This window comes from Bradyrhizobium quebecense, assembly GCF_013373795.3.
Classification (GTDB): Bacteria; Pseudomonadota; Alphaproteobacteria; order Rhizobiales; family Xanthobacteraceae; genus Bradyrhizobium; species Bradyrhizobium quebecense.
The window spans coordinates 5885309-6109160 of the sequence record NZ_CP088022.1 but is presented as its reverse complement, the minus strand read 5'-3'; the positions used below and the strand labels follow the sequence as shown (position 1 = coordinate 6109160).

General features: G+C 65.0%; 216 protein-coding genes, 3 pseudogenes and 1 riboswitch (2 of these 220 cut by a window edge). Of the genes and pseudogenes, 124 read left to right on the top strand and 95 right to left on the bottom strand.

Annotated elements, in window-relative coordinates; all coding sequences use genetic code 11:
• Positions 1-3: the 5' portion of an EF-hand domain-containing protein gene (locus HU230_RS29485; RefSeq protein WP_176528801.1), read on the bottom strand. The gene continues 387 nt to the left of window position 1, outside the view; only the first 3 of its 390 coding nucleotides appear in the window; its start codon is at positions 1-3; its stop codon lies beyond the left edge, outside the window.
• Positions 4-650: 647 nt separating this feature from the next.
• On the opposite strand from HU230_RS29485, the gene HU230_RS29480 reads away from it, so the two are divergent.
• Complete coding sequence (locus HU230_RS29480) at positions 651-1160, top strand: hypothetical protein (RefSeq protein WP_224943697.1); 510 nt, start codon at positions 651-653, stop codon at positions 1158-1160.
• A gap of 50 nt (positions 1161-1210) precedes the next feature.
• On the opposite strand, the gene HU230_RS29475 is transcribed toward HU230_RS29480, so the two are convergent.
• On the bottom strand, positions 1211-2869 hold the full coding sequence (locus tag HU230_RS29475) for an FAD-binding dehydrogenase (RefSeq protein ID WP_176528802.1): 1659 nt from the start codon (positions 2867-2869) through the stop codon (positions 1211-1213).
• Between the two features lie 278 nt (positions 2870-3147).
• Here HU230_RS29475 and HU230_RS29470 point away from each other — a divergent pair, with 278 nt between their 5' ends.
• The 6 genes from HU230_RS29470 to HU230_RS29445 all read left to right on the top strand — a co-directional run bounded on the left by HU230_RS29470 (position 3148) and on the right by HU230_RS29445 (position 8497).
• Complete coding sequence (locus tag HU230_RS29470; RefSeq protein WP_176528803.1) at positions 3148-3624, top strand: hypothetical protein; 477 nt, start codon at positions 3148-3150, stop codon at positions 3622-3624.
• Between the two features lie 98 nt (positions 3625-3722).
• The gene (locus HU230_RS29465) at positions 3723-3959 is read left to right on the top strand and encodes a hypothetical protein (RefSeq protein ID WP_224943694.1); all 237 of its coding nucleotides are present in this window, start codon (positions 3723-3725) and stop codon (positions 3957-3959) included.
• Between the two features lie 18 nt (positions 3960-3977).
• Positions 3978-4568, top strand: coding sequence for an SCO family protein (locus tag HU230_RS29460; RefSeq protein ID WP_176528804.1), 591 nt, complete (start codon positions 3978-3980; stop codon positions 4566-4568).
• A 92-nt stretch (positions 4569-4660) separates the two neighbouring features.
• Positions 4661-5704: a transporter substrate-binding domain-containing protein gene (locus tag HU230_RS29455; RefSeq protein ID WP_176528805.1), complete on the top strand. Its 1044-nt coding sequence runs from the start codon at positions 4661-4663 to the stop codon at positions 5702-5704.
• A 120-nt stretch (positions 5705-5824) separates the two neighbouring features.
• Entirely contained in the window at positions 5825-7465 is a 1641-nt protein-coding gene (locus tag HU230_RS29450) for a lysine--tRNA ligase (RefSeq protein ID WP_176528806.1), read from the top strand.
• A gap of 246 nt (positions 7466-7711) precedes the next feature.
• Positions 7712-8497 (top strand): class II aldolase/adducin family protein, encoded by a 786-nt coding sequence (locus HU230_RS29445; RefSeq protein WP_224943691.1) that lies wholly within the window; start codon positions 7712-7714, stop codon positions 8495-8497.
• An 85-nt stretch (positions 8498-8582) separates the two neighbouring features.
• Here the strand turns inward: HU230_RS29445 and HU230_RS29440 are convergent, their stop codons facing one another.
• Positions 8583-9236, bottom strand: a complete 654-nt coding sequence (locus HU230_RS29440) for a S24 family peptidase (protein WP_176528808.1) — start codon at positions 9234-9236, stop codon at positions 8583-8585.
• A gap of 200 nt (positions 9237-9436) precedes the next feature.
• Between HU230_RS29440 and HU230_RS29435 the strand changes: the two genes are divergently transcribed.
• Both HU230_RS29435 and HU230_RS29430 read left to right on the top strand, forming a co-directional pair.
• Positions 9437-9781 (top strand): DUF952 domain-containing protein, encoded by a 345-nt coding sequence (locus HU230_RS29435; protein WP_168470963.1) that lies wholly within the window; start codon positions 9437-9439, stop codon positions 9779-9781.
• Positions 9778-10875, top strand: a complete 1098-nt coding sequence (locus HU230_RS29430; protein WP_173640396.1) for a quinone-dependent dihydroorotate dehydrogenase — start codon at positions 9778-9780, stop codon at positions 10873-10875. Before HU230_RS29435 ends, HU230_RS29430 begins: the two co-directional genes overlap by 4 nt.
• A 150-nt stretch (positions 10876-11025) precedes the next feature.
• Here HU230_RS29430 and HU230_RS29425 read toward each other — a convergent pair whose 3' ends face one another.
• The 5 genes from HU230_RS29425 to HU230_RS29405 form a co-directional block, all read right to left on the bottom strand.
• On the bottom strand, positions 11026-12351 hold the full coding sequence (locus HU230_RS29425) for an MATE family efflux transporter (protein ID WP_176528809.1): 1326 nt from the start codon (positions 12349-12351) through the stop codon (positions 11026-11028).
• 114 nt (positions 12352-12465) lie between these two features.
• The gene (locus HU230_RS29420; protein WP_176528810.1) at positions 12466-13200 is read right to left on the bottom strand and encodes an MBL fold metallo-hydrolase; all 735 of its coding nucleotides are present in this window, start codon (positions 13198-13200) and stop codon (positions 12466-12468) included.
• 23 nt (positions 13201-13223) lie between these two features.
• Positions 13224-13535 carry a DUF6460 domain-containing protein gene (locus HU230_RS29415; RefSeq protein ID WP_176528811.1) on the bottom strand — a complete coding sequence of 104 codons (312 nt, stop codon included), beginning with the start codon at positions 13533-13535 and terminating at the stop codon, positions 13224-13226.
• Between the two features lie 99 nt (positions 13536-13634).
• The gene (locus tag HU230_RS29410; protein WP_176528812.1) at positions 13635-15347 is read right to left on the bottom strand and encodes an ATP-dependent DNA ligase; all 1713 of its coding nucleotides are present in this window, start codon (positions 15345-15347) and stop codon (positions 13635-13637) included.
• Positions 15344-16420 (bottom strand): ligase-associated DNA damage response exonuclease, encoded by a 1077-nt coding sequence (locus HU230_RS29405; RefSeq protein WP_176534811.1) that lies wholly within the window; start codon positions 16418-16420, stop codon positions 15344-15346. Before HU230_RS29405 ends, HU230_RS29410 begins: the two co-directional genes overlap by 4 nt.
• Before the next feature lie 132 nt (positions 16421-16552).
• Here HU230_RS29405 and HU230_RS29400 point away from each other — a divergent pair, with 132 nt between their 5' ends.
• From HU230_RS29400 to pdeM, 4 genes are all read left to right on the top strand, one after another.
• Entirely contained in the window at positions 16553-17479 is a 927-nt protein-coding gene (locus HU230_RS29400) for a methyltransferase domain-containing protein (RefSeq protein WP_176528813.1), read from the top strand.
• A 325-nt stretch (positions 17480-17804) separates the two neighbouring features.
• Entirely contained in the window at positions 17805-19031 is a 1227-nt protein-coding gene (locus HU230_RS29395) for an ABC transporter substrate-binding protein (RefSeq protein WP_176528814.1), read from the top strand.
• Between the two features lie 248 nt (positions 19032-19279).
• Positions 19280-22039, top strand: a complete 2760-nt coding sequence (locus HU230_RS29390; protein WP_420840900.1) for a ligase-associated DNA damage response DEXH box helicase — start codon at positions 19280-19282, stop codon at positions 22037-22039.
• Between the two features lie 63 nt (positions 22040-22102).
• Positions 22103-22774, top strand: coding sequence for a ligase-associated DNA damage response endonuclease PdeM (gene pdeM / locus HU230_RS29385; protein ID WP_176528815.1), 672 nt, complete (start codon positions 22103-22105; stop codon positions 22772-22774).
• Positions 22775-22851: 77 nt separating this feature from the next.
• On the opposite strand, the gene HU230_RS29380 is transcribed toward pdeM, so the two are convergent.
• Positions 22852-23784, bottom strand: coding sequence for an IS110 family RNA-guided transposase (locus HU230_RS29380; protein WP_176534813.1), 933 nt, complete (start codon positions 23782-23784; stop codon positions 22852-22854).
• A gap of 209 nt (positions 23785-23993) precedes the next feature.
• Positions 23994-24857: a LysR substrate-binding domain-containing protein gene (locus HU230_RS29375; protein WP_176528816.1), complete on the bottom strand. Its 864-nt coding sequence runs from the start codon at positions 24855-24857 to the stop codon at positions 23994-23996.
• A 98-nt stretch (positions 24858-24955) separates the two neighbouring features.
• Between HU230_RS29375 and HU230_RS29370 the strand changes: the two genes are divergently transcribed.
• From HU230_RS29370 to HU230_RS29360, 3 genes are read left to right on the top strand one after another with little or no spacing between them, the layout of a single operon-like run.
• Entirely contained in the window at positions 24956-25897 is a 942-nt protein-coding gene (locus tag HU230_RS29370) for a DMT family transporter (RefSeq protein ID WP_176528817.1), read from the top strand.
• Positions 25898-25899: 2 nt separating this feature from the next.
• Complete coding sequence (locus HU230_RS29365) at positions 25900-26664, top strand: MBL fold metallo-hydrolase (RefSeq protein WP_176534814.1); 765 nt, start codon at positions 25900-25902, stop codon at positions 26662-26664.
• A gap of 58 nt (positions 26665-26722) precedes the next feature.
• On the top strand, positions 26723-28054 hold the full coding sequence (locus tag HU230_RS29360) for an NRAMP family divalent metal transporter (protein WP_176528818.1): 1332 nt from the start codon (positions 26723-26725) through the stop codon (positions 28052-28054).
• A gap of 9 nt (positions 28055-28063) precedes the next feature.
• Here the strand turns inward: HU230_RS29360 and HU230_RS29355 are convergent, their stop codons facing one another.
• The gene (locus tag HU230_RS29355) at positions 28064-28546 is read right to left on the bottom strand and encodes an Lrp/AsnC family transcriptional regulator (protein WP_176528819.1); all 483 of its coding nucleotides are present in this window, start codon (positions 28544-28546) and stop codon (positions 28064-28066) included.
• A 147-nt stretch (positions 28547-28693) separates the two neighbouring features.
• Here HU230_RS29355 and HU230_RS29350 point away from each other — a divergent pair, with 147 nt between their 5' ends.
• Complete coding sequence (locus HU230_RS29350; RefSeq protein WP_176528820.1) at positions 28694-30004, top strand: aspartate aminotransferase family protein; 1311 nt, start codon at positions 28694-28696, stop codon at positions 30002-30004.
• Between the two features lies 1 nt (position 30005).
• On the opposite strand, the gene HU230_RS29345 is transcribed toward HU230_RS29350, so the two are convergent.
• From HU230_RS29345 to HU230_RS29320, 6 genes are all read right to left on the bottom strand, one after another.
• Positions 30006-30788 carry a TIGR02186 family protein gene (locus HU230_RS29345; RefSeq protein WP_176528821.1) on the bottom strand — a complete coding sequence of 261 codons (783 nt, stop codon included), beginning with the start codon at positions 30786-30788 and terminating at the stop codon, positions 30006-30008.
• Entirely contained in the window at positions 30785-31714 is a 930-nt protein-coding gene (locus HU230_RS29340) for a sulfite exporter TauE/SafE family protein (RefSeq protein WP_176528822.1), read from the bottom strand. Before HU230_RS29340 ends, HU230_RS29345 begins: the two co-directional genes overlap by 4 nt.
• Before the next feature lie 48 nt (positions 31715-31762).
• Positions 31763-32032 (bottom strand): hypothetical protein, encoded by a 270-nt coding sequence (locus HU230_RS29335; RefSeq protein WP_176528823.1) that lies wholly within the window; start codon positions 32030-32032, stop codon positions 31763-31765.
• Positions 32033-32035: 3 nt separating this feature from the next.
• Positions 32036-32674 carry a COG3904 family protein gene (locus tag HU230_RS29330; protein ID WP_224943688.1) on the bottom strand — a complete coding sequence of 213 codons (639 nt, stop codon included), beginning with the start codon at positions 32672-32674 and terminating at the stop codon, positions 32036-32038.
• Between the two features lie 465 nt (positions 32675-33139).
• Positions 33140-36688 (bottom strand): tetratricopeptide repeat protein, encoded by a 3549-nt coding sequence (locus HU230_RS29325; RefSeq protein ID WP_176528825.1) that lies wholly within the window; start codon positions 36686-36688, stop codon positions 33140-33142.
• A gap of 278 nt (positions 36689-36966) precedes the next feature.
• The gene (locus HU230_RS29320; protein WP_176528826.1) at positions 36967-37554 is read right to left on the bottom strand and encodes a PadR family transcriptional regulator; all 588 of its coding nucleotides are present in this window, start codon (positions 37552-37554) and stop codon (positions 36967-36969) included.
• 164 nt (positions 37555-37718) lie between these two features.
• Between HU230_RS29320 and HU230_RS29315 the strand changes: the two genes are divergently transcribed.
• The 4 genes from HU230_RS29315 (at position 37719) to HU230_RS29300 (ending at position 43730) form a co-directional block, all read left to right on the top strand.
• On the top strand, positions 37719-38135 hold the full coding sequence (locus tag HU230_RS29315) for a nuclear transport factor 2 family protein (RefSeq protein WP_092119202.1): 417 nt from the start codon (positions 37719-37721) through the stop codon (positions 38133-38135).
• A gap of 108 nt (positions 38136-38243) precedes the next feature.
• Positions 38244-40031, top strand: coding sequence for an acyl-CoA dehydrogenase C-terminal domain-containing protein (locus HU230_RS29310; protein WP_176528827.1), 1788 nt, complete (start codon positions 38244-38246; stop codon positions 40029-40031).
• A gap of 137 nt (positions 40032-40168) precedes the next feature.
• The gene (locus tag HU230_RS29305; protein WP_176528828.1) at positions 40169-41377 is read left to right on the top strand and encodes an acetyl-CoA C-acetyltransferase; all 1209 of its coding nucleotides are present in this window, start codon (positions 40169-40171) and stop codon (positions 41375-41377) included.
• 139 nt (positions 41378-41516) lie between these two features.
• The gene (locus tag HU230_RS29300) at positions 41517-43730 is read left to right on the top strand and encodes a 3-hydroxyacyl-CoA dehydrogenase NAD-binding domain-containing protein (RefSeq protein WP_176528829.1); all 2214 of its coding nucleotides are present in this window, start codon (positions 41517-41519) and stop codon (positions 43728-43730) included.
• Positions 43731-44053: 323 nt separating this feature from the next.
• Here HU230_RS29300 and HU230_RS29295 read toward each other — a convergent pair whose 3' ends face one another.
• Positions 44054-44281, bottom strand: coding sequence for a hypothetical protein (locus HU230_RS29295; protein WP_176528830.1), 228 nt, complete (start codon positions 44279-44281; stop codon positions 44054-44056).
• 398 nt (positions 44282-44679) lie between these two features.
• Positions 44680-45297, bottom strand: a complete 618-nt coding sequence (gene gstA, locus HU230_RS29290) for a glutathione transferase GstA (RefSeq protein WP_176528831.1) — start codon at positions 45295-45297, stop codon at positions 44680-44682.
• A 130-nt stretch (positions 45298-45427) separates the two neighbouring features.
• Between gstA and HU230_RS29285 the strand changes: the two genes are divergently transcribed.
• From HU230_RS29285 to HU230_RS29275, 3 genes and pseudogenes are all read left to right on the top strand, one after another.
• Positions 45428-45952 carry a MarR family winged helix-turn-helix transcriptional regulator gene (locus tag HU230_RS29285; RefSeq protein ID WP_092119179.1) on the top strand — a complete coding sequence of 175 codons (525 nt, stop codon included), beginning with the start codon at positions 45428-45430 and terminating at the stop codon, positions 45950-45952.
• Between the two features lie 93 nt (positions 45953-46045).
• Positions 46046-47415 (top strand): annotated as a pseudogene (locus HU230_RS29280) (glutamate--cysteine ligase).
• A gap of 143 nt (positions 47416-47558) precedes the next feature.
• The gene (locus HU230_RS29275; protein ID WP_176528833.1) at positions 47559-48113 is read left to right on the top strand and encodes a PAN domain-containing protein; all 555 of its coding nucleotides are present in this window, start codon (positions 47559-47561) and stop codon (positions 48111-48113) included.
• Between the two features lie 219 nt (positions 48114-48332).
• On the opposite strand, the gene HU230_RS29270 is transcribed toward HU230_RS29275, so the two are convergent.
• From HU230_RS29270 to HU230_RS29250, 5 genes are all read right to left on the bottom strand, one after another.
• Complete coding sequence (locus HU230_RS29270; protein ID WP_176528834.1) at positions 48333-48899, bottom strand: nucleotidyltransferase family protein; 567 nt, start codon at positions 48897-48899, stop codon at positions 48333-48335.
• 102 nt (positions 48900-49001) lie between these two features.
• Positions 49002-49346, bottom strand: coding sequence for an MmcQ/YjbR family DNA-binding protein (locus HU230_RS29265; RefSeq protein ID WP_176528835.1), 345 nt, complete (start codon positions 49344-49346; stop codon positions 49002-49004).
• 10 nt (positions 49347-49356) lie between these two features.
• Positions 49357-50127 carry a signal peptidase I gene (lepB, locus tag HU230_RS29260; protein ID WP_166211180.1) on the bottom strand — a complete coding sequence of 257 codons (771 nt, stop codon included), beginning with the start codon at positions 50125-50127 and terminating at the stop codon, positions 49357-49359.
• Positions 50127-51551, bottom strand: a complete 1425-nt coding sequence (gene tldD, locus HU230_RS29255; RefSeq protein WP_176528836.1) for a metalloprotease TldD — start codon at positions 51549-51551, stop codon at positions 50127-50129. Before tldD ends, lepB begins: the two co-directional genes overlap by 1 nt.
• 272 nt (positions 51552-51823) lie before the next feature.
• Entirely contained in the window at positions 51824-52282 is a 459-nt protein-coding gene (locus tag HU230_RS29250) for a winged helix-turn-helix transcriptional regulator (protein WP_176528837.1), read from the bottom strand.
• A gap of 134 nt (positions 52283-52416) precedes the next feature.
• Between HU230_RS29250 and HU230_RS29245 the strand changes: the two genes are divergently transcribed.
• From HU230_RS29245 to HU230_RS29235, 3 genes are read left to right on the top strand one after another with little or no spacing between them, the layout of a single operon-like run.
• The gene (locus HU230_RS29245; RefSeq protein ID WP_176528838.1) at positions 52417-52809 is read left to right on the top strand and encodes a DoxX family protein; all 393 of its coding nucleotides are present in this window, start codon (positions 52417-52419) and stop codon (positions 52807-52809) included.
• Between the two features lie 10 nt (positions 52810-52819).
• Entirely contained in the window at positions 52820-53323 is a 504-nt protein-coding gene (locus HU230_RS29240; protein ID WP_176528839.1) for a DsrE family protein, read from the top strand.
• Positions 53324-53358: 35 nt separating this feature from the next.
• Positions 53359-53979, top strand: a complete 621-nt coding sequence (locus HU230_RS29235) for a TlpA family protein disulfide reductase (RefSeq protein WP_224943685.1) — start codon at positions 53359-53361, stop codon at positions 53977-53979.
• Here the strand turns inward: HU230_RS29235 and HU230_RS29230 are convergent.
• Positions 53976-54503: an invasion associated locus B family protein gene (locus HU230_RS29230; protein ID WP_176528840.1), complete on the bottom strand. Its 528-nt coding sequence runs from the start codon at positions 54501-54503 to the stop codon at positions 53976-53978. The two genes, HU230_RS29235 and HU230_RS29230, sit on opposite strands and share 4 nt — an antisense overlap.
• A gap of 487 nt (positions 54504-54990) precedes the next feature.
• Between HU230_RS29230 and coxB the strand changes: the two genes are divergently transcribed.
• The 8 genes from coxB (at position 54991) to HU230_RS29190 (ending at position 61625) form a co-directional block, all read left to right on the top strand.
• On the top strand, positions 54991-55830 hold the full coding sequence (coxB, locus tag HU230_RS29225) for a cytochrome c oxidase subunit II (protein ID WP_176528841.1): 840 nt from the start codon (positions 54991-54993) through the stop codon (positions 55828-55830).
• 111 nt (positions 55831-55941) lie between these two features.
• Positions 55942-57558, top strand: coding sequence for a cytochrome c oxidase subunit I (ctaD, locus tag HU230_RS29220; protein WP_176528842.1), 1617 nt, complete (start codon positions 55942-55944; stop codon positions 57556-57558).
• Positions 57559-57620: 62 nt separating this feature from the next.
• A complete protein-coding gene (locus HU230_RS29215) occupies positions 57621-58559 on the top strand; it encodes a heme o synthase (protein WP_176528843.1) in 939 nt (312 codons plus the stop codon).
• Positions 58560-58597: 38 nt separating this feature from the next.
• Positions 58598-58762, top strand: coding sequence for a CoxF protein (locus HU230_RS29210; RefSeq protein WP_176528844.1), 165 nt, complete (start codon positions 58598-58600; stop codon positions 58760-58762).
• Between the two features lie 5 nt (positions 58763-58767).
• Positions 58768-59406 carry a cytochrome c oxidase assembly protein gene (locus HU230_RS29205; RefSeq protein WP_176528845.1) on the top strand — a complete coding sequence of 213 codons (639 nt, stop codon included), beginning with the start codon at positions 58768-58770 and terminating at the stop codon, positions 59404-59406.
• A 54-nt stretch (positions 59407-59460) separates the two neighbouring features.
• Complete coding sequence (locus tag HU230_RS29200; RefSeq protein ID WP_092119134.1) at positions 59461-60357, top strand: cytochrome c oxidase subunit 3; 897 nt, start codon at positions 59461-59463, stop codon at positions 60355-60357.
• Positions 60358-60420: 63 nt separating this feature from the next.
• Positions 60421-60807, top strand: coding sequence for a DUF983 domain-containing protein (locus tag HU230_RS29195; RefSeq protein WP_092119130.1), 387 nt, complete (start codon positions 60421-60423; stop codon positions 60805-60807).
• Positions 60804-61625: an SURF1 family protein gene (locus HU230_RS29190; RefSeq protein ID WP_224943682.1), complete on the top strand. Its 822-nt coding sequence runs from the start codon at positions 60804-60806 to the stop codon at positions 61623-61625. The genes HU230_RS29195 and HU230_RS29190 overlap by 4 nt, the downstream gene beginning before the upstream one ends.
• 94 nt (positions 61626-61719) lie before the next feature.
• Here HU230_RS29190 and HU230_RS29185 read toward each other — a convergent pair whose 3' ends face one another.
• Genes HU230_RS29185 through HU230_RS29170 form a run of 4 tightly spaced genes read right to left on the bottom strand, consistent with a single transcriptional unit; the run spans position 61720 to position 67305 of the window.
• Positions 61720-62376 carry a hypothetical protein gene (locus tag HU230_RS29185; protein ID WP_176528846.1) on the bottom strand — a complete coding sequence of 219 codons (657 nt, stop codon included), beginning with the start codon at positions 62374-62376 and terminating at the stop codon, positions 61720-61722.
• A gap of 20 nt (positions 62377-62396) precedes the next feature.
• Complete coding sequence (locus HU230_RS29180; protein ID WP_176528847.1) at positions 62397-65516, bottom strand: efflux RND transporter permease subunit; 3120 nt, start codon at positions 65514-65516, stop codon at positions 62397-62399.
• Complete coding sequence (locus HU230_RS29175) at positions 65513-66712, bottom strand: efflux RND transporter periplasmic adaptor subunit (protein ID WP_176528848.1); 1200 nt, start codon at positions 66710-66712, stop codon at positions 65513-65515. The genes HU230_RS29180 and HU230_RS29175 overlap by 4 nt, the downstream gene beginning before the upstream one ends.
• Positions 66709-67305, bottom strand: coding sequence for a hypothetical protein (locus HU230_RS29170; protein ID WP_224943680.1), 597 nt, complete (start codon positions 67303-67305; stop codon positions 66709-66711). The genes HU230_RS29175 and HU230_RS29170 overlap by 4 nt, the downstream gene beginning before the upstream one ends.
• Positions 67306-67391: 86 nt before the next feature.
• Between HU230_RS29170 and HU230_RS29165 the strand changes: the two genes are divergently transcribed.
• On the top strand, positions 67392-68285 hold the full coding sequence (locus HU230_RS29165) for a LysR family transcriptional regulator (RefSeq protein ID WP_224943678.1): 894 nt from the start codon (positions 67392-67394) through the stop codon (positions 68283-68285).
• A gap of 79 nt (positions 68286-68364) precedes the next feature.
• Here HU230_RS29165 and HU230_RS29160 read toward each other — a convergent pair whose 3' ends face one another.
• Positions 68365-69969: a DHA2 family efflux MFS transporter permease subunit gene (locus HU230_RS29160; RefSeq protein WP_176528850.1), complete on the bottom strand. Its 1605-nt coding sequence runs from the start codon at positions 69967-69969 to the stop codon at positions 68365-68367.
• Complete coding sequence (locus tag HU230_RS29155; RefSeq protein ID WP_420840812.1) at positions 69969-71231, bottom strand: HlyD family secretion protein; 1263 nt, start codon at positions 71229-71231, stop codon at positions 69969-69971. The genes HU230_RS29160 and HU230_RS29155 overlap by 1 nt, the downstream gene beginning before the upstream one ends.
• A 204-nt stretch (positions 71232-71435) precedes the next feature.
• On the opposite strand from HU230_RS29155, the gene HU230_RS29150 reads away from it, so the two are divergent.
• Positions 71436-72164 carry a TetR/AcrR family transcriptional regulator gene (locus HU230_RS29150; RefSeq protein WP_176528851.1) on the top strand — a complete coding sequence of 243 codons (729 nt, stop codon included), beginning with the start codon at positions 71436-71438 and terminating at the stop codon, positions 72162-72164.
• 5 nt (positions 72165-72169) lie between these two features.
• Here the strand turns inward: HU230_RS29150 and HU230_RS29145 are convergent, their stop codons facing one another.
• From HU230_RS29145 to HU230_RS29115, 7 genes are all read right to left on the bottom strand, one after another.
• Entirely contained in the window at positions 72170-72886 is a 717-nt protein-coding gene (locus tag HU230_RS29145) for a dihydrofolate reductase family protein (RefSeq protein WP_176528852.1), read from the bottom strand.
• A gap of 158 nt (positions 72887-73044) precedes the next feature.
• Entirely contained in the window at positions 73045-73641 is a 597-nt protein-coding gene (locus tag HU230_RS29140; RefSeq protein ID WP_176534819.1) for a superoxide dismutase, read from the bottom strand.
• 181 nt (positions 73642-73822) lie between these two features.
• Positions 73823-74158, bottom strand: a complete 336-nt coding sequence (locus HU230_RS29135; RefSeq protein ID WP_176528853.1) for a hypothetical protein — start codon at positions 74156-74158, stop codon at positions 73823-73825.
• Positions 74159-74202: 44 nt separating this feature from the next.
• A complete protein-coding gene (locus HU230_RS29130; protein WP_176528854.1) occupies positions 74203-74436 on the bottom strand; it encodes a hypothetical protein in 234 nt (77 codons plus the stop codon).
• Between the two features lie 58 nt (positions 74437-74494).
• A complete protein-coding gene (gene chrA, locus HU230_RS29125; protein ID WP_176528855.1) occupies positions 74495-75886 on the bottom strand; it encodes a chromate efflux transporter in 1392 nt (463 codons plus the stop codon).
• Positions 75883-76701 carry a chromate resistance protein ChrB domain-containing protein gene (locus HU230_RS29120; protein ID WP_176528856.1) on the bottom strand — a complete coding sequence of 273 codons (819 nt, stop codon included), beginning with the start codon at positions 76699-76701 and terminating at the stop codon, positions 75883-75885. Before HU230_RS29120 ends, chrA begins: the two co-directional genes overlap by 4 nt.
• A 227-nt stretch (positions 76702-76928) precedes the next feature.
• Positions 76929-77285: a hypothetical protein gene (locus HU230_RS29115; RefSeq protein ID WP_176528857.1), complete on the bottom strand. Its 357-nt coding sequence runs from the start codon at positions 77283-77285 to the stop codon at positions 76929-76931.
• 181 nt (positions 77286-77466) lie between these two features.
• Between HU230_RS29115 and HU230_RS29110 the strand changes: the two genes are divergently transcribed.
• The 3 genes and pseudogenes from HU230_RS29110 to HU230_RS29100 all read left to right on the top strand — a co-directional run bounded on the left by HU230_RS29110 (position 77467) and on the right by HU230_RS29100 (position 80050).
• On the top strand, positions 77467-77745 hold the full coding sequence (locus HU230_RS29110; RefSeq protein WP_092126226.1) for a metal/formaldehyde-sensitive transcriptional repressor: 279 nt from the start codon (positions 77467-77469) through the stop codon (positions 77743-77745).
• 5 nt (positions 77746-77750) lie between these two features.
• Positions 77751-78836 (top strand): nickel/cobalt efflux transporter, encoded by a 1086-nt coding sequence (locus tag HU230_RS29105; protein WP_176528858.1) that lies wholly within the window; start codon positions 77751-77753, stop codon positions 78834-78836.
• Between the two features lie 122 nt (positions 78837-78958).
• Positions 78959-80050 (top strand): annotated as a pseudogene (locus tag HU230_RS29100) (Cj0069 family protein).
• A 373-nt stretch (positions 80051-80423) separates the two neighbouring features.
• Here the strand turns inward: HU230_RS29100 and maiA are convergent.
• From maiA to metF, 3 genes are all read right to left on the bottom strand, one after another.
• Positions 80424-81083: a maleylacetoacetate isomerase gene (maiA, locus tag HU230_RS29095; protein ID WP_176528859.1), complete on the bottom strand. Its 660-nt coding sequence runs from the start codon at positions 81081-81083 to the stop codon at positions 80424-80426.
• 226 nt (positions 81084-81309) lie between these two features.
• Positions 81310-85173 (bottom strand): methionine synthase, encoded by a 3864-nt coding sequence (gene metH / locus HU230_RS29090; RefSeq protein WP_176528860.1) that lies wholly within the window; start codon positions 85171-85173, stop codon positions 81310-81312.
• Positions 85174-85176: 3 nt separating this feature from the next.
• Positions 85177-86091: a methylenetetrahydrofolate reductase [NAD(P)H] gene (gene metF / locus HU230_RS29085; protein WP_092119088.1), complete on the bottom strand. Its 915-nt coding sequence runs from the start codon at positions 86089-86091 to the stop codon at positions 85177-85179.
• A 392-nt stretch (positions 86092-86483) separates the two neighbouring features.
• Between metF and HU230_RS29080 the strand changes: the two genes are divergently transcribed.
• Positions 86484-87500 (top strand): LLM class flavin-dependent oxidoreductase, encoded by a 1017-nt coding sequence (locus HU230_RS29080; RefSeq protein ID WP_176528861.1) that lies wholly within the window; start codon positions 86484-86486, stop codon positions 87498-87500.
• On the opposite strand, the gene HU230_RS29075 is transcribed toward HU230_RS29080, so the two are convergent.
• Both HU230_RS29075 and HU230_RS29070 read right to left on the bottom strand, forming a co-directional pair.
• A complete protein-coding gene (locus HU230_RS29075) occupies positions 87497-88357 on the bottom strand; it encodes a prephenate dehydratase (protein WP_176528862.1) in 861 nt (286 codons plus the stop codon). The two genes, HU230_RS29080 and HU230_RS29075, sit on opposite strands and share 4 nt — an antisense overlap.
• 21 nt (positions 88358-88378) lie before the next feature.
• A complete protein-coding gene (locus HU230_RS29070) occupies positions 88379-89119 on the bottom strand; it encodes a 3-deoxy-manno-octulosonate cytidylyltransferase (protein WP_176528863.1) in 741 nt (246 codons plus the stop codon).
• A 199-nt stretch (positions 89120-89318) separates the two neighbouring features.
• Here HU230_RS29070 and HU230_RS29065 point away from each other — a divergent pair, with 199 nt between their 5' ends.
• The 6 genes from HU230_RS29065 to HU230_RS29040 all read left to right on the top strand — a co-directional run bounded on the left by HU230_RS29065 (position 89319) and on the right by HU230_RS29040 (position 97801).
• The gene (locus tag HU230_RS29065) at positions 89319-89867 is read left to right on the top strand and encodes a c-type cytochrome (protein ID WP_176528864.1); all 549 of its coding nucleotides are present in this window, start codon (positions 89319-89321) and stop codon (positions 89865-89867) included.
• A 215-nt stretch (positions 89868-90082) separates the two neighbouring features.
• On the top strand, positions 90083-91987 hold the full coding sequence (locus HU230_RS29060) for an extracellular solute-binding protein (RefSeq protein ID WP_176528865.1): 1905 nt from the start codon (positions 90083-90085) through the stop codon (positions 91985-91987).
• A gap of 16 nt (positions 91988-92003) precedes the next feature.
• On the top strand, positions 92004-93875 hold the full coding sequence (locus tag HU230_RS29055; RefSeq protein WP_176528866.1) for an extracellular solute-binding protein: 1872 nt from the start codon (positions 92004-92006) through the stop codon (positions 93873-93875).
• 3 nt (positions 93876-93878) lie between these two features.
• Positions 93879-94988 (top strand): microcin C ABC transporter permease YejB, encoded by a 1110-nt coding sequence (locus tag HU230_RS29050; RefSeq protein WP_176528867.1) that lies wholly within the window; start codon positions 93879-93881, stop codon positions 94986-94988.
• Positions 94988-96172, top strand: coding sequence for an ABC transporter permease (locus tag HU230_RS29045; RefSeq protein ID WP_176528868.1), 1185 nt, complete (start codon positions 94988-94990; stop codon positions 96170-96172). Before HU230_RS29050 ends, HU230_RS29045 begins: the two co-directional genes overlap by 1 nt.
• 3 nt (positions 96173-96175) lie before the next feature.
• On the top strand, positions 96176-97801 hold the full coding sequence (locus HU230_RS29040) for an ABC transporter ATP-binding protein (RefSeq protein ID WP_176528869.1): 1626 nt from the start codon (positions 96176-96178) through the stop codon (positions 97799-97801).
• 53 nt (positions 97802-97854) lie between these two features.
• Here HU230_RS29040 and HU230_RS29035 read toward each other — a convergent pair whose 3' ends face one another.
• Positions 97855-98697 (bottom strand): C40 family peptidase, encoded by an 843-nt coding sequence (locus HU230_RS29035; protein ID WP_176528870.1) that lies wholly within the window; start codon positions 98695-98697, stop codon positions 97855-97857.
• Complete coding sequence (locus HU230_RS29030; protein ID WP_176528871.1) at positions 98690-100069, bottom strand: leucyl aminopeptidase family protein; 1380 nt, start codon at positions 100067-100069, stop codon at positions 98690-98692. Before HU230_RS29030 ends, HU230_RS29035 begins: the two co-directional genes overlap by 8 nt.
• A 203-nt stretch (positions 100070-100272) precedes the next feature.
• Here HU230_RS29030 and HU230_RS29025 point away from each other — a divergent pair, with 203 nt between their 5' ends.
• Complete coding sequence (locus HU230_RS29025; protein ID WP_176528872.1) at positions 100273-101070, top strand: tetratricopeptide repeat protein; 798 nt, start codon at positions 100273-100275, stop codon at positions 101068-101070.
• Between the two features lie 125 nt (positions 101071-101195).
• On the opposite strand, the gene HU230_RS29020 is transcribed toward HU230_RS29025, so the two are convergent.
• The 9 genes and pseudogenes from HU230_RS29020 to HU230_RS28980 form a co-directional block, all read right to left on the bottom strand.
• Positions 101196-102170: a type II secretion system F family protein gene (locus HU230_RS29020; protein WP_176528873.1), complete on the bottom strand. Its 975-nt coding sequence runs from the start codon at positions 102168-102170 to the stop codon at positions 101196-101198.
• A 9-nt stretch (positions 102171-102179) separates the two neighbouring features.
• A complete protein-coding gene (locus HU230_RS29015; protein ID WP_176528874.1) occupies positions 102180-103157 on the bottom strand; it encodes a type II secretion system F family protein in 978 nt (325 codons plus the stop codon).
• Between the two features lie 11 nt (positions 103158-103168).
• Positions 103169-104632 carry a TadA family conjugal transfer-associated ATPase gene (locus HU230_RS29010; RefSeq protein WP_176528875.1) on the bottom strand — a complete coding sequence of 488 codons (1464 nt, stop codon included), beginning with the start codon at positions 104630-104632 and terminating at the stop codon, positions 103169-103171.
• Between the two features lie 24 nt (positions 104633-104656).
• Positions 104657-105925, bottom strand: coding sequence for a CpaE/TadZ family protein (locus HU230_RS29005; protein ID WP_176528876.1), 1269 nt, complete (start codon positions 105923-105925; stop codon positions 104657-104659).
• Positions 105922-106674: a CpaD family pilus assembly protein gene (locus HU230_RS29000; protein ID WP_092119038.1), complete on the bottom strand. Its 753-nt coding sequence runs from the start codon at positions 106672-106674 to the stop codon at positions 105922-105924. Before HU230_RS29000 ends, HU230_RS29005 begins: the two co-directional genes overlap by 4 nt.
• A gap of 8 nt (positions 106675-106682) precedes the next feature.
• Positions 106683-108167 carry a type II and III secretion system protein family protein gene (locus tag HU230_RS28995; RefSeq protein ID WP_176528877.1) on the bottom strand — a complete coding sequence of 495 codons (1485 nt, stop codon included), beginning with the start codon at positions 108165-108167 and terminating at the stop codon, positions 106683-106685.
• Between the two features lie 2 nt (positions 108168-108169).
• The gene (gene cpaB / locus HU230_RS28990; protein WP_176528878.1) at positions 108170-108964 is read right to left on the bottom strand and encodes a Flp pilus assembly protein CpaB; all 795 of its coding nucleotides are present in this window, start codon (positions 108962-108964) and stop codon (positions 108170-108172) included.
• Positions 108965-109091: 127 nt separating this feature from the next.
• A pseudogene (locus HU230_RS28985) lies at positions 109092-109614 on the bottom strand (A24 family peptidase).
• A gap of 170 nt (positions 109615-109784) precedes the next feature.
• Entirely contained in the window at positions 109785-109949 is a 165-nt protein-coding gene (locus tag HU230_RS28980; RefSeq protein ID WP_173643703.1) for a Flp family type IVb pilin, read from the bottom strand.
• A 278-nt stretch (positions 109950-110227) separates the two neighbouring features.
• Between HU230_RS28980 and HU230_RS28975 the strand changes: the two genes are divergently transcribed.
• The 5 genes from HU230_RS28975 to HU230_RS28955 all read left to right on the top strand — a co-directional run bounded on the left by HU230_RS28975 (position 110228) and on the right by HU230_RS28955 (position 114667).
• Positions 110228-111058, top strand: coding sequence for a sterol desaturase family protein (locus HU230_RS28975; RefSeq protein WP_176528880.1), 831 nt, complete (start codon positions 110228-110230; stop codon positions 111056-111058).
• A gap of 24 nt (positions 111059-111082) precedes the next feature.
• The gene (locus tag HU230_RS28970; RefSeq protein WP_176528881.1) at positions 111083-112528 is read left to right on the top strand and encodes a hypothetical protein; all 1446 of its coding nucleotides are present in this window, start codon (positions 111083-111085) and stop codon (positions 112526-112528) included.
• A gap of 268 nt (positions 112529-112796) precedes the next feature.
• Complete coding sequence (locus tag HU230_RS28965; protein WP_176528882.1) at positions 112797-113303, top strand: pilus assembly protein N-terminal domain-containing protein; 507 nt, start codon at positions 112797-112799, stop codon at positions 113301-113303.
• A gap of 171 nt (positions 113304-113474) precedes the next feature.
• The gene (locus tag HU230_RS28960) at positions 113475-114029 is read left to right on the top strand and encodes a TadE/TadG family type IV pilus assembly protein (RefSeq protein WP_176528883.1); all 555 of its coding nucleotides are present in this window, start codon (positions 113475-113477) and stop codon (positions 114027-114029) included.
• Positions 114020-114667 (top strand): TadE/TadG family type IV pilus assembly protein, encoded by a 648-nt coding sequence (locus HU230_RS28955; RefSeq protein ID WP_176528884.1) that lies wholly within the window; start codon positions 114020-114022, stop codon positions 114665-114667. The genes HU230_RS28960 and HU230_RS28955 overlap by 10 nt, the downstream gene beginning before the upstream one ends.
• A 159-nt stretch (positions 114668-114826) precedes the next feature.
• Here HU230_RS28955 and HU230_RS28950 read toward each other — a convergent pair whose 3' ends face one another.
• From HU230_RS28950 to HU230_RS28940, 3 genes are all read right to left on the bottom strand, one after another.
• Positions 114827-115039 (bottom strand): cold-shock protein, encoded by a 213-nt coding sequence (locus HU230_RS28950; RefSeq protein ID WP_016842648.1) that lies wholly within the window; start codon positions 115037-115039, stop codon positions 114827-114829.
• A 268-nt stretch (positions 115040-115307) separates the two neighbouring features.
• Positions 115308-115601 carry a translation initiation factor IF-1 gene (gene infA, locus HU230_RS28945; RefSeq protein ID WP_016842649.1) on the bottom strand — a complete coding sequence of 98 codons (294 nt, stop codon included), beginning with the start codon at positions 115599-115601 and terminating at the stop codon, positions 115308-115310.
• A gap of 24 nt (positions 115602-115625) precedes the next feature.
• A complete protein-coding gene (locus HU230_RS28940) occupies positions 115626-117044 on the bottom strand; it encodes a DEAD/DEAH box helicase (RefSeq protein ID WP_176528885.1) in 1419 nt (472 codons plus the stop codon).
• A 534-nt stretch (positions 117045-117578) separates the two neighbouring features.
• Between HU230_RS28940 and urtA the strand changes: the two genes are divergently transcribed.
• From urtA to HU230_RS28850, 18 genes are all read left to right on the top strand, one after another.
• Complete coding sequence (gene urtA, locus HU230_RS28935; RefSeq protein WP_092119009.1) at positions 117579-118907, top strand: urea ABC transporter substrate-binding protein; 1329 nt, start codon at positions 117579-117581, stop codon at positions 118905-118907.
• Positions 118908-119105: 198 nt separating this feature from the next.
• Positions 119106-120701: an urea ABC transporter permease subunit UrtB gene (urtB, locus tag HU230_RS28930; protein ID WP_176534820.1), complete on the top strand. Its 1596-nt coding sequence runs from the start codon at positions 119106-119108 to the stop codon at positions 120699-120701.
• Positions 120698-121867, top strand: a complete 1170-nt coding sequence (gene urtC / locus HU230_RS28925) for an urea ABC transporter permease subunit UrtC (RefSeq protein ID WP_176528886.1) — start codon at positions 120698-120700, stop codon at positions 121865-121867. The genes urtB and urtC overlap by 4 nt, the downstream gene beginning before the upstream one ends.
• A gap of 4 nt (positions 121868-121871) precedes the next feature.
• Positions 121872-122633: an urea ABC transporter ATP-binding protein UrtD gene (urtD, locus tag HU230_RS28920; protein ID WP_050405363.1), complete on the top strand. Its 762-nt coding sequence runs from the start codon at positions 121872-121874 to the stop codon at positions 122631-122633.
• A 3-nt stretch (positions 122634-122636) separates the two neighbouring features.
• On the top strand, positions 122637-123332 hold the full coding sequence (gene urtE, locus HU230_RS28915; RefSeq protein WP_092119000.1) for an urea ABC transporter ATP-binding subunit UrtE: 696 nt from the start codon (positions 122637-122639) through the stop codon (positions 123330-123332).
• Between the two features lie 50 nt (positions 123333-123382).
• Positions 123383-124219 (top strand): urease accessory protein UreD, encoded by an 837-nt coding sequence (locus HU230_RS28910; protein ID WP_176528887.1) that lies wholly within the window; start codon positions 123383-123385, stop codon positions 124217-124219.
• Between the two features lie 28 nt (positions 124220-124247).
• On the top strand, positions 124248-124550 hold the full coding sequence (locus HU230_RS28905; protein ID WP_176528888.1) for an urease subunit gamma: 303 nt from the start codon (positions 124248-124250) through the stop codon (positions 124548-124550).
• 9 nt (positions 124551-124559) lie between these two features.
• Positions 124560-124865 (top strand): urease subunit beta, encoded by a 306-nt coding sequence (locus tag HU230_RS28900; protein WP_038387566.1) that lies wholly within the window; start codon positions 124560-124562, stop codon positions 124863-124865.
• 100 nt (positions 124866-124965) lie between these two features.
• On the top strand, positions 124966-125421 hold the full coding sequence (locus HU230_RS28895; protein ID WP_176528889.1) for an endonuclease domain-containing protein: 456 nt from the start codon (positions 124966-124968) through the stop codon (positions 125419-125421).
• A gap of 163 nt (positions 125422-125584) precedes the next feature.
• Entirely contained in the window at positions 125585-126139 is a 555-nt protein-coding gene (locus tag HU230_RS28890) for an HD domain-containing protein (RefSeq protein ID WP_176528890.1), read from the top strand.
• A gap of 1 nt (position 126140) precedes the next feature.
• Complete coding sequence (gene ureC, locus HU230_RS28885; protein WP_176528891.1) at positions 126141-127856, top strand: urease subunit alpha; 1716 nt, start codon at positions 126141-126143, stop codon at positions 127854-127856.
• A gap of 111 nt (positions 127857-127967) precedes the next feature.
• The gene (locus tag HU230_RS28880; RefSeq protein WP_024581875.1) at positions 127968-128267 is read left to right on the top strand and encodes a putative quinol monooxygenase; all 300 of its coding nucleotides are present in this window, start codon (positions 127968-127970) and stop codon (positions 128265-128267) included.
• 19 nt (positions 128268-128286) lie between these two features.
• Positions 128287-128586: a putative quinol monooxygenase gene (locus HU230_RS28875; protein ID WP_092118991.1), complete on the top strand. Its 300-nt coding sequence runs from the start codon at positions 128287-128289 to the stop codon at positions 128584-128586.
• An 8-nt stretch (positions 128587-128594) separates the two neighbouring features.
• Complete coding sequence (ureE, locus tag HU230_RS28870; protein WP_176528892.1) at positions 128595-129212, top strand: urease accessory protein UreE; 618 nt, start codon at positions 128595-128597, stop codon at positions 129210-129212.
• Positions 129193-129930, top strand: a complete 738-nt coding sequence (locus HU230_RS28865) for an urease accessory protein UreF (RefSeq protein WP_176534821.1) — start codon at positions 129193-129195, stop codon at positions 129928-129930. The genes ureE and HU230_RS28865 overlap by 20 nt, the downstream gene beginning before the upstream one ends.
• Positions 129931-130100: 170 nt before the next feature.
• Complete coding sequence (gene ureG / locus HU230_RS28860) at positions 130101-130745, top strand: urease accessory protein UreG (RefSeq protein ID WP_092118982.1); 645 nt, start codon at positions 130101-130103, stop codon at positions 130743-130745.
• 423 nt (positions 130746-131168) lie between these two features.
• Complete coding sequence (locus HU230_RS28855) at positions 131169-132824, top strand: CHASE domain-containing protein (protein WP_176528893.1); 1656 nt, start codon at positions 131169-131171, stop codon at positions 132822-132824.
• Between the two features lie 202 nt (positions 132825-133026).
• Entirely contained in the window at positions 133027-134055 is a 1029-nt protein-coding gene (locus HU230_RS28850) for a cytochrome-c peroxidase (RefSeq protein WP_176528894.1), read from the top strand.
• Positions 134056-134085: 30 nt separating this feature from the next.
• Here the strand turns inward: HU230_RS28850 and HU230_RS43710 are convergent, their stop codons facing one another.
• A complete protein-coding gene (locus HU230_RS43710) occupies positions 134086-134214 on the bottom strand; it encodes a hypothetical protein (protein WP_275949075.1) in 129 nt (42 codons plus the stop codon).
• Positions 134215-134563: 349 nt separating this feature from the next.
• On the opposite strand from HU230_RS43710, the gene HU230_RS28845 reads away from it, so the two are divergent.
• Positions 134564-135547 carry a hypothetical protein gene (locus HU230_RS28845; protein ID WP_176534822.1) on the top strand — a complete coding sequence of 328 codons (984 nt, stop codon included), beginning with the start codon at positions 134564-134566 and terminating at the stop codon, positions 135545-135547.
• A 20-nt stretch (positions 135548-135567) separates the two neighbouring features.
• Here HU230_RS28845 and HU230_RS28840 read toward each other — a convergent pair whose 3' ends face one another.
• Positions 135568-135933 carry a methylamine utilization protein gene (locus HU230_RS28840; protein WP_176528895.1) on the bottom strand — a complete coding sequence of 122 codons (366 nt, stop codon included), beginning with the start codon at positions 135931-135933 and terminating at the stop codon, positions 135568-135570.
• Positions 135934-136154: 221 nt separating this feature from the next.
• On the opposite strand from HU230_RS28840, the gene HU230_RS28835 reads away from it, so the two are divergent.
• Positions 136155-139064 (top strand): EAL domain-containing protein, encoded by a 2910-nt coding sequence (locus tag HU230_RS28835; RefSeq protein WP_176528896.1) that lies wholly within the window; start codon positions 136155-136157, stop codon positions 139062-139064.
• Positions 139065-139319: 255 nt separating this feature from the next.
• Here HU230_RS28835 and HU230_RS28830 read toward each other — a convergent pair whose 3' ends face one another.
• Both HU230_RS28830 and HU230_RS28825 read right to left on the bottom strand, forming a co-directional pair.
• Entirely contained in the window at positions 139320-139868 is a 549-nt protein-coding gene (locus HU230_RS28830) for a sigma-70 family RNA polymerase sigma factor (RefSeq protein ID WP_092118964.1), read from the bottom strand.
• Positions 139852-140070 carry a NepR family anti-sigma factor gene (locus HU230_RS28825; RefSeq protein ID WP_224943674.1) on the bottom strand — a complete coding sequence of 73 codons (219 nt, stop codon included), beginning with the start codon at positions 140068-140070 and terminating at the stop codon, positions 139852-139854. The genes HU230_RS28830 and HU230_RS28825 overlap by 17 nt, the downstream gene beginning before the upstream one ends.
• A 266-nt stretch (positions 140071-140336) precedes the next feature.
• Here HU230_RS28825 and HU230_RS28820 point away from each other — a divergent pair, with 266 nt between their 5' ends.
• Positions 140337-141149 (top strand): response regulator, encoded by an 813-nt coding sequence (locus tag HU230_RS28820; protein ID WP_016847263.1) that lies wholly within the window; start codon positions 140337-140339, stop codon positions 141147-141149.
• Positions 141150-141244: 95 nt separating this feature from the next.
• On the opposite strand, the gene HU230_RS28815 is transcribed toward HU230_RS28820, so the two are convergent.
• The gene (locus HU230_RS28815) at positions 141245-142456 is read right to left on the bottom strand and encodes a cytochrome P450 (protein ID WP_176528897.1); all 1212 of its coding nucleotides are present in this window, start codon (positions 142454-142456) and stop codon (positions 141245-141247) included.
• A gap of 216 nt (positions 142457-142672) precedes the next feature.
• Between HU230_RS28815 and HU230_RS28810 the strand changes: the two genes are divergently transcribed.
• From HU230_RS28810 to HU230_RS28800, 3 genes are all read left to right on the top strand, one after another.
• Complete coding sequence (locus HU230_RS28810) at positions 142673-143398, top strand: TetR/AcrR family transcriptional regulator (RefSeq protein WP_176528898.1); 726 nt, start codon at positions 142673-142675, stop codon at positions 143396-143398.
• A gap of 82 nt (positions 143399-143480) precedes the next feature.
• Positions 143481-144362 carry a DMT family transporter gene (locus HU230_RS28805; protein WP_176528899.1) on the top strand — a complete coding sequence of 294 codons (882 nt, stop codon included), beginning with the start codon at positions 143481-143483 and terminating at the stop codon, positions 144360-144362.
• 60 nt (positions 144363-144422) lie between these two features.
• On the top strand, positions 144423-144563 hold the full coding sequence (locus tag HU230_RS28800) for a hypothetical protein (protein ID WP_173643732.1): 141 nt from the start codon (positions 144423-144425) through the stop codon (positions 144561-144563).
• Positions 144564-144589: 26 nt separating this feature from the next.
• Here HU230_RS28800 and HU230_RS28795 read toward each other — a convergent pair whose 3' ends face one another.
• Entirely contained in the window at positions 144590-144832 is a 243-nt protein-coding gene (locus HU230_RS28795) for a hypothetical protein (RefSeq protein WP_092118949.1), read from the bottom strand.
• 179 nt (positions 144833-145011) lie between these two features.
• On the opposite strand from HU230_RS28795, the gene HU230_RS28790 reads away from it, so the two are divergent.
• The 9 genes from HU230_RS28790 to HU230_RS28755 all read left to right on the top strand — a co-directional run bounded on the left by HU230_RS28790 (position 145012) and on the right by HU230_RS28755 (position 149651).
• Positions 145012-145188, top strand: a complete 177-nt coding sequence (locus HU230_RS28790) for a hypothetical protein (protein ID WP_176528900.1) — start codon at positions 145012-145014, stop codon at positions 145186-145188.
• A gap of 37 nt (positions 145189-145225) precedes the next feature.
• A complete protein-coding gene (locus HU230_RS43705) occupies positions 145226-145348 on the top strand; it encodes a hypothetical protein (RefSeq protein WP_275948934.1) in 123 nt (40 codons plus the stop codon).
• A 59-nt stretch (positions 145349-145407) separates the two neighbouring features.
• Positions 145408-145468, top strand: a riboswitch (Fluoride riboswitch).
• Between the two features lie 240 nt (positions 145469-145708).
• Positions 145709-146095: a fluoride efflux transporter CrcB gene (gene crcB / locus HU230_RS28785; RefSeq protein ID WP_176528901.1), complete on the top strand. Its 387-nt coding sequence runs from the start codon at positions 145709-145711 to the stop codon at positions 146093-146095.
• Positions 146096-146277: 182 nt separating this feature from the next.
• The gene (locus tag HU230_RS28780) at positions 146278-146499 is read left to right on the top strand and encodes a hypothetical protein (RefSeq protein WP_092118943.1); all 222 of its coding nucleotides are present in this window, start codon (positions 146278-146280) and stop codon (positions 146497-146499) included.
• Between the two features lie 172 nt (positions 146500-146671).
• Positions 146672-147352 carry a transglutaminase-like domain-containing protein gene (locus HU230_RS28775; protein WP_176528902.1) on the top strand — a complete coding sequence of 227 codons (681 nt, stop codon included), beginning with the start codon at positions 146672-146674 and terminating at the stop codon, positions 147350-147352.
• Between the two features lie 76 nt (positions 147353-147428).
• Positions 147429-148355 (top strand): DMT family transporter, encoded by a 927-nt coding sequence (locus HU230_RS28770; RefSeq protein WP_176528903.1) that lies wholly within the window; start codon positions 147429-147431, stop codon positions 148353-148355.
• Between the two features lie 82 nt (positions 148356-148437).
• A complete protein-coding gene (locus HU230_RS28765) occupies positions 148438-148617 on the top strand; it encodes a hypothetical protein (protein ID WP_176528904.1) in 180 nt (59 codons plus the stop codon).
• Positions 148618-148742: 125 nt separating this feature from the next.
• Positions 148743-148916, top strand: coding sequence for a hypothetical protein (locus HU230_RS28760; protein WP_176528905.1), 174 nt, complete (start codon positions 148743-148745; stop codon positions 148914-148916).
• A 342-nt stretch (positions 148917-149258) separates the two neighbouring features.
• Positions 149259-149651 carry a hypothetical protein gene (locus HU230_RS28755; RefSeq protein WP_173643741.1) on the top strand — a complete coding sequence of 131 codons (393 nt, stop codon included), beginning with the start codon at positions 149259-149261 and terminating at the stop codon, positions 149649-149651.
• A gap of 183 nt (positions 149652-149834) precedes the next feature.
• Here the strand turns inward: HU230_RS28755 and HU230_RS28750 are convergent, their stop codons facing one another.
• From HU230_RS28750 to HU230_RS28740, 3 genes are all read right to left on the bottom strand, one after another.
• Positions 149835-150284 carry a hypothetical protein gene (locus HU230_RS28750; protein WP_176528906.1) on the bottom strand — a complete coding sequence of 150 codons (450 nt, stop codon included), beginning with the start codon at positions 150282-150284 and terminating at the stop codon, positions 149835-149837.
• Positions 150285-150402: 118 nt separating this feature from the next.
• Positions 150403-150774: an ElaB/YgaM/YqjD family protein gene (locus HU230_RS28745; protein WP_176528907.1), complete on the bottom strand. Its 372-nt coding sequence runs from the start codon at positions 150772-150774 to the stop codon at positions 150403-150405.
• 76 nt (positions 150775-150850) lie between these two features.
• Entirely contained in the window at positions 150851-151963 is a 1113-nt protein-coding gene (locus tag HU230_RS28740; protein WP_176528908.1) for an AI-2E family transporter, read from the bottom strand.
• A 210-nt stretch (positions 151964-152173) separates the two neighbouring features.
• On the opposite strand from HU230_RS28740, the gene HU230_RS28735 reads away from it, so the two are divergent.
• From HU230_RS28735 to HU230_RS28725, 3 genes are all read left to right on the top strand, one after another.
• On the top strand, positions 152174-153016 hold the full coding sequence (locus HU230_RS28735) for a L,D-transpeptidase (RefSeq protein WP_176528909.1): 843 nt from the start codon (positions 152174-152176) through the stop codon (positions 153014-153016).
• A 125-nt stretch (positions 153017-153141) separates the two neighbouring features.
• Positions 153142-153771 (top strand): DUF2865 domain-containing protein, encoded by a 630-nt coding sequence (locus HU230_RS28730; RefSeq protein ID WP_176528910.1) that lies wholly within the window; start codon positions 153142-153144, stop codon positions 153769-153771.
• A gap of 115 nt (positions 153772-153886) precedes the next feature.
• Positions 153887-154042, top strand: coding sequence for a Thivi_2564 family membrane protein (locus HU230_RS28725; protein ID WP_061880958.1), 156 nt, complete (start codon positions 153887-153889; stop codon positions 154040-154042).
• Positions 154043-154546: 504 nt separating this feature from the next.
• On the opposite strand, the gene HU230_RS28720 is transcribed toward HU230_RS28725, so the two are convergent.
• The 3 genes from HU230_RS28720 to cysD all read right to left on the bottom strand — a co-directional run bounded on the left by HU230_RS28720 (position 154547) and on the right by cysD (position 159593).
• Positions 154547-156709 (bottom strand): malate synthase G, encoded by a 2163-nt coding sequence (locus tag HU230_RS28720; RefSeq protein WP_176528911.1) that lies wholly within the window; start codon positions 156707-156709, stop codon positions 154547-154549.
• Between the two features lie 145 nt (positions 156710-156854).
• Positions 156855-158774 (bottom strand): adenylyl-sulfate kinase, encoded by a 1920-nt coding sequence (gene cysC, locus HU230_RS28715; protein WP_092118907.1) that lies wholly within the window; start codon positions 158772-158774, stop codon positions 156855-156857.
• A 24-nt stretch (positions 158775-158798) separates the two neighbouring features.
• Positions 158799-159593: a sulfate adenylyltransferase subunit CysD gene (gene cysD / locus HU230_RS28710; RefSeq protein ID WP_176528912.1), complete on the bottom strand. Its 795-nt coding sequence runs from the start codon at positions 159591-159593 to the stop codon at positions 158799-158801.
• Positions 159594-159840: 247 nt separating this feature from the next.
• On the opposite strand from cysD, the gene cysG reads away from it, so the two are divergent.
• The 12 genes from cysG to HU230_RS28650 all read left to right on the top strand — a co-directional run bounded on the left by cysG (position 159841) and on the right by HU230_RS28650 (position 171529).
• Complete coding sequence (gene cysG / locus HU230_RS28705) at positions 159841-161292, top strand: siroheme synthase CysG (RefSeq protein ID WP_176528913.1); 1452 nt, start codon at positions 159841-159843, stop codon at positions 161290-161292.
• A complete protein-coding gene (locus HU230_RS28700; RefSeq protein WP_176528914.1) occupies positions 161289-161606 on the top strand; it encodes a DUF2849 domain-containing protein in 318 nt (105 codons plus the stop codon). The genes cysG and HU230_RS28700 overlap by 4 nt, the downstream gene beginning before the upstream one ends.
• 27 nt (positions 161607-161633) lie before the next feature.
• On the top strand, positions 161634-163289 hold the full coding sequence (locus HU230_RS28695; protein WP_176528915.1) for a nitrite/sulfite reductase: 1656 nt from the start codon (positions 161634-161636) through the stop codon (positions 163287-163289).
• Entirely contained in the window at positions 163276-163791 is a 516-nt protein-coding gene (locus HU230_RS28690; protein ID WP_176528916.1) for a DUF934 domain-containing protein, read from the top strand. Before HU230_RS28695 ends, HU230_RS28690 begins: the two co-directional genes overlap by 14 nt.
• Positions 163788-164516, top strand: coding sequence for a phosphoadenylyl-sulfate reductase (locus tag HU230_RS28685; protein ID WP_176528917.1), 729 nt, complete (start codon positions 163788-163790; stop codon positions 164514-164516). Before HU230_RS28690 ends, HU230_RS28685 begins: the two co-directional genes overlap by 4 nt.
• Positions 164517-164711: 195 nt before the next feature.
• The gene (locus tag HU230_RS28680) at positions 164712-165701 is read left to right on the top strand and encodes a sulfate ABC transporter substrate-binding protein (protein ID WP_176528918.1); all 990 of its coding nucleotides are present in this window, start codon (positions 164712-164714) and stop codon (positions 165699-165701) included.
• Positions 165702-165788: 87 nt separating this feature from the next.
• Positions 165789-166574: a sulfate ABC transporter permease subunit CysT gene (gene cysT, locus HU230_RS28675; protein ID WP_234600289.1), complete on the top strand. Its 786-nt coding sequence runs from the start codon at positions 165789-165791 to the stop codon at positions 166572-166574.
• A gap of 8 nt (positions 166575-166582) precedes the next feature.
• On the top strand, positions 166583-167545 hold the full coding sequence (gene cysW, locus HU230_RS28670; RefSeq protein WP_420831757.1) for a sulfate ABC transporter permease subunit CysW: 963 nt from the start codon (positions 166583-166585) through the stop codon (positions 167543-167545).
• Entirely contained in the window at positions 167535-168584 is a 1050-nt protein-coding gene (locus HU230_RS28665; RefSeq protein ID WP_176528919.1) for a sulfate/molybdate ABC transporter ATP-binding protein, read from the top strand. The genes cysW and HU230_RS28665 overlap by 11 nt, the downstream gene beginning before the upstream one ends.
• Before the next feature lie 299 nt (positions 168585-168883).
• Positions 168884-169381 carry a CAP domain-containing protein gene (locus HU230_RS28660; protein ID WP_076860877.1) on the top strand — a complete coding sequence of 166 codons (498 nt, stop codon included), beginning with the start codon at positions 168884-168886 and terminating at the stop codon, positions 169379-169381.
• A gap of 162 nt (positions 169382-169543) precedes the next feature.
• Positions 169544-170728, top strand: coding sequence for a DUF3734 domain-containing protein (locus HU230_RS28655; RefSeq protein ID WP_176528920.1), 1185 nt, complete (start codon positions 169544-169546; stop codon positions 170726-170728).
• Between the two features lie 12 nt (positions 170729-170740).
• Positions 170741-171529 carry a 3-hydroxybutyrate dehydrogenase gene (locus HU230_RS28650; RefSeq protein WP_092118875.1) on the top strand — a complete coding sequence of 263 codons (789 nt, stop codon included), beginning with the start codon at positions 170741-170743 and terminating at the stop codon, positions 171527-171529.
• A 91-nt stretch (positions 171530-171620) separates the two neighbouring features.
• Here the strand turns inward: HU230_RS28650 and HU230_RS28645 are convergent, their stop codons facing one another.
• The 4 genes from HU230_RS28645 to HU230_RS28630 all read right to left on the bottom strand — a co-directional run bounded on the left by HU230_RS28645 (position 171621) and on the right by HU230_RS28630 (position 174789).
• Positions 171621-171890: a hypothetical protein gene (locus tag HU230_RS28645; protein WP_176528921.1), complete on the bottom strand. Its 270-nt coding sequence runs from the start codon at positions 171888-171890 to the stop codon at positions 171621-171623.
• Positions 171883-172167 carry a hypothetical protein gene (locus tag HU230_RS28640; protein WP_176528922.1) on the bottom strand — a complete coding sequence of 95 codons (285 nt, stop codon included), beginning with the start codon at positions 172165-172167 and terminating at the stop codon, positions 171883-171885. Before HU230_RS28640 ends, HU230_RS28645 begins: the two co-directional genes overlap by 8 nt.
• A gap of 135 nt (positions 172168-172302) precedes the next feature.
• On the bottom strand, positions 172303-173694 hold the full coding sequence (locus HU230_RS28635; protein WP_224943673.1) for an oligosaccharide flippase family protein: 1392 nt from the start codon (positions 173692-173694) through the stop codon (positions 172303-172305).
• A 258-nt stretch (positions 173695-173952) separates the two neighbouring features.
• Positions 173953-174789, bottom strand: coding sequence for a protein-disulfide reductase DsbD domain-containing protein (locus HU230_RS28630; protein WP_176528923.1), 837 nt, complete (start codon positions 174787-174789; stop codon positions 173953-173955).
• Between HU230_RS28630 and HU230_RS28625 the strand changes: the two genes are divergently transcribed.
• Positions 174725-174868, top strand: a complete 144-nt coding sequence (locus HU230_RS28625) for a hypothetical protein (protein WP_176528430.1) — start codon at positions 174725-174727, stop codon at positions 174866-174868. The genes HU230_RS28630 and HU230_RS28625 overlap by 65 nt on opposite strands.
• Before the next feature lie 57 nt (positions 174869-174925).
• Positions 174926-175585 carry a YqgE/AlgH family protein gene (locus tag HU230_RS28620; protein ID WP_176528924.1) on the top strand — a complete coding sequence of 220 codons (660 nt, stop codon included), beginning with the start codon at positions 174926-174928 and terminating at the stop codon, positions 175583-175585.
• Positions 175586-175887: 302 nt separating this feature from the next.
• On the opposite strand, the gene HU230_RS28615 is transcribed toward HU230_RS28620, so the two are convergent.
• From HU230_RS28615 to HU230_RS28605, 3 genes are all read right to left on the bottom strand, one after another.
• Positions 175888-176916, bottom strand: a complete 1029-nt coding sequence (locus HU230_RS28615; RefSeq protein ID WP_176528479.1) for an IS110 family RNA-guided transposase — start codon at positions 176914-176916, stop codon at positions 175888-175890.
• Between the two features lie 220 nt (positions 176917-177136).
• Positions 177137-178024, bottom strand: coding sequence for a TauD/TfdA dioxygenase family protein (locus HU230_RS28610; protein WP_176528925.1), 888 nt, complete (start codon positions 178022-178024; stop codon positions 177137-177139).
• A gap of 101 nt (positions 178025-178125) precedes the next feature.
• A complete protein-coding gene (locus tag HU230_RS28605; protein WP_176528926.1) occupies positions 178126-178905 on the bottom strand; it encodes an SDR family NAD(P)-dependent oxidoreductase in 780 nt (259 codons plus the stop codon).
• Positions 178906-179099: 194 nt separating this feature from the next.
• On the opposite strand from HU230_RS28605, the gene HU230_RS28600 reads away from it, so the two are divergent.
• Positions 179100-179834 (top strand): SDR family NAD(P)-dependent oxidoreductase, encoded by a 735-nt coding sequence (locus HU230_RS28600; RefSeq protein ID WP_176528927.1) that lies wholly within the window; start codon positions 179100-179102, stop codon positions 179832-179834.
• Between the two features lie 59 nt (positions 179835-179893).
• A complete protein-coding gene (locus HU230_RS28595; RefSeq protein WP_176528928.1) occupies positions 179894-180268 on the top strand; it encodes a CsbD family protein in 375 nt (124 codons plus the stop codon).
• Positions 180269-180437: 169 nt separating this feature from the next.
• On the opposite strand, the gene HU230_RS28590 is transcribed toward HU230_RS28595, so the two are convergent.
• The 4 genes from HU230_RS28590 to HU230_RS28575 form a co-directional block, all read right to left on the bottom strand.
• Positions 180438-182156, bottom strand: coding sequence for an SGNH/GDSL hydrolase family protein (locus HU230_RS28590; protein ID WP_176534826.1), 1719 nt, complete (start codon positions 182154-182156; stop codon positions 180438-180440).
• A gap of 206 nt (positions 182157-182362) precedes the next feature.
• Positions 182363-183649 (bottom strand): IS4 family transposase, encoded by a 1287-nt coding sequence (locus HU230_RS28585; protein WP_224943361.1) that lies wholly within the window; start codon positions 183647-183649, stop codon positions 182363-182365.
• 304 nt (positions 183650-183953) lie between these two features.
• The gene (locus HU230_RS28580) at positions 183954-185333 is read right to left on the bottom strand and encodes a lytic murein transglycosylase (protein WP_176528930.1); all 1380 of its coding nucleotides are present in this window, start codon (positions 185331-185333) and stop codon (positions 183954-183956) included.
• 134 nt (positions 185334-185467) lie between these two features.
• Positions 185468-185887 (bottom strand): MerR family transcriptional regulator, encoded by a 420-nt coding sequence (locus HU230_RS28575; RefSeq protein ID WP_176528931.1) that lies wholly within the window; start codon positions 185885-185887, stop codon positions 185468-185470.
• Positions 185888-185977: 90 nt separating this feature from the next.
• Here HU230_RS28575 and HU230_RS28570 point away from each other — a divergent pair, with 90 nt between their 5' ends.
• Both HU230_RS28570 and galU read left to right on the top strand, forming a co-directional pair.
• Complete coding sequence (locus HU230_RS28570) at positions 185978-187279, top strand: NADH:flavin oxidoreductase/NADH oxidase family protein (protein WP_176528932.1); 1302 nt, start codon at positions 185978-185980, stop codon at positions 187277-187279.
• Between the two features lie 136 nt (positions 187280-187415).
• Positions 187416-188291 carry a UTP--glucose-1-phosphate uridylyltransferase GalU gene (galU, locus tag HU230_RS28565; protein ID WP_092118845.1) on the top strand — a complete coding sequence of 292 codons (876 nt, stop codon included), beginning with the start codon at positions 187416-187418 and terminating at the stop codon, positions 188289-188291.
• A 262-nt stretch (positions 188292-188553) separates the two neighbouring features.
• On the opposite strand, the gene HU230_RS28560 is transcribed toward galU, so the two are convergent.
• Positions 188554-189513 (bottom strand): LysR substrate-binding domain-containing protein, encoded by a 960-nt coding sequence (locus HU230_RS28560; RefSeq protein WP_176528933.1) that lies wholly within the window; start codon positions 189511-189513, stop codon positions 188554-188556.
• A gap of 118 nt (positions 189514-189631) precedes the next feature.
• Here HU230_RS28560 and katG point away from each other — a divergent pair, with 118 nt between their 5' ends.
• Positions 189632-191797 (top strand): catalase/peroxidase HPI, encoded by a 2166-nt coding sequence (gene katG / locus HU230_RS28555; RefSeq protein ID WP_176528934.1) that lies wholly within the window; start codon positions 189632-189634, stop codon positions 191795-191797.
• Positions 191798-191914: 117 nt separating this feature from the next.
• Here the strand turns inward: katG and HU230_RS28550 are convergent, their stop codons facing one another.
• The 3 genes from HU230_RS28550 to HU230_RS28540 all read right to left on the bottom strand — a co-directional run bounded on the left by HU230_RS28550 (position 191915) and on the right by HU230_RS28540 (position 193683).
• Positions 191915-192115, bottom strand: a complete 201-nt coding sequence (locus HU230_RS28550) for a hypothetical protein (RefSeq protein WP_176528935.1) — start codon at positions 192113-192115, stop codon at positions 191915-191917.
• 119 nt (positions 192116-192234) lie between these two features.
• A complete protein-coding gene (locus HU230_RS28545) occupies positions 192235-193245 on the bottom strand; it encodes an aldo/keto reductase (RefSeq protein WP_176528936.1) in 1011 nt (336 codons plus the stop codon).
• Positions 193246-193257: 12 nt separating this feature from the next.
• Positions 193258-193683, bottom strand: coding sequence for a PaaI family thioesterase (locus HU230_RS28540; RefSeq protein WP_176528937.1), 426 nt, complete (start codon positions 193681-193683; stop codon positions 193258-193260).
• A 92-nt stretch (positions 193684-193775) separates the two neighbouring features.
• On the opposite strand from HU230_RS28540, the gene HU230_RS28535 reads away from it, so the two are divergent.
• Together HU230_RS28535 and HU230_RS28530 are read left to right on the top strand one after the other, a co-directional pair.
• Positions 193776-194405 (top strand): NUDIX hydrolase, encoded by a 630-nt coding sequence (locus HU230_RS28535; protein WP_176528938.1) that lies wholly within the window; start codon positions 193776-193778, stop codon positions 194403-194405.
• Between the two features lie 370 nt (positions 194406-194775).
• Positions 194776-195972: a hypothetical protein gene (locus HU230_RS28530; RefSeq protein WP_176528939.1), complete on the top strand. Its 1197-nt coding sequence runs from the start codon at positions 194776-194778 to the stop codon at positions 195970-195972.
• 115 nt (positions 195973-196087) lie between these two features.
• On the opposite strand, the gene HU230_RS28525 is transcribed toward HU230_RS28530, so the two are convergent.
• Positions 196088-196387 (bottom strand): hypothetical protein, encoded by a 300-nt coding sequence (locus HU230_RS28525; protein ID WP_176528940.1) that lies wholly within the window; start codon positions 196385-196387, stop codon positions 196088-196090.
• Between the two features lie 206 nt (positions 196388-196593).
• Here HU230_RS28525 and HU230_RS28520 point away from each other — a divergent pair, with 206 nt between their 5' ends.
• Complete coding sequence (locus HU230_RS28520; protein ID WP_092126210.1) at positions 196594-197073, top strand: hypothetical protein; 480 nt, start codon at positions 196594-196596, stop codon at positions 197071-197073.
• 19 nt (positions 197074-197092) lie between these two features.
• Positions 197093-197995, top strand: coding sequence for an HpcH/HpaI aldolase/citrate lyase family protein (locus HU230_RS28515; RefSeq protein ID WP_210284167.1), 903 nt, complete (start codon positions 197093-197095; stop codon positions 197993-197995).
• A 14-nt stretch (positions 197996-198009) separates the two neighbouring features.
• Here HU230_RS28515 and HU230_RS28510 read toward each other — a convergent pair whose 3' ends face one another.
• On the bottom strand, positions 198010-199224 hold the full coding sequence (locus tag HU230_RS28510; RefSeq protein ID WP_176528942.1) for an EAL domain-containing response regulator: 1215 nt from the start codon (positions 199222-199224) through the stop codon (positions 198010-198012).
• Between the two features lie 350 nt (positions 199225-199574).
• Positions 199575-200861 (bottom strand): MFS transporter, encoded by a 1287-nt coding sequence (locus HU230_RS28505; protein WP_176528943.1) that lies wholly within the window; start codon positions 200859-200861, stop codon positions 199575-199577.
• Between the two features lie 146 nt (positions 200862-201007).
• Here HU230_RS28505 and HU230_RS28500 point away from each other — a divergent pair, with 146 nt between their 5' ends.
• The 4 genes from HU230_RS28500 (at position 201008) to HU230_RS28485 (ending at position 205557) form a co-directional block, all read left to right on the top strand.
• Positions 201008-201955, top strand: coding sequence for a TAXI family TRAP transporter solute-binding subunit (locus HU230_RS28500; RefSeq protein ID WP_176528944.1), 948 nt, complete (start codon positions 201008-201010; stop codon positions 201953-201955).
• Positions 201956-202148: 193 nt separating this feature from the next.
• Positions 202149-204257: a TRAP transporter permease gene (locus tag HU230_RS28495; RefSeq protein WP_176528945.1), complete on the top strand. Its 2109-nt coding sequence runs from the start codon at positions 202149-202151 to the stop codon at positions 204255-204257.
• Positions 204218-204631 (top strand): DUF1850 domain-containing protein, encoded by a 414-nt coding sequence (locus HU230_RS28490; protein WP_176528946.1) that lies wholly within the window; start codon positions 204218-204220, stop codon positions 204629-204631. The genes HU230_RS28495 and HU230_RS28490 overlap by 40 nt, the downstream gene beginning before the upstream one ends.
• Before the next feature lie 119 nt (positions 204632-204750).
• Positions 204751-205557, top strand: coding sequence for an SDR family NAD(P)-dependent oxidoreductase (locus HU230_RS28485; RefSeq protein WP_176528947.1), 807 nt, complete (start codon positions 204751-204753; stop codon positions 205555-205557).
• Positions 205558-205573: 16 nt separating this feature from the next.
• Here the strand turns inward: HU230_RS28485 and HU230_RS28480 are convergent, their stop codons facing one another.
• Positions 205574-207118, bottom strand: coding sequence for a cation:proton antiporter (locus HU230_RS28480; RefSeq protein WP_176528948.1), 1545 nt, complete (start codon positions 207116-207118; stop codon positions 205574-205576).
• Positions 207119-207266: 148 nt separating this feature from the next.
• On the opposite strand from HU230_RS28480, the gene HU230_RS28475 reads away from it, so the two are divergent.
• From HU230_RS28475 to HU230_RS28460, 4 genes are all read left to right on the top strand, one after another.
• Positions 207267-208049, top strand: a complete 783-nt coding sequence (locus tag HU230_RS28475) for a lysozyme inhibitor LprI family protein (protein WP_176528949.1) — start codon at positions 207267-207269, stop codon at positions 208047-208049.
• Positions 208050-208173: 124 nt separating this feature from the next.
• Complete coding sequence (locus tag HU230_RS28470; RefSeq protein WP_176528950.1) at positions 208174-210084, top strand: propionyl-CoA synthetase; 1911 nt, start codon at positions 208174-208176, stop codon at positions 210082-210084.
• A gap of 150 nt (positions 210085-210234) precedes the next feature.
• Positions 210235-210507, top strand: a complete 273-nt coding sequence (locus HU230_RS28465; protein ID WP_176528951.1) for a hypothetical protein — start codon at positions 210235-210237, stop codon at positions 210505-210507.
• Positions 210508-210651: 144 nt separating this feature from the next.
• Complete coding sequence (locus tag HU230_RS28460; RefSeq protein ID WP_224943664.1) at positions 210652-211728, top strand: acyltransferase family protein; 1077 nt, start codon at positions 210652-210654, stop codon at positions 211726-211728.
• A 120-nt stretch (positions 211729-211848) separates the two neighbouring features.
• Here HU230_RS28460 and HU230_RS28455 read toward each other — a convergent pair whose 3' ends face one another.
• Positions 211849-212544 carry a DUF1013 domain-containing protein gene (locus tag HU230_RS28455; RefSeq protein WP_050405544.1) on the bottom strand — a complete coding sequence of 232 codons (696 nt, stop codon included), beginning with the start codon at positions 212542-212544 and terminating at the stop codon, positions 211849-211851.
• A gap of 229 nt (positions 212545-212773) precedes the next feature.
• On the opposite strand from HU230_RS28455, the gene ispH reads away from it, so the two are divergent.
• The 3 genes from ispH to rnhA are packed head-to-tail and all read left to right on the top strand — an operon-like array spanning position 212774 to position 215183.
• Complete coding sequence (ispH, locus tag HU230_RS28450; RefSeq protein WP_173643790.1) at positions 212774-213748, top strand: 4-hydroxy-3-methylbut-2-enyl diphosphate reductase; 975 nt, start codon at positions 212774-212776, stop codon at positions 213746-213748.
• Between the two features lie 5 nt (positions 213749-213753).
• Positions 213754-214734: a homoserine kinase gene (locus HU230_RS28445; RefSeq protein ID WP_176528953.1), complete on the top strand. Its 981-nt coding sequence runs from the start codon at positions 213754-213756 to the stop codon at positions 214732-214734.
• Positions 214722-215183, top strand: coding sequence for a ribonuclease HI (gene rnhA / locus HU230_RS28440; RefSeq protein WP_171947839.1), 462 nt, complete (start codon positions 214722-214724; stop codon positions 215181-215183). Before HU230_RS28445 ends, rnhA begins: the two co-directional genes overlap by 13 nt.
• A 277-nt stretch (positions 215184-215460) precedes the next feature.
• Here the strand turns inward: rnhA and HU230_RS28435 are convergent, their stop codons facing one another.
• The 6 genes from HU230_RS28435 to HU230_RS28410 form a co-directional block, all read right to left on the bottom strand.
• Complete coding sequence (locus tag HU230_RS28435; protein ID WP_097673720.1) at positions 215461-215946, bottom strand: peroxiredoxin; 486 nt, start codon at positions 215944-215946, stop codon at positions 215461-215463.
• A gap of 108 nt (positions 215947-216054) precedes the next feature.
• Complete coding sequence (locus HU230_RS28430) at positions 216055-216612, bottom strand: DUF924 family protein (RefSeq protein WP_176528954.1); 558 nt, start codon at positions 216610-216612, stop codon at positions 216055-216057.
• 27 nt (positions 216613-216639) lie between these two features.
• The gene (locus HU230_RS28425; protein WP_176528955.1) at positions 216640-218322 is read right to left on the bottom strand and encodes a long-chain fatty acid--CoA ligase; all 1683 of its coding nucleotides are present in this window, start codon (positions 218320-218322) and stop codon (positions 216640-216642) included.
• 177 nt (positions 218323-218499) lie between these two features.
• Positions 218500-219903: a D-alanyl-D-alanine carboxypeptidase family protein gene (locus HU230_RS28420; protein WP_210284379.1), complete on the bottom strand. Its 1404-nt coding sequence runs from the start codon at positions 219901-219903 to the stop codon at positions 218500-218502.
• Positions 219904-220154: 251 nt separating this feature from the next.
• Complete coding sequence (locus HU230_RS28415; RefSeq protein ID WP_176528957.1) at positions 220155-221933, bottom strand: glucan ABC transporter ATP-binding protein/ permease; 1779 nt, start codon at positions 221931-221933, stop codon at positions 220155-220157.
• A gap of 246 nt (positions 221934-222179) precedes the next feature.
• Positions 222180-223235, bottom strand: a complete 1056-nt coding sequence (locus HU230_RS28410; RefSeq protein WP_176528958.1) for an ABC transporter substrate-binding protein — start codon at positions 223233-223235, stop codon at positions 222180-222182.
• Positions 223236-223496: 261 nt separating this feature from the next.
• Between HU230_RS28410 and HU230_RS28405 the strand changes: the two genes are divergently transcribed.
• Positions 223497-223852 carry the 5' portion of a hypothetical protein gene (locus HU230_RS28405; protein ID WP_176528959.1) on the top strand. 88 nt of this gene lie beyond the right edge of the window, so 356 of the gene's 444 nt are visible here — the first part of the coding sequence; it begins with the start codon at positions 223497-223499; its stop codon lies off the right edge, out of view.

Genomic DNA, 223852 nt, shown 5'->3' with positions numbered 1-223852 from the left:
CATTTGAAACCTCCTCAGCAGCGTCTACCGCGCGTCGAAATTACGCCGATAGCGGTTTGGTACAAGATACCTTTCCGGCCCAATATTTATATCGCACTGCAACGACCCTTTGTCAGTCGTGGGCTACTTCCGGTGTAGGCCAGACTCGGAAGAACTCGCGTCGAGCGTATCAAGTCCGCTTCGCGACAATTGCGGGCTTGTGGTATCAAAGACGCTTCCGACCTGAGGCGGTCCCTGGAGCTATGCGAAAAAGAAGCTTCCGATTGAAAACGGCTCCGGCAGGCCACTAACTATTTTTGTCGAGCTTGAAACGCTGGAAAGGGTCATCCCTGCAGGCGGCAAAGCTGTCGTCACCCTGCCCGATAACCCGACCTCGTTTCTGGAGGTGCGCGACGGGATGGTGGTTGTTTGGAACAACGGTCCCGGCGAAGCGAGCATTGAAATGTTGAATGAATGAAGCTGCCATGTCGGCTTCGGATCACAAGGCGACATTCCTGGGGTCGGGGTCGCGTGCCCGCTTTGCCATCGAAAGCGGACATTTCGAGTTTATGAGTACGCGCCCTAGAGCAAGATGAGAGTAAGCCGTGGCGGGGCATTTGCATCAATTCTGAATAATTGAAATATTTCCCTGAGTTGCCCGACGTGTCAAGTTGCTGGTCGAACGCCGGCCACCGCAGGCTGCTTTGCATGGGGTTGTTTTCGATATTTTGGCAGCGCCCTGCGACGAACGGATTTCCGGCCGGAACCTAAAGCGAGGAAAGCCCGTTGTCGCGGGATGTTGGGGGCAATCAACACAAGGAATGCTCATGCGCATCTCTACGGCATCCGTCATCGCTGCGGCGCTCTCGCTTGGAACACCGGCTTGGGCGCAAGTGCAGGGAACGCAACCGAAGACGCCGCCGCAGGCTCAGTCTGACGAGTCCACCGTCATCCGGAGCATACAGGTCGTGGACGTCAAGGAACTGCAGCCCGAGGTCCGGTCAAAGGTCGAGGCTGTCGTCGCAAAGGCAAGCGAGGACGACCTGAAGAACCTGCGGGGTTCCATCGACGCGTCTACGGAAGCAGTATCCGCACTGAAGGCGAAGGGCCTCAGCTCGGCACAGGTCGTTGCAGTCAATCTCACCAATGGTGTCCTGACGCTTTTCACCAAGACGGCCTGAAGAAACTCCGAATTCAACAACAGAGACCCGCCGGTTCATGCCCGGCGGGTCTAGTTCACCGCCTTCGCCGCCGCACGCCCGGCGTTGCGGCCCGAGAACAGGCAGCCGCCGAGGAACGTGCCTTCCAGCGATCGATAGCCGTGCACGCCGCCACCGCCGAAGCCGGCGGCTTCGCCGGCCGCATAGAGTCCGCGGATGATCTGGTGATCCCTGCCGAACACGCGCGAATCGAGGTCGGTCTCGAAGCCGCCGAGCGTCTTGCGGGTGAGGATGTTGAGTTTCACCGCGATCAGCGGGCCGTGCGCGGGATCGAGGATGCGATGCGGCTTCGCGGTGCGGATCAGCCTGTCGCCGATATAGCGCCGGGCATTGTGCAGGTTCATCACCTGGGCGTCCTTGACGTAGGGATTGGCGATCTCGCGGTCGCGTGCCTCGATCTGTGTCTTGATGGCATCAAGCTGCAAGAGGTCGCTGCCGGCGAGCTTGTTCATGGCGCCGACGAGGTCGGCGAGATTGTCGCGCACGATGAAGTCGGCGCCGTGCTGCTTGAAGGCTTCGACGGGTGCCGGCGCGCCCTTGTTGGTGGCGCGCTTGATCGTCATGCGCCAGCTTTTTCCCGTGAGGTCGGGGTTCTGCTCGGAGCCCGATAGCGCGAACTCCTTCTTGATGATGCTCTGGGTCAGGATGAACCACGAATAGTCGTAGCCCGTGCCCATGATGTAATGCAGTTGCCCGAGCGTGTCGGAGCCCGGGAACAGTGGCGCCGGCAGCCGCTTGCCGGTGGCGTCGAACCACAGCGATGACGGTCCCGGCAAAATCCGGATGCCGTGACGTGGCCAGATCGGGTTCCAGTTCTGGATGCCTTCGACGTAGTGCCACATGCGGTCGCGGTTGATCAGCCGGCCGCCGGCCGCCTCGGTGATGCCGATCATGCGGCCGTCGACATGTTCGGGCACGCCCGAGATCACGAACTTCGGCGGTTCGCCGAGCCGCTTCGGCCAGTTCTGCCGCACCAGATCGTGATTTCCGCCGATGCCGCCGGAGGCGACGATCACTGCCTGCGCACGCAGCGAAAAATCACCGGTGACGTTGCGCGAGGAGCTCTTGCCGCGCTCGACATCAGATGGTTCCAGGATCGCGCCGCTCACGCCATCGACTGTGCCGTTGCTGATGCTGAGCGCATCGACACGATGGCGGAACTTGAACACCAGTTGTCCGCTCTTGGCGGCCTCGCGCGCGCGGCGCTCGAACGGCTCGACGATGCCGGGGCCGGTGCCCCAGGTGACGTGGAAGCGCGGCACGGAATTGCCTTGGCCCATGGCGTCGTAACCGCCGCGCTCGGCCCAGCCGACCACCGGGAAGATGCGATGGCCCATCGCGCGCAGCCAGTCGCGCTTCTCGCCCGCAGCGAACGCGACATAGGCTTCGGCCCATTTGCGCGGCCAATGATCCTCCTCGCGATCGAAACCGGCAGTGCCCATCCAGTCCTGCAGCGCCAGTTCGACGGAATCCTTGATGCCGAGCCGGCGTTGTTCCGGCGAATCGACCAGGAACAATCCACCAAACGACCAGAAGGCCTGGCCGCCGATGCTCTGTTCCCCTTCCTGGTCGAGCACGATGACGCGCTTGCCCGCGTCAGCGATCTCGGTCGCGGCGACCAGACCGGCAAGCCCGGCGCCGATCACGATCACATCTGCATCGTCAGCCATTTTGATTTCCCCCGTCCCGCCGGAATTCAAGACCGCGTCGTTGTGCGCGGTCAACGTCAAATGGACCTTGCCTGTGGCGGCGAGGCATCAAATGGTTGCGGCAAACTGTTCCAGTTTGGGACCTTTTCCACGCGCCACTGCAGCGTGCGCGCAACACCCAATTTGAATTTGTTTTGACCGGCTTCGCTCGTCTGGACAAAAATCCGCGGCGGCAACACGCTCACGATTGTCTTGCATCACAGACCAAACAGATTCGGTTTCGACTGGGGCTGGCCAAAATGAAGTTGATGACGGGGTTGCTCGCTGCGGTTCTCCTGCTGGCGGGAATGGGGGCGTCTCAGGCAGTGGTCAGGATCGCCGACGATCGCGGCGGCAAGATCGGCATCTATGTCGACAAGTACCAGGACCTGCGCACATCGGGCGAAACCGTGATCATCGACGGGCTGTGCGCCTCGGCCTGCACCATCGTGCTCGGCAAGGTCCCACATGACCGGATCTGTGTGACCTCACACGCCAGTCTCGGCTTCCATGCCGCCTGGGATTACGGCGACAACGGTCGCCCGGTCCCCAATCCCGAAGCCACCCATATGCTGTATCTGATGTACCCGCCGGCGGTACGCAAATGGATCGCGGACCGCGGTGGCTTGACCCGGCACATGATCTTTCTGCGCGGTAAGCAACTGCAGGCGCTGTACAAGCCGTGTTACCTCAACGCCCAGGCCTCGGCGCCCAAGCCCGCCGAGCCCGCGCGCTGAGCCCGATCTCGGCGAGCGTCCTCTCTCGTCGTGGCCGGTAGACCGGGCCTGACGAGGTTAGCGCCGGCCATCGCCTCGCTATCATTTGACGGCCTGCGATGGCCATTGCGCTTGCTGCCTGCCGGAACCCGGCTTATCTCAACCGCATGGTTCAGCCGATCTCCACCCGATCCGAGCTCGTGACGGCTCCGCAGGGCCGGGTGGCATCTGCAATCCTGTGGGGCGCTGCCGGGATCGGCGGATTGGCCTTGCTCGCCGCTGCCGAGCTCTGGTTCCACTACGGGACCGCGGTGTTTTTCGAAATGATCACGGCCGGCATTGCCGCCTGCTTCTGACAAGGACGCCCTCGCATCATGCCCCGGACCACGCGCCCATTGGTGATCTTTGCCGCCTTCGCGGGCAGTCTGGCGGTCGGCCTGTTCCTCATGTTGTGGGCGGTCGGCGGCTTGCGCACCGTCGCCGCGCCAGCCGCGATCGGCGGGCCGTTCCAGCTTACCGACCAGTCCGGCCAGACCGTCTCCGACAAGAACCTCCAGGGCAAGCCGACGCTGATCTTCTTCGGCTTCACCCATTGCCCGGACATTTGCCCGACCTCGCTGTTCGAGATCTCGGAGGTCCTGAAGGCGATGGGCAAGGACGCCGACCGCGTGAATGCCTATTTCGTCTCGGTCGACCCGGAACGCGACACTGCCACGGCGATGAAGGACTACCTTTCGAGCTTCGATCCGCACCTCAAGGGCCTGACCGGCGATCCCGCGGCGATCGCCAAGGTGCTGTCGAGCTACCGGGTCTACGCCAAGAAGGTGCCGCTGAAGGATGGCGACTACACGATGGATCACACCGCGCTGATCTACTTGATGGACCGCGACGGCCATTTCGTCGCGCCGTTCAATCTGAAACGGACGCCGGAAGAGGCGGCGACCGATCTCAAACGGTATCTTTGACCGCCTTTTCCGGCTCAGAATTAACCCCGATCGGCGCTCGCATCACGCGCCGGATGGTCTATAAGCCGTTCAATTCCCTAAAATTGCCGGTTATGCCAGATTTGTCCGCCCAGCCCTTTGTCGTCCGCTCGCGCCAGCTTCGCCTGGCCGTAGGGATGATGGCGGCCGCCCTGCTGGCCTCGGCGGAGCCTGCGCTCGGGCAGACGCCCTCGGCGCCGCAGACACCGCCGGCCAAGCCGGCGCCTGCGCCGGCCCAGCCCGCCAAGCCTGCCCCCGCAAAAGCGGCACCAGCGACGCCCCCGGTAGCAACGCCGCCCGCAGCTGCCGCCCCGTCGCCTCCGAACCAGCCGCCCAAGGCCGCCGAAGCCGCGCCGCAAGCGGTGCCGGGCTTCTGGGACCCGCGACGACGGCCGGATCGGCCCGACCTGTCGCGCCTCACGGTGATCCGCTTCCTGACCGAGACCGACTATCCGCCGTTCAACTTCACCGGTCCGGACGGCAATCCCGCCGGCTTCAATGTCGACCTGGCGCGTGCGCTCTGCGACGAGATCAAGGTCACCTGCACCATCCAGATGCGCCGCTTCGAGACCCTGATCGATGCGCTGGCGACCAACCGGGGCGATGCCATCATCGCGTCGATGGCCGTGACGCCGCAGCTGCGCGCCAAGGTCGATTTCACCGATCCCTATTACCGCGCGCCGGCGCGCTTCGTGTCGCGCCGCGACAATGTGATGCCGGAAATCCGCCCGGAATATCTCGAGGGCAAGAAGGTCGGCGTCATCGCCGGCACCTCGCACGAGGCCTACCTCAAGGCGATGTTCACCGACGCCGAGCTCCATTCCTATCCGGATAGCGATGCGCTGCGCGCGGCGCTGCGCCGGGGCGAGGTCGACTTCATCTTCGGCGATGCGATCTCGCTCGCGTTCTGGATCAACGGCACCGATTCCGCCGAATGCTGCGCGTTCTCGGGCGGCCCCTTTGTCGAGAGCCGCTATTTCGGCGAGGGCGTCGGCATCGCCGTGCGCAAGGGCAACGATCTGCTCCGGCAGTCGCTGAACTGGGCGCTGTTCCGGATCTGGGAAAAAGGCCGCTTCACCGACCTGTGGCTGCGCTATTTCTCGATCAGCCCGTTCTGAATTCGTCATTCCGGGTTCGATGCTGCGCATCGCCCCGGAATGACGAAAAACTTCCCGCCGTTTTGCATTTTGCCGCGAAAGCGTTAGTTTTCGCGGCCATTTTGGAGAAAGCCTGAAGAAATGTCCGTGATTGATCTTGCTGCCAGCCCGAGCGACCTGCGGGCGCTCGCCGAACAATCCAACGCCTGGCCGTTCGAGCAGGCGAAAGCGATTGTGGCGCGGCTGAAGAAAAATCCGAAGGACGAGGTGCTGTTCGAAACCGGCTACGGCCCCTCGGGCCTGCCGCATATCGGCACCTTCGGCGAAGTCGCGCGCACCACGATGGTGCGCCATGCCTTCCGCGTGCTCACCGAGGACAAGATCAAGACGCGCCTGCTCGCCTTCTCCGACGACATGGACGGGCTGCGCAAGGTGCCGGACAACGTGCCGAACAAGGAATTGCTGGCGCAGCATCTCGGCAAGCCGCTGACCAAGGTGCCCGATCCGTTCGGCACCCATCCGAGCTTCGGCCAGCACAACAATGCGCGGCTGCGCGCCTTCCTCGATCAGTTCGGCTTCGACTACGAATTCGCGAGCTCGACCGAATACTACACCTCCGGCCGGTTCGATGCCGCGCTGCTCCGCATGCTGGAGCGGATCGAGAAGGTGATGGCGATCATGCTGCCGTCGCTGCGCGAGGAGCGCGCGGCGAGCTACTCGCCGTTCCTGCCGATCTGTCCGCGCACGGGCCTCGTGCTTTACGTCCCGGTGACGGCGCACGACGCCAAGGCTGGCACGATCTCCTATGAAGATCCCGAGACCAAGGAGAGCGTCACCGTTCCCGTCACCGGCGGCCGCTGCAAGCTGCAATGGAAGCCGGACTGGGCGATGCGCTGGTACGCGCTCGGCGTCGACTATGAAATGGCCGGCAAGGACCTGATCGACTCGGTGAAGCTATCCGCCAAGATCTGTTCGGCGCTCGGCGGCACCCCGCCCGAGGGCTTCAACTACGAGCTATTCCTCGACGAGAAGGGCCAGAAGATCTCGAAGTCGAAGGGCAACGGGCTGACGATCGACGAATGGCTGCGCTATGCCTCGCCGGAATCGCTGTCGCTGTTCATGTATCGCGAGCCGAAGGCGGCGAAGCGGCTCTATTTCGACGTCATCCCGCGCAATGTCGACGACTATCAGCAGTTCCTCGACGGCTTCACGCGGCAGGAGGCGCGGCAGCAGCTGCAAAATCCGGTCTGGCACATCCATTCCGGCAAGCCGCCGCAGGCCGACATGCCCGTCACCTTCCAGCTCTTGCTGACGCTGGTGTCGTCGTCGAATGCGGAGAATGCCGAGACGCTGTGGGGCTTCATCGGCCGCTATCGTCCGGGCGTGACGCCGCAGACCCATCCGAAGCTCGATGCGATGGTTGGCTACGCCATCAACTACTATCGCGACTTCGTGGCGCCGACCAAGCAGTTCCGCGAGCCCACCGAAGGTGAGCGCGCCGCGCTGCAGGATCTGCGCGATGCGCTTGCCAACATACCGGCCGACGCGACCGCGGAAGACATCCAGAACGTGGTCTACGAGATCGGCCGCCGCGAACCGTTCCTCGACATGGTCAAGAAGGGCAAGGATGGCCGTCCCGGCGTCTCGCTCGACTGGTTCAACATGCTCTACCAGGTGCTGCTCGGCCAGGAGAAGGGCCCGCGCTTCGGCTCCTTCGTCGCGGTCTACGGCGTACAGAACGCGGTGAACATGATCGACGGCGCGCTGGCGCGGTCGTCGTAGTTTGAGGGATGCGTAGCCCGGATGGAGCGCAGCGAAATCCGGGAAGCGTTCCCAGCGGCCCCACGTGTCCCGGATTGCGCTTCGCTCCATCCGGGCTACGAGGTTACGGCTGCGGCGTAGCGCCGCAAAATCCGGATGGCTGATCCCCGGCAATTTCAGCCGGGGTTGCGTCCGATTGCGCTACACTCCGTCCCACAAAATCAGCACGGCCTCCGCCGAGAGGCCGGCACAGATGGGAGCATGCGCATGCAGTTCAGGGTTTCGCCGACATCGCTGCAGGACAGTTCGAGCGCCGAGGAATGGCAGGCGCGGGTCGATCTCGCGGCGGCGCATCGGCTCGCCTATATCCACGGCTTTTCGGAAGGCATCTTCAACCATCTCACCTTCGTGGTGCCCGGCCGCACCGACCGCTACTATCAGATCCCGTTCGGCATGCATTGGTCGGAGGTGACCGCGTCGTCCTTCATGGAGGTCGGCATCGACGATGCCGAGGTGAAGCGAGGCGAGGGTGAGGTCGAGCGCTCCTGCTATTGCATTCATGCGCCGATCCACAAGGCGCTGCCGCAGGCCAAGGCGGTGTTCCACACCCACATGCCGTATGCGAGCGCGCTCACGCGGCTCGAGGATCCGCGCATCAAGGAGATCGGGCAGACCGAGGTCGGGCTGTCGGAGGCGATTGCCTATGACGATCTCTACACCGGCCCGGCGCTGGATCCCGAGGAAGGCGCGCGGCTCGCCAAGGTGATCGGCAACAAGACCATCCTGTTCATGGCCAACCACGGCATCTCGACCGTCGGTGAGACCGTCGCCGACGCCTATGACCGGCTCTATTACATCGAGCGCGCCGCGCAGGTGCAGATCTATGCGATGTGGACCCAGCAGCCGCTGAAGCAGTTGCCGCAGCATGTGGTCGAGAAGACCAAGCGCGATTTCCGCGACGACCATCTCTACAACGGCCCGAGCCCGGCGCAGCGGCATTTCGATGCGCTGAAGCGGATGCTGGACCGCAAGGAGCCGGACTACGCGACGTAAGGCATTCGGACGGCGCTCCAACCTCCGCTGTCGTCCCGGCCTTCGCTGGGACGACACTGGTTTTGTGGCGACTGAATCGCCTCAGCTACTGGCTCGCCCACACCACGCGCGCGATCCACGTGACTTCTTCGGCATCGAGCATGCGGTCGGGGTGTTCCGGATTGAGCGATGCGAGTTCCAGCACCTTGCCGGTGCGTCGCTTCAGTTCCTTCACCATCACCTCGCCGCCGGTCGTACGCACCACGACGCGGTCGCCGCGGCGGATCGCGGTCGCGGGTGACACCACGATGATGTCACCTTCGCGATAGGCCGGCTTCATCGAGTCGCCCTCGATCTCCAGCGCATAGGCGTGCTCGTCGGTGGTCGCCGGCAGCGCCACTTCATCCCAGCCCTTGCCGGCGGGAAACCCGCTGTCGTCGAAATAGCCGCCGGCGCCGGCCTGCGCGAAGCCGAGCAACGGCACCGACTGGCCGGCGCGCGGGCCATCACCGAGCAACTGCACGAAGGTCTCCATGCTGGCATTGCTGGCTGCCAGCGCCTTGGAGAGCGATTCGGTCGACGGCCATCGCTCGCGCCCGTCGCCGGTCACGCGCTTGGACTTGTTGAAGGTGGTGGGGTCGAGACCTGACTGCTTGGCAAGGCCGGACGGCGACAGGCCGGCACGTTCGGCGAGCCGGTCGAGCGCGGCCCAGACCTGCGCGTGGGTTAGCGGTCGGGCGGCTTTGGACTGTTTGGCCATCGAGGACACCCCGGATGGTAGGAATTATTACCTGAAACCGGGCGTTTCCGCAAATCTGCCGCCGGATGTGTCCCGGCACCGCTTGAGTTGCGCCGCTGCCGCCGATACGGTCCCTCGCTCGCCAAATGGCGTCTGGGGCATTTCCCCTCAAATCCGGATAAAACCCCAAGAGACTCAAGGACAAAAGGGAAGGCCGGGCCGTGCCCATGATCTACAAAATCACTCCCGCTTCGGCCTGGCGCGAGGCCGAGCGGCAGGGCGTCTACCGGGGCAGTGCGGACGACAATCGCGACGGCTTCATCCATTTTTCCACCGCCTCCCAGGTGGCCGAGACCGCGCGCAAGCACTATCACGGGCAAACCGGCCTGTTCCTGGTCGCGGTCGATGCCGATGCGCTCGGCGACGCCTTGCGCTGGGAACGCTCGCGCAATGACGAATTGTTCCCGCATCTCTATGGCGAACTCGACCTCGGCGCGGTCACCGAAATCCTCAGCCTTCGCGCGCGCTCCGACGGCGGCCACGACGTTCCGGAGCTGAAGCCGTGATCCGTGCCTTCGACGCCTTCTCGCTGCCGCTGCTGCGCTGGTTCGATCCTGAAGATGCCCATCGCATGGCGATCCAGGGCTTGAAGCTGCTGCCGCCGATCCGGCAGCGGGCGGATGATCCCAAGCTCGCGGTACGCGCCTTCGGGCTGAACTTCCCGAACCCGATCGGCATGGCGGCGGGTTTCGACAAGAGCGCCGAGGTGCCCGACGCGCTGCTGCGGCTTGGTTTCGGCTTTGTCGAGATCGGTTCGGTGACGCCGAAGCCGCAAGCCGGCAACCCGCGGCCGCGGCTGTTTCGCCTCGAGCGCGACGAGGCCGTCATCAACCGCATGGGCTTCAACAATGACGGCGCGGAAGCCGTGCTGCGCCGGCTCGCCGCGCGCGCCAGCGGCGGCGGCATCATCGGGGTCAATGTCGGGGCCAACAAGGATTCGACCGACCGCGTCGCCGACTATGTGAAGCTGATCGAGACGTTTGCCCCGGTCGCGAGCTATTTCACCGTCAATGTTTCTTCGCCGAATACGCCGGGCCTGCGCAATCTGCAGCAATCGGCGGCGCTCGACGATCTGCTGGCACGGGTCATCGATACCCGCGAGCGCGTGCGCAAGAACGCCGGCGATTCGCCGGTGCTGCTGAAGATCGCGCCGGATCTCAGCCTCACCGAACTCGACGATGTCGTTCATATCGCCCGCTCGCGGCGCGTCGACGGCATGATCGTCGCCAACACCACGCTGGCGCGGCCCTCGACCTTGCGCGAGGAGAACCGGGCCAGGGAGCAGGGTGGCCTGTCGGGCCGTCCGCTGTTCCGCCTCTCGACCCGGATGGTCGCCGAAACCTATGTCCGCGTCGAAGGTGCATTTCCGTTGATCGGCGTCGGCGGCATCGATAGCGGCGGCGCCGCGCTGACCAAGATCCGCGCCGGCGCCAGCCTGATCCAGCTCTATTCCTCGCTGGTCTACAAGGGCATCGGCCTGGTCGACGACATCAAGCGCGATCTGTCCTCGACCCTGCTGCGGACCGGCCGTGACTCCCTGTCGGAAATCGTCGGCGCCGATGCCGCGACCATCACCGCCGAAGATTGGCCTGTCAGGTAGCCGTTCTTACCTCGCCCCCGCTTGCGGGGCCGTGAGCGGGACCCTCCGCGGATCCAGTTCTTACCGCCTTCTTGGAGACAGCCCCTCACCCCAGCCCTCTCCCCGCAAGAGCGGGGCGAGGGAGCAGAGCATCGCTTCGCTGCATCCGGGCTACGCAGTCTTGAACGTTTTCCTGAACTGCGCCGGATAGCGCAGGCCCTGCAGGCCGCCGCGCGCGACGTAGAAGCCGAGCAGCGCGATCCACAGCCCGGTGTTGCCGAATGCGCTGAGCGCCCACCAGGCGGCGAGGAAGATCGCGAGCGAGGCTAGCATCAAATTGCGCATCTCGCGCGCCCAGGTCGCGCCGACATAGATGCCGTCGAAGCCGAAGGCGAACACACCGGGCAGAGGTGCCAGGATCACGAACGCCAGGAACTCGCGCGCATAGCGGCGCACGTCCTCGCTTGTTGTCATCAGGTTGATCAGCGCCGGTCCGAACAGCGCGAACAGCACCGAGACGACCAGCGCAAAGCCGACACCCCACAGCAGCACCAGCCGGGTCGAATCGGCAAAGCCGCGTGCGTCGCGCGCGCCGAAAGCGCGGCCGCAGAGCTGTTGGGCGGCGTTGGCGAGGCCGTCGAGGAAGAAGGCGCTCACCAGCAGGAAATTGTTCAGCACCGAGTTCGCCGCCAGCGTGACGTCGCCTTCGCGCGCGCCCTTCGCGGTGAAGAACAGGAACACGACGATCAGCGCCGCGGTGCGGACCATGATGTCGCGATTGACGGCCAGCATGCGCATCAGCTTGCCGCGGTCGAACAGCGTGGCCGCAGGAACGGCAAAGCCTGTTTGCGAGATCCGCCACGCCACCACGATGCCGACGGCGAAACCGGTCGTCTCGGCAAGCACGGCGGCGATCGCGGCACCGGCGATGCCGGCGCCGTAGACCTGCACCAGCAGCACGGTTGCGGCCATGTTGATCAGGTTGATCACGATCTGCAGCGCCAGCGCCAGATTGGCGCGCGCCTGCCCGACCAGCCAGCCCAGGATGACGTAGTTGGCGAGCGCCAGCGGCGCCGACCAGATCCGGATCATGAAGTACGTCTTGGCCGCACGCGTGACGCCTTCGCTGCCGCCCATCAGCTGGAATGTGACCGCGGCCAGCGGCACCTGCAACGCGATCAGCGTGGCGCCGATCAGGCCGGCGACGATGAAGCCGCGCACCAGGATCGCGGCATATTCCTGCGGCTCGCCCGCGCCCTGCGCCTGCGCGGTGAAGGCCAGCGTGCTCATGCGCAGGAAGGCGAACAGCCAGAACAGGCAATCGAAGATCACCGAGGCCATCGCCACCCCGCCGAGCAGCGCGGCATCGTCGAGGCGGCCGATCGCCGTGGTCGAGACGATGCCGATCAGCGGCGTGGTCAGGTTGGCGACCATCGCGGGACCGGCGATGGCGAACACCTGGCGGGTCGTGATCTTCGGGTGAATGGGTGCGTGCATGGCTACAGATGCAAGGAATAGGCGTTTCTATCGCGACATCCGTCGCGCGACCATGCCGGAATTGTCCTCAGAGCAATGCGGTGGCGGAGGGGCGGCCGACAGGGCATGGGATGGTCAGAACACCACGACCATGCCGTCACTCGCCGCCGTGTAGGGCAGGTTGTCGACGCGGCCGAGCATGTCGTCGCTCATATGGGTCAGCACCACGCGCCTGGCGTTGATGGCGGGCAAATGCGCTTCCAGCGTTTTCAGGCTGAGATGGTTCTTGACCATTTTGTCGTAGGTATAGGCTTCGGCGATGAAGAGGTCGGCGTTCTGCGCGGCTGGGATCAGCGCGTCGGTCCACTCGGTGTCGGCGCTGTAGCTGACGACACGGTCTTCCGCCTCGATGCGATAGGCGAGAAATGGCCCGCCGGACTCGCCATGCACCACAGGATAGGGCGTCACGCTCACCTCGCCGAAGCCGCGCCGCTCCTGCGGCGCGAGCGTGACGACGGACAGATCGAAGCGCTGTCTGGTTTTGGAAGAATGCTCGAACATCACCTCCATCACCTCAGGCAGCTTCGTTTCGATGCCTTGCGGCCCGGCAATCACCAGCGGCCGGGTGCGGCGGGAGAATTGCGCGTCGAGCAGGAAGAACGGCAGGCCGGCAAAATGATCGCCGTGGAAATGCGTGATCAGGATCAGGTCGATTGCGTCGCGGTCGATCTCGAGCCGCTTCAGTGCCGGCAGCGAGGACGCGCCGCAGTCGATCAGGAAATTGACGCGCTCGCCGCTGACATGGAAGCAGGTGTTGAAGCGGCCCCCGGAGCCGAATGCATCGCCGCAGCCGACAAATCGCAATTGCATCGGCTGCGGGCTTTCTTTTGGGATCAGCGGCCGCGCGGCGCGCCGAACAGCCGCGACAACAGCCAGATCGGGATCACGATCACGGCGCCGAGCAGGAAGTAGCGCCAGGCCCAGTTGATCGCGTCGAAGCCGAAATCCCAGATGGTCTGGAACAGCCTGCGGACGCTGTTGAGGATATTCCACGGGTCGAGGCCGATCGCGGCAAGCACGACGCCGACCAGGATCGAGAGCAGGATCAGCCGGAACGCCACCGAGAGCGGCGATCCGCCGAGAAAGCGGTACAGGCCGTCACTCTGGCTCTGGCCGGCCGGCAAGTCCCTGACGTCGTTCGGCATCGTTCTCTCCTGGCGGAATCGCCCGCGCATTATAGGTCACGGCGCAGCACATGGGAAATCTGTGAGCCGCGATCAATGGCTGCCATGCGCGCTTCGGGTTTAACTTCCTGTCATGGAGATTAACATCCGTTCAAGCGTCTCCAGCCGGTCGGCTTCGCGCGGCGGCTTGTCCCAGCGCAGGCGGCTGATCCGGGGGAAGCGCATCGCGACGCCGGATTTGTGACGCGGCGAGCGTTGCAGGCCCTCGAAGGCGACTTCCAGCACCAGCCCCTGATCCGGCTCGTGCACGACATGTCGCACCGGGCCGAACTTCTCGGTGGTGTTGCGGCGGACGAAGCGATCGATCTGCAACAGTTCCTCGTCGGTGAAGCCGAAATAGGCTTTGCCGACCGGCACCAGTTCGTCGCCGGCATCGCCACGGGTCCAGACCCCGAACGTGTAGTCGGAGTAATAGGACGAGCGCTTGCCGTGGCCGCGCTGGGCATACATCAGCACCGCGTCGATGACGTGCGGATCGCGCTTCCACTTCCACCATGGGCCTTTTGGCCGCCCGGGCAGGTAGGGCGCGTCGCGCCGCTTCAGCATCACGCCCTCGACTGCGTCGGCATCGTCGCCGGCGCCGGCGCTCTTCGGATCGGCGCGCGCTGCGGCCAGTTCTTCCCAGCTCGCGAACGGAACCGTCGGTGACAGATCGATGCGCGGGTCGTTCAGCTTGTCGACGAAGGCTTCGAGATGCGCGCGCCGCTCGGTGAAAGGCAGCTCGCGCAGATCGTTTTCGCCGTCGCCGAGCAGGTCGTAGGCGCGCAGATGGATCGGAAATTCCTTGATCAGCTTCGGCGAAACCACCTTCCGGTTCAGTCGCTGCTGCAACACGTTGAAGGTCTGCACGCGACCGTCGCGCAGCACCAGCAATTCGCCGTCGATCGCGAATGAAGCATGATGCCGAAAAGTGTGAAGCGGTTTTCGGGAGTCATCATGCTTCAAATCTAGAATATCTTGCAGATGCAGCGACGGCACGAGGTCGGGGAAGCTGCCGGTGATATCCTCGCCGGTGCGTGAATAGAGCCGCGCCTGGATGTGGCCGCGCGCATCGCGGCCGGCGACAGCCTGCACGCGGATGCCGTCCCACTTCCATTCCGCGCTGAAATCGGCGGCGTCGAGATTGGCGAAATCGCTATCCTCGATCGCATGCGCCAGCATCACCGGGCGGAACGGTGTCGGATCACGATTGATCGGCTGGTCGCCGCGGCCTTCGAGCCAGGCGAACAATTCGAGATAGGGCGGCGACAGGCCGGGCCACTCGATCTCGTGCGGATCCTTGTCGCCGAGTGTGGCCGCTGCGGTCTTCGCCAGCCGCGCCGAGATCCCGATCCGCATCGCGCCGGTGACGAGCTTCAGCAGCGCCCAGCGCCCGGTCTCGTCGAGCTCGTCCAGCCAGCGCGCCAGCTGCGCCGGCAAATCAGCCTTGCCGAGCGTGCGCAGCGTGGTGACGACGTCGGTGAGGGTGGGAGGAGGCGGGTTGTTGTGGCCCGGCAGCTCCGCCTTCGGCCACATCAGCGCGACGGTTTCCGAGAGATCGCCGACGTAATCATAGGAGTAGCCGAACAGCACCGGGTCGGCGCGTTCGGTGATCAGGTCGCGGATCAAGCCCGGCTTGGCGTGCTTGAACGACAGCGCACCGGTCAGCGCCGCCAGCGCGTAGCCGCGGTCGGGATCCTCGGTCTCGCGGAAATAGGCAACCAGCAGCTTGATCTTGTTGTTGCGGCCCGGCTCGTAGGCCAGGCGGTCGAGCAGCTCGGCAAAGCGGTTCATGTTTCGGCCTCGCCGGCGGGCTGTGCCTCGCCGATGGGCTGTGCCTCGCCGGTAATCGGTGCCGTCTCGCCCTCATCCTCGTCGCCATAGCCGACCAGATCGAGCGGCCGCGCGGCAAGGCCCTTGCTCTTGCACCAATGCACCAGCGCGTCTTCCTGGCCGTGGGTGACCCAGATCTCGCCGGCGCCGGTGGCGGCGATCGTCGCCGTCAGCCCGTCCCAGTCGGCATGATCCGAGATCACCAGCGGCAGCTCGACGCCGCCCTGCCGCGCCCGGGCGCGGACGCGCATCCAGCCCGAGGCGAAGGCGGTGACCGGATCGGGGAAGCGCCGCGTCCAGACATCGGAGGTCGCGCTCGGCGGCGCCAGCGTGATGGTGCCGGCGAGTTCGGCCTTCTTCATGCCGCGCGCGGGCCGGAGCTCGCCGAGCGGGATGCCGCGCTCCTGGTAATAATAGGTGATCTTCTCCATCGCGCCGTGCAGGTAGATCGGCGCGTCGTAGCCGGCCTCGCGCAGCAGCGCGATCACGCGCTGCGCCTTGCCGAGCGAATAGGCGCCGACCAGATGCGCGCGCTCCGGAAACAGCCTGACCGACGCCTGCAGCTTCTTCACCTCATCGGCGGCATCGCCATGGCGAAACACCGGCAGGCCAAAGGTCGCCTCCGTGATGAAGACGTCGCAAGGGACGAGCTCGAACGGCGCGCAGGTCGGGTCGCGTGCGTCCTTGTAGTCGCCGGAGGCGACGATCCTTGTATCCTTGCATGTGACCGATATCTGGGCGGAGCCCAACACGTGCCCGGCGGGATGAAACGTCACCGTGACGTCGCCGAGCCTGATCTCCTCGCCGTAAGCGACCGCCTGCGTCGTGCCGGCGAAATTCTCGCCGTAGCGCAGCCGCATCATGTCGAGCGTTTCCTGGGTCGCAAGCACTGCGCCATGCCCCGCCCGCGCATGATCGGAATGGCCATGCGTGATCAGCGCCCGTTCGACCGGCCTGACAGGATCGATGTGGAAGCCGCCGGGCTTGCAGCAAAGCCCGGCCGGGACGGGCATCAGGATGTCTTGCGGGCGCATTGTCCCTATATAGGCGATCGATCCGCGATGTTTAGCCGTCATCCGCGGGCTTGACCCGCGCTTCCATCTCCGGAAAAAGTCCGTGCTTTAATGGACGGCCAGACTTGGCCAAGATCGGTTCCCTAAGAGAAAATGGCCCCCCGCCTGTTTCTGTCCTCCGGCGACCTCGTTGCCGACCGCCGCTACGAGTTCGCGCGCGACCTGCAATTGAAGGGCGATCTGCCGGCTGCCGCCGAGCTGCTCGAACAGGCGATCGAGCTGGTGCCGAAATTCCTGTCGGCCTGGTACACGCTGGGCAAGATCCGCCTCGAGCTCGGCCAGCGCGATGCGGCGATCGCAGCCTTCCGCGCCGCGCGCGACGCCGATCCCGAAGACCGCCATGGCGCCGGCCTGCATCTGATGCAGCTCGGCGTCGAGGCCGTCGGCGCGATGCCGCCGGGCTATGTGCAGACGCTGTTCGATCAATATGCGCCGCGCTTCGAGGCCGCGCTGGTCGGCGATCTCGGCTATCGCGGCCCGGCGCTGCTGTTCAAGGCGGTGCTGTCGGTGCGCGCCTCAGCAAGGAAGCCGGCGTTCTTCAAGCGCGCGATCGATCTCGGCTGCGGCACCGGACTGGCGGCCGCAGCATTCGCCGAGCACGTCGATCGCTTCATCGGCATCGACCTGTCGCCGCGCATGATCGACAAGTCGCGCGCCACCGGGCTCTATGCCGAGCTCGAGGTCGACGACATGCTGAAGGGCATTTCGCGCAAGCCGGACGCCAGCGCTGAACTGATCCTCGCTGCGGACGCGATGGTCTATGTCGCCGATCTCGCGCCCGTGCTCGCCGAGGCCGCGCGCGTGCTGGTCGCGGGCGGCGTGCTCGCCTTCACGACAGAGACCCATGACAGCGAGGGTGTCATCCTCGGCGAGGGGCTGCGCTACGCCCACAGTGCAGCTTACGTGCGCGCCGCGGTCGCCGCCGCGGGGCTGACGTTGGCGCTGCTCGACGATCTCTCGGCGCGCAATGAGGACAACATCCCGGCGCCCGGGCTCGTCGCCGTCGCGACCAAGGCGTGACGCGCTTACCCTCCCCTGGAGGGGGAGGGTCGGTTCGCATGAAGCGTAGCGAAATGCGAAGCGGGGTGGGGTGATCTCTCAACACGGGCAGCGTTGTTCGCGGAAAGACCGTCACCCCACCCCGCCTCACATCTCGCTACGCTCAATGTGAGTCGACCCTCCCCCTCCAGGGGAGGGTGAAACCGCGATCCTTCGCATCGCACTCAAACTTGAGTCTACACGCTACGCATTTGCCGTGACGCGGCATTGCGCCGCAAAGCGGCGACTTCGCGCTTGCCCGGCGCATGGCGGGATGCGAGAGCTTTTCGTCTCAGGGAGAGAAATAATGAAAAAGCATACACGGCGCGAGTTCGGCGCCACTGCATTGTCTGTCATCGCAGCGTCCGTGCTGCCCGCGCCGTTCGTCCGGGCCGCCGACAAGAAGTACGATCCGGGTGCTGGTGACACCGAGATCAAGCTCGGCCAGACCGTGCCGCATTCCGGTCCCGGCTCGCTCTATGGCGTGCTGGGCCGCGTCGGCGAGGCCTATTTCCAGATGCTGAACGACAAGGGCGGCATCAACGGCCGCAAGGTGAAATTCCTCACCATGGACGACGCCTACAGCGCGCCGAAATGCGTCGAGGCGACGCGCCGCCTGGTCGAGCAGGAAGAGGTGCTGGCGCTCTACGGCTCGCTCGGCACCGCGCCGCAGACTGCCGTGCACAAATACCTCAATTCCAAGGGCGTTCCCCAACTGCTGTTGAACACCGGCGCCTCGAAATGGAACGACCCGAAGAATTTCAAATGGACCATGGCGGGCCTGCCGCTCTATCCGACCGAAGCCCGCATTCTCGCCAAGCATGTCGTCAGCGTGAAGCCGAGCGCCAAGGTCGGCATCCTCTACCAGAACGACGATTTCGGCCGCGACTTCCTCGGCCCGTTCAAGAAGGTGCTGGCCGATGCCGGCGGCAAGGCACAGGTGATCATGGAGCAGACCTACGATCTCACCGATCCGACGGTCGATTCCCAGCTCATCAATCTCTCGAAGTCGGGCGCCGACGTCTTCTACAACATCACCACCGGCAAGGCGACGTCGCAGTCGATCCGCAAGGTGGCCGAGCTCGGCTGGAAGCCGTTGCAATTGTTGTCGGCGGGCTCGACCGGCCGCTCGATCCTGAGCGCCGCGGGTCTCGAGAACGCCAAGGACATCGTCGCGATCCGCTACAACAAGGAAGTCGGCGTGCCCCGCTACGAGAAGGATGCCGATGTGGTCGCGTTCGAGGAGCTGCGCAAGAAGTACCTGCCGAACATCGATCCCGACAACACCATCGCCTTCGCCGGCTACGGCCAGGCGGCGACGATGGGCGAGATCCTGCGCCGCTGCGGCGACGATCTGACCCGCGCCAACGTGCTGAAGCATGCCACCACGCTGGCCGGCTTCCACTCGCCCTATTTCCTCGACGGCATCAATTACAGCTATACGCCCGACGACTACACGCCGATGAAGACGCTCTATGTCTCGATCTTCAACGGCAAGGACTGGGACCTCTTGGGCGAGCCGATGACGGAGTAGGGGGCGGCTCTTTTGCTGTTCTTCAACCTCGCCCCGCTTGCGGGGAGAGGTCGGATAGCATCGAAGATGCGATCCGGGTGAGGGGTACAGGTCTCACTGCGCTCGGTACTCTCGCGGAAGCAGCCCCTCACCCCAGCCCTCTCCCCGTAAGAACGGGGAGAGGGAGGGGATGAAGCTTCGCCGCTGCCACCTGCCGCCATTTCCGTCCCGCCCTCGACGAAACCCGCTGAACCACCTACCTCTTGGGCGTGTCGACGCTCGATCTCTTTTCCGTCACGCCGTCGGAAACGGCCGATCTCTTGCCGCGCCGGTTTCGCGACTGGTTCGCCTCGCGCGGCTGGTCGCCGCGCGAGCATCAGCTCGCGCTGCTGGCGAAGGCGCGTGAGGAGCGTTCGGCGCTGCTGATCGCGCCTACGGGGGCGGGCAAGACGCTGGCGGGGTTCTTGCCGACGTTGGTGGAGTTGAGTGGGGAGGGAAGTGCTGCGAATCCGCAGACCCGCACACGATCGCCACCTCCCCCCTTGCGGCGGAGGTCGACACCCCCTGACGCGCAATCGCGCGTCGGGGGGCGGCGGGAGAGGGGTATGCCGCTTGCTCCGGACGATACGGCTTACCCCTCTCCCCAGCCCTCCCCCGCAAGGGGGGAGGGAGCCCTCGCAGCGGGGGCCTCCCAAAGTCTCATCTCCATCGGCCGCAGCGTTCGCCGCTCCAGCGGGCTGCACACGCTCTACATCTCACCGCTGAAGGCGCTTGCGGTCGACATCGCGCGCAATCTGGAGACGCCGGTTGCCGAGATGGGGCTGCCGATCAGGATCGAGACCCGCACCGGCGACACGCCGGTGTCGCGGCGGCAGCGGCAGCGGCGTTATCCGCCGGACATTCTGCTCACCACGCCGGAGCAGCTGGCGCTGCTGCTGGCGTCCGACGACGCGCCTTTCCTGTTCTCTTCGCTGAAGCGCGTCGTGCTCGACGAGCTGCATGCGCTGGTCACCTCCAAGCGCGGCGATCTGCTGTCGCTCGGTCTCGCGCGGCTCCGGACCATCGCACCGCAGGCGCGCGCCATCGGCCTCTCGGCGACGGTGGCCGAGCCGGAACAGCTCGCGCGTTTCCTGGTGCCGCAGCCGGGCGGCGAGAGCGTGTCCGCCGCCGTCGTCATCGCCGGCGGCGCCGCGCCGCCGGTGGTCGAGATGCTCGACACCCGGGAACGGCTGCCGTGGTCTGGCCACAGTGCGCGCCACGCACTGCCCGAGGTCTATGAGCTGATCAAGCGCAACAAGACCACGTTGGTGTTCGTCAACACCCGAAGCCAGGCCGAAATGCTGTTCCAGGATCTGTGGCGCATGAACGACGACGGGCTTGCGATCGCGCTGCATCACGGCTCGCTCGACGTCGCGCAGCGCCGCAAGGTCGAGGACGCGATGGCCGCCGGCCGGCTGCGCGGCGTGGTCTGCACATCCTCGCTCGATCTCGGCGTCGACTGGGGCGATGTCGATCTCGTCATCAATATCGGCGCGCCCAAAGGCTCGTCGCGGCTGATGCAGCGGATCGGCCGCGCCAACCACCGCTTCGACGAGGCCTCGCGCGCCGTGCTGGTGCCGGCCAACCGGTTCGAGGTGCTGGAATGCGCCGTCGCGATCGACGCCATCGCCGAGAATGCGCAGGACACGCCGCCGCTGCGCTCGGGCGCGCTCGACGTGCTGGCCCAGCACGTGCTCGGCTGCGCCTGCGGCAAGCCGTTCCTGTCCGACGAACTCTATGACGAAGTCAGGACCGCGGCGCCCTATGCGTCGCTGGCGCGGACCGATTTCGACGACGTGGTCGACTTCGTCGCGACCGGCGGCTACGCGCTGAAGACCTATGAGCGCTTCGCACGGATCAAGCAGGACAAGCAGGGCCGTTGGCGCGTCACCAATCCCAAGGTGCGGCAGAGCTACCGTCTCAATGTCGGCACCATCGTCGAGGAGACTATGCTGAAGGTGCGGCTGGTGCGTTCGCGTGCCGGCGGGCAAGGGAAAAGCGGAGGCTCGACCGGCGCGATCGCGCGCGGCGGCCGAATGCTCGGCGAGATCGAGGAGGTCTTCATCGAGGGGCTCGTGCCCGGCGACACTTTTGTCTTTGGCGGTGAGGTGGTGCGCTACGAGGCCTTGGTCGAGGACCAGGTCTATGTCTCCCGCGCCAATGATAAAGATGCAAAAGTGCCGTCCTATATGGGCGGCAAGTTTCCGCTCTCGACCTATCTCGCCGAACGCGTCCGCAAATTGCTCGACAACAGCCGGGCCTGGAACGCGCTGCCGGACCAGGTGCACGACTGGCTGTCGCTGCAGCGAAAATTCTCGCGGGTACCTGCGGTGCGCGAGCTCCTGGTGGAAACCTTTCCGCGCGGCGGCAGCCATTACCTGGTCTGCTATCCCTTCGAGGGCCGGCTCGCGCATCAGACGCTCGGCATGCTGCTGACGCGCCGGCTGGAGCGCGCCCGTCCGCTCGGCTTCGTCGCCAACGAATATGCGCTCGCGGTCTGGGGCGTCGGCGATCTCTCCTTCATGATCCGGCACGGCAAGCTCGATCTCAATGCGCTGTTCGACCCCGACATGCTCGGCGACGATCTCGAGGCGTGGCTTGCGGAATCCGCACTGATGAAGCGCACCTTCCGCAACTGCGCCATCATCTCCGGGCTGATCGCGCGCCGCTTCACCGACGAGGAGAAGTCGCGCCGTCAGGTGCTGTTCTCGACCGATTTGATCTACGACGTGCTGCGCAAGCACCAGGCCGACCATGTGCTGCTGCGCGCCGCGCGCGGCGATGCCGCCACGGGACTGCTCGATCTCCGCCGTCTCAGCGACATGCTTTCGCGCATCCACGGCCGAATCACCCACAAGGACCTCGACCACGTTTCTCCGCTTGCCGTGCCCGCGCTGCTGGAAATCGGCCGCGAGTCAGTTTATGGCGAAGCATCCGACGAGCTTCTGGCCGAGGCGGCCGAGGAACTCGTGCGGGAGGCGACGACGTAATACTGGCACTGTGGGGAACAGGACGTGACGGCAAGCGCGCAGGTTTTGCGAGACGGTGACGACATGCGCGTTTCGAGGGTCACGGTGGCGGATGTCGGCTTCGTGGCGGATTGCTCGGGCGCGCTGTTCTGGGAACAGCGGAGCCTGCTCGTGGTGTCCGACCTGCATCTGGAAAAAGGCTCGAGCTTTGCCAGCCGTGGCGTGCTGCTGCCGCCCTACGACACGGTCGCGACATTGAGCCGGCTTGCCGCCGTCATCGCGCGGCACGATCCCAGGCAGGTGATCGCGCTCGGTGACAGCTTTCACGATCGTGATGCGCATACGCGCCTCTCCGATGTAGATCGCGAGGCGCTCGCGGCGTTGCAAGTGCGGCGCAACTGGATCTGGATCTCGGGCAATCACGATCCGGCGCTGCCGCCCAGTCTCGGCGGCGTGGTCGCGACCGAGGTCGCGGTCGGCCCGATTGTGTTCCGCCATGAGCCGACCGGCGCTGCCGGCGAGATCGCCGGGCACCTCCACCCCAAGGCGCGGGTGCCGACCCGCGGCCGCTCGATCGAGCGCCGTTGCTTTGCAAGTGACGGCGAGCGCGCGGTGATGCCGGCGTTCGGCGCCTACACCGGGGGCCTCAGCATCCGCGACGCCGCTTTCGCGCGGATTTTCGGATCGCCGGGTTTCATGGCACACGTGCTCGGCGACAACCGCGTCCACGCGTTCGTGGCCTCGCGGTGTTATTGAGACATCCAAGCATTTCTATCACCGTCATCCTTCGAGGCTCGCCGAAGAGGCGAGCACCTCAGCGACTGTGTTCTTGGTCAAGCGGGTTGCCATGGTTTTTGGTCCCTGAGCATGGCGTTGAGGGTTGTAAGGACTTTGCGCGCAACGGCGATGAGGGCGACCATCTTGGGCTTTCCAGCGGTCACCAGGCGCCGGTAGAAGACCTTGAGCTGCGGATGGTATCGGCTGGCCGACAGAGCGGCCATGTAGAGCCCGGCACGCAGCTTGGCTCTTCCGCCGCCGATCATGCTCTTGCCCTTCCAGCGGCCCGACTGGCGGGTGAACGGGGCAAGACCGGCGAGGCTCGCAATCTGGCGCCGATTGAGCGTGCCGAGCTCCGGCACCTCGGCAAGGAAGGTCCGCGCGAGGGTGTTGCTCACACCAGGAAAGCTGACCAGCAGCTCCTCCTTGGCGCGCCAGACTGGCGAGCCGCGCACCAGCGTGTCGATGTCGTTGTCGATCTCCGGCAGCTCCTTCTCGAGGACCTTGATATGGCGGGCAAGGCTCTTGCGGACGCGGACGTTCTCGGCGCGCTTCTCGCGCTGACGCTCGGCAACGATCATCTCGATGATCTGCCGTCGGCGGCTGACCAGCTCAGCCAGCAGCCGAGCTTCCTGATCCGGCATGGCACGCGGCTCCGGCTTCACGGCCTCGACAAACCGCGCGATCACCGCCGCATCGATCGGGTCCGTCTTGGCACGCTGACCAACCGCCTGCGCGAAGTGCCGGATTTGGGCCGGGTTGACCACCACCAGCGGCAGCTGGGCGCCGGCCAGCGCAGCAGCAACGATCGTCTCGAAGCCGCCAGTTGCCTCTACCGCAATCAGCACCGGCGAGATCGCCTGCAAGCGCGCAACAAGCTCTTCCAAGCCTTTGCCGTCACGCGCCACGGCAAAGGCTTCCTCGCCCGGACGGACATGCACGTCCAACCGGTCCTTCGACACATCAATGCCAACATAGATCGCTTCCATCTGCACCCCTCCTTGCGCAATCGGGCTCGCCAGGCGGCCCTCGCGACTGTTCGGGTTCAATGGAACAACGGACGGGGCGCCGCGCTGAGGTTCGGGCTTCGATGCCCTGGGATGAAGCGGTCTCCCGTCCGTCACCGCGCCGGACATTCTAGCCGATCCGGCGATTCGAGACTTACAAGGATGTCGGGATGGAGAGTGTAGCATCGCCGCTACGCCGCCTTCGCCTGCACGCTCTCGCAATACTCCGCGAGCCGATCCGCCAGCCGCAACGTCGCAGGACTGGCCTCAGGGGCAGCGATGAGCGCGACTTCGGTCCGCTCGATCGGCGCAAAGCCGTCTTTCGCCGTCAGCACGCGATGCTCGGCCTGGATCGACATTTCCGAGAGAATGCTGAGCCCGAGGCCCGCGGCGACCGCGGCCTGGATGCCGGCGAGGCTGGAGGAGGTGTAGGCCATGTGCCAGTTGCGGCCGGCGCGCTCCAGCGCATGGATGGCATGGGCACGATAGAGGCAGCCCGAGCCGAAGCCGATCAGCGGCACCGAGCCGGTCGCCGTGTCGCGCGGATGGCTCTTGCTGGTGACCCAGTGCACCCGTTCCGGCCACACCGCGATGCCGCCCTTCTCGCTGGCTGCGCGCTTGATCAGCGCGAGATCGAGATCGCCGCGCTCCAGATCGCGGTGCAGGAACAGGCTCTGGCCGGAGCGCACGTCGAGCCGCAACTTCGGGTGGCTGCGCGCGAAGGTCGCGAGCAATCTCGTCAACCGATAGGCGGCGAAATCCTCGGTGATGCCGATCCGGATCGCGCCTTCGCTGCCGGGGCGCGAGAGCACGTCGCGGGCTTCTTCCGCGAGCGACAGCAGCCGCCGCGCATAGGTCAGCAGCCGCTCGCCGGCCTCCGTTGGGGTGACGTCCTTGCCGCTGCGGATCAAGAGCGGCTGGCCGACATCCTCCTCCAGGCGCTTGATCTGCTGGCTCACCGTCGATTGCGTGCGGTGGACGCGCTCTCCGGCGCGGGTGAAGCCGCCGGCGTCGACCACCGAGACGAAACTGCGCAAAAGCTCCAGGTCGAGCATCGCAGCCTCCATTCATAAATCCACTGGAAGTCAGTCTATCATTTAATTTCCAAATGACAAGGCGCGGGCCTAGATCATGGGGCGAAGGAGAAACTGCCATGTCCTCTGCAAGCTCGCCCGCCGCAACCTCGATGTCCGTCCCTCGCGCCCGCTTCAACACCCTGCCGCTGCTGATCGCGCTGTTCTGCCTGCTCTGGAGCTACGCCTTCGTCGCCGGCAAGATCGGCGTCACCGATTGCCCGCCGCTGATCCTGCTCGCCACGCGATTCTCGCTCGCCGGAGTCCTGATCCTCGGCATCTCTTGGCTGCGCCGGGATCAATGGGATCTCAGCTGGCGCGATGCGGCGGTGTTCGCCGTGCTCGGCGTCGCCAACAACGCGCTCTATCTCGGGCTCGGCTATACCGGCCTGAAGACGGTCTCCGCTGGGCTCGGTGCGCTGATCGTCTCGGCCAATCCCGTGTTCACCGCCATGCTGGCGTCGCTGTTCCTCGGCGAGAGCATGAGCTGGCGCAAGGTGATCGGCCTCGTGCTCGGCATCGTCGGCGTCGCCTTCATCGTCTGGCATCGCATGAAGGTCGGTACCGATAGCCCGCACGGCATCCTGTTCACATTGGCCTCGCTCGCCTCGATCGTCGCCGGCACCGTCCTGTTCAAGCTGCTGGCGCCGAAGGGCAGCCTGTGGATCGGCAACGGCATCCAGAACATCGCCGGCGGCCTTGCGGTGATGCCGTTCGCCTTCACGCTCTCCAGCGTCGGTGACATCGTGCCCAGCATGCGACTCGCCGGCGCCTTCGCCTTCCTCGTGCTGGGCGGTTCGATCCTCGCCTATCTGCTCTGGTTTCATCTCCTGAAAGTGTGTGGCGCGACCGCTGCAAGCGCCTATCACTTCCTGATGCCGCCGCTCGGCATGCTGTTCGCCTATCTCGTGCTCGGCGAGCATGTCGAATTTCGCGATCTGCTCGGGATCGTTCCGGTCGCGCTCGGCATTTACCTGGTGACCCGCCCCGCCGCGGCTTCGCCCAAGAGGAGTGTGACGTGAGCATCACCATCACCATCACCCTGATCGGAGGCCCGACCGCCCTGATCGAGATCGACGGGTTCCGCCTGCTCACCGATCCGACCTTCGATGCGCCCGGCGACTATCAACTGCCGCATGTGAAACTGGAGAAGCTGACCGGGCCCGCGCTCAGCGCGCGCGACGTCGGCGAGATCGATGCGGTGCTGCTGAGCCACGATCAACATTCCGACAATCTCGACCATTCCGGACGGGATTTTCTCAAAGGCGCGAAGCGCGTGCTGACGACGGAGGCCGGTGCCAAGCGGCTCGGCGGCAACGCCGAGGGTTTTGCGCCCTGGGCCTCGACCACACTGACGAAGCGCGGCCGGACGCTCACCGTCACCGCGACGCCGGCGCGGCACGGGCCCGCGGGCATCGAGCCGTTGTCCGGCGACGTCGTCGGCTTCGTCTTGGAGCCGGCGAAGCCCGGCCGTCCGGTCTATGTCAGCGGCGACACCACCTGGTTCGACGGTGTTGCCGAGGTCGCGCGGCGCTTTGATTGCGGCGTGGTGCTGCCGTTCGCCGGCGCGGCGCAAACCCGCGGCCCGTTTCATCTCACCATGGACACCAATGACACGATCGAGACCGCGCGCGCCTTTGCGGACGCGGTCATCGTGCCCGTTCATACCGATGGCTGGGCGCATTTCCGGCAGGACGCGAGTGACTTGCGCGCGAGCTTCGATACGCTCGGCTTCGGCCGCCGTCTGCGCATCCTCGCGCCCGGCGTCGCCACGGTCATCGAGGCCTAGGTTTCAGCCCAGGAACCTTGGCGGTATCCGGTCCGTTGTCAGACGGCTGGAGCCGGACATGACGCGGCAAGAAACGATCTCGCGACACGACAAGGATGAAGATGTGCCGGCGGCGAAGCCGCGGCGCGAGCCGTTCAGCTTCAAGCGCGTCGTGAAGTCGCTCGGCCCGGGTCTCATCACCGGCGCCTCCGACGACGATCCGTCGGGCATCGGCACCTACAGCCAGGCCGGCGCGCAACTCGGCTACGGCATCGGCTGGACCATGCTGCTGACGTTCCCGCTGATGACTGCGATCCAGGAGATCTCCGCGCGGGTCGGCCGTGTCACCGGGCACGGCATAGCGGGCAATGTCTGCCGGCATTATCCGGGCTGGCTGCTGGTCATCGTAGTGACGCTGCTGTTCATCGCCAATACCGTCAACATCGCCGCCGACCTGTCGGCTATGGCGGACGCGACCAGGCTCCTGATCGGCGGTCCGGCCGTCCTCTACGTCGTTCTGTTCGGCGTTACCTCGGTCGCCGCGCAGATCTTCATGAACTACTGGCGCTACGTCGCGGTCCTGAAATGGCTGACGCTCAGCCTGTTCGCCTATGTCGCGGCGCTGGCATTCGCCAAGGTGTCGTGGATGCAGGCGCTGGCTGGCGTGCTGGTTCCGCGCCTGACCTGGAGCTCCGATTATTTCACCACCATCGTGGCGATCTTCGGCACGACCATCTCGCCCTATCTGTTCTTCTGGCAGGCCTCACAGGAGGCGGAGGAGCAGCGGGTCGACGTCACCAAGCATCCGTTGATCGACAAGCATCACGGCGCACGGAACGAGTTCTCTCGTATCCGCGCCGATACGGTCACCGGCATGGCGTTTTCCAATCTGATCGCGCTGTCGATCATCGTCACCGCTGCGGCCACGCTGCACGCCGCCGGCAAGACCGACATCCAGACCTCGGCGCAGGCCGCCGAAGCGTTGCGCCCGATCGCCGGGCCGTTCGCCGAGGTGATCTTCGCGCTCGGCATCGTCGGCACGGGCCTGCTGGCGATCCCGGTGCTCGCAGGCGCGACCGCCTATGCGGTCGGCGAAGGACGGCGGTGGCCGGTCGGACTGGCGCGCAAGCCGAAGGAGGCGATGGCGTTCTATTCGGTGCTGGCGCTGTCGGGCGGCATCGGCATCGCGCTCAACTTCACACCGATCGATCCGATCTCGGCGCTGTACTGGAGCGCGGTCGTCAACGGCGTGCTCGCGGTGCCGGTGATGGTGTTGCTGATGATCATGGCCCGCCACAAGGAGGTGATGGGACGCTTCGTTGTGGGCGGGTGGCTCTACCGGCTCGGCTGGCTCTCGACCGGTGCGATGACGCTCAGCGTGATCGCGATGGCGGTCGGGGTGCTGCTTTGATCCTTGCAGTCAGAACAGCGAGCTATCGATCTTTGTCGTCGATTTGACCTTCCGCAGGATGATGGTCGTGCGGTAGCTCGCGATATCGGTGTCCGGGTGCATCAGGCGGTCGAGGATGAACGATTGATAGTTTGCGAGATCTGAGGACACGACCCTTAGCGAGTAATCCCAATCGCCGGCAATCATGCAGCATTCGACGACCTCCGGAAGGCCGGTCACCTTCTTCTCGAAGCGCGCGAAGGACTCCCTGTTCTGTTGCTTGAGGCGGACCTCGACGATGACGTCGAACCCAAGTCCAATTCGCGCAGGGTCCACCAGCGCCACATAGGAATTGATGATGCCGGTCTCTTCCAGGGTCCGGACGCGTCTCATGCAGGGGGCGGACGAGAGGCCGATCCGTTCGGCCAGCTCGAGATTCGTGATGCGCCCCTCGACCTGCAGCACGTCGAGGATCTTCCGGTCCATCTCGTCGATCACGATCGTGGTTCCCATTTCTTTCGCGTTTTCCGTCTTTTGCGCAATTGATCGCAGAAGAGCGGGCAAAATGCATCTCAAATCGCAATGTCATTGCTGGGTCGGGTGCATAAGATGCGCTGCAAAGGTCGTTCATCGCGGCGATCGAGCAGCAAGGGAGCGGGCATGACCGGAAACGACGACAAATCCCTCTGGGACCGCGCGCGGCGTCACCTCATCCGCTATGGCGGCAAGTTCGCTCCCGTCATCATCGAGCGCGCTTCCGGATCCTTCGTCTATGACGCTGACGGCCGCGCCATCCTGGATTTCACGTCCGGGCAGATGAGTGCCGTGCTCGGTCACGGCCATCCGGAGATCGTCCAGACCATCAGCGAGCATGCCGAGCGGCTCGACCATCTGTTCAGCGGCATGCTGACGCGTCCGGTCGTCGCGCTCGCCGAAAAGCTCGCGGAGCTTTTGCCGCCGGGGCTCGATCGCGTCATGCTGCTGAGCACGGGCGGCGAGTCGAACGAGGCTGCCATCAAGATGGCCAAGCTCGCCACCGGCAGCTTCGAGACCGTCGCGTTCGCGCAGTCCTGGCATGGAATGACATCGGGTGCGGCCGGGGCGACCTATTCGGCCGGCCGCAAGGGTTATGGTCCCGCGCCGGTCGGCTCGCTCGCGATCCCGACGCCGAACCTCTATCGGCCCCGCTTCGGCCATGCGGCGGATTGGCGGGCCGAGCTGGCCTACGCCTTCGATCTCATCGACCGCCAATCGACCGGCTCGCTCGCCTGCATGATCGCCGAGCCGATCCTGAGCTCCGGCGGGTTGATCGATCTGCCGGAGGGCTACCTCGCCGCGCTGAAGGAATTGTGCCGCGCGCGCGGCATGCTGCTGATCGTCGACGAGGCACAGACCGGCCTCGGCCGAACCGGCGCCATGTTCGCCTTCGAGCGTGACGGCGTCGTGCCTGACATCCTGACCCTGTCGAAGACGCTCGGCGCCGGCTTGCCCTTGGCCGCGGTTGTCACGTCAGCCGAAATCGAAGAGCGCTGTCACGAACGGGGTTTCCTGTTCTACACGACGCATGTGTCGGACCCGATGCCGGCTGCGGTCGGGCTGAAGGTCATCGAGATCATCCTCCGCGACCGATTGGTCGAGCGTGCGGGGATCGCGGGCGCGCGGCTGAGGGACGGGCTGCTCGCCCTTCAGAACCGGTTCGAATGCATCGGTGACGTGCGCGGCAGGGGGCTGATGCAGGGCATCGAGATCGTGCGCGACCGCTTCAGCAAGGAGCCTGACGAAGCGCTCGGCACGCTTGTGTCGCAGCGCTGCCTGGAGCTCGGACTGAGCACCAACATCGTGCAATTGCCCGGCATGGGCAGCGTCTTCCGCATCGCTCCGCCGCTGACGATCAGCGATGACGAGATCGATCTTGGCCTCTCGATCCTGAGCGATGCGTTCGAAAGCGCGTTGCAGCGGAAGGATAGCTAAATCAATCTTTCCGGAACACGATCGAGGCCATCCAGCCGGTCATCAGCGCCATGAACGCGGTGACGAGGCCGTAGACCAGGCCGTTCTGCCGCGCGGTGGTGGCGACGAACTGCTCGAAGCCGACCTTGACGATCTCGAAGGCGGTCTCGGTCTTGGTCACCAGCGCGCCGTCGGAGAACAGCTTGATCTCGACATTGTAGGTGCCGATCGGCACCTCCGCCGGCAGCGGAATGCCGGTGCGGAACAAAGTCGGCGTCAGGAACGTCACCGCCGCGGTTGCCTCGCGGTACAGCCCGTGTTCGGCGCGCAGCCGGACGAAGGCGCTGCGGAACGGATCGTTCGGCACCACGTCGGCAAAGTCGGGCCCGACCCGCTGCATCAAGAGCACGTTGTTGAGCCCGAGCTGCTGCCGCCGCTGCACCTCCGGCGAGGCGATCTGGTCGAACGGGCGATTGGAGAACAGCGCGAGATAGCCCGGCACCTGCAGGAACTGCCGCGAGTCGGTGTTGATCCAGATCCCGAATTTGCGCTCCTTGCGCCGCGTGACCATGTCGGCGCGCGGGCCCGACACCGTGACGACGAGGTCGTAATTGCCGCGATTGGACGGCGTCTTGTCGTCCTTCTCGACCGAGCCGAACAGCACGAGCTCGCCGCCGGAATAGTTCGGCGTCACCGTGACGCGGTGGTTGGAGACCGACACGATCAGCCGCTCGGCACGCGCGGGCGCGGCCATCAAGCTGGCGGCGGCGAGGCCGATGATCGCAAGCGCCGCGCGCAGCCTCATGGCGGCGCTCCGCCGGTTTCGCGGATGCTGAACAGGTCCTGCGGCCGGATCACCAGCTCGACGGCAAAGCGGATGCCGACCGCAAGCACGAGCAGCCCGAGCAGCAAGCGCAGATGCTCGCCGCGGATCTTCTGGCCGGCGCGGGCGCCGAACTGCGCGCCGGTGACGCCGCCGATCATCAGGATCAGCGCCAGCACGGCGTCGACCAGGTGGTTGGTGACCGCGTGCAGCATGGTCGCGAACACCATGGTGACGAGGGTGAGCACCATCGACGTGCCGATCACGGTCGAGGTCGGCACCCGCAGCACATAGATCATCAGCGGCACCAGGATGAAGCCGCCACCGATGCCCATCACCGCGCCGATGAAGCCGATCACGAGCCCGACCACGACGACCGGGATGACCGAGAGGTAGATCTTGGAGCGCTTGAAGCGCAGCTTCAGCGGCAGGCCGTGGATCCAGCCATGGCTGCCGGGCTTGCGCAGCGTGACCGGGCCGCCGCGCCGGGAACGCAGCATCGCGCGCAGGCCTTCCCAGAACATCAGCCCGCCGACCGTGGTCAGCAGGATGACGTAGGACAGCGCGATCATCAGGTCGAGCTGGCCGAGCGAGCGCAGGAAAGTGAAGGTCCATACCCCCAGCGCGGTGCCGATCGTGCCGCCGACCAGCAGCACTGCCGCCAGCAGGGGATCGATCGCCCGCCGGCGCCAATAGGAGATCGCGCCGGAGAACGAGGAGGCCGCGATGTGGCTCGCAACCGAGGCAACCGCGACCGCGGGCGCGATGCCGACGAAGATCAAGAGCGGCGTCATCAGGAAGCCGCCGCCGATCCCGAACATGCCGGAGACGAAGCCAACCGCCGCGCCCATCGCCAGGATGAGGAAGACATTGACTGGAATGTCGGCGATCGGGAGGTAGAGCTGCACGCGCGTCGCTTCTTGTCGGTTCGCCACATGCTGGGGCGCAAGGCCGCATCACGGCGTGATGTCGTTCTGGTCGGGCATTCTCCGGCTGAACGAATCCGGTCGGCGCGCAAGAAGCAGGCGAACGCGGGTCGATTGCCGCGTTCTTGCATAACCGAAATCGGCGAGGGGAGGGACTAAAGATTCCGCCTCGGGTGGCATTTTTCGCCGCACGTGGCAGCTCGGCTGCGGACGTGGTTGATAATTCAGATTAATGACGCCCGTGTCGGCTTGTTTGAGCATGATCTTTTCGGAAAACCGCTCCGCACTTTTCCGGATCATGCCTTAGGGCCGATCGACCGGCTTGGTGATCAGGTTCAGCGCGAGCGCTTCCTTCGGGCTCAGCCAGCGGATATCCGAGGTCTGCGACATCGCTTCCACGATCCCGGACGAGACGCCCATCTTGGTCATGTAGCCCAGCACCATGCCCTGGATGCGTTGCGCCTCGGCGAGGGGATCGCTGACCGGTGCGCTGGTCGTGAAGCGATGCACGCCGAGCCGCGAGCCCGCGATGCCATAGCGGGTCTGGCCGCCGGCATAGACCAGCACACAGGCGCTGGCGCAGGCAGAAGGGCGGAGCTTGCCCGAGGCGTCTGATGTGGCGACGGCGGTGACGAGCCCATGGGTGCGGATGACCTCGCCCATGATCGCCGCCTGATTCAGCGCACCGCCCTGCGACGAGAGCAACACGGCATCACCCGGTGCGAGACGCGCCTCGCTGAGCCGGTCGCGGAACCAGCTCGCACTGGCCGAGCCGATCGTGCCGCTGATCGCAAGCGCACGCCGGCCGCGGCCCGACCCGTCGATGTCGACGTCGGAAATCACCGCCGAATTCATGCTCGCCGCAACATAGGTCTCGCGCCAGAAGTCCCACGCGCCCGGCCTCGACAGGTCGCGATAGGCCTGAATGGCAACGCTCGACACCAGCAGCACGAAGATGATGACCGACCAGAGCGAGAACCGGAAGGTGCGGGGCGGCGATGCGACGTTCTCTTGTCCTTGCCATTGCGGGGGTGGAGGCCGAGGGGAAGGTGGAGGAGAAGGCCGAGGCTTGGGAGGCGCGGCAAATGGCGACGGCGTCTGACGCGGCGGCGCGACGCGGGGACCGGTCGGCGACGAACGATGGCCCGTTCCATCATCCTGACGATCGTCGACAGACAAGCCTGACCCTCCGGAACGCATGCGCAATTGGCGCGGGGTTTTGCGCCTGTCTACACGGCGGAAGGGCGGAGGGATAGGACAGCGGCGCCGCCAAGGCGTCGCAGCAGCTTTCAAATGAGTTCGATTTAGAGCGTTTTCGAGCGAAGTGGACACCGGTTCGCGTGAAGAAAACGCATCAAAACAAGAATCTAGAGCTTCGGTTCTGATTCAATCAGAACCGAAAATGCTCTAGTGTGCGGTCAGCGCCGCGGTCCGCTTCGACGGTGGCTTGACGGACTTCGCCGCCGCGGGCTGCACCGGCGCGCCGTCCCAGCCGCCGGCCGGGGCCGGCACGTTGACCGCATCGCTCGGCTGCGGCTCGGGGGTAAAGGTCTGGATCGCAAGCTTCGCTGCGGCCAGCGACTGCGGGTCGAGCCGCTTGGCGATATCGTCGCGCTTGTGACCGGCGTCGGCGTCGCCCTGTGCGGCCGCAAGGCTGAACCACTTGAAGGATTCTGCGAGGTTCTGTTCGACCCCGATGCCGCGGGCATAGAGGATGCCGAGGTTGACCTGGCTGTCGGCGACGCCGCGATCGGCCGCCTTGCGGAACCACTGCGCCGCGCTCTTGTAGTCGGCGCCCTTGCCGCCGCCATCGGCGTCGAGCACGGCGAGGTTATGCATCGCCTTGGCATTGCCGCGCTCGGCGGCCTGCACGTAGTAGCGCCGTGCGACATCGAAATCGCGCTTCACGCTGAGGCCCTTCTCGTAGAAGGTGCCGAGCCGGAACATCGCGGGCACCACGCCGGCCTGTGCCGCGCGGCCATACCATTTGGCCGCCTCGTCGACATTGGCGGGCACGCCCTTGCCCTCGGCAAAGCGGACGCCGACCTCGTAAGCCGCGGCCGCATCGCCCTTGATCGCAGCCGTGCGCAACGCCGGACCGCCGATCGCGTCGGGCAGCTTCTCGCCCGCCGGAATCTGGATCGTGGCGAGCTTGCCGCCGAGCGGCGGCGCGGTCGGAATCGTGCCGGTGATATCGCTGGCGGCGGCGACCGGTGCCGCGGCCGGCTCCGGCGCCGCGGCGGGCGCGGGAGCCTGAGGGATCGTGACCTGCGCGCTGTCGAGCGTGTTCGGCGCCGCCGAGTTGTTGGACTGGCGGCCGAGCGGAGTCGGCGAGGTCATCGACGGCCCAGGCGCTGACGGCCTGGGCGTGCCGGACGGCGCAGCCGGTGCTGGGACGACAGAGTTCTCGGCGGGCGGCTGCACGGGGGGCGCGGCCGGCTCGCTGTGCTCGATCGCCGGCGTCTGCGGCGCGGAGCTGGTGTCGAGCAGGTTCATCGCCATCTTGGCGGTCGAGAGCAGGATCACGACCACGCTCGCGCCGACCAGCAGCGAGCGGATCTTGGAGGTGATGGTCGAAGGCTGGGTCTCCGACGCGCCAGTCGCCGGCGCGCCGGCCTTGCCGGCCGCGGCCTTCGCAGCCTTGTCGGCCTTCTCCTTGGCCTTGGCGGCGGCCTTGCTCGCTGCACGCGCGGCCTTGTCGTTGACGGGCTGCGCGGCGGCGGCCTGCGCGGCGCGGCGCGCGGCGGCGATGAAGCTCGAGGTCGAGACCGGCTCCTTCTTGCCGGCGGGAAGATCAGAGATCGCGCGCTCGGAGTCCGCGATCCGCTCCGACGGCGACGACGCGCGGCCCGAGGGGCGTGTGCCCGGCTCGAGCGGATGATCCGGCGGCAGATCCGGCGCGATCGCGGCGCGCGCGGAGGCGGCATGCGGCTCGAGGATCTCGCTGATCGCGCGCGGCGGCAGCGGCGGCGGCGCGGTCTCGACCGGCTGCGCGGCATGGAATTCGCGCGGCGCGGACATGAAGTGCTCCTGCGCCAGCGCAGGATTGGGCAATTCGGGCCGGTACGATTCAGGCCTGTACGATTCAGGTTGGGGCTGCGCGACCGGCTGCGGCATCGCCGCGCGCGGCATCTCCATGCGCGGTGCTTCCATCCGCGGTTCGGCCGGCGCAGGGGCCGGCGGCGGCGCGGTGCGTACGGTGCGCAGATCGTTCTCGATCATCGCCAGCCGATCGACGACATGACCGAGCGTGTTGTGAACGGTCTCCAGCGAATCCTGGGTGCGGCGATCGGTTTCCGACTGGCTGAAGCGGATGTCGGACAGTTCGCGCTTCACCAGGTCGACGATGCCGCTGTCCATCATCGGCTGCGGCGCGGCGGTGTTGATGTTGTTGCGGGTGGCTTCGGCCAGAGAGGCGATGTGGGCGTGCTGCGCCTCGAGGTGCCGCATGATGTCATGCAGCCCTTCCTCGACCGGGCCGAGATTGCCGGAGCGCTGGTCGGCGGATTCCAGGCGCTCGAGCAGATAGGAGACGCGCTGCTCGAGATGGGTGAACGCCGAGGAGCTGTCGTTGCCGACCTGCAGGCGGTCGATCCGCTCCGACAGCGAGCGCAGGGCGCCCTCGATGGCGTCGGTATTGTCGTAGCCAGCGACCGGCCGCTCGCGGGTTTCCAGCGTCGAGGCCAATGCGGCGATGCGCTGCTCGATCCCGGCGAAGGCATCGACGTGGGACTCGGCGCGCGACATCTGCGACAGCTGGTCGACCTTCGCGGCCAGCGCATGCACGTCCCCGGAGAGCTGCAGCAGCGCGTCGTTGGAGGCGACATTGGAGACGATGGCGCGCAGCGCGGCGATCGCGCTCTCGAGCTGGTGCACCGTCGACGGATCGTCGTTGGCGCGCAGGATCATGTCGAGCTTGGCGCCGAGATTGCGGATCGCCTCGTCATAGCCGGTCAGCTGCTCGGCGGGCGTCAGCGTGCGCAGCGCCTCGCGGATTTCCGCCAGCGCGCGTTCGATGCCGGTAATCACCTGGCCCTGGCCGTTGCTGCTGTCCTGGCGGATCTCGTCGATCCGGTGATGCAGCGAACGGATCTCGTTCTCGATCGATTCGATCGCGCGGCGCGGCATCGCCTCGGTGATCGCCTGGCGGATTTCGGCAAGCTCGCCGCGGAAGGCCGCGATCGATTGCTCGATATGATCGGGCCGCTGCAGTGCCTCGATCTGGCTCGTGATCTTGAGCAGGTGCCGCTCGAGCGAGGAGAAATCGGGCCCGGCCGGCGCAGCCGGCGGCGGCGCATAGGCGGCCATCGGCGGCGCCGCTTGCGGCATCGGCGGTGCGCTACGCGGCGGCATCTGCCGTTGCGCTGATCCGTCGAGCTCGTTCTGGCGCGCGGCGATCTCCGCGATCGCGGAATCGAACGAGGCCGGGCTCAGCGGCGGCGAGGGGCGGTAGACCTGGGCTGCGGCGCGCTCGACCGCTTCCGCCTGGCGCAGCCTTTCCTCCAGTTGCCGGTCCTGCATCTGCGGCTCCCGCTGCATCTGCGCTTCACGCATCGGCTGGGGTTGCGGCTCGCGCGCCGGCTGCGGTCGCGAAATCTGCGACAGCCGCGCATCGAGGCGCGAAATCGCGTCGTTCAGCTGCCGTGCGACGGCGGGCTGGCCGCGCGGCACTTCGGCGCGCACGGCTTCGGCGCGCGACATTGGCTTTGCAATCTGTTCGATCTGGCGGGTGATCGCGTCGAGCCGCTGATGGATATCGGCGACCTCGCGGCTTTCCCGGCTCGGCATCGGCTGCCGTTGCTCGTGCGCCATGCGCCAATCCGGCGGGCTCGGTTCGCCTACGGTGGAGTTGAGCCAGTCGTTCAGCGACATGCCGGCGCGGCGCGCAGCCGCCTCGGCCCTGTCGCGGACGGAGGGATCGATGCCGTCAACACTCCACGATACGCGCGAATTCATGATTCCGTCCGGTCCCGACTCCGGCGCTACACCCTGCGCCCGCAGCCTCCCCGCGCATTCCCGTTAAGAGACAATCGAATTCTGCGCTGGTCGTCTGCTTCAGCTGCTGACTTTTTCCCGTCACGGTAAATAACGGGTTAAGGAATGCGGCCGGCGGGCCTTAAAGTTAGGGAATCCGGGAACCTGTTGCGCCGGATCAGGACACGCCTATCGCTTTCCGGCAAAGCGGATTCCGCGTCGCGTGTCGGCACGCGCAAAACATGACCTGAGATTTGTTTCTAGCCGTTGCCTTCGCGCTTGCCGTCGTCGAGCGGCAGCACATTGCTGCGGCCGGACATCGCCGACAGCGCGTCGAGCGCCTCCTCGCACCACTCCACCACCATGCGCTCATGGCGCATCCCGAGACGCAGACTGAGCATCTTGCCGACATCGGCCGGCGGTGCGGTGCCGTCGGGAAAGCGCTTGTTGAGCAGGCGCTCGTAGCGCTCATAGCGGTCGCGGTGATGCTCCAGCCGCGCCATCAGGTCGGTGCGCAGCGGCTCGATGTCGACGCAGTCGAGCGCGTAGAGCCGGACCAAGAGGTCGTCCTTGATCGAGGGCGGAACGCTCGGCCGCGCCGCCCAGTGCTTCAGCGCCGCGCGGCCCTCGGCCGTCAGCGTGTAGACCAGCTTGTTCGGCTTGCCGGATTGCACCACCTCGCGGCCCTGGACATGGCCCTTGTCGCGCAGGCGGGAGAGCTCGCGGTAGATCTGCTGATGGTCGGCCTTCCAGAAGAAGCCGATCGAGGCGTCGAACGTCTTGGCGAGCTCATAGCCCGTCATCGGACGTTCCGTGAGGCAGGCGAGGATTGCGTCACCGAGTGCCAACGCCCACCTCCATCTCAGTTCCCGAGTTCGCCATTCTGAAGTTCGCTTGACTTTATGCGTTACTGTGCATATGCGTCAATATGCATATGGTGATCGGCGTGCCGCCTTGTCGCGCGCGGCCGATGTTCAGGCTTCTTAAACCCCCTGCCGCAGGAGACGTCCGAATGAGCAAGCCGGGCCTCGACAAGTGGTACGCCTACATGAAGTCCCACGATACCGCCGCTCTGTGGGATCTGCTGCATCCCGACGCGGTGTTCGAAAGCCCGGTCGTGCACACGCCGCAGCGCGGCCGCGACATCACCTTCAAATATCTCACCAGCGCCGCCAAGGTGCTCGGCGGCCCGACCTTCAAGTATCTCGGCGAGTGGCGCAACGACACCGGCGCGGTGCTCGAATTCGAGAACGAGATCGAAGGCATCAAGCTGAACGGCGTCGACATCATCACGTTCGACGGTGACGGCCGGATCACGCATTTCAAGGTGATGGTGCGCCCGCTCAAGGCGATCAACCTGCTGCATCGGATGATGGGCGAGGAGTTGATGAAGCAGAGCGGCGCAACGTCGCAATCACAGTCTCGCTAGGACCTGCCGCGGACCTCCCGAACCGGATAAGGTCCGTTCCAACAAACCCAAGGACAAGCTGCGCAACATCGGTCGCGCGTGCGACCGCGAGCCAGCCGGGAGATCAGCATGCCGACCTACAAAGCCCCCGTCGAAGACGTCAGCTTCCTGTTGAACGACGTTTTCCAGATCGATCGCTACGGCAATCTTCCCGGCTTTACCGATGCGTCGGCCGATGTGCGCGAGGCGATCCTCGGCGAGGCCGCCAAGCTCAGCGAAGAGGTGTTGCAGCCGCTCAATCGCACAGGCGATCTCGAAGGCTGCAAGCGCAATGACGACGGCAGCGTCACCACGCCGAAAGGCTTCAAGGAAGCCTTCAGGCAGGTCGCCGAAGGCGGCTGGCTCGGCCTGTCGGCGCCGACTGAATTTGGCGGCCAGGGCCTGCCGGTGACGCTCTCGCAGGCGGTCAACGAATTCCAGATCTCCGCCAACATGGCATTCTCGATGTATGGCGGGCTGACCATGGGCGCGACCGCCGCGCTCCTGGTGCACGGCACCCCCGAGCAGAAGAAGACCTATGTGCCGAAGATGGTTGCCGGCGAGTGGACCGGCACCATGAACCTGACCGAGCCGCAGTGCGGCACCGATCTCGGTCTGCTCCGCACCAAGGCGGTGCGCCAGGCCGACGGCAGCTTCAAGATCACGGGCACCAAGATCTTCATCTCCGCCGGCGAGCACGACCTCGCCGAGAACATCATCCACCTGGTGCTGGCGCGCATCGAAGGCGCGCCGGCCGGCATCAAGGGCGTCTCGCTGTTCGTCGTTCCCAAGGTGCTGGTCAATGCCGACGGCTCGCTCGGCCAGCGCAACGGCGTCACCTGCGGCTCGATCGAGCACAAGATGGGCATCCACGGCAATTCCACCTGTGTGATGAACTACGACAACGCCACCGGCTGGCTGATCGGCGAAGAGAACAAGGGCATGCAGGGCATGTTCGTGATGATGAACGAGGCTCGCCTCGGCGTCGCCGTGCAGGGCCTCGCGCAGTCCGAGGTCGCCTATCAGAACGCGGTCGCCTATGCGCGCGAGCGCCTGCAGGGCCGCTCGTTGACCGGCGTCAAGGCGGCCGACAAGCCGGCCGATCCGATCATCGTGCATCCCGACGTGCGTCGCACGCTGCTCACGATCCGCGCCTTCAACGAGGCGGCGCGCGCCATGGTGGTGTGGACCGCGCTGAAGAGCGACGTCGCGCACCGCTCCAACGACCCGAAGGACCGCCAGGCCGCCGACGATCACATGGGCCTGATGACGCCGGTGCTGAAGGGCGTTCTGACCGACACCGGCTTCGCCAACACGGTTTCCGCGCAGCAGATGTTCGGCGGCCACGGCTATATCGCCGAGCACGGCATGGAGCAGTTCGTGCGCGATGCCCGCATCGCGATGATCTATGAGGGCGCCAACGGTATCCAGGCGCTCGACCTGGTCGGCCGCAAGCTGCCGCGCGACGGCGGCCGCGCCGCGATGGCATTCTTCGGCGAGGTCGCGGCCTTCGCCAAGGAGCATGGCGGCGACGAGGCGATGAAGCCGTTCATTACCCCGCTCTCCACCGCGCTCGGCCATCTGCAGCAGGCCACCGGCTGGCTGATGCAGAACGCGCTGACCAAGCCCGACAATGCCGGCGCCGCCGCGACCGATTTCATGAAATTGTTCGGCCTCGTCGCGCTCGGCTACATGTGGGCGAAGATGGCCAAGGTGGCGCAGGACAAGGCCGCCGCCGGCGCCACGCCCTATCTCAACACCAAGCTCGTGACCGGCCGCTTCTTCATGGAGCGGCTGCTGCCGGAGACCGCCGTGCATCTGGCCCGGATCCAGAGCGGCAGCGCCACCACGATGGAATTGGCCGCGGAAGCGTTCTGAAGCGTTTTCCAGCGAAGTGGATACCGGTTCGCGTGAAGAAAACGCGTCAAACAAGAAAGCCTTGAAAATTACCGCCGCACCGGTGCGGCGGCGCTTCTTTCCGTATATATTATGATCCTCATATCAAGGAGGGCGTCATGCCTGAGGCATACATCTACGATCACGTTCGTACCCCGCGCGGCCGCGGCAAGGCCGATGGCGCGCTCCACGAGGTCACCGCGCTGGCGCTCGCCACGGTGCCGCTGAAGTCGCTCAAGGAGCGCAACAATCTGCCCGAGGACTCCGTCGACGACGTCATCCTCGGCGTGGTCGATCCGGTCGGCGAGGCCGGCTCCGACATCGCCCGCTTCGCCGCGCTGAAGGCCGGTCTCGGCAAGAAGGTGCCGGGCGTGCAGATCAGCCGCTTCTGCGCTTCCGGCCTCGATGCCGTGAACTTCGCCGCGGCCCAGATCATGAGCGGCCAGCATGAGCTCGTGATCGGCGGCGGCGCCGAATCGATGAGCCGCGTCGGCATCGGTGCCTCCGGCGGCGCATGGCCGATGGATCCCTCGATGGCGGTGCCGGCCTATTTCATGCCGCAGGGCATCTCGGCCGATCTGATCGCGACCAAATACGGTTTTTCGCGCGACGACGTCGATGCCTATGCCGTGCAGAGCCAGCAGCGTGCGGCCAAGGCCTGGGACGAAGGTCGCTTCAACAAGTCGGTGGTGCCGGTCAAGGACATCAACGGCCTGACCATCCTGGCCAAGGACGAGCACATGCGCCCGACCACGACGATGCAGTCGCTGGCGCAGCTGCAGCCGTCCTTCGCGGCGATGGCGGCGATGGCCGGTTTCGACGCGGTGGCGATCCAGTCGCACCCCGAGGTCGAGAAGGTCAATTACGTGCATCACGCCGGCAATTCCTCCGGCATCGTCGACGGCGCCGGCGCCGTGCTGCTCGGCAGCAAGGAGGCAGGCGCGAAACACGGCCTGAAGCCGCGCGCAAAAATCCGCGCGTTCGCCAATATCGGCTCGGAGCCTGCGATGATGCTGACCGGCCCGGTCGACGTCACCGAAAAGCTGTTCGAGCGTTCCGGCATGAAGAAGTCGGACATCGACCTGTTCGAGCTCAACGAGGCCTTCGCCTCGGTGGTGCTGCGCTACATCCAGGCGTTCGACATCGACAACGCCAAGATCAACGTCAATGGCGGCGCGATCGCGCTCGGCCATCCGTTAGGGGCGACCGGCGCGATGATCCTGGGCACCGTGCTCGACGAGCTCGAGCGCACCAACAAGGAGACGGCGCTGGTGACGCTGTGCATCGGCGGCGGCATGGGCACCGCCACCATCATCGAGCGCGTGTAGCCGGGAAGGCGGCGTCATCCTGAGGTGCGAGGGCGAGAGCCCGAGCCTCGAAGGATGGATAAATTCACTGACTCATCCTTCGAGGGCCTCGCAAGAGCGAGGCCACCTCGGGATGACGGAGAGATTGGGAGCGACTTACATGGCCTTCAAGAATTTCAAGTTCGACGTTGACGCCGACGGCATCGCGCTGGTCACCTGGGATATCCCCGGCCGCTCGATGAACGTGTTCGACGAGGTCTCGACCCGGGAGATCGACGACATCATCAAGCAGACGACGAGCGATGCCGCGATCAAAGGCGTTGTGATCACCTCGGCCAAGGAGGCGTTCTGCGCCGGCGCCGACCTCTCGATGCTCGAGGGCATGAACCGCAGCTACGCGCAGCTCTTCAAGGAGAAGGGCGAGGAAGCCGCGAACCAGATGCTGTTCGAGCAGAGCCGCCAGATGTCGCAGTCGTTCCGCGCGATCGAGACCTCGGGCAAGCCGTGGGTCGCCGCGATCAACGGCCTCGCGCTCGGCGGCGGTTTCGAGATCACGCTGGCCTGCCACTACCGCGTCGCGGCCGAGAACCCCAAGACTCGCCTCGGTCTGCCCGAGATCAAGGTCGGCCTGTTTCCCGGCGCCGGCGGTACCCAGCGCGTGCCGCGCCTGGTGTCGCCGCAGGACGCGATGCAATTGCTGCTCAAGGGCGAGGCGGTCAATCTGACCCGCGCCAAGGCGCTCAATCTGATTCACGCCGTCGTGCCCGCGGCCGATCTGATCAAGGCCGCGAAGGACTGGATCAAGGGCGGCGGCAAGGCGGTCGCGCCGTGGGACGAGAAGGGCTTCAAGCTGCCCGGCGGCCCCGTCTTCTCCAAGATGGGCATGCAGATGTTCCCGGCCGGCAACGCGATCTATCGCCGCGAGACCTACGACAATTATCCGGCCGCGCGCGCCATCATGAGCTGCGTCTATGAAGGCCTGCAGCTGCCGATCGACGCCGCGTTACGGGTCGAGTCGCGCTACTTCACGCAAATCCTGCGCTCGAAGGAAGGGGCTGCGATGATCCGCTCGCTGTTCCTGTCGATGCAGGAATTGAACAAGGGCGCGCGCCGCCCGGCGGGTGTGCCGCCGACCAAGGTGAAGAAGCTCGCCGTGATCGGCGCCGGCTTCATGGGCGCCAGCGTCGGCTATGTCTCGGCGCAGGCCGGCATCGACGTCGTGCTGGTCGATCGCGACCAGGACAGCGCCGACAAGGGCAAGGGCCACGCCAAGACCGTGGTCGACGGCCTGGTCGCGAAGGGCCGGATGAAGCAGGAGGCCGGCGACGCCATCCTCGCGCGCATCTCGGCCACTGCGGACTACAACGTGATCTCGGACTGCGACCTCGTCATCGAGGCGGTGTTCGAGGACCGCAAGGTCAAGGCCGACACCTATGCCAAGGCGCAGCCGCTATTGAAGTCGGGCGCGATCTTCGCCTCCAACACCTCGACGCTGCCGATCAATTCGCTGGCCGAGGAGTTCAAGGACCAGGGCAAGTTCATCGGCATCCACTTCTTCTCGCCGGTCGAGAAGATGATGCTGGTCGAGATCATCCTGGGCAAGAACACCGGCGACGTCGCGCTGGCGACCGCGCTCGACTATGTCCGCGCGATCGGCAAGACGCCCATTGTGGTGAACGATTCCCGCGGCTTCTTCGCCAACCGCTGCGTGATGCGCTACATCTCCGAGGGCAATGAGATGCTGCTCGAGGGCGTGCCGCCGGCCATGATCGAGAACACCGCCAAGATGGCCGGCATGCCGGTCGGGCCGCTGTCGCTGCAGGACGAGGTCGCGCTCGATCTCGGCCTGAAGATCACCAAGGCGACCGAGGCCGATCTCGGCCCCAACGCGATCGACCAGGCGCAGAAGAAACTGATGGTCGAGATGGTCGAGAAGCAGGGCCGCTTCGGCCGCAAGAACGGCAAGGGCTTCTACGATTATCCGGAGAAGGGCAAGGGTCAGAAGAGCCTGTGGCCGGGGCTCGCCGATCTGCAGCCGAAGCAGCTCGATCCCGACACGCTCAGCGTCGAGGAATTGAAGCAGCGCTTCCTGGTGGTGCAGGCGGTGGAAGCCGCGCGTACCGTCGAGGATCACGTCATCACCGACGTGCGCGAGGCGGATGTCGGCTCGATCCTCGGCTTCGGCTTCGCGCCGTTCACCGGCGGTGCGCTGTCCTACATCGACTTCATGGGCACCAAGAATTTCGTCGCGCTCTGCCACGCCTTCGAGAAGAAATACGGCTCGCGCTTCACGCCACCGAAGCTGCTCGAGGAGATGGCGGCCAAGGGCGAAACCTTCTACGGCCGCTTCCCGCCGAAGAAGCAGGCGGCGTGAGCGCCGTTACGTTTTGAGCCAACTCGCGCAGGATCAAGCCGGTCATCGACTCGACTTGATCCTGTTGCGTGACGGTCGCGCAGGTCAAAGTCCCGCCACGCTTGCTCCCCACTGGCACCATGCTGCTGGCATCACTCTTGCTGGTCGATCGCCAAGACGATCACCAAAGATGACGATCAGGGTTGGGGTGTCCTGCAATGCGTTCTGTGCTCAAGGAAGGTGCGGCTGAGGTCACCGGCAAGCATTCCGTCTCGCTCTCACCGCCGCGACGAGGGAATCCGCTGCGCTTGCGGGGCAAGGGTCCTTCCTGGTTCGGTCTGGTGCTACTCGTTCTGGCCGTGGACCTTGTGCTCGCGGCGGCCGCGTGGAATGCCGTCGACTTCTTCCGCCATTGAGCCGTCATGGTCCGGCGAGAGCACAGCGCCGGTGAGATAGGCGATCTGGTTGAATGCGAGGCAGGCGACGACGATCGGGGCGCCGGTGGCAAATGCATAGCCGTCGGATTGGAGCACGATTGCCGCGAGCACCGCGATCAGCGGCGACACCAGCATCAATGTCCAAACCCGAAAGTACAAACTGGTTGCCAGCCCAACGAGCGTGCTGGTCAATAAAAGCGTAGAGGCGATCGTCACATTTTTAGACCAACTGGACCGGAGGGCGCGCCGCAGGTCATAGTCGGTCAGTTGGATCGCACGAACAAGGAGAGGAACGCCCTCAGCCGGAAGTACACCGACTTAGTATTAATCGGTACAATGCAGGTCAAATTGAGACGTTCCGCACAGCTCGGAACCCGGACGCACTGCCGATGTCACCGCATGGAGGCCGTGCTCTCCAGGAGATGGGCCGGCTGCCAGCAGCGCCGTCGAGCCCGCCAGGTGCTGGCGCCACGCAGAGACAAGGGCCGGATCCTGATCCGGCCCTTTCACGTCTGATGAAACTGGCTCGAAGCTCAGGCCGCCTTCAGCAGGCCTTCCTTCTTCAGCGCTTCCTGCACCTTCGGGCGCGCCGCGACGCGGGCCTTGTAGGCCGTCACATTGGGCAGGCCGGAGAAGTCGAAGCCGAGGCGGTCTTGCGCCCACATCATCATGGTGAACAGGTAGCCGTCGGCGACCGTGAACTGGTTGCCCATCAGATAGTCGCGCCCGGCGAGCTGGCTCTCGACATATTTGAACTTGCCCATGGCGCGATCCTTGAAGAAGGCCTTGGCGTCGTCGGCCAGCACGGGCGAGAACATCGGACCGAGATTCTTGTGCAGCTCGGTCGTGATGTAGTTCAGCCATTCGAGCAGTTTGTAGCGCTCGTTGGAGTCCCGCGCCGGTGCCAGCTTCCGGTCGGCGACCCTGTCGGCGATCATCTGGATGATGATCGGCCCTTCGGTGACCATCTCGCCGGTATCCAGCGCCAGCGCGGGCACCTGGCCCTTGGGGTTCACTTGCAGGAAATCGTCGCCGTTTTCGAGCTTCTTGGCGCGCAGATCGACCTTGACCAGGTCGTAGGGCAGGCCGGCCTCGAGCAGGGCGATGTGGGGGGAGAGGGAGCAGGCACCGGGGGAGTAATAAAGCTTCATGGGGGTATTCCTTCCCTTGTTCTTGGCGTCCGGAGAGGGATTGCCTACATGCACCTGCATGAAATAGTCAAGATTGATGCAGATGCATTCAGTGCGGTACAGTCGGTGCCGGGACCTTATGGGCTAGACGATGAAACGCAAGCTATCGAGCGAGGCGACGGCCGCCTGGATCCGCCTGATGCGGGTGCCGAGCCGGGTGCTGGACTGCGTCGAGCAGGATTTGAAGAAGGCCGGCTTTCCGCCGCTCGCCTGGTATGACGCCTTGCTCGAGCTGTCGCGCGCGCCGTCGGGCGAACTGCGCCCGGTCGAGCTCGAGCGGCAGATGCTGATCCCGCAATATTCGACCTCGCGGCTGATCGACAAGCTGGTCGACGAGGGGCTTGCCGCCCGGCGCGAATGCAAGATCGACAAGCGCGGCCAGTTCGTCGAGATCACCGAGGCCGGTCGCGAGCTCCAGAAGAAGATGTGGAGCGCCTATTCGGCCGCGATCGACAAGCATGTCGGCTCCAAATTGTCCGATGCCGACGCGGCCAGGCTGTGCGGCCTGCTCGACCGTCTGGGCTGCTCCTGCGGCGACGCCAAAGGTGACACCAAGGTCGATGCGAAGAGCGATACCAAGGCCGCGCCGGCGCGAGACGGCGTGCCTGCCCGATGATATTCCTGATCCCATCATCCGCGGCCGTTGTGGCTCGCGGATGTCCCTGCCACCGCGCGCCTTCGATCGAAGCGCCCTTGAGTTGGATTTTCTATGGCGCGTGACCAGATCGACATGACGCCGCTGCAATCGCGCGACGAACTCGTGGCGTGGATTGAAGCCGGCGTGAAGCCCGAGTCCGAATTCCGGATCGGCACCGAGCACGAGAAGACCCCGTTCACGCTCGAGGGCCATCACCCCGTGCCCTATGAAGGCGCGAAGGGCATCGGCGCGCTGCTCGAAGGCATGAAGCTCCTGCTCGGCTGGGAGCCGATCATGGAGCGCGGCAACATCATCGGGCTCTATGACGTCACCGGCGGCGGCGCGATTTCGCTCGAGCCGGGCGGGCAGTTCGAATTGTCGGGCGCGCCGGTCGAGACCGTGCACCAGACGCAATCGGAGCTGATGGCGCATCTGGCGCAGGTGCGGGAGGTCGCGACCCCGCTCGGCATCGGCTTCCTGGGCCTCGGCATGACGCCGTCCTGGTCGCGGGCACAGATCCCCGTGATGCCCAAGGGCCGCTACAAGATCATGAGAAATTACATGCCGAAGGTCGGCAAATACGGCCTCGACATGATGTTCCGGACCTGCACGGTGCAGACCAATCTCGACTTCTCCTCCGAAGCCGACATGGTGAAGAAGCTGCGGGTATCGCTGGCGCTGCAGCCGGTCGCGACCGCGCTGTTCGCCAACTCGCCATTCACGGAAGGCAAGCTCAACGGCTTCCTCTCGTTCCGCTCCGAGATCTGGCGCGACACCGACAATGCGCGCTCTGGCATGATCCCGTTCGCGTTCGAGGACGGCATGGGCTTCGAGCGCTATGTCGATTACGCGCTCGACGTGCCGATGTATTTCGTCAAGCGCGGCGAGGAATATATCGACGTCTCCGGATCGTCGTTCCGCGACTTCTTCGCCGGCAAGAATGCCGCCTTCCCCGGCGAGCGCCCGACCTTGTCGGACTGGGCCAACCACCTGTCGACGATCTTCCCGAGGTGCGGCTGAAGCGTTACCTCGAGATGCGCGGCGCCGACGGCGTGCCGTGGGGCCGGCTGCCGGCGCTGCCGGCGTTCTGGGTCGGGCTGCTCTACGACAATGACAGCCTCGATGCCGCCTGGGACATCGTCCGGCATTGGACCGCGCCGGAGCGTCAGGCGCTGCGCGACGACGTGCCGCGTTTCGGCTTCAAGGCGCGGATCAAGGACCGCTATCTATTCGAGATTGCCAAGGAGTGCCTGATCCTGTCGCACGCCGGATTGCGGCGGCGCGGCCGGATCGATCATCTCGGACGCGACGAGAGCCGCTTCCTCGAACCGCTCGAGCGCATCATCGAGACCGGCCGCTCGCCGGCGGAGGAGATGCTGGAGAAGTTCAACGGCCCGTGGAAGGGCTCGGTGGAACCGGCCTATCAGGAGTACGCCTTCTAGTCCGCGCTTGGCCTGAATTCGGGTCCGGAACGCGCGCTGACGGCGGTGGTGTCGCACCCGCCGTTCATCAGCCGTACAGGTTCATGGCGTTCAAATGACGCCCCGCGAAGTGCGCGGGGCTGTGCGAATTTGAAAGCAATCTCATGGGGATAGGTCGCCTCTTTAGGGCGTGTGCGGTGATGTTCGCGGTTTTCGCGGCCGCTTTCGTCGCACGCCCGGCATTGGCGCAGACCAATTTCGACCGTCCCGGCGGCGACTACCTGAATGCGCCAGTGACATCAGGCGATCCCGCCGATTGCGCGCTCACCTGCGAGCGTGACCGCCGCTGCCGCGCCTGGAGCTTCAACTATCCGACCGACGCCAACAACGGCGCGGTGTGCTGGCTGAAGAACACCGTGCCGGCGCGGGTGCAGAACGTCTGCTGCGTCTCAGGGGTGCGTGGCGCGGGCGTGGTCGAACCGCGCAACGGCGCCATCGAAACCTCGATCGACCGCCTCGGCGGTGACTACAAGAATTTCGAGCTGAAGAGCAGTGACGGCGACGAGGCCTGCCAGGCCGCCTGCACCGCCGACAACAAGTGCCGCGCCTGGACCTACGCCCGGCCCGGCTATGCCGGCCGCGACGCGCATTGCTTCCTGAAGAAGGAGATCAAGCCGCCGCGCCGCAAGGCGGGGTTCACGTCCGGCGTGGTGCGCTGACGTCTCTCCACTTGCGCAACGACACCTCTCCCCTTGTGGGAGAGGTCGGATTGCATCGCCAGATGCAATCCGGGTGAGGGGTTCAGGTCTGTCCGTGAACTGAAGTCCCTCGAGAGACCGCGACCCCTCACCCGGACCGCATTGCGCTTCGCTTCATGCGCTCCGGCCTCTCCCACAAGGGGAGAGGCTGCATCTCTCAAGCGGATACAGCTTGAACGATCACTTCGCCGCCAGCACTGTGATCTCCGGCCACAACGCCTTCCACCGCGCCGCCTTCTTCGCATAGTTCGCCGCGGAAAAATTCGCGGTGAGGTTCGGCCGCACGATCATGCCGGCGACATCGTCGAAACCGTTCGGCGCATAGACGTCGTAACCATCGGTGCTGCGGCGGATGCCGATCTGCGTGGTCGCGGTGAGGAAGCGATCGATGCCGTCGGTTGAGCGCGACAGCGCGGGGTAGGGCAGGCCGTGCTTGTCGGGATACCAGAGATGGACCCGGGCCTGATTGCGCGCCTCGATCGCAACCCCGAGATGGCTGAGCCGTGCCTTCAGCGCGCGGATCACAGCGTCCTCGGCCTCCCACGACGTATCCGGATCGAAATAGAAGATGTCGTAGTCGCTGATGCCGTAATCGATCGGCCGGCCAGTCAGCGCATTCCACACGGTCTGCACCAGGCAGCCGGACACCAGCCAGGCGTCGGGCAGGGCAACGCGGTGTAGCTCGTCTGTGATCGCTTGATTGGCCGGGTTGCGCAGCGCGGCGGTGAGGAACTCGTCTTGCGTCATGCTTTTCCCCGTCATTGCGAGGAGCGAAGCGACGAAGCAATCCGTTGATCCGTTATGCCGTGACATGGATTGTTTCGCTGCGCTCGCAATGACGGATGAGAGTTATGCCATCGTCGCGTCGTAATCCCTGACCGCCTTCTTCGATGCCAGGGTGCGCCAGTGCCGGCGCAGCAACGGCTCGACGGTCGTGCGCTTGGCCTTCGACAGGCGGATCAGCACGATCGGATAATCACGGTAGTGATCGGTGAAGTAGAACACCGTCGGCTGGCTCTCGACCAGCATGTCGCGCTCGTCCGGCGGCACGCCGGGCATTACCAGGCGGTCGCCGTCCTCCTTGAGCCGCACCAGCATCTTCTTGCGCACCTTCAGCGCCGGTGTGCCGTAGGACGAGCCGTCCTCGATCTCCGGCCACGCCAGCACCAGGGTCCTGACGTCGTCGAAGGTCACGTTGGCGAGCTCACTGCACCGAGGTGAAGAAGCGTGCGAGGCGGAAGCCGGAGAGCCAGGTCCAGACCGGCTGGCTGCGGATGCCCATGTCCCAGGAACCGACCACTGCATCGGCGCGGCCGATCAGATTGTCGATCGGCAACAGGCCGACGCCGCCGTCGCGCACCGGCACGCGGCTGTCGGCGGAATTGTCCCTGTTATCGCCGAGCACGAACAGATTGCCGGGCGGCACCGTCACTTCGGCCGTGTTGTCGAGCCGTCCATTGTCGCGGATCTTGAAGATCGCGTGGCTGACGCCGTTCGGCAGCGTCTCGATATAGCGGTAGGCGTCCTCGCCGCCGCCGCGATCGTCCTCGGCAAAGCCGGTGCCGTCGGGCTTCAGCGCCGCCGGGTGATCGTTGATGAAGAGCTGGCCCTGCCGCATCTGGATGCGATCGCCGGGCAGCCCGACCACGCGCTTGACCCAGGCCTGCGAACGGTCGCCCGGCCAGCGGAACACGACAACGTCGCCGCGCTTCGGCGTCTCGCCGAACACGCGGCCGGTCTCCGGCAGCGTGATCTGGATCGGCAGCGACGCCGCGCCGTAGCCGTAGGGAAATTTCGAAGCGACCAGCGCGTCGCCGATCAGCAGCGTCGGTTCCATCGAGCCCGACGGCACGTAGAACGGCTCGGCGATCGCGCCCTTGGCGAGGAACACGACGGCCACGATCGCGGCCAGTTGCACGGCCTGCCCGCGCCAGCTGGTCGGCTTGGCCGTCACGACTTCGTTTCCGCTGCTCACTAGCCCGTTCCTCCGACCGTAATCCGTTCCATCCGCAGCGTCGGCTGGCCGACGCCGACCGGCACGCCCTGGCCGTTCTTGCCGCAGGTACCGATTCCCGTATCCAGCGCAAGATCGTTGCCGATCATGGTGATCCTGTGGAGATCGGTCGGTCCATTGCCGATCAGCATGGCGCCCTTCAGCGGCGCGCCGAGCTTGCCGTCCTCGATCTTGTAGGCCTCGGTGCACTGGAACACGTATTTGCCCGAGGTGATGTCGACCTGGCCGCCGCCGAAATTGGCGGCATACATGCCGTTCTTCACCGAGGCGATGATCTCGGCCGGGTCGCGGTCACCCGACAGCATGTAGGTGTTGGTCATGCGCGGCATCGGCACATGGGCATAGCTCTGCCGACGGCCGTTGCCGGTCGGCTTCATGCCCATCAGCCGGGCATTCTGGCGATCCTGCATGTAGCCGACCAAAACGCCGTCCTCGATCAGCACGGTGCGGTTGGTCGGCGTGCCCTCGTCGTCGATCGACAGCGAGCCGCGGCGCGATGCCATGGTGCCGTCATCGACCACGGTGACGCCCTTGGCTGCGACCTGCTGGCCCATCAGGCCGGCGAAAGCGGAGGTCTGCTTGCGGTTGAAATCGCCCTCGAGCCCGTGGCCGACGGCTTCATGCAGCATCACGCCGGGCCAGCCGGCGCCGAGTACGACATCCATCTCGCCGGCGGGCGCCGGCACCGATTCGAGATTGACCAGCGCCTCGCGCAGCGCGCCGTCGGCGGCATCGCGCCAGGCCTTGGTCTCGATGAAGCGCGCATAGCCCTCGCGGCCGCCATAGCCTTTGCTGCCGCTCTCCTGCCGGTCGCCCTGGCCGGCGACCACGGAGATATTGACGCGCACCAGCGGACGGATGTCGCGATAGCTCTCGCCGTCGGGCCGCAGGATCTCCACCACCTGCCAGGTCGCGGTGAGGCTGGCCGAGACCTGCCGCACCCGCGGGTCCTTGTCGCGGACATAGGCGTCGATCTCGCCGAGCAGTTTTACTTTTGCCTCGAATGCCGGGCCATCGAGTGGATTCTCGTCGCCGTAAAGTTTGATGTTGGTGTGGGCCGGCGCCGCGGCAAACGTGCCGGCATAGCCGCCGCGCACAGCCGCGACCGCATCCGCGGCGCGGATCAATGCCGGGATCGAGACATCGGAGGAATGCGCGTAGCCGACCGCGTCGTCCTTGACGGCGCGCAGGCCAAAACCCTGCGAGGTGTCGTAGGTCGCCTGCTTCAGCCGGCCGTTGTCGAACACCAGCGCCTCGGTCTGCCCGAACTCCAGGAACAGCTCGCCGTCGTCGGCACCTTCAAGTCCGCGGGACACCTCGCGGCGGACGGCATCGCGGTCCAGATTGGCGCGGTCGAGCAGGGAGGTGGTGGCAGGATTGGTCATGGTCACTCCGACGCAATGCGATTCCTTGGCGATTCCTTGTCATCCTTGCCTGAAGCGCAGCCGATTGCCAGTGCGGAACCCGGAAGCAGGACTTTCGGGCGATTGAAGCAGAGACGAGCGGAAAACTCACCTTACAACCCGGAAACCTGTGCCGGTCCCGGTTCAGGCCTGGACGGCGATCGGCAAAGATAGTGTTTGGGGTGGCAAACCGGGAGTGCCTGCGGCTATCCGGTCGATCACGGCAGCCCCACGCGATTGTCACCTTGTCGTCATCAGCCAGCCCGCCGATCCGCCTTCCGCTGCTGGCCCTCCGGCGCGATGCCGTCGCTCGACGGTTCAGGCTTCGGCTGCGCGGCACCCTGCGCCGAGGTCGGAAAACCATGCTCCTGCGCCCACCGGTACAGCTCGTCGAACACCGGTTTGAGCGCCTTGGCTGACGGCGTCATCTCGTACTCAACCCGCGGCGGCACCTCGGGATAGACCGTGCGCTTGACCAGGCCATTGGCCTCGAGATCGCGCAGTTGGGTGGTCAGCATGTGCTGGGTCACGCCGGGGATCGCCTGCCGCAATTCGCCGAACCGGCGCTTGCGCTCGACCAGTTGCCAGAGGATGTCGCCCTTCCATTTCCCGGCCAGCACCGACAGCGCCCGATGAAATTGCGCTGACAGGTCGCCGTTGCACGGCTCGGACGCCGCCGGAGGCTCGGCGGGTTCAATAGTCAGTTTTTTCATACTACCTCACAAAAAGCATCCTACTTGTTCTTTTCATCTTACTCCCGAATTTAATGCATCGAAAGCCGTGGGCCGTCGCCGAATGGGCGGGTGGCCGCGCGGTCCGGTCGATTCGAACATATGGGGAGTCATCCATGTCAGTTGCCGTTGCCGCAGCGCCATCGCGCTGGAAATCCGTCACGCTGTGGGTCGTCAGGGGATTGCTCGCGCTTGCCTTTGCCGCCGCCGGTGCGGCCAAGCTCTATGGCGTGCCGATGCTGGTCGAGGAATTCGAGCATATCGGGCTCGGCCAGTGGTTCCGCTATTTCACGGGATCGTTGGAGCTGCTCGGCGCGGTCCTGATCCTGGTGCCGCCGGTCGCAGCCTTCGGCGGCCTGCTGCTGAGCTGCATCATGGTCGGCGCCACCATCGCGCATCTGTTCCTGATCGGGGGCTCGCCGGTGCCCGCCCTCGTGCTGCTGACGTTGAGCGCGATCGTCGCCTACGCCAAGCGCAGCCAATTCGGCTTGCTCGCGAGCTTGCCGTGAGCTGGCCGCGATGCGCTTCTCTCGCCGCATCCTGACGCTGGCCGCGGGGCTCGCACTGGCCTTCGCGGTGCCGTTCGCCGTGACATTGCTGCTGACCGGCCCGGTCGCGGCCGTCTCCAAAGTCGAGCTGAAGAAGCCCGAGCCGCGCGTGCACCATGTGGTGCTGCCGATCAACTCGAACGATCCGACCACGATGCGGGCGCTGATCTCGACCGCGCTCAATCTTCCGAAATATTATCGGGAGCGCAACGAGCCGTTCGAGATCGAGGTCGTCGCCTACAATGCCGGTGTCCACATGCTGCGCGCCGATACCTCGCCGGTGAAGGACCTGTTGCGGGTGGTTCGGGGGCTCACGCCGGACATCCGCTTCGTGGTCTGCGAAGCCACCAAGCTCTGCATGGAGCGTGCCGAGGGGCATCCGCTGGTCCTGCTCGACAATGTCGATCTGGTGCCGAACGGGCCCGGACGCATCATCGAATTGCAGGAAGCCGGCTGGTCCTACATCCGGTCCTGAGCGATCTGGCCATCAACGCAAGCGGAGTAAACGTCATGACTTCTGTTCAGGTGCCCACCCGCCGCGCCGTCGTCGCCGGCATGATCGGCGCCGGCGTCTCGCTCGCGATGCCGGCAGCACGCCTCGGCGCAGCGTCGGGACCGCCGCCGTTCGGCACCATCCGCCACCAGTTCACGCTGGTTCAAGGCGCCCGCCCGGTGCCGCAGGTGGCGATACTGGCGCTCGCCGGCGGCGCGCTCGATCTCACCTCGTTCAAGGGCAGACTGGTGCTGGCGAACTTCTGGGCCACCTGGTGCGCGGCGTGCCGGAGCGAACTGCCGATGCTGGATCGCCTCGCCGCCAGCGGCCGTAGCGATCTTGCGGTCATCGCTGTCAGCACCGATCGCAACCGCGCGCTGGTCGCGCCCTATGTCAAGCAGCTCAAGCTCCGCCACCTTGCGATCGGCTTCGATCCCGGTGGCCTCGTGTCGCGCGTCGACGCCGCCGAGCTCGACACGCCGTTCGCGCTCTACGGCATGCCGATCTCGTTCCTGATCGGCGTCACCGGACAGGTCGAGGGCTACATGACGGGAGAGGCGGACTGGCTGTCCGCGGAGGCGAGCGGGCTGTTCGACTATTATGCGGGCGGTGAGCTTGGGGCGCAGCAGTCACCCTAGGGCAATTTGTCATACCCCTCCGCCAGGCCATTCAGGCTGAGCGGAAAGCCGATGCCCTCTTCCGGGGTCTCGAAGATGATGAACGTCGCGGTCTTGGCGTTCTTGAGCTGGCCGAGCAGCTTGTCGTCCATCACGACCTCGGCGACGCAGCCATTGGGCAGGCATCTGACGAAACCGGCGCGGCCGACGTCCTGGTTGTCGAGCTTCAGGCCAAGGCCGGAGGGCAAGAGCACGCCGAGCGGGGCGACCACGCGCATCAGGCGGCTCTTCTGGTCGGCGGTCTTCAGCACGATCACGGTCAGGCCGGCATTGGAGCGGTCTTCGGCTACCACGCTCTGGATCAGCGCGCATTGCTCGGCCTGGGCGCCGGGCGGAGTGTCGCAGCGGATCTGCCAGTCGCCATGGACCGAGCGCACCGCGCCCTGCGCGTTCGCGGGCTGGGTCAGGCCGAGAGAAAGGGCCAGAATCAGCAGGCCGCCGAGCCAGCCGGCCTTTCGTTCTGCCTGAATTTTCGAAGCGCCCATCCGGGGTCGATCCTTTGATTGTTCGGTCGGTCCGGCCGTCGAGGCCGCCGGGTAGCACGCATCAGTCGACTGATACCGCAATTGGGCGCCTTGAAGGCGATCTTGAAGCCATTCGCGCGCCGGATTGGGGCAGCCCGCAGCGAATCAGGTTCCTGCGGGCCATCCCGTCTGTGCGTACATCCGGTAATCCACCTGTCAACAGTGCGCGGCGCTGTTTCGGCGACTTTCGCTTGATTTTGCGGGAAAATTCGCAAGCGGCAGCTTCATCGCACGCGCATGGCTTTCGGCCGTACTACTGCATTGCGAGCGCCTGCGAATTATGGTTTGAGAGGCTGGATTTCGACGCGTTCTAGCGATCTGGCTCCCGTACCCACCTTGACTCAGAGACGGGTATGTCCGGAAGGCCATTTGTCAGGGCGGATCGTGCTGTATCTCCGGTCACGTGCCGGGGGTGCGTTGGGGAATAATGCAAGGGAGCGCGAACGGCATGAAGATGTCGATTGGCCGGTTGGGCAGGCAATTGCTGGGGTTGGCGGTGGCGGGTGTGGCGTCAGTCGCCGCGGGATCGGCCCTCGCCGAAATGGGGCAGCCGGCGCCGTGGGAGCACACGCTGCAGGAAGCCGCGACCCCGGTGATGGAAAACATCATCTGGTTTCATAATTTCCTGCTGGTGCTGATCACCGTCATCACCCTGTTCGTGCTGGCGCTGCTCGTCATCGTGGTGGTGAAGTTCAACGCCAAGGCCAACCCGGTCCCCTCCAGGACCACCCACAACACCCTGATCGAAGTGGCCTGGACGCTGATCCCGGTCCTGATCCTGGTCGGCATCGCGGTGCCGTCCTTCCGTCTCCTGTTCCTGGAGCTCGACGTGCCGAAGCCGGACCTGACCGTGAAGGTCACCGGCAAGCAGTGGTATTGGTCCTACGCCTACCCGGATAACGGCAAGTTCGAGTTCGACTCGCTGCTCGACAAGGACAAGCAGCCCCGGCTGCTCGGCGTCGACAACGAGATGGTGGTCCCGGTCAACAAGGTGGTGCGGATCCAGACCACCGGCGCCGATGTGATCCACTCCTTCGCGGTGCCGGCCTTCGGCGTGAAGATCGACTCGGTCCCCGGCCGCCTCAACGAGAGCTGGTTCAAGGCCACCAAGACCGGTGTGTTCTACGGCCAATGCTCGGAACTGTGCGGCAAGGACCATGCCTTCATGCCGATCGCGGTGCGGGTCGTCAGCGACCAGGAATTCGCGACCTGGGTTGAAGGGGCCAAGAAGAAGTTTGCGACCAACCCGGCGAATTCCTACGCCTCGGCTGGTCAGGCGGCGCAGTAAGCCCCAAGGGTTAAGGCCCCAAGGCTTAAGGCCCCAAGGCTTGCGGTGCGGATGGAATAAGGGCGATGGGACCGCAAGGTCCAAGAGGGACTGCAAGGCAGGATTTTGAACATGGCGACAGGCGCAGCGACACACGACGATCACGCCCATGATGATCACGCCCACCATCCGACCGGATGGCGGCGCTATCTCTACTCCACGAACCACAAGGATATCGGTACGATGTACCTTGTCTTTGCGGTGATCGCGGGCATCATCGGCGCTGCGATGTCGATCGCGATCCGTGCCGAGTTGATGTACCCGGGCGTCCAGATATTCCACGAAACGCACACTTATAACGTGTTCGTGACCTCGCACGGTCTGATCATGATCTTCTTCATGGTCATGCCGGCGATGATCGGCGGGTTCGGCAACTGGATGGTGCCGCTGATGATCGGCGCGCCGGACATGGCGTTCCCACGCATGAACAACATCTCGTTCTGGCTGCTGCCGGCCTCGTTCGCGCTGCTGCTGCTGTCCACCTTCGTCGAGGGTGAGCCGGGCGCCAACGGCGTCGGTGCGGGCTGGACCATGTACGCGCCGCTGTCGACCTCGGGCCATCCGGGACCTGCGGTCGATTTCGCGATCCTGTCGCTGCATCTCGCCGGTGCGTCGTCGATCCTCGGTGCCATCAACTTCATCACCACGATCTTCAACATGCGCGCGCCGGGCATGACCCTGCACAAGATGCCGCTGTTCGTGTGGTCGATCCTGGTGACCGTGTTCCTGCTGCTGTTGTCGCTGCCGGTGCTCGCCGGTGCGATCACCATGCTGCTGACCGACCGCAATTTCGGCACCGCCTTCTTTGCGGCCGACGGCGGCGGCGATCCCGTGCTGTTCCAGCACCTGTTCTGGTTCTTCGGCCACCCCGAAGTGTACATCCTGATCCTGCCCGCCTTCGGCATGGTTAGCCAGATCGTCTCCACCTTCTCGCGCAAGCCCGTGTTCGGCTATCTCGGCATGGCCTACGCCATGGTCGCGATCGGCGGCATCGGCTTCGTGGTGTGGGCGCACCACATGTACACTGTCGGCATGTCGTCGGCGACGCAGGCCTACTTCGTCGCCGCCACGATGGTGATCGCGGTGCCGACCGGCGTGAAGATCTTCTCCTGGATCGCCACGATGTGGGGCGGCTCGATCGAGTTCAAGGCGCCGATGATCTGGGCGATCGGCTTCATCTTCCTGTTCACCGTCGGCGGCGTCACCGGCGTCGTGCTGGCCAATGCCGGCGTCGACCGCGTGCTGCAGGACACCTATTACGTGGTGGCGCACTTCCACTACGTGCTGTCGCTCGGCGCCGTATTCGGCATCTTCGCCGGCTGGTACTACTGGTTCCCGAAGATGTTCGGCTACATGTACTCGGAGCGGATCGCCAAGGCCCACTTCTGGTTCACCTTCATCGGCGTCAACCTGGTGTTCTTCCCGCAGCACTTCCTCGGCCTGTCGGGCATGCCTCGCCGCTACGTCGACTATCCGGATGCGTTCGCCGGCTGGAACCTGATCTCCTCCTGGGGCTCCTACATCTCCGGCATCGGCGTGCTGATCTTCATCTACGGCGTGATCGATGCCTTCGTCCGCAAGGAGCAGGCTGCGAACAATCCGTGGGGCGCGGGTGCGACCACGCTGGAGTGGACGCTGACCTCGCCGCCGCCGTTCCACCAGTTCGAAGTGCTGCCTCGCGTGCAGTAAGTCCAAGACAACGCGGCGCACCCTGGGTGCGCCGCGCCTTTTGAGAGAAGTGAGACCTGATCTTGTCGGTTGTCGATCACAACGCCATCGAGCTGCCCCGGATTTCCGAGGCCGAAGTGGGCGACTACATCGCGCTATTGAAGCCGCGCGTGATGTCGCTGGTGATCTTCACCGCGCTGGTCGGGCTGATGATCGCGCCGGTGCATGTCCATCCGGTGCTGGCATTCACCTCGATCCTCTGCATCGCGGTCGGGGCCGGCGCCTCGGGCGCGCTCAACATGGCCTATGAGAGCGACGTCGACGCCTTGATGTCGCGCACCGCCAACCGGCCGATCCCGCGCGGCCGGATCACCTCGGCCGAGGCCGCCGCCTTCGGCCTGACGCTCGCCTTCTTCTCGGTGATGACGCTCGGCATTCTGGTCAACTGGGTCGCGGGCGGGCTGCTTGCCTTCACCATCTTCTTCTATGCCGTGATCTACACGATGCTGCTGAAGCGCTGGACCGCGCAGAACATCGTGATCGGCGGTGCCGCCGGCGCGCTGCCGCCGGTGGTGGCTTGGGCGGCCGCGACCGGCTCGCTCTCGGTCGAGCCGATCCTGCTGTTCCTGATCATCTTCTTCTGGACCCCGCCGCACTTCTGGGCGCTGGCGCTGTTCCGCAGCGACGACTATGCGCGCGCCGGCATCCCGATGCTGCCGGTGGTCGCCGGTCCCGACGCGACCCGGCTGCAGATCCTGCTCTACACCATCGTGCTGGTCGCAATCGCGCTGGCGCCGTGGCCGCTCGGCTATTTCGACGCGATCTACGGCGTCACCTCGCTGGTAGCAGGTGCCGGCATGCTGTGGCTCGCGATCGAGGTCTATCGCCGCCGTGAGGGCGTTGCGGCCAACAAGGCGACGCGCCGGCTGTTCGCCTTCTCGATCCTCTATCTGTTCGCGCTGTTTGCCGTCCTCCTCGCCGAGGTGGTCGTCCGCGCGATCCTGCCTGTCTTCATCGGGTAGGGACGCCGGGGGGCAGGATGGGGGCGCATGGGATACCAATGGACGAGAAACGCGAACCAGAAGGAATCGTCCTCACCGAGGCGCAGCTCAAGAGCCGTCGCCAGCGCTCGATCGCCATTGCGCTCGCGCTCGGCGTCATGGTCGTGCTGTTCTTCGCCGTCACCCTCGTCAAGGGGCCGGCCGTGCTGGTGCGGCCGCTGTGAGTGAGATGGCAAACCAGAGCGCACCGCAGACTCCGCAAGGCGAGGGCGCCAAGGTCACGCGCCGCGGGCTGACGCGCGACGCCATGGTCGCGTCGATCTGCGGCTTCGTCGTGGTGCTGATGGTCGGCGCGTCCTACGCGGCCGTGCCGTTCTACAACTGGTTCTGCCGCACCACCGGCTTCAACGGCACCACCCAGGTCGCGACCTCGGTGCCGACGGATGCGCCGCTTGCGCGCACCATTTCGGTCAGCTTCGATTCCAACGTCGCGCCGGGCCTGCCCTGGAAGTTCGAGGCCGAGCAGAACACGATCGACGTCAAGATCGGCCAGGTCGTCACGGTCTATTACACCGTGACCAACCAGTCGGCGCGCGCCACGACAGGACAGGCTGCCTACAACGTCGCGCCACTGACGGTCGGCGCCTATTTCCAGAAGATCAACTGCTTCTGCTTCACCGAACAGACCATGGCGCCGGGCGAAAAGCGCGAGATGGCCGTGGTGTTCTATGTCGATCCTGCGCTGGCCAAGGACAGCGAGAACGACACGCTGAAGAACATCACTTTGTCCTACACCTTCTTCCCCGTGCGCGATGCCGCGCCGAAGCCCGTGGCTGCGGGCGAGGCGGAGCAGCGCAAGGGCGGCTAGTTCTGGAATTCAAGATTAAGACGTGCCTTGCGGCACGCGAATGGAGAGACGGCAATGGCTGAGGCGCAAGTCAAGCATCACGACTATCATCTCGTCGACCCGAGCCCGTGGCCGGTGGTCGGCTCGGTCTCGGCCTTCATCATGGCGCTCGGTGCGATCGGCTGGATGCACCACATGTTCTCCGCCGCGCCGATCGTGTTCGGCGTCGGCACCATCGGCGTGCTCTACACCATGGCAAGCTGGTGGGGCGACGTGATCAAGGAAGCCCAGTACAAGGGCGACCATACCCGTGTGGTGCAGATCAGCCACCGCTACGGCATGATCCTGTTCATCGCCTCCGAAGTGATGTTCTTCGTCGCCTGGTTCTGGGCGTTCTTCAATTCGGCGCTGTTCCCGGCCGATGCGGTGCACGCCACCCGCGATGCGGTGTTCGGCTGCGGCGCCGGCACGGCGATGGGCGCCTGCTCGGTCCCCGGCACTTGGCCGCCGCATGGCATCGAGACCTTCGATCCCTGGCATCTGCCGCTGCTCAACACGCTGCTGCTCCTGACCTCGGGCACGACCGTCACCTGGGCGCACCATGCGCTGCTGGAGAACGACCGCCAGGGCCTCAAGCAGGGCCTGATCCTCACCGTGATCCTCGGCGCCTGCTTCACCTGCGTGCAGGCCTATGAGTACGCCCATGCGACGTTCTCGTTCGGCGGCAACGTCTACGGCTCGACCTTCTTCATGGCGACCGGGTTCCACGGCTTCCACGTGCTGGTCGGCACCATCTTCCTCTTGGTCTGCCTGATCCGCGCCTATGCCGGCCACTTCACGCCGAAGCAGCACCTCGGCTTCGAGTTCGCCGCCTGGTACTGGCACTTCGTCGACGTGGTCTGGCTGTTCCTGTTCATCTGCATCTACGTCTGGGGCCACGGCGCCGAGTCCATGGCGCACGGCGCACACTAACCACACTGACGTGCTAATAGGGGGCGGCCCGATGGCCGCCCCCTTTGCTTTTGAAGAGAACCGATGACCGACACCCCGCCCACTGTGACCGAAAGCGCGCTGCGCGGCATCGCCTGCCGCTGCCCGCGCTGCGGCAAGGGCAAGCTCTATTCCGGCTTCCTGACGCTGGCGCCGCGCTGCCAGGCCTGCGGCCTCGACTTCGCCTTCATCGATGCCGGCGACGGTCCGGCGATCTTCGTCATCATGCTGGCCGGCGCCATCGTGGTCGCGGCGGCGCTGATCGTCGAGGTGAAGTACCAGCCGCCATTCTGGGTTCACGCCGCGCTGTGGCTACCGTTGATCGTGGTCACCACGATCCTGCCGCTGCGTTCGATGAAGGCGCTGCTGATCGCGCTGCAATTCCACCACAAGGCCGCCGAAGGCCAATTGATCGAGCGCGACCCGCAATGAATGATGCGACGAACAAGGCGTTTTCCAGCGAAGTGGGCACCGGTTCGCGCGGAGGAAACGCGTCAAAGGGCTCTCAGCGGCCGAGCGCGGCCGGCTTCGGTGTCTTCACGCTGATCCTGATCGCGGTGTTCATCGCCCTCGGCGTCTGGCAGTTGCAGCGCCGGGTGGAGAAGCATGCGCTGATCGCCGCGCTCGACGAGCGGCTGGCCGCCCCGACCGAGGCGCTGCCGCCGCCATCGGCGTGGCCTGCAGTGACCTCGGCCAAGGATGAATTCCGCCGCGTTACGCTGACCGCAACCTACGTCAAACAGCCGGACGCGATGGTCTTCAGCTCCGGCTCGGCGGTGCGCGACGATGTCGCGGGACCCGGCACCTGGGCGTTCCTGCCGGCCAAGCTCGCCAGCGGCGAGACCATCGTGATCAACACCGGCTTTGTCCAGAACACGATGCAGGACCGTGCCTTCGAGGATCGCGTCGCCGGCCGTCTCGTCACCGGCGCGCCGGTTGAGCTGACTGGTTACATCCGCTTTCCCGAGCCGCCGGGCCGGCTGACGCCGAAAGAAGATCTGCCGAAGCGGCTGTGGTTCGTGCGCGATCATCGCGCGATGGCGCAGGTGCTCGGTTGGGGCGAGGTCGCGCCGTTCTACATCGACCTCGAGGCGCCGGTGCCCGACAGCGCCACGCCAAAGCCCGGACCGCTCAAGGTGCGGCTCAAGGACGACCACATGCAGTACGCCATCACCTGGTTCTCGCTGGCCGCCGCGGTCACGATCGCCTTCGGCCTTTGGTGGCGCGGCCAACGCCGCCGGGTGGTCTGAGAGAGACGCGGTGATTGCTGCGGCGTGCTGCGCGGGCCTGCCCGGCTATTGCAAGCAGAAGCGCGATGACGATTCGACCCGATCTCATCGCGCGTTAGGTGGAGAGCGCCTGGCCGGCTCCTACCAGGCGGATCCACATGTCGCCCCATAGTGCGCCGAGAATCCCGGTCAGCACGAACGCCGTCCAGAACAGCGCGGGACGCGCGATCCGCGCCCATCGGGCCGCGGCGACCGCCGGCAGGCCGATCGCGACGGCCAGCAGCACGATGGACGAGCCGGTCTGGCCGGGGTCCACCACCCAGTCGGCCAACGAGCTGGCGAATGCCTGCGCCAGCATCGCGACGATCCAGAACGGAGTCTGGTCGCGGACCGTGCCGACGCAGAGAAATCCCGTTGTTCCCGCCACCCGGGCCCAGACGATCAGGGCGAGCGCGAACAGCGCCGCCAGCTGAACGGAGGCGACAAGATCGCCGATCCCGAGCGACCGGTCCGCCATATGGGCCAACGCCGCGCTGAGGACCAGGACGCCGACCAGCACCGGCCAGAAGGCGATCCGACCGGCACGGTCGCGCGCATACAGGACCCCGATCGACACCACGCCGGCCGCGGCCAGGACGTGGCTGCCCTTGCCCGCGACCGCATGGCCTCCGATTTCGCCCAGCATTGCGGCAAAGGTCCTGATCGCCCAGAAGCGGAACGCGGCCTCGCGCACTCCGCTCGTCCCTCGCATCTCTATGTGACGCATGTCCATGCGCGTCTCCGCGGCAACGTTCAGCTCGACAATGTCGGATGTGCCGCAGGCTCAGCTGAACGGCTGCTGCGCATTCGGTTGATCCATTGGGTCAAGCCGTCGAGATAGATGTACACGACTGGCGTCGTGACCAGCGTCATCAGCTGCGAGACGATCAGCCCGCCGACGATGGCAAAGCCGAGCGGCTGGCGCAGCTCCGATCCGGTGCCGGTGCCGATCATCAGCGGGACGCCGCCGAGCATCGCGCACATCGTCGTCATCAGGATCGGGCGGAAGCGCGCCTTGCAGGCCAAGTAGACCGACTGCTCGGCAGGGAGATGCTGGTGGCGTTCGGCCTCCAGCGCGAAATCGATCAGCATGATGCCGTTCTTCTGCACGATGCCGATCAGCAGGATGATGCCGACCAGCCCGATCACGTCGAGCCCGAAGCCGAAGGCCCACAGCGCGAGCAGGGCGCCGAGCCCGGCGGACGGCAGGGTCGAGAGGATCGTGATCGGATGGATCGTGCTCTCATAGAGCATGCCGAGGATCAGATAGACCGCGACCACCGCGGCGAGGATCAGGATCGGCGTCGACGCGAGCGCGGCCTGGAACGCCTGCGCATTGCCCTGGAAGCTGGTGATCACGGTCGAGGGCACGTGCAGGTCGGCGGTCGCCTTCTGGACCGCCGCGACCGCGGTCCCCACTGCCGTGCCCGGCGCCAGGTTGAAGCTCAGCGTGACCGACGGAAACTGGCTCTGGTGGTTCACGGCGAGCGGCGCGGTGCCGTAGTCGATGCTCGCGATCTGGCTCAAGGGCACCATCGTGCCCGCGGACGAGCGGACGTAGATGCGGTTGAGCGCATAGGGGCCGAGCTGGAACGACGGATCGACCTCGAGGATCACGTAGTAGGTGTTGAGTGTCGTGAACAGCTGGGCGACGTGACGCTGGCCGAATGAGTCATAGAGCGTGTTGTCCACCGCGGCCGGATCGATGCCGAGGCGGGAGGCCGCGTCGCGGTCGATCTGCAGCTTGAGCTGACGCGCGGCGTTGGCCTGGTCGGTGGCGACGTCGGCCAGTTCCGGCAACGTCTTCAGCTTCTGATACAGCTTGCCGGCCCACAGATTGAGCTCGTCCTGGTTAACGTCGGTGAGGGTGTACTGGTACTGCGTCTTGGACAGCCGGCTGGCGAGATTGATGTCCTGCGTCGCCTGCATGAACACCGACATCCCCTTGATCTTCTGCAGCGCGGTGTCGAGCTGCCGGATCACCTGATCGGCGGAAGCATTGCGCTCGTTTCGCGGCTTCAACAGCACGAACAGGCGGCCGTTGTTCTCGGTCACGGTCGGGCCGCCCGGTCCGATATAGCCGGTCGCATTGGCGACCGAGGGGTTCTTGGCGATGACGTCGATGACGCTTCGTTGCAGCGTCGCCATCTGCGCCGGCGAGATGTCCGCCGACGCCTCGGTGATGCCGGTGATCATGCCGGTGTCTTGTTGAGGAAAGAAGCCCTTCGGGATGCCCACGAACAGCAGGCCGGTCAGGACGACGCTCGCCAGCATGACCGACAGGGTCGTCGCCTTGTAGCGCAACGCTCTGGCAAGCACGGCCTCGTAGGCCGCCTGGATCGCAACAAAGCCGCGTTCCAGCGCGCGCGACACCGCTCCAGCATTGGCGCCCTGGTGCGGCGACAGCAGATAGGCGCACATCATCGGCGTCAGGGTCACCGAGACGATCACCGATACCACGATGGCAACGCACACCGTGACGGCGAACTCCTGGAACATGCGGCCGATCACGCCACCCATCAGCAGCAGCGGAATGAACACCGCGATCAGCGAGACCGAGATCGAGATGATGGTGAAGCCGATCTCGCCGGCGCCCTTCAGCGCGGCCTGCATTGGAGAGAGGCCTTCCTCGATATGCCGCGAGATGTTCTCGATCATCACGATGGCATCGTCGACGACGAAGCCGACCGCGATCGACAGGCCCATCAGCGACAAATTGTCGAGGCTGTAGTTGAGCAGATACATCACGCCGAAGGTGCCGATCAGCGAGATGGGAACCGAGACAGCGGGAATGATGGTCGCCCACAGATTGCGCAGGAACAGGAAGATCACGCCGACCACCAGCGCAATGGTCAGCACCAAAGTGAGCTGAACGTCGGCGACGCTGGCGCGGATGGTCTGGGTGCGGTCGGAGGCGATCTGGACCTTGATGTCGGACGGCAGGCTCGACACCAGCTGCGGCAGCAGCTTCTTGATGCCGTCCACCGTGCTGATCACGTTGGCGCCGGGCTGACGCTGGATCGCGAGGATGACGGCGGGCTTGTCGTTGTACCAGCCATGCAGCGTGATGTCCTCGGCCGCCACCACGGCATGCCCGATATCGCGTAAGCGGACCGGTGCGCCGTTGCGATAGGCGATGATCAGGTCGTCATACTTGCTCGCGGCCAGCACCTGGTCGTTGGTGGCGAGCGTATAGGCCTGCTGGCTGCCGTAGAGTACGCCCTTGGGCTGGTTCACGGTGATGTTGCCGAGCGTGGTGCGCAATTGCTCGAGATCGAGCCCCGCGGCGGCGAGCTTGGCCGGATTGACCTGCACCCGGATCGAGGGCTTTTGCATGCCGCCGATGGTGACGAGCGAAACGCCCGGCACCTGCGACAATTTCTGCGCCAAAATGCTGTCGGCATAGTCGTCGACCTTGGTCAGCGGCTCGGTGTCCGACATCAGCGCGATCAGCAACACCGGCACGTCGGCCGGGTTGACCTTATGGAAGGTCGGCGGCGACGGCATGGTCTTGGGCAATTGCCCCGATGCCGCATCGATCGCGGTCTGCACGTCCTGCGCGGCCGCATCGACGCTGCGGTTCAGCGCGAATTGCAGCGTGATCTGGGTGTTGCCGAGCCCGCTGCTCGAGCTCATGCCGGTGAGGCCGGCGATCTGCCCGAATTGCCGCTCCAGCGGCGTCGCGACCGAGGAGGCCATGGTCTGCGGATCGGCGCCGGGCAATTGCGCGGTGACCTGGATGGTCGGGGTATCCACGGTCGGCAGCGCCGAGACCGGCAGCCGCACGAAGGCGATCATGCCGACCAGCACGATGGCGATGGCCAGAAAGGCGGTGGCGACGGGCTTGCGGATAAAACCTGCGGAGATGTTCATGGCAGCATGCCTGCGCTTGCGGTGGTTGCGTTCTGGACCTGGTCTTTCTTGTCATCGGGCGCGATCTCGACCGTCGTCCCCGGATTGAGCCGATACTGACCCGCGGTGACCACGGTCTCGTTCGCGGCGAGGCCCTGCTCGATCAGGACCTGTCCATCGCGCGATTGGCCGGTGGTGACATTGCGGATGCTGACGACGTTGTTCGCTCCGACCACATAGGCGAAGCTGCCGTCCGGTCCCTGGCGCACCGCCGTCAGCGGCACGGTGAGCGCGTCGTGACGAATCGCGATCGTCAGATGGACGTTGACGAAGGTGCCGGGCCACAGCGTGTTGCCGGCATTGGGAAAGGACGCCTTCAGCTGCACCGTGCCGGTCGTGCTGTCGACCTGGTTGTTGATCAGCATCAGGCTGCCGTGGTCGAGCTTGCGCTTGTTCTGTGCATCATAGACGTCGACCGAGGCGTCTCCGGACGCCAGCGCCTGCCGCACGCCGGGGATCTCGCCGGACGGCAGCGTGAAGATCACAGCGATCGGCTGCAGCTGGGTGAGGATCACAAGCCCGTTGGTGTCGGTTGGGTGCACGATGTTGCCGGGATCGATGCGGCGGATGCCGGTGACGCCGTCAAACGGCGCGGTGATCGTGGCGAAGCTCAGCTGGGTCTGCGCGGCTTCCAGCGCCGCCTTGTCGAGCGCGACCGTGCCTTCGCCCTGCGTGACCTGCGAATCCTGGGTGTCGAGCAGTTGCTGGGTCGCAAAGCCGCGATTGGCGAGCGGCTGCGTTCGCGCCAGATTGGTCCTGGCGTTCTTCAGGCTCGCCTCGTCGCGCGCCAGCGCGGCCTCGGCCTGGTCGACCTGGGCCTCGTAGACCCGCGGGTCGATCCTGGCGAGCACGTCGCCGCGCTTCACCTGCTTGCCCTCGACGAAATCGACGCTGTCGAGCGTACCCTGCACCTGGGTGCGTATGGTGGCCGTATTGATCGGCGTCACCGTGCCCAGTCCTTCGAGCACGATCGGCACATCATGCTGCAGGACCTTCGCCGCCGTCACCGGAACGACGGGTGTGGCCGCGGCGGACTGCGTGGCCGGCGGTGCATGGTCCGTTGCGCCGTCCGGCCGATGCGCGACAAAAGCGCCGGCGCCGATTGCGGCGGCGGCCACCAGGCCCGCGCACGCGATCTTGAAGGTCTTCGATATCATGGGTCACCAGCTCCATCGGTTGTCCGGCGGCCGATCGTTGCGACCAGCTCCAGGACGAAGGTTTCAGTTGCGCTCGCTGCGGCCGCTTCCGTTCCACGGCCGGCGGTCAAATCGACGTGGATGATGCGTGCGTCGAGATCGGCGGCGCGCAACGCGCCGATCAGGCTGCCTTGCGGCGCATCGTCGTTGCGATGAACGACGAGCCGGATCGCGGTCACCGTCGGCACGATGTGAAACGGCAGTGCGTCGGAGGCGACGTCGATCGCGACAATGCCGCCGCAGGGCAGCTCGCCGCGCAGCGCCAGTTCGAGCATGCGCCGCGCGACCGATCCCTCGCCGAGCAGGATCAGCTGCCGCGGGATCATGCCGACGCGGTCGAGCGCCGCGGCGACGCCGCTCAGAATGCCGGCGTAGCTCGCTTCGCGGAGCTCGATCGGCAGCCATGTTGCCAGCGGCGTAAGCCGGCGCCAGCGCGCGAAGGTTTCGGGCACGGCGATGGACGCGGCATCGGGGGCCACCAGGACGCCGACCAGCACGCCCGTGGTGGCGCGACGGGGCCGGGTTGCGATTGCGCTGTGCGGGCTTTCGGACATGCCCGGAAGCTGGGCTTCGGCCCGATATTATTCAAATGAATTGTCTTTATCCTCCAATTCACATCGTGCATGATGAAGGCATGCGGATGCGCGATCTGGATCTCAATCTGCTGCTGGTGTTCGACGCCGTCATGCGCGAGCGCAGCGTGGTGCGCGCGGCCGGCGCGCTTGCCATCAGCCAGCCCGCCGTGAGCCACGCGCTGAACCGGCTGCGTCATGCGCTGAAGGACCAGCTGTTCGTCCGCACGCCGTCCGGCATGCTGCCGACGCCGCGGGCGGAAGCGCTCGCGCTGCCGGTCCGCAAGGCGCTCAGCGAACTGCAACTCGCGGTCGAGGGAGATCGTTTCGATCCGGCGCAGGCGGAACGGCGCTTCACCATTGCCGTCAACAATTATGCCGCGGTGGTCGCGGCCGGCGCGATCATCGCCGCGGTGCGCGCACAGGCACCTAAGGTGCGGTTGACGCTGGTGCCGAGCGGGACGCTCAATCTCGCCGACAGGCTCGACCGCGGCGAACTCGATCTCGCGATCTCCGCGCGCGCGCTGGAGGGCGAGCGCTTCGCCTCCTGCCGGTTGATCGAGGACCGCTTCGTCGCGGTGCTGAGGGCCGGTCATCCGGCGTTGCGCAAGAAGCTGACCGGCGAGACGCTGGTCGAGCTGCCGCACCTTGCGATCACCTCCAGCGGCGAAGATCTGGATTTCATCGACGCCTGGCTGCGGGCACGCAAGGCGAGCCGCATCATTGCTTCCGATGTGCCGTATCTGTCCGCCGGCGCGGTCCTGGTGCAATCGAACATGGTTGCGATCCTCGGGCGCAAGCTCGCGCTCGAATTCCGCCGCGCCTATCCGATCGAGATGCGGGAGCTGCCGTTCGATGCATCGAAGTTGCAGAGCGTCATGAGCTGGCACCGCCGCTTCGACGATCTGCCGGCGCACGGCTGGCTGCGGGACACGATCATTGCCGCCACGCGCGGCATTTGATCTGCGCCGATAGGATCTCGAATCGATGCGCCCGCGCCGATCTTTGGCGCGGGCGTATCGCAGTTGGGCTCTGCACTCGTCAATGACCGACCGGCGCGGGGCCGCCGAGCTTGACCTTGCGCAAGGTCAGCGCCAGCGGGATCGCCGAGAGCGCGATCAGCATCAGGACCCAGAACGCATCCATGTAGGACAGGAACGAGGCCTGGGTCTGCACCTGCTGCCCGATCCACTGGATCGCCTGCTGGTGCGCCTGCGCCAGCGAATTGCCCTGGGCGACGAAGAAGTCGGTGACCTGGTGCAGCGTGTCCTGGTATTGCGGGCTCGACGGCGTCACCTGCTCAACCAGCCGGCTCTGATGGAATTGCTGGCGATGCGTCAGCACGTTGGAGACGATCGAGACGCCGATCGAGCCGCCGGTGTTGCGCGCCGCGTTGATCAGCGCGGAGGCCTGGTCGGTCTTGTCAGGCGGAATGCCGTCATAGGACGCCGCCATGATCGGCACGAAGATCAGAGGCAGACCGACGCCGATCAGCATGCGCGAGCGCGCCATGAACCAGAAGCCGAGATCGCCGTAGACGTTGGTCATGCTGTACATCGAGGCGGCGATCACCAGCGCGCCGGCGACGATCAAATATTTCGGCTGCACCTTGGCGGCGAGCCGGCCGACCGCGAACATCATCACCATGGTGACCACGCCGCCGGGCGAGAGCACGAGGCCGGCCCAGGTCGCGGTGTAGCCGAAATCCTGTTGCACCAGCTGCGGCAGGAACTGGGTGGTCGCAAGCAGGATGGCGCCGGTCGCCAGCATCACCAGGAAGCAGGCGCCGAATTGCCGGGTCGCGACCATGCGCAGGTCGATCATCGGATTGCGGCGGGTCATCTCCCACGGGATCATCAGCACGAACGCCACGGCGCTGATCGCCGCAAAGGTGATGATGAAGGGCGAAGAGAACCAGTCGTCCTCGAGGCCGCGGTCGAGCGTCACCTCGAGCGCGCCGAGGAAGGTCGCAACCAGCGCGAAGCCGACGAAATCGAAGCTGTTGTTCTGCGGCTGTGCGGCCTTCTGCGCTCCCTTGGCCTTCGCGGGCTCTTGCAGCACTGCTGCGATCAGCGCGATCGCGAACACGCCGACCGGGGCGTTGATCAGGAAGCACCAGTGCCAGGACAGATTGTCGGACAGCCAGCCGCCGAGCGTCGGCCCGACCACCGGCGCCACCACCACGGCGATGCCGAACACCGCAAACGCCTGGCCGCGCTTGGCCGGCGGGAAGGCGTCGGCGAGGATCGACTGCGCCACCGGCACCATGCCGCCGCCGCCGAGACCCTGCAGGATGCGGAACAGCAGCAGTGCGTTCAGATTGGGCGCGAAGCCGCACAGCACCGAACTCACCGTGAAGATGCCGAGGCAGATCAGGAAGAAGGTCTTGCGGCCCAGCATTCTTGCGAGAAAGCCGGAGGCGGTCAGGATGATGGCGTTGGACACCAGGTAGGTCGTGACCACCCAGGAGGCCTCGTCCTCGCTCACGCCCATGCCGCCTGCGATGTAGGGCAGCGCGACGTTGGCGATGGTGGTGTCGAGCACCTCCATGAAGCTCGCGAGCGCAACCACGATCGCGATCAGCCAGGGATTGACGGCAACGCTCGGAGCCGGGATGCCTTTGGCGTCGATTGCGGCCGCGCTCATTACTGCCTCCCAAAATTCAACTTCTCAAGACGCTCGAGCAGCGACGGCGCGGGGTTGATCCGCACGGTCGGGACGACAGACATGCCCGGGCCGAGCGCGACGTCGGTCGGCGGATCGTCCATCACGATCTTCACCGGCACGCGCTGCACGATCTTGACGTAGTTGCCGGTGGCGTTCTGCGCCGGCAGCAGCGAGAACGCGGTGCCCGATCCCGGCTGCACGCTCTCGACATGGCCTTTGATCGTGCGGCCGGGATAGGCGTCGATCTTCAGCGTCACCTTCTCGCCCGGACGCATCTGGTCGAGCTGGATCTCCTTGAAGTTCGCGGTGACCCAGGTCTGGTCGGGCACGAACATCGTGAGGTTGGTGCCGGCCTGCGCGAATTGGCCGACCGCCGCCGACAGATTGACGACGCGGCCCGGCTGCGCGGCGGTGACCGTGGTGTAGGACAGGTTGAGCTTGGCCTGGTCGCGCTGCGCCCCGGCCTGGGCAAGGTTGGCGACCGCGCTCTTGCGCTGCGCCTTCAGCGATTCCACCTGGCGCTGCGCCAGGTTGAGCGTCGCCTGCGCGCTCAACAGAGACGCCTGCTGCTGATGCAGTTGCGAGGTGTACTGCTCGGAATTCTGCACCGTGCCGTAGCCGGTCTGTTCCAGATGCTGGTAGCGCGTCGCCTGCTGCTGGGCGAAGGTCAGCGCCGCCTGGGCCTGGTCGACCTGGGCCTGGTTGGCTGATATCTGCGCCTGCTGCACGTCGAGCTGGGCATCGACATTCTGGATGCTGGCCTGCGCGGCCGCGACCTGCGCCTCGGCCTGCGCCAGCGCGACGCGATAGTCGCGGTCGTCGATGCGCGCGATCACGTCGCCGGCGGCGATGTGCTGGTTGTCGGTGACCGGAACCGCAGTGATGTAGCCGGAGACTTTTGGCGCGAGCGCGAACTGCCGCGCCGCGATGAAGGCGTCATCGGTGGATTCGAAATGCCCGGTGTAGTCCATGTAGAGGGTGCCGCCGCCGAGCGTGGCGGCGAGCAGCACAGCGCCGATCGCGGAGACCACCGGACGGCGGCGCAGGAAGCCGCGCCGCTGTGGGGCGACTTCCGGCGGGGCGGGCTCCTTGCTTGCAGGGCGCTCCTGCGCGGGCGCCCGCGCGGTGACCTCCGACCGCTCGGATGTGACGTTGGGCTCGTGTGAGGCGGGTGCCGAGGGTGAACCCTCGATGCTCTCGTGCCCTCCTTGGTCGCGCTCCAAAACAGTGTCTTCGAACATGATGGCTGCTCCTGCTGTCGGGCGAGGTATGCAAGGTTTTCGCAAAAGGGAACGGTACCGTTCCGTTCTGTGCGGCAAATAGTCTCGCGGCAGCGCAGCGTCAATAGAAACGGAACTGTATCGTTCTATTTACAACTAGATGTGATAAGGCTATATTGCTTGATGTTACCGGCCGGACCGGCCCATGGAACCCGGGGAAGACTGATGACCACCAGTACCCTGAAGATGCCGCGGGCGCGCAAGACCAGGGCGGCGACCGGGCCGGTCGAGGTGCGCGCGGGCCGGCCGCCGAAGGAATTGGCCGGCGAGGTCGATGCGCGCATCCTCGATGCCGCACGCGAGGTGTTCCTTGAGCGCGGGTTCGAAGGCGCCAGTATCGACGAGATTGCGGAGGCCGCGCGCTCCGGCAAGCGCACCATCTATGCGCGCTTTCGCGACAAGCGCGCGCTGTTCACCGAGGTGGTGACGCGGGACATCCTGTCACGAATCGCAGAGTTCAAGGCGGACGCGCCGCTCGGCGCGACGGTGGAGGAGCGCCTCACCAGCGTCGCCTCGACCCTGTTGCATTGGGGCCTCGACGCCGACCGGATCGGCCTGATGCGGCTTGCGATCGCGGAGGCGCATCGCTTCCCGGATCTCGCCGCCACCGTCAACCGCAGGGCGCGCGCGCTCGCCACCGAGTTCGGCGTTCACCTGCTGCGCGACCTGACGCGATCCGACGAACTCGGCAAGCTGCCGGCCTTCGCGCCGGAGCACCTGCCGACCACGGCGCGCCTGTTCCTCGACATCATCGCGGTACCGATGCTGCTGCGGGCTCTCTACGAAGTCGACCTCAAGGCGCTCGATCCCGAGCTCGATGAGCACGTCGCGCGCGGCGTCGGGTTTTTCGTCGCGGGATGCAGGAGCGGCTGGGCGGATGGTCCCCAGCAATAGGCCGCTCAGCCCGGTGCGCGCTCCACGGCGTGACGCAGCCAGACCATGCCGCCTTCCAGCGTCTCGCAGTGCGTGAGCCGGAGCGACTGGCCGGCGCCGGGGCGGTCGCCGTCCGGGCCGTGATAGTCGACGATGCTCTGCGATCCCGCGACGCCGTCGACGGCCGGATGGATCAATGTGCTGAACTCGTCGATCAGCCCCTGCTTCAGGAACGCGCCATTGATCCCGCCGCCGCCTTCGAGCAGCAGCGTCTTGGCGCCGAACAGCGCCGCGAGCTGGGTCATCGCGCTCGCCAGATCGTCGCCCTTCGCCCCGGCAAAGATGTAGGACGCGCCGTCCTCGCGCAGCGAGGCGAGATGGCTGTCCGAGACTTGCTCGCCGAGCACCGCAACGGCGTGATCGCCGCCGACATTGTCCTTGCCGAAATGCACGCGGCCCGACGGATCGATGCCAACAGCGAGCTTGCGGCCGTTGCGGTTGCCGAGATGCGGCTCGCGCGGCAGTCTCGGTGGGTTGGCTATGTGCCGCTCGGTTCCCTTGGCCATCTCGTTCATGGTCACGCGGCCGATGATCCATCCATCGGCATTGAAGCCGTCATGGATCCTCTCATAGTGGGAGCGCAGCACGTCGGCCGGGATGCCGGCGGCCGGCTTGGTGAAGCGGCTGGGATGCAGCCGGCCGTCGATCGACGTGCCCATGTGGCAGATGATGTGGGGTCGCATAGACTAACTCTTCGGTGGAGCGGCGCGGTGACAGCGCCCGGGGGGAGGGGCAAGCTCTGATCTAGAATGGCGGAGGCGCGTTCTCAATGCCGATAACGCAGCAGTGTTTGGCAACGCGCCCACCAAATGGAACCGGCAGCGCCGCTCCACGTCTCTCCTCACGTCTCCTTCGCGTATTGCTCGTAAAGCCGGGCTGCATTGTCCCAGCGAATGGCCTCCATGTAGACGTCGACATAGCGGGCTGCGGCGGCACCGAAGTCCATGTGATAGGCGTGCTCATACATGTCGAGCACCAGGACCGGACGGCCCCCGGCCAGCGTCGTCGTATGATCCGCGGCCCATTGATTGACCAGCCGCTTGTCGCGGGGCGAGTAAGCGAGGATCACCCACCCCGAACCGCCACCTTCGGCCTTGCCCATCGCCGCGAATTCCGTCTGCCAGCGCTCCATGCTGCCGAAGTCGCGCGTAATCGCCTCGGCGAGCGCTCCGTTCGGTTTGCCGGCGCCGCCGAGTCCATCGAAATAGACTTCATGCAGGATCATCGAGTTCGCTGCGATCAGCTCCTCGCGCTTCAGGCCGTTGATCACAAAGTTCGGCGCCTTGGCGAAGTCGAGTTCGGCAAGCTGCGTGCCGATGGCATTCAGCCGCTTCACCGCGCCGACGTAATTGTTCTCGTAATGGCTGACGAGAATCTTCTCCGAGATGCCGCTGATCGATTTCGGGTCGAACGACATCGGTTTTGCCTGATAGGACATGGCCCTGGTTCCTGTCTGCTGCTTGGTTTCGGCAGCGGCTTGGTTGGCGCCCAGCACGACTGCCGACGCGGTGGCCGCGCCGACCGCGGTGATGAAGTTTCGGCGCTCGGTGTTGATGGTCATTGGTCCTCCTGATGTTGGAAATGCCGATACTTTTGGATCTAAGGCGCAAAAGTTCGCGCTATTCCTTCGTGAGCCCGACGATGGTCCGGAATCCCGAGATGTCCTGCACCGAGAACGCGACGGGCTCGCCGAAGCGAACGGCGTTGAAGAGCAGGCCGTCCTGAACCTTGAACGGCTCTATTCTGTCCGGAGACAGGCGTATCCTGATCGTGTTGTTGCGTTCATCGATGCTGTCGACGACGCCGCGCAGGATCTCGGTCGCCGGCGGCTGGACCGCCGCCGTCGCGGCCAGTGCAACGACGGCTTGCTGCGGCTCGCTGTCGTCGCTTGGCGTCGCGAGAGACATTGCGGGCCAGAGCAGGGCGACACACAGTGCCAAGGTTGATTTGGGCATGATTGCTCCTCGTTCAGTTCGATTGTGGTGGTTTCGCCAGGACCTCAGTCCTGCTCCTTGACCTGACCGCTGCTGTCGATCACGAGCCTCACGGGCTTGCCGTTCTTCATCGCCTTCGCCGTCATACCCTCGGCCGTCGATTTGACGTCGCCGATGTTCCCGTAGCCGGCGGCCTGAAGCTTCGCGACAAGCTCGTCCTGCGTCAGGGCGTTGGCGGGCATCGCGCCGGCCGCGATCGCAAGCGCGAGGATCAAATGCGAGAGGGTTGTTTTCTGCATGGTCGTTCTCCTGGTTGTGTTGTGCTGCCCCAGGTTCTCGTGACGCGTGCCGCTCCGTTCAGATGAGACCTGCCAGGCGCAGCAGCACGCCCGTGATGCAGGACGCTGCGAGGACGCTGAGCATCCCCACATTGAAACGGAAGATCGCGATGGCGGCGGCGACGGACAGCGCAAGCGCAGGCCACTCGATGCTATCAGGCACCGGCGCGTCGAACGACAGGCCAAGCCCGTGCATCGCAAAGGTTTGCCGAAACAGCGTATGCAGCGCAAACCAGATCGACAGGTTGAGGATCACGCCGACCACGGCGGCCGTGATCGCCGAAAGCGCGCCCGCCAGCACCTTGTTGCCGCGCAGCGCTTCGATGTAGGGCGCGCCGACGAAGATCCACAGGAAGCACGGTGTGAACGTCACCCATGTCGCCAGCAACCCGCCGAGCGTGGCGGCTAGCATCGGAGACAGCCCGCTTGCCTCACGGAACGCGGCCATGAAGCCCACGAACTGAACCACCATGATGAGCGGGCCGGGCGTGGTCTCGGCCATGCCGAGCCCGTCCAGCATCTCGCGTGCGCTAACCCAGTGATAATATTCCGCCGCCTGCTGCGCGACGTAGGCGAGCACGGCGTAGGCTCCGCCGAACGTCACCATCGCCATCTTGCTGAAGAAGATCGCGATCTGGGTGAACACGTCGCCGGGCCCCAAGACGATGAGCAGCCCGAACACCGGGATAAGCCAAAGCGCGAGCCAGACCGCGCCGACCCGCAAGGCGCGCGATGCGTTGGGACGGACGTGATCCGGCACCGCGTCGCCGAGCATGCTGTCGATCGCGGCTGAGCTCTTCCCGCCATGCTCGACGGCTGCAAATTCCGGCCGGCCCAGGCGTGCGCCGACGAGGCCGACGACGGCCGCGGCTCCGATGATCAGTGGAAACGGCACGGCGAAGAAGAAGATCGCGACAAAGGCGATGGCCGCGAGCGCGACCATCACCCGGTTGCGCAGCGCGCGTTTGCCGACCCGCACCACGGCCTGGATGACGATGGCAAGCACCGCGGCCTTCAGGCCGAAGAACAGGGCCTCCACAAACCCCACATTGCCGTACGCTGCGTAGACGTAGCTGAGGCCCATGATGGCGAAGATGCCGGGCAGGATGAACAATCCGCCTGCCACGATGCCCCCAAGCGTCCGGTGCAGCAACCAACCGATATAGGTCGCGAGCTGCTGCGCTTCCGGTCCCGGCAGCAGCATGCAGTAGTTGAGGGCGTGCAGGAAACGTCCTTCCGATATCCAGTTCTTCTCCTCGACCAGAATGCGATGCATCACGGCGATCTGGCCGGCCGGTCCGCCGAAGCTCAGGATGGCGACACGCATCCAGACGAGCAGCGCCTCGTGAAATGAGATGCCGTGCGCGTGCTCCTCTCCGCGCGCCCTTGGTGTCGTTGCGACGTCCGTCATGGCTTCACCTTGCTGGTCGGCCAGTTGTGCGTCTCGCGGGTCGCGTCGCGGCACCAGCGATAGAAGGCGTCGTAGAGCAGCATGCCGGCGCTCAACTGTTCGAGGTCGTCGTCGAACATGCGCGACAGGCCGAGCGAGGCGGCGAGCAGTCCGGACGCCTCCGGCGAAAGCTCGAGCCGCGCGGTGTCCGCGGCGCGCACCATCGTCGCGAGCCGCTCCAGCGCCGGCGTCGAGAGACCAAATTCCTTCACCATGACGTCGAACGTGCAGAGTTCGCCGCGATGGCTCCAGAACACATTCTCGATATCGAACGGCGTGGCCTCGAATCGGTCGGCGACGCCTTCGACCTCCGCCGATGTGACGAACAGAAAGACGGCCGCGGGATCGACAAAGCGTCGGATCAGCCACGGACAGGCGATGCGATCGATCTTCGGTCGCGATCGCGTCACCCAGATGGTGCGGCCGCGCCCGTCACGTTTCGGAATCCTGTCGGCGGGAACGGTCGGAAGTTCCGCTTCCCTCCAGCCGAGGTGCCCACCCTCCAGAACTTCAGCTGCAATGTTGCTGCACCGCAGCCAGGCGGCGGTGCCTTCGGCCAGTTTCTGCCCCCTCTGGCAGACGACGACCACGGATTGGCCGGAGAGGCCGGAAGCCCAATCCTCGACGTCGAGATGGGAGCGCCGGATAGCGCCCGGGATCAAGCGCGGATCGGCGACGAAATCCTCATCGAGGCGAACGTCGACAAGCGCCGGCGCCTTGGCCGTACCGATGAGACGAGACAGTTTTTCGGATGAGATCGATGTGTATGACGACATGGTGCGTCCTTGGTGAACAGGACGCGATTCTTGGGCATGTCGCCTCGCGGGGAGATCGCACATCCCCGTGCCCCGGAATTAAGACCTTGTGTTGATCGATGTCAACCGGAGTGCGCCCGCGGTCACAAGCGAAACGTCCAGGTCACTGTCACGAACAGTTCACCTGCGCGGTTTGGAACAATGTTCCGACCGCGACGCAAGACTCAGACGGTCAGGATCGCTGCGATCTAGAAGCCGCAATCCCTGAATTGTTTTGCGCCGACGTGAAATCGCGAGCCTTGCTCGACGAAGTCCACGTCCAGGCACTGGTTGCCCCGACGGAACGCGCCGATGCCGTTGCATCGGAGATATTCGAGGTTTATCCGCCAGCGTTTTTCACGCGGCGAGTAGGTCGCGAAGTCGTGTTGGGCGCTGGCTGGTCCTCTGCAAATCCCTGCGATGTATTGCCGGACTTCGGGCGGCAAACTGTCGATGTGATCGGAATTCCAGGGGCCGTCATTATGCCCAATGCTGCTCTTGGACACGGCCGGCAGTTCGCTCGAAAGCAGGATCGGGAGAGCCAACATCAGGATGTGGACTTTCACGCGACGCCTCCCTTGCCAGTTGTTTCGTGACCCTTGTTCCTGGATTGACCGGATTCAACGCCGTCGGCGCCGCAATGTAAAGCGCGGGCCAGGCAACCCAGCGTGAGCGCGGCCGGGCCCGCGCACCCCACCGGGCCCGAAACGGGTTGACCAATATAGGGTACCCCCCTATATTATGGCCATGTCGCACACGATCAAGCACAAGTCCAAGCTCGTCGGCCGGGTCCGCCGCATCAAGGGTCAGCTCGACGCCGTCGAGCGGGCGCTGGAGTCCGAGATCGGCTGTGCCGACGTGTTGATGCTGGTGGCCTCGGTTCGCGGCGCCATCAACGGTCTCACCGCGGAACTGCTCGAGGATCACATCCGCCATCACGTGGTGGACCCTGCCCGGGAGAAGGATCCCGAGAGAGCGCAGGGCGCGGCGGACCTGATCGACGTCGTTCGTACCTATTTGAAGTGAAGCACATGACCGATCTGTCTCGGCTGCTCCAGCAGAGCAGCGCGCATGCATGGCTGTTCGTCCCCAGTGCGATCCTGCTCGGCGCGCTGCATGGTCTCGAGCCCGGCCACTCCAAGACGATGATGGCGGCCTTCATCGTCGCCATCCGCGGCACCGTGGTGCAGGCGGTGCTGCTCGGCCTGTCGGCGACGATCTCGCACACGGCCATCGTCTGGATCATCGCGCTGGCGGGGCTGCATTTCGGCCAGCAGTGGTCCGGCGAACGCAGCGAAGCCTGGCTGCAACTGGCCTCGGCGGCGATCATCATTTCGATCGCAGCCTGGATGGCCTGGCGCACCTGGCGCGAGCAGAATTCGGAACACGGCCATCACCACGATCATGACCATGATCACCATCATCATGACGAAACGCGGCAACTGACCCTGGCCGGGCAATCGCTGTCACTCGAAGTCTTCGAGGACGGCGTGCCGCCGCGCTGGCGGTTGCGAAGCGAGGCCGGGGCGCTCCCGGCAGCCGGCGAAGTTGATGTCGTGACGATCCGTCCCGACGGCCGCGAACAGCAGTTTCGCTTCGCCGCGCGGGACGGCTATCTGGAAAGCATCGATGAAATTCCGGAGCCGCATGCCTTCAAGGCACGCGTGTCGGTGCGGGCGGACACGGCCGAAGTCCTGTTCGAGGAGCATGACCATGCGCATATGGACCTCGGCGACGCGGACGATGCGCATGCGCGCGCGCACGCCGCCGACATCCGCAAGCGCTTTGCCGGGCGGACCGTCACGACGTGGCAGATCATTCTGTTCGGCCTGACCGGCGGGCTCATTCCGTGTCCGGCGGCGATCACCGTGTTGCTGCTCTGCCTTCAGCTCAAGCAGTTCAGCCTCGGCTTCGTGCTGGTGCTCTGCTTCGGCATCGGGCTTGCGATCACCATGGTCTCGGTTGGCGTCGCGGCGGCGCTCAGTCTGCGTCATGTCGAGCGTCATTGGGGCGGCTTCAGCCGCTTCGCCCAACGCGCGCCCTACGTGTCGGCCGCGCTGATCGTTTTGGTCGGCCTCTACACGGGCTGGCTGGGGTTGCACGGGATCACGGCCTGATCCCACTTCCATCTTGAAACCTGCGCGAGGTGGTCTGGAGTTCCTGCCAAGGGGACAAGGCGGACTCCCCGTGAGACTTCGGTCCAAGCTCTGCGCGACACTCACCGTCGTGGAGCTTTGATATGGACACCGAACAGCACACATCCCGTCGTTCCAAAATCGCCATCCTGTGGCGTGGCGATGCCGCGTCGCGCCGGGAGGCGACCCCACAAAACAGCCGTTTCGTTTCGCGTCTTCGAAGCGCTTGCCGCTTCCGGCATCGATGCTTTTCCCGTCGTCTATGACGAGAGCTTCGCCGATCTCGTCCGCGACCAATTGCTGACCGCGGACGGCGTTCTCGTCTGGGTCGATCCGATCCATCAGGGCAAGACCCGCGCGGCGCTCGATCCGCTGCTGCGCGAGGTCGCGATGAAGCGTCCGTGGGTCAGCGCACATCCCGAAATCATCCTCAAGATGGGCGTCAAGGACGTGCGCTATCGGACGCGTCATCTGGGCTGGGCGCTGACACGCATCGATACGCCACCGCGGACGCCTTCCGCGCCGCACCGTCGCGCCTTCGCGCGGCCGGGCCGCGCGTGCTCAAGCAGAACCGTGGCAATGGCGAGCAGGGCGTCTGGAAGGTGGAAGCCTTGAAGGTGGAAGGCTTACCGAATGCGGACGCCACCGTCTGCGTGCTCCACGCACTGCGCGGCAGCCGGCCCGGGGAGCTGCCGCTGGACGCCTTCTTGGCACGCTGCGAGCCGTATTTCGGTTGGGGCGGCTGCATCATCGATCAGGCATTCCAGCCGCGACTGCCCGAGGGCATGATCCGTTGCTATGTCAGCGGATCGAAGGTCGCGGGCTTCGGACACCAACTGATCAAGGCCTTGATCCCGTCGCCGCCGGAAGGTCCGGACTCACCGGAAGCCCAACCCGGACCGCGCATCATGCACGGTCCTGATGCCGCACAATTCCAGACGCTGCGGCGGCTGATGGAGGACAAATGGATTCCAGGGTTGATGGCGGCGCTGGCGATCGATGAAGCGTCGCTGCCGGTGATCTGGGATGCGGACTTCCTCTACGGTCCGCGCGATGCCGACGGCGCCGATACCTATGTGCTCTGCGAGATCAACGCGAGCTCGTGCTTTGCGATTCCCGAAGAGACGCCGGCGGCGATCGCGCGGACGGTCGGCGAGCGCGTTCGTCTGCATCTGGAGAGCGATGCGGGCCGGTAGGGCAGGGCCGCTGATGGGTGAGGTCTAATTATTGGGCCCACGCGATGTGATGTGAGCACGCTTCTCAGGCTCGCTCTCCCCTTGTGGGAGAGGGGTGGCCTCGGGGCGAGAAAGCTCGGACTATTCGTGTCGCGAAAACGCGAACGTGTGATTCACAAGCGGGCCAAAAATTCGCTGTCGTCCCGGGCAAGCGCAGCGCGACCCGGGACCCATAACCACCGATGGTCATCGTTGCACAACGCTGGAGCCGCAGCTCGCTTCAACAACAATGCCCTGTGGTTATGGGTCTCCTGCTTTCGCAGGGACGACGGTGGAGAGGGTCGTGCACACGTTTGCGCCTCTGTCTATGCTTCGCGGCGCTTCCGTTCGCGCACTACTTCGCGCGCATCGCCTCGGGCGTATCCGGCTGCGCGGAGGGATGCGCCTTGGCGAACGCCGGCAGCGCCATTGCGGTGTCGTGGATGCGCTTCACGGTCGGCCAGGGCGACAGGCTGATCTGCTGGTTGATCGCCGCGGTGACATGGCCGACCAGGCAGATATCGGCGAGGGTCGGCGCATCGCCGTGACAGAACTGGCCGGTTGCCTTGTGGCCGGCGAGGTGGCCCTCGAGCGCCGCCAGCGTCTCGACCGTCCAGTGCCGCCGCCAGGCGTTCTGCTGGCTGTCGCGCAGATCGAGCTCGCGGTCGAGATAGCGGCGCACCCGTGGCGTCAGCAGCGGATGGCCCTCGCAGGCGACGATCAGCGCAAGCCCGCGCACCCGGGCACGGCCGAGCGCGTCGGGCGGCAGCAACGGCGGGCTCGGGTAGGTCTCGTCGAGATAGTCGATGATCGCGAGCGACTGGAACAGCACCGTGCCATCGTCGGTCACCAGCGCCGGCAGCGCCATCTGCGGATTGATCTTGCGATAGGCATCAGTGCGATGCGCGTCCGCATCGATGTCGACGAACACGACCTCCGCCGGCACGCCCTTCAGATTGAGCGCGATCCGCACCCGAAAGCTCGCCAGCGATCGCCAGAAGGAGAAGAATTGCATGGGGAGGGTCCGATGTTCACCTCGCCCCGCCCTTTTGCGGGGAGAGGTCGGCGCGCAGCGCCGGGTGAGGGGCATGGCACGATCGTGCCGCACCATAGCCCACTCCGACTCGGAAATCCTCACCGGACAACAAAGGAAACCGTCATTGCGGAGGAACCCCTCACCCGAAGCCTTCGGCTTCGACCTCTCCCCGCAAGAGCGGGGCGAGGTGAAGCGGCGGCTGGAGCTACCCCGCACCCACCTTCTTCTTCCGCCAGGCAAGGTGCACCGCGCAGGTGCAGCCCTGCGGATGCGAGGCGAGTTCCCGAGACTCCTCGTCGTTGGCGGGCGTCGCGGCAGGCGCGATCGCCTGGCCCTTGGCGCCGTCCTGCGAGGGGATGTAGTTCAACACCGGCGCCAGCCAGCGCTCGACCTCGGCGACCGTCATGGCCTTGCGTGCGGCATAGTCCTCGACCTGGTCGCGTTCGATCTTGCCGACGCCGAAATAGAAGCTTTCGGGGTGCGAGAAATACAGGCCCGAAACCGACGAACCCGGCCACATCGCGTAGCTCTCGGTCAGCTTCACGCCGGACGTGTTCTCGGCATCGAGCAGCGCGAACAGCGTCCGCTTCTCGGTGTGGTCGGGCTGCGCCGGATAGCCGGGCGCGGGGCGAATGCCGTCATACTTTTCGAGGATCAATTCGTCCGGCGACGAGGCCTCGTCGGGCGCATAGCCCCAGAACTCCTTGCGCACGCGCTGGTGCATGCGCTCGGCAAAGGCTTCCGCCAGACGATCGGCCAGCGCCTTGCACAGGATCGAGGAGTAGTCATCATTGGCGTTCTTGAAACGGTCGGCGACCGCATCCTCGCCGATCCCCGCGGTGACGACGAAGCCGCCGATATAGTCGGGCACGCCGGTCTCCTTTGGCGCGACGAAGTCGGACAGCGCGGCGTTGAAGCGGCCCTCGCGCTTCTCGAGCTGCTGGCGCAGCGTGTGGAAGGTCGCGATCTTCTGCTTCCGCGTCTCGTCGGCATAGACCTCGATGTCGTCGCCGACGGCATTTGCCGGCCAGAAGCCGATGGCGGCCCGCGCAGTGAACCACTTCTCCTGGATGATCGTGTCGAGCATCTTGCGCGCGTCGGCATAGAGCGAGCGGGCGACTTCGCCGACCTTGGGGTCGTCGAGGATCGCGGGGAAGCGGCCGGTCAATTCCCAGGTCTGGAGGAACGGCGTCCAGTCGATGTAGTCGGCGAACTCGGCGAGATCGTAGGCATCGAAGCTCTTCAGCCCGAAGAACGCCGGCTTCTTCGGCGGCGCCGCCGCAAAGTCGATCGCGACCTTGTTGGCGCGGGCGTCGTTGAGCTTCAGCCGCTTCTTGTCGGCCTGGGCGCGGAAATGCGCCGTCGAGATCTTGGCGTATTCGGCGCGCACCTCGGCGGCATAGGCCTGCTTCTTCTCGGCCGACAGCAGCGAGGAGGCGACGCCGACGGCGCGGCTCGCATCATTGACATGCACGACCGGGCCGCCCGGATAGTTCGGGTCGATCTTGACGGCGGTGTGCACCCGGCTCGTGGTGGCGCCGCCGATCAGGAGCGGCACGTTCATGCCCTGCCGTTCCAGCTCGCCGGCGAGGAAGCTCATCTCGTCAAGCGAGGGCGTGATCAGGCCGGACAGGCCGATGATGTCGGCGCCCTCGGCCTTCGCGGTCTCGATGATCTTGTTGGCGGGCACCATGACGCCGAGGTCGATGACCTCGAAATTGTTGCACTGGAGCACGATGCCGACGATGTTCTTGCCGATGTCATGGACGTCGCCCTTCACGGTCGCGAGCACGATCTTGCCCGCGGCGTTGCGGCCGCCGGTGATGCCATTGGCGAGGTTGCGCGCCTTCTCCTCCTCCATGAACGGCATCAGGTAGGCGACCGCCTGCTTCATCACGCGGGCCGACTTCACGACCTGCGGCAGGAACATCTTGCCGTCGCCGAAGAGATCGCCGACCACGTTCATGCTGGCCATCAGCGGCCCCTCGATGACGTCGAGCGGACGGGACGTGTTCTGGCGGGCGGCTTCGGTGTCGGCCTCGATGAACTCGGTGATGCCGTGCACCAGCGCGTGACTGAGTCGCTTCTCGACCGGCCATTCGCGCCAGGCGAGATCCTGCTCCTTGGTCTGCTTCTCCTTGCCGCGGAATTTCTCGGCAAGCGCCAGCAGCCGCTCGGACGCGCCCGGGTCGCGGTTGAGGATCACGTCCTCGCAGGTCTGGCGCAGCTCGGGGTCGATGTCGTCATAGACGATCATCTGTCCAGCATTGACGATGCCCATGTCCATGCCGGCATGGATGGCGTGATACAGGAACACCGAGTGCATCGCCTCGCGCACCGGCTCGTTGCCGCGGAACGAGAACGACAGGTTGGAGACGCCGCCAGAGATGTGGGCGCCGGGCAGGTTCTGGCGGATCCAGCGCGTCGCCTCGATGAAGTCGACGCCGTAATTGTTGTGCTCCTCGAGGCCAGTCGCGATCGCGAAGATGTTCGGATCGAAGATGATGTCCTCGGGCGGGAAGTCGAGCCGGTTGACCAGAAGGTCGTAGGCGCGCTTGCAGATCTCGGTCTTGCGCGCGAACGTGTCGGCCTGGCCGGTCTCGTCGAACGCCATCACCACCACGGCGGCGCCGTGACGCTTGGCGACCGTCGCCTCGTGCAGGAATTTCTCCTCGCCTTCCTTCATCGAGATCGAGTTCACGATCGGCTTGCCCTGGATGCATTTCAGGCCGGCCTCGATGACGTGGAATTTCGAGGAGTCGACCATCACGGGCACCCGCGCGATGTCGGGCTCGGCGGCGACGAGGTTGAGGAACGTCACCATCGCCGCTTCGGAGTCGAGGAGGCCCTCGTCCATGTTGACGTCGATGACCTGGGCGCCGTTCTCGACCTGGTCGCGCGCCACCTGAAGCGCGGCGGTGTAGTCGCCCGCGGTGATCAGCTTGCGGAAGCGCGCCGAACCGGTGACGTTGGTGCGCTCGCCGACGTTCACGAACGGGATCGCGTCGGTCAGCGTGAACGGCTCGAGGCCGGAGAGCTTGAGCCGCGGTTCGATCTCGGGCACGACGCGCGGCTTGTGCGGGGCGACGGCCCTGGCGATCGCCGCGATATGATCGGGCGTGGTGCCGCAGCAGCCGCCAACGATGTTGACGAGGCCGGCGGCAGCGAACTCGCCAATCAGCCGGGCCATGTAGTCCGGCGTCTCGTCATACTGGCCGAACTCGTTGGGCAGGCCGGCGTTGGGGTAAGCGCAGACCAGCGTGTCGGCGACGCGGCCGATATCGGCGATATGCGCGCGCAGATCCTCGGCGCCGAGCGCGCAATTGAAGCCGATCGTGATCGGCTTGGCGTGCCGCACCGAATGCCAGAACGCCTCCGGCAGCTGCCCGGAGAGCAGCCGGCCGGACTTGTCGGTGATGGTGCCGGAAATCATCACGGGCACGTCGATGCCGCGCTCCGCGATGAGCTCGGCGATCGCATACAGCGCCGCCTTGGCGTTCAGCGTGTCGAAGATGGTCTCGACCAGCAGCAGGTCGGCGCCGCCATCGAGCAGGCCCTTGGCCTGTTCGCCATAGGCCTTGCGCAGATCGTCGAAGGTCACCGCGCGATAGCCGGGATTGGAGACGTCGGGCGAGATCGAGGCGGTGCGGTTGGTCGGGCCAAGCGCGCCGGCGACGAAGCGCTGCTTGCCGTCCTCGGCGCTCACCCGCTCCGCGGCCGCACGCGCGAGCCGAGCGCCCTGCAGGTTGAGCTCATAGGCGAGGTCCGACATGTCGTAGTCGGCCTGCGCGATCGAGGTGGAGGAGAAGGTATTGGTCGCGACGATGTCGGCGCCGGCGCGCAGGTAGGCGGCGTGGATGTCCGTGATCGCCTCAGCCTGGGTCAGGATCAGGAGATCGTTGTTGCCCTTGATGTCGCGGTGGAAGTCCTTGAAGCGTTCGCCGCGGAAGGCGGCTTCGTCGAACTGCAAGCCCTGGATCATCGTGCCCATGGCGCCGTCGAGCACCAGGATGCGCTCGCGGGCAGCCGCGAGCAAAGCGTTACGCTTGGGGGAAACCGGTACGGACATGATTCAGGCAGCTTTCTGGGCACCGGTCGGCCGGATGCCGAGCAGGTGGCTGATCGCGAACACGAGGTCCGCGCGGTTCATGGTGTAGAAGTGGAAGGTGTCGACGCCGTGCTTGAACAGCTTCTGCACCTGGCCGGCGGCAACGGTGGCGGCGACCAGCTTGCGGGTCTCGGCGTCGTTGTCGAGGCCCTCGAATTTCTCGGCGAGCCAGTCCGGCACGCTGGTGCCGGCGCGCGTCACGAAATTGCGGGCCTGCTTGAAATTGTGCATCGGCATGATGCCGGGCACGATCGGAATCTCGATGCCGCGTGCGCGCACCCGGTCGACATAGCGATGGTAGAGATCGTTGTCGAAGAACACCTGGGTGATCGCGCGTGTCGCGCCGGCGTCGACCTTGGCCTTCAGCGTGTCGATGTCGGCGTCGAAATCGGCGGCTTCCGGATGCTTCTCCGGATAGGCGGACACCGAGATCTCGATGTCGGCGTGGCGCTTCTTGATGGCGGCGACGAGCTCGGCTGAGCTCTGGTAGCCGTCGGGATGGGTGAAGTAGGGCGTGCCGATGCCGCCGGGCGGATCGCCGCGCAGTGCCACGATGTGGCGGACACCGACCTCATGATAGCGGTCGACGATCTCGTCGATCTCGCCGCGCGAGGCACTGACGCAGGTCAGATGCGCGGCCGGCAGAAGATCGGTCTCGCGGAGGATGCGGCTGATGGTGGAGTGGGTGCGCTCGCGGGTCGAGCCGCCGGCGCCGTAGGTGACCGAGACGAAGTTCGGCGTCAGCGGCGCCAGGCGATTGATGGTCTCCCAGAGACTGCGCTCCATCTCCTCGGTCTTCGGCGGGAAGAACTCGAAGGAGATTTTCGGCGTTTTCGGCGCGCGCTGCCCGTTCGGCAGGGAGGAAATGGTCTCGGTCATGATACGCAAAGGCTCCGCAACTGGAGGGCAGACGTCCGGCCCGGCTATGGAGGCCCTAAGATAGGCGAAACCGGTGGGCTGAAACAGCCCATCGGATATGGGAAATTGCCCATTGATGACGATGATGTGCTCAAAATGAGCGGTCGAAAACGAGTGGTGGGCTGCGCCTTCAGTTGGCGAGCAATGGAATTAATTCATTGAATTATATTAATAAAAAACGTGATTCTGGAATCGGTTGGATGTCCGAACCGGTCGTCGGCAGGGCCGCATGTCAACGAATCTTCGTATTTCGTCCCAAGAGTCGCGATGACCGGCGCCGACTTTCCGGTGCGGGACTGGTCTGCGCGGCCGGCGTCTTTGTCGCCTCGTGGCGCCCCATTAGGTTGTCGGCCATGATCCCGCTCTCCGTCCTCGACCTGTCCGTCGTCACGTCAGGCACCAAGCCCGCCGCTGCGCTCCGCAACAGCATCGATCTGGCGCGCCATGTCGATGGTCTTGGCTACGTCAGATACTGGCTCGCCGAGCACCACAACCTCGCTTCCGTCGCGAGCCCGGCGCCCGATCTGATGATCGGGCAGATCGCGGCGGTGACGCAGCATATCCGCGTCGGCTCCGGCGGGGTGATGCTGCCCAACCATGCGCCGCTGGTGGTCGCCGAGCGCTTCAAGATGCTGGAGGCGCTGTTTCCCGGCCGCATCGATCTCGGCCTCGGCCGTGCGCCCGGCACCGATGGCGCCACCGCTTACGCGCTGCGCAGCCGGCTCGATCGCCGCGAGGGCGACGATTTCCTCGAGCGGCTGCATGAGCTGACCTTGTGGGAGACGCGCGATTTCCCGGCCGGCCATCCCTACAACAATGTGGTGGCGATGCCGGATGATTCGCCCCTGCCGCCGATCTGGCTGCTCGGCTCGAGCGACTATTCCGCCGAGCTTGCCGCGCAGGTCGGGATGGGCTTTGCGTTCGCGCATCATTTTGCCACTCACGACGCAATCGCGGCGATGACGAACTATCGTGCGCATTTCAAGCCGTCGGGCTGGCGTGCGACGCCGCGGTCGATCCTGGCGGTCGCGGCCGTTGCGGCGGAGACCGACGCGGAAGCCGAGCGGCTTGCGCTATCGATGGATCTCAACCGGCTGCGCCGCGACCGCGGCCAGTATCTGCCGCTGCCGAGCGTCGAGGAGGCAGAGGCCTATCCCTACACCGACGCCGAGCGCGCCTCGATCGCGCGCAACCGCGCGCGACTTTTCGTCGGCAGCCCCGCAACCGTGATGACGAAGCTGGAGCCGCTGATCGCGGCGAGCCAGGCGGATGAGCTGATGGTGATCACCGCGGTCTACGATCACGCGGCGCGGAAGAAGTCGTACAGCCTGCTTGCGGAGGCGTTCGGGCTGCAGAAGAAAGTGGCCTAGCTCTGCGTTTCGCTGAAGGTCGCGCGGAACGGATGGCCGGGATAGACGCCGACGATGCGGAATTCGCGCGAGAAGAATTTCAGCTCTTCCAGCGCGAAGGCAAGTCCGCGGTCGTCGGGGTGGCCGTCGACATCGGCATAGAATTGCGTGGCGAAGAAATTGCCGTCGACCATGTAGCTTTCGAGCTTGGTCATGTTGACGCCGTTGGTGGCGAAGCCGCCGAGTGCCTTGTAGAGCGCAGCGGGCAGATTGCGCACCCGGAAAACAAAACTGGTGACCAGCGGCCCGGAGCCCTGCGCAGCCCATTTGGCCTCGCGCGCCAGCACCACGAAGCGGGTGGTGTTGTGGGCCTCGTCCTCGATGTCCTCGGCCAGAATGTCGAGGCCATAGATATCGGCGGCGAGGCGCGAGGCGATCGCCGCCACGCTCTTGTCGCCGCGTTCGGAAATATCGCGGGCGCTGCCGGCGGTGTCGCCGGCGACGATCGACCGGATGCCGAGCTTGCGGATGATGCGCCGGCACTGGCCGAGCGCGTGGACGTGGCTCTCCACGCTCTTGATGTCGGCGAGCTTGGTGCCCTTCACCGCCATCAACTGGTGGCGGATCGGCAAGAACCATTCGCCGACGATGAACAGGCCCGAGGCAGGCAAGAGATGATGGATGTCGGCGACGCGGCCGGCGACCGAATTCTCGATCGGGATCATGCCGAGATCGGCCTCGCCCGAGGAAATCGCGGCCAGCGCGTCCTCGAAGGTCGGGCAGGGCATCGGCTCGGCGTCGGGATAGGCCTCGGCGATCGCGATATGGGAATTGGCGCCAGGCTCGCCCTGGAACGCGATTTTCAGCTTCTTGGTCATGGGTGGCCTTTTAGCAGCCGGTCAGGCTTTGGAAAGTATTCTGCGGGCGGTTTCGAGGTCGGCCGGGGTGTCGACGCCGCGGGGCACGGTGTCGACGATGGTGATGTCGATCCGCATCCCGGCCTCCAGCGCGCGCAGCTGCTCGAGCTTCTCCTGCTGCTCCAGCGGCGAGGGCGGCAGCCGCACGAACCGCTCCAGCGCGGCCCGGCGGTAGGCGTAGAGGCCGATATGGTGATAGCGCGGTCCGTCGCCATAGGGCGCGGTGGCGCGGGTAAAATACAGTGCGCGTAGCCGGTTGGCGCCGATCGGGGAGCCGACTGCCTTGACGACGCTGGGAGCCAGATCCTCCTCCTCGGTATGGATGCGCGAGGCCAGGGTCGAAATGTCGACCGCGGGATCGGCGAGCGGCGGCATCACGCTGCGGATGGTTTCGGGCGTGATGGTCGGGAAATCGCCCTGCAGATTGACCACGATCTCGGCGGCGCCGTCCGGGTCGAGGATCGTCATCGCTTCATGGATCCGGTCCGAGCCGGAGGGATGGTCCGGGCGGGTCATCACGACCTCGCCGCCCGCAGCCTTCACTGCGGCTGCGATCTCCGCCGTATCGGTGGCGACCGCAACCCGGCCGATCCCGGCCGCCTCGGCCCGCCGCAGCACATGGACGATCATCGGCACGCCCGCGATATCGAGCAGCGGTTTGCCGGGGAGGCGCGTGGCGGCCATGCGGGCCGGAATCAGCACCAAGGTACGGGGTTGGGTCATTCGTGTCGGGGCCCGTCCGGCCTGCGGAAATTGGCGGGGAGGAGGTTGAATTCGGCGCGTTTATACGGGTTGCCAGAGCGCGGGCAAACCGATATCTCAACCCTGCTTGGGGCGGTGCGATAAGGCCGATTCCCAGGTCTTTCCCCGCGGCCGTATTCCCGGCCTGAAGTCGACATTCAAGGCCCGGAGCCTGACCGAAATGGACTCCTTCGAACTCAACAAAATCCTCGGTGCGGTTCTCGGCACCTGCATCGTCGTCCTGGTGATGAGCTTTGCCGCCGGATCGGTGTTTTCCGCGAAGCTGCCGGAGAAACCGGGTTTTGAGATCGCGGTGAAGGAAGAGTCCCATGGCGGTGGCGGCGAGGCTGCCGCGGCGGCCTCCGAGCCGATCGAGAAGCTGCTGCAGACCGCTTCCGCCGAGAAGGGCGCCGCCGCCGCCAAGAAGTGCCAGGCCTGCCATACCTTCGAGAAGGGCGGCCCCAACCGCGTCGGTCCGAACCTCTACGGTATCGTCGGCGAGAAGAAGGGCGAGGGCCGTGGCTTCAATTTCTCGGCCGCGATGAAGAGCAAGGGCGGCGACTGGTCCTTCGACGACCTGAACAAGTTCCTGACCAACCCGAAGGGCTTCGTCCCGGGCACCGCGATGGGCTTCGCCGGCGTGCCGAAGGACAGCGAGCGCGCCGACATCATCGCCTATCTGAATTCGAACTCGGAGCATCCGGCCCCGCTCCCGACCGCTTCGAAGTAACGAATTGCTTCGCGCAAGCACGCGGATGAAACGGCCAGGCAATGCCTGGCCGTTTTCGCATGGGGAATCCGCTGTCGCGGGGTTGTTATCGGGACGTTTCGCCGCACCGATATTGTTCCCGGGCCAATATCATGAGGAAAAAGCAACGTAATTTGTCGAACCGTTGCCTTATATTGGGTCCCATGTAACCGGGGCCGCAAGCAGGAAGACCGAATTTGGCGATCACCCGACGACACCTCCTTCAAGGCAGCGCACTGGCGGCACTCGCTCCGGCGCTCGGACTGAACTCCGGCCTGTCGGCGATCACGCCGGCACTCGCCGACGATGCCCCCAACGGGCTGAAATGGCGCCACGGCCTCTCTACCTACGGCGAAATCAAGTACCCCGCCGACTTCAAGCGTTACGATTACGTCAAGCCGGACGCGCCGAAGGGCGGCGTGGTGCGGCTATTCCAGCCCGGCACCTATGACAGCTTCAACCTGGTCGTTGCGGGATTGAAGGGCACGGTCGCCGCGGCGGTCACCCGCATTTACGACTCGCTGATGGAAGCCTCGCTCGACGAGCCCGATACCTATTACGGCGAACTCGCCGAGGCCGCAGCCTTCCCCGACGATTTCTCTTACGTGATCTACCGCCTCCGTCCAGCGTCACGCTGGCACGACGGCAAGCCGGTCACGCCTGAAGACGTGATCTTCTCCTTCGAGGCACTGAAGGCGAACAGCCCGATGTTCAGTGCCTACTACCGGCATATCGCGAAGGCCGAGAAGATCGGCGATCGCGACGTCAAGTTCACCTTCGACAGCCCGGGCAACCGCGAGTTGCCGATGATCACCGGCCAGCTCGTCATCCTGCCCAAGCATTGGTGGGAGGGCACCGACGCGCAGGGCAAGAAGCGTGACATCACCGCGAGCACGCTGGAGCCGCCGCTCGGGTCCGGCCCCTACAAGATCAAGGAATTCGTCGCCGGACGATCGGTCGTGCTCGAGCGCGTCAAGGATTACTGGGGCAAGGACATTCCGATTGCGATCGGGCAGAATAATTTCGACGAGCTGCGCTACGAGTATTTCCGCGACGACACCGTCGCGCGCGAGGCGTTGAAGGCCGACCAGTTCGATTGGTACAACGAGCGCAGCGCCAAGGAATGGGCGTCGGCCTACGACGTTCCGCCGGTGCGCGAGAACCGGCTGCTCAAGGAGCTTTTCACCGTCCGCAATCAAGGCCGGATGCAGGGCTGGGTGTTCAACCTGAGGCGTCCGAAGTTCGCGGACCCCAGGCTGCGCCGCGCCTTCAACTACGCGTTCGATTTCGAAGAGATGAACCGCGTGCTCTCGACCGGCGAGTACCATCGCGATTCGAGCTATTTCGACGGCATCCCCGATCTGATGGCGACCGGCCTGCCGCAAGGCAAGGAGCTCGAGCTTCTGGAGACGGTGCACGACAAGGTGCCGCCGGAAGTCTTCATCACGCCCTACACGAACCCGGTCGGCGGCACGCCGGAAAACGTGCGCGCCAATCTGCGCGAGGCGACGCGACTGCTGAAGGAAGCCGGCTTCGAGATCCGCGATCGCAAGCTGGTCGATTCCTCGGGCCAGCCGTTTACGGTCGAGATCCTCGGCAACAGCGGCGATTCCGGCATGGAGCGGATCACGCTGTTCTACAAGCCGAGCCTGGAGCGCCTCGGCATTACCGTCAATCTGCGCGCCGTCGACACCGTGCAGTACCAGAACCGGGTGCGTGATTTCGATTTCGAGATGGTCACCCAGGTCTGGGGACAGTCGATCTCGCCCGGCAACGAGCAGCGCGACAATTTCGGCTCGCAGGCTGCCGACCGGCAAGGCTCGAACAATCTTCCGGGCATCAAGAATCCGGCCGTCGATGCCATCATCGAGCGCATCATCTTCGCCAACAGCCGCGCCGATCAGATCGCCGCCGCCAAGGCGCTGGACCGGGTTCTGCTCTGGAACTTCTATTGCGTTCCACACTTCAATTACGACAAGCAGCGCTATGTCTATTGGGATCGCTTCAGCCATCCCGATCCGCTGCCGAAATACGCGGTTTCAGGATTCCCAAATCTTTGGTGGTACGACGCCGACAAGGCAGCCAAGCTCAAGCGTTCATAAGCTCAAGGATCCGCGCATGGCGCTATTCTCCCGTCGGCACGCACTCGGTCTCGGCATCGGTGCGTTGAGTGCTGCAAGCTTGCGTGCTGCACCGGCAGTGGCCGACAACGGAACCGAGATGCACGGCATGTCGGTGTTCGGCGACCTGAAATATCCCGCGGATTTCCGGATCTTCGACTACGTCAATCCGAAAGCGCCGAAGGGCGGCGTCTTCTCGGTGATTCCGTGGGTGCGAGCCTACAACCAGTCCTACTACACCTTCAACTCGCTGAACGCCTATGTCCTGAAGGGCGAAGGCGCGCAGGGCATGGACATGACGTTCGCGGCGCTGATGTCGCGCGCCAATGACGAGCCCGACGCGATGTACGGCTTCGCCGCGAAGTCGGTGCAGATATCGCCGGACAAGCTGACCTATCGCTTCACCATGCGCCCGGAAGCGCGCTTCCACGACGGCTCGAAGCTGACCGCGCAGGACGTCGCCTTCTCGCTCAACGCGCTGAAGGAAAAGGGGCACCCGCTGATCCAGGTGCAGCTCCGCGACTTCGTCAAGGCCGAGGCGCCCGATGACGCGACCGTGGTGGTGACCTTCGCGGCGGGGCGCGCGCGCGACGTGCCGCTCTATGTCGCGAGCCTGCCGATCTTCTCCAAGGCCTACTACGCGACGCGGTCGTTCGAGGAATCGACGCTCGATGCGCCGCTCGGCTCGGGGCCGTACAAGGTCGGCCGGTTCGAGGTCAATCGCTACGTCGAATACGACCGCGTCAAGGACTGGTGGGGCGCCGATCTTCCGGTCAATCGCGGCAGCTACAATTTCGACACCGTGCGCTACGAATTCTATCGCGACCGCGATGTGGCATTCGAGGGCTTCACCTCGAAGAGCTATTTGTTCCGCGAGGAGTTCACCGCGCGCGTTTGGGCGACACGCTACGATTTCACCGCGGTCAAGGACGGTCGGGTCAAGCGCGAGACGCTGCCCGACGACACACCGTCCGGTGCGCAAGGCTGGTTCATCAACATGCGCCGCGACAAATTCAAGGATCCACGCGTGCGCGAGGCGCTGATCTGCGCCTTCGACTTCGAGTGGACCAACAAGACCATCATGTACGATGCGTATGCGCGCACCGTCTCGCCGTTCCAGAACTCGGACATGGTGGCGGAAGGGCCTCCCTCGCCGGAGGAGCTTGCGTTGCTCGAGCCGTTCCGCGGCCAGGTGCCCGACGAGGTGTTCGGCCTGCCGTTCGTGCCGCCGATGTCGGACGGTTCAGGTCAGGACCGTGCGCTGCTGCGCAAGGCCGTGCAGCTGCTCAACGAGGCCGGCTGTGTGGTCAAGGACGGCAAGCGTGTGCTGCCGAACGGCACACCCATGACCATCGAATTCCTCAACGACGAGCCCTCGCTGCAACCGCACCACGGGCCTTACATCAAGAATCTCGGCACGCTCGGCATCGATGCGACGTTCCGCCTGGTCGACGCGGTGCAATACCGTGCCCGGGTGGAAGACTTCGATTTCGACATGACTATGCAGCGCTTCAGCTTCTCGGCGACGCCCGGCGACAGCATGCGGCCGTTCTTCTCCTCGCAGGCTGCGAAGACCAAGGGCTCCTACAATCTCGCAGGCATTTCCAATCCCGCGATCGACGTACTGATCGAGAAGATCATCAGCGCGAACAGCCGCCATGAGCTGACGATCGCCTGCCGCGCCTTCGACCGCGTGTTTCGCGCCGGCCGCTACTGGGTGCCGCAGTGGTACCGCAACACGCATCCGATCGCCTACTGGGACCAGTTCGGTCATATGGAGAAGCTGGCGAAATATACCCAGGGCGTCGGGGCGCCGGAGAACTGGTGGTACGATGCGGCCAAGGCCGCCAAGCTCGAGCAGGCGAAGTAGCCGATGAGCGCCTATATCGCCCGACGTATCTTCCTGATGCTGCCGACGCTGCTCGGCATCCTGTTCGTCTCCTTCGTGGTCGTGCAGTTTGCCCCCGGCGGTCCGGTCGAGCGCGTCATTGCGCAGATCAATGGCGCCGACACCGGCGGCACCTCGCGCGTGTCGGGTGGCGGCGGCGATTTCGGCGCGCAGCGCGGCCAGGGCGCGGGCGCAGGCGCGGCCATCAACTCGAAATATCGCGGCGCGCAGGGGCTCGATCCCGATTTTATCAAGAAGCTCGAGGTGCAGTTCGGCTTCGACAAGCCGGCGCCGGAGCGGTTCGCGCTGATGGTCTGGAATTTCGCGCGGTTCGACTTCGGCGAAAGCTATTTCCGCAGCGTCAGCGTGCTTCAGCTGATCAAGGAGAAGCTGCCGGTCTCGATGTCGCTCGGCATCTGGATGACGCTATTGACCTATCTGATCTCGATCCCGCTCGGCATCCGCAAGGCGGTGACGGATGGTTCGCGGTTCGACACCTGGACGTCGGCCGTGATCATCATCGGCTTTGCGATCCCGGGCTTTCTGTTTGCGATCCTGTTGATCGTGCTGTTTGCCGGCGGCTCGTTCCTCAATATCTTCCCGTTGCGCGGTCTGACCTCGGACGGCTGGTCGCAATTCCCCTGGTACTGGAAGATCATCGATTACTTCTGGCACCTGACGCTGCCGCTGGTGTCGATGGCGCTCGGCGCCTTCGCCACCATGACGTTGCTGACGAAGAATTCGTTCCTCGACGAGATCCGCAAGCAATATGTGATGACCGCGCGCGCCAAGGGCTGCAGCGAGCGCCAGGTGCTGTACAACCACATTTTCCGCAACGCCATGCTGATCGTGATCGCGGGCTTTCCGGGCGCGTTCATCCACGCCTTCTTCTCGGGCTCGCTGCTGATCGAGACCATCTTCTCGCTTGACGGGCTCGGCCTGCTCGGCTTCGAGAGCGTCCTGAACCGCGATTATCCGGTGGTGTTCGGGACGCTGTTCATCTTCTCGCTGGTCGGACTGGTGGTCAATCTGATCTCCGATCTTGCCTATATGTGGATCGATCCGCGGATCGACTTCGAGGCGCGGGAGGTCTGATGACGGTGCTCGCGCCCCAGCCGGTCGAGACCTCGACGCAATCGCCGATGGGCGAGGCGGTGCCTGCCACCCGCCACGCCTTCGCGCCGTCGCCGCTCAACCAGCGGCGCTGGCAGAATTTCAAGGCGAACCGCCGCGGCTACTGGTCGTTCTGGATCTTCCTCGTGCTGTTCGTGCTGTCGCTGTTCGCCAATTTCATTGCCAACGACAAGCCGCTGGTCGTCAAATATGACGGCCGTCTCTACTGGCCGGTGGTGTTCACCTATGCCGAGACCACCTTCGGCGGCGACTTCGAGACCGCGGCCGACTATCGCGATCCCTATCTGCAGAAGCAGATCGCCGCCAAGGGCGGCAGCATGATCTGGCCGCCGATCCGCTATTCCTACGACAGCCGCAACCTCGACCCGCCGACGGCGGTGCCGTCGAAGCCAACCTGGCTCCTGACCGAAAAACAGTGCGCGGACGTGGTGAAGCGGAAGGGGCTGACCGGCTGCCGCGACCTCGAATACAACTGGCTCGGCACCGACGATCAGGGCCGCGACGTCGTCGCACGATTGATCTACGGCTTCCGCATCTCGGTGCTGTTCGGCCTGACACTGACCATCCTGTCCTCGATCATCGGCGTTGCCGCCGGCGGCGTGCAGGGCTATTTCGGCGGCTGGATCGATCTCGGCTTCCAGCGCTTCATCGAGATCTGGACCGCGATCCCCTCGCTCTATCTGCTGCTGATCATCTCGGCGGTGCTGCCGCCGGGCTTCTTCATCCTGCTCGGCATCCTGCTGTTGTTCTCGTGGGTCTCGCTGGTCGGCCTGGTGCGCGCCGAATTCCTGCGCGGCCGCAACTTCGAATACATCCAGGCGGCGCGCGCGCTCGGCGTCTCCAACCGCGTGATCATGTTCCGCCATCTGCTGCCGAACGCGATGGTGGCGACCATGACGTTCCTGCCCTTCATCGTCTCGTCCTCGGTGATGACGCTGACGGCGCTGGATTTCCTCGGCTTCGGCCTGCCGCCCGGTTCGCCCTCGCTCGGCGAATTGCTGTCGCAGGGCAAGGCCAATGTGCAGGCGCCGTGGCTCGGCCTCACCGGCTTCTTCTCGGTCGCGATCATGCTGTCGCTCCTGATCTTCATCGGCGAAGCCGCGCGCGACGCCTTCGATCCGCGCAAGACGTTCTCGAAGGGCTGACGCATGGACGCGACCAACCAGCCCCTGCTCGACGTCAGCGACCTCTCCGTCGCCTTCGGCCGCTCGCTTGCGGTCGATCGCGTCTCCTTCTCGATCAAGCGCGGCGAATGCACGGCGCTGGTCGGCGAGTCCGGCTCGGGAAAATCGGTCAGCGCGCTGTCGGTATTGAGGTTGCTGCCCTATCCGGCGGCGTCGCATCCCTCCGGGGCGATCCGTTTCAAGGGCCGCGATCTCCTGGGATCGTCGGAACGCGAGATGCGCGGGATTCGTGGCAACGACATCTCGATTATCTTCCAGGAGCCGATGACCTCGCTCAATCCGCTCCACACCATCGAATCCCAGATAGGCGAGATCCTGTCGCTGCACAGCGGCATCAGCGGTACGGCGGCGCGGGCGCGGACGCTGGAGTTGCTTGGCCAGGTCGGCATCCCCGAGCCGGAGACGCGGCTCAAGAGCTATCCGCATCAACTGTCCGGCGGCCAGCGCCAGCGTGTGATGATCGCGATGGCGCTTGCCAACGAGCCCGATCTGCTGATCGCGGACGAACCGACAACCGCGCTCGACGTCACCGTGCAGGCGCAGATCCTCGCCCTGCTGGCCGAGATCCGCGCGCGGCTCGGCATGAGCCTGTTGTTCATCACCCACGACCTCGGCATCGTCCGCCGGATCGCCGACACCGTCTGTGTGATGAACAACGGCAAGATTGTCGAACAGGGCCCGGTCGAGCAGGTCTTCACCGCGCCGAAGCACGCCTATACGAAGGCGCTGCTGGCGGCCGAGCCGAAGCCCGATCCGGCGCCGCCGCAGCCGGACGCGCCGGTCGTGATGTCGGCGGACAATCTCAAGGTCTGGTTTCCGATCAAGCGCGGGCTGATGCGCTCGACCGTCGGCCACATCAAGGCGGTCGATGGCGTCAGCCTTGCAGTGCGCAAGGGCGAGACGCTCGGCGTCGTCGGCGAATCCGGCTCCGGCAAGACCACGCTCGGGCTCGCGCTGCTCCGGCTGATCTCGTCCGATGGCCCGATCGTGTTCCTCGGCAAGGACATCCAGGGCCTGCGCTTCAAGCAGATGCTGCCGTTCCGCCGCGACATGCAGATCGTGTTCCAGGACCCGTTCGGCTCGCTCAGCCCGCGCATGTCGGTGGCCGACATCATCGCCGAGGGGCTCGAGGTGCACCAGAAGCAGCTGTCGCGCGAGGAGCGCGAGGTGCGGGTGATCAAGGCATTGAAAGATGTCGGCCTCGATCCTGAATGGCGCTTCCGCTATCCGCACGAATTCTCCGGTGGCCAGCGCCAGCGTATCTCGATCGCGCGCGCGGTCGTGCTGGAGCCGAACTTCGTCGTGCTGGACGAGCCGACCAGTGCACTCGACATGCTGCTCCAGGCCCAGATGGTCGATCTGTTGCGCGACCTGCAGCGCAAGCGCGATCTCACCTACATGTTCATCTCGCACGATCTGCGCGTGGTGGCCTCGCTCGCGAGCCACCTGATCGTGATGAAATCCGGCAAGGTCGAGGAGGAGGGGCCGGCCTCCGAGCTGTTCAGGAATCCGAAGAGCGACTACACCCGCGCGCTGTTCGCCGCCGCGTTCCGCATCGAAGCGGCCGGCGAGGGGACGGTGGCGACGTAGCCATCACGCGTCATTCCGGGTTCGACGCTGCGCGTCGCCCCGGAATGACAGGCTCAAAGCCGCTTGATCGCGGCGACCTCGCTGCCCGCGGCCTTGATCCGCGCGATCGCAGCCTGCGTGTTCTCGATCGCCGTTGCCATGTGATGCGCGTTGGCGTGCACGATCGTCGTCGCATCGCGCACGATGGCGACATGGCCCTTCCAGAAGATCAGGTCGCCGCGCTGCAGGTGCTTGGATTCCGCTGTTGTCAATTCGCGGCCGAGCCCGTCCTGCTGCATGTCGCTGTCGCGCGGGCAGCCGGTGCCGGCGGCGGTCAGCGCAATCTGCACCAGGCCGGAGCAATCGATGCCGAGGCCCGATTTGCCGCCCCAGAGATAGGGCGAACCGACGAACTGCTCGGCGACTGCGACGAAATCCTGCGCCATCGTGTCGAGGGAGGCGAGATGTAGGCGTGGCAGATGCCAGCCCTCGCGGGTCACCGCGAAGGGGCCGTCCTCGCGGGCGATTGCGAGCCTGGTCCCCATCGCCAGCGCCTCGACCGGCGGCAGCTTGATCGATGGTCCCGGAAACGCCAGCGTGCGCAGCGCCGTCACCTTGTGCGTCGGTGCCGCGCCGGGCGCCGTCAGCGCGGCCTCGGCAATCCAGCCGACATAGCCGTCATCGGCGAGCTGGCCCCAGGCCCAGCCTTCGCCGTTGCGGTCGTACACCGTGACGCGTTCGCCCCTGAATGCCTGCGTCATCTGTTCGGCATCGGCCGCCGGCGCCCGCCGCAGCGGCGCGATGGCGTCGCCGACCTCGAGTGTCTCGCCGTCGACGAAGCGCGCGGCCTTCACCTTCCCCTCGAGATATTTCGCCGCGACGTCCTCGCGGGCCGGCGTCAGTCTGACATCATGCATAGCGCTGGCTCAGCAATTTGTAGATTGCGCGCGCGGCCTGGCACTCGCCGCCTTCGGGGCGGCCGGGCTTTGCCGACGGCGTCCAGCCATAGATGTCGACATGCAGCCAGCTTCGCGCGTGCTCGACGAAGCGCTGCAGGAACAGCGCGCAGGTGATCGAGCCCGCGAAACCGCCTGACGGCGCGTTGGTGATGTCGGCGGTCTTGGAGTCGAGCCAGGCGTCGTAGGCCGGCCACAGCGGCATCCGCCACAACGGGTCGTTCTCGCTCTTTGCGTGAGCTGCAACGTCGCCGGCGAGCGCCTCGTCATTGGTGTAGAACGGCGGCAGATCCGGGCCGAGCGCCACGCGCGCCGCGCCGGTCAGCGTGCCGAGATCGACGAGCAGGTCCGGGGTCTCCTCGTCGGCCAGCGCCAGCGCGTCGGCGAGCACCAGCCGCCCTTCGGCGTCGGTGTTACCGATCTCGACGGTAATGCCCTTGCGCGACTTGAAGATGTCGAGCGGGCGGAACGCGTTGCCGGCGACCGCGTTCTCGACCGCCGGGATCAGCACGCGCAGCCGCACTTTCAGCTTCGCGTCCATCACCATCTGCGCCAGCGCCAGCACGTTGGCGGCGCCGCCCATGTCCTTCTTCATGATCAGCATGCCGCTCGACGGCTTGAGGTCGAGCCCGCCGGTGTCGAAGCAGACGCCTTTGCCGACCAGCGTCACCTTCGGATGGGCTGGGTCGCCCCAGCTCAGATCGATCAGCCGCGGCGCGCGTGTCGATGCCATGCCGACGGCGTGAATCAGCGGGAAGTTCTGTGCGAGCTCGTCGCCATCGATGCAATTGCAGGCGGCGCCGAACCGCGTTGCGAGGTCGTGCGCCGCCTCGGCGAGCTCGGCCGGGCCCATATCGTTGGACGGCGTGTTGATGAGATCGCGCGCCAGCGCCGCGGCGTCTGCCATCCGCGCGATCTCGGCCGTGTCGACGCCATCGGGCGGCACCAGGCGGACCTCGGGGGCCTTGTTCTTGCGATAGCGGCCGAAGCGGTAGCAGCCGAGCGCGAAGGCGAGTGTGGCAAGCCGCGTGTCATGCGGCGCATTGGCAAAGCGGTAGATGCCCGGGGGCAGCAGGCCGGGCAGCGCGCCGGCACGGAACGGATCGCGCGCCTTGTGGTCTGCATCCTCGAGGCCGAACAGCACCTGCGCGATGCCGCCATCGGCTGCCGGCAGGGCGAGGGCCTTGCCGGGCTTCGCCGCAAAGTCATTGGCCTCCGCGAACTGGCGCGCCGGCGCCGGCAACGCGCCGCGGATCGCATCCCATGTCGCCTTGCTGACGAAGGTGATCGGCGTGACGGCGGTCGTGGGGGCGGTCTCGAACACGGATGGCATGCGGCTCTCGGCTGTTCTGGCGTTGCTGGTGACTAACACGCCTTTCGCGATTGATGGTAGCGCGTCCGCGGTTGACGCGACCCGCGGGGTTGGAACCGGCGCGCCGGTCGCCGGTGCCGCAGTTAACCAGACGTTAGGGTTAACAGTCTATTGCTGGCACGCTCGGCTCGATCCATTTGCCCGATTTCGTGAGTCACAGTGCCATGCGTCGACAGTCCATTTTGACCCGGCATCTCGCTTCCGCAGCCCTCGTGGCGGTCCTGGCCGCCGGGCTTGGCGGTTGCCAGACCATGTCAGACGTCACCGGATCGATCGCGTCCCGGTCCGATCCGGTGCCAGACGATCCGCGCCGCAATCTCGAGGTTTATGGCGAGCGCTACCACAAGAATCCCAAGGATGTCGACGCCGCCATAGCTTACGGTCAGGCGTTGCGTATGACCGGACAGCGTTCGCAGGCCTGCGCCGTGCTGGAGCAGGCCACACTCGCAACCCCCGGCAGCAAGGCGCTGCTCGCGGCCTATGGCCGCGCGCTCGCCGACAACGGCAATTCGCAGGCCGCATTCGACGTGCTGAGCCGCGCGCACAGTCCGGACAATCCGGACTGGCGGATCCTGTCGGTGCAGGGCACCACGCTCGACAAGTTGAACCGGCACGAGGAAGCGCGGCGCTATTACGCCAGTGCGCTTCGACTGGCCCCCGACGAGCCGTCGGTGCTGTCCAATCTCGGCCTGTCCTACATGCTGACCAAGGAATTGCCGAAGGCGGAAGAGACGCTTCGCCAGGCCTATGCCAGCGCCCGCGCCGACACCCGCATCCGGCAGAACCTTGCGCTCGTCGTCGGTCTGCAGGGCCGCTTCGCGGAGGCCGAGACCATCGTCAAGGCCGACCTGCCGGCCGATGAGGCGGCGGCCAATGTCGCCTATCTCCGCGACATGCTGAACCGCAAGGACGGTCCGCGGACCGCATCGCGCGCCGCACCTGTTGTTGCCAAGGACGACTAACGCTCCTTTATGGCGTGTCTGACAGCGAAGCTGTGGGCTTCGCAAATCCATATCTGCCTCAACGCGCGCAAAAAAAGAAACGCCCGGCGTTTGCCGGGCGTTCTGGTAATGCGCTGCGGCGCGGCTCAATGCATCGTGGCGATCTTGATATAGGACGGCCCGAGGATCACGATGAACAGGCAGGGCAGGAAGAACAGGATCATCGGCACGGTCAGCTTGGGCGGCAGCGACGCCGCCTTCTTCTCGGCCTCGTTCATGCGCATGTCGCGGTTTTCCTGCGCCATCACGCGCAGGCTCTGGCCGAGCGGCGTGCCGTAGCGTTCGGATTGCTGCAAGGCCATGCACACCGACTTCACGCCTTCGAGCCCGGTGCGGCGCGCCAGGTTCTCGTAGGCGGACTTGCGGTCCTGCAAATAGGACAATTCCGCGGTCGTCAGGGCGAACTCCTCCGACAGCGCGATCGACTGTCCGGCGATCTCGTTTGCCACCTTCCGGAATGCGACCTCGACCGACATGCCCGACTCGATGCAGATCAGCAGCAAGTCCAGCGAATCAGGGAAGGCGCGCTTGATCTGGAGCTGGCGCTTGGAGATCGCGTTCTTCAGGAACAGCATCGGCGCCTGGAGGCCGGCATAGGCCGCAGCGACGCAAATGCCGATCTTGAGCGTGAGCGACCAGGTCGCGCCCGCGATGAAGAACGTATAGACGATGGCGCCGAGCAGCAGCACGATCGGCGTCACCGCGCGGGCGAACAGGAAGGTGACGTAGGGGGCGTGGCCGCGATAGCCCGCCATCACGAGCTTATCGAGCGCCGCTTCCTGGGCGAGCCATTTCGTGAGGTTGAGATCGTCCACCACCCGGGAGACCACCTGCTTCGGGGTCTGCCGCAGCGCGACCTTCTCCGTCTTGGCGAGACGATCGCGCTCGCGCTGCCGGAGACGCTCGCGCTCGCTGGCGACGGCCTTCATGCGCTTGTTGAGATCGCCGCCGGCGAGCAGCGGCATCGCCAGCGTGTAGACCGTCGCGCTTGCCGCGATGAAGGCAAGCAGCATGGTCATGAACCTGACGTCGTGGAGCTTGGCGACCAGAATATCAATCATGCTGCACCGTCAGAAATCGAAGTTGATCATCTTCTTCATCACCAGCACGCCCATCGACATCCAGACGACGCAGGCAACCAGCATGAGCTGGCCCATCGAGTTCGTCCACAGCAGGGCGATGTAGTCCGGCGTCGTGAGGAACACCAGGATCATCACGATCGGCGGCAGCGAGCCGATGATGGCGGCGGAAGCTTTCGCTTCCATCGACATCGCCTGGATCTTCTCGGCCATCTTCTTGCGGTCGCGCAGCACCCGCGACAGGTTGCCGAGCGCTTCCGACAGATTGCCGCCGGACTTCTGCTGGATCGCAATCACGATGCCGAAGAAGTTCGCTTCCGGCAGCGGCATGCGTTCGTAGAGCCGGGAGCACGCCTCGCCGAGCGGCATGCCGATCGCCTGGGTCTCGATGATCGCAAGGAACTCGCTGCGCAGCGGCTCAGGTGCGTCGTTGACGACCGCCTTGAGCGATTCGAACAGCGGCAGGCCGGCCTTGATGCCGCGCACGATGACGTCGACGGCGTCGGGCAACGCCCTCAGAAAGGCCTTCTCTCTCCGCTTCTTCAGGAAGCCGAGCAGCCAGCGCGGCAGACCGAGACCCATGGCAAAGCCGATGCCGGCCGCGCCCAACAGGCCTCCGCCGACCATGAATGCCGCGCCGAACCCGAACAGGCCGAGGGCGCCGGAGATCATCCAGAATTTCTGCTCGGACCACTCCAGTCCGGCCTGCGAGATGCGCACACCGAGCGGGACTTTCTTGTCCTTCTGCCGACGCGCCTCGAGCTCCTTGAGCGATCCTTCGACCTGCTCGCGGCGGGAGCGCTGCGTGCGGTCGGTACCTCGCGTGGTCGACGGTTCGCTGCGCGCCACCGATGCGCGGCGCGACTCGGCCTTCTTTTCCCCCGAGAGGTAGGGATAGAGGAAGACCCAGGCGATGCCGCCCACGGTGGTGGCCGCGAGGAAGGCCAGGGCAAGGGTTTGCGTTTGCATCCTGCGTTCCCCTAGACCGGCGCCGGCGAGTCGGAGGCATCCAGCGCCGCCGCAAGCCGCTTCTCTTCATTGTAGTAGCGCGCACGCTCCCAGAAGCGCGGCCGGCCGATGCCGGTCGAGCGGTGCTTGCCAATGATCTTGCCGTTGGCATCTTCCCCGACCACGTCGTAGAGGAAGATATCCTGGGTGATGATGGTGTCGCCTTCCATGCCCATCACCTCGGTGATGTGGGTGATACGGCGCGAACCGTCGCGCAGGCGCGCGGCCTGCACGATGATGTCGACCGAGGCGCAGATCATCTCGCGAATGGTGCGCGAGGGAAGCGAGAAGCCGCCCATGGTGATCATCGATTCGCAGCGCGACAGCGCTTCGCGGGGATTGTTGGCGTGCAGCGTGCCCATCGAGCCGTCATGGCCGGTGTTCATCGCCTGCAACAGATCGAACGCCTCGGGTCCGCGGACTTCGCCGACGATGATGCGCTCGGGGCGCATACGCAGGCAGTTGCGGACCAGTTCGCGCATCGTGACCTGGCCCTCGCCCTCGATGTTCGGCGGCCGGGTTTCCAGCCGCACCACATGCGGCTGCTGCAGCTGAAGTTCGGCGGCGTCTTCGCAGGTGATGATGCGTTCGTCGTGCTCGATATAGTTGGTCAGGCAGTTCAGCAGCGTGGTCTTGCCCGAACCGGTACCGCCCGAGATGATCACGTTGCAGCGGACACGGCCGATGATCTGCAGGATGGTCGCCCCGTCCGGCGTGATCGCGCCGAACTTGACGAGCTGCTCCAGCGTCAGCTTGTCCTTCTTGAATTTACGAATGGTGAGCGCGGGCCCGTCGATCGCCAGCGGCGGCACGATGGCGTTGACGCGCGAGCCGTCGGCGAGACGGGCGTCGCAGATCGGCGAGGATTCGTCGACGCGCCGGCCGACCTGGCTGACGATGCGCTGGCAGATGTTGAGCAGCTGCTGGTTGTCGCGAAAGCGGATGCCGGTGCGCTGGATCTTGCCGGCGACTTCGATGAACACGGTGCCGGCGCCGTTGACCATGATGTCGGCGATGTCGTCGCGCGACAATAGCGGCTCCAGCGGTCCGTAGCCGAGCACGTCGTTGCAGATGTCGTCGAGCAGCTCTTCCTGCTCGGCGATCGACATCACGATGTTCTTGATCGCGATGATCTCGTTGACGATGTCGCGGATTTCCTCGCGCGCCGACTCGCTGTCGAGCTTGGCGAGCTGGGCAAGGTCGATCGCCTCGATCAGGGCGCCGAAGATCGTCGCCTTGACCTGGTAGTAGTTGTCCGAGCGGCGGGCTTCGACGGCGGGAGCAGGCGGTGGCTTGGCCGGGGCCAGCGGCGGCGACGATATCGCCGGTGCGGCGGACTCGCGCGCCATCGGCGACAAGCCGGCAGGCTCCGGCGTCTGAAAGGCGGGCTTGGGTGCCCGCAGATCCCCATCGTTTCCGCTACGCTTACCAAACACGACGTCTTGACTCCACGCGGACCACTATTTGGACCGCAGCTTTTCGAGCAGGGGCGACAGGAAGGACCCCCTCGGCTTCTTGGTTTCGCCGCGGCCTGTCAGCCGCTGCGCCATCTGTAGAAACATCTCGACTGCGCGGTGATTGGCGGAGATTTCCGCGATCATCTGGCCGTTGTTGGCGGCCGAACCGAAGATCTGCGGATCGAACGGGATGGCGGCAATCGGCGGGCTTTCGATCGCCTTGGCGAATTCGCCCGCCGCGATCTCCGGCCGCTTCGGCACGCCGACCTGGTTCAGGCAGTACAGCGGCGCGCGGTCATTCGGCCTGGACGCCTTCAGCAGGTCGAACATGTTCTTGGCGTTGCGCAGGTTGGCGAGGTCGGGCGCCGCCACGATCAGGATGTCGTCGGCCGCGATCAGCGCGCGCTTGGTCCAGCCGGACCATTGGTGCGGCACGTCGAGCACGATGCAGGGCATCGTGGTGCGCAGTGTGTCGAAGATCGCATCAAACGCTTCGGCGCCGAAATCGTAGACCTTGTCGAGCGTGGCCGGCGCCGCCAGCAGGCTCAGATGGTCGGTGCATTTCGACAGCAGGCGGTCGACGAAGGCGGTATCGACGCGGTCCGGCGAGAACACCGCATCCGCGATGCCTTGCGCCGGATCCTGGTTGTAGTTGAGGCCGGCGGTGCCGAATGCAAGGTCGAGATCGGCCACTACGGAATCCAGCGCCAGATCGCGGGCGATCGCCCAGGCGATATTGTGGGCGATCGTCGAGGCGCCGACGCCGCCCTTCGCACCGACGACGGCGACGACGCGGCCGACCGCCTTGGCTTCCGGCGCCGAGAACAGGTTGCAGACCGCGCGCACCACGTCGATCGCATGGGCCGGTGCGATCACGTAGTCGCTGACGCCGCGGCGGACCAGCTCGCGATACAGCGTGACGTCGTTGACCCGGCCGATCACGACCACCCTTGTGCCGGCGTCGCACACCGTGGCGAGCTGGTCGAGCCCGGCCAGGATGTCGCTGCGGCCCTCGGTCTCGAGAATGATGACATTGGGCGTCGGCGCCGAGCGGTAGGCCTCGATGGCAGCCGCCATGCCGCCCATCTGGATCTTGAGATGGGCCTTGGCCAGCCGGCGATCCTCGCCCGCCGACTGTACGGCGGCAGCGGTCTCGACCGTCTCGCAGAACGCCTGGACCGAGACCCGTGGCGCCGGAGCAATATGGTCGTCCACGGCCTGCGGCGGGGCGTCCGTCTGCTCTTCGGAGTTTTGCTGCGCGTAGGTGATCATTTTCCTGTGTCGCTTAGCTTGGCCCTGTCGGACTCGGGATACGTCGTGGCGGTGGTGGTGCCCTTGCGATACTTGTCGAAGGCGATATTGCGGCGCGACGTGTAGGCAGGGGTCTCCGCGCGTGGCTGCACGAGGTCAGTCGGGTCTTCGACCATGGCTGCGAGGTTGCGCTGATTGGCGCAGCCGAAATTGTAGTATTGCTTGTTCTGGATGTAGGAACCGTTGTGCATCGACGGGCCGAGATCTTCCGGCCACAGGCCGCACGGTCCGGCCTCCGCTTTCATCTTTGGATAGTTCACGCGGATCGCAGGCATCAGGCGCGGATTCTCGGGATGGTACTTGCGCACGAGGATCCCGCGCGGCGGCACGCCGGCGGCGGCGAAGGTCGCCTGGATCTCGCGCAACGATTCCTGCGCGGGCCGGGCGTTCGGCGTGTCGGCGGGAACGTCGATGGTGACGGCGCCGGTGCCCTCACGCATCCAGTCCTGCGCCATTCCCATCACCTCTGCGCGCTGCTCGGCGGTCAGGCCGCCGCGACTGCGGCCGACGAAGACCACGATCGAGCGATCCGCCTCGGTCACCGCGATCGGGTGACGCTGGCGATAGTCGGCCGGCGAGTCTGCCATCGCGAAACTGTTGTCGGCGGCGTGCTGGCAGGCGCCGAGCGTCATGGCAAGGCCGACGAGCGCTCCGGCGAGACCGGCGGTGCGCTTGTAATCGGCGGATGTTCTGGGTGTGGTCTGTGTCATCGTCCGCCTCAGTCGGTAATGAAGCCGTAGGTGCCGCGGTAATTCCGCGCCGGCTCGGTGCGGCCAGGCACACCGTAGACGCGGTTGATGCTGCCGAGCAGGTCGGCCTGCGGATCGGACGCGTTTGCAAAGCCGTCATCCGGACGCGACAGGTCCTTCTGCGCCACGGCGCGAACGACATAGGGCGTCACCAGAACCATCAGCTCGGTCTGGTTGTTGACGAAGTCGCGGCTGCGGAACAGCGTGCCGAGCACGGGCAGCGACGCCAGCCCGGGAAGGCCGTTGATCGCCTGCTTGGTCTGGTCCTGGATCAGGCCGGCCATGGCCATCGAGCCGCCCGAGGGAATTTCCAGCGTGGTCTCGGCGCGGCGGGTCTTGATCGAAGGGATCGTCGTTCCACCCGCGCCGCCGGTCAGCGCGTTCTCGGTCGAGACTTCCGACACTTCCGTCATCACCCGCAGACTGATGCGCCCCTCGGTCAGCACCACCGGCGTGAAGTTGAGCGAAATGCCGAATTTCTTGAAGCTGACGGTCTGGACGCAATTCCCGATCGCGCCCGTCGACGAGGTCTGACAGGTCACGCCGGTCGGAATTGGAAACTCGCCGCCCGAGATGAAGGTCGCCGATTCGCCTGATATCGCGGTCAGGTTCGGTTCGGCGAGCGTCCGCACGACGCCGGCGCTTTCCATGGCGCGGATCGTCGCCGACACCGACGATCCGAACGATGTGGTGAGCGCGTTGCCCGCCACGAGCGGTGAGCTGTTAGCGGTGAACGGGTTGCTGTTGGCGAATTTTACCACGGTCGTGCCGTAGTTGAGGTTCGCGGTGAGGTCGATGCCGAGCTGCTTGATCAGGCTGCGCGAGACTTCGGCAACCGTGACCTTCAGCATCACCTGGTCGCGGCCGCGAACCGTGATCGAGTTCACGACCTTGTCGGGGCCGCCGACCAGCCGCGTGGCGATCTCGCCGGCCTGCTGCGCGTCGATCGGGCTCGCTGCGCTTCCGCTCAGCATCACGCCGTCGCCGACGCCCTCGATCTGGATATCGGAATTCGGCAGTGCCGCGCGCAGCGCGGCGCGCACGCCGTTGAGATCGCGCTTGACCGCGATGTCATAGGCCGCGATCTGCTGGCCGGCGGCGTCGAAGAACACGATGTTGGTCTGGCCGACCGTCGCGCCGATGATGTAGGCGCGTTGCGCCGAGCGAACCACGGCATTGGCGATCTTGGGATCGGCGACCAGCACGTCCTTGATGTCCCTGGGCAGGTCGATCACGATCGATTTGCCGACGCCGAGCGAGAGGAAGCGGGCATTCATCTGGCCGCCATCGGTCGATGCGGCAGGGGCTGGCGCGGTGCGGTAATCGCTCGCCACCACCGGTGTCAGCGCCGGATTGAGCGTGAGCGCCGCGACGGCCGAGAACGACAATGCGCGGACCATGAAGGCCCGCATCGTCCGTTGAGTTGCCCCGCCCTTCATCACGTGTGTCCTCATGGTCACTTCTGCATCGTCGCCTGGTTGGCAACGCCAAAGCGGATGACGTTGATCGTGTCACCACGCCTCTGCCGGTTGTCGTCGGTCCTGGTTTCGGGCGCGTTGTTGTCGGCGATGCTGCGCAGCGCCAGCGACAGGACGCCGCTCTGGCGCGCGCGCGCCAGCGTCTCGGTCTGTTCGGGTTTCAGCTCCAGCGTCACCGTCTTGCCGATCAGCGCGTTGGTGCCGTCCTTTTCCTTCGGTGCCTGGTCGATCGCGAGCACGCGAACGTTGGTCAGGATCACCTCGGAGTTGACGATGTCGGCGCCGCTGCGGTCCGGATTCTTGTCCCGCTTCGACAGCAGGACGTCGACCCGGTCATTCGGCAGGATGAAGCCGCCGGCGCCGGTCTCGGGTGAGATTTCGGTCGATACCGCCCGCATGCCGGTCGGCAGGATCGCAGCCATGAAGCCGCTGCCGTCGGCCTTGACGAGCTTCTGCTCGCGAATCGGTTCGCCCTGGATGAACGGGGCGCGCGCGATCGAGCCGGTCACGTCCTTGATCGCTTCGGCGTTGCTGTCCCTGCGCATGAAGCTGGCGCTGGCGGTTGCCGCCGGCCAGGTCTGCCATTGCAAATCTTCGGGCTTCACGGCCTGGCCGAGGCCGATGTCGGTTTTCGCGACCAGGATGTCGACGGTGGGCAGCTGCGCGACCGGCGGAGCCGGCGCCGGCTTGTCGTCGCTTCCGCTCGCCAAATAGAGCGCCGCAAGGCCGGCGCAGCCTGCGATTGCCAGGACCAGAATGCGGGCCTTATCCATTACGCTTCACTTTCCACATGACGCCGCGACGCTGCCGCCGCCGTGATGGGAGTTGACCAGCTATTCGTCAAAGCATGGTTAATGAGGCGTATCTATATCGCCTTAACGGGCGGTTACCGCTGCTTTCTCAGCGCATGGCGAAGTGCGCGAGATCGATCGTCTTGATCCAGTCCGTCTCGGGATAGATCAGCAGGGCCGAGGGCGAGTGCGATGCCGTAGGGAATTCCGGTCTGCTTGTCGTGCAGGCGGCTGAGCCAGGCCTGGTTCGCGAGCGCGTAGGGTAGCGGCCATTGCCGGAGCTGCAGCAGCAGCACCGTCAGCGCGCCGCCGAACAGCGATGCGAAGACCAGATAGGGGAGCAGATGCTCGAACCCGAACCACAGGCCGGCCGCGGCCGCGACCTTGGCGTCTCCGCCACCGACCCAGCCCATCGCAAACATGCCGAATGCCACCACCAGAACCAGCGCGCCCGCGCCGGCATGGCTGAGGATCTCGTGCACGTCCATCCCGGTCAGCGGCGCCAGGACGAAGAAGCCGGCCGCCAGCGCCAGCGAGATCCGGTTCGGGATCGTCATGGTCAAGAGATCGCTCGCCGCCGCGAAGGCCATCAGGGCCGGAAACAGCATCAAACGTGCGATGTCGAGGATCATGGATTCATGCCGTCAAGCTGGAGCTGCGGTCGAGACCCGACGCTAGCGGCCAATGGTGAACAATCGGGAAAGGCCGCCGTGGTCGCCATCAAGGCGCCGACGGCCGGTGCGCCAAATAGCAAAGGTCCCGGGGGTGCCGGGACCTTTGATGCGAGTTCCTGGGAACCGGATTACTTCAGCGAGCTGGCGACCGTGTTGAAGGTGCCCGAGAGCTTGGTGCCGACGCCGTTGACTGCAGCGATGATCGCGATCGCGATACCGGTGGCGATCAGGCCGTATTCGATGGCGGTCGCGCCCGACTCATCCTTCACGAAGCGCGAGACGAGGTTCTTCATAAGTAACTCCTGTGTACACGTGGCTGGTCGAACTAGGTTTGGTCTCGCCGGCGTTCTCAGCACCGTGACCATTGCGGCACCCTACGGTTCGACAATTTCGGCGCAGTTAATTTGATCGTATAAACACAGCGGGAACCCGCAGTTGTTGCGCACAGTAAATTTGGAATTAAGCGGTCCGCTAAGATTGCAGATTGTTGCCGGGGCCCGCTGTCGGCACCTGTTCACGGCTCCTTAAGCGCACATCTATACCCATGGGGCTTCCGTCAGATGAGGCCGTCATGCCCAGCCTTCCCTTTGAAGTCATCGAGATGATCGGCCAGACGATGATGAAGGTGGTGCCGATCACGATCGCGCTGGCGCTGTTCTTCACGGTGCTCACTCATTTCTGGGCCTGCAATCCCGGCAAGCCGTGGTGGCAGAAGCGTGAGCTGGTCACCGACATCTGCTACTGGTTCTTCGTGCCGGTGCTCGCCCGCGTGCTGCGGATCGGGCTCCTGGTGGTGGGCGCAGCCGTGGTGTTCAACGTTCACGACGCCGACGATCTGATCGCGTTCTACGAGAATGGACATGGCCCTCTGGCGCAGCTTCCGCTCTGGTTGCAGTCCATTATCTTCCTCGTCGCCTCCGATTTCATGCTGTACTGGCTGCATCGGATGTTCCATGGCGGCGGCTTCTGGAAGTACCACGCCATTCATCACTCCTCCGAGGATCTTGAATGGATCTCGGCGGCACGCTTCCATCCGGTCAATCTTCTGATCGGCACGATCACTGTCGATGTGATCCTGCTGATGGCGGGCATCTCGCCGAACATCATGCTGTGGGTCGGCCCGTTCACCACCTTCCATTCGGCATTCGTGCACGCCAACCTGAACTGGACGCTCGGCCCGTTCAAATACGTGATCGCGACGCCGGTGTTTCACCGCTGGCATCACACCGGGCTCGAGGAAGGCGGCGACACCAATTTCGCTGGCACGTTTCCGCTCTGGGATATTCTGTTCGGAACGTTCCGGATGCCCGAAGGCAAGCTTCCGGAAGATTACGGCGTCGATGCCGAGCAGGGCGTGCCGTCCGAGATCGGCGGACAGTTGGCCTATCCGTTCCGGCAATGACGCCGCCAGCCGGCCGGTGCGATCATGAGCGCTGAGACCGCGACCTTCCCGCGCGCGAAAACCTCCGTGTTCGCCGAGCTTCCGGCCTGGTTCTGGATGGCGTGCGGCGTTTATGCGCTGCTGCTGTTCGTCGGCGACAGGCTGCTCGCCGATTCCGACACCTACTGGCAGATTGCCGTCGGCCGCTGGATCCTCGACCATCGCACGCTGCCGTCCGTCGACATCTATTCCTTCACCAAGGCCGGTGAGCCGTGGGTGTCGTCGTCCTGGCTGTCGCAGGTTCTGTTCGCGAAGGCCTATGACCTCGCCGGGTGGACCGGTCCGGCGGCGCTGGCCGCCGCCTGTGCCGCTGCCAGCTTCGCGCTGCTCACCGCCATCCTCAGCCGCGCGCTGCCGGCGGTCTACGCGAGCCTGATCGCCCTCGCGGCGCTGGTTCTGACCTGCGGGCACCTGCTGGCCCGTCCGCATGTGCTGGCTATGCCCATTATGATCGTCTGGGCGAACGGCCTGATGACCGCCAGCGAAGGCCGCAAGGCGCCCTCGTTCTGGCTGCTGCCGCTGATCGCGCTGTGGGCCAATCTGCACGGCGGCTTCCTGTTCGGTTTGGTCCTGGCCGGCGCATTTGCGCTCGATGCGATGTGGAATGCCTTGCCGGCCCAGAGGCTGGCGCTGGCGCTGCGCTGGGGGGCGTTCGGCATCGGCGCACTGGCTGCGTGCTGCGTGACCCCCTATGGCTGGGGCTCGATCCTCGCCTCGCTCAGGATTCTCGGCCTCGGTGAATTGTTGCATCTCATCGCGGAGTGGAGGCCGGCGACGTTCGGCGAGATCGACCCGTTTGGACTATCGATCCTCGGCCTGCTCGGCGCTGCGCTTTATTGCGGGGCGAGGTTGCCGCTGCCGCGAATCATCCTGGTGCTGGGCCTGCTGCATATGGCGCTGTCCCATGTCAGAAATCTCGAGCTGCTCGCCCTGCTGCTGCCGCTGGCCGTGCTGACGCCGGTCGCCACCCAGTTCGGGCTGCGTGCCGCTAGCCCCGTCCGCCCGAGAGTTGCTCCGGCCGCGATCCTTATCGTCGGGCTTTGCGCGTGGACCGCACTCGTTGCCGCGCGCCAGGTCATATCGCCACCGCCGACCTATTCGCCGGTTGCCGCCGTCGACGCGATGAAGGTGCACAACGTCAGGCGCGTGCTCAACGATCTGCAGTTCGGCGGCTACCTGATCTGGCGCCAGATGCCTGTTTTCATCGACGGGCGTGCCGAACTCTACGGCGAGGCGTTCGGCATGAGCTTGGCCCGCGCGCTTCAGCTCAAGGACGTCAACGGTTTCCTCAATCTGCTCGCGACCCATGACATCGATGCGGTGATGCTCGATCCGACCACGCCGGCGTCCAGATTGCTGGATCACATCGGAGGATGGCAGCGCCTCTACGCCGATGAGCGCGTGGTCGTCCACGTCCGCGCCGCCAGTTGAAGCCGCCGCAGCCACTGCTTTGGAGACTCCTAAGATTGCCATAAGCGCACCGCTTCCCGCCCAATGGCAGGACGACGGGATCGGCGACCGGATAGTCCTGCGCGAGGTACCGGACGGTTGGCCGGTCCGCTCGGGAAGTCGCGACATCCGCGCAATTCGGCGGTCGATCTTTGCTCTTCCTAAATGAATTGCCGTCAGATTTGCCAGCGTCGGGCGCCGGTCCGCAGCGTATCGTCTTTGCCGGCCAGTTAACGTCCCGGGGTAGAGTATGTCGTTTCAGTCCCAGCGTATTCGCGCCGTCACGCGCATTGGCTTCATCTCGATGGCCGCAGCCATGCTGCTGGGGCCAGCACTCGCAACGGCAGCGCCGGATCCCGACCGGATCGCGGTCAATGTCGATCAGGCCAAGCTCGTCAGGCTGCCCGGCGGCATCGCCACGATCGTGGTCGGTAATCCCCTGATCGCCGACGTCACCCTGCAGAATGGCGGGGTTGTCGTGGTGACCGGCAAGGGTTATGGCGCGACCAATTTCATCGCACTCGACCGCTCCGGCCAGGTTCTGGTGGATCGCCAGATCCAGGTCGAAGGTCCGTCCGATCAGTTGGTCACCGTCTATCGCGGCATCGATCGCGAGACCTATAGCTGCATGCCGGTTTGTCAGCGCCGCATCACCCTCGGCGACGGCGACGCCTATTTCAAGACGACGATGGAACAGGCCGGTACGCTCAACAATCAGGCCTCCGGTTCGGGCGGCGCCGCGAAGCCGCAGAACTGACGTGCGTCCGCTCGGGCGCTTCACACGCCGGGGCCTTGGTCGATCGCAGGCGGCTCGTCCGACATGCTTAATAAAGGCCTAACGGATCGGGTCGCTCTGTCTCGATCCGGCGAAATACTTCGACAATGACTCTTGGGTAGTTGTTGCCACCATGTTGATCCGGGGTCGTTGATGCCGTTGCCCGCTCATTGTCTTGCACGCCTCCTCCGTCGCTTTCGCCGTAACCGCAGTGGTGTGACCGCGGTCGAATTCGCGCTGGTCGCGCCGCTGTTTTTCGGGCTGCTCTTTGCGATCATCGAAGTGGCAATGATCTTCTTTGCGAGCCAGGTGCTCGAGACGGTGACGCAGGACTCGTCTCGCTTCATCATGACCGGACAGGCCCAGGGCGCAAGCTATACCCAAGCGCAGTTCAAGAGCTACGTCTGTGGCCAGACCAATGCGCTGTTCGACTGCACCAACGGCATCTATGTCGACGTCCGCAGCTATCCGTCTGCGACAGGCTTTAGCAGCGTCAACATCACGCCGATCACCGATCCCACCCAGGTGAAATGGTGTCCCGGCAAGGACGGCGACGTCGTGGTGGTCCGGCTGTTCTATCAATGGCAGCTGTTTGTCACCCAGCTGGGCTTCAACGCCTCGAACCTTCCCAATGGCAAGCGGCTCCTGATCGCGACCGCGACATTCAAGAACGAGCCGTCCGGAACGGCTGGGACCACATGCTCATGAGCAAGGTCGTGAAAACCCTGTCTGCGGCCTTGCTGCGCTCGGTTGCTGCTCTCGCGCATGACCGCCGGGGCCTCGCAGCCGTCGAGTTTGCCTTTGTCATGCCGCTGATGCTGGTGATGTTCTTCGGCACCGTCGAATTTTCATCCGGTGTGGCGGTCGACCGCAAGGTCACACTGATGGCGCGCGCCGCGTCAGATCTCACCTCGCAGGCGACGCAGGTGGTGGATGCGGACCTGCAAAACTTCTTCAGCGCCAGCGTCGGCATCATGACGCCCTACGATGCGTCGCCGACCAAGGTCACGTTGTCGGAGATCTACGTCGATAATTCCAACATCGCGCACATACAGTGGAGCAAGGCGGGGACGATCGCCTCGGGCGCCACGCAGGCCACGCTGACGGCCTCGACCCGCAATCAGGGTGACATCGTGACAAGCATCGTTCCGTCGGCGCTGCTGGTTGCTGGCACCTATCTGATCTTCAGCGAAGTGAGCTACAAATACGTTCCGACGATCGGGTATGTGATGGCCAAGGCCGGCATCAATCTCAGCGACGTTGCCTTTACGCGGCCGCGGCAGTCAGTTTGCGTGTTCTATGCCCCGACGTCCGCCACCATGCCGACGACCTGCTCGACTTACTAGGGCGTTTTCGAGCGAAGTGGACACCCGGTTTGCGTGAAGAAAATGCTCAACGTCGCGCTGCCAGAGACGCAATCCAGACAAAAAGGGCCGCACCCGAAGGTGCGGCCCTTGATGCTTTGACGGCAATTTCCTGGAGCTTCGCGCTCCCGGGAAATCGGCTTATCCAGCGGCGCGCAGATTGTCGGCCGAGGATTTGCCGGAACGGCGGTCAGCAACGATCTCGTAGGAGATCTTCTGGCCTTCACGCAGAGTGCCAAGGCCGGCGCGCTCGACTGCACTGATGTGCACGAACACGTCGTTCCCGCCTTCATCCGGCTGGATGAAGCCGTAGCCCTTGGTCGCGTTAAACCACTTCACGGTTCCCATGCTCACGTGGGTAGTCCCTTCTCAGATATACAAGTTCAAGACCCGCTTGTCGGCGGGGTGGTGAGATCGAATTTTTGGAAGGGTCGTCAGCGTCTGAACCGGCTGTACCGGTATTGGCTAATGTCGTCCGGCCGAAAATCGATGGGTAGGATATTATTCGATAGAAGGGCTCAAAACAATCCTGACGTGCGCGATTTTTTGGCCGGCGCAGCCGCCGGCCATTTGTTGCGCAGGACATCAGGACATCATGCGCGCAACGGTTGCAATGCCCAACCTATCGGCGGCGGAACTGGCCGCCGCGCTGTGCTCCGCCCCGCGGCGGACCGCCGGGTGCGCCACTCGGACGTTCGTCCTTGTGCCGGAAAATCAGGCGGCCCTTTTCGAGATCGTAGGGCGACATTTCGATCGTGACGCGGTCGCCGGCCAGCGTCTTGATGCGGTTTTTCTTCATCTTGCCGGCAGTGTAGGCGACGATCTCGTGTCCGGCATCGAGTTGCACCCGGTAACGAGCGTCGGGGAGGATTTCGGTCACCAGTCCTTCGAACTGGATCAGCTCTTCCTTAGCCATATGTTTCTCCAGATCGAGCGACGGCTAGTGCTTCGGTCGGTTGTTGCGGTTGGGTTGCGGATTCGGCCGGCTCTCGCGGTGCAAGAAGGCGACGCCCTGAATGCCTTCGCTGTTGCCGGCCTGCGACGGACGCGGCGACTCGCCCCGGCTCGTCTGCGGCGCGCCATTATTACCACCCCGGCGGCGGCGGCGGCGAGGGCCTTTTGCACTTGGAGCCGGCTCATTCCCACGGACATTATGCGCGCGCGGCGCAGAGCGGCCGCCACGGTGGGGGTGGGTCGCCGGTGCGGGCGCGGCGGCCTCGCGGCTGCCCTGCGTGCGGCGGTCTTCCCGCGGCACGGTAATCCGGATCAGCCGCTCGATATCGCGCAGATAGCCCATCTCCTCGGCGCCGGCGACCAGCGAGATCGCGATGCCGTCGGCGCCGGCGCGCGCGGTGCGGCCGATGCGGTGGACGTAGGTCTCCGGGATGTTGGGCAGGTCGAAGTTCACGACATGGCTGATGCCGTCGACGTCGATGCCGCGGGCGGCGATATCGGTCGCCACCAACGTGCGGATCTCGCCGGTACGGAACGCCGCCAGCGTGCGCTCGCGGTGGTTCTGCGACTTGTTGCCGTGGATCGCATTGGCCTCGATGCCGGCCTTGGCAAGGCTCTTCACCACCTTGTCGGCGCCGTGCTTGGTGCGGGTAAACACCAGGGCACGATTGACCTGCTCCTGCTTCAGGAGCTGGGCGAGAACCGTCGGCTTGGCCGCGAAATCGACCTGGATCGCGCGCTGGGCGATGCGATCCACCGTCGAGGCCACCGGCGTCACCGCCACGCGGGCCGGGTCGCGCAGCATCGCCTCGGCGAGCTCGGCGATGTCCTTGGGCATGGTCGCCGAGAAGAACAGTGTCTGCCGCCGGATCGGCAGCTTGGCGACGATTTTGCGGATGTCGTTGATGAAGCCCATGTCGAGCATGCGGTCGGCTTCATCGAGCACCAGGAATTCGACCTGGTTGAGCTTCAGCCCGTTGCTCTGCACGAGGTCGAGCAGGCGGCCGGGGGTGGCGACCAGCACCTCGACGCCCTGCATCAGGGAACGGACCTGGCGGCCCATCGGCACGCCGCCGATGGCGAGCGTCGAGGACAGCCGGACGTGGCGGCCATAGGTGTTGAAGCTGTCGAGGATCTGCCCGGACAGTTCGCGGGTCGGCGAGAGCACCAGCACGCGGCAGCTCTTGGGCTGCGGGCGGATGCGGTTCTCGAGCAGCCGGTGCAGGATCGGCAGCGCGAAGGACGCGGTCTTGCCGGTTCCGGTCTGGGCGATGCCGACGACGTCGCGGCCGGCAAGTGCGAGCGGGATGGTCTGGGCTTGGATGGGGGTCGGCGTGAGATAGTTTTCTTCTCGAAGCGCGCGGGCGATGGGATCGGCGAGGCCGAAATCCTGAAAGGAGGTCAAAAGGTGGTTCTTTCCATAAAAGCCGTCATCGTCCCGGCCAGTATCGGCCGGAATCGGATGAAAGCATTCGGGGACACCCGCGTGTCTGGGGCGTCAAGCTGGGTTAGCTGAAAGGCGAGCCAGAAGCCGCTTGGGGCGGCTTGAACACGCAGCTCGCGAAGGCACCGCGATGTCGCGGGCATGGCGAGGATATGGACCAGGAACTGGGCGGTTTCAAGATGATATCGCCGGAATGGGTGCGCGGAATGCGCCGAACCATCGCGCAAACTGTCACAAATATCGGTGCCGGAAATTTAGCCAAGAAGGTAATTTTGCCTACAAAATAATCTGATTGCTCTTTCGGCAGTCAAGTTTACGGCTCAATGATTGGGCAACCGCTTTCCGTATTTGCCCGGAACTCATGAAATTATCCAGTTGGTTCATCGGCTTACGGTGCCCACACACCGTGGCACAGTTCTTGCGATTCCCTTAACCGCAGGCGGCCAAGCGGCCGTTCGCAAGCGTTCCACGCCTGCGTCAGGGAGACGACATTTCATGCTTACTCAGCTTACTCACAAAATAACGACGATGACCCGCCGCCGCGCGCTAGCGGCGACGGCCGGCCTGGTTTTGGGTCTGGCTGCGTCCTCGCCGTTCGCGCCCGCCCAAGCGGCCGACGACACCATCAAGATTGGTATTCTTCACTCGCTGTCGGGCACCATGGCCATCAGCGAAACCACGCTGAAGGACACGATCCTTTTCCTGATCGACGAGCAGAACAAGAAGGGCGGCGTACTCGGCAAGAAGCTCGAGGCCGTCGTGGTCGACCCCGCATCGAACTGGCCGCTGTTTGCCGAGAAGGCCCGCGAGCTGATCACCAAGGACAAGGTTGCGGTCGTGTTCGGCTGCTGGACCTCGGTGTCGCGCAAGTCCGTGCTGCCAGTGTTCAAGGAGCTCAACAACATCCTGTTCTATCCGGTGCAGTATGAGGGCGAGGAATCCGAGCGCAACGTGTTCTACACGGGCGCGGCGCCGAACCAGCAGGCGATCCCCGCCGTCGACTATCTGATGAAGGAAGAAAAGGTGAAGCGCTGGGTGCTGGCCGGCACCGACTACGTCTATCCGCGCACCACCAACAAGATCCTGGAGGCCTATCTGAAGTCGAAAGGCGTCGCCCAGGACGACATCATGATCAACTACACGCCGTTCGGTCACTCCGACTGGCAGACGATCGTGGCCGACATCAAGAAGTTCGGCTCGGCCGGCAAGAAGACCGCCGTGGTCTCCACCATCAACGGCGACGCCAACGTTCCGTTCTACAAGGAGCTCGGCAACCAGGGCATCAAGGCGACCGACATCCCGGTGGTCGCGTTCTCGGTCGGCGAAGAAGAGCTCGCCGGCATCGACACCAAGCCGCTGCTCGGCCATCTCGCCGCCTGGAACTACTTCGAGTCGATCAAGACCCCGGCGAACGAGAAGTTCATCAAGGAGTGGCAGGCCTACACCAAGAATCCGAAGCGCGTGACCAACGATCCCATGGAAGCGCACTACATCGGCTTCAACATGTGGGTGAAGGCGGTCGAGAAGGTGAAGTCGACCGATCCGGACAAGGTGATCGACGCGCTTCCCGGCACCGAGGCGCCGAACCTGACCGGCGGCACCTCGAAGATGCTGCCGAACCACCACATCACCAAGCCGGTGTTCATCGGCGAGATCAAGGGCAACGGCCAGTTCGACGTGGTCTGGAAGACTCCGGGCCTGGTGGCCGGCGACGCCTGGTCGAAGGAGCTCGAGGGCTCCAAGGACCTGATCGGCGATTGGGTCGGCAAGAAGTGCGGCAACTACAACACCAAGACCAACAAGTGCGGCGGCCAGGGCTCCTGATTGAGAGCTTGATAGGGAGAATTGCGAAGCGGTTTTCCCTCGCGACAAACGCGGAACGCGTTTGCGCGGAGATCATGCTCAAACAAGACACCTGACCTCAACAACGACACAACACAACCTTCCAAAACCGGAGAAGGCGGCATTGCTCGCCGCCTTCTCCTCCACTCCTGCCGGGGTACTGACGTGTTTGCTATTTGTATTGATCGCTTTCGCACTCTGTTTCTCTCGATCCTGCTGCTGAGCTGCCTTGCTGTGCCGGCGCTGGCCGGCCCGTTCGAGGATTCGGTCGCCAAATTCGCCAATGACGAGTTCTCCGACACCGAGGCCGCGATCGGCGAGGTTGCCGCATCGGGCAATGCGCTCGCTTCGCCGATCATCGGCGCGCTGCAGGACGGCCGGCTGTCGGCCGATCCGGACAGCAAGAAGGTCTCCATCACGCAGGCCGACGGCAAGATCATCGACGCCGCCACCGGCGCGGCCGTCGACAAGCTGCCCGACAGCGCCGCTGCCGTTCGCCTCAACAACCGCCTGCGCCGCACCGTGGAGGCCGCGCTCGGCGGCCTGACGCTGCTGTCGCCGGATCCGGGCAAGCGGCTCGCCGCTGCGCAATCGGTGTTCAAGAGCCACGAGGAGAATCTGCTGCCGACGGTGGAGGGGGCGCTCGCCAAGGAGAGCGTCAAATCGATCAAGCAGGCCTTCGCCGAGGCACGCGCCGCCATCATCCTGTTCAAGCCGGATGCATCGGACAGCGACAAGCTCGACGCCGTTGCTGTGGTCAAGGCCCGCGGCGACCAGGAGGCGCAGGCGTTGCTTACCGGGCTCGGCGACCAGCCGCCGCTGGTCGCCAAGGCGGCGGCTAACGCGGTCACCTCGATCCAGAGCAATCTTGCGATGTGGTCGATGGTGCAGAACGCCTGGTACGGCCTGTCGCTCGGCTCGGTGCTGCTGCTCGCCGCGATCGGGCTTGCCATCACCTTCGGCGTGATGGGCGTCATCAACATGGCGCATGGCGAGATGGTGATGCTTGGCGCCTACACCACCTTCGTGGTGCAGGAGGTGATCCGCACCCGCTATCCCGCGCTGTTCGACTATTCGCTGCTGATCGCGGTGCCGCTCGCCTTCCTGGTCGCGGGCCTCATCGGCGTCGTGATCGAGCGCACCATCATCCGCTTCCTCTACGGCCGTCCGCTGGAGACGCTGCTCGCGACCTGGGGCCTGTCGCTGGTGCTGCAGCAGGCGGTGCGCACCGCGTTCGGTCCGACCAACCGCGAGGTCGGCAACCCCTCCTGGATGAGCGGCGCCTTCGAGCTCGGCCAGATCACCATCACCTATAACCGGCTTTGGATCCTCTGCTTCACGCTCGCGGTGTTCGCCATCCTGCTCGCGATGCTGCGCTATACCGCGCTCGGGCTCGAGATGCGCGCGGTGACGCAGAACCGCCGCATGGCGGCCTCGATGGGGATCGCCACCTCGCGCGTCGACGCGCTGACCTTCGGCCTCGGCTCGGGAATCGCCGGCATTGCCGGCGTGGCGCTGTCGCAGATCGACAATGTCAGCCCGAACCTCGGCCAGAGCTACATCATCGACTCATTCATGGTCGTGGTGTTCGGCGGCGTCGGCAATCTCTGGGGCACGCTGGTCGGCGCCTTCACGCTCGGCATCGCCAACAAGTTCCTCGAGCCGATGGCAGGTGCGGTGCTCGGCAAGATCGCGATCCTGGTGCTGATCATCCTGTTCATCCAGAAGCGGCCGCGCGGCCTGTTCGCGCTCAAGGGCCGGGCGGTGGAAGCATGACGCCGCATATCCTGACCCGTTCGCTCGACCGCGCCGCGACCGCGTTCGTCCTGCTCGTCGCCGCGGTCGGCGTGCTGATCCCGCTGTCGAACCTACTGCTGCCGCAGGGCTCGATGTTCCAGGTGCCGACCTATCTGGTGGCGCTGTGGGGCAAATATGTCTGTTACGCCATCCTCGCGCTCTCGATCGATCTGATCTGGGGCTATTGTGGCATCCTTTCGCTCGGCCACGGCGCGTTCTTCGCGCTCGGCGGCTACGCGATGGGCATGTACCTGATGCGGCAGATCGGCAGCCGCGGCGTCTACGGCAACCCGATCCTGCCCGACTTCATGGTGTTCCTGAACTGGGACAAGCTGCCTTGGTACTGGTACGGCTTCGACAAGTTCTGGGTTGCCGCGTTGATGGTGCTGCTGGTGCCGGGCCTGCTTGCCTTCTGCTTCGGCTGGCTCGCCTTCCGCTCGCGGGTCACCGGCGTGTATCTGTCGATCATCACGCAGGCGATGACCTATGCGCTGCTGCTGGCGTTCTTCCGTAACGATTTCGGCTTTGGCGGCAACAACGGCCTGACCGACTTCAAGGACATCCTCGGCTTCAACGTGCAGGCCGAAGGGACCCGGGCCGCGCTGTTCCTGCTGAGCTGCCTGGCGCTGATCATCGCCTTCCTGATCTGCCGCGCGATCGTGACCTCGAAGCTCGGCAAGGTCTTGATCGCGGTGCGCGATGCCGAAAGCCGCACCCGCTTCCTCGGCTATCGCGTCGAATCCTACAAGCTGTTCGTGTTCACGCTGTCGGCCTGCATGGCTGGCGTCGCCGGTGCGCTTTACGTGCCGCAGGTCGGCATCATCAATCCGAGCGAGTTCGCGCCCGGCAATTCGATCGAGGCGGTGATCTGGGTCGCGGTCGGCGGCCGCGGCACGCTGATCGGCGCCGCGCTCGGCGCCGTCGTGGTCAATTACGCCAAGACGTTCTTCACCTCCGGACCACTCGCGCCGTACTGGCTGTTCATGCTCGGCGCGCTGTTCATCCTGGTCACGCTGCTGTTGCCCAAGGGCATCGTCGGCACCTTCGACAGCTGGTGGGAGACGCGGCGCAGCGCGGCCCTTGCGGCCGACAAGGAAAGCGCCGCACGCGAAGACGGCGTCGGTGCACCGAACTTGGCGGAGTAGGCAGATGAACGTCATGGATACCCGCGCCACTTCGGCCATGCTCTATCTCGACGGCGTGCACGTCTCGTTCGACGGCTTCCACGCCATCAACAATCTGTCGCTGACGCTCGCGCCCGGCGAAATGCGCGCCATCATCGGCCCGAACGGCGCCGGCAAGACCACGATGATGGACATCATCACCGGCAAGACTAAGCCGGACGAGGGCACCGTGCTGTTCGACGGCACCGTCGACCTGACCCGGCTCGACGAGACCCGCATCGCCGAGCTCGGCATCGGCCGCAAGTTCCAGAAGCCGACGGTGTTCGAGAGCCAGACCGTGCAGGACAACCTGCTGCTCGCGCTCAATGTCGATCATTCCGTGCGCGGCACGCTGTTCTGGCGCGGCAGCAAGGCCGAGTCCGAGCGGATCGACAAGGTACTGGAGACCATCCGCCTGACCGATGCGCGCAACCGCCTCGCCGGCAGCCTGTCGCACGGCCAGAAGCAGTGGCTCGAGATCGGCATGCTGCTGGCGCAGGATCCCAAGGTGCTGCTGGTCGACGAGCCGGTCGCCGGCATGACCGATGTCGAGACCCATCTGACCGCGGAGCTGCTCAAAGAGATCAACAAGAACCACACCATCATGGTGGTCGAGCACGACATGACCTTCGTGCGCGAGCTCGGCGTCAAGGTGACCTGCCTGCATGAAGGCACGGTGCTCGCCGAAGGTTCGATCGACCAGGTGTCGTCGAACGAGCGGGTGGTCGAAGTGTATCTGGGGCGCTAGGCGATGCTGAAGATCGACAACATCAACCTTTATTACGGCGCGGCGCAGGCGCTGCGCGGCGTGTCGCTGACCGCCGAGCCGGGCAAGGTCACCTGCGTGCTCGGCCGCAACGGCGTCGGCAAGACCTCGCTGCTGCGCGCCATGGTCGGCCAGTATCCGATCGCCTCCGGCGCGATCAATTTCGACGGCAAGGACATCACTGCGCTCAAGCCCTATGAGCGGGCGCGGCGCGGCATCGGCTTCGTGCCGCAGGGCCGCGAGATCTTCCCGTTGCTGACGGTGGAAGAAAACCTCAAGACCGGCTTCGGCCCGCTCAAGCGCGAGGACCGCAACATCCCCGACGACGTGTTCTCGCTGTTTCCGGTGCTGCAGACCATGCTGGGCCGCCGCGGCGGCGATCTCTCCGGCGGCCAGCAGCAGCAGCTTGCGATCGGCCGCGCGCTGGTGATGCGGCCAAAGCTCCTGCTGCTCGACGAGCCGACCGAGGGCATCCAGCCCTCGATCATCAAGGATATCGGCCGCGCCATTTCCTATCTGCGCAACCTCGGCAACATCGCCATCGTGCTGGTCGAACAATATCTCGACTTTGCCTGCGAACTCGGCGACAGTTTTGCCGTGATGGACCGGGGTGCGGTGAAATATGCCTGCGACCGCGCAAGCCTCGATCCCGCCGAGATCAGCCGCCAGATGGCGTTGTGAACAGGCTGTGACGCCGCCTCGCGCGGCGCGCGCAAGGGAGCGTCGGGGGAATGCGGACCGGGATCGCAGGCGCGGCAGCGGCGACGTTTGCGGCAAACCGCGCCCAGGGCGCTGTCAGGTTCGGCGTGCATCGCAAGGATGGCGTCACCCGCCGCGGTGATCTCCATGAATCGGGCTCGCTGCGCGTCCGTTTTCCGTCGCCGGAGGACCATGGCCTGTCGGCCATGTTCGTCAACACCGCCGGCGGCATTGCCGGCGGCGACCGCTTCGACATCGCAATCGCGGCCGGTCAGGGCGCCCGCCTGACCCTGACCACGGCGGCCGCCGAAAAGGTCTATCGCGCCCCGGGCGCGGCGGCGCGGCTCGATATCGCGCTGAAGGTCGCTGATGGCGCGCATCTCTCCTGGCTGCCGCAGGAGACCATCCTGTTCGACCGTGCCCGCATTCATCGCGGTTTCGACATCGACCTTGCCGAGGGCGCTTCGCTTTTGCTGTGCGAGATCGTGGTGTTCGGCCGTGCCGCGATGGGCGAGACCATGCGCCATGGCGAGTTCGTCGACCGCTGGCGGATGCGCCGCGGCGGCCGGCTGGTGTTTGCCGAGACGATCAGGCTCGACGGCGAGATCGGTGACAAGCTGGCAAGGCCCGCGATCGCTGGGGGCGGCTGCGCGATCGGTACGGCGCTGATCGTGCCGGGCGACGACGCGCTGGTCGAGCGCATCCGCGAAGCGTCCGAAAGCTTCGGCGGCGAAGTCGGTATCTCGGCCTGGAATGGCTTTGCAATGGCGCGCTTCTGTGCCCAAGATGCGGCCCGGTTGCGCGCCGACATGATGGCGGTGCTCGGCCGCGCCTCCTTAGTCCCGCTGCCGCGGCTGTGGCTGAACTAGACCCTTCAAGAACGATCAGAGTGCTCGCATGAATTTGTCTCCCCGCGAAAAGGACAAGCTCCTGGTATCGATGGCCGCCATGGTGGCGCGCCGCAGGCTTGAGCGCGGCGTCAAGCTGAACCACCCCGAGGCGATCGCGCTGATCACCGACTTCATCGTCGAGGGCGCGCGTGACGGCCGCACCGTCGCCGACTTGATGCAGGCCGGCGCGAAGGTCCTGACCCGCGCGCAGGTGATGGATGGCATCCCGGAGATGATCCACGACATCCAGGTCGAGGCGACATTTCCCGACGGCACCAAGCTCGTCACCGTGCACGAGCCGATCCGATAGGAGTGCGACATGATTCCCGGCGAACTCTTCATCAAGGACGGCGAGATCGAGCTTAATGCCGGCCGCAAGACCGTGACGCTGTCGGTCGCCAACACCGGCGACCGCCCGATCCAGGTCGGCTCGCACTACCATTTCTTCGAAACCAACCCGGCGCTGAAATTCGACCGCAAGAAGGCCCGCGGCATGCGCCTCGACATCGCCGCCGGCACCGCCGTCCGCTTCGAACCCGGCCAGACCCGCGACGTCCACCTCGTGGCACTCGCCGGCAAGCGCGTGATCTACGGCTTCCGCGCCGAGGTGAAGGGGAAGCTTTGATTGTAATCTAAGCGGCGAGTGTGATGGTGGTGGTCGATAGTGAGGTGAGCACTCCGGTCAGGCTCCCTCCCCCCTTGCGGGGGAGGGTGGGGAGAGGGGTATGCCGCACACGCAAGTGAGCGACATCCAGCGCGGTCGCGCCAAGGAGCTCCGCCGTGCGATGACGCGCGCGGAGACGCTGCTGTGGCGGCACACCAAGGCCGATCGCCTCGCCGGCCTCAATTTTCGTCGACAGGTTCCGATGGGCAATTACATTGCGGATTTCGTCGCACATTCTTGCAAGTTGATTGTTGAAGTTGACGGCGAAAGCCACGATTTCGATGAACGAGTTCGTCACGACGAGCGACGAGACGCCTGGTTCACGTCGCGCGGCTACCGTGTGCTCCGCTTCACCAACAACGATGTGTTGAAAAATCTCGAAGGTGTCGCTCCTGCGACCCTTCAGGCAGCGGAGCAAGCGGCACCCCCCTCCCTAACCCTCCCCCGCAAGGGGGGAGGGAACCCTTCCACCGATGCCTCCCTTACATCTAATGTTGATCGAGCGGAGAAGTTGTGATGCGAGGTGGAGAAATCCCTACGAGACGTGAGGTGAGCACACTCATCAGGCTCCCTCCCCCCTTGCGGGGGAGGGTTGGGGAGAGGGGTAAGCCCCGGGCGCCGGCCGAAATTATTTCTCGATGCCATACCAATCGCAATTGCGACGGGAGCGCCGCAATCTGATGCTACCCGCGCTTTGCATGGTCTCCGGAGCTGCCGAGCTTGCCGCGCGCCGTCACAACGGCATGGCGCGCAAGGGGCGGGGGAATGAGCCTTACATCAACCATCTGGCCGAGGTTGCGAACCTGCTGGCGCAGGTGACCGATGGTGCCGATGCCGAGCTGGTGGCGGCCGGCTGGCTGCACGACACCATCGAGGACACCGAGACCGCGCGCGCGGAGCTCGCGCAAAAGTTCAGCGAACGCGTTGCCGCGCTGGTGGTCGAATGCACCGACGACATGAGCCTGCCAAAGCCCGTGCGCCGGCAAAAGCAGATCGAGGACGCTCCGCACAAATCGCCCGGCGCCAAGCTGATCAAGACCGCCGACAAGATCAGCAATATCGGCGCCCGGATCGTGCCGCATCCAGGCAAGGACGAGCGCGACGATCTCGCCGACTATGCGGCCTGGGCCGACAAGGTCGTTGCCGGTTGCCGGGGGATCAATCCGCGGCTCGACCGCATTTTCGATGACACTCTCGCGCGCGCCAAGGCCGCGCTGGCTGAAACTGGGGGCTGACATGTCCGTGAAGATCAAGCGTTCCGTCTATGCCGACATGTTCGGGCCGACCACCGGCGACAAGGTGCGGCTCGCCGACACCGATCTGATCATCGAGGTCGAGAAGGATCTCACCACCTATGGCGAGGAGGTGAAGTTCGGTGGCGGCAAGGTGATCCGCGACGGCATGGGGCAGTCGCAGGTGACCAACGCGCAAGGCGCGGCCGATACCGTCATCACCAACGCGCTGATCGTCGATCACTGGGGCATCGACAAGGCCGACGTCGCGATCAAGGAGGGCATGATCGCGGCGATCGGCAAGGCCGGCAATCCCGACATCCAGCCCAATGTCACCATCATCATCGGTCCCGGCACCGACGTAATCGCGGGTGAGGGCAAGATCCTCACCGCGGGCGGATTCGACAGCCACATCCACTTCATCTGCCCGCAGCAGATCGAGCACGCGCTGATGAGTGGCGTCACCTCGATGTTAGGGGGCGGCACCGGCCCCTCGCACGGCACCTTCGCCACCACCTGCACGCCCGGCCCGTGGCACATGGGGCGGATGATCCAGTCGTTCGACGCCTTCCCGGTCAACCTCGGCATTTCCGGCAAGGGCAACGCCTCGCGTCCGGCGGCGCTGGTCGAGATGATCAAGGGCGGTGCCTGCGCGCTGAAGCTGCACGAGGATTGGGGCACCACGCCGTCGGCGATCGACACCTGTCTGTCGGTGGCCGACGATTACGACGTCCAGGTGATGCTGCATTCGGACACGCTGAACGAATCCGGTTTCGTCGAGGAAACCGTGAAGGCATTCAAGGGCCGCACCATCCATGCTTTCCACACCGAAGGCGCCGGCGGCGGCCACGCCCCCGACATCATCAAGATTGCGGGCCTGAAGAACGTGCTGCCGTCCTCGACCAACCCGACCCGGCCGTTCACCCGCAACACCATCGACGAGCATCTCGACATGCTGATGGTGTGCCATCACCTCGATCCGTCGATCGCCGAGGACCTCGCCTTCGCCGAAAGCCGGATCCGCAAGGAGACCATCGCCGCCGAGGACATCCTGCACGATCTCGGCGCGCTCTCGATGATGTCGTCGGACTCGCAGGCGATGGGCCGGCTCGGCGAAGTCATCATCCGCACCTGGCAGACCGCCGACAAGATGAAGAAGCAGCGCGGAGCCCTGCCGCAGGACAGGGGCAACGACAACGACAATTTCCGCGTCAGGCGCTACATCGCCAAATACACCATCAACCCGGCGATCGCGCATGGCGTGTCGAAGCTGATCGGTTCGGTGGAGAAGGGCAAGCTGGCCGATCTGGTGCTGTGGTCGCCGGCGTTCTTCGGCGTCAAGCCGGACTGCATCATCAAGGGCGGCTCGATCGTGGCGGCGCCGATGGGCGATCCCAACGCCTCGATCCCGACACCGCAGCCGGTGCATTACCGGCCGATGTTCGCCGCCTTTGGCAAGGCGCTGACCGCGTCCTCGGTGGTGTTCACCTCGAAGGCTGCGGTCACCGGCGGCCTCGCCCGCAAGCTCGGGATCAGCAAGAAGCTCTACGCGGTGCAGAACACCCGCGGAAAGATCTCCAAGAAGAGCATGATCCATAACGACGCGACGCCCGAGATCGAGGTCGATCCGGAGACCTATGAGGTACGCGCAGACGGCGAGCTCCTGACCTGCGCGCCGGCCGAGGTGCTGCCCATGGCACAGCGCTACTTTATGTTCTAAAACCACTCCCGGTAACTAGAGCGTTTTCGAGCGAAGTGGATTTCCGGTTCGCGGAAAGAAAACGCGTCAAGACAAGACTCAAACCAAAAGAGAAAACCGGGAGGAATTTCCGTGATTTACGTCGTTGCCACGCTGACCATCAAGCCCGAGACCCGCGCCGAATTCATCGCTGCGGCGACGGCCTGCATCAAGGAAACCCGCAAGGAGCCCGGCAACATCGCCTACGACTTGCACGAGAGCGTCACCGACCACAGCAAGATGGTGTTCGTGGAGCAGTGGGAGAACGCCGAGGCGCTGGTGCCGCATCGCACCGCCGAGCACATGAAGACGTTCGGCCGCGTTGCGGTGAAGTGCATGGCCGCGCCGCCGAAGATCGAGGTGATCACGCCCGAGAAGGTCGACGTTCGCTAACAAGAACGGGAGAAGCACCATGATCTATGTCATCGCAACCACGCCGATGAAGCCGGAAAACAAGGACGACTTCATTAGGGGACACAAGGCGTGCATCGCCGAGACCCACAAGGAGAAGGGCTGCCTCTCCTACGAGGGCCATGTCAGCGTCAACGATCCCAATCTGTATGTGGTCGTCGAGCGCTGGGAAACCCGCGACGACCTGACCGCGCACAGCAAGGCGCCACACATGAAGGTGTGGCGCGAATATTCCGCCGAAATGAAGACCGGCCCGACGGTGATCGAGATCATCAGCGACGCCAAGGTTCAGAAGCTCTGAGGCAATCGATGATCCGCGCAACCAAAGTCCTGGGACAGCATCGCTGGACAGAAGCGGCAGCCGACACCGTCGTGCTCGATTTCGACGACCGGCACCGGCGGCGGATGGTGATGTCAGGGACGCGCGGGCTCGAATTCCTGCTCGATCTCGAGAACGCCGTCGCGCTGCGCGGCGGCGACGCATTGGTGCTGGAGGACGGCCGCCTCATCGAGGTGGTCGCAGCTCCGGAGCCGCTCGCGGAAATCCGCGGCAGCGATCCGCATCATCTGATCCGGGTCGCCTGGCATCTTGGCAACCGCCATCTGCCGACGCAGATCATGCCGAAAGGCCTGCGCATTCGGCGCGATCACGTGATCGAGGCGATGGTGAAGGGGTTAGGGGCCCGTGTTATCGAGATCGAGGCGCCGTTCGATCCCGAGGGCGGCGCCTATGCCGAGCACGCGCATGCTGACGAGCACGCGCATGGTCACGCCGGGCACGATCATGCCCATGGCGACGCGCACGATCATGGTCACCACCACGGTGATGGACATCACCATGGGCATGACCACGACCACCACCATGATGAGCATTGCGACCATGCCCATCATCACCACGACCACTCCCATGCTCATGAGCACAAATGAGCCTGATCCCGCTGCGGTGCGCGGCGGGATGGCGGAGGACGAGGCGGCCGCGCTGTACCGGCTGATGACGTGGCTGTCGCCGTCCTTTCCAGTGGGGGCGTTCGCCTATTCCAGCGGCATCGAATGGGCGGTCGAGGCCGGTGACATCACCGATGCCGCGTCGCTGCGCGGCTGGCTCGCGGCGATGCTCACCGACGGCAGCGGCTTTTGCGACGCCGTGTTCCTTGCGCAGAGCCATCGCGCGGTGTCGGAGCCCGGCTACGCGGGACTGAAGGAGATCGCCGAGCTTGCTGCTGCCTTCGTGCCGTCGCGCGAGCGGCAGCTCGAGACCACGACGCAGGGACGCGCCTTCATCGAGATTGCCCGTGCGGCCTGGAGTGCGTCTGGCCTCGGCGCGATGATTGCGGCTTGCGACGGGCCGATCGTGTACCCGGTCGCGGTCGGTATCGTCAGCGCTGCGCATGGCATCCGGCTGGCGCCATCGCTGCATGCCTTCCTGCATGCCGTGCTCTCGAATTGGATCTCCGCAGGCAGCCGGCTGATTCCGCTCGGGCAGACCGACAGCCAGCGCGTGCTGGCCGATCTCGAGCCGGTCGTTGCCGCGACCGCGGCGCGGGCCAACGCAGCTTCGCTCGACGATCTCGGCAGCGCGACCTTCCGGGCCGACCTCGCAAGCCTGCGTCACGAGACGCAGTACACGAGGCTGTTCCGGTCATGATGCGCAATCAAGCGACGATGCTGGCGCCGCATTCGCGTCCTCAGCCGTCGTCCCGGCGTCCAAGTCTGCGGCCCCAGTCTCGCGCAACAATTCAATTCGGTGGTAATGGGTCCCGGCTCCGTGCGCAACTGCGCACTCGGCCGGGACGACGATAACGGAGAGCGTGTCATATGCCCACTTCTCATGGCCCGTTGCGCGTCGGCGTCGGCGGTCCGGTCGGCTCCGGCAAGACCGCGCTGATGGATCTGCTCTGCAAGGCGATGCGCGAGCGTTACGACATCGCTGCGATCACAAACGACATCTACACCAAATGGGATGCCGAGTTTCTGGTGCGCTCCGGCTCGCTGACGCCGGACCGCATCGCCGGCGTCGAGACCGGCGGCTGCCCGCATACCGCGATCCGCGAGGACGCCTCGATGAACCTCGCTGCGGTCGCCGACATGCGGGCGAAATTCCCCGATCTCGACCTGGTCCTGATCGAATCCGGCGGCGACAATCTGGCGGCGACCTTCTCGCCGGAATTGGCGGATCTGACGATCTACGTCATCGACGTCGCCGCCGGCGACAAGATCCCCTCCAAGGGCGGCCCCGGCATCACGCGGTCCGACCTTCTGGTGATCAACAAGATCGACCTCGCACCCCATGTCGGTGCGTCGCTCGAGAAGATGGACACCGACGCCAGGCGGATGCGTGGCGAGCGGCCCTTCGTGATGACCAATCTGAAGAAGAGCGACGGCCTCGATCGCATCATCAGCTTCATCGAGACCAAGGGCGGCCTTCGGTCGCAGGGCGCAGGCAAGGCGGCTGGCCGTTAATCATTGTGGCGGTGGCCAGTCCCGTCATCCTGAGGTGCGAGCGGAGCGAACCTCGAAGGATGTACGGCCACCGGCGGGGCCGTTCACCCTTCGAGACGCGCGTACCGCGCTCCTCCAGCGACAAAGGCGAAGCCTTTGCGCGGGGGGGACGGTGAACGGGAGGGGGTCCGCACACCGCCGCAAAAAAGCTGCGCAATCGCCGGAACAATTTCCAACTTTGACGATTAGCAACCTTTGGTGCCGCCAAAGACCGCCGGATGGCGTCGTCGTTAATGTTGCCGACCGGCTCCTGTTGCGTACCGATGATCGCTATTCCATATTCCTTTGCGGCTGGCGTTCATCGCACCCTGATTTGTCGCCGCCCCCGCAGAAGCCAGATGCCTACCGTCCCCTTTCGCCACCCCCTGATTGCCGAGTAAGCGTGTGGTTCGACTGGGTTTCATCGTTGCATTGATTGCGCTGATCGGAGTTCTGCTCTCCGGTCTTGCCGCCTATCGGGTGCACGATCAGGAGCTCGCAATCGACGGTATCGCACTGGCGCGGGCGATCGACGTCCATGCCAGCCTGGTGCAGGACCGCCTGACCGAGCGCGAGCTGCTGGCGCGGGTGGCCTCGGGACTGTTCCGGACCCCGTCGATGGTGAAGGCCAATATGCTGCAGCCGCTGCGCTCGGCGATCTACGCCTTCAAGACCGATTTCGTCGTCGCCGCCTGGATCGCGCGGCTCAAGCCGAACGAGCTGACCGCGGCCGAGGCGGAGCTCAAGGCCGCCGGCTTCACCAATCCCTCGATCCGCGATTTCGACGACCAGGCGCTCGACATCAAGGCGCTCGACAAGCCGATCAACGTGCTGATGGATGTCGAGCCGCGCAATCCGGAAACCCTGAGCATCCCGGGCCGCGCCTTCGACCGCCACTCGGTGGTCGGTCCGATGCTGGCGCGGGCAATGGAGAACGCCAAGCCCGTGGCCTCGGACCCGGTGCCGCTGCTGCGGCAGAACGGCCCGGTCGGGGTCGTGCTCGCTGCGCCGGTGTTCCAGGAGGGCGGGTCCGAGCCGGCCGGATTCATCACCTTTTCCTACGAGCTGTCGTCGCTGATGCTGACCAACGACGATTCCTCGCTGTTTGCGGTGGCGTTGAAGGACCCGCGTGATTCCAATGACGAGTTCACCGCCAACGAGCAGGGCATCGTTACCTCGCGCGCGGTGCGGCAGGACGGCCCGCTGCCGTCGATGGTCCGCACGGTAACGTTCGGCGGCCGGGACTGGTCGCTCGACTATTACGCCAAGAGCAACGCCACGGTGCGTGCGCAGCAGACCGCGACCATCGTCGCGGCGATCGGCCTCGCGCTGACCGGCATCGTCTGCGGCCTGTTCGGCTACGTCGCCTACAACAATTTGCGCCTCAGCCGCGAGATCGAGGTTCGGATCGGCTTCGAGCGCCGGCTGACTGCGGTCATCGACGAGCTCAACCATCGGGTCAAGAACATCCTCGCGGTGATCCAGTCGATCGTGACCCGCACGCTGCGGCACGGCGCCGACATCGACGTCGCGCGCGAACTGTTGATCGGGCGCATCCACGCGATGTCGAATGTCGTCACGCTGCTCAGCGAGAGCCAGTGGCAGGGCGTCAAGCTGAAGGGCCTGTTCGAATCGCGCGCGATTCCGCATGCCGACCGGATCGCGGTGAACGGTCCCGACATCACCGTCAGCGCCCGCGCCGCGCAATCGCTGTCGCTGCTGTTTTTCGAGCTCGCCTCGCACTCCGACGAAGGGCTGTCGCTGGTCGGCAAGCATCCGCACATCGTCGCCAACTGGGAAGTCGCCGGTGAGGATGCGGTCTTCCATTTCCGCTGGGAGGAGTTCAATACCAGCCAGGCGACGCGGCGGGCCGACAGTGACTTCGGCCTGATCCTGCTCGACCGCGTCGCGCCGGAGGCGCTGGGCGGCACCGCGAAGCGCTACTTCACCGACGTCTCCTATGTCTATGAGCTCACCGCGCCGATGGACACCGTGGTCGATATGACCGAGCGCGACCGCACCGAGCAGCTCTCCGCGCCGGTCCGTCCGGCGAAGAAGTAGAGCGCCCCACGAAATAGACCGCCGTGGCCGCCTTAGGTTGAGTGGCTATGTTGTTGCCCGGATTGATCGAAACTAGGTGCGCCGGACGACCCTAAGGTCATCTGTGTCGAAATCCGACATCCGTAATGGCCCGCAACCGAGTGTTAAAACTTCGTTGAACATGCTTGGGCATATACCGAGCAGGATACCGTCTGAGGACCCCATGAGGCTTTGGGTCAGCCTGACCTTGCTCGCGGCAGTTTTGCCTGTAGGGCTGTCGCTTGCCTTGACCCCGGCGACGGCGCCGCGCGACCCTGTGACAATTCGTGCCAGCTATCGCCGGCCCGACGTCGTTCCCTTCCCGAGCAGCAATCCCTATTCGGAGGCGAAATCCGCGCTGGGGCGGATGCTGTTCTTCGATCCGCTGCTGTCGCGGTCCAAGACGCATTCCTGCGCGAGCTGCCACAAGCCCAGCCTGTCATGGGCTGACGGCCTGCCACGCGCCATCGGTGAGGATCCGAAGGGCTTGCCGATCCGTTCGCCGACGCTGATCGATGTGGCCTTCTTCGAGCCGCTGGGATGGGACGGCAAGTTCAAGGATCTCGAATCCGTTGCGTTCGGGCCGATTCTGAGTCCGATGAACCTGAACATGACCGAGCCGGAATTGATCGCGCGTCTCGCGGCGATCCCCGGCTATGTCGATGCATTTACCCACGCGTTCGGCGACGGCGCGATCACGCGGCCGAGGATCGAGCAGTCGCTGGCGACCTTCGAGCGCTCCATCGTCGCGGGCGAAGCCCCGTTCGACCGCTGGATCAAGGGCGACGAGAGCGCGATCAGCGCAACGGCTCAGCGCGGCTTTGAGCTTTTCAACGGCAAGGGACGCTGTTCGTCCTGCCACAGCGGCCCATCCTTCTCCGACGGGTCCTTCCAGGATATCGGCACCGCCAAAGGCCAGGACATCGGGCGCGGACGTTACTTTCCGACCTCGGCGAAGCTGAAATATGCCTTCAAGACCCCGACATTGCGCGACGTCGTGCGCCGTGCGCCCTACATGCACGACGGATCGGTCGCAACGCTGGAAGATGTCATCGAGCTCTACAACAAGGGCGGGATCGAGCGGCCGAGCCGGTCGCCCGACATCAAGCCATTGTCTCTGACGGCAGGCGAGAAGAAGGACCTCATCGCCTTCCTGCAAACCCTGACCGCCACGGCCCCGCCGGTGGCGGGGATCCCCAAATTGCCGCGCTGAGCGCAGCAGAGGGTCTGGAACGGGGACTCGTCAGGCGAGGTGCGGCAGTGCGGCCCCAAGCAGGCCGAGCCCGACGACCAGGAACGCGCCCGCGCAAGTCTCGAGGGCCGCCGTGCGCGACGGGGACGATTTTGTCACATAGGCGAGGGCTGACCCCACCCCGATACTCACGACGCTCAACGCTCCGAACATTTAACCGGCCTCCCGATCCGATTTGTCCGGGTTTCACTACGACAGTTGAATTGAGCCCCCGTGCCGGAATTAGCTAAAATTCGATGGAACCGGCCGGAAAAGATGCACTGAAGGACGGGTTGGGGCCTGCCTGCCGCAATTAACCACAATGCAACCAGCGGATGTCCGGAGGCAGGCGCAAAGCGTAAAATTTGATATAAGTTAAACATAGTCCTTAAGCGTATGTGTGTGGGCGGTTGGTTCAATGTTTAGTGGGCGGGAGCGAGATGCCGTGTCGGCTGTGCGCTCCTTTTTCGCCACGTGCCTTGCAGCGGTTTTGTTTTGCGTCACAGCCGCGCGCAGTGCCGAGGCACATGTCAAATGGTTTTGCGCTTACGATGTCGCCGGTCAGCCGCGCGGACTCGAGAATGTCCTTTGCCTCGATTTTGAACTGCTGCTCGGCGTCGCCGTCTTCTGGCTGTTTGCGGGCTGCCTGATCGAGCCGACATCGCTGGGCGATGCGACCATTCGCGTGCTGGACCGCGTCACCGAAGCGCTTCGGCTGCACACCGAACTGATGATGCGCGCGGTCTGCGCGTTCTTCTTCATCTCGATCTGGGCCGTGGGGGGGATCCTGCTGACCCCCGAGTTGAAGACGTCGTCACCGCTCGTGGGCGCGTTGCAGCTCGCTATCACCGCCGGCATGCTGTCGCGGCGCACGCTGCCGCTGTCGGCCGTGGGGATGGCGATCCTGTTCGGCATCGGCATTCGCGATTACGGCGTCTTCCATCTTGCCGACTACCCGATTTTTCTCGGCGTTGCCGCCTATTTTGCGCTGATCGGGCTGAACAAGGACCTGTTCGGAATCCGCCCGATCGACGTGATGCGGTACGCTGCGGCGGTGACGCTGATGTGGGCCTCGATCGAAAAATGGGCCTATCCGGAATGGAGCTTTCCGCTCCTGATCGAGCATGCCTCGATGACGCTCGGCTTCGACAATGAGCTCTACATGCGCGCCGCGGGCATGGTGGAATTCGCGCTCGCCTTTGCCCTGATCTGGACGCCGCTGATCCGGCGCTGCGCCGCCGCCGTGCTGACGGGGATGTTCATCAGCGCGTGCTTCGAGTTCGGCAAGATCGACACCATCGGACACTCGGCGATCATCGCCGTGCTGTTTGCGATTCTTGCCGACAACAAGGTGTTGCCGCGCGATCGTCGCGCGCCGTGGCTTGCCCCGGTTGCGCTCTGTGCCGCGCTGTCGCTGACGCTGTTCGTCTACTATTTCGGCCACGCCGCGATCTTCAAGACCTCGGTCCTGTAGATCGTTGACCCTGAGAGGGACTATTTGGCGACGTGGACCGCGAGCTTCATCTTCGGATGAATGCCGCACAGCACGGTGTAGTCGCCGGGCACCGAAAAGGTGACGTCGAACTTGCTGCCCGGCTGCTGGTCGCCCGAGTCGAAACTGAAAGTATCGGTGCTCAAATAAGCGTGATGCAACAGCTCGCCGTCATCGTTAATGAATCGTAAAACCTCGCCGCGCTTGATCGAAATCTCCGCGGGTTTGAATTCACGATCCTTCTGCGAGATGACATAGGGAGCCGCACCCAGAGCGGCGCCGGCTAGCGCTCCCGTGACAATCGCGGCCACTAAAGGCACGCGGCCGGACCGGCCGAGGCGCAGGATGCGCAACAAGCCTGACTGCATGAGACCCCCGCTTGAACCTCGAACACCCAACATCGGCTACCCCGGGGTGCAAGTGGTGCCTCCCGGATTACCTTGTAACGATGATTATCGCTGGCTGATCTTAACGATTTTAGCATCAGTTCCAGTCACTACTAAAGCAATTTTGAGCAGACAGTCATTTTTCCGCAGCGCTGCGCGTTTCTGCGTGGCTTGAACATCGAGCACTACGGCGAAACGCGGGTATGGATAGCCTATTAGGCAACCTCAAGGTGAAGACCGGTGCAGCCATTCGGTTCGCAACCGGCGGCCTGTCGCGTCTTGCCCTGACCACGGGTTCGATCCGCACCCAGATTCTGATTTTCTGCCTCGCGATGAGCGCCGTTGCCGTCGCGCTCGGCGGATACTCCATCCTCGGCATCCGCCATGCCGGCGATCTGGTGGCCAAGACGTTCGACGAATCCCTGATGTCGATCAATTACGCCCGCGCGGCCGGTGCGGACTTCGCCTCGATGCGGGTCGCGTCGTCGCAGCGTCTGCTGACCCCGGATCCGGAAATTCGCGCCAGCCTCGACAGCCAGATCGAAAAGCTCGCCAAGACGCTCTCGGAAGACCTGACGATCGCTGCCGACCGCTCGCAGTCCTCGCGGGCCGCGCAAGCCGCGGCAAAGGTGCAGGAAGCCGCCGACGCCTGGATGGCACTGCATCGCCGCGCCATCGGATCGTCGCTCGAGGGAAGCCCGGCGGCTGATCCGCAGTCCTCGGGCACCACGGTCGGCGACGTCGATCGCTACTCCAAGATCGTCAGCCAGCAGGTTGAGCTGCTGGTCAACTATACGGCCGGCGACGGCTTTCTGTTCAGGCAGAAGGCGCTCTCGACGATCAAGCGGGACCTGCAGCTCAACGTCGCCGGGCTGACCGTCGCGCTGTTCCTGTCGGCGCTGTTCTCGTGGGTGTTGGCGCGCCGGATCATCGGGCCCGTCGCCATTGCATCGCGGGCCGCGCGGAGCATCGCCGGCGGCGACCTCGACGCGACCGTCCCCAAGGGCGGCACTGACGAGCTCGGCACGCTGCTGACCGCCATGGAAACCATGCGCGACAACATCAGGCGGATGGTCGATCAGGAGGTCTCGCAACGCCGCTCCGCGCAGGCGCGGCTTTCCGATGCGCTCGAAACGTCGCACGAAGGCGTCGTGCTGCTCGACGCGGATGGCCAGATCGCGCTGGCCAACTCGCGCGCCAGCGAATTCATCCGTCTCTCGCCGCAGCTTCTGCGGTCGGATCGGCTCGATGCCCCCAGCCTGGTGCCGGCCGACGGTGACATCGATGGCTTCGCGAGCGAGGCACAGCTTTCCGACGGGCGCTGGCTGCGTGTCAGCCGCAGCGAGACGCAGGAGGGCGGCGTCGTTCTCGTCTACAGCGATATCTCCGCGTTGAAGCAGCAGAAGGCCGAGCTGCATGAAACCAACCTGCGGCTCGACGCGGCGCTCACGCACATGTCGCAAGGGCTGTGCCTGTACAGCAGCGAGGCGCGGCTGCAGGTCGCCAACCGCAGGTTCTGCGAGATCTTCGATATTTCGCCGGAGCTCGTCGTTCCCGGAATGACCATGGAGGACGTGCTCGGCCTCAGCGTCGCCGCCGACAATCACGGTGACCAGACCGTCGCCGACCTGCTGGCGGAACGCGATCGATCGATGGCCCAGCACGAGGGCAACTATCTGCAGCATCTCAGCGATGGACGGATCATTGCCATCGCGCAACGGCCGACATCCGACGGCGGCTGGCTCGTCACCTGCGAGGACGTCACCGAACAGCAGCGGGCCGAGTCGCAGATCGCGTTCATGGCCCGGCACGATGCCCTGACCAGGCTGCCGAACCGGACGCTGCTGGCCGACCGGATCGAGCTGGCGGTCGCTCAGGTCGGCCGCGGATCCGGCTTCGCGGTGTTCTGCCTCGATCTCGATAATTTCAAGCAGGTCAACGATACGCTCGGGCATCCGGTCGGCGACGAACTGCTGTGTGCGGTCGCCGACCGCCTCAACGCCTGCGTCCGCGAGGTTGATACCGTCGCGCGTCTGGGCGGCGACGAGTTCGCGGTCATCCAGTGTGGCGTCCAGGCCGGAGAAGAGGCCGAGCGCCTCGCTCGCCGCATCGTGGAATGCGTCGGCGCTCCGTACGAGCTGAACGGGCATCGCGTCGTGGTCGGATGCAGCGTCGGCATCTCGATGTCGCCGGTCGACGGCAGCACCGGAGAGAAGCTCCTGAAGAACGCCGACGTCGCTCTGTACCGCGCCAAGATGGAAGGCCGGGGTACCTGGCGCTTCTTCGAGCCCGCGATGGACGCCAGCCTGCAGCGGCGCCGGGCGATCGAGCTCGATCTCCGCGAAGCGATGGCCAAGGACGAGTTCTCGTTGTACTACCAGCCGCTTTACGATCTCCATCTCGACCGCATCTGCGGCTTCGAGGCGCTGCTGCGCTGGCATCACCCGAAGCGGGGAATGGTGGCGCCGGACCAGTTCATCCCGATCGCCGAAGAGATCGGCCTGATCGGCCCGTTGGGAGAATGGGTGCTCAATCGCGCTTGCGAGCAGGCCGTCACCTGGCCCAGCGAGATGAAGCTCGCGGTCAACGTCTCCGCGGTCCAGTTTCGCGACCCCGACTTCATCGACGTCGTCGTCAACGCGCTCACGGCGTCGAAATTGTCGCCGCGCCGGCTGGAGCTCGAAATCACCGAGTCCGTCTTCCTCGCGAACAGCAGCGAGACGCTTGCAACGCTGCACAAGCTGAAGGCGTTGGGATTGCGCATCGCGCTGGACGATTTCGGCACAGGTTATTCGTCGCTGAGCTATCTGCGCAGTTTTCCGTTCGACAAGCTCAAGATCGACAAATCCTTCGTGCGCGACGCGACCGCGACGCATGGATCGAAATCGATCGTGCGCGCCGTCATCAGCCTTGGCCGGAGCCTTGGCATGACCACGATCGCCGAAGGCATCGAGACCGTCGAGCAGCTGGACCACATGCGGGCCGAGGGCTGCAACGAGGCCCAGGGCTTCCTGTTCAGTCATCCGGTTCCGGTGACCGAGATCGCTGGCAAGATTCTCGAATTGAGAAACGGCTTCAAGCCGACTGCCGTCAAGCAGGCGATGGCGGGCTAGGCTGTTGCGCCGGGTGCCGCGCGGATCCATCCTCAGGCCTCGCCGATATTGTCATCCGTTACGACGCCGGTCCGGCGAAAGCCCAACCCGTCCAGAATGCGCGAGGACGCGCCTGGGCACTCGATCGTTTTCATTCCCTCCCGTATGCCAGGCGGATCGCAGCGTGTGCGACGCCCGAAGCGACGGCCCGCAAGATCCCTTGCAAAAGAAAAGGCGGCCCAGCGGGCCGCCCTTCCATTCTAGCATCGCGCTTGTCTAGCCGCCATTGCCGCCGATCACGGCGCGCACGGTGTTGTCGGGGCCGAAATCCTCGGCGCTGTCGACATAGAGCAGCGCGGAGAGCTTCGATCGCGCGCGGTTGACGCGGCTCTTGATGGTGCCGACCGCGCAGCCGCAGATCGCCGCGGCATCCTCGTAGGAGAAGCCGGAGGCGCCAACCAGGATCAGCGCTTCGCGCTGGTCCTGCGGCAGCTTTTCGAGCGCAGCGCGGAATTCCTCGAACTCCAGATGCGCCGTCTGCGACGGCTGGCTCTTCAGCGTCTTGGCATAGTTGCCCTCGGCATCCTCCACCTCGCGCCGCCGCTTCCTGTAGTCGGAGCGAAACAGGTTGCGCAGGATGGTGAACAACCACGCGGGCAGGTTCGAGCCGGGCTGGAACGAGTCGATATTGGCGATCGCGCGCAGCAGGGTCTCCTGCACCAGATCGTCGGCACGGTCACCATTACCGGACAGCGAGATCGCGAACGCGCGCAGGCTCGGGACCGACGCCAGGATGTCGTCGCGAAGTTCATTCGTGAGAGGCATTAGTCCCCTCCATTGTTCTTGTCAGTATCGCCCCCGCCACAGCCGCCGCGGCAGCCTCGGGTCCGTCGAGTTTGCGGATCAGCTCCGCAAAGCGGTCGGGCACCCCCTGCCGCACCACGTCGTCGTACATGGCGCGAAGCTGGTGGCCGATTCTCGATTGAATCTCGGCGTTGAGACCGCCCTGCTTCTTTACTTCCTTCATGATGTGATCCACGCTTCCCCGGGAGTGAAGTCTCTGATTTTCAAGTCGATTCCTCGAAAAAAGAGGCTGGCCGCGTTGCCTCGTCGGTCAGGAGCTAATGCAAAGTTGCGCAGAAAGTTCCGGAAGACTGGAACTATTTCGTGGAACTTTTTCGGCGCTCGCGCGTAGTCGGGCATGCAGGGGAACCTGGGGCGCCCCAAAATGGTACGCCGCCCCAGAGTATGGGTTTCAGGCCGGTTGGCCTCACGAACAAGGATGGAGTGGGAATGTCCCGATCACAGATCGTTGCCGAACACCTTCCGCTGCTGCGCCGTTATGCGCGCGCACTGACCGGAAACCAGGCGTCCGGGGACGCCTATGTCGGGGCCATGCTCGAGGCCCTGTTGCAGGACGGATCATTGCTGGACCAGACCCACGGTCCGCGCGCCGGGCTGTTTCGGCTGTTCACCCAGATCTGGAATTCGGTGTCGGTGAACAACAACGACAATGCCGACGTGGCGACGCTCTCGTTGCCGCCCGAGCGCCGGCTCTCCAACATCACGCCGCTGCCTCGGCAGGCCTTCCTGCTGCTGTCGCTGGAAGGCTTCTCGGAGGAGGAGGTCGGCTACATTCTCGGCACCGACATTGCCGAGACCCGCAAGCTGACCGATGCCGCCGGCCGCGAGATGGCCGCCGAGATCGCGACCGATGTCCTGATCATCGAGGACGAGACCTTCATCGCCATGGACCTCGAGAGCCTGGTGAAGAATCTCGGCCACAACGTCATCGGCGTCGCGCGCACCCATTCCGATGCGGTGGCGCTCGCCAAGAACAAGAAGCCCGGCCTGATCCTCGCCGACATCCAGCTCGCCGACGGCTCGTCCGGCCTCGATGCGGTGAATGAGCTGCTGCGCACCTTCGAGGTGCCGGTGGTGTTCATCACGGCCTATCCCGAGCGCTTCCTGACCGGCGAGCGGCCGGAGCCGGCGTTCCTGATCTCGAAGCCGTTCCAGCCGGCGATGGTGTCGGCGGTGGCGAGCCAGGCGCTGTTCTTCCAGCGCAACTCGCGCAACCGCACGCCGCGCGCGGCGTCGGCATGACCTGAGTTTACGCAAGAGGGCAAAGTGCAAGCCGGTGTGCCGAAAGGTACGCCGGCTTTTTCTTGAGCAAGGCTGCGTGGCGCGCGATGTCGAAACTATTTGCGGGTGACGTGCACCGGCATCGTGCTGAGCGCGCGCAGGCCCGAGCTGTCGCGGAAGGCGACCGGACCCGCAATGTCGAACTGCTTCACGCGGCTGGCGAGCGCTGCGATTACGGCCTCCGCCTCCAGCCGCGCCACCATCTGCCCGACACAGCCGTGGATGCCGACGCCGAAGCCCATGTGTCCAGACAGCCGCCGTCTGATGTCGAACTGGTCGGGATGCTCCCAGCGCGTCGCGTCGCGGTTGGCGGAGGCGAGCAGCAGCAGCACCTTCTCGTGCTTGCCGATCTTAACGCCTGCGATCTCGGTGTTATGCGGCGTGGTGCGGAATACGAACGGCGCCGGTGAATCGAAGCGCAGCGTCTCGTCGAACGCCGCGCGCGACAGCGACGGGTCGGCAGCGAGCAATGCCCATTGCTCCGGATGGCGCGCGAGCGTGTACAGCGCCATGCCGATCGCGCTGATCGTGGTGTCGAGCCCGGCCGAGAGCAGCGAACGCACCAGCAGCGCAGCTTCCTCCGCGCTGATCTCGCCGGTGTCGGCCGCCTCGTAGACCTGTGCGCCAAAACTGCCCGGCCGCAGCGCCTCGCGCCGGCAGCGCGCCGCCACCCAGGGCAGCACGCGCGGCGCCTCTTTCATCAGGTCGCGAAAATAGTCGTTCTCGGGCCCGAAGCCGGCGAACACCATCGCGCCATAGGTCAGGAAGTTCTCACGGCCCTCCTGGTCGATGCCGAGCGCGTCGGGAAACACGCTGACCGGAAACACCTCCGCGATGTCCTTGATCGCATCGAACGAGCCGCGCTCGACCAGCCCGTCGATCAGCCGCGTCGCCGTGGCCTTGAAATCATCCGCGAGCCGTCGCATCGCGCCGGGCGAGAGGATCCGCGCCAGCACCGCGCGGGTCCGCGTATGCAGCGGCGGATCGGCTTCCAGCACGATGCTCGGCGGCCGCCACGGCGTTTCCTTGAAGTGGTTCGCAAGCCCGGCGCCGCCGGCGTTGCTGAAATTGGCATGGTCTCCGAAGATCGTCTTGACCTCGGCAAAGCGCGGCACCGCCCAGATGTCATATTTGGTCAGGCGAACGACCGGCGCCGCGGCACGCAGCGCCGCGTAGGTGCCGTAGGGATCGGCCCGCGTCGCAGGGCTGAACGGATCGAAATCGCTGCGGACTATTTCGCCGGCAAGGGGGTTCGCAAGGGCGCTCATTGCATCCTCCCGTTTCATGATCAGTTAATTGACCATAGTCAATTAACTAGGGTATGGCAAGGGGGAGCCTCGTTTCGATTCCATCGGAGCGGAAAAGGCTCTAGAGCGTTTTCGAGCGAAGTGGGTACCGGTTCGCGTGAAGAAAACGCGTCAAAACGAGAAGCTAGAGCTTCGGTTCTGATTCAATCAGAACCGAAAGTGCTCCAGGAGACGGCAATGTCGATCGAGGAGCGATCCAGCAAGGGCGCGCGGCGCTTTCAGCGCAGGGCGCGTCAGGAGGCCGACAAGGAGGCGCTGAAGGCGTTGATCCTCGAGACCGCGCGCAAGGAGTTCGCCGCCGGCGCGCTCGAGACCGTCTCGATCCAGAAGATCGCCGATGCGATCGGCTATTCGAAGGGCACCGTCCTCAAATATTATCCGACCAAGCTGTTGCTGCTGCTCGCGGTGAAGCAGCAGAATCTCGAGGCGGTTGCCGAACGGCTCGAATGGGTCCGCGCGCAGACGGCCGACAGCGATGCGCGGCTGCGGCGGGTGATGGAAACCTATCTCGACTACTGGGCCGACAATCCCGATCACTTCCGCTCGCTGTTCTCGATGTCCGGCACGGTCGAGGACCGTCGGTTTCCCGACGGCGTTTATTTCGGCGAGACCGAGATCGCCCGCCGCAGCTACGAGCTGTTCGTGATCTCAGTGCGGGAGTATCTCGCGGCACATGGCGCCGAGCCGGCGTCCGGCCTGCCGCCGCGGCTCGCAACCGCGCTGCTTGCGGCCGTGCACGGCGTGATCGCGCTCGCGCTCGGCACGCCGACCATGAAACTGCCCGATATGCGCGGCACCGGCCGTCTCCTCGTCGCAAGCCTGATCGATGCCTGGACAAGCAAGCTTGCCGCCGCGCGGAAAAGCGAGGGCTGGCCGCGGGTCTCGATCGGCACCTTTGCCTGACGGGCGGTATCGAAGGTACACGCCGACGCGGCATGCGCGCTGCGATGTGGAATCGCGTGCCTCTGCCTGCTAAGCGCGGCCGATGGACAAGACGCAACGCGACCGAACGATCGGCTCTCTCTGCCTGGTGGTGACGGCCTTCGGCTGGGCCCTGAACTGGCCGCTGATGAAGCTGTTGCTGCAGCAATGGCCGCCGTTGTTCGCCCGCGGGCTGGCCGGGACCTGCGCGGCGGTGATCCTGGGCACGCTGGCGCTGGCCCGCGGCCAGTCGCTCGCGGTGCCGCGCGAGGCGCTGCCGCGGCTGTTGTTCGCCTCCTTCACCAACGTCTTCGCCTGGATGGGTTTTGGCACCATCGCGATGAAATTTGTCACGGTCGGCGAGGGGGCGCTCCTTGCCTACACCATGCCGATCTGGGCGATGCTGTTTGCCTGGCCGGTGCTGCACAGCCGCCCGACGCTGCGGGATCTGGCGGCGCTGGTGCTCGGGGTCGCCGGGGTCGCGCTCCTGCTCGGCGGCAACGGCTTTGGGTTCAGCGCCGACAAGCTCACCGGCATCGCGCTTGCGCTCGCCTGCGCCATCCTGTTCGCGCTCGGCAACGTGCTGAACCGCAAGCCGCTGCCGATGCCGCCGCTCGCGGTGGTCGCCTGGCAGGTTGGCATCGGCTGTCTGGTGATGCTGCTGCTCGGCGTTCTGTTCGAGCACCCGAACTATGTCGCGATCACGCCGTTCGGCCTCGGCTGCTTTGCCTATATGACGCTGATGCCGATGGGCATCTGCTATCTCACCTGGTTCGAGACGCTGCGCCGCCTGCCGCCGACATCGGCGTCGACCGGCATGCTGCTGGTGCCGGTCATTGGCGTGATTTCGGCTGCGATCATTGTCGGCGAGCCGTTGGGGCTGCGTGAGATCGGCGCGATGGCGCTGACGCTCAGCGGCGTGACGCTGGCGCTGCAGCGGGCGTGAGAAGGCGGCCGAGGGAACCGACGTTCACGCGACGCGTTCTCCTGAAAAGGGAGCTTGGCCATGCGCAAGGCGATCGCGCGGCTTGATGCGGAGCAGAAGGCGCAGCTGCTTTATCTCGCAGATCTCGGTACGGCGATGTTCACCTCGGCGCTTGTGGTCTGCACGCTGAAAGCGGTCGTGGACCTCTTCGTCGCCGGCTGAACCGCCGCATCAGCGCCAACGCGCCGTTACTCCCCTTGCGGCGCGTCCCCTTGGGTGTGCCCATCCGGCCCCCGGTTAAACACCCCATACTCGCTCGACTTCACCCCGGCCCCTCCATCGACGCCGTTGCCGGCCAGACCGAGCCTGAGCAGCTCGCGCACGGCTGCGGCACGGGTCGGCATGCGGTGCCTGAAGCGGAAATCGTCGAGAGCCGATAATTCTTCGGGGGAAAGCATGACTTGAAGACGTTCAGCGCGAAGTTCATTCATCGCAAATCGCCCAGAATTAGTTAGTTGAGTAATTTGCTAAACGAACCAATTCGCGGTGGGTTCCATAGCTTGAGATAAAGACGTCGATTGAGTATGTTAATCAAATAAAATCAATGACTTACAAGAAAAACTAAGGGAACGATCCGGCTGCCCCTCCGTTGTCTGGCGGGAGTGACGCCATGACCAACCACGTCAAGCTGCCCCGAAAGCTATCCGAGGAGCCGGAAGCGCCGGAACCGCGGCGCCCGAGCCACGCACGGGTGATCGATCAACTGGACCGCTGGGCCAATAGTCCCGGTCTGCAACCGCCAAGGGTGAGTGATGGAGAAGACGATTCGGAAGCGGAAGCGATCTGAACCCCACACCTTCGAGCAGCGCCTCGAAGAACACCGGATGCGGCTCGAGAGCCAGCTCGCGGAATTGCCGCGTGGCGCCAAGCGCGAACAGATTGCCGCGCGCATCGAGCAGCTGCGGACCGCCGTCGAACTGAACGCGATGCTGTCGATGAATGAATGAGCAGTCACGCCGGCGCGGGACGCCGACTTGCTCCCGCCGCTGGGCTCGCCTACCATCCCTGCGTTGATGGGGATGGAGTCCCCCGATAACCGCCGCAAGGCTGATGACTCCTACCGGGCGCGACAGCGTCGGTAGGAGCATGCGCCACCGCCGATCCGCAGCGCGCCCCGCGAATGAGAAGGGGCAGCGCATGACGGGTCTTCCTGGTTCACTCTCAATCGCATTGTCGCTGGTCGGGTCGATCTGGCTCGTCGGTGTCGTCGCCCTATTGGCCGGCGCCCCGGGCGAGCTGATCGCCGCGACCTTCGTTGTTGGGCTTGTGACAGGCGTCGCCGAGTGGCGGGGCGGAAAGGCAAAATCTTGAACGTTCAGTTGTTGGCGGCGGTCGCGATCGGCGGTTCGCTGGGATCGGTCGCGCGCTATCTGGTGGCGATCGGCGCGGGGCGTCTGGTCGGCGCCGGATTTCCCTGGGGCACGCTGGCGATCAATATCGTGGGCTCGTTCCTGATCGGCGTCTTCGCGGAGTCCTTCGCGCTGACCTGGAATGTCAGCCAGGCGGTGCGGGTGTTTCTCACCGTCGGCATCTGCGGCGGCTTCACCACCTTCTCGACCTTTTCGCTCGATGCGATCGTGTTGATGCAGCGGGGCGAGCTATGGCCGGCCGCTGCCTACATCGCGGCCTCCGTTGCGCTCTCGATCCTCGCGCTGTTCGCCGGCCTGCTGCTGGTGCGGGCGTTCGCGGCTTGATCGGTTGAACGGCGGCTCATTGCGGCCGCCGCCTTGGTTCAACCTGGTCTACGTTGCCTGCGGACCGTCCAAAAAAGTGAAGGGCTGGAGGTATCGTCTGCCGCCGGAATCCTTGGCGCGCCCGGGGCCAGCCGGTAGGATGGAACCCGGATCGTGGTCAGGGACCAAGGAAAGACTGCGGAATGAAGCATGTCGACGTCGCGGTGATTGCTGCCACGCTATGGCTGCTGGCGTCGATGGTGCTGGACATCCTGACGCCGAAGTCGATCACCGCGCTGATGATCGCCGCCGCGCTCGCACCGCCGTTCCTGATCGGGATCGGCATCCATTTCGCACGCGAATATTTCAAGGCGAAGCGGCGCAGCTACCGGCCGCCGCAGTGGGACGAACGCTTCAGGAACTAAAGCGTTTTCGAGCGAAGTGGCCGCCGGTTCGCGTCAAGAAAACGCGTCAAGACTGCAAGCCGGAGTCCCCGTTCCGATTCAATCGGAACGGAAGGGCTCTGGCGGGGCAGGGCTGCAAGAAGGGCTGCACCTGCTGCATTGAACTGCGCACATGGCTTGCTAAGGTTGCGCCATGACCGAGCATCTTCCCGACACGATCAGCCGCCTCTACACCGACCCCGGCGAATATGTCGACAGCGACCATCCCGCCGTCGAGGCGTTCGCCCGCGCCGCCGTCCCAGCCGATGCCGGCGCGCGCGACATAGCGAGCCGGCTCTACACCGCGGTGCGCGACGGCATCCGCTACAACCCCTATGTCAGCATGCGCTCGCCCGAGAGCTACCGGGCCTCTAGCGTGCTCGCCGCCGGTAATGGCTACTGCGTCGGCAAGGCGGCGCTCTATGCCGCGGCCTGCCGGGTCCACGGCATCCCGGCCCGGGTCGGCTTTGCCGACGTCCGCAACCATCTCACCACCGAGAAGCTGCGCCAGAGCATGGGCTCGGACCTGTTCACCTGGCACGGCTTCACCGAAGTGTTCGTCGACGGCGCCTGGCGCAAGGCGACCCCGACCTTCAACGACACGCTGTGCGCCAAGCTCGGCGTCAAGCCGCTCGATTTCGACGGCCATTCGGATGCGCTGCTGCACCCCTTCGACGGCGCGGGGCGTGCCTACATGCAGTATGTCAACGACCACGGCACCTATCACGACGTCCCCGCCAAATTCCTGATGCGCGAGATGGCGCGCGAGTACGCCAACATGCAGGGCGAGGACATGTCCGGCCGCGACATGGAGCGCGAGGCGGCGGAGCAATAGCGCGAGCGCGCTGCGAACGTGGTGCGCTGACGGAAGCCGTCCTGGGTGAAGGTGCGCCGGCTGAGGGGGCGGTGTCATGGATGCGGAGTTGCCGAAAGGTCAGGTCGGCCGCCCGGCCCCGGGCTGGGAAGACGCGGTCGCGCTGACCGGCTTCATCCTGGTCGCGGTCGGGCAGGCCTCCAATCAGGTGCTGGCGCGCGGCCTGGCCGGCTCGGTGCCGCCGTTCTCGCTGGCCTTCTTCCGCTGGAGCATCATCGCCATCGGCCTTGCGCCATTTGCGATCGCGGCGATCCGGGACGGCAAGATCCCGCTGGCGCAGAACTTTTGGCCGATCCTCGCCGCGGGCTTCCTCGGCATGTTCCTGTGCGGCGGTCCGGTCTACATCGCGGGCATCACCACCACCGCGATCCATATCGCGCTGATCTTCGCGCTGTCGCCGATCATGGTGCTGTTGATCTCGGCCGCGCTCGGCATCGAGCATATCGGTCCGCTGCAATGGCTCGGCACGGTGCTGGCGCTCGCCGGTGCGCTTTTGATCGTCTCTGGCGGCCGTCTGGAAACGCTGACGCAATCGAGCGCGGCCTGGGGCGATCTCCTGGTGGTGTGCGCGATGCTCGGCTGGTCCGGCTACACGCTGGTGCAATCGCGCGTCGCGCCGCACGCCTCGCTGCTGGCGCGGGTCAGCCTGTTCTCGACGGCCGGCGCGCTGTGCTCGCTGCCGCCCGCGCTCCAGGAAATGTGGACGACGCCGGCTGCGGTCTTCAACGCCCGGGCGTTCGAGGCCTATGTGTTCGCCGGCCTCGTCCCGGGCCTGATCGCCTATGCCGGCTTCGCCTGGCTCGGCGCAAGGTTCGGCTCGGTACGGACGTCGCTCGTGCTCTACGTCGCGCCGATCGCAAGCGCACTGCTGTCCTGGATCATTCTCGGCGAGCCGCCGAAGCTGATCCATCTGGTTGGCGGCTTGCTGATCCTCGGCGGCGTCTGGGCGAGCCTGCGTAAATAGATCCAGCTCCTTCCGGGGTGCAACCTTTTCCAGCCTCGTGCGTTGAATCCAGCGTTGATTCAAGAACTTAGTCGGAGGTCGTATGAATCTTACTCCCCAGCAGCGCAAGGTTCGTAACGAGCAGCGTCAGCAGGACGCGTCGCAGGCGATGAAGGAGCACCTCGCCCACGAGAAGGCGTTCTACAATAACTTCCACCGCCTCAAGGCCGAGCGGCAGGCGCGTGAAGCCGCGGAATTACGGAAGCCACCCGCTACAAAATAAGCGCCGAGAGCCACACACCAACCATCGGATTTCCCGGACCGAGAAGGAGCGGAAGCGAGGGGGCGAGCGCAAGCGAGTTCGCCCGAATGACGCGATGAAATCTCCAGGCTCACGGAGGATCTCAGATGTATTTTGCCGATAAGAAAACGGTCACTTGCAAATGCGGCGAGCCCTTGAGCGAATTGATGCTCGTCGACGACCAGACGACTGGAATCAAGTTTCATGTCGGTCGTTGCCTGTCCTGCCGTGAAGTGACGGTCGTTCGATCCCAGGACATGCCATCAAACGATAATGCCTGAAGCAGACAGTCCTCTCGCTCGGCGGAAGGACCGCTCCTTCAGCGTCGGGCTTCAATTGCGACGGCTGAGTGACAGGCCGGCTGACGCATCGTTCGAGGGACGGCCGAAAAAAGAGCAGGGCGCGACCGGCATCACCACGGTCGCGCCCTACGTCGCCGGTCAATGGGGCAGGGGGAATAACCGGCTCTTCCAATGACTCGCAGACCCCCGGACTCGTTCCGCGCGAATCAAAATTTTTTCGTACACGGTTAAGTGATGGCCGGACGCGAGAACCCCACAGGTTTCGCTCGCGTTGTGTCCGTGATCGCCAACGGGAATTTCCATGGGGCGAGGGACATCACCATGTCAAAGATTCAAAAGGGAATTTTCGCTGCGTTGGCGGCTGGATTGACGCTTGGCGCGGTCCAGTTGGCGTCCGGCCATGATCTCATTGGCGGACAGCAGGTCACCACCCAATTGGCGCCGGAGAGCGCGGTCAATCGCGCCGCCAAGACCGACCGTGCCGCGGTTCCGATGACCGGCCTGCCGAGCCGGACCGTCGCGCTAAAGGTCGATCGGCTTCCCGATACGTCCGTCCTGGTTCGTGTTCCCGTGGCGCGGGAAGAGGCCCGCAATCACCCCGCAGCGCCGGCGCGTGCGCGCCCCGGCGACACCCGCAAGGTGGCCTGCGAGCCCGTGGTCAGTGTCCTGACCGAAGTGGCCAAGCTGCTGCAGCCCGGCCGCTGCGTGACCTGAGCCCCCCTTGAACAGTGTCATCGCCCGGCTTGTCCGGGCGATTCAGTATTCCAGAGACGGTTGTCGTTGGCCGATGGGCCGCGGCGTACTGGATCGCCAGCCGGAGCCGGTCATCGGGCGCGCATTCGCGCGACCCGCTGGCGGGCGATGACAGTAGCGCTTGTTGGTGGCGGACCGGGAGGGCTATTCCTCTTCGTCCGGCTCGCTGCTGCCGGCGGCGCTGCGGCTTGCCATCAGGCCGAGTGCGAGACCGCCGACCGCCAGGATCGGGATCAGCCGCTTCACGCCGATGGCCCGCACGATCTGCAGGCCGGTGGCGATCAGTGCGGGGTCGGCGAGCATTGTCGCCGCGGCCGATTTCGCGGCCTTGGCCGCTTTCTCCGCGCGGAGGCGCATCTCCCGCTTGCGCGCCATGTAAACGGCAATGGCGATCAGCGTGACGACGAGGAACACCGCGGCGCCGGACAGGCACGCCTCCACCGGACCGTAGTGCTGCAGCACATAGACGAAGGCGGCCGCGCACAGGAAGGCGATGGTGATGAACAGCGCGATCGCGGCGGCGGCCGCGAGCGAGGTCAGCCGCAGCGCGCTGCCGGTGGATTGCTTGACGTCATCGATCAGCCGCTGAAGCATTGACCAGCCTTGCCCTGAAAAATTTTGCTTTGAACCTTGCCTTGAAAGGCGCATCGACAAACGAGGCGGCGGCGCGCCAGCGCCGCCATCGCGTCCAGAACGGTGGTTTGCGCATGACCTAGCGCCGCCAGGTGACGCCGATCAAAAAGCCGAGGCCGAGCGCAAGGCCGACGGTCGCCAGCGGCCGCTGCGTGATCACCTCTTCCAGCGATTCCTCGATCGAGGAGGCGGCATCCTGCGCCGCGCCCATCATCGCGCTGCCGCGCTCCGACATGTCGTCGAGCGTCGCTTCCGCGTTGGCGCGCACATCCTTGTAGCGGCTGCGGGCCTGCTTACCTGCATTGTTGGCAAACGAGTTGAGCGCGTCGGTGATCTGTTCGGTGAGGGCAGCGATATCGTTCTTCACGGCAGTAACATCCTTTTCGAGGCGTTCGTAGGTCGCTTTGTCCGTCATGTTCCTGATCCCAAATGCGCTGTCCGTGCTCGACATCGAAGGCTCCCGGAGAACGTGCGTGTTCGGAGAAAAACGCTTCGCACCTCGCAAGGTTCCAGATGCGAAACCGAGGTTAGTCCTCGGGCAGCTGCGGCGAATTGACCGGCATCAAATGCTCCTTGACGATCAATGCCACGATCAGCAGCGGCGACGACAGGAAGGCGCCCATCGGGCCCCACAGCCAGGTCCAGAACGCGAGCGCGAGGAAGACCGCGAGTGCATTCAGGGACAGCCTGCGGCCGACGATCGTCGGCGTCACGAAATGCCCTTCCATGAAGGTCACGACGGCAAAACATGCCGGCGCGAGCAGCCCCGCGCCGATGGTCGGCGAGGAGATGATGCCGACCACAACCAGCACCACGAACATCGCGACCGGCCCGATGATCGGAATGAAGTTCAGCGTCGCGGCGAGCGCGCCGAGCCCCGCCGGGTTCGGCATTCCCGTCGCCGCGCAGATCGCACCGGTGACGATGCCGATGCCGACATTGATCATCGTCACCGTCAGCAGATAATTGCCGAGATTGGTCTCGACCTCGTTGAGGATACGCAGCGTGCGCAATCGTGCAGCGCGGTCGCTGAAGGTCATCACCAGCCCGCGGCGCAGATCCTTCCAGCTCGCGATGAACAGTATCAGGGTGGCGATGAACAGCAGGAATTCGGCGAAGGTCGGCGACACGAATTCCAGCGTCGGCTGCACCCATTCGAATTTCGGCAGCTGGAGATTGGCGAGCGTGTCGGGGCCGCCGACCATGCTCTGCAGCTCCTGCCACAGCGCGAGCGGCCGGTCGAACACATGCAACTTCTCCCTGAGGATCGCGCCGAGCTCGGGCAGCCGCGAGCTCCAGTCCATGACAGGCGAGGCGATCAGTCCGACCATGAAGCTGACGGCGGCGCCGACCGCGATCACGATCAGCACTGCGCCGAGCGCGCGCGGGATCCGGTAGCGCTCGAGCAGGCTCGCCGCCGGCGACAGCATGGTGCCGACGATGAAGGCCATGGTGATCGGAAGGAAGAAGGCCCGTGCGAGATAGAGCACCCCGACGATGACGATCACCAGCAGTGCGACCAGCGCGAAGGCGACGGCCTCGGCGCGGCTGACAATCGGCGGCGTTTCGGCTGTGCTGTCGGGGAGGGGCGTGCCTTCGGTCGGATTGCCAAGCATACGTTCACCCGGAAAGGCGCGCACCAGACTCCTCCCGAATGGGGACAAATGAATTTCGTGTCAAATTGCGCACGACAACGGCCTTGTCCCGGCAAAGGTTCCATCGCACGCTCGTGAGAGATGGCGGGTTGACAATCGCGACTTTGCGACGATTCGCAGCGGAACTGTCTGATGGTTACGCGCGTTGGGTGGTCATCGCATCACCATGATGCGCATCCCGTCCAGGGGCAGCACATGACACAGCAGTCTCTCTCCAGCCGCCGGCTTGCGTCGCGCGCCGCGCGCACTCATGTCCGCACTTTTGCCTTCGCCAGCGTCCTGCTCGTGACGCCGTTCGTTGTCGCCACCTCGGCCAGCGCGCAAGTCAGCTCTCAGGTCCGCTCGTCCGCGCTCGGCTATGCGTCGACGCAGCCGGGCGGATTCCCCTCCGACGAGGTGATGACCGATCCCTCGACCGCGGCCACCGAGGACGGCGCACTGCCGGAGCGGCTGCGCCGCACCACCGTCGCGCTCAACACGTTTGAGGCGCCCGGCACCATCATTATCGATACCGGCAATACCGCGCTCTATTACGTGCTCGGCGGAGGCCGCGCGATCCGCTACGGCGTCGGCGTCGGCCGCGAAGGCTTCACCTGGGCCGGGGTGCAGACCATCAGCAACAAGGCGGAATGGCCGGACTGGCATCCGCCGGCCGAGATGATCAAGCGCCAGCCCTATCTGCCGCGCTTCATGGCCGGCGGCCCCGGCAATCCGCTCGGTGCCCGCGCGCTGTATCTCGGCTCCAGCGAGTACCGCATCCACGGCACCAACGATCCATCGACGATCGGCAAGTTCGTCTCGTCGGGCTGCATCCGCCTGACCAATGAGGACGTCACCGACCTGTTCAACCGGGTCAATGTCGGCACCAGGGTCGTGGTGCTGCCGAAGAGCGGACCGCATATCGCAGCCCGCGAGTTCGGCCCGACCGCGACGCAGATCTCGGTCCGGCCGGTGCCGATGCAGCCGCGCCCCGCGGTGATGACGCTGCCTTCCGGCCGTCAGGCGTTGAACATCCCGGCGACTTCCTCGTTGTACTAGAGCGTTTTCGAGCGAAGTGGATACCGGTTCGCGTGAAGAAAACGCGTCAGAACAAGAATCTGGAGCCGCGTTCCGATTCAATCGGAACGGGGCTCTAGGGATCGGCATTGGACTGAGGGTCGGTAATGGTGAAGCGGCACGTCAGGCGATGGACGTTCGGGACGGCGGCGGTGCTAGGCCTGTCGCTTGCGTCCGCGGCACAAGCCCAGGATTTCTTCTCGCAACTGTTTGGCGGCTTCATGCAGGGCCGTCCGCCGGTGATCCGGATGCCGTTCGATGACGGCCCGGCGCCTGTGCCGCGGGCCGAGCGGCGCGCGCGCTATGATGTCGGCCAGGCCTATTGCGTGCGCACCTGCGACGGCCGCTATTTCCCGCTGGCTGCGACCGGCAGCCAGAGCAAGGCTGAGAGCTGCAACAGCTTCTGCCCGGCGAGCGCGACCGAAGTGGTCTATGGCGGCAATATCGACAACGCCGCGACCGAAGACGGAAAGCCGTATTCCGAACTGCCGAACGCATTCCGCTATCGCGACGAGATCGTCTCGGGCTGCACCTGCAACGGCAAGGACACTGTCGGGCTCGCCGCGGTGAAGATCGAGGACGATCCGACCTTGCGCAAGGGCGACATCGTCGCCGGCAAGGACGGGCTGATGTCGGTCGGCCGCCCGGACCGCCGCGGGGCATCTCTCAGCTTCACGCCGGCGCCGGATCGCATCCGCGCCAAGTATCAGCGCGCGCCGGTGCTTGCGCGCGAGTAGCGTCGCTCATGCGAGAGGTCGGCCACTTTCGGTTCCGTTCGCTGGAACCGGCCTTGCGCTCGCACGTTAGCAACGGGCGAACAGCACATTCACCGATGCCATCAGGGGGCCCCGCATGCTCGTCGGCGTACTCGTCACTTTCCTTGTCGTTATTCTGGTTCTTTATCTCATCAACATGCTGCCGCTCGACGGCCGCGCCAAGCAGATCGCGCGCGTCGTCGTCATCATCATCGGCATCGTCTCGCTGCTGAAGTATTTGGCGGTGTTCTAGCTTCGTCATTGCGAGTGAAGCGAAGCAATCCATCTCACCGCGCGAGTGGAGCAATGGATTGCTTCGTCGCTTCACTCCTCGCAACGACGTCGATGCAGCACCATGAGGGTCTACAGTTCAGCCGCGAAACAAGGCGCATATCCTCGTCCACCGCTGTCATCGCCCGGCTCGACCGGGCGATCCAGTACGCTGCGGCTCCTCGATTCAAGCACAGACGTCTCTGGAATACTGGATCACCCGCATGCGCGGGTGATGACGCTGCGAGGGGCGTCCGCAGGATTTCTGAATAATAGAAGAATATCGCTGATTTGCCCGACGAGTCAAGTTGCCGTATCCGCCAGCCGCCGCCGGCTACTTTGCATGGGGTTGTTTTCGATATTTTGGCTGTGCGCCCCTGCGACGGCAGGCTATCGCATCCGGCTCCTCTAGCGCCACCTGCGGCGCCAACAAAAAAGCCCCGGCTTATCGCCGGGGCTTTTGCTTGTGGTTGCGATCGCTCGGGGATCAGCCCGCGGCCTTGGCCTCGCGGCGGCGCGCGGTGAGGATGTATTCGGTGTAGCCGTTCGGCTGCGTGCGTCCTTCGAACACGAGGTCGCAGGCCGCCTTGAAGGCCACGCCGTCGAACGCCGGCGCCATCGGCTTGTACAGGGGATCGCCGGCATTCTGCTTGTCGACGACGACGGCCATGCGCTTCAGCGACTCCATTACCTGATCCCTGGTGATGACGCCCTGATGCAGCCAGTTCGCCAGATGCTGGCTCGAGATGCGCAGCGTCGCGCGGTCTTCCATCAGGCCGACATCGTGGATGTCGGGCACCTTGGAGCAGCCGACGCCCTGGTCGATCCAGCGCACGACGTAGCCGAGGATGCCCTGGCAGTTGTTGTCGATCTCCTGCTTCACGTCATCGGGCGCCCAGTTCGACTGCGACACCGGAATGGTGAGGATGTCGGAGAGTTTTGCACGCGGCCCGCCCTTGGCGAGCTCCTGTTGCCGGGCGATCACGTTGACCTGGTGATAGTGCAGGGCGTGCAGCGTGGCCGCGGTCGGCGACGGCACCCAGGCGGTGGTGGCGCCGGCCTGCGGGTGGCCGATCTTCTGCGCCAGCATGTCGGCCATCTTGTCGGGCGCCGCCCACATGCCCTTGCCGATCTGGGCATGGCCGGGCAGGCCGTCGATCAGGCCGTTGTCGACGTTCCAGTCCTCATAGGCCTTGATCCACGGCTGCGCCTTCATGTCGTTCTTGCGGATCATCGGACCCGCTTCCATCGAGGTGTGGATCTCGTCGCCGGTGCGGTCGAGGAAGCCGGTGTTGATGAACATGATGCGCTTGGAGGCGCGCTGGATGCAGGCCTTGAGGTTGACCGTGGTGCGGCGCTCCTCGTCCATGATGCCGACCTTCAGCGTGTTCTCGGGCAGCGAGAGCATCTTCTCGACCTCGGCGAACAGGTCGCAGGTCAGCGTCACCTCGTCGGGGCCGTGCATCTTCGGCTTGACGATATAGGCCGAGCCGGTGCGGCTGTTCCTGACCTTCGAATTGCCCTTGAGGTCGTGGATCGCGAGCAGGCCGGCGACCGCGGCGTCCAGCAGGCCTTCGGGAATCTCCTCGCCCTTGGCGTCGAGCACCGCGTCGGTGAACATGTGGTGGCCGACATTGCGCATCAGGAGCAGGCTGCGGCCGTGCAGCTTCAGCTCGCCGCCGTCGGGCTTCTTGTAGACGCGGTCGGCATTGAGCGAACGCGTCAGCGTCTTGCCGCCCTTCTCGAAATCGGCCGACAGCGTGCCGTTCATCAGGCCGAGCGTGTTGCGATAGACCAGCACCTTGTCCTCGGCGTCGACGGCGGCGACCGAGTCTTCCATGTCGAGAATGGTCGAGACCGCCGACTCCAGGATCATGTCGGCGACGCCGGCCGGATCGTCCTTGCCGATGATGTTGCTGCGGTCGATCTTGACCTCGACATGCATGCCGTTGTTGACGAGCAGGATCGCGGAAGGCTGGGCGGCGTCGCCCAGATAGCCGGCGAACTGGGCGCCGTTCTTCAGCGCGGTCGAATTGCCGCTCTTCAGCTTGACCGACAGCTGGCCCGCGATCACGCCGTAGGAGGTCACGTCAGTGTGGCTTCCGGTCGCGAGCGGCACAGCGGCGTCGAGGAACGCCTTCGCCTTCGCGATCACCTTGTCGCCGCGGGCCTTGTTGTAGCCACGGCCAGCCTCGCTCGGATCATGCGGGATCGCGTCGGTGCCGTAAAAGGCGTCGTACAGCGAACCCCAGCGCGCGTTGGCGGCGTTCAGCGCGTAGCGGGCGTTGGTGAGCGGCACCACGAGCTGCGGGCCGCAGATCTTGCCGATTTCCTCGTCGACATTTGATGTCTCGACCTTGTGGGTCGCGGGCTCGGGCAGCAGATAGCCGATGTCCTTGAGGAACGCGGTGTAGGCGTTGATGTCGAACGGCTTGCCCTTGTTGGCGCGATGCCAGTCGTCGATCTTGGCCTGCAGCGCGTCGCGGACCGCGAGCAGTTCGCGGTTCTTCGGGCCGAGCTTCTGGATGATGGCGGCGAGTCCTGCCCAGAACGCGTCAGGCGCGATCCCGGTTTTCGGCGTCGCCTCCTTGGCGATGAAATCGAACAGGACAGGGGCGATCTTCAATCCATGGGCATCGACACGAGTCATGATGGGCTTTCTCAAAGAAATGGGGCGTTTAGGGGCTGCTTTCGCAAGAAATCAGCAAAAAACGCGCCAAGGGCGGCGTTCACGGCCCTTTTTGCCCTAAAGCCACGGCTCTGAGAAGGCCCTCCAGACGAGGAGGCCGCGCCGCCTAAATATTCGCCGCGAGGTCGGTCAGTTCGTCGAACAGGATGCCGGTCGTGGCCAGCATCCGCTCGATCGCGTCGGTGGCATCGCTGACCGAGCGGTTCGAGGTGTCGATGGTCAGTTCGTTGCCGGTCGGCGGCTGGTAGTCGTTGGTGATGCCAGTAAAGGACGGCAATCCGCCGGAGCGCGCCTTGGCGTAATGGCCCTTGGGGTCGCGGGTCTCGCAGACCTCGGCGGGCGTGGCGACGTAGACTTCGCGGAACGCGCTGTCGGCGATGCGGCGTGCGGCCGCACGGTCGGCGGTCGACGGCGACACCGCGGCGACGATGGCGATATGGCCGTTGCGCGCCAGGTGGGTCGCGACCTCGGCGAGGCGGCGGATGTTCTCGGTGCGATCCTGCGGCGAGAAGCCGAGGTCGCTGTTCAACCCGGCGCGGAAGGTGTCGCCATCGAGCAGGATCGGCGAACCGCCATTGCTGAACAGCCGTCGCTCCAGCGCGCGCGCCAAAGTCGACTTGCCGGAGCCGGGCAGGCCGGTCAGCCAGATCACCGCGCCATTGTGGTGGTAGCGCGCCGAGCGCTCGTCCGGCCGCAGCGCGGATTCCACCGGCACGATGTCGATCGGCACCGCGGGCCGGCCGGCATCGACCGACAGCACGAGGCCGCCGCCGGCGATGCGCCCGTTGACCTCGATCACGAGGCGGCCGGTGCGCGGATTGTCGGTGTAGGGATCGGTCGCAACCGGCTGCGCCAGCGAGATGTCGATCTCGCCGACATGGTTGCGCGCGATCGCGGTGTTCTCTTCGTTGGACAGCGCGCCGGGATCGATCGCCTTTTCGATCGCGACCACGGTGGCGCGGCTTTCCTTGGTGCCGAGCCGGATCAGGATCTGCTCGCCTGTGGTCAGCGGCTTGTCGTGCAGCCAGAAGATCCGCGCGCGGATGCGACGGGTATCGCGCGGGCTCTGCCCGCTATGTCCGATGATGTCGCCGCGCTCGAGGAACAGCTCGCGGTCGAGCGTGATGCCGACCGAGCGCCCGGCGCCCTGCGGACCGTTGACCGGCGTCACCGGCCAGCTCTCGACTGTCTTGATCTTCGCGATCTTGCCCGTGGGCATGATAACGATCTCGTCGCCGGCCTTCAGGCTGCCGGACTCGATGCGGCCCGCAACGATGCGGCGGTCGTCGAATTTGTAGATCGCCTGCACCGGCAGCCGCAGCGGCAGCTCTGCCAGCGGCGGTGCCGGCTCGAGCGCATCGAGCGCCTCGACCACGGTCGGTCCCTTGTACCATCCGATCCGCGGCGTGTGTTCGGCAACGCCGTCGCCGTCGCGCGCGGAGATCGGGACCACCGCGGTCGGCGTCACGCCGAGACCGATCAGATGCGCGGAAATCTCGTCGCTGATCTCCTTGAAGCGATCGGCACTGAAATCGACCCGGTCCATCTTGTTGACGACGACCGCGACCTGCTTCACGCCGAGCAGATGCAGGAGATAGCCGTGCCGCCGCGTCTGCGAGCGGACGCCTTCGAGCGCGTCGATGATCAACACCGCGCCGTCGGCCTGCGAGGCGCCGGTGATCATGTTGCGCAAAAACTCTGCATGGCCGGGCGCGTCGATCAGCACGACGTCGCGCGAGCGGGTGCGGAAGCGGATCTGGGTGGTGTCGATGGTGATGCCCTGGTCGCGCTCGGTCTGCAGCGCGTCGAGCAGGAACGACCATTCGAACGGCATGCCGCGCCGTGCGCTGACCGCCTTCAGCATCTCCAGCTTGCCGTCCGGCAGGCTGCCGGTCTCATGCAGCAGTCGGCCAACCAGGGTGGACTTGCCGTGGTCGACATGGCCGACGATGACGATTCGCACCTGGGGACGTGTGGTGCCGTTGGGGGTCGCCGAGATCGAGGCGGTGGGAAGAATCATGTTCATCAGAGCACTCACGCCAAACTGGGATCAGAGATAGCCGGCGACACGCAGTCGCTCGAACGCATCCTCGGTTTCGTGATCGAGTGCGCGGCCGGCGCGCTCCGGGATCTTGGTGTTATCGAGCTCATCCAGGATTTCATCGATGCTGGATGCGGTCGAAGCCACCGGGTTGGTGATGTCCTGATCCCCCAGCGAGCGATAGCGCTTGCCGTCCTTGGCGAGATAGAGCGGGATGATCGGAATGCCTTCGCGCTTGGTGTAAGCCCAGATGTCGGCTTCGGTCCAATGCAGGATCGGATGGATGCGCAAGTGTGCGCCCTGCGGCGGCGAGGCGTTGAAGTGATCCCAGAATTCCGGCGGCTGGTCGCGCACATCCCATTCGCCTTCGAGACCGCGTGGCGAGAACACGCGCTCCTTGGCGCGCGTTGCCTCTTCGTCGCGGCGGATGCCGGCGATCAAGCCGTCAAAGCCGTATTTGTTGAGCGCCCATTTGAGTCCCTCGGTCTTGCGGGCGGCCGAACGCGCGGCGGGAGGCAAGGTGGGATCAACGGCGTCGATCGGCGGGCAGGGCTCGACGCGCAGATCGAGATCCCATTCCTTTCCGAAGCGGTCGCGGAACGCATACATCTCCGGAAACTTCTTGCCGGTGTCGACATGCAGCGCCGGGAACGGGACCCGGCCGAAGAACGCCTTGCGCGCCAGCCAGATCATCACATTGGAGTCTTTGCCGAGCGACCACAGCAGCGCGAGCTTTTTCAGCCGGGCGAACGCCTCGCGCAAAATGTAGATGCTTTGGGCTTCCAGCTCATCGAGATGATCCATGGACGGGGGGGCCTGATTGGCAGGAATCCCCGGCACGGAAGATGCACTGCGAAGGGCTGCGGACCGCGTTCCGGCAGCGGCGGATTCGTTGTCGAGAAGATGCATCTCTTGGCCTTGGCCTGTGGAGTTGAAAATTCTAAAGTTGCGCTGCAATAGAGAAGAAATAATTTTCTCTTTGCTGGCCTTGATCGAGAGATAAATAGAAAATAATTTCAGTCAACCCCCAAGTTGGGGAAGCGAGTGTCTGATGCGATATCTGCCGGTGTTTCTGGATCTGCAAAGCGGCAAGGTGCTGCTCGTTGGAGCGGGCGAGCTCGTGCGCGCCAAGTTGCGGCTGCTTGCAGCTGCCGGCGCCGCGGTTCGCTGGTACGCGACCGACGGCGATCATGAGCTCGCCGGCATCGCGGCGGAGGACGCCGCGCGCATCGAGCGCGCCGAGGGCGATCCGCTCGCAGCCGATCTCTCCGATGTCATCGCCGTGCTCTGCGCCGGTGCAGGCGAGGTCGGTGTTGCGATGTCGGTGCGCGCCAAGGCGATTGGCCTGCCGGTCAACGTGATGGACGACCTCGTGCACTCCACCTTCATCATGCCTGCGATCGTCGATCGCGGCGATGTCGTGGTCGCGGTCGGAACCGGCGGCACGTCGCCGGTTGTGGCGCGTCGCATCCGCGAGAAGATCGAGGCGGTGCTGCCGGCGCGGATCGGCGATCTCGCCGGCTTTATCGGCCGCTTCCGCAAACCGATGCATGCGCGGATTGAAGAATTTCCGCTGCGCCGCCGCTTCTGGGAGCGCATCGTCGACGGCCCGATCGGCGCGCTGGTGCTGGCCGGCCGCAAGGACGAGGCCGAGCACGCGCTGAACGCGATCGGCGATCCCGCCGCATTCGCCGGCGCTGATACGGAAGGCAAGGCTGTCGGCCATGTGACGCTGGTCGGCGCCGGTCCCGGCGATCCGGATCTGCTCACCGTGAAGGCGCTGCGCGCGCTGCAGGACGCCGACGTGGTGTTCTATGACGAATTGGTGTCATCTGAAATTCTCGACCGCATCCGGCGCGATGCCGCGCGGATTCCGGTCGGCCGCCGCATCGGCAAGCCCGGCATCGGCCAGGACGCCATCAACCGCTCGATGATCGAGGCCGCGCAGTCGGGCCAGCGTGCGGTTCGGCTGAAGGGCGGCGATCCCTTTGTGTTCGGTCGCGGCGGCGAGGAGATCGAGGCGCTGCGCGACGCCGGCGTCGCCTACTCCATTATTCCCGGCATCTCCGCCGGTCTCGGCGCCGCCGCGCAATTCGAGGTGCCGCTGACCTTCCGGCACGAGGCGCTGCGCATCACCTTCCTGACCGCGCACAAGGCGCGCGATGCCGAAGTCGTGGACTGGTCGGTGCTGACCGACACAAGAATGACCGTCGTCGTCTACATGGGCATGACCGCGGCGCCCTCGATCCGCGAAGGCCTGCTCGCTGCGGGCCGCTCGCCGGAGACGCCGGTCGGCGTGTTCGCGCGCGTGACGCGGCCGGACGCCAAGGCCGCCGTCGGCACGCTGGCGCGGCTGCCTGAGCTGGTCAAACAGGTCGATGGCGGTCCCGCTGTCCTCATCATCGGCGACGTGGTCGCGCATTCCGCGCCGTGGAGCCGATCCAACGTCACCCAATTGTTCTCCAACCAGATGTTCTCCGAACTGCTGAAGGCTGCCGAATGACCTCTCCGCTCGAACAGAAGAAAATCAGGATCACAGGCCCCTCGGTGGTGACCGCCAACCGCACCTGGGACGGCGCCGTCGTGTACCGAACCGCCAAACAAGGCTGGTCCACCGAACTCTCCGATTCCGCCGTCGTCAGCACCTCCGACGACGCCCGTGCGCTGTTGGCCGAAGCCACCGCCGACGACGTCGGCGCGGTCGGCCCCTATATCGCGCCGGTCGAGCTCAAGGATGGCGGCAAGGTCAAGCCGGGCAATCTCCGCGAACACATCCGCGCCAAGGGCGTCACCATCGATCTTCAGGTCCCCGCGTAAGGCGCGCCGGCGTAAGGCTCATCGAACATGTATGCTTATGACGAACTCGACCGCACGCTGATCAACGAGCGTGTTTCGGAATTCCGCGATCAGGTGAAGCGCCGCCTTTCCGGCGAGCTCACCGAGGACGAATTCAAGATCCTGCGCCTGCAGAACGGCGTGTATCTGCAGCTGCACGCCTACATGTTCCGCGTCGCGATCCCCTACGGCACGCTGTCGTCGAAGCAGCTGCGGCGGCTCGCCCATGTCGCGCGCCGCTACGACCGCGGCTATGGCCACTTCACCACGCGGCAGAACATCCAGTTCAACTGGATCAAGCTCGCCGAGCTGCCAGACGCGCTGGCCGATCTCGCCGAGGTCGGCATCCATGCGATGCAGACCTCCGGCAACAACATGCGCAACGTCACCTCGGACCAGTGGGCCGGCGTCGCGCCGGGCGAGATCGAGGATCCGCGGATCTGGTCGGAGCTGATCCGCCAGCACACCACGCTGCATCCGGAATTCTCGTTCCTGCCGCGCAAGTTCAAGATCGCGATCACCGCCGCCGAGCACGATCGCGCGGCGATCAAGATCCACGACATCGGGCTGCGTTTGCACAAGAACGCCGATGGCGAGACCGGGTTCGAGGTGCTGGTCGGCGGCGGTCTCGGCCGCACCCCGTTCATCGCCAAGACCATCAAGCCGTTCGTCCCCGGCCGCGATATCCTGAGCTACATCGAGGCGATCCTGCGCGTCTACAACCAGTACGGCCGCCGCGACAACATCTACAAGGCGCGCATCAAGATCCTGGTGCACGAGCTCGGCATCGAGAAGTTCGCCAAGGAAGTCGAGGAGGAGTGGAAGGCGATGGGCGATGTCGGGCTGACGCTCGATCACACCGCCATCGAGGAGGTCCGCTCGCGCTTCTCCTACCCTCCTTACGAAAAGCTGCCGCACATGCCGGACGAGCTGAAGAAGGCCGCGCATGACAAGCTGTTCGAGCGCTGGCGCAAGAATTCGGTGTCGGCGCACAAGGTGCAGGGCTATTCGATCGTGACGCTGTCGCTGAAGCCGGTCGGTGGTCCGCCCGGCGACGCCACCGCCGAGCAGATGGACGCGGTCGCCGACCTCGCCGACAAATATTCGTTCGGCGAGATCCGGGTCGGCCACGAGCAGAACCTGGCGCTGCCGCACGTCGCCAAGCGCGACCTTCCGGCGCTGTTCAAGGCGCTCGATCGCCTCGGCCTCGCGACGCCGAACGTCAATCTCGTCACCGACATCATCGCCTGCCCGGGGCTGGACTACTGCTCGCTGGCCAACGCGCGCTCGATCCCGATCGCGCAGGAGCTGACCCGGCGCTTCGCCAACCACGACACCGCCGACCTGATCGGCCGGCTGCACATCAACATCTCCGGCTGCATCAATGCCTGCGGCCATCACCATGTCGGCCACATCGGCATTCTCGGCGTCGAGAAGAACGGTGAGGAGTTCTACCAGATCACGATCGGCGGCCGCGCCGACGAGAACGCGCAGATGGGCACCCTGATCGGCCCCGCCGTTCCCTATGCGGAAGTCGCCGACGTGATCGAAGACATTGTCGAAGCTTATCTCGCGCTGCGCGACCGTCCCGAGGAATTGTTCGTCGACACGGTAAAGCGTCTGGGCGTCGAGCCTTTCAGGGAGCGCGTCTATGCCACTCGTTAAGCAGGGAAGACTGACCACCGATCTGTTCGTGCATGTCGCCGACGGCGCCGAGCTGCCGGGTGACGGCGCGGTGCTGGTGACGGCCGAGCGCTTTCTCGCCGATCCGGAAGCGCTGCTGCGCCGTCCCGGCAAGCTGGGGGTGATCTGGCCGAACAACCGCAATCTGGACGAACTGGTGCCGCATCTCGATCGGCTGGCCTCGGTCGCGCTGGTGTTCCCGACCTTCCGCGACGGCCGCGCCTACAGCCAGGCCCGTCTGCTGCGCGAGCGCTACGGCTATGACGGCGAGCTGCGCGCCACCGGGCAGATCCTGCGCGACCAGTTCGTGTTCATGACGCGCGCCGGCTTCGACGCCTTCGAGGTGAAGAAGGATGCCGACGCCGACGCGTTCGCCCATACCATGAAGCGCTATTCGGTGTTCTACCAGCCGACCGGCGACGGCCGCGTCACCGCGCTCAACCGCCGCATGCAGCTGCGTCACTCGGAGAGTGCCGGCCAGTGAGCACACTTGCACCAGAGCTCGCAGAGGCATCAGTCGCATTGCCGGCAGCGGATGCGCTCGATCGCGCGCTGCGCAAAGCATCGCCCGCCGAGGTGATCGCGGCCGCGTTGCAGACGGTCGGCCGCGAGAGGCTGGCGCTGGTGTCGTCGTTCGGGACCGAGTCCGCCGCGCTGCTCAAGGTGATGGCGGACGTCGATCCGGCGATCCCGGTGGTCTTCCTCGACACCGGCTGGCTGTTCGAGGAGACGCTGGCCTATCGTGACACCTTGATAGCCACGCTCGGCCTTACCGATGTGCGCTCGATCAAGCCCGATGAGCAGGCGCTGTCGCGCCAGGACCCGGACCGCGAATTGTGGTTCAGCGATCCCGACGCCTGCTGCCGCATCCGCAAGGTGGAGCCGTTGGCGCGCGCACTGAAGCCGTTCGCCGGCTGGATCAACGGCCGCAAGCGTTTCCAGGGCGGTGCCCGCGCCGACATCCCGGTCGTCGAGTACGACGGCGTCAGGCTGAAATTCAATCCGTTCGCCAACGTCTCGCGCGAGGAGATCGAGGCGATCTACACGCTCGGCAAGCTGCCGCCGCATCCACTTGTCGCATCGGGATATCAGTCGGTCGGGTGTATGCCTTGCAGCAGCCGGGCTGCAGCCGGCGAGGATGCACGCGACGGCCGCTGGCGTGGCCGGGCGAAGACGGAATGCGGCATCCACACAACGAAGATGTCGTAGGTACCGCGCTCGATCGCGATGACGCTTCATCGCGATCTGGCGACGCGACAAAGCCTTCGCGGTGCGGCGAGTTCGTAGCACAAGCGCGCTGCGCCGCTGAAAACAAAGAAAACCGGTTTCGTTGACTTAGGGCCACTTCACCGTGAGTGATGTCTTGCGTGTTCCCTGACATTCTCAGGTTGAATGGAGACAGAAATGATCCGTCGTATGCTGCCGCTGGTCGCGGGATTGTTGTGGGCGAGCTCGGCTTTCGCGGCCGACTATTCGCTGCTCAACGTGTCCTACGATCCGACGCGCGAGCTCTATGTCGATTTCAACAAGGCGTTCGCCGCGGCCTATCAGAAGGAAACCGGCAAGAGCGTCGAGATCAAGCAGTCGCATGGCGGCTCGGGCTCGCAGGCGCGCTCGGTGATCGACGGATTGCAGGCGGATATCGTCACGCTGGCGCTGGCCTATGACATCGATGCGATCGCGGGCAAGGGTCTCATTGCCACCGACTGGCAGAAGCGGTTGCCGCTCAACGCCTCGCCCTATACCTCGACCATCGTGTTCCTGGTTCGCAAGGGCAATCCCAAGGGGATCAAGGATTGGGACGATTTGATCAAGCCCGGCGTCGCCGTGATCACGCCGAACCCGAAGACTTCGGGCGGTGCGCGCTGGAACTATCTCGCCGCCTGGGGCTATGCGCAGAAGAAATTCGGCTCGACCGACAAGGCGAAGAAGTTCGTCGCCGATCTCTATCAGAACGTCCCGGTGCTCGACACCGGTGCACGCGGTTCGACCGTGACCTTCGTCGAGCGTGGTGTCGGCGACGTGTTGCTCGCGTGGGAGAACGAAGCCTTTCTGGCGCTTCGTGAATTCGGGCCGGACAAGTTCGAGATCGTGGCCCCGGCGCAGTCGATCCTGGCCGAGCCGCCGGTCGCCGTCGTCGACACGGTTGCCGACAAGAAGGGCACCCGCGCCGTCGCCGAAGCCTATCTGAAGTACTGGTACACCAAGGAAGGCCAGGAGATCGCCGCGCGCAATTCCTACCGGCCGCGCGATCCCGAGATCGCCAAGGAGTACGAAAAATCCTTCGCCAAGGTTGAACTTTTCACCATCGACGACGTTTTTGGTGGTTGGACCAAGGCGCAGAAGGAGCACTTCGCCGAGGGCGGCATCTTCGATCAGATCTACAAGAACTGATCGAGATATCGCGTTTTTGGTCGAACAGGGGGAATTGTGAGCACAGCGGTAGCAAGGCGCAGCACCCTGCCGGGGTTCGGTCTCACCATGGGGCTGACCCTGACATGGCTCTCCGTGATCATCCTGATTCCGCTGGCCGCGCTGTTCCTCAAGACGTTCGAGCTCAGCCTCGATCAGTTCTGGACCATCGTCACCAGCCGCCGCACCCTGAACGCCCTGAAGATTTCGTTCGGGCTTTCGTTTGCGGCCGCCTGCGTCAATCTGGTGATGGGCACCATCATCGTCTGGGCGCTGGTGCGCTACCGTTTTCCGGGCCGGCGGCTGTTCGACGCCATCGTCGATATTCCGTTTGCCTTGCCGACCGCGGTCGCAGGCGTGGCGCTGACGCAGCTGTTTGCCCAGAAGGGCTGGCTCGGCGCGCCGCTCGCCGAGCTCGGCATCAAGGTCGCGTTCACGCCGATCGGTATCTTCATCGCGATGATCTTCATCGGCATTCCGTTCGTAGTGCGCACGGTGCAGCCGGTGCTGATCGATCTCGATCCCGAGATCGAGGAGGCGGCGGCAAGCCTCGGTGCCAATCGCTGGCACACCGTGTTTCGCGTCATCCTGCCGAGCCTGATCCCGGCGCTGCTCACCGGCTTTGCGCTGGCCTTTGCCCGCGCCATCGGTGAATACGGCTCGGTGATCTTCATCGCCGGCAATCTGCCCAACGTCTCCGAGATCGCGCCGCTGTTGATCGTGATCCGGCTGTCCGAATTCCGCTACGCCGACGCCACCGCGATCGCGGTCGTGATGCTGGTGGCCTCGTTCCTGATCATCTTCCTGATCAATCGGCTGCAGCGCTGGGCGCAAGCCCGCATTCCCGTGCATTGAGGTTCGAGATGTCGATGCAGACGGGATTGGCGACCTCGACCACGCAGCTGCGGACCTACGCGCCCGCGACCGATGTCAGCGTTGCGGCCCCAGCGCCGCGGCTCGAGATCGCGCGCGCCGAGCCGGTCGCGGCGCGGCGCAACCCGCGCACCGAGCCGGGTCCGATCCGCTTGATCATCATTGCGCTGGCGATCGCCTTCCTCAGCATCTTCGTCGTGCTGCCGCTGGTCGTCGTGTTCGCGTCGGCCTTCTCGAAAGGCATCGTCGCCTATTTCGCGGCGCTGGCCGAGCCGGAGGCGCTCGCTGCGATCAAACTGACGCTGCTGGTCGCGGCGATCTCGGTCACGCTCAATCTCGTGTTCGGCGTGGTCGCGGCCTGGGCGATCTCGAAATTCGAATTCACGGGCAAGACCTTCCTGATCACGCTGATCGACCTGCCGTTCTCGGTCTCGCCCGTGATCTCGGGCCTGGTCTTCGTGCTGCTGTTCGGCGCGCAGGGCTATTTCGGGCCATGGCTGCAGGCGCACAACGTCCACATCCTGTTCGCGGTACCCGGCATCGCGCTGGCGACGATCTTCGTCACCTTCCCCTTTGTGGCGCGCGCGCTGATCCCGCTGATGCAGGAGCAGGGCACCCAGGAAGAGGAGGCGGCGATCTCGCTCGGTGCCTCCGGCCTGCAGACCTTCTTCCGCGTCACGCTGCCCAACATCAAATGGGGCCTGCTCTACGGCGTCCTGCTCTGCAACGCGCGCGCTATGGGCGAGTTCGGTGCGGTGTCCGTCGTCTCCGGCCACATCCGCGGCGAGACCAACACGATGCCGCTCCTGGTCGAGATTCTCTACAACGAATATCAGTTCGTCGCGTCGTTCGCGATCGCGTCGCTGCTCGCGATGCTGGCGCTGATCACGCTGGTGGCGAAAACCGTTCTCGAGCGGCGGCTCGACGAGCCAGAGGTGCCCGATGGCGATTGAAGTCACGAATATCGTAAAGAAGTTCGGCAGCTTTGCCGCGCTCGACAATGTCGATCTCAAGGTCGCCGACGGCGAGCTGCTGGCGCTGCTCGGCCCGTCCGGCTCCGGCAAGACGACGCTGCTGCGGATCATCGCAGGCCTCGATTGGCCTGACTCGGGCGAGGTCGCGATCGACGGCGAGAATGCGCTCTCGCGCGGTGCCAGCGAGCGTCAGGTCGGCTTCGTATTCCAGCACTACGCGCTGTTCCGCCACATGACGGTGTTCGAGAACGTCGCGTTCGGCCTGCGCGTGCAGCCGCGCGCGATCCGCAAGGACGAGGCGACGATCCGCGCCCGCGTCAAGAACCTGCTCGATCTGGTGCAGCTCGACTGGCTCGCCAATCGCTATCCGAGCCAGTTGTCCGGCGGTCAGCGTCAACGCATCGCGCTGGCGCGTGCGCTTGCGATCGAGCCGCGGATCCTGCTGCTCGACGAGCCGTTCGGCGCGCTCGATGCCAAGGTGCGCAAGGAGCTCAGGCAATGGCTGCGCTCGCTGCACAACGAGATCCACGTCACCTCGATCTTTGTCACCCACGACCAGGAGGAGGCGCTTGAAGTCGCCAACCGCGTCGTGGTCATGGACAAGGGCAAGATCGAGCAGATCGGCTCGCCCGGCGAGGTCTATGACAATCCGGCGACCGCCTTCGTGCACGGCTTCATCGGCGAGTCCATCGTGCTGCAGGTCGATGTTGCCGGCGACGCGGTGCGGCTCGACGGCCGTCCGCTGAACATTCCGGCGTTGGGTGCCGCGTCCGGCGCGGCCAAGCTGTTCGTCCGCCGCCACGACATGGCGGTCGGTCCGGCGGGAACCGGGGCGCTGGAAGGCGCCATCCGGCATGTCCGCTCGTTCGGTCCGATCCAGCGCGCCGAGGTGGCCCTGTCGGGGGGCGAGGGCAAGACCGTGATCGAGATCGACGCCCCCCGCGACCGCGAGCTCCAGGCCGGCGAAATCGTCTCGCTGCAGCCCCGCCGCTACCGGATCTTTGCCGCCCAGGAGTAGGCTCCGAAGCACGGATGCTCAAACCTCCCCTTGGAGGTCGCTTTGCTCGCCAGAGCAAAGCGGGTGGGGCTCTCCACATCCAGTGTCGCCTGTGGCCGACCCCCATCCCGACCTTCCCCTTTCAGGGGAGGGAGAAGCTCCGCAGCCCGGATGGAGCGCAGCGAAATCCGGGACTTCGCTCGGCGAATCGACTGTTCCCGGAGATCGGTGGCTATTGATGGCCAAAAGTTAGCCCCTGTTCACCATTCAGCCACGGTTGGTATGCAACAACGGCGGGCCAACCTTGGGGGTTTTCAGTAGTGAAACGGACGACGGTCGCCCTGTTCGGGCTTCTGGTGCTTGCCGGCTGCGGCACAGACACCAAAATCCCGGAAGAACCGGCCATGTATCTCAACATGGCGCAGCCCGGTGCCGTGCTGGACAGCCAGGCCGCCGCGATCATGTTTTCGCAGTACCGCCAGAACAACGGTCTCGGCACCGTCGTGGTCGATCCCGACCTGACGAGGCTCGCCGAGCAGCAGTCGCAGGCGATGGCCGCCCGCAACAAGATGGACCATGACGTCAAGGCCCCGCTCGGCAAGCGGCTCGAGGCTGGCGGCTATCCGGCGACCGTGGCGGTCGAGAATATCTCGGCCGGCTACCACACGCTGGCGGAAGCCTTTTCGGGGTGGCGCGATTCGCCGCCGCACAAGGCCAATATGCTCAAGAGCGGTGTCACAAAAATGGGCATCGCGGCCGTTTATGCTCCGAATACCAAATACAAGGTGTTCTGGACGCTCATTTTGGCGGCAACCTGATCTCGATAAATTCCGCGTGATCTAGAGCATGATCCGGAGAAGTGTGAAGCGGTTTTCCGAGAAGATCATGCTCAAACAGAGAGCCCTCCATCTCGTTGATTGACGCGGCTGCGAACAGTCGCCACGGTGCGCCCTCAAGTCATTTGAACCGAACGGTTACGAATGGATACTTCGGATTCCGCGCCCGGCTCGACGCCGGCGCAAGGGCAGCGTGTGCTGGTTCTTCAGGGCGGCGGTGCGCTGGGCTCCTATCAAGCCGGCGCCTTTCAGGCGCTCTGCCATGCAGGCTTCGAGCCGGAATGGATCGCCGGCATTTCGATCGGCGCCATCAATGCCGCGATCATCGCCGGCAATGAGCCGGCCAACCGTGTGCCGCGGCTGAAGGAATTCTGGGATATGGTGTCGGCGCCGGTGCCCTGGAATCCGGTCTCCAAGCATGAGCGCGCCCGCTCGCTGTTCAACGAGACCAGCGCCGCCATCATCGCGACCTTCGGCGTGCCCGGCTTCTTCACGCCGCGGATTCCGCCGGCGCCGCTGTGGCCGCCCGGCAGTTCGCAGTCGCTGAGCTATTACGACACGGCCCCCCTGAAGAAGACGCTGGAGCGGCTGGTCGACTTCGATCGCATCAACGATCTGAAGACGCGGCTGTCGGTCGGCGCGGTCGGCGTCACCTCGGGCAATTTCCGCTATTTCGACAATTACGAGTTCAAGAAGCTCGGCAAGAAGATCGGCCCCGAGCACATCATGGCCTCGGGCGCTTTGCCGCCAGGCTTTCCCGCGGTCGTGATCGAAGGCGAGCATTACTGGGACGGCGGCATCGCCTCCAACACGCCGCTCGACTTCGTGCTCGACGAGGAGACCGACCGCGATCTCCTGATCTTCCAGGTCGACCTGTTCAGCGCGCGCGGGCCGGTGCCGGAGACGCTGCTGGAAGCCGCCGAGCGCGAAAAGGACATCCGCTTTTCCAGCCGGACGCGGATGAACACCGACAAGAACAGGCAGATCCACAACGCCCGCATGGCGGTGCGCGACCTGATCGGCAAGCTGCCCGATTATTTGAAGAACGATCCGTCGGTCGAACTGTTGCGCAAGGCGTCCAAGGAGAACACCGTCACGGTGGTTCACCTGATCTACAAGAGCAAGAATTACGAGAGCTCGTCGAAGGACTACGACTTCTCCCATGTTGCGATGGTCGAGCACTGGGGTGCGGGCGTCCGCGACGTGCATTTGTCGATGCGTCACAAAGAATGGCTAGAACGGCCACAGTCCGGCGAAACCATGGTGACTTACGACCTCACGGGGGACGAACCCACGCCCCCTGAAACGAAGTCCCCTGCAAGCAAATAGGAGCGAAGAACAATGGGTACGTTGACAGGCAAGACCGCCGTTGTGACCGGCTCGACCAGCGGCATCGGATTGGCTTATGCGCGCGCCTTCGCCGGCGCCGGCGCCAATATCGTGCTCAACGGCATGGGTGTGCCGGCCGACATCGAGAAGGAGCGTTCCGGCATCGAGACCGATTTCAAGGTCAAGGCGGCTTATTCGCCAGCGGACATGACCAAGCCGGCCGAGATCGCCGACATGATCGCGCTCGGTGAGAAGACCTTCGGTTCGGTCGACATCCTCGTCAACAATGCCGGCATCCAGTTCGTCTCGCCGATCGAGGAATTCCCGCCGGAGAAGTGGGAAGCGATCATCGCGATCAATCTGTCGTCGGCGTTCTACGGCATCCGCGCCGCGGTGCCCGGCATGAAGAAGCGCGGCTGGGGCCGCATCATCAACACCGCATCGGCGCACTCGCTGGTCGCCTCGCCGTTCAAGTCGGCCTATGTCTCGGCCAAGCACGGCATCGCCGGCCTCACCAAGACCGCGGCGCTCGAGCTCGCGCAGTTCAAGATCACCTGCAACTGCATCAGCCCGGGCTATGTCTGGACGCCGCTGGTCGAGCACCAGATTCCGGAGACCATGAAGGCGCGCAACATGACCAAGGAGCAGGTCATCAAGGACGTGTTGCTCGCCGCCCAGCCGACCAAGGAGTTCGTCACCTCCGAGCAGGTCGCGGCACTGGCGCTGTTCCTGTGCGGCGACGACGCCGCGCAGATCACCGGTGCCAATCTCTCGATCGACGGCGGCTGGACGGCGGAGTAGTTTTCCGGCGGGATTTGTCAGTCCAAAGAATAAGCCGGCCCTGATTGGATCAGGGTCGGCTTTTGCTTTTATGCATCCGACAAACGCGGTCTCACTTATTGTCCACTTCAAACCCTCGGGCCGAGGCATCTTTTCGAAGATTATCACGGAGAGTGGCGAGGTGGCGCTCCAACGCATGGACGTCGGGGCGATCATACGGATTGAACTTCTCATAGAGCAGGTCGGCCAGCGCCCGCCGGGTCTTGTCGTCGGCCAGTGTCGCAATCTCACGGACGAGAGCCGCGGCAACCGGAGAATAGATGTCGGCTTTATGGACAACGATATCGGTGTATGGATGATCGCCGTGCTTGCCGTTAGGCATTCGACTCGCTCTCCTTCGACGATGTTGGCTTCTCGGCCACCAACCGCTTCATGTTCTCCAGGATGTCATCCTCATCCGCGCCAGAGCCGGCGTCGGGGGCGACTTCGATGGACGCGATTGCGGCCTCGGTGATCTGCAACTCTTCCTCAGACGCGACGTGCCGATGAGCCAGTAGTCCATCTTCGATGGCGTTTGCCAGCGACAGAAGCTCGTCCTGCGCCGATTTCGGCCAGGACTGTATGCGATCAAACAGGTCTTTCAGTTCGGCGGCGCTCATAACGGCAAAATATATACCGCATCTGGAGCGTTTTCGAGCGAAGTGGGTACCGGTTCGCGTGAAGAAAACGCGTCAAAACAAGAATCTAGAGCCCCCCTTTCGATTCAATCGGAATGGAAGAGCTCTAGCGGAAAGCTACGGTGCCGACCGGGCCTTCCCGAACGCCAGCACGTGCAGCCCGAGCCGCGAGCGCACCACGTAGAACAGCAGGATCGTCTCGAAGATCAGCGACAGCGAGGTCGAGGCCGCCGCGCCCATGCCGCCATAGCGCGGCACCAGCGTCATGCAGAGCCCGACATTCATGAAGAACGACACCGCATAGGCCGTGGCGCAGATGCTCTGGTGTCCCAGCATGTTCAACAGCCGCTCCACCGGCCCGATCGCCGAGCGTACCACGAGCCCGATCGCTGCGACGAACATGATGCTGTAGCCGTCGACGAATTTCGGGCCGAACAGCCACAGCAGCGGCTTGCCGAGCGCGAGCAGGGCGATGGTCGCAAGCAGCGAGGGCCAGAACGTCCAGCTGATGGCGTGTGCGACATAGGCCGACAGCCGGTCCTTGTCGCCGAGCGCATTGTATTCGGCGAAGCGGTGCGCCGTCGTCGCCGACATCGCGTAGTGGACGAATGACACCAGCGCCAGCGTCTTCACCACGGCGAAGTAGATGCCGACCTCCTCGGAGGAGCGGAATTGCTGCAGCATCAGCACGTCGGTGTAGCCGAGCAGCAGATAGAAGCTCTCGACCAGCATGATCGGCAGCGAGATCGCGAACCAGCCCCTGACGTCGTAGGTCTTCTCGCCCGGCCCGAGATGGGCGGCGAGGCGGCGGTTCAGCACGATCATCTGGCCGATCGCCGCGATGTACACGGCCGCGGCACTCGCGATCATCGCAGCCGTCGCGCCGAGATTGAGGCCGAGCGCCAGCGCGCCGGCGGTGAGCGCGATGATCAGTCCCTGCCGCACGATGAACTGCGGCATCAGGCCGATCTGCATCCAGTCATGCGCGCGCGAGATGCCGTCCTGGGTGTTGGCGACCACGAAGGGCGGCAATGTCAGGCAGCCGATATAGAGCGGCACGACCGCGTTGGGGTCGATCCAGGGCGAGGCGAGGTGGATCACGCCGGCGAGCAGCAGTGCCACGGTGCTCGACGCGGCAAGCACCACCCAGCGGCCGCCGGAGAGGAAGCCGCGCAGCGCGGCGAGGTCGCCGTGTGCGCGATATTCCGGGATGATCTTCTGCGAGGACGGCGCGATGCCGAAATCCATCGTGCTGCCGAGCAGCAGCACCCAGGTCCAGACATAGACATAGATGCCGTAGTCCGAGCCGCTCATCCAGCGCGCCAGCAGGATCTGCGCGAGATAGGCGATGGCGGCGCTGATGACACGGATGACGAAGATCATGCCGGCGAGGCGCTTGGTGACCGAGGCCTCCTTGGTGCCGCCGAGCAGGCGCGCGGCGAGGCCGCGCAGGCGTGCGACCGGGCCCGATGGCGCAGGGGTTGCGGGTTGTGCTTCCATCACAGCCAAGGCGGAAAATTCCTAAAGCGCCGCAAGGCGGCAATGGCTCCCGATCTATCAACGAAACGTTAAGATTGGGTTGGGTGACGGATGCTCTGAACCCAGGCGTCGTCCCGGCGAAAGCCGGGCCCATAACCACAGGGAACAATTGGTGCGCACACCTTGAACCCCAGCGTGCTTCACACGGCAGCCGCGGAGTATGGGGCCCGGCTCCCGTGCGCAATTGCGCACCAGGCCGGGACGACGCTATTGGAACGACCTCTGGCGTCAGTTCAAATTGATATTGAATTCGTAGCTTTTGTCGCCGCCGACCAGCGTCAGCTTCAGCGCGGCGCCGTCCGCTTTGGCACCCGGCGGCAACCCGTCGAGCTCGAACGAGAAGCGCTTCACGCCCGGCGGCGCATGCTCGACGAGCTTGGGTACGGGGAGCGCCCAGTCGGGCGTCGGTCCCTCGACGAACAGGCTGAGGTCCTTGGTTTCGGGCGCCGCGACATCGACCAGCACGTTGTTGCCGTCGCGCTTGACGTCGCGGATCGTGACCGGGGTGGGGTCGCCGATATTGGCGGGCTTCGGTACCGCGTTGAGCGCTTCCGACAGCGCGGCGTCCTCGGTCGAGGCGACGCTGGCGAATGCGAGCTCGGCCTTCGCCTCCACCGGCACGCACAGCTTCTCGCACACCGCGTAGTTGATGTCGGCGCGCAGCACCAGCGGCTTGTCAGGATTCTTCGCCACGATGCGCAGCGGCAGCACCACCTGGTGCTTGTAGCCAAGCGAGGTACCTCCGGCGCCGTCGTCGAACTGGTGCGGCGCCGGCCACATCACCGTGACCGCATCGACATTGTCCGACCTGGAGAAATCGAATCGCGGTGGCACGCCGGAATCGCCCGGCGTGCGCCAGTAGGTTTTCCAGCCGTCCTGCAACTGGAAGGCGATGCCGCCGAGCAGCACCGCGCCGCTGCGCGATCCCGCCAGCAGCCTGACGGCCGAATGCGTGTCCTGCTGCCACGGCGAGGCGTCGTCGGCGCGAACCTCCGTTGCCATGGAAGCGACGGAAAGCAAGGCGGCACCGGCAAATGCGGCACGCATGGGAACTGTGACGATCATGAGACGTCTTTACCTGCAACTTTCGTGGCAAACCATTGAATTGCTTGTGATGCATCGCCGCACGGCGGCCGAAGGTTGATTGACAGAACCGCGACCCAATATCAGGATGCCAAATCAGCAGGAGAGGCCTTTGCGGATGCGCCCTGAAGGCAAAACAGGCAAGACTCGCAAGACCGCCGCCGGCAGAAGCCCGGCCGTCGGTCCCCATGCCACCGAAGATGGCTATCTCGATGGCCAGATGCTGATCGCGATGCCTGTGATGAACGACCCGCGCTTCGAACGCTCCGTGATCTACATGTGCGCCCATTCGTCGGAGGGCGCGATGGGCATCATCGTCAATCGCCCGGCCGGCAGCATCGATTTCCCGGGGCTGCTGGTGCAGCTCGACATCATCGAGAAGTCGGACCAGATCACGCTGCCGGAAAACGCCGAGATGATGAAGGTGATGAAGGGCGGCCCGGTCGACACCGGCCGCGGCTTCGTGCTGCACTCCAGCGACTTCTACATCCAGGATGCGACGCTGAACATCGACGACGGCATCTCGCTCACCGCGACCGTCGACATCCTCAAGGCGATCGCCAAGGGCTCCGGTCCCAAGCACGCGATCCTCGCGCTGGGCTATGCCGGCTGGGCGCCGGGCCAGCTCGAGAACGAGATCCAGCACAATGGCTGGCTGCATTGCGATGCCGATCCGGAGCTGATCTTCGGCACCGATGTCGACGAGAAATACGCGCGCGCCCTGCGCAAGATCGGCATCGAAGCCGGCATGCTGTCGAACGACGCCGGGCACGCGTAGCGCGCCACACCCACAGTGTCGTTCCGGCGAAAGCCGGGACCCATATGTGGACGGCCCTCGTGGCACAAGAGCTTTCTGGGATTGGTCGGATCGCTGTCATCCATATGTCCGGCCTGTTTGATGCGATCGTGTTGATCGCTGGGCCAAGATGGTTTCCGCGACGCGAGTGCCAAACAACCTGGCGACCTTGTGAAGGCCAATGGGTCCCGCGGCTTGTCTCGCGTTCTGGATCGATCGATCATTCCATCTGCTCTTGCAGCTCCGGTTCGTCCGGCGAGCGCTACGTCCGGCCGGCCGACCTGTTAGGTGACAGCGTTCATGCGTGCGGCATCATAGCTCTCGCCGGTCGCCATCAGCTTCCAGGCGATGCGGGCCACCTTGTTGGCGAGCGCCACGGCCGCAAGCTTCGGCGGCTTGCGCCTGAGCAACGCCACGAGCCAGCGCGAGGGGTGGCCGCGCCCGAGCCTTGCCTGCCGGATCACCGCGGTCGCCCCGGCCACGAGCAGGCGACGCAGGGTCTCGTCGCCAGCGCGGGTGATCTTGCCGAGCCTGGTTTTGCCGGCGGTGGAATGGTCCTTGGGCGTCAGGCCGAGCCAGGCCGCGAACAAGCGGCCGGAGCGGAAGGCGTGCGGGTCCGGCGTCTTCATCACAAGCGAGGTCGCGATGATCGGACCGACCGAGGGGATCTGGGCCAGACGACGGCTTGTGGCGTTGGCCTGGTGCCAGGCCAGCAGCCTGGCCTCGACCGCCTTCAGCTCACCCTGCAACTGCGCATAGTCACGGCCCTGCATGGCGAACAGCTCGCGCGCCATAGCGGGAACGCTCTCGTCCTGCGTGATCCGGGCCAACAGCGGCTCGATCTTGTCCAACCCCTTCGGCGCGATCAGGCCAAACTCCGCCGCGTAGCCGCGGATCGCATTGCTGAGCTGGGTACGGCGGCCGATCAGCCCATCGCGGACACCTGCAAGCATCAGCGCGGCCTGCTGTTCGGCGCTCTTCACCGGCACAAACCGCATCCGCGGTCGGCCCATCGCTTCGCACACCCCATCCGCATCTCGCCCGTCGTTCTTGTTCCGCAGCACATAAGGCTTCACCAACTGCGGCGCTATCAGCTTCACCTCATGGCCAAGCTTGCCAAGCTCGCGCCCCCAGTAATGAGCCGCCCCGCAGGCCTCCATCCCGATCACGGTCGGCGGAAGCTTGGCAAAAAACTCAAGCACCTGCTTGCGCGACAGCTTCTTGCGCAACACCGGCTGTTCCGCCGCGTCAACTCCATGCAGCACAAAAATATGCTTCGACGTATCCATCCCAATACGGATAATCTCTCTCACGGACGGTCTCCTTGTCTGAGATTTACAACAACCTCATTCTGGCACACTGATGCCGTAGGGGGCCGTCCACACCATCAACCACAGAGCATAGTTGCAGCACAGCGCTGGGGCCGTAGCCCTCGCGCAATCTCGCACAGCTGTGGTTATGGGTCCCGGGTCGCGCTTCGCTTGCCCGGGACGACAGCGTCGGTTTAACTACGACGGCTACGACTGGCGCCGGCTACTCCGCCGCCTCCTGCGCGACGGTCGGCTGGGTGCCGGCCACCGTGGCGCGGCGCATGTCGCGGGGCTGCGACTGGTCGTAGCGGCGCACCCGGTGCACGGTCTGGCGGTTGTCCCACATCACGAGGTCATGCACCGTCCATTTGTGCACATAGACGAATTCCGGCTGCGTGGCGTGCTCGGTGAGATCGCGCAGCAGCAGCCGCGCCTCCGGCATGCTCATGCCCCTGATGGCGCCGGCATGCGAGGACAGATACAGCGACTTGCGGCCGTGCACCGGGTGGGTGCGCACCAGGCGCTGCAGCACCGGCTTGAACATCTCCTTCTCCTCGTCGGTATAGTCGAGGAAGCCGAGCGAGCCGCGCGAATACATCAGCGAGTGCTCGCAGATCATGTCGTCGATCTCGGCTTTGGTCTCGTCGTCGAGCGCGTCATAGGCCGCGCGCATGTCGGCGAACTCGGTGTTGCCGCCCTTCGGGTTGACGATGCGCGCCGACAGCAGCGAGAATTTCGCCGGGATCGGCCGGAACGAGCTGTCGGAGTGCCACAGGCAGTTGCCGAGATTGAACAGATGGGTGCGGTGATCCTTCGGCAGCGGCTTGCCGTCCTTGCCGAGATTGGAGACGTCGTTGAGCCCGGAGGAGAGGCGGTAGTCTTCCTTCTTCGTCACCGTGCCGCCGCGCGCGTTCTCGCGCTCGCCGAAATTCAGCGCGAACGCCATCTGCTGCTCGTCCGTGATGTCCTGGCCGTGGAAGATGAGCACGGCGTATTTGTCCATGCCGGCCTCGATGTCGATCGCTTCCTTCTTCGTCAGCGGCTTGCGCAGATCGACGCCGGAGACCTCGCCGACGAAATGCTTGTGAAGCTGCCGGATCAGGACCGTCATTGGCGCATCTCCCCGTATCGCGCGGGCGGTTGTCCCGCTTCGTTTGACGAGAAGGCTACTCCCGACGCGCGCCCTGTCAACGCTTCGCGACCAGACGCGGGTCAGGCATTCCGCGCCATCAACCCGCCGTCGACCGGAATCACCGCGCCGGTCAGGAACGATGCGGCGGGCAGGCACAGGCTCAGCGTCATGTGCGCGACCTCTTCTGGATCGCCGTAGCGGCCGAGCGCGGTGCGGCGCTTGGCGTAGATCGTCTTGTGCTCCTCGGAGATGCGGTCGGTAATCGCGGTGCGGATCGGGCCCGGGCAGATACAGTTCACGGTGATGCCTTCGCGTCCCAGTTCCACCGCGAGCGAGCGGGTCAGGCTGGTGACGCCGCCCTTTGCCGCGGAGTAGGGGCTGTGCATCCCGGTCGCGCCGAGCGCCTCGGTCGAGGCGATGTTGACGATGCGCGGCGAACGCGACTTGCGCAGGTATGGCAGTGCGGCGCGGATGATGCGCGGATGCGCGGTCAGCATCACCGCGATGCCCTTGGCCCAGGCGTCCTCGTAACCGGGATCGTCGATCGGCACGCGCACCGAGATGCCGGCATTGTTGACGATGATGTCGAGCCCGCCGAAATGCGCCGCGACATCGCCGACGACCCTGGTGATGGCGTCGCGGTCGCTGACGTCGAGCGTCCAGGCCTTTGCCGAGCCGCCGCTTGCTGCGATTTCCTTCGCCACCGCCTGCGTGCCCTCTTCGGTCAGATCGGTGACCGCGACATTGGCGCCCTCATCGGCGAACACGCGCGCGGTGGCGCGGCCCATGCCGCTGGCGGCACCGGTGACGAGAACGGTGAGGCCCTTCACCGAGCGGCTGAGCTGTTTGAATTCGGACATGACGGATTCTCGCGAGATGAAATTTGGCGCATTGTGAGACCGGCAACGCTGGCACTGATCCGCAAGGACGTCAAACCGCTGATCCGCTCTCGCCGCGCGCGCAGCGCGTTAACGCAAGTTCTGCGTTGGCTTTTGCGTTGGCTTTTCGAAAAGGATCATGCTCAATCAAGAAAACAGCACGGGAGAGGAACGCGATGAACGAGCTCGATTTCGGCGGCAAGCAAGTACTGGTGGTCGGCGGCTCCAGCGGCATCGGCAACGGCATCGCGCAGGCCTTCCGCGCCAAGGGCGCGCGCGTTGCCGTGTACGGCACCCGCGCGCAGGCGAGCGACTATTCCGCTGAGGAAGGCTCGCATCTCGAGGGCCTTGCCTATGCGCAGCTCGACGTCGGTAATCCGCAGGCGATCGAAAGCCTCACGCCGTCGTTCGATCGGCTCGACGTGCTGGTGCTGGCGCAAGGCGCGGTGATTTACCGCCGCGGGGAATTCCAGATGGAAGGCTTCCGCAAGGTGATGGAAGTCAATCTAATGAGCCTGATGGCCTGCGCCACCAAATTCCACGCGATGCTGAGCGCAGCCAAGGGATCGCTGATCATCGTGAGCTCGACCGCGGCCTATCATTCCACCATGGGCAATCCGGCCTACAACGCCTCGAAGACCGGCGCAGTCGGCCTGACGCGCACGCTCGGCGAGGCCTGGGCCGAGAACGGCATCCGCGTCAACGGCATCGCGCCCGGCCTCGTCGACACCAAGATGACCAAGGCGACGACGGCGAATCCAAAGCGGCTCGAAGGCGCGCTCGAGCGCATTCCGCTGAAGCGTCTCGGCACGCCCGCCGACATGGCCGGCGCCGCGCTGTTCCTGGCCTCGCCGCTCGCCTCTTACGTCGTCGGCCAGACCATCATCGTCGATGGCGGGCTCATTCTTTAGCTCCAGGAACTTGTGCGAGGTTCCGCGGTTGGCCTCCTGACAGTTTCAGGGAGCACGTGATGGACAAGGATCGGATTTTCGGAACGGCGAAGGAATTCGTGGGCAAGGCCGAAGGCGCCGTCGGCGATGCGGCCGGCGATGCGCAGACCCAGGCCTCGGGCCGCGCGCGCGAAGCCGCAGGCGCGGTGCAGGATCTCTACGGCCAGGCCAAGGATGCCGCGCGCGACGCCGCTGACACCGCGGTCAACTACGCCAAGGATGCTTATGAGAATCGCGGCGAGACCGTTCGCAGCGGACAGAGGGCGATGGCGCAAACGGTGCAGGACAATCCGCTCGGATCGCTCCTGATCGCCGGCGGCATCGGCTTTGCGCTGGCGCTGTTGATGACGCGCCAGCCGCGCCGCCCGCCGTCACGCTGGCGCTACTACGGCTGAGATTCGTTCACGGTCATTGCGAGGAGCGAAGCGACGAAGCAATCCATCCGTCCGCGCGTGCGGATCGATGGATTGCTTCGCAGAGCCTGTCGTCCGGCGGCGCTTCGCGCCGACCGGATGGCTCGCAATGACGTGGATCTAGCTTCAATTCGATGAGAGCCCGCGCCGCCTACTGCCAGGGATTCCCCGGCACCGCGGCACGCTGTCCGACATTGCGCGGCGGGCGCGGCGGCGGGGCGACCAGCGGGCGCTGCTGCTGCGGCGCGCCGAATCCGAAGATGTCACGCAGCCAGGGCTGCGTCTGTGGCTGCTGTTGCGGCTGGGCCTGGGCCGGACGGAACACGCGTCTTGGCGGCTTCGGCGCGGTGATGATCGAGCCGTCGGGCGCGATCGCCGTGGTCGAGGGCGGCGGATTCGCAGGGCCTCCCGCTGGGGCGGCCGGCGTGGTCGCGGCAACCGGCACGTCGCCCTTGGCCTGCTCGCGCCCCATTTCGCGGCGCGGCCAGGCGAAATCATCGGCGCGGCCGGCCGGCGGCGCCAAGGCCTCGCCTTTCACCAGCGTGCGTGCGGCAAGCGCGTCGACCGCGGCGGGGCGTGAGCCGGGGCCGCCGAGCAGTTGATCGGTACCGACCGTGGAGGCGACCAGCGGCAGCACGGGCCCTGCCAGCGGCCGCGGCGCGGGCTTGCCGGGCTCGGTGCTGGTCTCGGGCGTTGCCGGTTCGCTCGGCAGCGCGATCGGGCCGGTGCGGACCGCGAGCAGGCGGGTCACCTCGCGCTCGACATAGTGCGCGAGCTTGCGCGCGCCGGCTTTGGTGAAGAACACGCCGTCATCGGAGCGCAGCTTGCGCGGCTGGCCTTCGAAGTCCGGGCCCTTCGGCATGAAGCGGCCGGCCTCGTCGACAAAGCCGTCCCAGACGTCGACATAGGTGATGCCGGCCTTGCCGGCGCCGTCGCGATAGAGCGCGTCGAGGAACAGCATGTCCGACGTGCCCTTCTGGCCGCGGATCGCGGGCAGGCCGACCCACAGCACCGGCACGCCCTTGCTCTTCAGCACGTTGATCAGCTCCTCGATCTTCTTGCCGTAGAGCTCGACCCAGCGGTCGTCGCGGAAGTCATAAAGGCCATTGGGCGAGCGCGCGGTCTTTTCCGGCGCAGCCTGTGAGTCCGTGTCGGCGTCGTCGGCCGGCAGCTCGGCATCGACCGGCTTGCTGTCGGTCTTGCCGTCGGACTTGGCGGCCGCATCGGGCTTGTCGCCGGGCTTTGCGTCCGGCTTGCCGCGCGCGTCCTTTTTCTCGTCCTTCTTGTCGACCTTCTTCTCCGCGACCGGTTCGCGGATCGAGGTGCGGTCGTTGAGGCCGAGCATCACGACGATGGCGTCGGGGTTCTCGGCGGCGAGAATGCCCTTGGCGGCCGCAGCCCAATCCGCCGGATCGCCCTTGGGCTGATAGCGGATCAGGCCGGAGACCGTCTTGTGCTTGCGGATCACGCCCATGTCGGGCTGGTCGGAATAGGCATCTTCCAGGCCATAGGCGAGCCAGTCGGCCATGGCGTCGCCGATCACGAGCACGTTGCGCTCGGCGGCGGCTTCGCGCTTCGCCGGCGGCGGAGCGCGCGAGAAATCCTCGCGTGGCCGCTGCGGCTGTGATGATTGCGGCTGCTGCTGGAATGGCGCGAAGAAATCGCCCCCGAACCAGCCGCCGCCACCACCGCCGTGCTGCGGCGGAGCGCGGCGCTGCGGTTGCGGCGGTCCGCCACCGAAGCCGGGCAAGCCGAAGAACTGCGCCGAGGCGGGCTCGGCAATGCCGATCAACAGCGCAAGCGCCACCGTCAGCGCGACCAGCGGACCGGCTTCGGTGAATAGGCGCAGGAAGGATTTCGGCTTCGCCATCGAGTTCGTCGCAATGATCAGGAAGTACGTAAGCATATTAGCGGAATCGGGCCGCAAGCAGGCAGCTTTTCCACCATAAATCGGGTGCCTCCGGTCGCCGTCAAGGCGCCGGGCAAATATCGGATTTCACGGTTAGTTTTGGGGGAGGGGCTCGGGTGCTGCGGCGATGGAACTGCGCCCTCTCTCCCGCTTGCGGGCTATCAGATTCACACATTCTGAAGCCTTAGATTGGCGCCGTATTTGATGGCGTGGAACTTGGCAAGGCCGATGCGGATGACTTTGGGACCCGGCTTGCCGTAGTAGCCGGTCCAGCCGCCGAGGCGTGCGATGACCCAAGCGACAAAGGCCAGGGATCCCTTCGGGTGCGGATTGCGTTGCCGCTCGGTCTTGCCTTCGAGCCGGGCGGAGACGGCTTCGAGGATGGGTTGGTCGTCCGGCTCGAAGGCATCGCTCAGGAGCTGATCCGTGTTGCCGTCGCGGGCCTGGACGAGTTGCTTGATGGTGATGGCCGCAACGGCTGCAGCAGCGACGAAGTTGATCATGGCCTGCGGGTCGCCGATATCGGCTTCCTCTATATCGAAGCCTGCCGTCTTGAGCGTACGGAAGAACTCCTCGATCACCCAACGCGTCCGGTAGAAGCCGACCACTTGACGCGCGTCGTTCAATGTAGCGACAGCGTGGGTAGTCAAAAGCCGCCAATGCACAGGTGCGCTACCGTCTTTCGGCTCCGATACCTCGCGGACATCGACCAGCGTCAGGTGAACCGTCTCGGGCAACGTCGGATCGGCTCCATGGAGCGGCCGGCATACGGCCACCGGCGCGAAGCGCACTGCGAACTCGGTATCGCGCGCGCGCCGTCCTGGTGCGGCGGGGACCGTCATGGCAACGCGCCCTTGTTCGGCCTGGGCGTCGATGAAGGTGAACAGCAAATCCGGGTCTTCTTCGGACCCCTCGATCCGCCGATTCTGGCAGGCCCTCACAACCAATTCGACGTTTTGCGGACGCTTCACGAACAGTTCGTAAAAGTCGCTTTCGCGGTCCGATACCATCGTGACGCTGGCCGCCGCAGCCAGTACCTCACCCGCCCGTTCGCTGCTCTCGATCCATCGTTGCGATTCCTTAGCCGCCGTCGCCCGCTTGCGCCGTGGTGCCAACTCCTCTCGGTTACGGTTCCAGACCTGCATCGAGACCAGACCGAGCAACCCTTGCGTCTCGGCCTCTACCGCCAGTGCCACATGCAGCAACAAACCCGCGGCATTGCCTTTGGCGACCGGTCCGTAGCATTGTCGCGACCGCCGGCCGCCCAAGATCAATTCCGACGTGTCCTGTGCGACAACAACATGCCGACCAGCCGCTCGCTGCCCGGTGAGGTCTCCGGCATGCCGTGACATCTCTGCGGCCGTCACCGACGGATTGTGAAGAAGCCGGCGAAACTGCATCTCGCCCGCACGGTCCTCACCGAGGCGGCGGATGCACGAGCCAGGCCGGGCCACCAGCGCCGCATGCAGCCGCGCCCCCCTTTTTCCAGGCGACGATCGCCAAATCGTCCCAGTCCATATGCCACCCCGGCCATCAAAACCTCCACCGGCTTGCCTACCGATAGAGAATCCCGCTTTACCGCTAATCGCAACCCAGATGTGTGAATGCGATAGCGCTTGCGGGGGAGGGTTGGGGCGGGGGTGTCGCCGCGATGGGGCTCGTCATTATGCGGAGAAAGCCCCCACCCGGATTGCATCTTCGATGCAATCCGACCTCCCCCGCAAGCGGGAGAGGTGGGGGGAGGTCATGGCCTCGGCCCTATCGCCCCCGCAGCCGTTCCAGCACCTCGGCGGTGGCAAAACCGTCGGCCGGCGCCCCGATCGAGACCTGGAAGCCGCGCAGTGCCTCGCGGGTCTGGCCGCCGAACTGGCCGTCGGGCGTGCCCTTGTAGAAGCCGCGCTGGGCGAGCAGCTGCTGCAATTCCAGCCGCTCGGCGCGTGACAGCACCCGTTCCTGGCGCGGCCAGGGCTGCACGAAGGGCTGGCCGCCGCGCAGGCGATCGGCGAAATGGCCGATCGCGAGCGCATAGGCCTCCGCCGGGTTGTACTTCATGATCACCCGGAAATTCTGCAGCATCAGGAAGCCGGGGCCCTCGGCACCGGCCGGCGCCAGCAGATAGGCCTTGTCGGACGGCCGCGGGAACGGCTGGCCGCCCGGTCGCTTGACGCCGAGCTGCTCCCATTGCGACAGCGGCATCGCCTTGGCGCGGTCGGCCAGCATGTAATTCAGGCCCTGCGGCAGCACCACCTCGTAGCCCCAGCTCGCGCCGGTCTGCCAGCCGTCCTTCTTCAGATTGTTGGCGGTCGAGGCGATCAGGTCGCTCGGATTGTCGACGACGTCGCGGCGGCCGTCGCCGTCGCCGTCGACGGCGTAGCGCTTGAATGCGGTCGGCATGAACTGGGTCGGGCCGAACGCGCCGGCCCAGGAGCCGCGCATCTGTTCGGGCCTGAGATCGCCGCGGTTGAGAATCTCCAGCGCCGACAGGAATTCGTCCTTGAAATAGGCCTGGCGGCGGCCGATGCAGGCGAGCGTCGCGGTCGACTGCACCACGCTGCGATCGCCCATCTGGGTCGAGTAGTTCGACTCGATGCCCCAGATCGCCGCGATGATATAGCGGTCGACGCCATAGGCCTTCTCGGTTGCGTCGAACTGCGGCTTGTATTTCGCGAGGATCTCGCGACCCTTGGCGAGCCTGGTGTCGCTGACGAGAATGTCGAGATAGTCCCAGATCGCCTTGGTGAATTCCGGCTGCGAATCCAAGAGATCCATGATGCGCAGGTCGGGCTGCAGGCCCGCGGTGAAGCGCTCGAAATTTTGCTGGGTGATGTTGCGCCGTGCGGCATCCGGCCACATCGCCGCGACGCAGTTCGGGAAGTCGGATGCGGCCTGGCGGATTGCGGCGGCTGTCATCAAGGGATGGCCGGAGGCGCCGTCTTCTCCGCTCCAGGGCGGCGCTGCGCCGTCCTGTCCGGTTGCGGCCTGCGGCGGCGTCGCGGCGTTCGGGGAGAAGATGCTGTCGATCAGGTTGGTCAGGCCGTTGCCGGCCGATTGAGCTTGCGTGCTGCCGGGCAGCAGCAGGGCCAGCGCGATCAAGCTCGCGCTGGAAAGCCTGGTCCTTGTTGTTCCGGTCGCGCGCATGTGTCGTGTGCCTGTCAAAATCGTGCCGTCCCAGAAGGCCCCGTCACGGTTTCCAATAGCTTAACAAAGCGCAGCATTTGGGGCGTGACGAAATCGCGCGCGATGGTTTGACCGGGACAAATTGTCCGGCGTCGTCAACCGGCTTTGGCCTGTTCCCTGAGACCAGCCAGGACGGCTTCGGCGTTCTCGAAGCAGTCGCTGCCCGGCGGCGTGGCTTCGATCCGGGCGATCACGGCCTCGAGCCCAGCCTGGGTTTCGGACAATCGCCGCTGCAAGGCTGCGACCTCGACCACCTTGGCCTTGAGCGCGGCCACCAGCGTGTCGCGGCTCCAGTCTCCCTTGCCGTGCGGCGGCAGCAGGTTTCGGATCTCGTCGAGCGAAAATCCAGCCTGCTGAGCCATTACGATGATCTCGAGGATCTGCCGGGTTCCGCGCGAATACTGCCGATAGCCATTCAGGCCGCGATCGATCGACCCGATCAGGCCCTCTCGCTCATAGAAGCGGATGCGCGACGGCGCCAGGCCGGACTCCCGAGCCAGTTCTCCGATCTTCACTGCCGTGCTCCTCGCTGCTTGACCTTAAAGTTTACTTTAAGGTTAGGGTGCGCGCAGATCAACAAGGAACTCGATTAAGGAACCTGGCTCATGTCGCCGTTCGACTCCCTCACCCTGCCCAACGGAAGCACCGTTCCCAACCGCATCGCCAAGGCGGCGATGGAGGAGAACATGGCCGACGCCGGGCATTTCCCGTCGGCCGAGCTGCTGCGCCTCTATCAGGCCTGGGCCGACGGCGGCGCCGGTCTCATCATCACCGGCAATGTCATGATCGATCGCCGCGCCATGACCGGACCGGGTGGCGTCGTGCTGGAGGACGGCACGCCGCTTAAGGCGTTCCGGAACTGGGCGCGGATTGGCCGGGCCAGGGGCGCGCAAATCTGGTTGCAGCTCAATCATCCGGGCCGGCAGATGATGAAAAACATGGGCCAGCAGACGCTGGCGCCATCGGCGGTGCCGCTCGATCTCGGCAAGCATTCGAACCTGTTTGCGATGCCCAAAGCGATGGCCGAGCACGACATCGACGAGGTGATCGCGCGCTTCGTCACGGCCGCGAAACTCGCAGAGCAAGCCGGCTTCTCCGGCGTGCAGATCCATGCGGCGCACGGCTATCTGATCAGCCAGTTCCTGTCGCCCTTGAGCAACCGGCGCACCGACCGCTGGGGCGGCTCGCTGCAAAACCGGGCGCGTCTGTTGATCGAAACCGTCAAGGCAGTCCGTGCCGCGGTGGCGCCGGGCTTCTCGGTCGCGGTCAAATTGAACTCGGCCGATTTCCAGCGCGGCGGATTCGATGCAGCCGATGCGAAGACCGTCGTCGAGATGCTGAATGAATTGCCCGTGGATCTGGTGGAACTGTCGGGCGGCAGCTACGAGGCGCCGGCGATGCAGGGCGATGCGCGCGATGGCCGCACGCTGGCGCGCGAGGCCTATTTCCTCGACTTCGCGCGTGATATCGCCGGGGTCGCCAGGATGCCGGTCATGGTCACCGGCGGCATTCGCCGCATCGGCATCGTGCAACAGGTGCTCGATAGCGGCGTCGCTATCGCGGGTATCGCCACCGCTCTTGCGGTCAGGCCGGATTTGCCGAATGCGTGGCGCCGCGGCGAGGATCTGCGGCCAGAAGTTGCGCCCATCCGCTGGAAGAGCAAGCCGATGGCCTCGCTTGCCGCGATGGCGGTCGTGAAATTCCAGCTGCGGCGGTTGAGCCGGGGCGGCACGGCCAATCCGAACGTTTCGCCGCTGAAGGCGTTGCTTCTCGCCCAGTTGCGCACGGCGTCGCTCACCCGCAGATATCGCCGCTGGATCGCGTCATCTGCCAACGCGACGGCCGCGTCTCACGGCACGTCAGCGCCGTCGCGCGCCAATGTGCGGGCCGTCGGGATGCCTCGGTAAGCCAAACGCATGGGTGGAAAAAGACGGATCCGTGCGCATCACACATCCGCCTTTGTTCTCAGCTGCAAAACGGGTACGAAGAAGCGATTACATTTCGCGCCGCCGTCCCACCCGTTTCAAGGCTTCCGATAATCCCATGAAGATCCGCAAAGCCGTCTTTCCCGTCGCCGGTCTCGGCACCCGCGTGCTGCCCGCCACCAAGGCGATGCCGAAAGAGATGCTGACGATCGTCGACAAGCCCCTGATCCAGTACGTGGTCGACGAGGCCCGTGAGGCCGGCATCGAGCACTTCGTGTTCGTCACCGGCCGCAACAAGGGCGTCATCGAGGATCATTTCGACCGCATGTTCGAGCTCGACACCACGCTCGCGCAACGCGGCAAGAAGACCGAGCAGGACATCCTGGCGCAGAACCAGCCGGAAGCCGGCGCGATGAGCTTCACCCGGCAGCAATCGCCGCTCGGGCTCGGCCACGCGGTGTGGTGCGCGCGCGACATCGTCGGCAACGAGCCGTTCGCGGTGGTGCTGCCGGACGAGCTGGTGCTGAACACGCCGGGCTGCCTGAAGCAGATGATCGACGCCGCCAACAAGCTCGGCGACAAGTCGAACGTGATCGCGGTCGAGGCGGTGCCCGACGAGCTTACCCATCAATACGGCATCTGCGGCGTGGGAAAACGCACCGGCAACATCTTCGAGGTCGACGGCATGGTCGAGAAGCCGCCGAAGGGCACCGCGCCGTCGAACCTGTCGATCACCGGCCGCTATATCCTGCAACCGGAAATCTTCAACATCCTGGCCACGCAGGAGCGCGGCGCCGGCGGCGAGATCCAGCTCACCGACGCGATGATCGGGCTTGCCAAGACGCAGAAGTTCTACGGCGTCGAGTTCGAGGGCGAGCGCCACGATTGCGGCTCCAAGCCCGGCTTCCTCCGCGCCAACATCGCCTTCGGCCTCAAGCGCCCCGAGCTGCGCGACGGCCTGATCGCCGAGATGAAGAAGTATCTGGAGAAGTAGGGGCGCTGCCTCATCACGTCATTCGCCGCGAGACCGCGGATGTATGATTCACAGACCGCGCAACATATTCGATGTCGTCCCTGCGAAAGCAGGGACCCACACTCCGCAGCAGGCGTAGTGAATGGGACACGTCGTCCAGAATTGCTCAACAATGAACATTCGTGGTTATGTGTCCCTGCTTTCGCAGGGACGACAGCTGTAATTATGGCGCGAGGTGTGCGTCAAACACGGACGGCATCGTCTCCGCCGCACCCCGACCCAATCACGCCACCTTCCTTCGCCCCGCCCGTTTCACTGGCTCCTTCGCCCCATCCTGCTTCGGCGCGCGCAATTCACGGGCGGCGAGTGAGACCACTTCGGCGATCTGCTGCAGCTGCGCGGCGAGCGGGCTGGTTTTGCGCCAGACCATGCCGATGGTGCGCGAGGGCTGCGGGTTCTTGAAGCGCGAGACCGTCACCGGCGCGGAACGCGTCTCCACGGTCACCGCCATCTCGGGGATCAGGGTGACGCCGATGCCGGCGCCGACCATCTGCACCAATGTCGACAGCGAGCTCGCATCCAGCACCTCGCGCGGCGGCGACGACGATTGCATGTTGCAGAACGACAGCGCCTGGTCGCGGAAGCAATGGCCTTCCTCGAGCAGCAACAGCCGCATCTCGCGCAGCATCTCGGCGCTCGGCACCGGTGTCTTGGCGTCCTCGCCCGGTCGCACCAGCAGGAAATTTTCCGAAAACAGAGCGACCTCGGTCAACGACGGTTCATGCACCGGCAGCGCCACGATCGCGGTGTCGAGCCGGCCCTCGGCGACTGCCTTGATCAGCTTCGGCGTCAGCGTCTCGCGGACATGGATGTCGAGCTCGGGATGCAGCCGCGCCAACGTCTCGATCACCCGCGGCAGCAGATATGGCGCAATGGTCGGGATCATGCCGACGCGCAGCCGCCCGGCGAGCTTGTCGCGCGAGGCGCGCGCGAAGTCGCCGAGCTCGTCGACCGAGCGCAGGATGTCGCGCACGCGATGCAGCAGGTCCTCGCCGAAGGTCGTCAGGGTGACCTGCCGGGCATTGCGTTCGATCAGCACGCCGCCGACCGCTCGTTCCAACTCGCGGATCTGCATCGACAGCGCCGGCTGCGACACCGCGCAGGCATCCGCGGCGCGCCCGAAATGCCCGTGCTGCGCCAGCGCATCGAAATACCTCAGTTGCCGGAGTGTGACATTTATCATCAGATTATCTTATCGACGCGATCACTAAAGTCAATTTCACCTGATGGATTGGGGCGCGTAGAATCGTTCTTGGAAGAGCTCCAGCGCATTCCAGAATCCATCACCTCGGAGAAGAAACATGGACGCAAAAACCGACGACGGCGCGGGCAAATGCCCATTCACGGGCGGCCCCCGCGGGCACGCGAATCGCGACTGGTGGCCGGAGACGCTCGACGTTCAGGTGCTGCATCACAATTCCAACCTGTCCGATCCGATGGGCAAGGGCTTCGACTACGCCAAGGAATTCAAGTCCCTCGATCTCAACGCCGTGATCAAGGACCTCACGGCCCTGATGACGACGTCGCAGGAATGGTGGCCGGCAGACTTCGGCCATTACGGCGGCCTGATGATCCGCATGGCCTGGCACTCGGCGGGAACCTATCGCATCACCGACGGCCGCGGCGGCGCCGGTGCCGGTCAGCAGCGTTTCGCCCCGCTCAACAGCTGGCCTGACAACGCCAATCTGGACAAAGCGCGCCGGCTGCTGTGGCCGATCAAGCAGAAATACGGCCGCAAGATCTCCTGGGCCGACCTGATGGTCCTCGCCGGCAACGTCGCGCTGGAATCGATGGGCTTCAAGACGTTCGGTTTTGCCGGCGGCCGCGCCGACGTGTGGGAGCCGGAAGAACTGTACTGGGGTCCGGAAGGCACCTGGCTCGGCGACGAGCGCTACAGCGGCGAGCGTCAGCTCTCCGAGCCGCTCGGCGCGGTGCAGATGGGCCTGATCTACGTCAACCCGGAAGGCCCGAACGGCAATCCGGACCCGGTTGCAGCGGCCAAGGACATCCGCGAGACGTTCTTCCGCATGGCGATGAACGACGAGGAGACGGTTGCGCTGATCGCCGGTGGCCACACCTTCGGCAAGACCCACGGTGCGGGCGATCCGTCGCTGATCGGGCCGGAGCCGGAAGGCAGCGCGATCGAGGATCAGGGCTTGGGGTGGAAGAGCAAGTTCGGCACCGGCGTCGGCGCTGACGCGATCACCGGCGGTCCCGAGGTGACCTGGACCCAGACCCCGACCAAGTGGAGCAACCACTTCTTCGAGAACCTGTTCAAGTACGAATGGGAGCTGACGAAGAGCCCGGCCGGTGCGAAGCAGTGGAAGGCAAAGGGCGCGGACGCCGTCATTCCGGACGCGTTCGATTCGTCGAAGAAGCATGTCCCGACCATGCTGACCACCGACCTGTCGCTGCGCTACGACCCGGCCTATGAGAAGATCTCGCGCCGGTTCTACGAGCATCCGGATCAGTTCGCGGACGCCTTCGCCCGCGCCTGGTTCAAGCTCACGCATCGCGACATGGGTCCGATCCAGCGCTATCTCGGCCCGCTGGTGCCGAAGGAGACGCTGATCTGGCAGGATCCGGTGCCGGCGCTCGATCACGCCGTGATCGACGACAAGGATATCGAGGCGCTCAAGGCGAAGATCCTCGCCTCGGGTCTCTCGGTGTCCGAACTGGTGTCGACCGCCTGGGCCTCGGCCTCCACGTTCCGCGGCTCCGACAAGCGCGGCGGCGCCAACGGCGCGCGCATCCGCCTTGCTCCGCAGAAGGACTGGGATGTCAATGAGCCGGCGCAGCTCAAGGGTGTGCTGGCCAAGCTCGAAGCCATCCAGAAGGAGTTCGGCAAGAAGGTCTCGCTCGCCGATCTCATCGTGCTCGGCGGCGCGGCAGCGATCGAGAAGGCCGCGAAGGACGGCGGCACCCATGTGAAGGTCCCCTTCACGCCGGGCCGCACCGACGCGACGCAGGATCAGACCGACGTCGAATCGTTCGCTCCGCTCGAGCCGCGGGCTGACGGCTTCCGCAACTACATCAGCGGCAAGCAACAGTTCCTGCAGCCCGAGGAGGCGTTGGTCGACCGTGCGCAGCTCCTGCGGCTGACCGGACCGGAATTGACGGTCCTCGTCGGCGGCCTGCGCGTGCTCGGCGCCAATGCCAAGAAGTCGAAGCATGGTGTCTTCACCGGCAAGCCGGGGACGCTGACCAACGACTTCTTCCTCAACCTGCTCGACATGGGCACGGTGTGGAGCGATGCCGGCCAGGGCGTCTATGAAGGCCGCGACCGCAAGACCAAGGCGGTGAAGTGGACCGGCACCCGCGTCGACCTGATCTTCGGCTCGCACTCGCAGCTGCGCGCGTTCGCCGAGGTCTACGGCTCATCGGATGCCAAGGAGCAGTTCGTGAACGACTTCGTCGCGGCCTGGGCCAAGGTGATGAACGCCGATCGCTTCGATCTCGCCAAGTAAATTGGACGAGTAAGCGACCGGTACGTCACGGCAATCAGGGCAGGGCGGCGCTTCGGCGCCGCCCTGTTTCATTTGGGGGATGCAATTTGGAAGACGAAAGGCTTTCCGCAGCTTTGCTCAGTCGTGCAGCTTCATGTCCCGGATCATCTCCTCGAACTCCGCCTGCGTCGGAATCGCCGGTGGCGATTGCGCCGCGCTGCTCATCACGATGGGAGCATCGCACTGCGAGGCCCCGCGCGAAGGCTCGAGGATCGCGGTCAGGCTCGCCCAGCACACCAGGAGAGCCACGATCCAATCCAGTACATTGGATGCCGTCATTGCAGCACCAGCATCAGCATCTCCATGCGCTGATGGTGCAGCCTGTGCGACGCTTGCGCAATTCGGAAGCTACGAAACGTGACATCGGCGTAGCCGAGGGGAGCGCCGAAGGCTGGACGCTATCCGGTCCGCGCCCGCCGCCCTTCGATCGGATAGGCGGGATCGTTGAAGCCCGGTGTCGAGGGATGGCCGGCGACGACGAGGCGATCGATCAGGGCTTCGTCCTCGGCGGTGAAGCGATAGTCGAGCGCGTGGATGTAATCGTCCCACTGCGCTTCGGTGCGCGGGCCTGCGATGACCGCGCTGACGAACGACGAGTTCAGCACCCAGGACACCGCGAACTGCCCGGCGGTGATGCCGCGGCTCTCAGCGTGGCGCTTGATCTCCTGCGCGAGCTGCAGCGATTCCGGTCGCCATTCGGTCTGCATCATACGCTTGTCGTTGCGGCCGGCGCGGGTGTCGGCAGGCGGCGCGGCATCAGGTGCGTATTTGCCGGTCAGCACGCCGCGCGCCAGCGGGCTGTAGGGTACGACGCCGAGGCCGTAATAGGCGCAGGCCGGGAAATGCTCGACCTCCGGCATCCGGTTCATCGCATTGTAATAGGGCTGGCTCGCGACGGGACGGTCGATGCCGAGCCGGTCGCAGATGTTGCAGATCTCGGCGACGCGCCAGGCGCGGTAGTTGGAGACGCCGAAATAGCGCACCTTGCCGGCGCGGATCAGGTCGCCCATCGCACGCACCGTCTCGTCGAGCGGCGTCGCGTGGTCTTCCTTGTGCAGGTAGTAGACGTCGATGTAGTCGGTGCCGAGCCGCTTCAGGCTCTCGTCTGCGGCCTGGAACACCCAGCGCCGCGACAGCCCGCCATGGTTCGGATCGTCGCCGATCGGATTGGCGAGCTTGGTCGCGAGCACCCAGTTCGACCGGCTGTTCGAGATCGCGCGGCCGACGACCTCCTCGGACTTGCCACCATTATAGGCGTCGGCGCTGTCGATGAAATTGATGCCGGCCTCGCGCGCCTTCGCCACGATCCGCGACGAGGTCGCCTCGTCGGTCGGCCCGCCGAACATCATGGTGCCGAGGCAGATCGGCGAAACCTTCAGGCCGCTGCGGCCGAGCTGGCGATATTGCATCGGGCAGGCTCCCTAGCTGTCGGTCTTCAAGATCTTGAACACGCCGCTGGCCATCGCGATGCAGCGCTTGTCGACGGTCACCTCGGCCGTGATGAAGATCAGGCTGCGGGTCGAGCGCACCACGCGCGGACGCGTCGTCAGGATCTCGCCGATTTTGCCGGCCTCGACGAAATGGGTGTCGAGCTGCACCGTCGCAAGCGTCGGCTTGCCCGAGACGAAGCGCGCGGCCATGCCGCAGGCGCGGTCGGCAAAGGTCATGATCACGCCGCCCTGCACTAGGCCGCGGCGGTTGTGGTGCTTGTCCTCGGTGATCAGCGCGAGCTCGAGCGCGCCGTCCTTCAACCGCTCCCACAACGGGCCGATCAGCGTCAGGAAACCCGTGGTGTCGGCGATCTTCCAGCCGTCGGATTTGAGTTTGTCCGCGGCCTTGGCCGTCATGAGGAGGGATCCCTTGCTTGCAAATGATTGATCGCAGGAGGCATGTCGTTCCGCTCATTTCATCAAACGCTGTTGTGTTGTAGTCAAGCTCCATGGCCCGCACATTTGACGATGCCACCCGGCGGAATATCGCAGAGCTCTGCGCCGCATTCGCGCGCCTCGCGCCGGCGGATGCGGCGCCGACGCTGAAGCGCGCGGCGGTCGCGATCGCGCTGACCGAAGGTGATGACGGCAACGGTACGACCTTCCTGCTGACCCGCCGCAGCGCGCGCTTGCGCGCCCACAGCGCGCAATGGGCGCTGCCGGGTGGACGCTGCGATCCCGGCGAGACACAGCCCCGGGCCGCGCTGCGCGAACTGCACGAGGAACTCGGGCTGGCGCTGTCCGAACGCGACGTGCTCGGCATGCTCGACGACTATCCGACACGGTCCGGCTATCTGATCACGCCGGTCGTGGTCTGGGCCGGTGCGCAGGCGGCAATCACGCCGAACCCGGACGAGGTCGCGTCCGTGCATCGCATCGGTCTCGATGCGGTCGAGCTCGACGATGCATTCACCTTCGTCACGATTCCGGAGAGCTCGCGGCGCGTGATCCGCTTTCGGCTCGGTGGTCAGCAGATCCATGCGCCGACCGCCGCGCTGATCTATCAATTCCGCGAGGTGCTCGCCGGACGCAACACCCGCGTCGCCGATCTCGAGCAGCCGGTGTTCGCGTGGAAGTAGGTCGCAACGATGCGGCTATTTGTGACGGCGTCTGCGGGCGTTCATCTTCATTGCCTTGTCTTGCGCAACAGGCGGATGCGTTGCGGTCCCGGGTTCCGGCGGCGCCCGCGACACATTCTCGTAACAAGAGAACCGTGAACGGGTATCCGGAAACGATCCGCAATCCGGACGTTTGGCGCGCGCGGGTGCGGCGAGCGTCAACGCGCCAGCGGCGGCGAGCCAGAGTGCCATTCTCATCGCGATCTCCACGGTGTTTCTTCGGAGAACACCGCATTGTGGCGAAAATTCTGGACGTGATCGCGGCATCCGGCCGCTTGCGCTCCGGACATTTCCGGGCTGACTTCGTGGCGGCGCTTGCTACAACGAGGTCATGCGCCCGCAATTGATTCGCTTCGTTCCTGGATTTGTCGCGCTCGCGCTCGCCGCCGGCGCGCCGCCCGTACTGGCCGGCGAGGCCGATGCGTTGCCGCCGTCCGTCGCCAATGCGATGGCGCAGGCCTCGCCGCAGGCGATCATGGAATATCGCCGCAAGCTACAGGAATATCAGGAGGCGCGCGATGCCTTCGAGCAGGACGCCAACGCCTATTGGAGTGCGATCGCCGACAAGCGGCGTGGCCGCAACGCCAAGCGCCGCGACCGCGTGCAGATCTCGCTGGACGATTACGTGCTGCAGCAGCCGCCGGTCTATGAGGGCCCGAAGCGGCCGGTCAACCCGGCGCCGGAAGAAGAGGGCGGCAAGCCGCCGCGTCCGCCCAAAACCATCCCGGTGGTCTCGGATCTCGTCCGGGCGGCGGCCGAACAGTTCCAGTTCACGCCGCAGCGGCCGTCGAGCGAGGTCGAGTTCAAGCGCGCCTATGCCCGCTACGCGCGCGCGGCGGGGCTGACGCCGGAGCAGGCGGTGCGGGTCTATTCGTTCGAGACCGGCGGCACCGGCAATTACGACGTGCAGGCGGGCATCGAGCACGGCGGCAAGCGCGCGATCTCCACCGCGATGGGCTACAACCAGCTGCTCACCACCAACACCGTCGAGCTCCTGGCCGAGCAGGGCCATGAATTCGTACGGGATCTGACCGCGCGGGTGGCGGCGACGCAGGGGCCGGCGCGCAAGGCCATGGAGCACAAGCTCGCGGTGCTGAAGAAGATGGTCGCGTTCACGCGGACCGTACCCGACGATTGGTCGGCGCATCAGCGCCTCGCCGATACGCCGCAGGGTTGGGCGTGTCACGCCATGGTGCTCGACATCGATATCGGCCCGATGCTGCAGACCCACAAGCTGCTGACTTCGGTGATCTTCGCCCGCAACAAGGGCTACACAAGACCGCTGACCGCGGCCGAGCTCGAGATGATGAACCTGACCGGCGACGGCACCGGGCTCGACATGGTGACCATGCCGCAGGCGATGCGCGAGCAGGTGCCGACCACGAATTTCTTCCAGCGCTCCGGCTACGAACGCAATCCGGTCGCGATCCGTCACAACACTGTGGCCAAGCTGCTCGCCATCACCAACGAGCGGATGGATTTCAACAGCAACAAGCCCGGTGCCAGGGAATTGGCCGCGGCGTTCTGAGGTCTGCTGAAGACGTCAGAGCTTCGGTTCTGGTTGAATCAGAACCGAAGCTCTAGACCCTTTTCTCGACGCGTTTTCTTCACGCGTACCGGCGTCCACTTCGCTCGAAAACGCTCTAATTCGAGCCGAACATGAACTTGCCGTCGCCCTCGAGATAGGGCCCGGAGCGCATGTAGAGCTGGCCATTGTGGCCGATGAAGAACAGCGTCCCCTTCGGCACCTTCTTGGCGCCCTTCAGCAGCGTGTTGGCATTGTTGGTCCCCATCTTGTAGGCCCAGGTCTTGCCTTCCTTGTCATAGGCGTAGCCCATGTCGGTCTTCAGCTCCCAGGGCGCAGTCTCCTGCGCGAATGCGCATGTCGTCAGCGCGGCAAACGCCGCAGTCGCAACAAAGGTCTTGGTCAAAAAATGCGTCATGATCCACCTCCGGCCGAGAAAATCGGCGTCGTCCCCACGTTTCTGAACAAATCACGAACGGCATTTGCGCGTCAATACGACAATCGGCGCGACCGCTATCGTCCATCAGCGACTTTGTGATTTCCCGCATCAAGCTTGGCGACTATCTTCGCGTTACCGTTTACAAACGCTTCGATTGCCGGAAACACTACCTGGGGATGATTGGGATGAACCACGTCATGAAGATCGGTATCGGTGTCGCTCTGTCGTTCATGGCGCTGGCGTCAGTCGCGCAGGCGGACGAGTTCAAGCTCTCCAACAACCAGCGGATCTCCTGCAGCCGCGGCCTGTCGGCGGGCAAGCTCAACACGTCGACCTGCAAGTCCTACGCCTATCTGTTCAACGCCAAGACCTCCGAATACTTCCGCTGCCAGGTCTCGCTGGCGCTGACGCGGGACAACAAGGAGGTCATCAACGTGCAGGCCGACGGCGGCTGCACCAAGAAGCCGCGCATCTTCGAGACCGACGGCAATTACACGTTCGACGCCACCGAGACCGAGCCGCCGAACACCAATTCGTTCTTCGGTCCGGGCGGCTATGCGATCTGGGCCAGCGATACCAACACCCAGAAGATCCGCGGCTGCATCACCATCTCGTCCGGTCTCGGCTCCGACATCTCGAAATGCCTCGACATGACGTTTCAGTGACGGCTGTGCGGGCCGCGTGATGCGCAAGCTGCGCCCGGCCCCGCTGTGCCGCTCCTGGCTGTTTCTCGAAGGCGCCAACGAGGCGATCCTGCAGAGCGCGGCCGCCAGCGGCGCCGATGTGCTGATCCACGAGCTCGAGGACTTTACCCCGCCGCCGCTGCGCCCGAGGGCGCGGGCGCTGGCGGCCGAGCTCTACGCGGCCTGGCGTGACCAGGGCGCGGTGGTCGCGGTCCGCGTCAATCCGTTGGACCAGGACGGCATGGACGATCTTGCCGCCGTGATGCGCGGCCATCCTGACATCGTCGCGCTGCCGAAAGTCGCCGAGCCGCATCATGTCGCGAGACTCGACGAGGCGGTGACGCGGTTCGAGCGCGACTATGGCATCGCCGAGGGATCGACGTCGCTGTTGCCGAACGTCGAGTTCGCGCGCGGCCTGGTGCAGACCGGCGCGATCGCTGCGGCGAGCCGGCGCACCATCGGTTGCCTGATGGCCTCCGAAGACCTCGCCGCCGATCTCGGCGCCGAGCGCGGCAGCGATGGCCTGGAGCTCGCTTACGTGCGGCAGCGCTTCATCGTCGAATGTCGCGCCGCCAATGTCGTCGCGGTCGACTGTCCCTACACCTGGAGCGACGTCGCCGGCGTCGAACGCGACACGATCTGGGCGCGACGGCTGGGCTACACCGCAAAGAGCCTGGTCGATCCTGCGCATGCCGCCATCGTCAACGGCGTCCTCACGCCGAGCGATGATGAGTTGCAGCAGGCGGCCAGGATCGTCACGGCATTCGAAGCGGCGCGGGCACAGGGCCTTGGGCGCGTCGAGCTTGACGGCTCGCTGCTGGAAGTCCCGACCTATTCCAACGCAAAGCGCCTGATCGCGCGCGGCGAGGCGCTGCGCGCGATCGATCACAACGCTCGAGCCTGACCGGAGGCCATGCCTCAGGATGCCGGCTGTTTCTCCGAGAAGTGCATGCGCGAGCGGGCGAACTTCTTGACGCCCATCGGCTTGCCGAACAGGTAGCCCTGGACCTGATCGAAGTCCATCTCGTGCGCGGCAAGAAAGTCCGCGCGCGTCTCGACCCCCTGCGCAATAACCTGCGCGCCCGCGTCGTGTGCGAGCTCGACGATACGCCGGCATACCGTCTGCTTCAGGCGCTGATCCGCGCAACCGGTGACGTATTGATGATCGACCTTCAGTTGGACGAACGGAAAGTTCGGCAATCCCAGCAGGGATGGCCAGTTCGCGCCGACATTGTCGATCGAGATGCCGATATTGTGCAGGCGAACGCGCCGGGCGACATCGATCGCCAAATCGAGATTGTCGACCACCTCGGCGCTGTCGATCTCGATCAGCAGGCCGGCGAAGGCGGCATGATCCGGAATCCGGTAGCAAAGCTCGCGCACCGCGTGATCGTCGGCGAGAAACGAGATCGGCAGGTTGATCGAGAGATCGACCGGTCCGATCTGTTCGAGGAGATAGCGCCAGTCTTCGATCGCGCGCTCGATCACGAACTCGGACAGCGCATGAAAATGCGGGTCGCTTTCGTCGGGGATGAAGTAGGCAGGCGGCACGACGCCCCATGCGGGATGGCGCATCCGGATCAGCGCCTCGGCGCCGCTCGGAACCAATGTCCGGAGATGAATTTTCTGCTGATACCACAGCTCAAGCCAGCCGGCCTTCAGCGCTTCGGGCACATCCACTGCCGGGCTCGGTGCGGGCTCGAGCGGCATCAATGACGCAAGACTGTCACGAAGGGTTCCGGCGCTGAACGGGGTGGAGAGGGCCGGCAGCATGGCGATGCCGTACTCATCGCCGATCTGCCGGACCGCTTTTACGATGATGGAGTCCGGCTGGCCGATGACGAGGACCTTGCCGCCGTAGTCCTTTCTCACCAAAGTCTCGAGAATTTTACTGACTTCGATGCCGTCCACGGACACGCCGAGCACCAGAAGATCGGGCCGTTCCGCGTCCAGCACGGTGTCGAGTTCCAAAGCCTGGCCACATTCACTGGTGATGAAGCCGAGGTCTTCCAGCGCCTCCGCGAGGAAGGTCCGAAGGTGTTTTTTGCTGTCCGCGATGCATGCGCGTGGGGTCAGCTTGCGATGTCCGAACCAGCCGGCTCGCGTTTGTCCGATGTGACTGATGTGGTTCATGCCCCGCCTTATCCGTAATTACCCCGGTCTGACTCGTACATCCATGAGCGGCGGCAATCATGGAAATTTCTGGTTCATACATTGATTGGTTCGCTAACCTTAAAAGATTCAATTCGACTCAAATGATCCCGGAATTGCCGCGTCTTGCCGCGGTTACATGCGCAACAAATGCGTCATCTGGCATTCATGAGAGTAATCGTGTCTGACTTTGCACCGCACCGGAAACATTGTGCGCGTGTGTCATCGCGAGACGACGTTAATGACTGTGGTATCGGGTCGATGCCGAAGCGGAATTGCACCATTGTCGGACATCAAATCGAGTTGCCGCCGAGCACCAACCGCGAATCAGATCATCCGTTCTGTGATGCCAATGCAGTCGTGCGTGATGTCGTCGTTGGCGCTCGCAATGTCTCCGGCATCAACGCGCAGTAGCCGATCAGCCCGGCACAAGCGACGGCCGCAAGGAACAGAAAGGCGGAGCTGTAGCCGGCGTGGACGATGATGAACCCGGCGACCGCCGTGCTCAGCGCGCCGCCGATGCCGGTTGCGGTGGCGATCGCGCCCTGGCTGACGTTGAAATGTCCTGTACCGTGCGTGAGATCGGCGACGACGAGCGGGAACAGCGCGCCGAAGATTCCAGCGCCGATGCCGTCGAGCAATTGCACCGATACCAGCCAGTACGGGTTGTCCGACAACGGATAGAGCGCGCCGCGAACAGCCAGCACCGCGAGCGCCACAGCAAAGATCGGCTTGCGGCCCCAGACGTCGGCCTTGCGCCCGACCAGCATCGCAACCGGCACCATCACCAGCTGCGCCGCGATGATGCAGACCGACATCAGCGATGTCCCGAGGTTGCGGTTGACCAGTGCGAGCTTCTGTCCGACCAGCGGCAGCATCGCGGCATTGGCAAAATGAAAGATCACGGTCGCGGCCGCGAAGATCAGCAGCGGCTTGCAGGTCAGCAGCACGCGAAAGCCGGATGGCCGGTCATGCAGCGTGCCGTGCTCCTCCGCGATATCGTCGAGCCCGCGCGCGACCTGATGATCGATCGCCGCGGGTGGGATCGAGAGCGTCGCGGCGACGCTGGCGAGCGCCATTGCCGCGAGCAACCAGAATACGACGACGGGACCGAACCAGTAGGCGGTGCCGCCGGCGATCGCCGCGGCCACCGCGTTGCCGGCATGATTGAAGGCCTCGTTGCGGCCGGTCCTCGCCGCGAACGCCTTGGGTCCGACAATGCCGAGCGTCACCGCGGCGATCGCCGGCGCGAACACCGAGCCCGAGGCGGCCGCAAGCGCCTGGGTCGCGGCGACCAGCGCGAACCGGTCGAGCAGCGGCAGCAGCAGGCAGGCGGCGGTCACGGCGAGCGCGGCAGCGATCATTAACGCGCGCTTGGCGCGGCTGCGGTCGATCAGGGCGCCGGCCGGCGTCTGGGCGACGATCCCGGCGATCGCCGCGATCGACATCACCGACCCGATCGAGGCCTCGTCCCACCTCCGTTCGGTCAGAAGGTAGATCGCCAGATAAGGGCCGAGCCCGTCCCGCACGTCGGCGAGGAAGAAGTTCAACGCATCAAGCGCGCGCTCAACGGGCGTCCCGGACGGCTGCAAGTGATACCTCGCGGCGAGATTGCGCATCTCAACCCGGCGGCGCGCGCAGAGTTCCCGTGGGGTAAAGTGGCGCTGCTATCAGGGATTTCGGCCCTGCATGCGTCATTTGGATGGGTTGACCCGGCAGTGGCGTGCGGCCAATTTCCGGCCCGGCTTAGGGGAGAATAATACTCATGAATTCAAGGTTGATGGCCGCCGCGATCGTGGCCGCCAGTGTTTTGTCCGCGCCTGTCGCACAGGCCCAGCAGTTCATTAACGTGCTCACCGGCGGCACCTCGGGCGTCTACTATCCGCTCGGCGTCGCGATCGGGAAGATTTACGGCGACAAGATCCCTGATGTGAAGACCCAGGTGCAGGCGACAAAGGCCTCGGTGGAGAACCTGGTGCTGCTGCAGCAGGGCCGCGGCGAGATCGCCTTCACGCTCGGCGATTCGCTGAAGGCCGCCTGGGAAGGCGACGCCGAGGCCGGCTTCAAGAACAAGCTCGACAAGCTGCGCACCATCGGCGCGATCTATCCGAATTACATCCAGATCGTCGCCACCGCCGAAAGCGGCATCAAGACGCTCGCCGATCTCAAGGGCAAGAGCCTGTCGGTTGGCGCGCCGAAGTCCGGCACCGAGCTCAACTCGCGCGCGATCCTCGCGGCCGCCGGCATGAGCTACAAGGATCTCGGCAAGGTCGAGTATCTGCCGTTCGCCGAATCGGTCGACCTGATGAAGAACCGCCAGCTCAACGCCACGCTGCAATCCGCCGGCCTCGGCGTCGCCTCGCTGAAGGACCTCTCGACCTCCAGCGACATCACCGTGGTCGCCGTGCCGAAGGAGGCCGTCGACAAGATCGGCCCGCCCTTCGTCTCCGTGATCATTCCGGCCAACACCTATACCGGCCAGGACAAGGATGTGCCGACCGCGGCGGTCGTGAACTATCTCGTCACCTCGAGCGCGGTGTCGGACGATCTGGCCTATCAGATGACCAAGCTGGTCTACGAATCGCTGCCGGAACTCGCCAATGCCCACGCCGCGGGCAAGGAGATCAAGCTCGCGGCCGCGGCGACCGGCAGCCCGGTGCCGCTGCATCCCGGCGCGATCCGCTATTACAAGGAAAAGGGTCTGATCAAGTAAGGCTCGAAAGACAAATTCGCCGTCATGCCCGGGGCGAAAGCGCGAAGCGCGTCTTCGCGCAGATGTCCTGGGTATCCACGTTCTTGGGCAACGGTCGCTCAAAGACGTGGATGGCCGGGACAAGCCCGGCCATGACGTATTGGGCGGCGGCCCAATGCTATAAGCGTCGCGGGCACGGCGGGGGACTAATCATATGCAGCAGCAGGTTGCGGGCGAGCAGCCCATCAAGGTTGAATTCGACAATTTCGAACATGGTTTTCCGGAAGGTTTCGGTCCGGGCGCCTGGGGCCATCTGGCCTACGCCATCGGTCTCGCCTTTGCGGTGTTCCAGCTCTATGTCGCAGCCTTCAATTATTTGCCGAGCCAGGTGGTACGCGGCGTCCATGTCGGTTTCCTGATCCTCTTGACCTTCGGCCTGATCGGCAATTTCACCGCCAGGACCGATTTCGGCCGCGCGGTGAGCTGGATCGTCGGTGCCGCCGGTTTCCTCTGCGGGCTCTATCAGTGGATCTTCTATGCTGACCTGATCGCCCGTGACGGCGATCCGACCAACATGGACCTTGCGGTCGGCACGCTGCTCGCGATCCTGATCTTCGAGGGCACGCGGCGGCTGATGGGAGCGGCGCTGCCGCTGATGTGCGGCGCCTGTCTGCTCTACTGGTTCTTCGGACAATATCTGCCGTCGCCGTTCAATCATCGCGGCTATGACTTCGACCAGATCGTCACCCATCTCTCGTTCGGCACCGAAGGCTTCTACGGCGTGCCGATCTATGTCTCGGCCACCTACATCTTCCTGTTCATCCTGTTCGGCTCATTCCTCGAGCGTGCCGGCATGATCCAGTTGTTCACCGACGTCTCGCTCGGCCTGTTCGGCCGCACCCGTGGCGGGCCGGCCAAGGTCGCGGTGTTCGCCTCGGGCATGATGGGTACGATTTCCGGCTCCGGCGTCGCCAACGTCGTGACCGTGGGCCAGTTCACGATTCCCTTGATGATCAAGTTCGGCTATCGCCGCGCGTTCGCCGCCGGCGTCGAGGCCACCGCCTCGATGGGCGGCCAGATCATGCCGCCGGTGATGGGCGCGGTCGCCTTCATCATGGCCGAGACGCTTGGCGTTCCCTATTCGGAGATCGTCAAGTCAGCCGTGATTCCGGCGATCCTGTATTTCGCCTCAGCGTTCTGGATGGTGCACCTGGAAGCCGGCAAGCATGGCCTTGTCGGCATGAAGCGCTCGGAGATCCCGAGCGCCTGGAAGGCGCTGGTCGCCCGCTGGTATCTCGTCTTGCCGCTCGCGGCGCTGGTCTACATGCTGTTCGAGGGCTTCACGCCGCTCTATGCCGGCAGCATGGGGCTTGCGTTGACGGTCGCGCTGATCCTCGGCGCCAGCATCACGCTCGGCTTCTCCAACACCGTCGTGCGCTACATCTTCTGGATCGGCCTTGCGCTGGTGGTTGCCGCGGTCTCGCGCCACGGGCTCGAGATCGTCCCGGTCGCCAGCGTCGTCGCAGGATTGATCGTGATTGCGGCGATCACCCGTGGAGGTCGCGCAACGCTCCGAGCCTGCCGTGACTCGCTTGCCGACAGCGCCAAGTCGGCGCTGACCGTCGGCATGGCCTGCGCCATCGTCGGCACCATCATCGGCATGATGACGCAGACCGGCGTCGGCACCATCTTCGGCAGCTGGATCATCGGGCTCGGCGCCAAGAGCCTGTTCCTGGCGCTGATCATGACGATGCTGCTGTCGATCCTGCTCGGCACCGGCATCCCGACGATCCCGACCTACATCATCACCGCGGCGCTCGCCGCGCCTGCGCTCGCCAAGCTCGGCGTGCCGCTGATCGCAAGCCACATGTTTGCGTTCTACTACGGCATCATGGCCGACCTCTCGCCGCCGGTCGCGCTCGCGGCGCTGGCGGCGGCGCCGATCGCCAAGGAGAATCCGGACAAGATCGGCTGGGAAGCGATGCGGATCGCGCTTGCCGGCTACGTCATCCCCTTCATCTTCGTCTACTCGCCGGCACTGATGCTGCAAGGCAATGATCCGATGGCCGCCCAGCTCGGGTTCTACGGCGCGGTGGCGCTGGCGACCTTCAAGGCGCTGGTGGCGATCGCCCTGTTCGGCATCGTCGCGATCGGCTTCCTGTTCACGCGGCTGACCTTCATCGAGATCCTGGTCGCCTTCGGCGCAGCACTCTGCCTGCTCGGCGATTTCCAGTTCTCGGACACGGCGGGCTTCACGCTCGCGGCTGCTGTCGTGCTGTGGCAATGGCGGCAGCGCCCGCGCAACGCGGTGGCGGCGGTTTGAGCCTCTGCCTTGCATCCGCGGGTGTCGTGAAGACACTGTCGATCGCAGCCTTCACGCTCGCCTGGACGCATTCGATCGAGAAGACCGCCTGGCAGGAAGACTGGCAAATCACGCCGGCCGGACTGACGCTGCAGCAGGCGCGCATCAAGGGCACTGGCGCCGGAATGGAGCCGCCGCCGGAAGCGCGCCTCACTGACGGCTGGTTTCAATGGTCGCCGCCGCCTGTGCCAAGGGCGGAGGTCGTGCTCGGCAATTCCGGCGCGGCGGGCGAATGGCACCTGTGCCACGCGGGAAGCTGCCAGACGCTATCGGAGATCTTCGGCCATCCGATCGGTGCTAATGTTACAACGATGAGTGTTTGCGAGGATCCGTAGCTCCGTAGCCCGGATGGAGCGCCAGCGTAATCCGGGGCCAGTGTTCCCGGATTGCGCTTCGCTTCATCCGGGCTACGGATTACGTCAGGCTGCAAGAACAACAAACGGGAGAACAAGGGATGGATCGGCTCAAGGGCAAGGTTGCGATGGTGGTCGGCGCGGGCTCGATCGGGCCCGGCTGGGGCAATGGCAAGGCGACCGCCGTGACCTTCGCGCGCGAAGGCGCCAGCGTGTTCTGCGTCGATCGCAACGGCGCCGCGGCCGAGGAGACGGTCAAGATCATCACCGGCGAGGGCGGCAAGGCGGCCGCATTCACCGCCGATGTCTCGCGCGCCAGCGAGGTCGAGGCGATGGTCGCGGCCTGCCTCAAGGCCTATGGCCGTATCGACGTGCTCGACAACAATGTCGGTATCGCCGAGGTCGGCAGCGTGGTCGAAGTCGCGGAAGCCGACTGGGACCGCGTCTTCGCGGTCAACCTCAAGAGCGCCTATCTCTCGATGAAGCACGTCATTCCGGTGATGATCAAGCGGGGGGGCGGCTCGATCATCAACATCTCCTCGATCGCCTCGATCCGCCATGTCGGCATTTCCTATGTCAGCTACAATGCGAGCAAGGCGGCGATGAACCAGATGACGCGCTCGACCGCGGTCGAGTTCGCCTCCAAACATGTGCGCGTCAACGCGATCCTGCCGGGGTTGATGAAGACGCCGATGGTCGAACATTCGGCGGGGCTGGCGCAGAGTTACGCCAAGGGCGATGTGGAGGCGATGTGGCGCGCCCGCGACGCGCAGGTGCCGATGGGGCACATGGGCGACGCCTGGGACGTCGCCAATGCCGCGCTGTTCCTGGCGTCGGACGAATCGAAATATGTCACCGGCATCGAGCTCGTGGTCGACGGCGGCATCACCTCGAAGTCGGGCGCTTGAGTGGTCGCTGAAGGAACTAGGCCTCGACGCTGAGCTCGGCGCGGTCGAGCTCCTCCTCGACGAGGTGGAACGCGTCGTCGCCGATGGTCTCGGTGCGCCGCAGATTGAGCAGCGCCTGACGCGCGGCCGCGATGGCGCGGCGGCGTAGCGGATCCGACGGCAGCTCGCGTGAGGTCAGGCCGCCATCCGGGTCATTCTCGGCGCGCAGCAGCACGGCGCGGTATTCGAGCCGGAGGATCTCGGCTTCTTCCGACGGGTCGGCATCGATTTCCTCGAGCGCTGCGCGAAAGACCACGCCGCGGGCATGGGCCGCCTCGCGCCCGACCGGGTCGTCGTCATCGAAATTCAACGCCAGGATCAGTGGTCGTAGGGTCAGTCCCTGGATCACGAGCGAGCCCAGCACCACGGCAAACGCCGTTAGCAGGATCAGATCGCGATATGGGAAATACTCGGGCAGCGCAAACGCGGCCGCCAGCGTAACGATGCCGCGCATGCCGCACCACGACACGATGAAGCCGCGCTTCAGGGTCGGCACGGCTTCCATCACATGGGCGGGCAGCCAATTGCGCGCCTTCAGCATGCGCAGCAGCGCGCCGTAGGGCATCACCCAGAGGATGCGGGCGAGGATCACGACGGCGAGGATCGCGGCCGCGAAGCTGCAATATTTCCACCGCACCTCGTCGTCGAGCTCGGACCAGATCGGGCGCAGTTGCAGGCCGATCAGCATGAAGGCGAGCACGTTGAGCACGAAGACGACGGTTTCCCACACCGCATAGGACGATACGCGCAGCCGCGCCGAGGTGCGGGCCGGCGCGGTGCGGGCGATGGTGATCGCATAGGCGATGATCGTCAGGATGCCGGACAGGCCGAGATGCTCGGCGACGATCCACACCATGAAGGTGCCGCCGAATTGCGTGATGATCGCGCTCGGCGCCTCCGTGATGCGGCGCGTAATCATCATCCAGACCTGCGCGAACAGGTAGCCGGCGGCGAGGCTGCCGACCAGCGCGACCGTGATCGACGGCACGAATTCGCGAATCTTCATGTGCTCGGCGGCGACCAGGCCGACCGCGACGCGATAGATCAACAGCGCGGAGGCATCGTTAAGCAGGCTTTCGCCTTCGAGGATCTTCTGGATCCGGTACGGCAGGTTGACCTGGCGCAGGATCGCGGTGGCCGCAGCCGCGTCCGGTGGCGCCACGATGGCACCGAGCGCGATTGCGACCGGCCAGGGCATGTCCGGGCGCAGCCAGTGCGCGACCACGGCGACGGCTGCCGTCGTGACGCCGACCGCGACCACCACCAGCGTCGAGACCGGCAGCCAGTTGTTGCGGAGATCGCGCAGCGAGGTGTCGTAGGCGGCATCGAGCAGCACTGGTGCCACGAACAGCGCCAGCGCCAGTTTCGGTTCCAGGGCCCAGGTCGGCGCCCACGGCAGCAGGGTCAGCAGCACGCCGCCGAGCGCAAGAAAGGTTGGGTAGGGCACCTTGATCCGCCGCGCCAGCGCCGACAGCGCCACCGCCGCGAGCAGCAGGCCGATGATCCATTCGAATGTCAGCACGCGAACCCCCAAGTACGGCTCCAAGTGCAGCCGATCGTCGCAATTGACGTATAATCCAGCGTGTGGTTTTGCGGCAAATGGGCGCGCTGCTGGATATCAGGGGCCGGTGGTTCGGGTGCGGGAGAGGGATGTCTTGTCGGCAATCGGAATGCGACGAAAAGCTGCAAACCTGGCCTTCAATCTGGTTCTGGCGCTGCTGTGCGCTTGGCTGTCGGTCGCGCTGACGTCAGGCGTTGCGCGCGCGGCCGGCAGCGAGCCCGGCAAGGATGTGCAGGCCGATGCCGGGCCCTGCATCGCTGCGGCTGCGGCAACGGATGACGACAAGACCATCGAGGCTTGCGGCGCGCTGATCGACAATGAGAAGGCGGCCAAGCCGGATCGCGTCAAGGCGCTGATGGCACGCGCGAGCGCCTATGACCGCAAGCAGATGATCGATCGCGCGATCTCAGATTACGACACCGTGCTCCGGCTCGATCCTTCGCTTGCCGACGCCCACAATGCGCGCGGCGAGCTTTGGCGCCGCAAGGGCGACCGGCCAAAGGCGATCATGGATTTCGGCACCGCCGTCAAGCTCAATCCTGACCACGCCGCCGCCAAGGCCAACTACAAATCGCTGTCGCTGGAACTGGAGCGGATCGGCGCCATGATGGCGGTCGCCGGCAAGCCGAGCTTCGATTGCCGCAAGGCGCGCCGGCCGGTGGAGAAGGCGATCTGCGCCAATCCCGAGCTTGCCGATCTCGATCGCGAGATCGGCGCATCGACCTTTCGCGCCGTGCGCGAGGCAAAGGATCCGCGCCAGGCGCGCGAGCTGCAGCGCGAGCAGGATCAGTTCATCGCCCGCCGCAACGCGGAATTCGGCACTTCTGCCTATGACCTGCAAAAGGCGATGCGCGAGCGGTTGCGGCAGATCAACGGCGTCGACGGCTACTAGTGCCAACGTCGGTAAGTTTCTGGCTTGAATTATCGGTCGCGTCCATGACAATGGCCGCCAAAGAGAGCCAACCATCCGAAGTCGTTATGCTCGACCGCGACGATGGAGGCGAGGGAGAAGCGCAATGAACGTCCAGCAGAAGAGCCGGTATCATGAGGTGTATGCCCGCTCGCTTCGCGACCCCGAGGGCTTTTGGACGGAGGCGGCGCGCGAGATCGACTGGATCGAACCGGCCAAGAAGGTCTTCGATCCGTCCATGGGCGCCTATGGACGCTGGTTCGCCGGCGCCGTGGTCAACACCTGCTATAACGCGCTGGATCGCCATGTCGCCGGCGGCCGCGCCGGCCAGGTCGCGCTGATCCACGATTCACCGCTCACCAACACCATCACCAAATTCACCTACTCCGAGCTGCTGGCGGAGGTGCGGACGCTGGCCGCGGTCATGCAGGATTTCGGCGTGGCCAAGGGCGATCGCGTCATCCTCTATATGCCGATGGTGCCGGAGGCTGTCGTTGCGATGCTCGCCTGCGCGCGGATCGGCGCGGTGCACAGCGTGGTGTTCGGCGGCTTCGCGGCCAAGGAGCTCGCGACCCGCATCGACGACGCCAAGCCGAAGCTGATCTTCTCGGCGAGCTGTGGCATCGAGCCCGGGCGCATCGTGCAGTACAAGCCGCTGCTCGACGAAGCGATCCGCCTCGCCGGCGCCAAGCCCGAGACCTGCATCATCCTGCAGCGGCCGCAGCAGGCTTGCGAGCTCACCGCGGGCCGCGACCATGATTGGGCGACGCTGCGCCGCGCCGCGTTCGACGCCGGCAAGGCCGCGCCCTGCGTGCCGGTCGCCGCGACCGATCCGCTCTACATCCTCTACACCTCGGGCACGACCGGAATCCCGAAGGGCGTGGTGCGCGACAATGGCGGCCATCTGGTTGCGCTGAAATGGTCGATGCACAATCTCTACGGCGTGAAGCCCGGCGAGATCTGGTGGTGCGGCTCCGACATCGGCTGGGTGGTCGGTCACTCCTACATCGTCTATGGCCCGCTGATCCATGGCTCGACCACGATCATGTATGAGGGCAAGCCGGTCGGCACGCCGGATGCCGGCGCGTTCTGGCGCGTGATCAGCGAGCACAAGGCGGTTGCCCTCTTCACCGCGCCGACCGCATTCCGTGCGATCAAGAAGGAAGATCCCGAGGGCAAGCTGCTGAGGAGCTACGACCTCTCGCGCTTCCGCACGCTGTTCCTCGCCGGCGAGCGCGCCGATCCGCCGACGGTGGAGTGGGCGGAGCAGCAGCTCAAGGTGCCGGTCATCGATCACTGGTGGCAGACCGAGACCGGCTGGTGCATCGCCGGCAATCCGGTGGGGCTCGGCCAGTTGCCGGTCAAGCACGGCTCGCCGACGGTGCCGATGCCGGGCTATCAGGTCGACATCGTCGACGAGGCGGCGAAGCCGGTGCCCGCAGGCACCATGGGCTCGATCGTGATCAAGCTGCCGATGCCGCCGGCCTGCCTGCCGACGCTGTGGCAGCAGGACGATCGCTTCAGGGACGCCTACCTCTCGGAATTCCCCGGCTACTACAAGACCTCGGACGCCGGCTACAAGGATGCGGACGGCTACGTCTGGGTGATGGGCCGCACCGACGACATCATCAATGTCGCCGGCCACCGGCTCTCCACCGGCGGCATGGAGGAGATCCTCGCTTCGCATCCCGATGTCGCCGAATGCGCGGTGCTCGGCGTCAAGGATGCGATCAAGGGCGAGGTGCCGTGCGGCTTCCTGGTGCTGAAGGCCGGCGTGACCAAGGCACCGGATCAGGTCGAGAAGGAGGTCGTGGCGCTGGTGCGCGAGAAGCTCGGGCCGGTCGCCGCGTTCAAGCTCGCGATCACCGTGGCGCGGCTGCCGAAGACCCGCTCCGGCAAGATCCTGCGTGGCACCATCAAGAAGATCGCCGACGATGAGCCCTGGACCATGCCGGCGACGATCGAGGACCCCAAGGTGCTCGACGAAATCGGCGAGGCGTTGAAGGGCAAGGGGTAGCTCGCCCTTACGGTGCGCTTGAAGCCGGCGGAGCCGTTGTGCCGATTCCGCCGTTCCCGTGCATTCGGAAGCAAAATGGCCTTGATTTTTGATGGATTGCCGGGTCATCCCGGCCTTCCCTGTCATATGCCACGAGATACGGACCACCGGATGCGATCCATTTCCGCACGCGCGCCTCTTGCATTGCTGCTCGCACTGCCGCTGCTGGCAGGCTGTCTCGAGCGCGGCCGATCGCCGATCGCGGAGAGCATGGGCGACGACGATCAGTACTGCCAGGGCAATGGCAAGGTCCCGGTCGGCTCGCCCGAATATGTCGCATGCCGCAAGGATCGCGACGTCCAGCGCCAGAACGCCGAAACCCGCACCGATCGGCGGCAGCGCGATCTCGGCGAATACATGATGAACAATCCGGACCGCCACTAGGCGCCATGGCGACGGCCGGCCCGGTGAGGTATGCGTGGACGGCCGCCGGGCCGAATTCCGGCAAGACATCGGCGCGCCGCATGCGATCACGAGCAGCTGTTTTGGATGAGACCAGGTCCTGTGCTTGTGGAAGGCGAGCCCGCGTTGCAACGTGACAGGATCGGAGAGCTCGACGGGCTGCGCGCGATCGCGCTGCTGATCGTCGTCATCTGGCACTATTTCGGCGCGCCGGACGGTCCGCAGGGCTGGCCGTGGAAACTGCTGCATGTCGGCCGCTTCGGCGTCGACCTGTTCTTCATTCTGTCCGGCTATCTCATCACGGATATTCTGCTGCGCCACCGTGCGGCCGAACGCTATTACTCGGCCTTCTACGGCAGGCGCGCGTTCCGCATCTGGCCGCTCTACTACCTGATGTGCGGTTGCGCGGCGATCGGCTGGTATTTTTCGCTAAGCCCTGATTTGTTCGACACCAGGGGCGTGCCCGGCTGGCTGTACCTGTTCGGCTTGCAGAACTTCGGCATGGCCAAGGCGCAGACCGACGGCGCTTTCTGGCTGGCCGTAACCTGGTCGCTCGCGATCGAGGAGCAGTTCTACCTGCTGTTTCCGTTGCTGGTCCGGAACATCCCGTCCGAGCGGCTGTTCGCGATCCTGCTTGTGCCGATCCTGATCTGCCCGATCGGGCGCCTGATCGACAGCGCGCTGCCGGACGCTTACGGCTGGTACGTGCTGCCGCAATTCAGGATCGATTCGCTTGCGATCGGCGCGCTGATCGCCTGGTGGCGCCTCTATCGCAAGCCGGATGCCGAGGTCTCCAGACGCGTCGCCGCCATCCTCAAATGGTCGAGCATGTCGCTCCCCCTGCTGTGGCTGTTCGGATGGAAGCGCTGGTCGGTGGCGTTCTCGCATACGCAGGTCGAGATCTTCTTCGGTTCTCTGCTGTTCGTCGTTCTGGAAAGTCGCGGCGCGCCAAAACTCGCACTGCTGCGCAGCGCGGTCGCGACGTTCTTCGCCAGGACGTCCTACGCGACGTATCTCACCCACCACGTCATCGTGTACCTGCTGTTCGCCGTGCTGCATCAGCCGAGGACAGTCGAGAGCCTTGCCGGCATCTCGTTAACCTTCGGCGCGCTCGCGCTGACGTTCGGGCTGTGTGCTCTGAGTTATCGCTATTTCGAACGTCCGCTGCTCGACTTCGCCCACCGGCGCTTCACGTTCGGGTAAGCGAAAGCGGGCCACCGGCGCGCCGCTCGCGGGATCAAGGCTGCGCGTGCTCCAAACAAAAACGCGGCGGGTTGCCCTGCCGCGTTTCGTAGTCCGGTCTTCGCGAAATGGAGCCGGCGCTTACTCCTCGTCGTCGGCCTTCTTGCCGCCGATCGTCTTCAGCTTGGCGAACACGGCATCGACATTGAGATCGTCGTGCCGCTCGATCGGCTGATCGTCCAGCTCGTCCTTGCGCGTGGTCTCGGAGGCCGGCAGCAGCGTGGCGCCGCCGTAAACGGTCGTGGTCGGCTTTTCCTTGGCGGCGCGCTGCACCTCGAAATCGAGCTCGATCTGCGAGCACAGGCCGAGCGTCACCGGGTCCATCGGGGTCAGGGTCGAGGCGTTCCAGTGGGTGCGGTCGCGCACGCTGGCGATCGTGGTCTTGGTGGTGCCGACCAGCCGCATGATCTGGGCGTCCTTTAGCTCGGGGTGGTTGCGCACCAGCCAGAGGATCGCGCTCGGCCGCTCGTGGCGGCGCGACACCGGGGTGTAGCGCGGGCCCTTCTTCTTGGCGGCGGTCGGCAGCACCACCTTGCTCTCCTGGAGCCTGAGGCGGTAATTCTGGTCCCGCTCGCCGCGCTCGATCTCCTCGCGGGTCAGCTGGCCGTTGGAAATCGGGTCCATGCCCTTGATGCCCTGGGCGGCGTCGCCGTCGGCGATGGCACGCACCTCCAGGGGGTGCATTTTGGTGAAATCGGCCACCTGATCGAACGTCAAGGCGGTATTATCGACCAACCACACGGCAGTCGCCTTCGGCATCAGCGGTGCGTTGCTCATGGCAAATCTCCTTTGTGCTTCGCCCACCTCTGTAGAGGCGAAGCTGGTAGTCATCGGCGATGACGGGAATTATAGGGCCTATATAAGCCCTCCGGGGGGAATGGCGCAATGGGCCAGCAAAATCGCCTTGACAGCGCCCGAAAGCAGTCCCAAGTCCTTATCCTAACTGGCCGTTCCCCGCCCGCCGGCGAGGGGTGATTCGGTCCCGAGATTGCCCCGAGACAGCCTGATGTCAGCGAAAAAACCCGATCTTAGAATCGTGCTTTGTTCCCCCCGCGGCTTTTGCGCCGGGGTGGTCCGCGCCATCGATACGGTCGAACGCGCGCTCACCATTTATGGTGCCCCGGTCTATGTCCGGCACGAAATCGTCCATAACAAGTACGTGGTCGACAGCCTGAAGACCAAAGGCGCCATTTTCGTCGAGGAATTGGCCGAAATCCCCGACGACACCAATGCGCCGGTGGTATTTTCGGCCCATGGTGTTCCCAAGTCGGTTCCGGCCGAGGCCAAATCCCGCAATTTCTTCTCGCTGGACGCGACCTGCCCGCTGGTGACCAAGGTCCACCGCGAGGCGGCGATCCATTTCAAGCGCGGCCGCGAGATCCTGCTGATCGGGCACTCCCATCACCCCGAGGTGGTCGGCACGCTGGGCCAGCTCCCGGTCGGCGCCGTGACCCTGATCGAGACCGCCGAGGATGCAAAGACCTTCGTCCCGAAGGACCCCAACAATCTCGCCTTCGTGACCCAGACCACGCTGTCGATCGACGATACCGCGGAGATCGTGGCGCTGCTCAAGCAGCGCTTCCCGAACGTCAACGGCCCGCACAAGGAAGACATCTGCTACGCCACCACCAACCGCCAGCTTGCGGTCAAGAAGGTGGCGCCGGTGGTCGATGCCCTGATCGTGGTCGGCGCGCCGAACTCGTCGAACTCGCAGCGCCTGCGCGAGGTCGCCGAGCGCGAGGGCTGTCCCATTGCCGTGCTTGCACAACGTGCCAGCGACATCGACTGGAGCAGGTTCGAAGGCATCAAGAGCCTCGGCATCACCGCCGGCGCCTCGGCGCCGGAAGTGATCGTCGAGGAAATCATGGGCGCCTTCGCCGAGCGCTTCGAGCTTCACGTGGAGACGGTCTCGGCCGCGGAAGAGAACGAGTTCTTCCCGCTGCCGCGTTCGCTGCGGCCCGACGCTGCCGCCGCGGAATAGACCATATGGCGGTTTACACCGACGTTGCCGCCGAAGACCTCGCGGAATTCCTCAAGAGCTACGACATCGGCGAATTGCTCTCCTACAAGGGCATCGCCGAGGGCGTCGAGAATTCGAACTTCCTGCTGCACACCAGCCAGGGCGCCTACATTCTCACGCTCTATGAGAAGCGCGTGGCGGAGGACGACCTGCCGTATTTCCTGTCGCTGATGGCGCATCTCGCCGAGCGCGGGGTGTCGTGCCCGCAGCCGGCGCGCAACCGCAAGGGCGAGGTCTACAGCCGGCTCGCCGGCCGGCCGGCGGCGATCATCAACTTCCTCGAAGGCATGTGGCCGCGGCGGCCGAACGTGGCGCATTGCTCCGGCGTCGGCGCGGCGCTGGCCAAGATGCATCTGGCAGGCCACGACTTTCCGCTGGTCCGCAACAATCCGCTGTCGGTCTCCGGCTGGCGGCCGCTGTTCGATCTTGCCGCCGCGCGGGCGGACAGCGTGCAGCCGGGTCTGCACGACTTCATCGCGCGCGAGCTCGATCATCTCGAAGCCGCGTGGCCGGCGGGCCTGCCGGTCGGCGTGATCCATGCCGACCTGTTTCCGGACAACGTCTTCTTCCTCGGCGACAAGCTCTCGGGCCTGATCGACTTTCCGTTCGCCTGCAACGACATCCTGGCCTACGACGTCGCGATCTGCCTCAACGCCTGGTGCTTCGAGCCGGATCATTCCTTCAACGTGACCAAGGCGCGCGCACTGCTCAATGCCTATAACCGCGAGCGGCAATTGTCGACGGCGGAAGAGGCCGCGCTGCCGCTGCTCGCGCGCGGCGCCGCGCTCCGTTTCCTGCTGACGCGCCTGGTCGATTTCCTCAACGTGCCCGCGGGTGCGCTGGTGCAGCCGAAGGACCCGCTGGAATACGTCCGCAAGCTGCGCTTCCACCAGAGCGTCGCTGCGATCAACGACTACGGCATCACGCCGGCAGGATGCGTGGCGTGAGCGACAAGCCGCATGTGATTGTCTTCACCGATGGTGCCTGCTCCGGAAACCCCGGACCGGGCGGCTGGGGCGCGATCCTCAGATTCGGCGACGTCGAGAAGGAATTGAAGGGCGGCGAGGCGCACACCACCAACAACCGCATGGAGTTGATGGCGGCGATCTCGGCGCTGGAAGCCCTGAAGAAGCCCTGCGTGGTCGACCTCACCACCGACAGCCAGTACGTCCGCCAGGGCATCACCGGATGGATTCACGGCTGGAAGCGCAATGGCTGGCGCACGGCCGACAAGAAGCCGGTGAAGAATGTCGAGCTGTGGCAGCGCCTCGACGCCGCGCTGAAGCCGCACGAGGTGCGCTGGCACTGGATCAAGGGCCATGCCGGCCACGCCGAGAACGAACGCGCCGACGAGCTGGCGCGCGAAGGCGTGGCGATGGCGCGGTTGAAGGGGTAGGGCGCACGGTCGCGCCGCGTTGCAGCCGCGTAGGATGGGTAGAGCGAAGCGAAACCCATCATCTCAATACACGGCACGTAGGCGATGGGTTTCGCAACGCTCTACCCATCCTACAGACCAGCGTTCCTGCTATCGCCATGCCCAAAACTGTCATCGCCCGCGAAAGCGGGCGATCCAGTATTCCAGAGACGGTAGCCATTGAAACGAGAGGCCGCGGCGTACTGGATCGCCCGGTCGAGCCGGGCGATGACAGCCAGTTTGCGGCGTAAGCGTCAGCTCAGAGCTGCCCGAGCAGCGTGTCGCCGCCGGAGACCTCGACCTTGCCCGGAGCCGGCTCCTTGTTGAGCTTCTTCACCACGCCGTCCTCGACCAGCATCGAGTAGCGGTGGGAGCGGATGCCGAGGCCGTTGCCGGAAGCGTCGAGCTCCATGCCGATCGCCTTGGTGAAGTCGGCATTGCCGTCGGCCAGGAAGACGGCTTCATCGCGCTGGTCGGTGTCGCGCTTCCAGGCGTTCATCACGAAGGCGTCATTGACCGAGACGATCGCGATGGTGTCGACGCCCTTGTTCTTCAGGGCATAGGCGTTGAGGAAGATGCTCGGCAGATGCATCTTGTGGCAGGTGCCGGTGTAGGCGCCGGGCACCGCGAACAGGGCGACCTTCTTGCCCTTGAAAATGTCGTCGGTGGTTTTGACCTGCGGACCCTCGGCGGTCATCACGCGAAACTTGGCTTCCGGCAGCTTGTCGCCAACATTGATCGTCATCGTTGTTCTCCCTCGGTGAAGCGGAATTGTCTTAAACCCGGCGGTTGGACCGCACAATACGATCTGCTGCGGGAACGGCAATGCCGAAGCGCAGTCACCGTTCCGTCATCAGCCGGAAAACCCGCCGGCGTCGAGAAAGGCCTGCTCGTCCGCGGTGGTTTCCCGGCCCAGCACCCGGTTACGGTGCGGGAAGCGGCCGAACCGGCGGATGATGTCGGCGTGGTCCTCGGCGTATTTCAGGTTGTCGGGATGGCAGTCATATTGCCGGAACAGCGTCACGCAGCGCTGCTGGTCGTCGAGGTCCTCCGAATGCTCGAAAGGCAGATAGAGGAATTCGCGCAGCACCGGGTCGGTCCGCGCATCGACGCCGCGGTCGATGGCGCGCCTTGCCACTTCACGCGCCAGCGCATCACTTGAAAAGGTCTTGGCGTCGCCTCGAAACAGGTTTCGCGGAAACTGGTCGAGCACGATCGTCAGCGCCAGCGCGCCCTCGTCGCTCGCCTCCCATGACGACAATTCGCCGGCAGCCGCCTTCTGCCAGGTGGCAAGGAAGCGGCTGCGGATTTCGGCATCGAAGGCATCGTCGCGCGTGTACCAGCGGTCGCGGCCGGCTTCTTGCCAGAACGTGATAACATCGGCAGGCGTCGCGATGCGCGCGTCAGTCATGTCCGTCCAACACCCGCATCACGTGTTTCAGGCCGCGGCCTTCTTCTCGTCGCGCAGCTCGCGGCGCAGGATCTTGCCGACATTGGTCTTCGGCAGGTCGGCCCTGAACTCGATCTGCTTCGGCACCTTGTAGGCGGTTAGCTGGGTGGCGCTGAACTTGATGATGTCCTCGGCGGTGATGTTCGGGTCCTTTTTGACCACGAAGGCCTTCACCGCCTCGCCGGACTTCGCATCGGGCACGCCGATCACGGCGCATTCGAGCACCCCCGGATGGCTCGCGAGCACTTCCTCGATCTCGTTCGGATAGACGTTGAAGCCCGAGACCAGGATCATGTCCTTCTTGCGGTCGACGATCTTGGTGTAGCCGTTCTCGTCCATCACGCCGATGTCGCCGGTGCGGAAATAGCCGTCCGACGTCATCACGCGCGCGGTCTCGTCCGGCCTGTTCCAGTAGCCCGCCATCACCTGCGGACCCTTGGCGCAGATCTCGCCGGCCTGGCCGATCGGCAGTTCATTGCCCTCGTCGTCGCGGATCGACAGATAGGTCGAGGGCACCGGCAGCCCGATCGTACCGGAGAAGCTTTCGATGTCGGCGCGGTTACAGGTCAGCGTCGGCGAGGTCTCCGACAGCCCATAACCTTCCGAGAGCGGGATGCCGGTGACCTTGAGCCATTTCTCGGCGACCGGCTTCTGCGTCGCCATGCCGCCACCATTGGCGATCTTCAGCTTGGAGAAATCCAGTTTGTCGAAGCCCGGCGTGTTCAACAGGCCATTATAGAGCGTGTTGACTGCCGGAAAAAAACTGACCTGATATTTCGCCAGCTCCTTGATGAAGCCGGCCATGTCGCGCGGATTGGGGATCAGCAGATTGGTGCCGCCGGAGCGCACGCCCAGCAGGTAGCACGCAGTCAGGGCGAAGATGTGATAGAGCGGCAGCGCGCAGACGATGACCATCTGGTCGACGATCGGCGGCTTCTTCAGCGCCGGCTGCAGCCAGGCGTCATTCTGCAACACGTTGGCAAGCACGTTCTGGTGGATCAGCGTGGCGCCCTTGGAAACGCCGGTGGTGCCGCCGGTGTATTGCAGGAAGGCGACGTCCTGGCGCGTCAGCACGGGCTTGTTGAGCTTCATGCCGCGGCCGGCCGACAGCGCCTCGTTGAACGTGACCGCGCCGGGGATCGACCAAGCCGGCACCATCTTCTTCACCCGGCGCACCACCAGGTTGACGATGACGCCCTTGAAGCCGAGCAGGTCGCCCATGCTGCCGACGATCACCTGTTTCACCGCGGTGTTCGCCAGCACCTTCTGCACGGTGGTGGCAAAGTTCTCCAGCACGATGATCGCTTCCGCGCCGGAATCCTTGAGCTGATGCTCGAGCTCGCGCGGGGTATAGAGCGGATTGACGTTGACCACGGCATAGCCGGCGCGCAGCACGGCGGCGATCGCGATCGGATATTGCAGCACGTTCGGCATCATCAGTGCGACCCGCGCGCCCTTCTGCAGGCCCTTGCTCTGCAGGTAGGCACCGAGCGCCGTCGACATCTCGTCGAGCTCGCGATAGGTGATCGCCTTGTCCATGCAGATGAACGCCTTGCGATCGGCGAACTTCTTGAAGCTCTCTTCGAGCAATTCGACCAGCGACGAATACTGCGTGACGTCGATATCGGCGGGCACGCCGGCCGGATAATGCTTGAGCCAGATGCGCTCCATAGTGGTCAATCCCCTCTCTCAAATTCGGCTGATGTCCCGGATTGTTTCCGGGTTTCCCGACCCTGGGCCGTATTATCTTGGCCGCTTTATTTCAGGCAGTATTGAGCGATGCCGCGGCCAATGGCAAGCCGCTGCGCGCTATCGACGCATTGGGAGATCGGAGGGGGTGGCGCTCTGCTAGCCTGCCGGTTTGGCGTCGGCCTTCGGCTTCTCAGCCTTGGGCTTCTCGGCCTTGGGCTTCGCAGCAGGCTTTGCCGCAGCCGGCTTGCCGGCAAGCTTTGCGGCGGCAGGCTTGTCCGCGGCGGGCTTCGCAGCTGCGGCATACGGCTTGGCGTTGGCGTGACGTACGGGCTTGGCCGCCGGCTTGTTGTCCGACTTGGAATTATCCGACTTGGAGGCGCTCTTGGCGTCACCCTTGGCGTCATCAGCCGCATCGGACTTCTTGCCGGCGACACGGGTGTGCTTGCCCTTGCCGCGCTTGGCCGGCTGCAGCTTCTCGGTGTCGGCCTCGACCGCGGCGATCAACGCAGCGCCGGTCTTGGTCGGTCCCGTATAAACCACGACCGGTTCGGACGCCGCCGCCGGCTGCGCCAGAAGGTCGGCCGGTTTTGTCGGCATCGCGGCCTGCAGGCCCGAGGCGAAGAAGCTCACGCCACTGTCGCCGTTGGTGCTCGTGCCAGCGCTGGCGACGGTGTCTTCTCCGTCCTCGTCGCTGGCAGGCCGCTTGTGCTTGGCGCCGCACATCTCCTCGCGCAGGTTCGGCGGGGTGGAATCGATCGGCACCAGATTGTCGACGGTGCCGAGCGAGGGCCGCAGCCACGCCAGCCCGTTATTGGCAAAGCCGCGATCCAAGAGCTGCGCGGCGCGGATCGCGCGCATGCGACCCGAAGAGGCGCCGAGCACCACGGCGATCAACCGCTTGCCGTCGCGCGTCGCCGACGCCACGAGATTGTAGCCGGAGGCGCAGATGAAGCCGGTCTTGAAGCCGTCGGCGCCGGGATAGCGGCCGATCAGCTTGTTGAAGTTCTGGGTGATGCGGCGGCCGAAGCGGATCGACGGGATGTGGACGAAATATTCGTATTCCGGCAGGTCGCGGATGATGGCGCGGGCGAGGATCGCCATGTCGCGCGCCGAGGTGATCTGGCCGTCGGCGGGCAGGCCGTTCGGGTTGACGTAGCTCGTTTGCGTCATGCCGAGCTTCTGCGCGGTCTGGTTCATTTCGCCGGCAAAGCCGTCGATCGAGCCGCCGATGCCCTCGGCCAGCACCACGGCCATGTCGTTGGCCGACTTCACCAGCATCATCTTGAGCGCGTTGTCGACGGTGACCTGGGTGCCGGGCCGAAGGCCCATCTTCGAGGGCGACTGCGATGACGCGGTCGGCGACACCGTGAGCAGCGTGTCGAGCGACACCCGGCCATCCTTGACCGCCTTCAGCGTCACATAGGCGGTCATCAGCTTGCTGAGCGAGGCCGGATACCACGGCATCGTCGCATTGTCGGCCTGCAGCACCTTCCCGGTATCGGCCTCGACGACCAGCAGCGCCTCGGCCTGCGCGATCTGCGGCGTTGCGATGGCGAGCATCGCGACGGCTAGAATCCATTTCAACGACGGGCGCAGCGGGCGAGGAAAATACACGACGGTTCCGGTCCTTTGAGACCCGCCTTCGAGAAGGAGGTCTTGCGATGTGACGTACGGGTTTCAAGCGTGTCCGGCGCCGCATTGCGGCGATGCAAACTTATACCGGCTTGCTGGCTGAGAACAGAGGCCGGCCGATTATATGGTGGACGAAATCGGCTGAATTTCGGCAGCCGCCTCAATTGGAAAGGGGAGAATTATGGTGCCTCGGTGCCGGCGCGCGCCTGTTCCTGGACCATGAACTGGGCCCGTGCGAGTTCGGCAAAACGCCCGCCTTTCGCCACCAGTTCATCGAAAGTTCCGCTTTCGATCACCCGCCCCTGGTCGAACAACAGGATGCGGGTGGCGTAACGGATGGTCGAGAGACGGTGCGCGATCACGAAGGTGGTGCGGCCCTTCATCACTTCGTCGAGAGCAGCATTGACCTTGGCCTCGGTGACGGCGTCGAGCGCACTGGTCGCCTCGTCGAGGATCAGGATCGGCGGATCCTTGAGCAGCGCACGCGCAATCGACAGCCGCTGCCGCTCGCCGCCGGACAGCATGCGGCCGCGCTCGCCGGCATGGGTGTCGAACTTCTTTTCGCTGCGCTCGATGAAATCCAGCGCCTGCGCGCGCGCTGCGGCGGTACGCAGCTCCTCGTCGGTCGCGTCGGGCTTGCCGACGCGCAGATTGTCGGCGAGCGAGCGGTTGAACAGCAGCGCCTCCTGGAACACCACGCCGATGTTCCGCCGCAGCGCGGTCAGCTTCAGCGCACGTATGTCCATACCGTCGATCTCGATGATGCCGGATTGCGGATCGAACGCGCGGTGCAGCAGCGCGATCGCGGTGGACTTGCCGGCACCGGTCGCACCGACCAGCGCGATGGTCTGGCCGGGCAACGCGGTGAAGGAGAGATCCTCGATCGCCGGCCGCTTGCCGTCATAGGAGAACGAGACGTCGTTGAATTCGACCAGCCCGGACAGCCGGCCGGGATCGACCGCGCCTGGCCGGTCGCGTACCGCCGGCACCGCATCGAGCACGTCGAAGAACTCCTGCAGTCGCGGTGCTTCCATGAACACATTGTTGATGAAGCTCACCACCTGCTCGAGCTTCTGGATCAGCATGGTGGCGAACGAGACGAACATCACGATCTCGCCGACCGTGGTGAGGCCCTCATTGTGGAGCGCGATGCCGACCGTGAAGATCGCGAGCACCGTGATGGTGGTCGAGGCGCGCGTGATCACGGTGACCAGCGCCCACCATGACAGCACCGGCATCTGCACCGCGAGCAGCTTGTCGGCGACGTAGCGCAGGCCCTGCACTTCGGAATCGATCCGCACGAAGCTCTGCACCAGCGCGACGTTGCCGAGCGCGTCTGAGGCGCGCGCCGAGAGGTCGCTGTAATAGGCCTCGACCTCGCTCTGCATGCCGTAGGTCTTGCGTACCACCAGCGTGGTCAGCACGGTGAACACGACGCAGAGCGCGAACAGCAGGATCGCCAGCCGCCAGTTGATGTAGAGCGCGAGCGGCAACAGCACGACCAGCGACATGATCGCGGCGAAGTGTTCGCGGAAGAAGCCGAGCCAGAGCCGCCACAGCGCGTCGGTGCCGTTCAGCATCACCTTCATCAGCCGCCCGGAGTGGGTGCCGGAGTGGAAGGTCAGCGGCAGCTGCAGGATGTGCTCGAAATAATCCGTCAGCACGGCCTGGCGCTGGCGATGCGCCAGCCGGTCGGCCTGCAACGCGACGATCGCGCTGCAGCCGATCGTGAACAGGCCGAATGCCGCCCAGGCCGCGAGCAGCGGCCATGCCGAGGAGGTCGCGAACAGCCCGGTGACCGGCCGGCCGGACAGCACGTCGACGATCTTGCCGAACAGCACCGGCTCGGCGAACTGCGCGCCGGCGAGCAGCATGTTGGCGGCCGCGAGGATCCAGCCGAGCCGCGCCTCCTTGCCGAGCAGTTCGAGGACGCGGGTATAGAGGCGAAGCATGGACATGCCGGCGGGACTCGTCAGCGGTGGGCGCCCGGTCAGGCGGGATGCAATTTAATCAGGGTTCGCCAGCGAGGGCCAGCGGGCGATGGCTCCCCTTCCTGCGTTATCCAATTCCGTTGACCTCATCCGGAGGCCGAGTACCGATGCACCCACGTCATTGCGAGCGAAGCGAAGCAATCCATGTTTCCGCTTGCTCTGTGACAATGGATTGCTTCGCTTCGCTCGCAATGACGTGGATAGGGTGAGGGTTTAGTTCACCAGCCGGCCATCGATCGGCGGCAGGAATTGGTCGTCGAAGATGTCGGCAGCGTGCGGCCGCTTCTGGAATTTGAAGTCCTCCGCGAGTTGGTCGACGGACTGCTCGAAGCGCTCCGGCTCGATGCCGCCGAGGCCGTTGCGCTTCACCTCGCCGGTCAGGATGTTGTCGCGGATGATGGCGCCCAGCCGCTCGAGCTCCAGGTCGCGCGAGCCGCCATCCATCCGGCTCGCCACCTCGCTCGCCGCGCGGGCCGGGTCCTTGACCGCGAGGTTGGTGCCGCCGATCACCGCGCGCACGAAACCTTTCACCGCGTCCGGCTTCGCCGCGGCAAGGCGCGGGCTGACGATCACGGCAAAGCCGTAGGCTTCGCAGCCATAGTCGGCAAAGCGCAGCACCGCGAGGTCATCGGCAGGCACGCCGCGATCGCGCAGATTGATCGCCGAGAGATAGGAGAAGCCCGTCACGGCATCGATTTGGCCTGCGGAGAGCATCGGCTCGCGCACCGCGGCGCTGATCGTGTTCTGCTTCACGCTCGCGAGCTTGATGCCGTTCTGCCTGGCGACCGCGGGCCACAGCCGGATCGACAGGTCGCCCTCGGCGACGCCGAGGTTCTTGTCCTGGATGTCGGTCAGCGCCTTGATGCCCCGGCTCTTGCGGGCAATGATCGCATAAGGCGCCTGGTTGAACAGCACGAACACCGACTTGACGGGGGCAGCACCAGGCTTGTCGCGAAAGCGGATCAGCGCGTTGATGTCGACGAGGGCGAAATCGCTCGAGCCGTCGGCGACGCGCGCGATCGCATCCGCCGAGTTGGTGGCGACGTTGGTGCCGACCGCAAGGCCCTCGGCGCTGAACAGGCCGCCGGCCGACGCCATCACGAATGGGGCCGCGGCGGCATCAAGCGGACGGTCGAGCGTGAACTGGATGGTGAGTGGCTGAGGCGCATCGCCGGCGCGCAGCGGCGTGACGGCCGGCCACACGCCGCCCGAAAGGCCAATCACGCCGGCCAGTATCCAGCGGAGAACGGTGGTCCGACTTACCTGCATCATGACATCCGGGAGGCGAGACAAAGTGCCGCGCCGGCTGCGCCTGCTTCATGACATCGAATGCGCCAGGGCAGGGTGCAATTCAAGCATCAATTTCAAGCGTTATTTGCCGGCATCCTGCCCCAGGCAAGGTGAACGGCCGATGACTGCCATGATTTAACCCAAGGTTGTTCAGCTTGCATTCGGTTTGGGGAACCTAATCTAGGGGTAGTGGTTAGCTAACCAGGGCCCGCCGGGCCGGCTTCCACAAGGATGACTGCAATGTTTGCGCGAAAGGGTGTTTTTTCGTCCATTGGCCGCGCAGCCACATTGGCGACGGTTGCCGCGGTGGCGTTGACGGCCGTTGAGCCGACGATGGCGTTCGCGGGCTCTGCTCCGGCGGACAAGGCGGCCGCTGTGACCACATCGCACGGCACGAGCGGCGCGACCGACATCAGCGCGCGCCGTCGCTACTATCGTGGCGGAGGCGGTGGTGCGGCCGCTGCGGCTGTGTTCGCCGGGATCGTCGGCACGGGTCTGGCGATCGCTGCAGCCCAGAACCGTCGCGACTATTACGACTCCTATGGCTACTACGACGGCGGCCCGGGCTACTACGGCGGTCCCGCCTACTATGGTGG

What these genes read in the sequence shown, in the direction of transcription:
- HU230_RS28975 (WP_176528880.1), top strand. Translation starts at nt 110,228, where the DNA reads ATGCCCAGCCTTCCCTTTGAAGTCATCGAGATGATCGGCCAGACGATG.
- HU230_RS29205 (WP_176528845.1), top strand. Translation starts at nt 58,768, where the DNA reads ATGGCAAACCAGAGCGCACCGCAGACTCCGCAAGGCGAGGGCGCCAAG.
- HU230_RS28505 (WP_176528943.1), bottom strand. Translation starts at nt 200,861, where the DNA reads ATGCGCAATCTCGCCGCGAGGTATCACTTGCAGCCGTCCGGGACGCCC.
- HU230_RS29275 (WP_176528833.1), top strand. Translation starts at nt 47,559, where the DNA reads ATGGGGATAGGTCGCCTCTTTAGGGCGTGTGCGGTGATGTTCGCGGTT.
- HU230_RS29075 (WP_176528862.1), bottom strand. Translation starts at nt 88,357, where the DNA reads ATGACCAAGAAGCTGAAAATCGCGTTCCAGGGCGAGCCTGGCGCCAAT.
- HU230_RS28910 (WP_176528887.1), top strand. Translation starts at nt 123,383, where the DNA reads ATGCGGACCGGGATCGCAGGCGCGGCAGCGGCGACGTTTGCGGCAAAC.
- HU230_RS28970 (WP_176528881.1), top strand. Translation starts at nt 111,083, where the DNA reads ATGAGCGCTGAGACCGCGACCTTCCCGCGCGCGAAAACCTCCGTGTTC.
- cysT (WP_234600289.1), top strand. Translation starts at nt 165,789, where the DNA reads ATGGGGCTGACCCTGACATGGCTCTCCGTGATCATCCTGATTCCGCTG.
- HU230_RS28595 (WP_176528928.1), top strand. Translation starts at nt 179,894, where the DNA reads ATGGACAAGGATCGGATTTTCGGAACGGCGAAGGAATTCGTGGGCAAG.
- HU230_RS29325 (WP_176528825.1), bottom strand. Translation starts at nt 36,688, where the DNA reads ATGAATTCGCGCGTATCGTGGAGTGTTGACGGCATCGATCCCTCCGTC.
- HU230_RS28500 (WP_176528944.1), top strand. Translation starts at nt 201,008, where the DNA reads ATGAATTCAAGGTTGATGGCCGCCGCGATCGTGGCCGCCAGTGTTTTG.
- HU230_RS28640 (WP_176528922.1), bottom strand. Translation starts at nt 172,167, where the DNA reads ATGAGCGCCGCCGAACTGAAAGACCTGTTTGATCGCATACAGTCCTGG.
- HU230_RS28905 (WP_176528888.1), top strand. Translation starts at nt 124,248, where the DNA reads ATGAATTTGTCTCCCCGCGAAAAGGACAAGCTCCTGGTATCGATGGCC.
- katG (WP_176528934.1), top strand. Translation starts at nt 189,632, where the DNA reads ATGGACGCAAAAACCGACGACGGCGCGGGCAAATGCCCATTCACGGGC.
- rnhA (WP_171947839.1), top strand. Translation starts at nt 214,722, where the DNA reads ATGCGTGGCGTGAGCGACAAGCCGCATGTGATTGTCTTCACCGATGGT.
- HU230_RS28795 (WP_092118949.1), bottom strand. Translation starts at nt 144,832, where the DNA reads ATGAATGAACTTCGCGCTGAACGTCTTCAAGTCATGCTTTCCCCCGAA.
- cysG (WP_176528913.1), top strand. Translation starts at nt 159,841, where the DNA reads ATGCGATATCTGCCGGTGTTTCTGGATCTGCAAAGCGGCAAGGTGCTG.
- HU230_RS29450 (WP_176528806.1), top strand. Translation starts at nt 5,825, where the DNA reads ATGTCCGTGATTGATCTTGCTGCCAGCCCGAGCGACCTGCGGGCGCTC.
- HU230_RS28425 (WP_176528955.1), bottom strand. Translation starts at nt 218,322, where the DNA reads ATGGAGCGCATCTGGCTCAAGCATTATCCGGCCGGCGTGCCCGCCGAT.
- HU230_RS28720 (WP_176528911.1), bottom strand. Translation starts at nt 156,709, where the DNA reads ATGACTCGTGTCGATGCCCATGGATTGAAGATCGCCCCTGTCCTGTTC.
- HU230_RS29065 (WP_176528864.1), top strand. Translation starts at nt 89,319, where the DNA reads ATGGACTCCTTCGAACTCAACAAAATCCTCGGTGCGGTTCTCGGCACC.
- HU230_RS28530 (WP_176528939.1), top strand. Translation starts at nt 194,776, where the DNA reads ATGCGCCCGCAATTGATTCGCTTCGTTCCTGGATTTGTCGCGCTCGCG.
- HU230_RS28850 (WP_176528894.1), top strand. Translation starts at nt 133,027, where the DNA reads ATGAGGCTTTGGGTCAGCCTGACCTTGCTCGCGGCAGTTTTGCCTGTA.
- HU230_RS29105 (WP_176528858.1), top strand. Translation starts at nt 77,751, where the DNA reads ATGACCGATCTGTCTCGGCTGCTCCAGCAGAGCAGCGCGCATGCATGG.
- HU230_RS29335 (WP_176528823.1), bottom strand. Translation starts at nt 32,032, where the DNA reads ATGATCCGGAAAAGTGCGGAGCGGTTTTCCGAAAAGATCATGCTCAAA.
- ureG (WP_092118982.1), top strand. Translation starts at nt 130,101, where the DNA reads ATGCCCACTTCTCATGGCCCGTTGCGCGTCGGCGTCGGCGGTCCGGTC.
- urtA (WP_092119009.1), top strand. Translation starts at nt 117,579, where the DNA reads ATGCTTACTCAGCTTACTCACAAAATAACGACGATGACCCGCCGCCGC.
- HU230_RS29020 (WP_176528873.1), bottom strand. Translation starts at nt 102,170, where the DNA reads ATGATTGATATTCTGGTCGCCAAGCTCCACGACGTCAGGTTCATGACC.
- HU230_RS29070 (WP_176528863.1), bottom strand. Translation starts at nt 89,119, where the DNA reads ATGACCCAACCCCGTACCTTGGTGCTGATTCCGGCCCGCATGGCCGCC.
- HU230_RS29400 (WP_176528813.1), top strand. Translation starts at nt 16,553, where the DNA reads ATGGCCCCCCGCCTGTTTCTGTCCTCCGGCGACCTCGTTGCCGACCGC.
- HU230_RS29300 (WP_176528829.1), top strand. Translation starts at nt 41,517, where the DNA reads ATGGCCTTCAAGAATTTCAAGTTCGACGTTGACGCCGACGGCATCGCG.
- HU230_RS28790 (WP_176528900.1), top strand. Translation starts at nt 145,012, where the DNA reads ATGACCAACCACGTCAAGCTGCCCCGAAAGCTATCCGAGGAGCCGGAA.
- HU230_RS28625 (WP_176528430.1), top strand. Translation starts at nt 174,725, where the DNA reads ATGGAAGCGACGGAAAGCAAGGCGGCACCGGCAAATGCGGCACGCATG.
- HU230_RS28545 (WP_176528936.1), bottom strand. Translation starts at nt 193,245, where the DNA reads ATGCAATATCGCCAGCTCGGCCGCAGCGGCCTGAAGGTTTCGCCGATC.
- HU230_RS29035 (WP_176528870.1), bottom strand. Translation starts at nt 98,697, where the DNA reads ATGCATGATGTCAGACTGACGCCGGCCCGCGAGGACGTCGCGGCGAAA.
- HU230_RS28760 (WP_176528905.1), top strand. Translation starts at nt 148,743, where the DNA reads ATGTATTTTGCCGATAAGAAAACGGTCACTTGCAAATGCGGCGAGCCC.
- HU230_RS28470 (WP_176528950.1), top strand. Translation starts at nt 208,174, where the DNA reads ATGAACGTCCAGCAGAAGAGCCGGTATCATGAGGTGTATGCCCGCTCG.
- HU230_RS28680 (WP_176528918.1), top strand. Translation starts at nt 164,712, where the DNA reads ATGATCCGTCGTATGCTGCCGCTGGTCGCGGGATTGTTGTGGGCGAGC.
- cysC (WP_092118907.1), bottom strand. Translation starts at nt 158,774, where the DNA reads ATGAACATGATTCTTCCCACCGCCTCGATCTCGGCGACCCCCAACGGC.
- HU230_RS29210 (WP_176528844.1), top strand. Translation starts at nt 58,598, where the DNA reads ATGGACGAGAAACGCGAACCAGAAGGAATCGTCCTCACCGAGGCGCAG.
- HU230_RS28590 (WP_176534826.1), bottom strand. Translation starts at nt 182,156, where the DNA reads ATGGCGAAGCCGAAATCCTTCCTGCGCCTATTCACCGAAGCCGGTCCG.
- HU230_RS29015 (WP_176528874.1), bottom strand. Translation starts at nt 103,157, where the DNA reads ATGCAAACGCAAACCCTTGCCCTGGCCTTCCTCGCGGCCACCACCGTG.
- cysW (WP_420831757.1), top strand. Translation starts at nt 166,583, where the DNA reads ATGTCGATGCAGACGGGATTGGCGACCTCGACCACGCAGCTGCGGACC.
- HU230_RS29295 (WP_176528830.1), bottom strand. Translation starts at nt 44,281, where the DNA reads ATGCTGGTGTCGCCGCTGATCGCGGTGCTCGCGGCAATCGTGCTCCAA.
- HU230_RS28490 (WP_176528946.1), top strand. Translation starts at nt 204,218, where the DNA reads ATGGCGGCAGCGCCCGCGCAACGCGGTGGCGGCGGTTTGAGCCTCTGC.
- HU230_RS28810 (WP_176528898.1), top strand. Translation starts at nt 142,673, where the DNA reads ATGTCGATCGAGGAGCGATCCAGCAAGGGCGCGCGGCGCTTTCAGCGC.
- HU230_RS28495 (WP_176528945.1), top strand. Translation starts at nt 202,149, where the DNA reads ATGCAGCAGCAGGTTGCGGGCGAGCAGCCCATCAAGGTTGAATTCGAC.
- HU230_RS29040 (WP_176528869.1), top strand. Translation starts at nt 96,176, where the DNA reads ATGGACGCGACCAACCAGCCCCTGCTCGACGTCAGCGACCTCTCCGTC.
- HU230_RS28455 (WP_050405544.1), bottom strand. Translation starts at nt 212,544, where the DNA reads ATGAGCAACGCACCGCTGATGCCGAAGGCGACTGCCGTGTGGTTGGTC.
- HU230_RS29165 (WP_224943678.1), top strand. Translation starts at nt 67,392, where the DNA reads ATGCGCGATCTGGATCTCAATCTGCTGCTGGTGTTCGACGCCGTCATG.
- HU230_RS28700 (WP_176528914.1), top strand. Translation starts at nt 161,289, where the DNA reads ATGACCTCTCCGCTCGAACAGAAGAAAATCAGGATCACAGGCCCCTCG.
- HU230_RS29030 (WP_176528871.1), bottom strand. Translation starts at nt 100,069, where the DNA reads ATGCCATCCGTGTTCGAGACCGCCCCCACGACCGCCGTCACGCCGATC.
- HU230_RS28770 (WP_176528903.1), top strand. Translation starts at nt 147,429, where the DNA reads ATGGATGCGGAGTTGCCGAAAGGTCAGGTCGGCCGCCCGGCCCCGGGC.
- HU230_RS29145 (WP_176528852.1), bottom strand. Translation starts at nt 72,886, where the DNA reads ATGCGACCCCACATCATCTGCCACATGGGCACGTCGATCGACGGCCGG.
- HU230_RS29180 (WP_176528847.1), bottom strand. Translation starts at nt 65,516, where the DNA reads ATGAACATCTCCGCAGGTTTTATCCGCAAGCCCGTCGCCACCGCCTTT.
- HU230_RS28995 (WP_176528877.1), bottom strand. Translation starts at nt 108,167, where the DNA reads ATGAGGACACACGTGATGAAGGGCGGGGCAACTCAACGGACGATGCGG.
- HU230_RS29405 (WP_176534811.1), bottom strand. Translation starts at nt 16,420, where the DNA reads ATGCGCCCGCAAGACATCCTGATGCCCGTCCCGGCCGGGCTTTGCTGC.
- HU230_RS28875 (WP_092118991.1), top strand. Translation starts at nt 128,287, where the DNA reads ATGATCTATGTCATCGCAACCACGCCGATGAAGCCGGAAAACAAGGAC.
- HU230_RS28690 (WP_176528916.1), top strand. Translation starts at nt 163,276, where the DNA reads ATGCCACTCGTTAAGCAGGGAAGACTGACCACCGATCTGTTCGTGCAT.
- HU230_RS29425 (WP_176528809.1), bottom strand. Translation starts at nt 12,351, where the DNA reads ATGCACGCACCCATTCACCCGAAGATCACGACCCGCCAGGTGTTCGCC.
- HU230_RS29120 (WP_176528856.1), bottom strand. Translation starts at nt 76,701, where the DNA reads ATGTCGTCATACACATCGATCTCATCCGAAAAACTGTCTCGTCTCATC.
- urtC (WP_176528886.1), top strand. Translation starts at nt 120,698, where the DNA reads ATGACGCCGCATATCCTGACCCGTTCGCTCGACCGCGCCGCGACCGCG.
- HU230_RS29185 (WP_176528846.1), bottom strand. Translation starts at nt 62,376, where the DNA reads ATGGACATGCGTCACATAGAGATGCGAGGGACGAGCGGAGTGCGCGAG.
- HU230_RS28515 (WP_210284167.1), top strand. Translation starts at nt 197,093, where the DNA reads ATGCGCAAGCTGCGCCCGGCCCCGCTGTGCCGCTCCTGGCTGTTTCTC.
- HU230_RS28525 (WP_176528940.1), bottom strand. Translation starts at nt 196,387, where the DNA reads ATGACGCATTTTTTGACCAAGACCTTTGTTGCGACTGCGGCGTTTGCC.
- HU230_RS28550 (WP_176528935.1), bottom strand. Translation starts at nt 192,115, where the DNA reads ATGACGGCATCCAATGTACTGGATTGGATCGTGGCTCTCCTGGTGTGC.
- HU230_RS29175 (WP_176528848.1), bottom strand. Translation starts at nt 66,712, where the DNA reads ATGATATCGAAGACCTTCAAGATCGCGTGCGCGGGCCTGGTGGCCGCC.
- HU230_RS28865 (WP_176534821.1), top strand. Translation starts at nt 129,193, where the DNA reads ATGCTCATGAGCACAAATGAGCCTGATCCCGCTGCGGTGCGCGGCGGG.
- maiA (WP_176528859.1), bottom strand. Translation starts at nt 81,083, where the DNA reads ATGCAATTCTTCTCCTTCTGGCGATCGCTGGCGAGCTTTCGGGTGCGG.
- HU230_RS29195 (WP_092119130.1), top strand. Translation starts at nt 60,421, where the DNA reads ATGACCGACACCCCGCCCACTGTGACCGAAAGCGCGCTGCGCGGCATC.
- HU230_RS28825 (WP_224943674.1), bottom strand. Translation starts at nt 140,070, where the DNA reads ATGAAGGAAGTAAAGAAGCAGGGCGGTCTCAACGCCGAGATTCAATCG.
- HU230_RS29445 (WP_224943691.1), top strand. Translation starts at nt 7,712, where the DNA reads ATGCAGTTCAGGGTTTCGCCGACATCGCTGCAGGACAGTTCGAGCGCC.
- urtD (WP_050405363.1), top strand. Translation starts at nt 121,872, where the DNA reads ATGAACGTCATGGATACCCGCGCCACTTCGGCCATGCTCTATCTCGAC.
- HU230_RS28650 (WP_092118875.1), top strand. Translation starts at nt 170,741, where the DNA reads ATGGGTACGTTGACAGGCAAGACCGCCGTTGTGACCGGCTCGACCAGC.
- HU230_RS29345 (WP_176528821.1), bottom strand. Translation starts at nt 30,788, where the DNA reads ATGAGGCTGCGCGCGGCGCTTGCGATCATCGGCCTCGCCGCCGCCAGC.
- HU230_RS28965 (WP_176528882.1), top strand. Translation starts at nt 112,797, where the DNA reads ATGTCGTTTCAGTCCCAGCGTATTCGCGCCGTCACGCGCATTGGCTTC.
- HU230_RS29440 (WP_176528808.1), bottom strand. Translation starts at nt 9,236, where the DNA reads ATGGCCAAACAGTCCAAAGCCGCCCGACCGCTAACCCACGCGCAGGTC.
- HU230_RS29475 (WP_176528802.1), bottom strand. Translation starts at nt 2,869, where the DNA reads ATGGCTGACGATGCAGATGTGATCGTGATCGGCGCCGGGCTTGCCGGT.
- HU230_RS29200 (WP_092119134.1), top strand. Translation starts at nt 59,461, where the DNA reads ATGGCTGAGGCGCAAGTCAAGCATCACGACTATCATCTCGTCGACCCG.
- HU230_RS29380 (WP_176534813.1), bottom strand. Translation starts at nt 23,784, where the DNA reads ATGGAAGCGATCTATGTTGGCATTGATGTGTCGAAGGACCGGTTGGAC.
- HU230_RS28775 (WP_176528902.1), top strand. Translation starts at nt 146,672, where the DNA reads ATGACCGAGCATCTTCCCGACACGATCAGCCGCCTCTACACCGACCCC.
- HU230_RS29285 (WP_092119179.1), top strand. Translation starts at nt 45,428, where the DNA reads ATGAAACGCAAGCTATCGAGCGAGGCGACGGCCGCCTGGATCCGCCTG.
- HU230_RS28815 (WP_176528897.1), bottom strand. Translation starts at nt 142,456, where the DNA reads ATGAGCGCCCTTGCGAACCCCCTTGCCGGCGAAATAGTCCGCAGCGAT.
- metH (WP_176528860.1), bottom strand. Translation starts at nt 85,173, where the DNA reads ATGTCCGTACCGGTTTCCCCCAAGCGTAACGCTTTGCTCGCGGCTGCC.
- HU230_RS28540 (WP_176528937.1), bottom strand. Translation starts at nt 193,683, where the DNA reads ATGACGGCCAAGGCCGCGGACAAACTCAAATCCGACGGCTGGAAGATC.
- HU230_RS28435 (WP_097673720.1), bottom strand. Translation starts at nt 215,946, where the DNA reads ATGACGATCAATGTTGGCGACAAGCTGCCGGAAGCCAAGTTTCGCGTG.
- HU230_RS28610 (WP_176528925.1), bottom strand. Translation starts at nt 178,024, where the DNA reads ATGACGGTCCTGATCCGGCAGCTTCACAAGCATTTCGTCGGCGAGGTC.
- HU230_RS28695 (WP_176528915.1), top strand. Translation starts at nt 161,634, where the DNA reads ATGTATGCTTATGACGAACTCGACCGCACGCTGATCAACGAGCGTGTT.
- HU230_RS28560 (WP_176528933.1), bottom strand. Translation starts at nt 189,513, where the DNA reads ATGATAAATGTCACACTCCGGCAACTGAGGTATTTCGATGCGCTGGCG.
- HU230_RS28895 (WP_176528889.1), top strand. Translation starts at nt 124,966, where the DNA reads ATGCCGCACACGCAAGTGAGCGACATCCAGCGCGGTCGCGCCAAGGAG.
- HU230_RS29140 (WP_176534819.1), bottom strand. Translation starts at nt 73,641, where the DNA reads ATGTCCTATCAGGCAAAACCGATGTCGTTCGACCCGAAATCGATCAGC.
- HU230_RS29350 (WP_176528820.1), top strand. Translation starts at nt 28,694, where the DNA reads ATGACCGGAAACGACGACAAATCCCTCTGGGACCGCGCGCGGCGTCAC.
- HU230_RS29315 (WP_092119202.1), top strand. Translation starts at nt 37,719, where the DNA reads ATGAGCAAGCCGGGCCTCGACAAGTGGTACGCCTACATGAAGTCCCAC.
- ureC (WP_176528891.1), top strand. Translation starts at nt 126,141, where the DNA reads ATGTCCGTGAAGATCAAGCGTTCCGTCTATGCCGACATGTTCGGGCCG.
- HU230_RS28955 (WP_176528884.1), top strand. Translation starts at nt 114,020, where the DNA reads ATGCTCATGAGCAAGGTCGTGAAAACCCTGTCTGCGGCCTTGCTGCGC.
- HU230_RS28445 (WP_176528953.1), top strand. Translation starts at nt 213,754, where the DNA reads ATGGCGGTTTACACCGACGTTGCCGCCGAAGACCTCGCGGAATTCCTC.
- metF (WP_092119088.1), bottom strand. Translation starts at nt 86,091, where the DNA reads ATGACCGAGACCATTTCCTCCCTGCCGAACGGGCAGCGCGCGCCGAAA.
- ureE (WP_176528892.1), top strand. Translation starts at nt 128,595, where the DNA reads ATGATCCGCGCAACCAAAGTCCTGGGACAGCATCGCTGGACAGAAGCG.
- HU230_RS28765 (WP_176528904.1), top strand. Translation starts at nt 148,438, where the DNA reads ATGAATCTTACTCCCCAGCAGCGCAAGGTTCGTAACGAGCAGCGTCAG.
- HU230_RS29110 (WP_092126226.1), top strand. Translation starts at nt 77,467, where the DNA reads ATGTCGCACACGATCAAGCACAAGTCCAAGCTCGTCGGCCGGGTCCGC.
- HU230_RS28750 (WP_176528906.1), bottom strand. Translation starts at nt 150,284, where the DNA reads ATGCTTCAGCGGCTGATCGATGACGTCAAGCAATCCACCGGCAGCGCG.
- HU230_RS28620 (WP_176528924.1), top strand. Translation starts at nt 174,926, where the DNA reads ATGCGCCCTGAAGGCAAAACAGGCAAGACTCGCAAGACCGCCGCCGGC.
- HU230_RS29370 (WP_176528817.1), top strand. Translation starts at nt 24,956, where the DNA reads ATGTCCTCTGCAAGCTCGCCCGCCGCAACCTCGATGTCCGTCCCTCGC.
- HU230_RS29360 (WP_176528818.1), top strand. Translation starts at nt 26,723, where the DNA reads ATGACGCGGCAAGAAACGATCTCGCGACACGACAAGGATGAAGATGTG.
- coxB (WP_176528841.1), top strand. Translation starts at nt 54,991, where the DNA reads ATGAAGATGTCGATTGGCCGGTTGGGCAGGCAATTGCTGGGGTTGGCG.
- HU230_RS29150 (WP_176528851.1), top strand. Translation starts at nt 71,436, where the DNA reads ATGACCACCAGTACCCTGAAGATGCCGCGGGCGCGCAAGACCAGGGCG.
- HU230_RS28520 (WP_092126210.1), top strand. Translation starts at nt 196,594, where the DNA reads ATGAACCACGTCATGAAGATCGGTATCGGTGTCGCTCTGTCGTTCATG.
- HU230_RS29190 (WP_224943682.1), top strand. Translation starts at nt 60,804, where the DNA reads ATGAATGATGCGACGAACAAGGCGTTTTCCAGCGAAGTGGGCACCGGT.
- HU230_RS28730 (WP_176528910.1), top strand. Translation starts at nt 153,142, where the DNA reads ATGGTGAAGCGGCACGTCAGGCGATGGACGTTCGGGACGGCGGCGGTG.
- HU230_RS28830 (WP_092118964.1), bottom strand. Translation starts at nt 139,868, where the DNA reads ATGCCTCTCACGAATGAACTTCGCGACGACATCCTGGCGTCGGTCCCG.
- HU230_RS29270 (WP_176528834.1), bottom strand. Translation starts at nt 48,899, where the DNA reads ATGACGCAAGACGAGTTCCTCACCGCCGCGCTGCGCAACCCGGCCAAT.
- HU230_RS29130 (WP_176528854.1), bottom strand. Translation starts at nt 74,436, where the DNA reads ATGCAGAAAACAACCCTCTCGCATTTGATCCTCGCGCTTGCGATCGCG.
- HU230_RS29170 (WP_224943680.1), bottom strand. Translation starts at nt 67,305, where the DNA reads ATGTCCGAAAGCCCGCACAGCGCAATCGCAACCCGGCCCCGTCGCGCC.
- HU230_RS29305 (WP_176528828.1), top strand. Translation starts at nt 40,169, where the DNA reads ATGCCTGAGGCATACATCTACGATCACGTTCGTACCCCGCGCGGCCGC.
- HU230_RS28725 (WP_061880958.1), top strand. Translation starts at nt 153,887, where the DNA reads ATGCTCGTCGGCGTACTCGTCACTTTCCTTGTCGTTATTCTGGTTCTT.
- HU230_RS29135 (WP_176528853.1), bottom strand. Translation starts at nt 74,158, where the DNA reads ATGCCCAAATCAACCTTGGCACTGTGTGTCGCCCTGCTCTGGCCCGCA.
- HU230_RS28415 (WP_176528957.1), bottom strand. Translation starts at nt 221,933, where the DNA reads ATGTCCATGCTTCGCCTCTATACCCGCGTCCTCGAACTGCTCGGCAAG.
- HU230_RS29245 (WP_176528838.1), top strand. Translation starts at nt 52,417, where the DNA reads ATGTCAGTTGCCGTTGCCGCAGCGCCATCGCGCTGGAAATCCGTCACG.
- HU230_RS28800 (WP_173643732.1), top strand. Translation starts at nt 144,423, where the DNA reads ATGCGCAAGGCGATCGCGCGGCTTGATGCGGAGCAGAAGGCGCAGCTG.
- cpaB (WP_176528878.1), bottom strand. Translation starts at nt 108,964, where the DNA reads ATGGATAAGGCCCGCATTCTGGTCCTGGCAATCGCAGGCTGCGCCGGC.
- HU230_RS29240 (WP_176528839.1), top strand. Translation starts at nt 52,820, where the DNA reads ATGCGCTTCTCTCGCCGCATCCTGACGCTGGCCGCGGGGCTCGCACTG.
- chrA (WP_176528855.1), bottom strand. Translation starts at nt 75,886, where the DNA reads ATGACGGACGTCGCAACGACACCAAGGGCGCGCGGAGAGGAGCACGCG.
- HU230_RS28510 (WP_176528942.1), bottom strand. Translation starts at nt 199,224, where the DNA reads ATGAACCACATCAGTCACATCGGACAAACGCGAGCCGGCTGGTTCGGA.
- HU230_RS29375 (WP_176528816.1), bottom strand. Translation starts at nt 24,857, where the DNA reads ATGCTCGACCTGGAGCTTTTGCGCAGTTTCGTCTCGGTGGTCGACGCC.
- cysD (WP_176528912.1), bottom strand. Translation starts at nt 159,593, where the DNA reads ATGGATCATCTCGATGAGCTGGAAGCCCAAAGCATCTACATTTTGCGC.
- urtE (WP_092119000.1), top strand. Translation starts at nt 122,637, where the DNA reads ATGCTGAAGATCGACAACATCAACCTTTATTACGGCGCGGCGCAGGCG.
- gstA (WP_176528831.1), bottom strand. Translation starts at nt 45,297, where the DNA reads ATGAAGCTTTATTACTCCCCCGGTGCCTGCTCCCTCTCCCCCCACATC.
- tldD (WP_176528836.1), bottom strand. Translation starts at nt 51,551, where the DNA reads ATGACCAATCCTGCCACCACCTCCCTGCTCGACCGCGCCAATCTGGAC.
- HU230_RS29460 (WP_176528804.1), top strand. Translation starts at nt 3,978, where the DNA reads ATGCCCCGGACCACGCGCCCATTGGTGATCTTTGCCGCCTTCGCGGGC.
- HU230_RS29235 (WP_224943685.1), top strand. Translation starts at nt 53,359, where the DNA reads ATGACTTCTGTTCAGGTGCCCACCCGCCGCGCCGTCGTCGCCGGCATG.
- HU230_RS28820 (WP_016847263.1), top strand. Translation starts at nt 140,337, where the DNA reads ATGTCCCGATCACAGATCGTTGCCGAACACCTTCCGCTGCTGCGCCGT.
- HU230_RS28630 (WP_176528923.1), bottom strand. Translation starts at nt 174,789, where the DNA reads ATGATCGTCACAGTTCCCATGCGTGCCGCATTTGCCGGTGCCGCCTTG.
- HU230_RS28535 (WP_176528938.1), top strand. Translation starts at nt 193,776, where the DNA reads ATGGCCCGCACATTTGACGATGCCACCCGGCGGAATATCGCAGAGCTC.
- HU230_RS29415 (WP_176528811.1), bottom strand. Translation starts at nt 13,535, where the DNA reads ATGCCGAACGACGTCAGGGACTTGCCGGCCGGCCAGAGCCAGAGTGAC.
- HU230_RS28980 (WP_173643703.1), bottom strand. Translation starts at nt 109,949, where the DNA reads ATGAAGAACCTCGTCTCGCGCTTCGTGAAGGATGAGTCGGGCGCGACC.
- HU230_RS28665 (WP_176528919.1), top strand. Translation starts at nt 167,535, where the DNA reads ATGGCGATTGAAGTCACGAATATCGTAAAGAAGTTCGGCAGCTTTGCC.
- HU230_RS29050 (WP_176528867.1), top strand. Translation starts at nt 93,879, where the DNA reads ATGAGCGCCTATATCGCCCGACGTATCTTCCTGATGCTGCCGACGCTG.
- HU230_RS29470 (WP_176528803.1), top strand. Translation starts at nt 3,148, where the DNA reads ATGAAGTTGATGACGGGGTTGCTCGCTGCGGTTCTCCTGCTGGCGGGA.
- HU230_RS29455 (WP_176528805.1), top strand. Translation starts at nt 4,661, where the DNA reads ATGCCAGATTTGTCCGCCCAGCCCTTTGTCGTCCGCTCGCGCCAGCTT.
- HU230_RS28600 (WP_176528927.1), top strand. Translation starts at nt 179,100, where the DNA reads ATGAACGAGCTCGATTTCGGCGGCAAGCAAGTACTGGTGGTCGGCGGC.
- HU230_RS29395 (WP_176528814.1), top strand. Translation starts at nt 17,805, where the DNA reads ATGAAAAAGCATACACGGCGCGAGTTCGGCGCCACTGCATTGTCTGTC.
- HU230_RS28840 (WP_176528895.1), bottom strand. Translation starts at nt 135,933, where the DNA reads ATGCAGTCAGGCTTGTTGCGCATCCTGCGCCTCGGCCGGTCCGGCCGC.
- HU230_RS29045 (WP_176528868.1), top strand. Translation starts at nt 94,988, where the DNA reads ATGACGGTGCTCGCGCCCCAGCCGGTCGAGACCTCGACGCAATCGCCG.
- HU230_RS29310 (WP_176528827.1), top strand. Translation starts at nt 38,244, where the DNA reads ATGCCGACCTACAAAGCCCCCGTCGAAGACGTCAGCTTCCTGTTGAAC.
- HU230_RS29155 (WP_420840812.1), bottom strand. Translation starts at nt 71,231, where the DNA reads ATGTTCGAAGACACTGTTTTGGAGCGCGACCAAGGAGGGCACGAGAGC.
- HU230_RS28780 (WP_092118943.1), top strand. Translation starts at nt 146,278, where the DNA reads ATGAAGCATGTCGACGTCGCGGTGATTGCTGCCACGCTATGGCTGCTG.
- HU230_RS29410 (WP_176528812.1), bottom strand. Translation starts at nt 15,347, where the DNA reads ATGAACCGCTTTGCCGAGCTGCTCGACCGCCTGGCCTACGAGCCGGGC.
- HU230_RS28465 (WP_176528951.1), top strand. Translation starts at nt 210,235, where the DNA reads ATGCGATCCATTTCCGCACGCGCGCCTCTTGCATTGCTGCTCGCACTG.
- HU230_RS29025 (WP_176528872.1), top strand. Translation starts at nt 100,273, where the DNA reads ATGCGTCGACAGTCCATTTTGACCCGGCATCTCGCTTCCGCAGCCCTC.
- HU230_RS28805 (WP_176528899.1), top strand. Translation starts at nt 143,481, where the DNA reads ATGGACAAGACGCAACGCGACCGAACGATCGGCTCTCTCTGCCTGGTG.
- HU230_RS28485 (WP_176528947.1), top strand. Translation starts at nt 204,751, where the DNA reads ATGGATCGGCTCAAGGGCAAGGTTGCGATGGTGGTCGGCGCGGGCTCG.
- HU230_RS28430 (WP_176528954.1), bottom strand. Translation starts at nt 216,612, where the DNA reads ATGACTGACGCGCGCATCGCGACGCCTGCCGATGTTATCACGTTCTGG.
- HU230_RS29230 (WP_176528840.1), bottom strand. Translation starts at nt 54,503, where the DNA reads ATGGGCGCTTCGAAAATTCAGGCAGAACGAAAGGCCGGCTGGCTCGGC.
- infA (WP_016842649.1), bottom strand. Translation starts at nt 115,601, where the DNA reads ATGGCTAAGGAAGAGCTGATCCAGTTCGAAGGACTGGTGACCGAAATC.
- galU (WP_092118845.1), top strand. Translation starts at nt 187,416, where the DNA reads ATGAAGATCCGCAAAGCCGTCTTTCCCGTCGCCGGTCTCGGCACCCGC.
- HU230_RS28655 (WP_176528920.1), top strand. Translation starts at nt 169,544, where the DNA reads ATGGATACTTCGGATTCCGCGCCCGGCTCGACGCCGGCGCAAGGGCAG.
- HU230_RS28570 (WP_176528932.1), top strand. Translation starts at nt 185,978, where the DNA reads ATGTCGCCGTTCGACTCCCTCACCCTGCCCAACGGAAGCACCGTTCCC.
- ctaD (WP_176528842.1), top strand. Translation starts at nt 55,942, where the DNA reads ATGGCGACAGGCGCAGCGACACACGACGATCACGCCCATGATGATCAC.
- HU230_RS28755 (WP_173643741.1), top strand. Translation starts at nt 149,259, where the DNA reads ATGTCAAAGATTCAAAAGGGAATTTTCGCTGCGTTGGCGGCTGGATTG.
- HU230_RS28580 (WP_176528930.1), bottom strand. Translation starts at nt 185,333, where the DNA reads ATGCGCGCGACCGGAACAACAAGGACCAGGCTTTCCAGCGCGAGCTTG.
- HU230_RS28960 (WP_176528883.1), top strand. Translation starts at nt 113,475, where the DNA reads ATGCCGTTGCCCGCTCATTGTCTTGCACGCCTCCTCCGTCGCTTTCGC.
- HU230_RS28835 (WP_176528896.1), top strand. Translation starts at nt 136,155, where the DNA reads ATGGATAGCCTATTAGGCAACCTCAAGGTGAAGACCGGTGCAGCCATT.
- HU230_RS29160 (WP_176528850.1), bottom strand. Translation starts at nt 69,969, where the DNA reads ATGAGCGCGGCCGCAATCGACGCCAAAGGCATCCCGGCTCCGAGCGTT.
- HU230_RS28900 (WP_038387566.1), top strand. Translation starts at nt 124,560, where the DNA reads ATGATTCCCGGCGAACTCTTCATCAAGGACGGCGAGATCGAGCTTAAT.
- HU230_RS28475 (WP_176528949.1), top strand. Translation starts at nt 207,267, where the DNA reads ATGCGACGAAAAGCTGCAAACCTGGCCTTCAATCTGGTTCTGGCGCTG.
- HU230_RS29420 (WP_176528810.1), bottom strand. Translation starts at nt 13,200, where the DNA reads ATGCAATTGCGATTTGTCGGCTGCGGCGATGCATTCGGCTCCGGGGGC.
- HU230_RS43705 (WP_275948934.1), top strand. Translation starts at nt 145,226, where the DNA reads ATGCGGCTCGAGAGCCAGCTCGCGGAATTGCCGCGTGGCGCCAAGCGC.
- HU230_RS28745 (WP_176528907.1), bottom strand. Translation starts at nt 150,774, where the DNA reads ATGTCGAGCACGGACAGCGCATTTGGGATCAGGAACATGACGGACAAA.
- HU230_RS28645 (WP_176528921.1), bottom strand. Translation starts at nt 171,890, where the DNA reads ATGCCTAACGGCAAGCACGGCGATCATCCATACACCGATATCGTTGTC.
- HU230_RS29080 (WP_176528861.1), top strand. Translation starts at nt 86,484, where the DNA reads ATGATCCCGCTCTCCGTCCTCGACCTGTCCGTCGTCACGTCAGGCACC.
- pdeM (WP_176528815.1), top strand. Translation starts at nt 22,103, where the DNA reads ATGCGCGTTTCGAGGGTCACGGTGGCGGATGTCGGCTTCGTGGCGGAT.
- ispH (WP_173643790.1), top strand. Translation starts at nt 212,774, where the DNA reads ATGTCAGCGAAAAAACCCGATCTTAGAATCGTGCTTTGTTCCCCCCGC.
- HU230_RS28420 (WP_210284379.1), bottom strand. Translation starts at nt 219,903, where the DNA reads ATGCTCGCCATCGCAACGCCGCAGATCGCGCAGGCCGAGGCGCTGCTG.
- HU230_RS29055 (WP_176528866.1), top strand. Translation starts at nt 92,004, where the DNA reads ATGGCGCTATTCTCCCGTCGGCACGCACTCGGTCTCGGCATCGGTGCG.
- HU230_RS28735 (WP_176528909.1), top strand. Translation starts at nt 152,174, where the DNA reads ATGACACAGCAGTCTCTCTCCAGCCGCCGGCTTGCGTCGCGCGCCGCG.
- HU230_RS28890 (WP_176528890.1), top strand. Translation starts at nt 125,585, where the DNA reads ATGCTACCCGCGCTTTGCATGGTCTCCGGAGCTGCCGAGCTTGCCGCG.
- HU230_RS29465 (WP_224943694.1), top strand. Translation starts at nt 3,723, where the DNA reads ATGGCCATTGCGCTTGCTGCCTGCCGGAACCCGGCTTATCTCAACCGC.
- HU230_RS29355 (WP_176528819.1), bottom strand. Translation starts at nt 28,546, where the DNA reads ATGGGAACCACGATCGTGATCGACGAGATGGACCGGAAGATCCTCGAC.
- HU230_RS28605 (WP_176528926.1), bottom strand. Translation starts at nt 178,905, where the DNA reads ATGTCCGAATTCAAACAGCTCAGCCGCTCGGTGAAGGGCCTCACCGTT.
- HU230_RS28410 (WP_176528958.1), bottom strand. Translation starts at nt 223,235, where the DNA reads ATGCAGGTAAGTCGGACCACCGTTCTCCGCTGGATACTGGCCGGCGTG.
- HU230_RS29000 (WP_092119038.1), bottom strand. Translation starts at nt 106,674, where the DNA reads ATGACACAGACCACACCCAGAACATCCGCCGATTACAAGCGCACCGCC.
- HU230_RS29005 (WP_176528876.1), bottom strand. Translation starts at nt 105,925, where the DNA reads ATGATCACCTACGCGCAGCAAAACTCCGAAGAGCAGACGGACGCCCCG.
- HU230_RS29250 (WP_176528837.1), bottom strand. Translation starts at nt 52,282, where the DNA reads ATGAAAAAACTGACTATTGAACCCGCCGAGCCTCCGGCGGCGTCCGAG.